This is a genomic window from Streptomyces sp. V4I2 (assembly GCF_030817655.1).
In the GTDB taxonomy this organism is placed as follows: domain Bacteria; phylum Actinomycetota; class Actinomycetes; order Streptomycetales; family Streptomycetaceae; genus Streptomyces; species Streptomyces plumbiresistens.
Genome location: NZ_JAUSZM010000003.1, coordinates 5,198,654 through 5,421,711, shown reverse-complemented (window position 1 = coordinate 5,421,711; position 223,058 = coordinate 5,198,654). Strand labels below are relative to the sequence as shown.

General features: G+C 70.1%; 201 protein-coding genes, 11 tRNA genes, 3 rRNA genes, 1 other RNA gene, 8 pseudogenes and 1 riboswitch (2 of these 225 running past the window's edge). Of the genes and pseudogenes, 106 read left to right on the top strand and 118 right to left on the bottom strand.

The window, feature by feature from the left end; all coding sequences use genetic code 11:
• The 5 genes from QFZ76_RS25620 to QFZ76_RS25600 all read left to right on the top strand — a co-directional run.
• On the top strand, window positions 1–663 hold the end of the coding sequence (locus QFZ76_RS25620) for a HAMP domain-containing sensor histidine kinase (protein ID WP_307675936.1). It extends 978 nt beyond the left edge of the window; 663 of the gene's 1,641 nt are visible here — the last part of the coding sequence; its start codon lies off the left edge, out of view; its stop codon occupies window positions 661–663.
• A 14-nt stretch (window positions 664–677) separates the two neighbouring features.
• Window positions 678–2,183 (top strand): bifunctional glycosyltransferase family 2/GtrA family protein, encoded by a 1,506-nt coding sequence (locus QFZ76_RS25615; RefSeq protein ID WP_307675935.1) that lies wholly within the window; start codon window positions 678–680, stop codon window positions 2,181–2,183.
• Window positions 2,180–4,369, top strand: a complete 2,190-nt coding sequence (locus QFZ76_RS25610; RefSeq protein WP_307675934.1) for a glycosyltransferase family 39 protein — start codon at window positions 2,180–2,182, stop codon at window positions 4,367–4,369. The genes QFZ76_RS25615 and QFZ76_RS25610 overlap by 4 nt, the downstream gene beginning before the upstream one ends.
• A 102-nt stretch (window positions 4,370–4,471) precedes the next feature.
• Entirely contained in the window at window positions 4,472–5,971 is a 1,500-nt protein-coding gene (locus QFZ76_RS25605; RefSeq protein WP_307675933.1) for an MFS transporter, read from the top strand.
• A gap of 180 nt (window positions 5,972–6,151) precedes the next feature.
• The gene (locus QFZ76_RS25600) at window positions 6,152–6,925 is read left to right on the top strand and encodes a TetR/AcrR family transcriptional regulator (protein WP_307675932.1); all 774 of its coding nucleotides are present in this window, start codon (window positions 6,152–6,154) and stop codon (window positions 6,923–6,925) included.
• A gap of 70 nt (window positions 6,926–6,995) precedes the next feature.
• Here the strand turns inward: QFZ76_RS25600 and QFZ76_RS25595 are convergent, their stop codons facing one another.
• Window positions 6,996–7,472, bottom strand: coding sequence for a PPOX class F420-dependent oxidoreductase (locus tag QFZ76_RS25595; RefSeq protein ID WP_307675931.1), 477 nt, complete (start codon window positions 7,470–7,472; stop codon window positions 6,996–6,998).
• Window positions 7,473–7,516: 44 nt separating this feature from the next.
• A complete protein-coding gene (locus tag QFZ76_RS25590) occupies window positions 7,517–7,879 on the bottom strand; it encodes an STAS domain-containing protein (protein WP_307675930.1) in 363 nt (120 codons plus the stop codon).
• Window positions 7,880–8,099: 220 nt separating this feature from the next.
• Here QFZ76_RS25590 and QFZ76_RS25585 point away from each other — a divergent pair, with 220 nt between their 5' ends.
• Together QFZ76_RS25585 and QFZ76_RS25580 are read left to right on the top strand one after the other, a co-directional pair.
• Window positions 8,100–8,822, top strand: coding sequence for an ANTAR domain-containing protein (locus QFZ76_RS25585; protein WP_307675929.1), 723 nt, complete (start codon window positions 8,100–8,102; stop codon window positions 8,820–8,822).
• A 52-nt stretch (window positions 8,823–8,874) separates the two neighbouring features.
• A complete protein-coding gene (locus QFZ76_RS25580) occupies window positions 8,875–9,579 on the top strand; it encodes a GAF and ANTAR domain-containing protein (RefSeq protein WP_307675928.1) in 705 nt (234 codons plus the stop codon).
• Window positions 9,580–10,037: 458 nt separating this feature from the next.
• Here the strand turns inward: QFZ76_RS25580 and QFZ76_RS25575 are convergent, their stop codons facing one another.
• The 3 genes from QFZ76_RS25575 to QFZ76_RS25565 form a co-directional block, all read right to left on the bottom strand.
• Window positions 10,038–10,859, bottom strand: coding sequence for a YceI family protein (locus QFZ76_RS25575; protein ID WP_307675927.1), 822 nt, complete (start codon window positions 10,857–10,859; stop codon window positions 10,038–10,040).
• 84 nt (window positions 10,860–10,943) lie between these two features.
• Window positions 10,944–13,466, bottom strand: coding sequence for an MFS transporter (locus QFZ76_RS25570; RefSeq protein ID WP_307675926.1), 2,523 nt, complete (start codon window positions 13,464–13,466; stop codon window positions 10,944–10,946).
• A 13-nt stretch (window positions 13,467–13,479) separates the two neighbouring features.
• Window positions 13,480–14,004 (bottom strand): MarR family winged helix-turn-helix transcriptional regulator, encoded by a 525-nt coding sequence (locus QFZ76_RS25565; protein WP_307675925.1) that lies wholly within the window; start codon window positions 14,002–14,004, stop codon window positions 13,480–13,482.
• Between the two features lie 195 nt (window positions 14,005–14,199).
• Between QFZ76_RS25565 and QFZ76_RS25560 the strand changes: the two genes are divergently transcribed.
• A complete protein-coding gene (locus QFZ76_RS25560; RefSeq protein ID WP_266436974.1) occupies window positions 14,200–14,397 on the top strand; it encodes a hypothetical protein in 198 nt (65 codons plus the stop codon).
• Between the two features lie 43 nt (window positions 14,398–14,440).
• On the opposite strand, the gene QFZ76_RS25555 is transcribed toward QFZ76_RS25560, so the two are convergent.
• The 7 genes and pseudogenes from QFZ76_RS25555 to QFZ76_RS25525 form a co-directional block, all read right to left on the bottom strand.
• Entirely contained in the window at window positions 14,441–15,148 is a 708-nt protein-coding gene (locus tag QFZ76_RS25555) for a hypothetical protein (protein WP_307675924.1), read from the bottom strand.
• A gap of 54 nt (window positions 15,149–15,202) precedes the next feature.
• Entirely contained in the window at window positions 15,203–16,084 is an 882-nt protein-coding gene (locus QFZ76_RS25550) for an RNA polymerase sigma factor SigF (RefSeq protein ID WP_266436978.1), read from the bottom strand.
• A gap of 277 nt (window positions 16,085–16,361) precedes the next feature.
• Window positions 16,362–17,237, bottom strand: coding sequence for an RNA polymerase sigma factor SigF (locus QFZ76_RS25545; protein WP_266436981.1), 876 nt, complete (start codon window positions 17,235–17,237; stop codon window positions 16,362–16,364).
• Window positions 17,238–17,399: 162 nt separating this feature from the next.
• Window positions 17,400–17,692: pseudogene (locus QFZ76_RS25540) on the bottom strand (Dabb family protein).
• Between the two features lie 12 nt (window positions 17,693–17,704).
• Window positions 17,705–17,881 (bottom strand): hypothetical protein, encoded by a 177-nt coding sequence (locus QFZ76_RS25535; protein ID WP_307675923.1) that lies wholly within the window; start codon window positions 17,879–17,881, stop codon window positions 17,705–17,707.
• A 501-nt stretch (window positions 17,882–18,382) separates the two neighbouring features.
• Window positions 18,383–18,808 carry a peptidoglycan-binding protein gene (locus QFZ76_RS25530; protein WP_307675922.1) on the bottom strand — a complete coding sequence of 142 codons (426 nt, stop codon included), beginning with the start codon at window positions 18,806–18,808 and terminating at the stop codon, window positions 18,383–18,385.
• Window positions 18,809–18,918: 110 nt separating this feature from the next.
• A complete protein-coding gene (locus tag QFZ76_RS25525) occupies window positions 18,919–19,371 on the bottom strand; it encodes a peptidoglycan-binding protein (RefSeq protein WP_307675921.1) in 453 nt (150 codons plus the stop codon).
• Window positions 19,372–19,682: 311 nt separating this feature from the next.
• Here QFZ76_RS25525 and QFZ76_RS25520 point away from each other — a divergent pair, with 311 nt between their 5' ends.
• Both QFZ76_RS25520 and QFZ76_RS25515 read left to right on the top strand, forming a co-directional pair.
• Complete coding sequence (locus tag QFZ76_RS25520; RefSeq protein WP_307675920.1) at window positions 19,683–20,480, top strand: peptidoglycan-binding protein; 798 nt, start codon at window positions 19,683–19,685, stop codon at window positions 20,478–20,480.
• Window positions 20,477–21,346 (top strand): XRE family transcriptional regulator, encoded by an 870-nt coding sequence (locus QFZ76_RS25515; RefSeq protein ID WP_307675919.1) that lies wholly within the window; start codon window positions 20,477–20,479, stop codon window positions 21,344–21,346. The genes QFZ76_RS25520 and QFZ76_RS25515 overlap by 4 nt, the downstream gene beginning before the upstream one ends.
• Window positions 21,347–21,854: 508 nt before the next feature.
• Here the strand turns inward: QFZ76_RS25515 and QFZ76_RS25505 are convergent.
• From QFZ76_RS25505 to QFZ76_RS25490, 4 genes are all read right to left on the bottom strand, one after another.
• A tRNA-Ser gene (locus QFZ76_RS25505) sits at window positions 21,855–21,939 on the bottom strand.
• A 75-nt stretch (window positions 21,940–22,014) separates the two neighbouring features.
• Window positions 22,015–22,440, bottom strand: a complete 426-nt coding sequence (gene tadA, locus QFZ76_RS25500) for a tRNA adenosine(34) deaminase TadA (RefSeq protein WP_307675918.1) — start codon at window positions 22,438–22,440, stop codon at window positions 22,015–22,017.
• A 56-nt stretch (window positions 22,441–22,496) separates the two neighbouring features.
• Window positions 22,497–23,036, bottom strand: a complete 540-nt coding sequence (locus QFZ76_RS25495; protein ID WP_307680125.1) for a hypothetical protein — start codon at window positions 23,034–23,036, stop codon at window positions 22,497–22,499.
• 359 nt (window positions 23,037–23,395) lie between these two features.
• Window positions 23,396–23,590: a hypothetical protein gene (locus QFZ76_RS25490; protein ID WP_307675917.1), complete on the bottom strand. Its 195-nt coding sequence runs from the start codon at window positions 23,588–23,590 to the stop codon at window positions 23,396–23,398.
• A gap of 107 nt (window positions 23,591–23,697) precedes the next feature.
• Here QFZ76_RS25490 and upp point away from each other — a divergent pair, with 107 nt between their 5' ends.
• Entirely contained in the window at window positions 23,698–24,333 is a 636-nt protein-coding gene (gene upp, locus QFZ76_RS25485) for a uracil phosphoribosyltransferase (protein WP_307675916.1), read from the top strand.
• A 1-nt stretch (window position 24,334) separates the two neighbouring features.
• Here the strand turns inward: upp and QFZ76_RS25480 are convergent, their stop codons facing one another.
• The 8 genes from QFZ76_RS25480 to QFZ76_RS25445 all read right to left on the bottom strand — a co-directional run bounded on the left by QFZ76_RS25480 (window position 24,335) and on the right by QFZ76_RS25445 (window position 29,220).
• On the bottom strand, window positions 24,335–24,991 hold the full coding sequence (locus QFZ76_RS25480) for a LytR C-terminal domain-containing protein (protein ID WP_307675915.1): 657 nt from the start codon (window positions 24,989–24,991) through the stop codon (window positions 24,335–24,337).
• Window positions 24,992–25,090: 99 nt separating this feature from the next.
• Entirely contained in the window at window positions 25,091–25,387 is a 297-nt protein-coding gene (locus tag QFZ76_RS25475; protein ID WP_003999914.1) for a type II toxin-antitoxin system VapB family antitoxin, read from the bottom strand.
• Between the two features lie 221 nt (window positions 25,388–25,608).
• Window positions 25,609–25,731 (bottom strand): hypothetical protein, encoded by a 123-nt coding sequence (locus QFZ76_RS25470; RefSeq protein ID WP_307675914.1) that lies wholly within the window; start codon window positions 25,729–25,731, stop codon window positions 25,609–25,611.
• 105 nt (window positions 25,732–25,836) lie between these two features.
• Window positions 25,837–26,181: a hypothetical protein gene (locus QFZ76_RS25465; RefSeq protein WP_307675913.1), complete on the bottom strand. Its 345-nt coding sequence runs from the start codon at window positions 26,179–26,181 to the stop codon at window positions 25,837–25,839.
• 104 nt (window positions 26,182–26,285) lie between these two features.
• Window positions 26,286–26,879, bottom strand: a complete 594-nt coding sequence (locus tag QFZ76_RS25460) for an HhH-GPD-type base excision DNA repair protein (RefSeq protein ID WP_307675912.1) — start codon at window positions 26,877–26,879, stop codon at window positions 26,286–26,288.
• Window positions 26,880–26,904: 25 nt separating this feature from the next.
• A complete protein-coding gene (locus tag QFZ76_RS25455) occupies window positions 26,905–27,879 on the bottom strand; it encodes an integrin alpha (RefSeq protein ID WP_307675911.1) in 975 nt (324 codons plus the stop codon).
• A complete protein-coding gene (locus QFZ76_RS25450; RefSeq protein WP_307675910.1) occupies window positions 27,855–28,382 on the bottom strand; it encodes an FG-GAP-like repeat-containing protein in 528 nt (175 codons plus the stop codon). Before QFZ76_RS25450 ends, QFZ76_RS25455 begins: the two co-directional genes overlap by 25 nt.
• Before the next feature lie 97 nt (window positions 28,383–28,479).
• The gene (locus QFZ76_RS25445; protein WP_307680124.1) at window positions 28,480–29,220 is read right to left on the bottom strand and encodes a siderophore-interacting protein; all 741 of its coding nucleotides are present in this window, start codon (window positions 29,218–29,220) and stop codon (window positions 28,480–28,482) included.
• A gap of 79 nt (window positions 29,221–29,299) precedes the next feature.
• Here QFZ76_RS25445 and QFZ76_RS25440 point away from each other — a divergent pair, with 79 nt between their 5' ends.
• The 5 genes from QFZ76_RS25440 to QFZ76_RS25420 all read left to right on the top strand — a co-directional run bounded on the left by QFZ76_RS25440 (window position 29,300) and on the right by QFZ76_RS25420 (window position 35,216).
• On the top strand, window positions 29,300–31,432 hold the full coding sequence (locus QFZ76_RS25440) for a penicillin acylase family protein (protein ID WP_307675909.1): 2,133 nt from the start codon (window positions 29,300–29,302) through the stop codon (window positions 31,430–31,432).
• Window positions 31,425–32,036 carry a GNAT family N-acetyltransferase gene (locus QFZ76_RS25435; protein WP_307675908.1) on the top strand — a complete coding sequence of 204 codons (612 nt, stop codon included), beginning with the start codon at window positions 31,425–31,427 and terminating at the stop codon, window positions 32,034–32,036. The genes QFZ76_RS25440 and QFZ76_RS25435 overlap by 8 nt, the downstream gene beginning before the upstream one ends.
• Window positions 32,033–32,506, top strand: a complete 474-nt coding sequence (locus tag QFZ76_RS25430) for a cupin domain-containing protein (RefSeq protein WP_307675907.1) — start codon at window positions 32,033–32,035, stop codon at window positions 32,504–32,506. The genes QFZ76_RS25435 and QFZ76_RS25430 overlap by 4 nt, the downstream gene beginning before the upstream one ends.
• Complete coding sequence (locus QFZ76_RS25425) at window positions 32,503–33,330, top strand: SDR family NAD(P)-dependent oxidoreductase (RefSeq protein ID WP_307675906.1); 828 nt, start codon at window positions 32,503–32,505, stop codon at window positions 33,328–33,330. Before QFZ76_RS25430 ends, QFZ76_RS25425 begins: the two co-directional genes overlap by 4 nt.
• Window positions 33,331–33,488: 158 nt before the next feature.
• Complete coding sequence (locus QFZ76_RS25420; protein ID WP_307675905.1) at window positions 33,489–35,216, top strand: copper resistance protein CopC; 1,728 nt, start codon at window positions 33,489–33,491, stop codon at window positions 35,214–35,216.
• Window positions 35,217–35,230: 14 nt separating this feature from the next.
• Here QFZ76_RS25420 and QFZ76_RS25415 read toward each other — a convergent pair whose 3' ends face one another.
• Entirely contained in the window at window positions 35,231–36,088 is an 858-nt protein-coding gene (locus QFZ76_RS25415) for a DUF72 domain-containing protein (RefSeq protein ID WP_307675904.1), read from the bottom strand.
• Between the two features lie 88 nt (window positions 36,089–36,176).
• Between QFZ76_RS25415 and QFZ76_RS25410 the strand changes: the two genes are divergently transcribed.
• Complete coding sequence (locus QFZ76_RS25410; protein WP_307675903.1) at window positions 36,177–36,467, top strand: zinc-ribbon domain-containing protein; 291 nt, start codon at window positions 36,177–36,179, stop codon at window positions 36,465–36,467.
• A 13-nt stretch (window positions 36,468–36,480) separates the two neighbouring features.
• Here the strand turns inward: QFZ76_RS25410 and QFZ76_RS25405 are convergent, their stop codons facing one another.
• The gene (locus tag QFZ76_RS25405) at window positions 36,481–36,948 is read right to left on the bottom strand and encodes a DUF5990 family protein (RefSeq protein WP_307675902.1); all 468 of its coding nucleotides are present in this window, start codon (window positions 36,946–36,948) and stop codon (window positions 36,481–36,483) included.
• Window positions 36,949–37,103: 155 nt separating this feature from the next.
• Between QFZ76_RS25405 and QFZ76_RS25400 the strand changes: the two genes are divergently transcribed.
• Window positions 37,104–38,168 carry a YihY/virulence factor BrkB family protein gene (locus QFZ76_RS25400; RefSeq protein ID WP_307675901.1) on the top strand — a complete coding sequence of 355 codons (1,065 nt, stop codon included), beginning with the start codon at window positions 37,104–37,106 and terminating at the stop codon, window positions 38,166–38,168.
• A gap of 64 nt (window positions 38,169–38,232) precedes the next feature.
• Window positions 38,233–38,781, top strand: coding sequence for a phosphatase PAP2 family protein (locus tag QFZ76_RS25395; RefSeq protein WP_307675900.1), 549 nt, complete (start codon window positions 38,233–38,235; stop codon window positions 38,779–38,781).
• A 78-nt stretch (window positions 38,782–38,859) separates the two neighbouring features.
• Here QFZ76_RS25395 and QFZ76_RS25390 read toward each other — a convergent pair whose 3' ends face one another.
• Window positions 38,860–41,304, bottom strand: coding sequence for a helicase C-terminal domain-containing protein (locus QFZ76_RS25390; RefSeq protein ID WP_307675899.1), 2,445 nt, complete (start codon window positions 41,302–41,304; stop codon window positions 38,860–38,862).
• Window positions 41,305–42,194: 890 nt separating this feature from the next.
• On the bottom strand, window positions 42,195–42,962 hold the full coding sequence (locus QFZ76_RS25385) for a hypothetical protein (protein WP_307675898.1): 768 nt from the start codon (window positions 42,960–42,962) through the stop codon (window positions 42,195–42,197).
• A gap of 439 nt (window positions 42,963–43,401) precedes the next feature.
• Here QFZ76_RS25385 and QFZ76_RS25380 point away from each other — a divergent pair, with 439 nt between their 5' ends.
• Together QFZ76_RS25380 and QFZ76_RS25375 are read left to right on the top strand one after the other, a co-directional pair.
• On the top strand, window positions 43,402–43,584 hold the full coding sequence (locus QFZ76_RS25380; protein ID WP_307675897.1) for a hypothetical protein: 183 nt from the start codon (window positions 43,402–43,404) through the stop codon (window positions 43,582–43,584).
• A 44-nt stretch (window positions 43,585–43,628) separates the two neighbouring features.
• The gene (locus QFZ76_RS25375; RefSeq protein ID WP_307675896.1) at window positions 43,629–43,853 is read left to right on the top strand and encodes a hypothetical protein; all 225 of its coding nucleotides are present in this window, start codon (window positions 43,629–43,631) and stop codon (window positions 43,851–43,853) included.
• Window positions 43,854–43,980: 127 nt separating this feature from the next.
• On the opposite strand, the gene QFZ76_RS25370 is transcribed toward QFZ76_RS25375, so the two are convergent.
• From QFZ76_RS25370 to QFZ76_RS25350, 5 genes are all read right to left on the bottom strand, one after another.
• Entirely contained in the window at window positions 43,981–44,187 is a 207-nt protein-coding gene (locus QFZ76_RS25370; RefSeq protein WP_307675895.1) for a hypothetical protein, read from the bottom strand.
• A gap of 24 nt (window positions 44,188–44,211) precedes the next feature.
• On the bottom strand, window positions 44,212–45,165 hold the full coding sequence (locus QFZ76_RS25365; protein ID WP_307673435.1) for an IS481 family transposase: 954 nt from the start codon (window positions 45,163–45,165) through the stop codon (window positions 44,212–44,214).
• 417 nt (window positions 45,166–45,582) lie between these two features.
• Window positions 45,583–47,004, bottom strand: coding sequence for an ATP-binding protein (locus tag QFZ76_RS25360; protein WP_307675894.1), 1,422 nt, complete (start codon window positions 47,002–47,004; stop codon window positions 45,583–45,585).
• 63 nt (window positions 47,005–47,067) lie between these two features.
• Window positions 47,068–47,337 (bottom strand): WYL domain-containing protein, encoded by a 270-nt coding sequence (locus QFZ76_RS25355; RefSeq protein WP_307675893.1) that lies wholly within the window; start codon window positions 47,335–47,337, stop codon window positions 47,068–47,070.
• A 142-nt stretch (window positions 47,338–47,479) separates the two neighbouring features.
• Window positions 47,480–48,442 carry a LysR family transcriptional regulator gene (locus tag QFZ76_RS25350; RefSeq protein WP_307675892.1) on the bottom strand — a complete coding sequence of 321 codons (963 nt, stop codon included), beginning with the start codon at window positions 48,440–48,442 and terminating at the stop codon, window positions 47,480–47,482.
• A 105-nt stretch (window positions 48,443–48,547) separates the two neighbouring features.
• Here QFZ76_RS25350 and QFZ76_RS25345 point away from each other — a divergent pair, with 105 nt between their 5' ends.
• Complete coding sequence (locus QFZ76_RS25345; RefSeq protein WP_307675891.1) at window positions 48,548–51,880, top strand: S8 family serine peptidase; 3,333 nt, start codon at window positions 48,548–48,550, stop codon at window positions 51,878–51,880.
• A 53-nt stretch (window positions 51,881–51,933) separates the two neighbouring features.
• On the opposite strand, the pseudogene QFZ76_RS25340 reads toward QFZ76_RS25345, so the two are convergent.
• The 3 genes and pseudogenes from QFZ76_RS25340 to QFZ76_RS25330 form a co-directional block, all read right to left on the bottom strand.
• Window positions 51,934–52,709, bottom strand: a pseudogene (locus QFZ76_RS25340) (phosphotransferase family protein); the annotation flags it as partial.
• A gap of 127 nt (window positions 52,710–52,836) precedes the next feature.
• Window positions 52,837–54,072, bottom strand: a complete 1,236-nt coding sequence (locus QFZ76_RS25335) for an SWIM zinc finger family protein (protein WP_307675890.1) — start codon at window positions 54,070–54,072, stop codon at window positions 52,837–52,839.
• The gene (locus QFZ76_RS25330) at window positions 54,069–56,876 is read right to left on the bottom strand and encodes a DEAD/DEAH box helicase (protein ID WP_307675889.1); all 2,808 of its coding nucleotides are present in this window, start codon (window positions 56,874–56,876) and stop codon (window positions 54,069–54,071) included. The genes QFZ76_RS25335 and QFZ76_RS25330 overlap by 4 nt, the downstream gene beginning before the upstream one ends.
• Before the next feature lie 266 nt (window positions 56,877–57,142).
• Here QFZ76_RS25330 and QFZ76_RS25325 point away from each other — a divergent pair, with 266 nt between their 5' ends.
• The 4 genes from QFZ76_RS25325 to QFZ76_RS25310 all read left to right on the top strand — a co-directional run bounded on the left by QFZ76_RS25325 (window position 57,143) and on the right by QFZ76_RS25310 (window position 60,992).
• Window positions 57,143–57,454 carry a hypothetical protein gene (locus tag QFZ76_RS25325; protein WP_307675888.1) on the top strand — a complete coding sequence of 104 codons (312 nt, stop codon included), beginning with the start codon at window positions 57,143–57,145 and terminating at the stop codon, window positions 57,452–57,454.
• 128 nt (window positions 57,455–57,582) lie between these two features.
• Window positions 57,583–57,831, top strand: coding sequence for a hypothetical protein (locus tag QFZ76_RS25320; protein ID WP_307675887.1), 249 nt, complete (start codon window positions 57,583–57,585; stop codon window positions 57,829–57,831).
• Window positions 57,828–58,229, top strand: coding sequence for a PIN domain-containing protein (locus tag QFZ76_RS25315; protein ID WP_307675886.1), 402 nt, complete (start codon window positions 57,828–57,830; stop codon window positions 58,227–58,229). The genes QFZ76_RS25320 and QFZ76_RS25315 overlap by 4 nt, the downstream gene beginning before the upstream one ends.
• Before the next feature lie 1,107 nt (window positions 58,230–59,336).
• Entirely contained in the window at window positions 59,337–60,992 is a 1,656-nt protein-coding gene (locus tag QFZ76_RS25310; RefSeq protein WP_307675885.1) for a P-loop ATPase, Sll1717 family, read from the top strand.
• Between the two features lie 16 nt (window positions 60,993–61,008).
• Here QFZ76_RS25310 and QFZ76_RS25305 read toward each other — a convergent pair whose 3' ends face one another.
• Entirely contained in the window at window positions 61,009–61,809 is an 801-nt protein-coding gene (locus tag QFZ76_RS25305; RefSeq protein ID WP_307675884.1) for a class I SAM-dependent methyltransferase, read from the bottom strand.
• Between the two features lie 61 nt (window positions 61,810–61,870).
• Here QFZ76_RS25305 and QFZ76_RS25300 point away from each other — a divergent pair, with 61 nt between their 5' ends.
• The 7 genes from QFZ76_RS25300 to QFZ76_RS25270 all read left to right on the top strand — a co-directional run bounded on the left by QFZ76_RS25300 (window position 61,871) and on the right by QFZ76_RS25270 (window position 65,547).
• Entirely contained in the window at window positions 61,871–62,587 is a 717-nt protein-coding gene (locus tag QFZ76_RS25300) for a GntR family transcriptional regulator (RefSeq protein WP_307675883.1), read from the top strand.
• 466 nt (window positions 62,588–63,053) lie between these two features.
• Entirely contained in the window at window positions 63,054–63,317 is a 264-nt protein-coding gene (locus QFZ76_RS25295) for a DUF6284 family protein (RefSeq protein ID WP_307675882.1), read from the top strand.
• Window positions 63,314–63,640: a hypothetical protein gene (locus QFZ76_RS25290; protein ID WP_307675881.1), complete on the top strand. Its 327-nt coding sequence runs from the start codon at window positions 63,314–63,316 to the stop codon at window positions 63,638–63,640. The genes QFZ76_RS25295 and QFZ76_RS25290 overlap by 4 nt, the downstream gene beginning before the upstream one ends.
• Window positions 63,637–64,527 carry a DUF2637 domain-containing protein gene (locus QFZ76_RS25285; protein WP_307675880.1) on the top strand — a complete coding sequence of 297 codons (891 nt, stop codon included), beginning with the start codon at window positions 63,637–63,639 and terminating at the stop codon, window positions 64,525–64,527. The genes QFZ76_RS25290 and QFZ76_RS25285 overlap by 4 nt, the downstream gene beginning before the upstream one ends.
• Window positions 64,528–64,542: 15 nt before the next feature.
• A complete protein-coding gene (locus tag QFZ76_RS25280) occupies window positions 64,543–64,926 on the top strand; it encodes an RRQRL motif-containing zinc-binding protein (protein WP_307675879.1) in 384 nt (127 codons plus the stop codon).
• A gap of 29 nt (window positions 64,927–64,955) precedes the next feature.
• On the top strand, window positions 64,956–65,171 hold the full coding sequence (locus QFZ76_RS25275) for a hypothetical protein (RefSeq protein WP_307675878.1): 216 nt from the start codon (window positions 64,956–64,958) through the stop codon (window positions 65,169–65,171).
• 70 nt (window positions 65,172–65,241) lie between these two features.
• A complete protein-coding gene (locus QFZ76_RS25270) occupies window positions 65,242–65,547 on the top strand; it encodes a hypothetical protein (protein ID WP_307675877.1) in 306 nt (101 codons plus the stop codon).
• Window positions 65,548–65,631: 84 nt separating this feature from the next.
• Here QFZ76_RS25270 and QFZ76_RS25265 read toward each other — a convergent pair whose 3' ends face one another.
• Window positions 65,632–66,006 (bottom strand): hypothetical protein, encoded by a 375-nt coding sequence (locus QFZ76_RS25265; RefSeq protein WP_307675876.1) that lies wholly within the window; start codon window positions 66,004–66,006, stop codon window positions 65,632–65,634.
• A gap of 299 nt (window positions 66,007–66,305) precedes the next feature.
• Here QFZ76_RS25265 and QFZ76_RS25260 point away from each other — a divergent pair.
• The 7 genes and pseudogenes from QFZ76_RS25260 to QFZ76_RS25230 form a co-directional block, all read left to right on the top strand.
• Window positions 66,306–67,205, top strand: a pseudogene (locus tag QFZ76_RS25260) (hypothetical protein); the annotation flags it as partial.
• A 235-nt stretch (window positions 67,206–67,440) separates the two neighbouring features.
• Window positions 67,441–67,746 carry a hypothetical protein gene (locus tag QFZ76_RS25255; protein WP_307675875.1) on the top strand — a complete coding sequence of 102 codons (306 nt, stop codon included), beginning with the start codon at window positions 67,441–67,443 and terminating at the stop codon, window positions 67,744–67,746.
• Between the two features lie 88 nt (window positions 67,747–67,834).
• Window positions 67,835–68,740: a bifunctional DNA primase/polymerase gene (locus QFZ76_RS25250; RefSeq protein WP_307675874.1), complete on the top strand. Its 906-nt coding sequence runs from the start codon at window positions 67,835–67,837 to the stop codon at window positions 68,738–68,740.
• A 62-nt stretch (window positions 68,741–68,802) separates the two neighbouring features.
• Window positions 68,803–69,159: a hypothetical protein gene (locus tag QFZ76_RS25245; protein WP_307675873.1), complete on the top strand. Its 357-nt coding sequence runs from the start codon at window positions 68,803–68,805 to the stop codon at window positions 69,157–69,159.
• Window positions 69,156–70,403, top strand: a complete 1,248-nt coding sequence (locus tag QFZ76_RS25240) for a DUF3631 domain-containing protein (protein ID WP_307675872.1) — start codon at window positions 69,156–69,158, stop codon at window positions 70,401–70,403. Before QFZ76_RS25245 ends, QFZ76_RS25240 begins: the two co-directional genes overlap by 4 nt.
• A gap of 179 nt (window positions 70,404–70,582) precedes the next feature.
• On the top strand, window positions 70,583–70,846 hold the full coding sequence (locus QFZ76_RS25235) for a helix-turn-helix domain-containing protein (RefSeq protein ID WP_307675871.1): 264 nt from the start codon (window positions 70,583–70,585) through the stop codon (window positions 70,844–70,846).
• 8 nt (window positions 70,847–70,854) lie between these two features.
• Window positions 70,855–72,114 (top strand): site-specific integrase, encoded by a 1,260-nt coding sequence (locus tag QFZ76_RS25230; RefSeq protein ID WP_307675870.1) that lies wholly within the window; start codon window positions 70,855–70,857, stop codon window positions 72,112–72,114.
• A 79-nt stretch (window positions 72,115–72,193) separates the two neighbouring features.
• Here QFZ76_RS25230 and QFZ76_RS25225 read toward each other — a convergent pair.
• Window positions 72,194–72,281 (bottom strand) — tRNA-Ser (locus QFZ76_RS25225).
• A gap of 72 nt (window positions 72,282–72,353) precedes the next feature.
• Here QFZ76_RS25225 and ffs point away from each other — a divergent pair.
• The 6 genes from ffs to QFZ76_RS25195 all read left to right on the top strand — a co-directional run bounded on the left by ffs (window position 72,354) and on the right by QFZ76_RS25195 (window position 81,420).
• Window positions 72,354–72,452, top strand: an RNA gene (gene ffs / locus QFZ76_RS25220) — signal recognition particle sRNA small type.
• A 59-nt stretch (window positions 72,453–72,511) separates the two neighbouring features.
• Window positions 72,512–74,959: a DNA polymerase III subunit gamma and tau gene (locus QFZ76_RS25215; RefSeq protein ID WP_307675869.1), complete on the top strand. Its 2,448-nt coding sequence runs from the start codon at window positions 72,512–72,514 to the stop codon at window positions 74,957–74,959.
• A gap of 96 nt (window positions 74,960–75,055) precedes the next feature.
• Window positions 75,056–76,309, top strand: a complete 1,254-nt coding sequence (gene purD / locus QFZ76_RS25210; protein WP_307675868.1) for a phosphoribosylamine--glycine ligase — start codon at window positions 75,056–75,058, stop codon at window positions 76,307–76,309.
• 349 nt (window positions 76,310–76,658) lie between these two features.
• The gene (locus tag QFZ76_RS25205; RefSeq protein ID WP_307680123.1) at window positions 76,659–78,656 is read left to right on the top strand and encodes a hypothetical protein; all 1,998 of its coding nucleotides are present in this window, start codon (window positions 76,659–76,661) and stop codon (window positions 78,654–78,656) included.
• Window positions 78,657–78,893: 237 nt separating this feature from the next.
• Window positions 78,894–80,408 carry a N,N-dimethylformamidase beta subunit family domain-containing protein gene (locus tag QFZ76_RS25200; protein WP_307675867.1) on the top strand — a complete coding sequence of 505 codons (1,515 nt, stop codon included), beginning with the start codon at window positions 78,894–78,896 and terminating at the stop codon, window positions 80,406–80,408.
• A gap of 109 nt (window positions 80,409–80,517) precedes the next feature.
• Window positions 80,518–81,420, top strand: a complete 903-nt coding sequence (locus QFZ76_RS25195) for a phosphoribosylaminoimidazolesuccinocarboxamide synthase (RefSeq protein ID WP_307675866.1) — start codon at window positions 80,518–80,520, stop codon at window positions 81,418–81,420.
• A 43-nt stretch (window positions 81,421–81,463) separates the two neighbouring features.
• Here QFZ76_RS25195 and QFZ76_RS25190 read toward each other — a convergent pair.
• The 8 genes from QFZ76_RS25190 to QFZ76_RS25155 all read right to left on the bottom strand — a co-directional run bounded on the left by QFZ76_RS25190 (window position 81,464) and on the right by QFZ76_RS25155 (window position 85,954).
• A tRNA-Gly gene (locus QFZ76_RS25190) sits at window positions 81,464–81,536 on the bottom strand.
• A 23-nt stretch (window positions 81,537–81,559) separates the two neighbouring features.
• Window positions 81,560–82,174, bottom strand: coding sequence for a response regulator transcription factor (locus tag QFZ76_RS25185; protein ID WP_307675865.1), 615 nt, complete (start codon window positions 82,172–82,174; stop codon window positions 81,560–81,562).
• Window positions 82,171–83,400, bottom strand: a complete 1,230-nt coding sequence (locus QFZ76_RS25180) for a sensor histidine kinase (RefSeq protein ID WP_307680122.1) — start codon at window positions 83,398–83,400, stop codon at window positions 82,171–82,173. The genes QFZ76_RS25185 and QFZ76_RS25180 overlap by 4 nt, the downstream gene beginning before the upstream one ends.
• A gap of 17 nt (window positions 83,401–83,417) precedes the next feature.
• Entirely contained in the window at window positions 83,418–84,194 is a 777-nt protein-coding gene (locus QFZ76_RS25175) for an ABC transporter permease (RefSeq protein ID WP_307675864.1), read from the bottom strand.
• A complete protein-coding gene (locus QFZ76_RS25170) occupies window positions 84,191–85,147 on the bottom strand; it encodes an ABC transporter ATP-binding protein (RefSeq protein WP_307675863.1) in 957 nt (318 codons plus the stop codon). Before QFZ76_RS25170 ends, QFZ76_RS25175 begins: the two co-directional genes overlap by 4 nt.
• A gap of 138 nt (window positions 85,148–85,285) precedes the next feature.
• Window positions 85,286–85,361 (bottom strand) — tRNA-Gly (locus QFZ76_RS25165).
• Between the two features lie 80 nt (window positions 85,362–85,441).
• Window positions 85,442–85,513 (bottom strand) — tRNA-Gly (locus QFZ76_RS25160).
• 123 nt (window positions 85,514–85,636) lie between these two features.
• Window positions 85,637–85,954, bottom strand: coding sequence for an Lsr2 family protein (locus QFZ76_RS25155; RefSeq protein WP_266437059.1), 318 nt, complete (start codon window positions 85,952–85,954; stop codon window positions 85,637–85,639).
• Window positions 85,955–86,305: 351 nt separating this feature from the next.
• On the opposite strand from QFZ76_RS25155, the gene purS reads away from it, so the two are divergent.
• From purS to purM, 7 genes are all read left to right on the top strand, one after another.
• On the top strand, window positions 86,306–86,569 hold the full coding sequence (gene purS / locus QFZ76_RS25150) for a phosphoribosylformylglycinamidine synthase subunit PurS (protein WP_307675862.1): 264 nt from the start codon (window positions 86,306–86,308) through the stop codon (window positions 86,567–86,569).
• A complete protein-coding gene (gene purQ, locus QFZ76_RS25145; RefSeq protein WP_307675861.1) occupies window positions 86,566–87,246 on the top strand; it encodes a phosphoribosylformylglycinamidine synthase subunit PurQ in 681 nt (226 codons plus the stop codon). Before purS ends, purQ begins: the two co-directional genes overlap by 4 nt.
• On the top strand, window positions 87,243–89,501 hold the full coding sequence (gene purL, locus QFZ76_RS25140) for a phosphoribosylformylglycinamidine synthase subunit PurL (protein ID WP_307675860.1): 2,259 nt from the start codon (window positions 87,243–87,245) through the stop codon (window positions 89,499–89,501). Before purQ ends, purL begins: the two co-directional genes overlap by 4 nt.
• Window positions 89,502–89,673: 172 nt before the next feature.
• Window positions 89,674–90,471 carry a maleylpyruvate isomerase family mycothiol-dependent enzyme gene (locus QFZ76_RS25135; protein WP_307675859.1) on the top strand — a complete coding sequence of 266 codons (798 nt, stop codon included), beginning with the start codon at window positions 89,674–89,676 and terminating at the stop codon, window positions 90,469–90,471.
• Window positions 90,472–90,549: 78 nt separating this feature from the next.
• Window positions 90,550–91,320 (top strand): META domain-containing protein, encoded by a 771-nt coding sequence (locus QFZ76_RS25130; protein WP_307675858.1) that lies wholly within the window; start codon window positions 90,550–90,552, stop codon window positions 91,318–91,320.
• A gap of 72 nt (window positions 91,321–91,392) precedes the next feature.
• The gene (gene purF / locus QFZ76_RS25125) at window positions 91,393–92,922 is read left to right on the top strand and encodes an amidophosphoribosyltransferase (RefSeq protein ID WP_307675857.1); all 1,530 of its coding nucleotides are present in this window, start codon (window positions 91,393–91,395) and stop codon (window positions 92,920–92,922) included.
• Between the two features lie 44 nt (window positions 92,923–92,966).
• Window positions 92,967–94,046 carry a phosphoribosylformylglycinamidine cyclo-ligase gene (gene purM / locus QFZ76_RS25120; RefSeq protein WP_307675856.1) on the top strand — a complete coding sequence of 360 codons (1,080 nt, stop codon included), beginning with the start codon at window positions 92,967–92,969 and terminating at the stop codon, window positions 94,044–94,046.
• Window positions 94,047–94,112: 66 nt separating this feature from the next.
• On the opposite strand, the gene QFZ76_RS25115 is transcribed toward purM, so the two are convergent.
• Both QFZ76_RS25115 and QFZ76_RS25110 read right to left on the bottom strand, forming a co-directional pair.
• On the bottom strand, window positions 94,113–94,364 hold the full coding sequence (locus QFZ76_RS25115) for a DUF3073 domain-containing protein (RefSeq protein ID WP_266437079.1): 252 nt from the start codon (window positions 94,362–94,364) through the stop codon (window positions 94,113–94,115).
• A gap of 300 nt (window positions 94,365–94,664) precedes the next feature.
• On the bottom strand, window positions 94,665–95,771 hold the full coding sequence (locus tag QFZ76_RS25110; protein WP_307675855.1) for a Glu/Leu/Phe/Val dehydrogenase dimerization domain-containing protein: 1,107 nt from the start codon (window positions 95,769–95,771) through the stop codon (window positions 94,665–94,667).
• A gap of 253 nt (window positions 95,772–96,024) precedes the next feature.
• Between QFZ76_RS25110 and QFZ76_RS25105 the strand changes: the two genes are divergently transcribed.
• Window positions 96,025–96,867: a hypothetical protein gene (locus tag QFZ76_RS25105; protein ID WP_307675854.1), complete on the top strand. Its 843-nt coding sequence runs from the start codon at window positions 96,025–96,027 to the stop codon at window positions 96,865–96,867.
• A 577-nt stretch (window positions 96,868–97,444) separates the two neighbouring features.
• Window positions 97,445–97,651, top strand: a complete 207-nt coding sequence (gene bldC, locus QFZ76_RS25100) for a developmental transcriptional regulator BldC (protein WP_003949541.1) — start codon at window positions 97,445–97,447, stop codon at window positions 97,649–97,651.
• 481 nt (window positions 97,652–98,132) lie between these two features.
• Here bldC and QFZ76_RS25095 read toward each other — a convergent pair whose 3' ends face one another.
• The 3 genes from QFZ76_RS25095 to hrpA form a co-directional block, all read right to left on the bottom strand.
• A complete protein-coding gene (locus QFZ76_RS25095) occupies window positions 98,133–98,324 on the bottom strand; it encodes a DUF6274 family protein (RefSeq protein ID WP_307675853.1) in 192 nt (63 codons plus the stop codon).
• Between the two features lie 441 nt (window positions 98,325–98,765).
• Window positions 98,766–98,840: transfer RNA gene (locus tag QFZ76_RS25090), tRNA-Asp, on the bottom strand.
• 93 nt (window positions 98,841–98,933) lie between these two features.
• Window positions 98,934–102,911, bottom strand: coding sequence for an ATP-dependent RNA helicase HrpA (gene hrpA / locus QFZ76_RS25085; RefSeq protein ID WP_307675852.1), 3,978 nt, complete (start codon window positions 102,909–102,911; stop codon window positions 98,934–98,936).
• Window positions 102,912–103,095: 184 nt separating this feature from the next.
• Between hrpA and QFZ76_RS25080 the strand changes: the two genes are divergently transcribed.
• Complete coding sequence (locus QFZ76_RS25080; RefSeq protein WP_307675851.1) at window positions 103,096–104,502, top strand: right-handed parallel beta-helix repeat-containing protein; 1,407 nt, start codon at window positions 103,096–103,098, stop codon at window positions 104,500–104,502.
• 84 nt (window positions 104,503–104,586) lie between these two features.
• On the opposite strand, the gene QFZ76_RS25075 is transcribed toward QFZ76_RS25080, so the two are convergent.
• From QFZ76_RS25075 to QFZ76_RS25060, 4 genes are all read right to left on the bottom strand, one after another.
• Window positions 104,587–104,660 (bottom strand) — tRNA-Phe (locus QFZ76_RS25075).
• 24 nt (window positions 104,661–104,684) lie between these two features.
• Window positions 104,685–104,759, bottom strand: a tRNA-Asp gene (locus tag QFZ76_RS25070).
• 37 nt (window positions 104,760–104,796) lie between these two features.
• A tRNA-Glu gene (locus QFZ76_RS25065) sits at window positions 104,797–104,869 on the bottom strand.
• Window positions 104,870–104,949: 80 nt separating this feature from the next.
• Entirely contained in the window at window positions 104,950–106,536 is a 1,587-nt protein-coding gene (locus QFZ76_RS25060; RefSeq protein ID WP_307675850.1) for a metallophosphoesterase, read from the bottom strand.
• Window positions 106,537–106,652: 116 nt separating this feature from the next.
• Here QFZ76_RS25060 and QFZ76_RS25055 point away from each other — a divergent pair, with 116 nt between their 5' ends.
• The 6 genes from QFZ76_RS25055 (at window position 106,653) to QFZ76_RS25030 (ending at window position 115,057) form a co-directional block, all read left to right on the top strand.
• A complete protein-coding gene (locus tag QFZ76_RS25055) occupies window positions 106,653–107,003 on the top strand; it encodes a metallopeptidase family protein (protein WP_307675849.1) in 351 nt (116 codons plus the stop codon).
• Between the two features lie 88 nt (window positions 107,004–107,091).
• Complete coding sequence (locus QFZ76_RS25050; protein WP_307675848.1) at window positions 107,092–107,619, top strand: hypothetical protein; 528 nt, start codon at window positions 107,092–107,094, stop codon at window positions 107,617–107,619.
• Window positions 107,620–107,832: 213 nt separating this feature from the next.
• Complete coding sequence (locus QFZ76_RS25045) at window positions 107,833–109,965, top strand: DEAD/DEAH box helicase (protein ID WP_307675847.1); 2,133 nt, start codon at window positions 107,833–107,835, stop codon at window positions 109,963–109,965.
• Window positions 109,966–110,222: 257 nt separating this feature from the next.
• Window positions 110,223–113,258 carry an FG-GAP-like repeat-containing protein gene (locus tag QFZ76_RS25040; protein WP_307675846.1) on the top strand — a complete coding sequence of 1,012 codons (3,036 nt, stop codon included), beginning with the start codon at window positions 110,223–110,225 and terminating at the stop codon, window positions 113,256–113,258.
• A gap of 61 nt (window positions 113,259–113,319) precedes the next feature.
• Complete coding sequence (locus QFZ76_RS25035; protein WP_307675845.1) at window positions 113,320–114,864, top strand: amino acid permease; 1,545 nt, start codon at window positions 113,320–113,322, stop codon at window positions 114,862–114,864.
• Window positions 114,865–114,984: 120 nt separating this feature from the next.
• Window positions 114,985–115,057: transfer RNA gene (locus QFZ76_RS25030), tRNA-Lys, on the top strand.
• 88 nt (window positions 115,058–115,145) lie between these two features.
• On the opposite strand, the gene QFZ76_RS25025 is transcribed toward QFZ76_RS25030, so the two are convergent.
• Window positions 115,146–115,415, bottom strand: a complete 270-nt coding sequence (locus QFZ76_RS25025; protein WP_307675844.1) for a winged helix-turn-helix domain-containing protein — start codon at window positions 115,413–115,415, stop codon at window positions 115,146–115,148.
• Between the two features lie 182 nt (window positions 115,416–115,597).
• On the opposite strand from QFZ76_RS25025, the gene QFZ76_RS25020 reads away from it, so the two are divergent.
• The 4 genes from QFZ76_RS25020 to QFZ76_RS25005 are packed head-to-tail and all read left to right on the top strand — an operon-like array spanning window position 115,598 to window position 116,989.
• Window positions 115,598–115,930 carry a hypothetical protein gene (locus QFZ76_RS25020; protein WP_307675843.1) on the top strand — a complete coding sequence of 111 codons (333 nt, stop codon included), beginning with the start codon at window positions 115,598–115,600 and terminating at the stop codon, window positions 115,928–115,930.
• Window positions 115,930–116,322 carry a hypothetical protein gene (locus tag QFZ76_RS25015; protein WP_307675842.1) on the top strand — a complete coding sequence of 131 codons (393 nt, stop codon included), beginning with the start codon at window positions 115,930–115,932 and terminating at the stop codon, window positions 116,320–116,322. Before QFZ76_RS25020 ends, QFZ76_RS25015 begins: the two co-directional genes overlap by 1 nt.
• A gap of 29 nt (window positions 116,323–116,351) precedes the next feature.
• Window positions 116,352–116,699 (top strand): DUF6247 family protein, encoded by a 348-nt coding sequence (locus QFZ76_RS25010; protein WP_307675841.1) that lies wholly within the window; start codon window positions 116,352–116,354, stop codon window positions 116,697–116,699.
• Entirely contained in the window at window positions 116,696–116,989 is a 294-nt protein-coding gene (locus QFZ76_RS25005) for a hypothetical protein (protein ID WP_307675840.1), read from the top strand. Before QFZ76_RS25010 ends, QFZ76_RS25005 begins: the two co-directional genes overlap by 4 nt.
• A gap of 111 nt (window positions 116,990–117,100) precedes the next feature.
• Here QFZ76_RS25005 and QFZ76_RS25000 read toward each other — a convergent pair whose 3' ends face one another.
• From QFZ76_RS25000 to QFZ76_RS24990, 3 genes are all read right to left on the bottom strand, one after another.
• A complete protein-coding gene (locus QFZ76_RS25000) occupies window positions 117,101–117,559 on the bottom strand; it encodes a nuclear transport factor 2 family protein (protein WP_307675839.1) in 459 nt (152 codons plus the stop codon).
• A gap of 5 nt (window positions 117,560–117,564) precedes the next feature.
• Entirely contained in the window at window positions 117,565–118,371 is an 807-nt protein-coding gene (locus QFZ76_RS24995; RefSeq protein WP_307675838.1) for an MBL fold metallo-hydrolase, read from the bottom strand.
• 205 nt (window positions 118,372–118,576) lie between these two features.
• Window positions 118,577–119,071 (bottom strand): MarR family winged helix-turn-helix transcriptional regulator, encoded by a 495-nt coding sequence (locus tag QFZ76_RS24990; protein ID WP_266437165.1) that lies wholly within the window; start codon window positions 119,069–119,071, stop codon window positions 118,577–118,579.
• 130 nt (window positions 119,072–119,201) lie between these two features.
• Here QFZ76_RS24990 and QFZ76_RS24985 point away from each other — a divergent pair, with 130 nt between their 5' ends.
• Together QFZ76_RS24985 and QFZ76_RS24980 are read left to right on the top strand one after the other, a co-directional pair.
• A complete protein-coding gene (locus tag QFZ76_RS24985; RefSeq protein WP_307675837.1) occupies window positions 119,202–120,353 on the top strand; it encodes a histidine kinase in 1,152 nt (383 codons plus the stop codon).
• Window positions 120,341–120,553: pseudogene (locus QFZ76_RS24980) on the top strand (response regulator); the annotation flags it as partial. The gene QFZ76_RS24985 and the pseudogene QFZ76_RS24980, both read left to right, overlap by 13 nt.
• Before the next feature lie 140 nt (window positions 120,554–120,693).
• Here QFZ76_RS24980 and QFZ76_RS24975 read toward each other — a convergent pair.
• The 3 genes from QFZ76_RS24975 to QFZ76_RS24965 all read right to left on the bottom strand — a co-directional run bounded on the left by QFZ76_RS24975 (window position 120,694) and on the right by QFZ76_RS24965 (window position 124,348).
• Complete coding sequence (locus QFZ76_RS24975) at window positions 120,694–122,922, bottom strand: efflux RND transporter permease subunit (RefSeq protein ID WP_307675836.1); 2,229 nt, start codon at window positions 122,920–122,922, stop codon at window positions 120,694–120,696.
• A gap of 132 nt (window positions 122,923–123,054) precedes the next feature.
• Window positions 123,055–123,714, bottom strand: a complete 660-nt coding sequence (gene ribA / locus QFZ76_RS24970; RefSeq protein WP_307675835.1) for a GTP cyclohydrolase II — start codon at window positions 123,712–123,714, stop codon at window positions 123,055–123,057.
• Window positions 123,715–123,832: 118 nt separating this feature from the next.
• Window positions 123,833–124,348 (bottom strand): MarR family winged helix-turn-helix transcriptional regulator, encoded by a 516-nt coding sequence (locus QFZ76_RS24965; RefSeq protein WP_307675834.1) that lies wholly within the window; start codon window positions 124,346–124,348, stop codon window positions 123,833–123,835.
• 114 nt (window positions 124,349–124,462) lie between these two features.
• Between QFZ76_RS24965 and QFZ76_RS24960 the strand changes: the two genes are divergently transcribed.
• Together QFZ76_RS24960 and QFZ76_RS24955 are read left to right on the top strand one after the other, a co-directional pair.
• Entirely contained in the window at window positions 124,463–125,593 is a 1,131-nt protein-coding gene (locus QFZ76_RS24960; RefSeq protein WP_307675833.1) for a dihydrofolate reductase family protein, read from the top strand.
• A gap of 200 nt (window positions 125,594–125,793) precedes the next feature.
• Window positions 125,794–125,867 (top strand) — tRNA-Met (locus QFZ76_RS24955).
• Between the two features lie 217 nt (window positions 125,868–126,084).
• On the opposite strand, the gene QFZ76_RS24950 is transcribed toward QFZ76_RS24955, so the two are convergent.
• Window positions 126,085–126,231, bottom strand: coding sequence for a hypothetical protein (locus QFZ76_RS24950; protein WP_307675832.1), 147 nt, complete (start codon window positions 126,229–126,231; stop codon window positions 126,085–126,087).
• A 191-nt stretch (window positions 126,232–126,422) separates the two neighbouring features.
• Between QFZ76_RS24950 and QFZ76_RS24945 the strand changes: the two genes are divergently transcribed.
• From QFZ76_RS24945 to QFZ76_RS24935, 3 genes are all read left to right on the top strand, one after another.
• Complete coding sequence (locus QFZ76_RS24945; RefSeq protein ID WP_307675831.1) at window positions 126,423–126,599, top strand: SpoIIE family protein phosphatase; 177 nt, start codon at window positions 126,423–126,425, stop codon at window positions 126,597–126,599.
• Between the two features lie 206 nt (window positions 126,600–126,805).
• Window positions 126,806–126,962, top strand: a riboswitch (cyclic di-AMP (ydaO/yuaA leader).
• Window positions 126,963–126,973: 11 nt separating this feature from the next.
• Entirely contained in the window at window positions 126,974–128,020 is a 1,047-nt protein-coding gene (locus QFZ76_RS24940) for a M23 family metallopeptidase (RefSeq protein WP_307675830.1), read from the top strand.
• 169 nt (window positions 128,021–128,189) lie between these two features.
• Window positions 128,190–129,176 (top strand): aldo/keto reductase, encoded by a 987-nt coding sequence (locus QFZ76_RS24935; RefSeq protein ID WP_307675829.1) that lies wholly within the window; start codon window positions 128,190–128,192, stop codon window positions 129,174–129,176.
• Between the two features lie 65 nt (window positions 129,177–129,241).
• Here QFZ76_RS24935 and QFZ76_RS24930 read toward each other — a convergent pair whose 3' ends face one another.
• The 4 genes from QFZ76_RS24930 to QFZ76_RS24915 all read right to left on the bottom strand — a co-directional run bounded on the left by QFZ76_RS24930 (window position 129,242) and on the right by QFZ76_RS24915 (window position 134,547).
• On the bottom strand, window positions 129,242–130,582 hold the full coding sequence (locus QFZ76_RS24930) for a PrsW family intramembrane metalloprotease (protein WP_307675828.1): 1,341 nt from the start codon (window positions 130,580–130,582) through the stop codon (window positions 129,242–129,244).
• Window positions 130,583–130,633: 51 nt separating this feature from the next.
• Complete coding sequence (gene trmB / locus QFZ76_RS24925; protein WP_307675827.1) at window positions 130,634–131,530, bottom strand: tRNA (guanosine(46)-N7)-methyltransferase TrmB; 897 nt, start codon at window positions 131,528–131,530, stop codon at window positions 130,634–130,636.
• A gap of 283 nt (window positions 131,531–131,813) precedes the next feature.
• On the bottom strand, window positions 131,814–133,070 hold the full coding sequence (gene lhgO, locus QFZ76_RS24920) for an L-2-hydroxyglutarate oxidase (RefSeq protein WP_307675826.1): 1,257 nt from the start codon (window positions 133,068–133,070) through the stop codon (window positions 131,814–131,816).
• Window positions 133,071–133,122: 52 nt separating this feature from the next.
• A complete protein-coding gene (locus tag QFZ76_RS24915; RefSeq protein WP_307675825.1) occupies window positions 133,123–134,547 on the bottom strand; it encodes an MFS transporter in 1,425 nt (474 codons plus the stop codon).
• A gap of 727 nt (window positions 134,548–135,274) precedes the next feature.
• Here QFZ76_RS24915 and QFZ76_RS24910 point away from each other — a divergent pair.
• Together QFZ76_RS24910 and QFZ76_RS24905 are read left to right on the top strand one after the other, a co-directional pair.
• A complete protein-coding gene (locus QFZ76_RS24910) occupies window positions 135,275–137,380 on the top strand; it encodes an asparagine synthase-related protein (protein ID WP_307675824.1) in 2,106 nt (701 codons plus the stop codon).
• A gap of 420 nt (window positions 137,381–137,800) precedes the next feature.
• Window positions 137,801–141,151: a BTAD domain-containing putative transcriptional regulator gene (locus QFZ76_RS24905; RefSeq protein WP_307675823.1), complete on the top strand. Its 3,351-nt coding sequence runs from the start codon at window positions 137,801–137,803 to the stop codon at window positions 141,149–141,151.
• Window positions 141,152–141,188: 37 nt separating this feature from the next.
• On the opposite strand, the gene QFZ76_RS24900 is transcribed toward QFZ76_RS24905, so the two are convergent.
• Window positions 141,189–143,168: a sigma-70 family RNA polymerase sigma factor gene (locus tag QFZ76_RS24900; protein ID WP_307675822.1), complete on the bottom strand. Its 1,980-nt coding sequence runs from the start codon at window positions 143,166–143,168 to the stop codon at window positions 141,189–141,191.
• A gap of 326 nt (window positions 143,169–143,494) precedes the next feature.
• Window positions 143,495–144,262: a TetR/AcrR family transcriptional regulator gene (locus QFZ76_RS24895; protein WP_307675821.1), complete on the bottom strand. Its 768-nt coding sequence runs from the start codon at window positions 144,260–144,262 to the stop codon at window positions 143,495–143,497.
• A 375-nt stretch (window positions 144,263–144,637) separates the two neighbouring features.
• On the opposite strand from QFZ76_RS24895, the gene QFZ76_RS24890 reads away from it, so the two are divergent.
• A complete protein-coding gene (locus tag QFZ76_RS24890; protein ID WP_307675820.1) occupies window positions 144,638–146,017 on the top strand; it encodes an NAD(P)/FAD-dependent oxidoreductase in 1,380 nt (459 codons plus the stop codon).
• A gap of 221 nt (window positions 146,018–146,238) precedes the next feature.
• Entirely contained in the window at window positions 146,239–147,888 is a 1,650-nt protein-coding gene (locus QFZ76_RS24885; protein ID WP_307675819.1) for a SpoIIE family protein phosphatase, read from the top strand.
• A 22-nt stretch (window positions 147,889–147,910) separates the two neighbouring features.
• On the opposite strand, the gene QFZ76_RS24880 is transcribed toward QFZ76_RS24885, so the two are convergent.
• On the bottom strand, window positions 147,911–149,206 hold the full coding sequence (locus tag QFZ76_RS24880) for an MFS transporter (RefSeq protein ID WP_307680121.1): 1,296 nt from the start codon (window positions 149,204–149,206) through the stop codon (window positions 147,911–147,913).
• Window positions 149,207–149,336: 130 nt separating this feature from the next.
• Between QFZ76_RS24880 and QFZ76_RS24875 the strand changes: the two genes are divergently transcribed.
• The 4 genes from QFZ76_RS24875 (at window position 149,337) to rrf (ending at window position 155,705) form a co-directional block, all read left to right on the top strand.
• Window positions 149,337–149,888, top strand: coding sequence for a MarR family winged helix-turn-helix transcriptional regulator (locus QFZ76_RS24875; RefSeq protein ID WP_307675818.1), 552 nt, complete (start codon window positions 149,337–149,339; stop codon window positions 149,886–149,888).
• A gap of 641 nt (window positions 149,889–150,529) precedes the next feature.
• Window positions 150,530–152,057: ribosomal RNA gene (locus QFZ76_RS24870) — 16S ribosomal RNA — on the top strand.
• Between the two features lie 315 nt (window positions 152,058–152,372).
• Window positions 152,373–155,496: ribosomal RNA gene (locus QFZ76_RS24865) — 23S ribosomal RNA — on the top strand.
• A 92-nt stretch (window positions 155,497–155,588) separates the two neighbouring features.
• Window positions 155,589–155,705: ribosomal RNA gene (gene rrf / locus QFZ76_RS24860) — 5S ribosomal RNA — on the top strand.
• The 16S, 23S and 5S rRNA genes sit together here, the layout of an rRNA operon.
• 48 nt (window positions 155,706–155,753) lie before the next feature.
• Here rrf and QFZ76_RS24855 read toward each other — a convergent pair.
• From QFZ76_RS24855 to QFZ76_RS24840, 4 genes are read right to left on the bottom strand one after another with little or no spacing between them, the layout of a single operon-like run.
• A complete protein-coding gene (locus QFZ76_RS24855) occupies window positions 155,754–156,431 on the bottom strand; it encodes a response regulator transcription factor (RefSeq protein WP_307675817.1) in 678 nt (225 codons plus the stop codon).
• Window positions 156,428–157,702: a sensor histidine kinase gene (locus QFZ76_RS24850; protein WP_307680120.1), complete on the bottom strand. Its 1,275-nt coding sequence runs from the start codon at window positions 157,700–157,702 to the stop codon at window positions 156,428–156,430. The genes QFZ76_RS24855 and QFZ76_RS24850 overlap by 4 nt, the downstream gene beginning before the upstream one ends.
• 53 nt (window positions 157,703–157,755) lie before the next feature.
• Window positions 157,756–158,541 (bottom strand): ABC transporter permease, encoded by a 786-nt coding sequence (locus QFZ76_RS24845; protein ID WP_307675816.1) that lies wholly within the window; start codon window positions 158,539–158,541, stop codon window positions 157,756–157,758.
• Window positions 158,538–159,458 carry an ABC transporter ATP-binding protein gene (locus QFZ76_RS24840; RefSeq protein ID WP_307675815.1) on the bottom strand — a complete coding sequence of 307 codons (921 nt, stop codon included), beginning with the start codon at window positions 159,456–159,458 and terminating at the stop codon, window positions 158,538–158,540. Before QFZ76_RS24840 ends, QFZ76_RS24845 begins: the two co-directional genes overlap by 4 nt.
• A gap of 94 nt (window positions 159,459–159,552) precedes the next feature.
• Here QFZ76_RS24840 and QFZ76_RS24835 point away from each other — a divergent pair, with 94 nt between their 5' ends.
• Window positions 159,553–160,107: a GNAT family N-acetyltransferase gene (locus QFZ76_RS24835; protein WP_307675814.1), complete on the top strand. Its 555-nt coding sequence runs from the start codon at window positions 159,553–159,555 to the stop codon at window positions 160,105–160,107.
• Window positions 160,108–160,173: 66 nt separating this feature from the next.
• Here the strand turns inward: QFZ76_RS24835 and QFZ76_RS24830 are convergent, their stop codons facing one another.
• From QFZ76_RS24830 to QFZ76_RS24795, 8 genes are all read right to left on the bottom strand, one after another.
• Window positions 160,174–161,601: a type IV secretory system conjugative DNA transfer family protein gene (locus tag QFZ76_RS24830; RefSeq protein WP_373464536.1), complete on the bottom strand. Its 1,428-nt coding sequence runs from the start codon at window positions 161,599–161,601 to the stop codon at window positions 160,174–160,176.
• Between the two features lie 115 nt (window positions 161,602–161,716).
• Window positions 161,717–163,135 (bottom strand): ATP-binding protein, encoded by a 1,419-nt coding sequence (locus QFZ76_RS24825; RefSeq protein WP_307675812.1) that lies wholly within the window; start codon window positions 163,133–163,135, stop codon window positions 161,717–161,719.
• A gap of 10 nt (window positions 163,136–163,145) precedes the next feature.
• Window positions 163,146–164,705 (bottom strand): SCO6880 family protein, encoded by a 1,560-nt coding sequence (locus tag QFZ76_RS24820; RefSeq protein WP_307675811.1) that lies wholly within the window; start codon window positions 164,703–164,705, stop codon window positions 163,146–163,148.
• The gene (locus QFZ76_RS24815; RefSeq protein ID WP_307675810.1) at window positions 164,702–166,039 is read right to left on the bottom strand and encodes a hypothetical protein; all 1,338 of its coding nucleotides are present in this window, start codon (window positions 166,037–166,039) and stop codon (window positions 164,702–164,704) included. The genes QFZ76_RS24820 and QFZ76_RS24815 overlap by 4 nt, the downstream gene beginning before the upstream one ends.
• Window positions 166,029–166,835 (bottom strand): hypothetical protein, encoded by an 807-nt coding sequence (locus tag QFZ76_RS24810; RefSeq protein ID WP_307675809.1) that lies wholly within the window; start codon window positions 166,833–166,835, stop codon window positions 166,029–166,031. The genes QFZ76_RS24815 and QFZ76_RS24810 overlap by 11 nt, the downstream gene beginning before the upstream one ends.
• Window positions 166,836–167,033: 198 nt before the next feature.
• Window positions 167,034–167,342: a hypothetical protein gene (locus QFZ76_RS24805; protein ID WP_019526682.1), complete on the bottom strand. Its 309-nt coding sequence runs from the start codon at window positions 167,340–167,342 to the stop codon at window positions 167,034–167,036.
• 404 nt (window positions 167,343–167,746) lie between these two features.
• Window positions 167,747–169,081, bottom strand: coding sequence for a S53 family peptidase (locus QFZ76_RS24800; RefSeq protein WP_307675808.1), 1,335 nt, complete (start codon window positions 169,079–169,081; stop codon window positions 167,747–167,749).
• Between the two features lie 274 nt (window positions 169,082–169,355).
• Window positions 169,356–169,958, bottom strand: a complete 603-nt coding sequence (locus QFZ76_RS24795; protein ID WP_307675807.1) for a TetR/AcrR family transcriptional regulator — start codon at window positions 169,956–169,958, stop codon at window positions 169,356–169,358.
• Window positions 169,959–170,029: 71 nt separating this feature from the next.
• Between QFZ76_RS24795 and QFZ76_RS24790 the strand changes: the two genes are divergently transcribed.
• Both QFZ76_RS24790 and QFZ76_RS24785 read left to right on the top strand, forming a co-directional pair.
• Window positions 170,030–170,983 carry an oxidoreductase gene (locus tag QFZ76_RS24790; protein WP_307675806.1) on the top strand — a complete coding sequence of 318 codons (954 nt, stop codon included), beginning with the start codon at window positions 170,030–170,032 and terminating at the stop codon, window positions 170,981–170,983.
• Window positions 170,958–171,551: a DinB family protein gene (locus QFZ76_RS24785; protein WP_266437239.1), complete on the top strand. Its 594-nt coding sequence runs from the start codon at window positions 170,958–170,960 to the stop codon at window positions 171,549–171,551. Before QFZ76_RS24790 ends, QFZ76_RS24785 begins: the two co-directional genes overlap by 26 nt.
• 7 nt (window positions 171,552–171,558) lie before the next feature.
• On the opposite strand, the gene QFZ76_RS24780 is transcribed toward QFZ76_RS24785, so the two are convergent.
• The 4 genes from QFZ76_RS24780 to QFZ76_RS24765 form a co-directional block, all read right to left on the bottom strand.
• On the bottom strand, window positions 171,559–172,272 hold the full coding sequence (locus QFZ76_RS24780) for a DUF4328 domain-containing protein (RefSeq protein WP_307675805.1): 714 nt from the start codon (window positions 172,270–172,272) through the stop codon (window positions 171,559–171,561).
• Window positions 172,273–172,418: 146 nt separating this feature from the next.
• On the bottom strand, window positions 172,419–172,649 hold the full coding sequence (locus QFZ76_RS24775; protein WP_307675804.1) for a DUF397 domain-containing protein: 231 nt from the start codon (window positions 172,647–172,649) through the stop codon (window positions 172,419–172,421).
• On the bottom strand, window positions 172,646–172,831 hold the full coding sequence (locus tag QFZ76_RS24770; RefSeq protein ID WP_307675803.1) for a DUF397 domain-containing protein: 186 nt from the start codon (window positions 172,829–172,831) through the stop codon (window positions 172,646–172,648). The genes QFZ76_RS24775 and QFZ76_RS24770 overlap by 4 nt, the downstream gene beginning before the upstream one ends.
• 11 nt (window positions 172,832–172,842) lie before the next feature.
• On the bottom strand, window positions 172,843–173,688 hold the full coding sequence (locus QFZ76_RS24765) for a helix-turn-helix transcriptional regulator (protein ID WP_307675802.1): 846 nt from the start codon (window positions 173,686–173,688) through the stop codon (window positions 172,843–172,845).
• Between the two features lie 195 nt (window positions 173,689–173,883).
• Here QFZ76_RS24765 and QFZ76_RS24760 point away from each other — a divergent pair, with 195 nt between their 5' ends.
• From QFZ76_RS24760 to QFZ76_RS24740, 5 genes and pseudogenes are all read left to right on the top strand, one after another.
• Complete coding sequence (locus QFZ76_RS24760) at window positions 173,884–174,321, top strand: ATP-binding protein (protein WP_307675801.1); 438 nt, start codon at window positions 173,884–173,886, stop codon at window positions 174,319–174,321.
• A gap of 165 nt (window positions 174,322–174,486) precedes the next feature.
• A pseudogene (locus QFZ76_RS24755) lies at window positions 174,487–174,789 on the top strand (Uma2 family endonuclease); the annotation flags it as partial.
• A gap of 76 nt (window positions 174,790–174,865) precedes the next feature.
• Window positions 174,866–175,600 (top strand): serine protease, encoded by a 735-nt coding sequence (locus QFZ76_RS24750; RefSeq protein WP_307675800.1) that lies wholly within the window; start codon window positions 174,866–174,868, stop codon window positions 175,598–175,600.
• 202 nt (window positions 175,601–175,802) lie between these two features.
• A complete protein-coding gene (locus tag QFZ76_RS24745; RefSeq protein ID WP_307680119.1) occupies window positions 175,803–176,747 on the top strand; it encodes a bifunctional lytic transglycosylase/C40 family peptidase in 945 nt (314 codons plus the stop codon).
• Window positions 176,748–176,981: 234 nt separating this feature from the next.
• Window positions 176,982–177,689, top strand: a complete 708-nt coding sequence (locus QFZ76_RS24740) for a phosphatase PAP2 family protein (protein WP_307675799.1) — start codon at window positions 176,982–176,984, stop codon at window positions 177,687–177,689.
• A gap of 78 nt (window positions 177,690–177,767) precedes the next feature.
• On the opposite strand, the gene QFZ76_RS24735 is transcribed toward QFZ76_RS24740, so the two are convergent.
• The gene (locus tag QFZ76_RS24735; RefSeq protein ID WP_307675798.1) at window positions 177,768–179,339 is read right to left on the bottom strand and encodes an FAD-binding oxidoreductase; all 1,572 of its coding nucleotides are present in this window, start codon (window positions 179,337–179,339) and stop codon (window positions 177,768–177,770) included.
• Window positions 179,340–180,057: 718 nt separating this feature from the next.
• On the opposite strand from QFZ76_RS24735, the gene QFZ76_RS24730 reads away from it, so the two are divergent.
• Both QFZ76_RS24730 and QFZ76_RS24725 read left to right on the top strand, forming a co-directional pair.
• On the top strand, window positions 180,058–180,900 hold the full coding sequence (locus tag QFZ76_RS24730; protein ID WP_307675797.1) for a hypothetical protein: 843 nt from the start codon (window positions 180,058–180,060) through the stop codon (window positions 180,898–180,900).
• Between the two features lie 118 nt (window positions 180,901–181,018).
• Window positions 181,019–181,198 (top strand): hypothetical protein, encoded by a 180-nt coding sequence (locus QFZ76_RS24725; RefSeq protein WP_307675796.1) that lies wholly within the window; start codon window positions 181,019–181,021, stop codon window positions 181,196–181,198.
• A gap of 38 nt (window positions 181,199–181,236) precedes the next feature.
• Here the strand turns inward: QFZ76_RS24725 and QFZ76_RS24720 are convergent, their stop codons facing one another.
• Window positions 181,237–181,668 (bottom strand): metal-sensitive transcriptional regulator, encoded by a 432-nt coding sequence (locus QFZ76_RS24720; RefSeq protein ID WP_307675795.1) that lies wholly within the window; start codon window positions 181,666–181,668, stop codon window positions 181,237–181,239.
• Between the two features lie 199 nt (window positions 181,669–181,867).
• Here QFZ76_RS24720 and QFZ76_RS24715 point away from each other — a divergent pair, with 199 nt between their 5' ends.
• Window positions 181,868–182,488 (top strand): DUF47 domain-containing protein, encoded by a 621-nt coding sequence (locus QFZ76_RS24715; protein WP_030043659.1) that lies wholly within the window; start codon window positions 181,868–181,870, stop codon window positions 182,486–182,488.
• 7 nt (window positions 182,489–182,495) lie between these two features.
• Window positions 182,496–183,494, top strand: coding sequence for an inorganic phosphate transporter (locus QFZ76_RS24710; RefSeq protein ID WP_307675794.1), 999 nt, complete (start codon window positions 182,496–182,498; stop codon window positions 183,492–183,494).
• Between the two features lie 249 nt (window positions 183,495–183,743).
• Here QFZ76_RS24710 and pstB read toward each other — a convergent pair whose 3' ends face one another.
• The 11 genes from pstB to QFZ76_RS24655 form a co-directional block, all read right to left on the bottom strand.
• The gene (gene pstB / locus QFZ76_RS24705) at window positions 183,744–184,520 is read right to left on the bottom strand and encodes a phosphate ABC transporter ATP-binding protein PstB (RefSeq protein ID WP_307675793.1); all 777 of its coding nucleotides are present in this window, start codon (window positions 184,518–184,520) and stop codon (window positions 183,744–183,746) included.
• Window positions 184,521–184,560: 40 nt separating this feature from the next.
• Entirely contained in the window at window positions 184,561–185,616 is a 1,056-nt protein-coding gene (gene pstA, locus QFZ76_RS24700; protein WP_307675792.1) for a phosphate ABC transporter permease PstA, read from the bottom strand.
• A complete protein-coding gene (gene pstC, locus QFZ76_RS24695; RefSeq protein ID WP_307675791.1) occupies window positions 185,613–186,620 on the bottom strand; it encodes a phosphate ABC transporter permease subunit PstC in 1,008 nt (335 codons plus the stop codon). Before pstC ends, pstA begins: the two co-directional genes overlap by 4 nt.
• Before the next feature lie 138 nt (window positions 186,621–186,758).
• Complete coding sequence (pstS, locus tag QFZ76_RS24690; protein ID WP_307675790.1) at window positions 186,759–187,883, bottom strand: phosphate ABC transporter substrate-binding protein PstS; 1,125 nt, start codon at window positions 187,881–187,883, stop codon at window positions 186,759–186,761.
• A 266-nt stretch (window positions 187,884–188,149) separates the two neighbouring features.
• Window positions 188,150–188,581: an NUDIX hydrolase gene (locus tag QFZ76_RS24685; RefSeq protein WP_307675789.1), complete on the bottom strand. Its 432-nt coding sequence runs from the start codon at window positions 188,579–188,581 to the stop codon at window positions 188,150–188,152.
• Window positions 188,582–188,621: 40 nt separating this feature from the next.
• Window positions 188,622–189,770, bottom strand: coding sequence for a CHAD domain-containing protein (locus QFZ76_RS24680; RefSeq protein ID WP_307675788.1), 1,149 nt, complete (start codon window positions 189,768–189,770; stop codon window positions 188,622–188,624).
• On the bottom strand, window positions 189,751–192,117 hold the full coding sequence (locus QFZ76_RS24675; protein ID WP_373464349.1) for an RNA degradosome polyphosphate kinase: 2,367 nt from the start codon (window positions 192,115–192,117) through the stop codon (window positions 189,751–189,753). The genes QFZ76_RS24680 and QFZ76_RS24675 overlap by 20 nt, the downstream gene beginning before the upstream one ends.
• 166 nt (window positions 192,118–192,283) lie before the next feature.
• Window positions 192,284–193,114: a hypothetical protein gene (locus QFZ76_RS24670; RefSeq protein WP_307675786.1), complete on the bottom strand. Its 831-nt coding sequence runs from the start codon at window positions 193,112–193,114 to the stop codon at window positions 192,284–192,286.
• The gene (locus QFZ76_RS24665; protein ID WP_373464535.1) at window positions 193,111–194,115 is read right to left on the bottom strand and encodes an ABC transporter permease; all 1,005 of its coding nucleotides are present in this window, start codon (window positions 194,113–194,115) and stop codon (window positions 193,111–193,113) included. The genes QFZ76_RS24670 and QFZ76_RS24665 overlap by 4 nt, the downstream gene beginning before the upstream one ends.
• A gap of 5 nt (window positions 194,116–194,120) precedes the next feature.
• Window positions 194,121–195,020: an ABC transporter ATP-binding protein gene (locus tag QFZ76_RS24660; protein ID WP_307675784.1), complete on the bottom strand. Its 900-nt coding sequence runs from the start codon at window positions 195,018–195,020 to the stop codon at window positions 194,121–194,123.
• On the bottom strand, window positions 195,017–195,403 hold the full coding sequence (locus tag QFZ76_RS24655; RefSeq protein ID WP_266437301.1) for a GntR family transcriptional regulator: 387 nt from the start codon (window positions 195,401–195,403) through the stop codon (window positions 195,017–195,019). Before QFZ76_RS24655 ends, QFZ76_RS24660 begins: the two co-directional genes overlap by 4 nt.
• 110 nt (window positions 195,404–195,513) lie before the next feature.
• On the opposite strand from QFZ76_RS24655, the gene QFZ76_RS24650 reads away from it, so the two are divergent.
• The 5 genes from QFZ76_RS24650 to QFZ76_RS24630 are packed head-to-tail and all read left to right on the top strand — an operon-like array spanning window position 195,514 to window position 200,069.
• Window positions 195,514–196,056, top strand: coding sequence for an RNA polymerase sigma factor (locus tag QFZ76_RS24650; protein ID WP_307675783.1), 543 nt, complete (start codon window positions 195,514–195,516; stop codon window positions 196,054–196,056).
• Between the two features lie 31 nt (window positions 196,057–196,087).
• Entirely contained in the window at window positions 196,088–196,924 is an 837-nt protein-coding gene (locus QFZ76_RS24645) for a zf-HC2 domain-containing protein (RefSeq protein WP_307675782.1), read from the top strand.
• Entirely contained in the window at window positions 196,921–197,784 is an 864-nt protein-coding gene (locus QFZ76_RS24640; protein ID WP_307675781.1) for an ABC transporter ATP-binding protein, read from the top strand. Before QFZ76_RS24645 ends, QFZ76_RS24640 begins: the two co-directional genes overlap by 4 nt.
• On the top strand, window positions 197,781–199,313 hold the full coding sequence (locus tag QFZ76_RS24635; protein WP_373464348.1) for an ABC transporter permease: 1,533 nt from the start codon (window positions 197,781–197,783) through the stop codon (window positions 199,311–199,313). The genes QFZ76_RS24640 and QFZ76_RS24635 overlap by 4 nt, the downstream gene beginning before the upstream one ends.
• Window positions 199,314–199,370: 57 nt before the next feature.
• Window positions 199,371–200,069 (top strand): ABC transporter, encoded by a 699-nt coding sequence (locus QFZ76_RS24630; protein ID WP_307675780.1) that lies wholly within the window; start codon window positions 199,371–199,373, stop codon window positions 200,067–200,069.
• Window positions 200,070–200,208: 139 nt separating this feature from the next.
• Here QFZ76_RS24630 and QFZ76_RS24625 read toward each other — a convergent pair whose 3' ends face one another.
• Both QFZ76_RS24625 and mshD read right to left on the bottom strand, forming a co-directional pair.
• Complete coding sequence (locus QFZ76_RS24625; RefSeq protein ID WP_307675779.1) at window positions 200,209–200,583, bottom strand: hypothetical protein; 375 nt, start codon at window positions 200,581–200,583, stop codon at window positions 200,209–200,211.
• A gap of 15 nt (window positions 200,584–200,598) precedes the next feature.
• On the bottom strand, window positions 200,599–201,525 hold the full coding sequence (gene mshD / locus QFZ76_RS24620; RefSeq protein ID WP_307675778.1) for a mycothiol synthase: 927 nt from the start codon (window positions 201,523–201,525) through the stop codon (window positions 200,599–200,601).
• Between the two features lie 158 nt (window positions 201,526–201,683).
• Between mshD and QFZ76_RS24615 the strand changes: the two genes are divergently transcribed.
• From QFZ76_RS24615 to QFZ76_RS24605, 3 genes and pseudogenes are all read left to right on the top strand, one after another.
• A complete protein-coding gene (locus tag QFZ76_RS24615; RefSeq protein ID WP_307675777.1) occupies window positions 201,684–203,501 on the top strand; it encodes a bifunctional UDP-sugar hydrolase/5'-nucleotidase in 1,818 nt (605 codons plus the stop codon).
• Window positions 203,502–203,585: 84 nt separating this feature from the next.
• Window positions 203,586–204,740 (top strand): DUF2993 domain-containing protein, encoded by a 1,155-nt coding sequence (locus tag QFZ76_RS24610; RefSeq protein ID WP_307675776.1) that lies wholly within the window; start codon window positions 203,586–203,588, stop codon window positions 204,738–204,740.
• 134 nt (window positions 204,741–204,874) lie between these two features.
• Window positions 204,875–205,936, top strand: a pseudogene (locus QFZ76_RS24605) (ABC transporter ATP-binding protein); the annotation flags it as partial.
• A 20-nt stretch (window positions 205,937–205,956) separates the two neighbouring features.
• Here QFZ76_RS24605 and QFZ76_RS24600 read toward each other — a convergent pair.
• From QFZ76_RS24600 to QFZ76_RS24585, 4 genes are all read right to left on the bottom strand, one after another.
• Entirely contained in the window at window positions 205,957–206,103 is a 147-nt protein-coding gene (locus QFZ76_RS24600) for a hypothetical protein (RefSeq protein WP_307675775.1), read from the bottom strand.
• On the bottom strand, window positions 206,100–206,426 hold the full coding sequence (locus QFZ76_RS24595; RefSeq protein ID WP_307675774.1) for a DUF6247 family protein: 327 nt from the start codon (window positions 206,424–206,426) through the stop codon (window positions 206,100–206,102). Before QFZ76_RS24595 ends, QFZ76_RS24600 begins: the two co-directional genes overlap by 4 nt.
• Before the next feature lie 113 nt (window positions 206,427–206,539).
• Window positions 206,540–206,851 (bottom strand): hypothetical protein, encoded by a 312-nt coding sequence (locus QFZ76_RS24590; RefSeq protein WP_307675773.1) that lies wholly within the window; start codon window positions 206,849–206,851, stop codon window positions 206,540–206,542.
• Window positions 206,848–207,033: a hypothetical protein gene (locus tag QFZ76_RS24585; RefSeq protein ID WP_307675772.1), complete on the bottom strand. Its 186-nt coding sequence runs from the start codon at window positions 207,031–207,033 to the stop codon at window positions 206,848–206,850. Before QFZ76_RS24585 ends, QFZ76_RS24590 begins: the two co-directional genes overlap by 4 nt.
• A gap of 247 nt (window positions 207,034–207,280) precedes the next feature.
• Here QFZ76_RS24585 and QFZ76_RS24580 point away from each other — a divergent pair, with 247 nt between their 5' ends.
• Both QFZ76_RS24580 and QFZ76_RS24575 read left to right on the top strand, forming a co-directional pair.
• Window positions 207,281–208,105, top strand: coding sequence for a helix-turn-helix transcriptional regulator (locus QFZ76_RS24580; RefSeq protein WP_307680117.1), 825 nt, complete (start codon window positions 207,281–207,283; stop codon window positions 208,103–208,105).
• Window positions 208,102–208,308: a DUF397 domain-containing protein gene (locus tag QFZ76_RS24575; RefSeq protein WP_307675771.1), complete on the top strand. Its 207-nt coding sequence runs from the start codon at window positions 208,102–208,104 to the stop codon at window positions 208,306–208,308. Before QFZ76_RS24580 ends, QFZ76_RS24575 begins: the two co-directional genes overlap by 4 nt.
• Here QFZ76_RS24575 and QFZ76_RS24570 read toward each other — a convergent pair.
• The 12 genes and pseudogenes from QFZ76_RS24570 to QFZ76_RS24515 all read right to left on the bottom strand — a co-directional run.
• Window positions 208,289–208,969 (bottom strand): annotated as a pseudogene (locus QFZ76_RS24570) (MFS transporter); the annotation flags it as partial. The gene QFZ76_RS24575 and the pseudogene QFZ76_RS24570 sit on opposite strands and share 20 nt — an antisense overlap.
• 529 nt (window positions 208,970–209,498) lie before the next feature.
• The gene (locus QFZ76_RS24565; protein WP_307675770.1) at window positions 209,499–210,326 is read right to left on the bottom strand and encodes an SAM-dependent methyltransferase; all 828 of its coding nucleotides are present in this window, start codon (window positions 210,324–210,326) and stop codon (window positions 209,499–209,501) included.
• A gap of 329 nt (window positions 210,327–210,655) precedes the next feature.
• Window positions 210,656–211,300 carry a class I SAM-dependent methyltransferase gene (locus QFZ76_RS24560; protein ID WP_307680116.1) on the bottom strand — a complete coding sequence of 215 codons (645 nt, stop codon included), beginning with the start codon at window positions 211,298–211,300 and terminating at the stop codon, window positions 210,656–210,658.
• Window positions 211,301–211,645: 345 nt separating this feature from the next.
• Complete coding sequence (locus QFZ76_RS24555; protein ID WP_307675769.1) at window positions 211,646–213,715, bottom strand: pectinesterase family protein; 2,070 nt, start codon at window positions 213,713–213,715, stop codon at window positions 211,646–211,648.
• Window positions 213,716–213,844: 129 nt separating this feature from the next.
• Entirely contained in the window at window positions 213,845–214,702 is an 858-nt protein-coding gene (locus QFZ76_RS24550; RefSeq protein WP_307675768.1) for a hypothetical protein, read from the bottom strand.
• Between the two features lie 194 nt (window positions 214,703–214,896).
• A complete protein-coding gene (locus QFZ76_RS24545; protein ID WP_307675767.1) occupies window positions 214,897–215,829 on the bottom strand; it encodes an aminoglycoside phosphotransferase family protein in 933 nt (310 codons plus the stop codon).
• Between the two features lie 20 nt (window positions 215,830–215,849).
• Window positions 215,850–217,292, bottom strand: a complete 1,443-nt coding sequence (locus QFZ76_RS24540; protein WP_307675766.1) for a HAMP domain-containing sensor histidine kinase — start codon at window positions 217,290–217,292, stop codon at window positions 215,850–215,852.
• Window positions 217,289–218,027 (bottom strand): annotated as a pseudogene (locus tag QFZ76_RS24535) (response regulator transcription factor). Before QFZ76_RS24535 ends, QFZ76_RS24540 begins: the two are co-directional and overlap by 4 nt.
• Window positions 218,028–218,164: 137 nt before the next feature.
• The gene (locus QFZ76_RS24530; protein WP_307675765.1) at window positions 218,165–218,347 is read right to left on the bottom strand and encodes a hypothetical protein; all 183 of its coding nucleotides are present in this window, start codon (window positions 218,345–218,347) and stop codon (window positions 218,165–218,167) included.
• Window positions 218,348–218,381: 34 nt separating this feature from the next.
• Entirely contained in the window at window positions 218,382–219,566 is a 1,185-nt protein-coding gene (locus QFZ76_RS24525) for a S1C family serine protease (RefSeq protein ID WP_307675764.1), read from the bottom strand.
• A 187-nt stretch (window positions 219,567–219,753) separates the two neighbouring features.
• The gene (locus tag QFZ76_RS24520; protein ID WP_266437356.1) at window positions 219,754–220,776 is read right to left on the bottom strand and encodes a LacI family DNA-binding transcriptional regulator; all 1,023 of its coding nucleotides are present in this window, start codon (window positions 220,774–220,776) and stop codon (window positions 219,754–219,756) included.
• Between the two features lie 85 nt (window positions 220,777–220,861).
• The gene (locus QFZ76_RS24515; RefSeq protein WP_266437357.1) at window positions 220,862–221,650 is read right to left on the bottom strand and encodes a response regulator transcription factor; all 789 of its coding nucleotides are present in this window, start codon (window positions 221,648–221,650) and stop codon (window positions 220,862–220,864) included.
• 179 nt (window positions 221,651–221,829) lie between these two features.
• On the opposite strand from QFZ76_RS24515, the gene QFZ76_RS24510 reads away from it, so the two are divergent.
• The 3 genes in view from QFZ76_RS24510 to QFZ76_RS24500 are tightly spaced (at most 37 nt apart) and all read left to right on the top strand, a layout consistent with a single transcriptional unit that may run on beyond the window.
• Complete coding sequence (locus QFZ76_RS24510; RefSeq protein ID WP_307675763.1) at window positions 221,830–222,723, top strand: alpha/beta hydrolase; 894 nt, start codon at window positions 221,830–221,832, stop codon at window positions 222,721–222,723.
• 37 nt (window positions 222,724–222,760) lie between these two features.
• Window positions 222,761–223,015, top strand: a complete 255-nt coding sequence (locus QFZ76_RS24505; protein WP_266437362.1) for a MoaD/ThiS family protein — start codon at window positions 222,761–222,763, stop codon at window positions 223,013–223,015.
• Between the two features lie 2 nt (window positions 223,016–223,017).
• On the top strand, window positions 223,018–223,058 hold the beginning of the coding sequence (locus QFZ76_RS24500; RefSeq protein ID WP_307675762.1) for a hypothetical protein. It continues 1,096 nt past the right edge of the window; 41 of the gene's 1,137 nt are visible here — the first part of the coding sequence; it begins with the start codon at window positions 223,018–223,020; the stop codon falls past the right edge of the window.

Below are 223,058 nucleotides of genomic sequence, written 5' to 3'. Positions count from 1 at the left end.
GAGGTCGGGCCGGACACCCGGCACGCCCTCGGTCGGATCGAGTCCGAGGCCGGCCGGATGACCTTCCTCGTCGAGGACCTGCTGCTGCTCGCGCGCCTCGACGCCGGGCGGCCGCTCCAGTTCGAGCACACGGACCTCGTACCGCTCGTCGTGGACACCATCAGCGACGCCCGCGCGGCGGGGCCGGACCACACCTGGCGGCTCGACCTGCCCGACGAGCCGGCGCTCGTGTCGGCGGACGCGGCGCGCTTGCAGCAGGTGCTCGTCAATCTGCTGGCCAACGCCAGCAAGCACACCCCAGCCGGTACGACCGTCACCGCGCGCGTGCAGCGGCGCGGGCCGTGGCTGTGCGTGGACGTGGAGGACGACGGGCAGGGCATCCCGGCCGAGCTGCTGCCGCGGGTCTTCGAACGGTTCGCGCGCGGCGACTCCTCGCGCTCCCGTGCCTCCGGTTCCACCGGACTGGGCCTGGCGATCGTGCAGGCCGTCGCGGCCGCGCACGACGGCGCGGTGACCGTGGACAGCGTTCCCGGGCGCACGGTCTTCACCGTGCACCTGCCCGCGCTGGGCCCCGTGACCCCCCGTCCGGCTCCCGAGACGAACTGGCAATCGCACTCACAGGCACAGCACAGCGCTGCCATATGGGTACAACAGGGGGCCTGACCAGAGTCGTTGTCATGCGAACCGACTCTTCTCCCGGCACCCTGCCGGCGCGGGAGCACCTCCCGGCCACAGATGCCGGTACGCCTGTCCTGGACGTAGTGATCCCCGTCTACAACGAGGAGAAGGACCTCCAGCCGTGTGTGCTGAGACTGCACGAACACCTCAAGCGCACGTTCCCGTACGCGTTCCGCATCACCATCGCGGACAACGCGTCGACGGACACCACCCCGCAGGTGTCCGCGCGGCTGGCGGCGGAGATCCCTCAGGTGCGGGCCTGCCGGCTGGAACAGAAGGGCCGCGGCCGGGCCCTGCGGACCGTCTGGTCCTCCTCGGACGCCCCGGTCCTCGCCTATATGGACGTGGACCTGTCCACCGACCTCAACGCGCTGCTGCCGCTGGTGGCACCGCTGATCTCCGGCCACTCGGACCTCGCGATCGGCTCCCGGCTGGCCCGTAGCTCGCGGGTCGTGCGCGGTGCCAGGCGGGAGTTCATCAGCCGCTCCTACAACCTCATCCTGCGCGGCTCCCTCCAGGCCCGCTTCTCCGACGCGCAGTGCGGCTTCAAGGCGATCCGCCGCGATGTCGCCCAGGTGCTGCTGCCCCTGGTGGAGGACAGCGGCTGGTTCTTCGACACCGAGATGCTGGTGATCGCCGAGCGGGCCGGGCTGCGGATCCACGAGGTGCCCGTCGACTGGGTCGACGACCCGGACTCGACGGTCCACATCGTGAAGACGGCGACGGACGACCTCAAGGGGGTGTGGCGCGTGGGCAAGGCCCTGGCCACCGGTTCGCTGCCGCTGGACCGGATCACCCGGCCGTTCGGCGACGATCCGCGCGACCGCGACATCAAGGACGTCCCGAAGGGCCTGGCCCGCCAGCTGGTCGGCTTCTGTGTCGTCGGCGGTCTCTCGACCCTCTTCTACCTGCTGCTCTACAGCGGCTTCCGCCAGCTCTCCGGTTCGCAGACCGCCAACGCGCTCGCGCTGCTGGTCTCGGCGGTCGCCAACACGGCGGCCAACCGGCGCCTGACCTTCGGGGTGCGGGGCAGCGCCGGCGCCGTCCGGCACCAGGCGCAGGGCCTGGTCGTCTTCGGCATCGGCCTCGCCCTGACCAGCGGCTCCCTCGCCGCCCTGGACGCGGCGTCCTCCGACCCCGCGCACTCCACCGAACTCGCGGTCCTCATCGCCGCCAACCTGGCCGCGACGGTCCTGCGCTTCCTGCTCTTCAGGGCGTGGGTGTTCCCGGACAAGCGCGAGTCGACGGTCGTGGCCTCGCACACGCCGTCCTCGCCCACCTGCTTCACGGCACCCGAAACCCACCGGCAGCCGCACCCGCCGCTGCCCCAGCGCCCGTCGGCCCAGGCGCCGGCGCACGCGCCCCAGTACGCCACGGCGCCGCAATCGCCGTACGACAGCACCCAGTTCCGCGCCGGTGAAGCCGCGGACCGCACCAGGGGGGACGCGGCCATGCATCTGCAGCCGGTGCGCCCGACCGACACCGACCCGAGGGACACCCGATGACCACCCACACCGACCATCCGACCCAGGAGGGCCCCGCCGCCTGGGGCCCGCCAACGGCCGGTACCGATACGGCCGTTCAGCAGCCGGTCGCTCCCCCGGCTCCGCCGGCTCCGCCGGCCCCCGAGTCCGGTGAGCCCAGGCAGCCCTTCGTCCGCAGACTGTGGCGGGGCCGGCCCGAGGACCCGCGCTGGGCGCGCCCTTCATTCCTGGGCCTGCTGCTCGCGACCGCCGTCCTCTACCTCTACAACCTGAGCGCCTCCGGCTACTCCAACTCCTTCTACTCGGCGGCCGTCCAGGCGGGCAGCAAGTCCTGGAAGGCGATGTTCTTCGGCTCGCTGGACGCGAGCAACGCCATCACCGTCGACAAGCCCTCGGCCTTCCTGTGGCCGATGGAGATCGCGGCCCGGATCTTCGGCCTGAACTCCTGGACGATCCTCACGCCCGAGGTCCTCATGGGCGTCGGCACCGTCGCGGTCGTCTACGCCTCCGTGCGCCGCCGGTTCGGCCCCGGGGCCGGTCTGATCGCGGGCGCCGTGCTCGCGCTCACTCCGGTCGCGGCGCTGATGTTCCGGTTCAACAACCCGGACGCGATGCTGGCGCTGCTGATGGCGCTGGCCTGCTACTTCGTGGTCCGGGCCCTGGAGGACGGCCGTACGAAATGGCTGGTGTGGGCCGGTGTCGCGATCGGTTTCGCGTTCCTCGCCAAGACCCTGCAGGCCTTCGTGATCCTGCCGTCGCTGGCGATCGTGTACGCGGTCTGCGCGCCGGTGAACCTGAAGAAGCGCTTCGGTCAACTGGCCCTCGCGACGGGCGCGATGGTCGTGGCCGGCGGCTGGTGGGTGGCGATCGTCGAGCTGTGGCCGGCCTCGTCCCGCCCCTACATCGGCGGCTCGCAGAACAACAGCTTCCTGGAGCTGACCTTCGGCTACAACGGCCTCGGCCGCATCAACGGCGAGGAGACCGGCAGCGTCGGCGGCGGCGGTGGCGCGGGCGGCACCGGACAGTGGGGCGAGACCGGCTGGGACCGGATGTTCAACTCCGAGATCGGCGCCCAGATCTCCTGGCTGCTGCCCGCCGCGCTGATCCTGCTGGTCGCCGGCCTGGTGGCCACCTGCAAGCTCGACCGGACGTCGGTGACCCGGAGTTCGTTCCTGGTGTGGGGCGGCTCGCTGCTGATCACCATGGTGGTCTTCAGCTACATGGCGGGCATCTTCCACCAGTACTACACGATCGCCCTCGCCCCCTACATCGCGGCCGTCGTCGGCATGGGTTCGGCGACCCTGTGGGAGAAGCGGTCCGAGATGTGGGCGTCCCTCACGCTCGCGGCCGCGGCCGTGGCCGGCGCCGCCTGGGGTTACGTCCTGCTCAACCGCACCCCGGACTACCTGCCCTGGCTGAAGTGGCTGGTGCTGACCGGCGGCCTGGTCGCCGCGCTCGGCCTGGTCTTCGTGGCCAGGCTCGGCCGGCAGCTCGCGCTCGCCGCGGCGGGCCTGGGCATCGTGGCCGCGCTGGCCGGCCCGGCGGCGTACACGCTGAGCACGGTGAACTCCGCGCACACCGGCTCCATCCCGACGGCCGGCCCGGCGGGCGCCAGCATGATGGGCGGCCGGGGCGGCGGTCCCGGCGGTGGCGGCGGCTTCCCGGGCGGCGGCCAGAACCAGCAGAACGGCAACGGGAACACGCAGGGCGGCACGCCCGGCGGCGGCACCGGTACCTTCCCCGGCGGGGGCACGCCCGGCCAGAACCAGCAGGGCAACGGCGCCCCCGGCGGCGGTCGGACCGGCGACGGCGGCCGCACGGGCGGCGGCGGAGGCATGGGCGGTCTGCTCAACGGCGCCACCGTCACCGACGAGGCCAAGAAGCTGCTGGAGACCGACGCCGACCAGTACACCTGGGCCGCGGCGGCCATCGGCGCCCAGAACGCCGGGAGCTACCAGCTCTCCACCGGCGACCCGGTGATGGCGATCGGCGGCTTCAACGGCACCGACCCGTCGCCGACGCTGGCCCAGTTCAAGCAGTACGTGGCGGACGGCAAGATCCACTACTTCGTCTCGTCGGGCACCGGCGGCGGCATGGGCGGCAGCAGCGACGGCACGTCCTCGCAGATCACCACCTGGGTCGAGGCGACCTTCAAGAAGGTGACGGTCGGCTCGGCCACGTTCTACGACCTGACGCAGAAGGCGTAAGGGACAGGATCGACAAAAGGCGAGGAGGGCGGTGGCTCCGGCCACCGCCCTTCCTCGTATCTCTGTTGTACGCCGTATAGGAACTGTTCTACGGTGTACAGCATGACGACGTCCCCCCAGGAACAGACCCCTGCGCAGACGCAACAGACAGGCGGCCACCCCCAGCGCTGGCTGATCCTCGGTGTCATCTGCCTCGCACAGCTCACCGTGCTGCTCGACAACACCGTCCTGAACGTCGCGATCCCCTCGCTCACCCGGGAGTTGGGCGCGGCCACCTCCGACATCCAGTGGATGATCAACGCGTACTCACTGGTGCAGTCCGGCCTGCTGCTCACCGCGGGCAGCGCCGCCGACCGCTACGGCCGCAAGAAGATGCTGGTGGCGGGGCTGGTCCTGTTCGGCGTGGGGTCCCTGGTGGCCGGACTGGCGGACTCCACCGCCCAGTTGATCGCGGCACGGGCCGGCATGGGCGTCGGCGGCGCGCTGCTGATGACCACCACACTCGCCGTGGCGATGCAGATCTTCGCGCCCGAGGAGCAGCCGAGGGCGATCGGCATCTGGGCCGCGGTGAACTCGCTGGGTTTCGCGACCGGACCGCTCATCGGCGGCTTCATGCTGAACCACTTCTGGTGGGGAGCGATCTTCCTGATCAACCTGCCGGTCGCGGCGCTGGGCCTGGTGGCGGTCGTGGCACTCGTCCCCGAGTCCAAAAACCCGCAGGGCGACCGGCCCGACCTGCTGGGCGCCCTGCTGTCGACCATCGGCATGGCCTCGCTGGTGTTCGCGATCATCTCCGGGCCGGAGCACGGCTGGACCTCCGGCCGGGTGCTGGTGACGGCGACCGTGGCGGTCGTGGTGCTGGCCGCCTTCGGGTACTGGGAGAGCCGGATCCCCTACCCCATGCTCGACATGCACTTCTTCAGGAACCGGCGCTTCACGGGAGCGGTCGCCGGCGCGGTACTGATCACCTTCGGCATGGGCGGGTCGCTCTTCCTGCTCACCCAGCACATGCAGTTCGTCCTCGGGTACGGCCCCCTGGAGGCGGGGCTGCGTACGGCACCGCTCGCCCTGGTGATCGTGGCGCTGAACTTCACCGGTGTGTCGGCGAAGTGGTCGACCAGGCTGGGCACTCCCGTGTCGATCGGGCTGGGCATGACGGTGATGTCGGCGGGCCTCGTCTCGATCGCCACGGTCTCCTCCGGGGGTTATGGCGGGACGCTGCTCGGGTTGCTGCTCATCGGTGCGGGGGCCGCGATCGCCAGCCCTGCGATGGCACACGCGATCATGAGTGCGATACCGCCGGAGAAGGCCGGGGTCGGGGCGGGGATCAACGGCACGGTGGCGGAGTTCGGGCAGGGGCTGGGGGTTGCGGTGCTCGGGGCTGTGCTGAACTCCAGGTTCGCCGCGTTGATTCCGGTGGCCGCTTCCTCGTTGCCGGCCGCGCTTGCCTCGGCGGGGTCGACCGAGGAGAAGGCTCGGATCACGGATGCGTTCGCCTCCGGGCTGGAGAGCAGTCAGTTGGTCGGTGCGGTCGCTGTGTTGCTTGGAGGGGTGGTCGCGGCCGCGTTGTTGCGGCGGGCCGAGCGGGCAGACTCCGCCTAGGAGCTCGGGGGCTGGGTAGGCGGGCGGCTGCGGGTCCGTTGTGGCTGGTCGCTCCCCCACTCTCGGCTTCGCTCGAGCGGGGGGACCCCCATCGCGGCGGAGCCGCATAGGTCACAGCCTCGCGCCCCTGGAAGGGGCGCTTAAGCTGGCGGCAATTGGAAAGTTCAAGGAAGGTGCGCCATGGCGAGGACGGCCCGGGCGGCGGCGCGGACCAGCGTGTGGCTGGAGGGCAGGGCGCGTCGCGGCGGGCGGGGCGGTGGGCAGCCCTCGGGGCTCGACCGCGACCGGATCACCGAGGTCACCGTGCGGCTGCTGGACGCGGAGGGGCTGGCCAAGTTCTCCATGCGGCGGCTGGCCGCCGAGCTGAACGTCACGGCGATGTCCGTCTACTGGTACGTCGACACCAAGGACGACCTCCTCGAACTCGCCACGGACGCGGTGATGCGGGAGCTGGAGCTGCCCGATCCGGCGGCCGACGAGAACTGGCGCGACCAACTGCGCACGCTGGCCCAGGGGTACCGGGCCATGCTGGTCCGCCACCCCTGGCTGTCGCCGCTGGCCGGACGCTTCCTCAACATCGGCCCCAACTACCTGGCCTTCTCCCTGGTCGTCCAGCAGGTCATCCGCAAGACCGGTCTGCCCGTGCACCGGCTGACCGGGGCCATCTCGGCCGTCTTCCAGTTCGTCTACGGCTACGGCACGCTCGAGGGCCACTTCTACAGCCGCGTGACGGACACCGGCATGACCCCGGACGAGTACTTCCGGTCCGCCGTGAACGAGGTCACGAAGTTCCCGGGCGCCACCGAGGTCATCCAGGAGTCGACGGAGATCATGGAGGCCCGAGGCGGCGACACGGTCCAGGAGATGATGGAACGGGACTTCCAGTTCGCCCTGGACCTGCTGGTGGCAGGAATCGAGGCGATGGTGGAAAGGGCGGTGACTGAACGCCCCTAGGGGCGCGGGGAACTGCGCGACCAGCCACAACGACCCCGCAGCCGCACGACAACCCACGCCTCCCGAGCTCCTAGGCGCCGTCCCCCGATGCAAGCCGCGCCGGAAAACCGCCGGTGGCAACCGGCCCCCACCGCTCCGGCGTCACCCGGATGATCGACTTCCCCTGCTTCAGCATCGCCGCCCGGTACTCGTCCCAGTCCGGATGCTCACCGGCGATGTTCCGGTAGTACTCCACGAGCGGCTCGACGGACTCGGGCGGGTCGATGACCTCGGCCGTGCCGTCGATCTGGACCCACGCCCCGTCCCAGTCGTCGCTGAGCACGATGAGGCTGACCCGGGGATCCCGCTTGGCGTTGCGGGTCTTGGCGCGCTCGGGGTAGGTCGAGACGACGATCCGTCCCGAGTCGTCGACCCCGCAGGTCAGCGGCGAGCCCTGGGGGCTGCCGTCGGACCGGCGGGTGAGCAGGATGGCGTGGTGCCGGGGTCGTACGAAGTCCAGCAGCTCGTCCAGGGATACGGCCGTGTTGGTCGCGATGTTCGGTGCCATGGGCCCAGCCTAGGACTCCGGGCTGCCGCGCCCGGGACGCAGGCTCACCTCTCCAGCGCCTCGGCGAGGTTGTCGTACACCGGAACGTCCCGCCGCACCCCGGTCAGCTCCAGGACGCGGCAGGCCACCCCGTGCGGCGCCGCCACCACCCGGACCCGGGTCCGGGGCTGGAGGCCGCGGCGTACCTCGTCGACGAGTCGTACGCCCTGGGAGTCCATGAAGTGGGTCCCGGTGAGGTCCAGGACCAGCAGCCGCAGGCGGTCGGCGCGGGCGTCCGCGGCGGACATGATGCGGTGGTACAGGCCCTCCGCGTTGCAGAGGTCGATCTCCGGGGGCAGGGCGATCACGGTGCAGCCGGGCAGATCGCGCAGATCACGCAGCTCGCACGGATTCGGGAAGAAGGTCACGGCAACTCACCTGGCAGACGTCCGTCCGGATTCCGGGGAGGCCACTTCCTGACCTGTCGCCCCCATTGCATCACGCGGACGAGGGCGCCCGAAAGTGCCTGCGCCCCGGCTTCAGCCGGGCGTCACCTCGACGCAACAGAGCAGATAAAGTGCTGTCCGTCCTGTGCTCGCAGTCGGGAATGTGCTGCGGAGCTCTCCTGCGCACGGCCGTCGGTCGTGCATGCCGAAGAGGTTCGTGGTGGCTGCGTCCGAGTTTCCTGATTTGCCCCGTTTTCCTGCCGGTTTCGAGTTGGCGGAAGCCCTGACGGTGGCGGCTCAGCAACTGCACGACACCATCACCCCGCACAGCACGATGCGCGCCGCGGTCCGGCTGGCCGTCCACATCCTGCCCGGCGCCGAGCACGCGGGCATCTCCGTCATGGAGCGCACCCAGCACCGCCGTACGGTCGCCTGGACCGACGAGGTCGTGCGCGCGGCCGAGTCCGGGCACCCGGGCCGCGAGCAGGACCCGTACTGGGAGGGCCTGTGGACCGCGCCCGTCCTGCGGGTCGAGGACAGCGAGGCCGACGACGGCGGGACCGTCCTGGCGGAGCTGGGCCTGCGCTCGGCGCTGTCGCTGCGGCTGCGCGCCGACCGCCGCCGCCTCACCGTGCTCACGGCGTACGCCCGCAAGCCGCGCGCCTTCGACGAGGCCGGTGTCCGCATCGGCCGCCTGTTCACCGCGCACGTCAGTCTCGCCCTGGACTCCGCGACCGTACGGGAGCAGCTGACGGAGGCCATGCGCACCCGGGACCTGATCGGACAGGCCACCGGGATTCTCATGGAACGCATGGACATGGACGCGGCCGAGGCCTTCGAGTCCCTGGTCAAGGCCTCGCAGCGGGAGAACGTCAAGCTGCGCGACCTGGCCCGCCGCATCGTCGATGCGAACAACGCCGCATGAGCGGCTGGAGCGGCCAGGCGTTAACGGGCGTTGACGGGATAACCGTAGATCCATGAGCCCTGACACGCCCGACACGCTGGAAATGGCCATCGCGCGCAGCAGCGGCCTCGACACGCTGCTGCGCGATCTGACCGACCGTGCCGTCGAGGCGGTGCCCGGCGCCGCCGCCTGCAGCATCACCGTGCGCCGGGCCGACCGCCTGCTGACCCTGGCCGGCAGCCGCGGCCTGCCCAGCGGCCTCGACCAGCGGCAGTACGAGAACGGCTCCGGGCCGTGTGTGGAGGCCGCCGAGACCAACGCCGAGCAGTACGCCCCCGACCTCGAGACGGACACGCGCTGGCCCACCTACACGTCGTACGCCCTCTCCGTCGGCGTGCGCTGTGTGCTGGCGCTGCCGATCGACGTCGAAGGGGAGAGAGGCGCCGCCCTCAACCTCTACGGCGTCCAGAGCGGCGCGCTGGGCCGGGGCCGGGGCCGGGACGCGGCCCGGGCCTTCGCCGCCCGGGTGGGCGACGCGATCAACGTCGCCCTGCGCGTCGAGCGCCGCCGCGAGTCGACCGCCGACGTGCGCACCGCCCTGCTCTCCCGCAGCGTCATCGACCAGGCGATCGGCATCCTCATGGCCCAGGAGCGGATCGACGCCCGCATCGCCCTGCAACGCCTGCGCCGTGTCTCCATGGACCACAACGTCAAACTCCGGGACCTGTGCACCGACTTGGTGGCCCGGGTGAGCGGCGGCGACGGCCACAGGCCCTGACACCTTCCGGCAGTTCGCCCGGACACCTGCGGGGCCCCGCCCGCACCGCCTAGCGTGAGCCGCATGAGCGCGGACGAGCTCAACCGTTCCTGGGCAGTGGGCGGGAGTAAGTCCGCCTACTGGCACGCCCCGAACGGTCTTGGGCGCTCCCCCACTGCCTTAAGGGCGTGGGAGGTACCCCCAGGTCGTCCGCTTTCGCCTCCGGGTGGCGACACGGATCCTGTCCGTGGTCCGATCCCGGAAGGGCGGAGTCCCTCACGACCTGGCCTGTGGATGCGGCCAGAGGCGACGGGGAGGCCCTGAACCATCTCACTGGTGGAGCAGGGGCCCCGCACGCTGGCACCGCACCCGGCGTCCCAGGTCGCAGGAGTTACGCTACCCGGGCTGCCACAGGGCATCGCAAGCCCGAATGGGTGACGATCACACGATCGAGCTAATCCACGCCCACGCCTGCGGAATCACGCCTGCGGGCGCGAATCCCCCTGCACCGCCTGGATGTCCAGCTCCACCTTGAGCGTCGTACCGATGGCCGCGATGCCCGCCTGGACGACCTGGTTGTAGTCCATGGCGAAGTCCTCGCGCCGCAGTTGGGCCGTCGCCCGGAAGGCCGCCCGGGTGCCGCCCCAGGGGTCCGAGCCGGTGCCGAGGTAGGCCAGGTCCAGGTCGACCGGGCGTACGACTCCGTGCAGCTCCAGCTCTCCGTGGACCGTCCAGCGGTCCGAACCGGCCGCCGTCAGCCCCGCCGAACGGTAGGTGATCTCCGGGAAGCGCTCCACGTCGAGGAAGTCCGCGGACTTCAGGTGGGTGTCCCGCATGCCGTTGCCGGTGTCGATGGACGCGGCCCGGATGACCGCCTCCACCCGGGACTTGGTCACGTCGTCGGGGGCGACCTCGATCGAGGCCGTGAAGTCGGTGAACCGTCCGTGCACGCTGGAGATGCCCAGGTGCTGGGCCACCGCGGCCACACTGGAGTGCGCCGGGTCGACGGTCCAGGGTCCCGGCGGCGGCAGCTCGGTGCCGCCCTGCCGGGCCAGCGTCACCGTGCCGACCTCGGCCCGCCCGCTCGCGGTGACGAGGGCGCTCGCGGCGGCGGGCGCGTACCCGACCGCCGTGACGATGACGGTGTACGCCCCCGGCGTGAGCGCGGTCGCGTCCCGCACGACTCCGTCCCCGTCGGCTTCGGCGCGCAGCACCTGCGAGCCGGTCATGTCGGTCACCGTGACGACCGCGTGCGACACGGCCCATCCGTCCCGCGTACGGATCTTCGCGGTCAGTCCCATTTCAGGTAACTCCTCACAAGAGACCGGCCCGTGGGGGTGCGCACCTCTGCTCAGAGTGCGCACGCCCCACGGGCCGGAGCGGAACTACTCGCCGGGGTGGGCGAGTTCGATGTCGTGGTCGTCGACCCCGCGGCCGTCGACCGTCAGGGCGGTCGCCACCGGCGGGTACCCCGTCGCGATGACGGTGTAGTCCCCGCCGTCCAGGTCGGTGAAGGCGTACGCCCCGTCCGACCCGGTGGTGGCGGTGCCGACCACGTTGCCCGCCGCGTCCACGAGCGTGACCCGCGCGTCGGCGAGGGGACCGTGCGGCGCCCGTACGACACCCTGGAGCTGGGCTCCGGAGTCGAGATCGACCTCGATCCGGGTGACCCCGGTACCGCCGACCTCGACGGGCAGGGCACGCGGCCGGTACCCGGCGGCGTTCACGGCGACGGTCACCGTCCCCGGAATCAGCTCGGCGAAGGAGAACTCGCCCTGCTCGCCGGTGGAGACAGTGGCCAGCAGGTCACCGCGCACGTCCGTCACGATCACCATGGCGTCCTTGACGGGCAGCCCGCTCTGCGCGGCCCGCACGACACCGGCAAGCCCACTGGTGCCGCTGAGCAGGATGTCGTACGGCACCGGCTCGTCGCCCACCACCACGGTGGACGCCTGCGGCTGGAACCCGTCGGCGGAGGCGATCAGGACGTACGACCCGGTACCGGGCGCGTCCACCGCGTAGGAGCCGTCGGCCTGCGCGACCGACCGGCCGAGCTGCCGTCCTCCCAGTGAGATCAGCGTGACGGCGGCCTGCGGGACGGGCGCGCTCTCGGCGCCGCGGACATGGCCGCGGACCGGAATTCCACCGGACACCGGTGCGGTCCCCCTTTCCATGGTGGCGACGGCCGCGAGCCTCTGCGTGCCCTGCGGTCCGGCTTCGGTGCTCGTCTCGGCGACGGCGGCCCAGCTCGGGGTCTTCTTCTCGGCCGGGGCCTCGACCGTGACCGGAGCCACCGGAGCCACCGGAGCCTCGGCCGCCGCGGCCTGGGCCAGCCCGCCCGAGGTCCGCAGCGGGACCTCCTTGATGAACAGCGTGACGAGGAAGGCGAGCAGCGCGAGCGGCGCGGCGATCAGGAAGACGTCCGCGATGCCGTGGCCGTACGCGCTCTCCATCACGGTGCGCAGCGGGCCGGGCAGGCTGTCCATGTCCGGGATGCTGCTGCTGGAGCTCGAACTGGCAGCGGCGGCCGCGTACTTGGGGTCGAGGGTGGTGAGGCCGTCCTTGGCGTAGTCGGTGATCCGGTTGGCCATGACCGCGCCCAGCGCCGAGACGCCGACCGCACCGCCGAGGGACCGGAAGAACGTCACCGTGGAGCTGGCGGCGCCGAGGTCGGACGGATCCACCTGGTTCTGCGTGCACAGCACCAGGTTCTGCATCATCATGCCGACGCCCAGGCCGAGCAGCGCCATGAAGATCGCGATGTGCCAGTACTCGGTGTCGTACCGGATCGTGCCGAGCAGCCCCAGACCCGCGGTCACCAGCACACCGCCGGCGAGCAGCCAGGCCTTCCAGCGGCCGGTCTTGGTGATGACCTGCCCGGAGACGGTCGACGAGACGAACAGACCGGCGATCATCGGAATGGTCATCACGCCCGACATCGTCGGGGACTTGTCGCGGGCCAGCTGGAAGTACTGGCTGAAGAAGACCGTGCCGGTGAACATCGCGACGCCCACGAAGAGCGAGGCGATGGAGGACAGGGTGATGGTCCGGTTGCGGAACAGCCGCAGCGGGATGATCGGCTCGCTCGCCTTGGATTCGACGAGCACGAACAGCAGCCCGAGCACGACCGATCCGCCGACCATCGCGTACGTCTGCCACGACAGCCACGCGTACTTGTCACCGGCGAAGGTGACCCAGAGCAGCAGCAGCGAGACCGCGGCGGAGATGAGGAACGCGCCGCCCCAGTCGACCTTCACCTCCCGCTTCACGACGGGCAGGTGCAGGGTCTTCTGCAGCACGATCAGCGCGATGACCGCGAACGGCACACCGACGTAGAAGCACCAGCGCCAGCCGAGCCAGCTGGTGTCCGTGATGACACCGCCGAGCAGCGGGCCGCCGACGGTGGCGATGGCGAAGGTCGCGCCGAGGTAGCCGGAGTACCGCCCGCGCTCACGCGGGGCGATCATCGCGGCCATCACGATCTGCGCGAGGGCGGAGAGCCCGCCCACGCCGATGCCCTGGACGACACGGCAGGCGATCAGCATGCCGGCGTTCTGCGAGAGCCCGGCGGCGGCCGAGCCCAGCACATAGATGATCAGGGCTATCTGGACGAGCGCCTTCTTGCTGTACAGGTCGGAGAGCTTGCCCCACAGGGGCGTGGCCGCGGTCATGGAGAGCAGCGCGGCGGTGACGACCCAGGTGTAGGCGGACTGGCCGCCGCCCAGGTCGCCGATGATCTCGGGCAGGGCGTTGGTGACGATCGTCGACGACAGGATTGCGACGAACATGCCGAGCAACAGCCCGGACAGCGCCTCCATGATCTGCCGGTGCGTCATCGGCGCGCCGTCCAAGGACCCACCTCCGTGCTTGGCGTGAGCCCGCACACCGGCTGGTGTGGTCGTTGCCATGGGCTTCCTTCTCTTACGTGGTGGTCGCGGGTGTACGGGGGGACTGCTCGAGCACGGGTGCGGTGGGCGGCCGGGGCTCGGTGTCGCAGGGGAGCGGGGCGTGCGGGACGCGGCAGTCGTCGAAGCTGGCCCTGAGCCGTGCCATCAGCACGGTCAGCTGGGCCACCTCGTCGTCGCTCCAGTCGCTCAGCCGCTCGGCGAGCATCCGGCAGGTCCGCCGGGACATCTCCGCCAGCTGTGCGCGGCCCTCGGGGGTGAGGTGCAGGATGCGGGAGCGTTTGTCCGCCGGGTCGGGGGAGCGGTCGATCCAGCCGCGCTCGGCCACATGGGCCACATGCCTGCTGGTGACCGACATGTCCACGGCGAGCAGCTCCGCGAGCTTGCTCATGCGCATGTCCCCGTGGCGGCCCAGCAGCGTCAGCACGGCTGCGGAGCCGCTCGGGCAGTCGGACGGCATGATCCGCCCCAACTCCCTCTTCACAGCGCCGAAGGCGCTGAACTGACGGATCAGCTCCTCGTACTGCGCCTGTTCGGCCATCGCACCTCCCGTGTTCGTTGCTTAGGGCAACCATAGAAGTGGTTGGTTGTTACAGGCAAATGAGAAGGGGGTGGTCGCGGCCAAAAACTTGGCAAAGGCAAGTATTACGAACGTAAACACACAGATAAGGGGATGCGGTGCGGACCCGGAGCCCGCACTTGGGCCACACCCCCGGATTCGCTAGGGTCTCGGGGCATGGCTAACACGCAGGGCCCCCAGGGCAACCACGACCCCGCCGGCAGCACCCAGATGTTCCGCGCGTTCGTCGACGAGGCCCCTCAGGGCCGGCAGCAGCAGGCGGCCGCATCGGGCGGTCCCCGCCTCGGCCTGATCATCGGGATCGTCGCCGCGGTGGTGATCGTCGCGGCGGTGGCCTGGCTGGCGCTGAAGTAGCGCGGACAGGGCGAGTAGCACCGGTAGGGCGCAGGGCAAACCTCTACCGCCACTGAACGGACACGTCCCGCGTCTCCACATGCATGCCCCACGGCACGCGCCACGCGTCGACGCACACCGTCCAGGTCTTCTCCGTGCGCACGCCGGCCCCGATCGGCGCCGGGAGCCGCTCGGCGGACTCGATCGTCGCCCAGTCGACACCGAGTGCGCCGATGACGTGCGTCCCGAAGGTCACGGTGCCCGAACGCACCGCGCTCTGCCCGGCGTTGTGGAAGGCGAGGGTCACGTCCTCGCACCAGCGCCTGTCCGTGGCCTCGCGCACGGGTTCGCCGACGCGGAGTGCGGCGGGGCCGTTCGGTGCCGTGGGGCGGACGGTCGGCGTCGGTGACCCCGACGGATCGGCCGTCGTACGACCTGACGTGGCGCCCCCGGCCGAAGGGGCGGGCGGGCTGCCGTCCTCCGGGCCAGCCGGGAGTGTTGCCCCGGCACTCTCCGAAGGGGTGCGCACGGCAGGCGAGTCGGGGCCGGACGGCGTCTCGTCGAGCGGCACCAGCGTCACCTCACCCGTCGGCGCCACCGCCGTACCGGAACCCCGGGGCGGGCCGCCCGCCGCACCCGTGGCGACATAGCCGCCGCCACCTCCGCCCCCGCACGCGGCCAGCACCGCGCCCAGACAGACGACGGCCGCCGACGCGCCCAGCAGGGCGCCCCGACGGCCATGTGTCCATCCGGAACGTGTCGCTCGAAGCATCGCGCCATGGTGGCTGACACTCCGTCAGATAGGAAGCCTCGTGCGAGGCTTCCGTCAGTCCGAGATCAGGCCTTCCCGTAGCTGTGAAAGCGTCCGCGTCAGCAGCCGGGAGACGTGCATCTGGGAGATGCCGACCTCCTCGCCGATCTGCGACTGGGTCATGTTCGCGAAGAACCGCAGCATGATGATCCGGCGCTCGCGCGGCGGGAGCTTGGCCAGCAGCGGCTTGAGCGACTCCCGGTACTCCACGCCCTCCAGAGCCGTGTCCTCGTAGCCGAGGCGGTCCGCGAGGGAGCCCTCGCCGCCGTCGTCCTCCGGTGCCGGGGAGTCGAGCGAGGAGGCGGTGTACGCGTTGCCGACCGCGAGGCCGTCGACGACGTCCTCCTCGGACACGCCCAGGACCACGGCGAGTTCGGTGACGGTCGGGGAGCGGTCCAGCTTCTGGGCGAGCTCGTCGCTGGCCTTGGTGAGGGCGAGCCGCAGCTCCTGGAGGCGGCGCGGGACGCGGACCGACCAGGAGGTGTCGCGGAAGAACCGCTTGATCTCGCCGACCACCGTCGGCATCGCGAACGTCGGGAACTCGACGCCCCGTTCGCAGTCGAAGCGGTCGATCGCCTTGATCAGGCCGATCGTGCCGACTTGGACGATGTCCTCCATCGGCTCGTTGCGGGAGCGGAAGCGGGCGGCCGCGTAGCGCACCAGCGGGAGGTTGAGCTCGATGAGGGTGTCCCGTACGTACGCGCGCTCGGGGCTGTTCTCGTCGAGTGCGGCGAGCCGCAGGAAGAGGGAGCGGGACAGGGTGCGGGTGTCGAGAGCTCCCGAGGTCGGGAGGGCCGGGGCCGGCGCGGCCTCGACGGCCGTTACGTCGTCGAGCGCGGGCGCGGGCTCGCTCTTCGTGAGCGTGAGCACCTTCGAGCTGCCCTGGTCTGCGGACATGCCACCCCCTTTGGGTCGCGGGACGGTACGGCGAACGTTCCGTCGAGGAACATCAGCCTTCACCTGAATACCGGAGCCGAAGCCACGGCAAACGCGCTTCCGGCAGAATGTCACATGTCGGCAACACGCTGTAGTGACATGTCGACATGCGAGACGCGCATACGCCCTGGATGAAGGGGGTCTGACGGTATTTCGCAGCACAAAGGCCGGGATCCGCGCTGGTGAGCGATTCAGCCCTGCCGGTGACGACTCGATCCTTTACTCGATTAGGCGTCGATTAGGCGTCGATCCGGTTCGCGGAACGCAGTCGCTGGAAGCTACGCGCGAGTAGCCGCGAGACATGCATCTGGGAGACGCCGAGTTCCGCGCTGATCTGTGACTGGGTGAGATTGCTGTAGTAGCGCAGCAGCAGAATGCGCTGTTCCCGCTCCGGCAACTGCACCAGCAGATGCCGTACGAGATCCCGGTGCTCCACGCCGTCCAGGGCCGGGTCCTCGTAGCCGAGCCGGTCCAGCAGTCCCGGCAGCCCGTCGCCCTCCTGGGCGGCCTCCAGGGAGGTGGCGTGGTACGACCGTCCGGCCTCGATGCAGGACAGCACGTCCTCCTCGGTGATGCGCAGCCGCTCGGCGATCTCGGCGGTCGTCGGGGTGCGCCCGAAGGCGGTCGTCAGGTCCTCGGTCGCGCCGTTGACCTGCACCCACAGCTCGTGCAGCCGGCGCGGAACGTGGACCGTACGGACGTTGTCGCGGAAGTACCGCTTGATCTCGCCGACGACGGTGGGCATCGCGAACGTCGGGAACTGCACGCCCCGGTCCGGGTCGAAGCGGTCGATGGCGTTGATGAGCCCGATGGTGCCGACCTGGATGACGTCCTCCATCGGCTCGTTGCGGGAGCGGAAGCGGGCGGCGGCGTAGCGCACGAGCGGGAGGTTGGCCTCGATGAGCGCCCCGCGTACCCGGGTGTGCTCCGGCGTGCCCGGCTGCATGCCCTTGAGCTGGCCGAAGAGCACCTGCGTGAGCGCCCGGGTGTCGGCGCCGCGGCTGCGCTGGGGTGCGGCCGGCGCTGCTTCGACGACCTCGACGACCTCGACGACTTCCTGGGGCGGCGCAGTACTGGCCGACACGGTCAACGCCACCTCTTCATCGGTCTGCATCGGACTTCATCGATCAACTCATCCGTCAAAAGCGGTCATAGCATCACAAGACATGTGCACTGTGTGCAAGCACCCCATAACGCCGTGTTGAGGGAAGGATCGGTGCACAGGACGCGAAAAAGCCCCCCGCCGTTCCGGCGGAGGGCTCACGGCTGCGAGGGCTCAGTACTCGTAGTCGGCGATCACCCAGGTGGCGAACTCGTGCCACTGGGCCACGCCCGCCTGGTGGTCCGGGTGCTCGACGTACCGGCGCAGCGCGGCCACGTCGTCGAAGCCGGAGTTGATGGCGAAGTCATAGGCGATGGGGCGGTCGCTGGGTTCCAGCCCAGCTCCCAGAAGCGGATCTCGGGGATCCTGCCGTCGAGCGCGCGGAAGGCCTCGACGCCCTTCACGACCCTCGGGTCGTCACGCTCGACGCCCTCGTTGAGCTTGAAGAGGACGAGGTGGCGGATCATGTGCGCTCCCAGCTACTTGGCCCCGTCGGCGAGCCACGTGAAGAAGTCGCCGATGGACTTGGCGGCGTCCGATATGCCCTCGAAGGCTATCTGGACGTAGTCGGCGGCCTTCTCCGGGTCCGTGATGATCACGTAGGCCACGAAGACCACGAGACCGTAGACGGCGACCTTCTTCGCATTCACCGCCATCGCGGCCTCCCTGTTCCCCTGTCACTGTTGCGCCCGACGAGCGCACATGATCGCACGAAGGGCCCCGTCTGACGACGGGGCCCTTCTGAAGTGGTGGCGCTGCTCGATCGGCTTCCGACGGTTCCCATGCCGCACGGGAACGCAGGACGGTGAGCTGGAGTTCCTCGGCCGTCGCGCTGACATCACTGGAGCCGCCGGAGGAGCAGTAGCTGAGGCCGAGTCCCACGGCGGTCGCCCCGGCGGGGCCGCCGGGGCGCGAAGCAGCAAGAGCGCTGCCTGACCTCGCCACCCCGAACACCAAGGAGGGGCCGGCTCGGTGGAGTCGGCCCCTCCTCCCGTCGGCTCCCCGCAGTCCGCCCAGCGCGGACACGCCGTTCTCCAGGAAGAGCGTCACGCCCTCCTCGCGAGCCCGCACGCACGACTCCGCGTGGGATTTTCTGGACCGTCCTTACGTGGGCGCGCGTAAGGACCCAGGGCGTCTCTCCGATCGAGCGAGAACGGTCAGATCCTGCTGCAGCCGCTGAGGCCCCAGTGCTTCATGACCTCTCGGGTCTGAGGACCGTAGTAGCCGTCGGCGTAGGCTTCCCCGAGGTAGGTCACCTGGATGGATTCGACGGCGAGGAAGGTCTCTTTGCCGTAGTAGCCGTCGACGGCAAGATTGAAGTTGTGGCAGTTGTTCAGGCTGGTCTGGAGGACTTTCACGGCCTCGTTGGACTTGCTGGTGTTGAGGACGAGGTTGCAGGTCAGGCTGGGAGTCGGCTGCCCGTAGGCGGGAACCTTGTGCCCACTGACGTTCTTGTACGTGTTGCAGGTCGGGTAGGCGCCGGCCGCCGCGGCTGAGGGCGCAACGGCCATACCGGTAAGGACGGCAGTGGCGAGTGCGCCGGCGGTGGCGGCGAGACGAGCCGTGGTCAGGCGAGAGCGCATGGCTCCCTCACATTCCGTGCGTGATGGTGAGTGGCGTCGAGACACGGCACGCGGCCCGTCCTCTCGCTGAGGGAGGGGGGCCGCGGCGGGTGTGCGGTCGTCGGATCGGCTCAGCAGCCGGTGGCGTTGAAGTCCCAGAACGCCTCCTTGGTCTCCGGTCCGGCGATCCCATCGACATCAAGGTCGTCGCTGAGCCAGCCGTTCAGGTACCTCTGCAGCGCCTTGATCGTGTTGGGTCCGACGATTCCGTCGATGGAATCGTCGTAGCCGGCCTGGTCCCTGAACTTCCTCTGCGCTGCCTTCCAGCTGTTGGTGCCCAGCTGCCCGTCGATGGTGCCGGGGTTGTAACCCGTGTCGCGCAGCCAGCACTGCCAGTTCTTGGCCCTGGCGGTGTTCAGCCCCAGGTTGACCACCGCGAGCGTGCCGACCTCACCGGTCACCGCCTGCTGCTGGGCTGACGCCGACGCGGGGGCCGCCATGGCCGTGCCTGTGGTCGCCAGGCCGCCGGCGGCGATCCCGACCGCGGCGGTGACACTGACGAGTGCCTTTGTGATGGCTCGCATGCTGTTCCCCTCGATTGACGTGCGCTTGAAGAAGTCGACCGCAGCGGCCGGCTCCGCAACGAGACTGCGGGTTCGGCGGGACGTTGGGCCACAGGTGACACGGAAGTGACCTCATCCCGGGACGTCCCGCGCGCTGACCTGCTGAGATGCCGCCCGCCGAGTCCCTGCGGCGGGACTGCGGCGAGAGGGGGACGGCTGATTCCGCGCCAGGGCGGGGGCGCAGCAGGGCGGGGTGCCCGTGACAGCTGGTGCAGAATGAGACCGGGACACGGGGGCCGGGACCACGGCCCCCAACGCGAGTGGGGGAAAGCGTGTCGCGCTGGAAGGAACTGCCCGCAGAACTGCATCCACACGTCCACCAGTTGATCGTGCGACTGCGCGGAATGAAGGACCGCAGCGAACTGAGCACGCGTCAGCTGACCGCGAAGACCGGGTACAGCGCGAAGTCGTGGCAGCGGTATCTGAACGGCAGGTCTCTGCCGCCCCGGGAGGCCGTCGAGGCGATGGCCCGCATCGGCGGTGACGATCCGGCCCGGTTGCTGTTGATGCACGAGATCGCCGCCCAACGCTGGGCGGAGGGAAGGGCGGTCACTACCGACGCCCCCGAGGACCTCGCCGCGACACCGGCACACACCCTCACGGAGCAGCAGCCGTACGGGCGTCACCTGCGCGTCGCGGTCACGGTGGGAGCCGTGGTCTCGGGGCTGTCCGTCACCGCGGCACTCCTGCTGGCCATGCAGCTCACCGAGGCCCGTGCCCAGCTCGCGCGGGACCGCAGCGATGCCGTCGTGGCGGCCCCGGCCACTGTGACGGAGTCCCTGGTGCCGGTCATCTACACCTGCCGGCTGGAGCAGCGCGACGGCCGCTGGTACGCGGGCCTGAGCCGGACCACGGACATTCCCCTGTCCAACACCCACGTGGGGCTCGAAGTGGCCGAGGCGCAGTGCCTGCTGCGCCGGGCGGGCACTGCGCCAGGGGAGATCGACGGCGTCTTCGGCCCGAAGACGCGGCGAGCGGTCGAGCGCATGCAGAAGCGGAGCGGGCTGGTCGTGGACGGAGTCATCGGCCCGCGCACCTGGCAGGCCCTACGGAAGACGGCGACCACGTGACCGCGGAACACACTCGGCTGGCCGCGGCGCTGCGGGAGCTGCGGGCCGGTGCGGGGCTGAGCCTGGCGGCGCTGGCGGAGCGAACGGCGTACAGCAAGTCCTCGTGGGAGCGTTACCTCAACGGCAAGGGCCTGCCTCCTCGCCAGGCCGTACGGGAACTGTGCCGGCTCGCGAACGAACCGGACGGGCGGCTGCTGGCCCTGTGGGAGATCGCCGAGTCGCACTGGAGCGGACGCGCGGTGGCCCCCGCACCCGCCCCTCCCCCGGACGACTCGCCGCGGCCACATCCTCAGGAGTCGCCGCCGACCGCCGGGACCGGGCGGCGGCGACTGGGCGGGAGCAGGCTCCTGGTGGTGCTGGCGTCGGCGTACACCGTGATCGTCGGTGGTGTTGCGGTCCTGCTGTTCCTGCTGCTGCCGGACTCGGAGGCTCAGGAGGCCGAGCCGCTACCGGCCTCCGTCCCGTTCTCCCTCGCTCCCCAATGCCGCGGAGCCGCCTGCGAGGGCCGGGATCCGATGCGCCTGATCTGCGGCATCGGCCCCGACACCCTCGCCTCGTACCGCACGGCCACCGGCGCCCACATCGAGCTGCGCCACAGCAAGAAGTGCGGTGCCGGCTGGGCCCGGACCTGGGGGACCGAGATCGGCGACCGGGTGGACGTCACGGCAGGCGGCCCGACCCACGACGTGCGCATCAGGAACAAGGACGACGCGGCAACGTTCGTCTATACCGAGATGACCGAAGTCCGTCCCGGCAGCACCGTCCGGGCCTGCTTCCGGCCCGCGTCGGCCGACGGCGAACGCGAGTGCTTCGAGGCCCGCGTGGGCGGGGCCGCCACCACGACCCGGCCGCCCTCACCTCAATAGCCTCAGGCCCTTGGGCGCCTCGATGCCGAAGTCCTCCGCCGGCACGCGGCGGGCCTCCTCCTCGTCCCTCGGCTTCAGCTCGGTGACCGTGCTGTCGGCGCGGGTGCGGCGCCCCGCGTCGGCGAGGAGGAGGTGGAGCCCTACACCATCGAAGAGGCGCAGCGGCTCTTGCGTGCGGCGGACGACTGCCGGAACGCCGCACGGTGGGCCGTCGCGCCGCCCGCCCTCGCAGCAGGACGAACGTGCGGCGGCTGGCGCGGAATGGACGGACGAAGGATGGCCTCGCTACGCCGACCGGGCGGGGCACATCACCCCGGGCGGACTACGACGAGCCGCAATCTCACCGGACTTGGCCGGGGCAGCACCGTTTTGCCCTGCTCGACCGAGACCACACGGAGAACACGTCCACGCCGAGGCTCAGGGCGGCCGAATGGCGCAACTGAGACGGAGACTGAGACGGAAGAGCACGAAGGGCCCGGTCCATCGGACCGGGCCCCTCATCTACCTGCGGTAGCGGAGGGATTTGAACCCTCGGTGACTTGCGCCACACTCGCTTTCGAGGCGAGCTCCTTCGGCCGCTCGGACACGCTACCGAGGGAGACCTTACAGCAAGGTGCGGCGTGGTTTGAAATCCGTTTCCCGGGTCCGCTCCCGGTCCGCGACGCCCGTCAGCGGGAACGGAAGAAGTCGGTGAGGAGCCCGGCGCACTCCTCGGCGAGCACGCCTTCGATCACCTCGGGGCGGTGGTTGAGCCGCCGGTCGCGGACGACGTCCCAGAGGGAGCCGGCCGCGCCCGCCTTCTCGTCGCGGGCGCCGTAGACCACCCGGTCCACCCGGGACTGCACGATCGCGCCCGCGCACATGGTGCAGGGCTCCAGCGTCACGACGAGGGTGCAGCCGGTCAGCCGCCATTCGCCCAGCGCGGCGGCGGCCCGGCGGACCGCCAGCACCTCCGCGTGCGCGGTCGGGTCGCCGGTGACCTCGCGTTCGTTGTGTCCGGCCGCGAGCACGGTCGTGCCGTCCGGGCCCAGTACGACCGCGCCCACCGGCACGTCCGCGCCGGCCCGCCCGGCCTCGTCCAGGGCGAGCCGCATCGCGGCCCGCCAGCGGTCGCGTACCGGGTCGGGTGTCGGTCCCGCGGTCGGTGAGGTCAGCGGACGGCCTCCAGGACCTCCGAGGCGCCGAGGGCCTCGGCGATCTCGGTGACCGCGTCCTCCGACAGCGACTTCAGCTCCTTCTCGCTGACGCCGAGGTCGTCCAGGATCTGGATGTCGCCGACGGGGCCGTGCGGCACGAGTTCGCCGGGGCCGGCGGTCGCTGCCTCCTCCTCGTCCTCCTCGTCCTCGGCCTCGCCGTCCTCGGTGCCGTCGAGGTCGAGGGCGTCCAGGTCGGGCTCGTCGTCGTCCGGATCCCTGCCGAGCAGTTCGTCGGTGAGCAGGATCTCGCCGTACGAACTGCGGGCGGCGGCTGCGGCGTCCGAGACGTAGATACGCGGGTCCTCCTCACCGTCGATGCGGACGACGCCGAACCAGGCGTCCTCCTGCTCGATCAGCACGAGCACCGTGTCCTCGTCGGGAGAGGCTTCCCGGGCCAGGTCGGCCAGATCCGACAGGGTCTCCACATCGTCGAGCTCTGTGTCGCTCGCTTCCCACCCGTCTTCGGTGCGCGCGAGCAGTGCGGCGAAGTACACCGTGACTCTCCCACTGGTCATAGGCGTGCCGGTTGGGGGTCCCCCCGGCGGAGGCTGTGGGCGGGGAGAGCTGTGCTCCGAGCCCACCCACTCGGAATCGTGGCAGAAACATGGCGCTCAGGGGACGTCTTCGGCTCCCTGTGTGTCCGGCTGCCGCCGATCTCATGGCAGCCGAGGGCCCGTCGAGGTCTCACCAGCGCACTCGTTGCCGCCAACAGCGGATCGTACGCGGCCTTCTTGAGCGTCCGCGCACGGCCACCCGCACAACGCGCGACGGCCCCGCGGTCTTCCAACTCGGCTGCCCGGTCGGCGTGTCCCTGCCCTTGCCGGGGGCTTACCGGGGCCTTACCGGCAGCCTTCTACCAGCGGAACGTCCGCATCCGCATCGCGTGCCGCAGGCGGGCCGTCTTGGCACGGCGGGGCTGGACCCGGTCCCGCAGCTCGCGGGCCTCGGCGAGGTCGCGCAGGAACTGGGCGCGGCGGCGTCGGCGCTCGGCGTCGGTCCGTTCGGCCGACGCGTCCTGTCGGGTATCGCGGTCAGGCAGGTCAGGCATAGGTACACCACCCTGGTACGTCCCTTCCACGTTCCCCCTGATGGGGGGTTTGATGCCGACGCACGGGTTAACGGAGCGCGGCACTGTTCCCGGTTACTGTTAGCGCCATGCGCCTCCACGTCGTCGACCACCCTCTGGTCGCCCACAAGCTCACCACGCTGCGCGACCAGCGCACCGACTCCGCGACCTTCCGCCGTCTCGCCGACGAGCTGGTCACCCTGCTCGCCTACGAGGCCACGCGTGACGTGCGTACCGAGCAGGTCGACCTCACCACACCGGTCGCCTCGACCACGGGCGTCAAGCTCTCCCATCCGCGCCCGCTGGTCGTCCCGATCCTGCGGGCGGGCCTCGGCATGCTGGAAGGCATGGTCCGGCTGCTGCCCACCGCCGAGGTGGGCTTCATGGGCATGATCCGCGACGAGGAGACGCTCCAGGCCTCCACGTACGCCACGCGCATGCCGGAGGACCTCTCCGGCCGTCAGGTGTACGTCCTGGACCCGATGCTCGCCACCGGCGGCACCCTGGTCGCGGCGATCCGCGAGCTGATCAAGCGCGGCGCGGACGACGTCACCGCCGTGGTCCTGCTCGCCGCCCCCGAGGGCGTCGAGGTCATGGAGCGCGAGCTCGCGGGCACCCCGGTCACGGTCGTCACCGCCTCGGTCGACGAGCGCCTGAACGAGCACGGCTACATCGTGCCGGGCCTGGGTGACGCGGGGGACCGGATGTACGGGCTGGCCGAGTAGGTCAGCAACTCTTCTTCGACGCGGTGGACGTCGGCTGGGGCGCGGCCAGCTTGGCCAGCGCCCTGTCGGCGTCCGCCTTGCTGTTCAGGTCCTTGAAGGCGTTGCCGATGACCAGGTCGAGCGCGGTGCCCTTGCGGGCGGCGTCCGTGCGGCGCTCGGCCGTGGAGAGCTGGGTCGCGAGGACCGGCAGCGAGGTGGTCAGGGAGGAGGTGGGGCCGAGGAGTACCCCGGTGCCCTTGACCTTCTTGTCGTACTCCTTGGACGCGTTGCCGACGTCCCCGATCTTGAAGCCGCGCTTCTTCAGCTCGTCCGCGGTCTTCTTGGCGAGGCCGCTGCGGGGCGTCGCGTTGAACACGTTGACCGTGATCTGGGAGGGCCTGACCGCGGCCGCGCCGCCGGCGGACGCGGAGGCCGACGCCGACGGGGTCGCCCGGGTGGCGCAGTCCGCCTTGGAACCGGCCGCGGCGGCCTTCTTGCCGCCGCCGGTGAAGACGTCGATGAGCTGCAGGGTGCCCCAGCCGACCAGTCCGAGCGCGGCGACGGAGGCCACCAGCCCGATCAGGAACCTGCCGCGCCGCCGGGGCCGGCGCATGCGGGGGTACTTGTCTCCCTTGATCCGGTACTGGCCGCCCATGCCGGGGGGAGTCAGCATGCTCATGAGCGCAGCGTAGTGCGCTCGGGCGATGATGCCTACTAGATGATCATTGGACGCGGTGCGGGAGGACCCGAAAGGGCCAACCCGCTACCGGCAGGCGGCTCAGTCGAGTTCGAGCACGCGCGCGTGCAGCACCTGGCGCTGCTGGAGCGCCGCGCGCACCGCGCGGTGCAGGCCGTCCTCGAGATACAGGTCGCCCTGCCACTTCACGACGTGCGCGAAGAGGTCGCCGTAGAACGTGGAGTCCTCGGCGAGCAGGGTTTCCAGGTCGAGCTGGCCCTTGGTCGTCACCAGCTGATCGAGGCGGACCGGGCGCGGTGCGACGTCCGCCCACTGCCGGGTGCTTTCCCGGCCGTGGTCGGGGTACGGCCGGCCGTTTCCGATGCGCTTGAAGATCACACGGAAAGCCTACCGGTCATGACCTTCCGGGCGCAGCCATGGAGACGGAGTGCGGGGCTGGAAAAGACGCCGTAAAACAGGGCAAACGGGAACGAGGGTCTGAGATGAGTGACAGGGAAACCGTTTCTCCTGCCGCCGCTTCCGAGGCGCCGGGCCGCCCGGATCGGCACCTGGATCGGCGGAGGCGGTAGGACTTCGCGAGCCCTCCGCCTCCGCTGAGGTCAGCGGCCCTGTTCCTTCGGGGGCCGCTGCGGCTTCGGTTCCTTCGACTCGGGTTTCGGTGCGTTGCGGGCGGCCTCGGCGCGCAGGAGGGCGCGCAGGACCGCGTACGGGTCGATCGCCATGTCGGTGTTCCTTGTTCTCTGCGTTTCTCGGTTCTCGGTTCTCGGTTCTCGGTTCTCGGTTTCCTTGCGTCGTGCTGACGGACCGGAGGGCGGGAGCCGGTTCTGTCAGCAGCGCAGGACCACCGAACGCAGGGCACGCAGAGCGGGCGGGGTGCGCGGCGGCACGGGCAGGGGCCGGGCGGCCGGGGTGGCGGGCGGCGCCTGCGGGAAGGGCGCGGGCCGCAGCGGTGCGACGGGACGGCCGGATCCCCGGGTGACCGGTCGCAGCACGGTGTCCAGGACGTCGTACTCGAAGACCGCCGAGCCGCCCTCGGCCGCCACCGCGGAGGCGGGGACCGTCTGTGCGCCCGCGTGCGCGCCCGGCACGAACAGGGCGAGCAGCAGGACGAGCACCCGCAGCCAGGCACGCCGACGGGCGGGTCCGAGGGCTGTTCGTGCGGCGGTGCTCACGGGAAGTCATCTCCCCGTGCGGCGTACGCGATTCATCCCACCGGCGGCGAGAACCGCCCGCTCGGCCTACATCCCGGGCCCGCCGGGCCACCCGTATGGCGGCGCTACTTCCCGGCGGCCTTCGCGGTCTTCGCCGCCGCCTTCATCTCCTGCTTGTGCGCGCGGACCTTGGTCAGCGACTCGGGGCCGGTGATGTCGGCGACGGAACGGAAGGACTTCGGCTCGCCGTAGGCGCCGGCGGCCTCGCGCCAGCCCTTGGGCCGCACGCCGAGCTGCTTGCCGAGCAGCGCGAGGAAGATCTGTGCCTTCTGTTTGCCGAAGCCGGGCAGCTCCCCGAGGCGTCGCAGCAGTTCCGGGCCGTCGGCCACGCCCTTCCAGACGAGCTCGGCGTTCCCGTCGTAGTGCTCGACGAGGTACTGGCACAGCTGCTGGACGCGCTTGGCCATCGACCCCGGGTAGCGGTGCACGGCCGGCTTCTCCGACAGGAGCGCGGCGAAGGCCTCCGGGTCCTGTGCGGCGATCTCGTGCGCGTCCAGGTCGTCGGCGCCGAGCCGGTCCGCGATCGTGCGGGGCCCCTTGAACGCCCACTCCATCGGAACCTGCTGGTCCAGCAGCATCCCGACCAGAGCGGCGAGCGGGGAGCGCCCGAGGATCTCGTCGGCCTCGGGGTCCTGGGCGAGGTGAAGAGTGACGTCCATGACCCCGATCATGCCCCTGTGCGCCTCAGCTCTCCACGTGAGGGCTGGTCAGCGCCGCGCCGAAGTACCCCTTCACGCCGCGCACGGTGATGCCGGCGCTCTTGCCGCAGAGGCTGACCGAGCCCTTCAGGACGGGGCCGGCACTCGAGCCGCGGGCGATCCAGAGGCAGCCGTCGCTGTTCTCGGTGGGGGCGCCGACCACGGTCTCGGCCCTGCCGTCCTTGTTGAGGTCGGCGAGGTGGACGGCGGCGCCGAACCCGTCGCCGGTCTCGGCGGCGCCGGGGACGTTCGCCGTGTCCTGGGTGTAGCCGGCCGCCTTGGCGGTGGTCAGGCCGGTGGCGGAGCCGCGCAGCAGGACGGCCGCGCCCGCCGAGGCGCGGGTGCCGACGGCTTCCTCGGGGGAGCCGACGAGGACGTCCGTGTAGCCGTCGGCGTTCACGTCGCCGAGGCTCAGCGACTGGCCGAACCGGTCGCCCCACTCCGCGGTGCCGGGGACGCCTGCCGTGTCCTGGTGGAAGACCTTGGGCTTGTGAGCGGCGGTGATGCCCTGGGCGCTGCCGTACAGGACCTGGATCTCGCCGCCCTTGCGGGCGGCGCCGGGAGTGTTGAAGTAGGACTGGTCGCCCGCGACGCCGGTGACCAGGTCGCCGTAGCCGTCGCCGTTGAGGTCGCCGATCCGGCCCGCGTGGCCGTCGGCGTAGGGCAGTTCGACGGGCCAGGTCTCGCGGGAGTTCTCGGCGTCGGGGGCCCCGCTGTCGAGGTCCACCGGGCCGCGGATGTCGCCGTCGGTGGGGCCGGCCAGGTAGAAGCGCTCCGCCCTGCCGTCGCCGTTGACGTCGCCCATCACCACGCCGCGGGCGTTGACCCGCCACTCGAGGTAGCGGGAGGCGGAGCCGCCGGTGCGGGTGAAGGGCCCGCTGTAGGAGGAGACCGAGCAGCCCGAGCCGATGCCGGCCTCGGGAGCGCCGTCGCCGTTCATGTCGCCGGTGGCCAGGGACATGCCGAAGCGGCAGTGCCGTCCCCGAACCCGGCGGGCGGGGCGATGTTCGCGCCGCCCTTCAGCCCGTTCGGTCCGCCCCATACGACGGTCACGGAGCCCCGGGACTCGATGCCGCGGACGTCCTCGCGGGGTGTGCCGACGAGCAGATCGGCGTAGCCGTCCCGGTCCAGGTCGGCGGTGGCCACCGTGGTTCCGAACTCGTCCCACTTCTCCGGCTCGCCGGGGACCCCCGCCGTCGCCTGGGTGATGACCGTCCGGCGGGTTGCGCTGACCGAGGACTTCGACCCGTACAGCACGACGACCGAGCCGGCTTCCTCCACCGTGCCGTTGGCCGCGTGCGGCGCGCCCACGGCGAGGTCGCGGTAGCCGTCGCCGTTGAAGTCGTCCTGGACGGCGGCGGTGTTGGCGCCCTTGTAGGGGGCGGCGGCGGACGACGTCATCGGGGTGAGCGTGACGCCTGCGACTGCCGTGAGCAGGGCGGTCGCCAAGACTGCTCTGCGCAACGGGGCTCCTGGGTCGTGCGGCAACAGATGTCCCACACGACTCACAGGTCACGCGAAGGGTTGTACGTACGGCGCGGGTCTACAGGCCGAAAGATGGTCAGCCGGCCCGCCAGTACCCCAGCGCGTGCACCCGCTGCTTGGGCAGCCCGAGCTCCTTGCGGACGTACGACGACAGGGTCCGGGTCGTCGCCGTGTCGCAGGCGATCCAGACGTACGGCTCCGGGCTGGCCTTCAGGAGGTCGGGCAGGGCCGCCTTGACCTGGGCGACGAGGTGGGCGCCGGAGTCCTGCCGGGGCACGGGGCGTACCACGGGGCGTACGTCGTGCCGGGCGGGGGTGGTGCGGAAGGGGAGGCCGTCCAGGGTCTCCGTGCTCTCGAACCAGACGGTCGCCGGGGCGGGAGCGAGCGCGTCGAGGAGGGAGTTGAGCGCGGGCAGCGAGGCCGGGTCGCCGATCGCGAAGACGTGCGAGGGCTCGGGGTCGGGCCGCCGGAAGTCGGTGCCGTGGACGGTCGCCTCGATGGTGTCGCCGGGCTTCGCCGTCCGCGCCCAGTCGCTGGCGCACCCCTCGTGGAGGGCGAACTCCAGGCTGAAGGTGCCGGCCGCGGGGTCGGGGTCGACCAGGGTGTAGGCGCGCTGGTGCGGTGTGCCCGCGTTGTCGAACCAGAGCCGCACCCACATCGTCGGGTGGACGCCGGTCGCCGCCAGCATGCCGCCGTCGGTGAGGTGGACGCGCCGGTAGTGCCCGGTGACGTCCTCCGCGCCGGTCACGGTGAAGACGAAGTCCTTCGCACGCAGCAGTTTGAGGACCGCGCCCTCCCAGCCGTGCCCCTGCCCCATCGCGTGTTCACCCTTCGCGTACGATTCCACCACCATTTACTTAGGCAAGCCTAACCTAAAGAACAGAAGGGGCACAGGGGTGATCACCGAGATCTACCGCGACGCCTGGGGCATCCCCCACCTCCGCGCCGGCAGCGCGCGTGCACTCGCCCGTGCCCAGGGCCTGGTCACCGCCCGCGACCGGGCCTGGCAGCTGGAGGTCGAGCGGCACCGCGCACAGGGCACCTCGGCCGCCTTCCTCGGCACCGAGGCCCTCGCCTGGGACCGGTTCGCGAGACGGGCCCGCCTCGACGACACGGCCGCACGCTGCTTCACCGCCCTGGAGAGACAGGACCCGGAGACGGCCGACTGGGTGCGGGCGTACGTCGAGGGCGTGAACGAAGGGCTCGCGCGCACCGAGGCACCCGAGTTCGCCCGGGTCGGCCTCGCCCCCGGCCGCTGGGAGCCCTGGACCCCGCTCGGCGTCTGGCTCGCCACGCACATCCTCTTCGCCGGCTTCCCCGCCAAGCTCTGGCGCGAGCAGGTCGTCCGGCACCTGGGAGCGGACGCCGTCCGGCTGTTCGCCACCGACGGCCCCGGCACCTCGGGCAGCAACGGCTGGCTGGTCGGCGGCGAGCGCACCACCACCGGCGCGGCGGTCATCGCCGGCGACCCGCACCGCTTCATCGAGGACCCGGGCGTCTACCAGCAGATCCACCTGTCCTGCCCGGAGTTCGACGTCGTCGGCCTCGCCGTCCCCGGTATCCCCGGCATCGCCCACTTCGGCCACACCGGCACGGTCGCCTGGGCCATCACCAACGCCATGGCCGACTACCAGGACCTCTACCGCGAGCGCCTGCGCCGCACCGGCGCCGGCATCGAGGCGCTCGGCCCGGACGGCGTCTGGCGCCGGGCCGCCCGGCACACGGAGACCGTGGAGGTGGCGGGGGAGGAGCCGGTCGAGGTCGAGGTGATCGAGACCGACCGCGGGCCGGTGATCATCGGCGGTCCCGAAGGTCTCCCGGAAGGCCTCGACGACGGCGTGCTCGACGACGGCGTGCTCGACGACTCCGGCGCGCCGGCCGACTCCGTCACGCCCCTCGCCGTCAGCCTCCGCTACCCGCCCCGCGTCACCGGGGACCTCGGCTTCGGCGCCCTGCTCCCCCTGCTGCGGGCCCGCACGGTGGGCGAGGTGGACCAGGCCTTCGACGCATGGGCCGAGCCCGTGAACGTCGTCCAGGCCGCCGACACCGAGGGCGGCCTGCTGCACCGCGTCGCGGGCCGGGTGCCGCTGCGCTCCGAGGCCAACCGCACCCGACTGGTCCGGGCCTGGGAACCCGGCCACGACTGGCGGGGCTGGCACGAGACGCCCCGCGCTGGCCTCACCGACGGCATCGCCGTGATGGCCAACCAGCGCGGCCCGGCGGCCCCCCTCGGCGTCGAGTTCGCGGCGACCCACCGGGCCGACCGCATCACCGTCCTCCTCAGGGAGAAGGACCGCTGGTCGCCCGCCGACATGCCGGTGATCCACACGGACACCCATCTCGCCTCCGCCGTACCGCTGCTGGACCACCTGGAAGCGCTGGACGGCCTGACCCCCGAGGCCGCCGCCCTGCGGGACACCCTCCTGCGCTGGGACCGCCACATGGACGCCGGCAGCAGCGACGCGGCCGGGTACGCGGCGGTGCGCGGTGCCGTCGTACGGCAGCTCGCGGCGCACCCGGCGTTCGCCGCGCTGACCTCTCCCCCTGCCTATCCGGAGGTCTTCCTGCCGTGGCTCGCGCTCGTCCCGCGGGTGGGCTTCGCGCTGGAACACCTGCTGCGGGCCGAGGAGTTGTACGGCATCGACCGCGCGGAGGCCGTGCGCGCGGCCGTGGAGGAGGTGGCGGCCTCGGGCGACCTGCCCGCCACCTGGGGTGACACCCACCGCCTGGCCCCCTGGCGGGCGCTGACCGGCACGTCGTACGAGGAGCCCGGCCTGTCCGGCGATCACGACTGCGTGCTGTGCACCTCCCCCGTGCCCGGCTGGACCGATCTGAGTGCGCGCGGCCCGGCCGCCCGTTACGTGTGGGACCTGGCCCGGCGCGAGGACAGTCTGTGGGTGGTCCCGTTCGGCGCCTCGGGCGTCCCCGGCTCGGCCCATCACCGTGACCAACTCCCCTTGTGGCTCAAGGGCGATCTCGTACCGGTCGTCACCGACTGGACCCTGATGAAGAAGGAGACCGATGTCTGAGGCGTACGCCCCCACCCGCGAGCCCGTCCACGAGCAGACCGTCGCCGGCTTCGGCACCGTCCGTGTCCTGCCCCTCGACGCGCACGCCGACGCCGAGGTCGTCCACGCCTGGGTGAGCGAGCAGCGGGCCTCCTTCTGGGGCATGAACGGCCTGAGCAAGGAGCAGGTCGAGGAGATCTACGCGCACCTGGACACCCTCGACACCCACCACGCCTACCTGGTGGAGAAGGACGGCGAACCGGTCGCGCTCCTCCAGACCTACGAGCCGGAGGCGGACCGCGTCAGCGAGTGCTACGAGGTGCGGCCCGGCGACATAGGCGTCCACCTGCTGCTGGCGCCCGCCGGACAGGAGGGCGCGCGTCCCGGCTGGTCCTCGGCGCTGCTGACCGCCGTCACGTCGTACGTGCTGCTGGGCCAGGGCCGCACCCGGGTCGTGGTCGACCCCGACGTGCGCAACGAGAAGGCGATCGCTCGCTTCCTGAAGCAGGGCTTCGAGGCGGGCCCGGCGGTCGTGCTGCCGGAGATCGACATCCCGGACGTGTACCTGCCGGAGAAGCACGCCCAACTCGCCTTCCTGAGCCGGGAGGTAGCCTTCCCGGCATGACACCGGACGACCTCGTCGCCCACTACGGTCTGGAGCCCATCCCCCGCGAGGGCGGGCTCTTCCGACGCACGTGGGCAGGACCGGAAGGCACGGACGGCCGCCCTCGGGGAACGGCGATAGTCGCCCTTCTCACCTCGGACGACCACTCGGCCCTGCACCGCCTGCCCCACGACGAGATCTGGCACTTCTACCTGGGCGCCCCGCTGGAACTCCTCCTCCTGGCCCCCGACGGGACGTCGAGCACACCCGTCCTGGGCCCGGACGTCCTCGGCGGCCAGCACCCCCAGCTGACCGTCCCCGCCGGCACCTGGATGGGCGCACGGGTCGCCGCGGACGGCGACTGGACCTTCTTCGGCTGCACGATGGCCCCCGGATTCACCTACGAGGACTACGAGCACGGGAACGAGGCCGAGCTGACGGCGCGTTACCCGGCCGAGGCCGCCCGGATCGCGGGACTGTGCCGTCCATGAGACTCCTCGAAGGGCATGTGGCACTGGTCACCGGCGCGGGCGGCGGCATCGGACGGGGCATCGCCCTGCGGTTCGCCGAGGAGGGCGCGGCGGTGGCCCTGCACTGCCGTACGGCGGTGCAGGCGGCGAGCGAAGCGGCCACCCGCATCCGGGACCTGGGCGGGCGGGCCGTCGTGCTCCAGGCGGACCTGGCCGACGAGGACGCCTGCGGGGGCCTGGTGCGGGAGGCCTCGGAATGGGGCGGGGGCCGGCTGACGGCCCTGGTCAACAACGCGGGCGTCCAGCCGACGCGGGCGCTGGCCGGGATGACGGTGGCTGAGTGGCGGGCGGTCGTGGACATGAACCTGTCGAGCGTGTTCGCGTGTACGCAGGCGGCGGTTGAGGTGATGCGGGAGTCGGGAGGGGGAACGGGAGGGTCCTCCGGGTCTGGTCCCGGCTCCGGCTCCGGCTCCGGCTCCGGTTCCGGTTCCGGTTCCGTGACGCATATCGCGTCCATCGAGGCGAGTCACCCGGCCCTCGACCACGCCCACTACTCCGCCTCCAAGGCGGCCGTGGTGATGCACGCCCGGGCGGCGGCCCTCGAGTACGGCCCCTACGGCATCCGCGTCAACACCGTCTCGCCCGGCCTGATCGACCGGGAGGGGCTGGCGGAGGCCTGGCCGGAGGGCGTACGGCGATGGGAACGGGCGGCGCCGCTCGGGCGGCTGGGGCGCCCGGAGGACGTGGGTGACGCGTGCGTGTTCCTGGCGTCGCCGCTCGCGTCCTGGGTCACCGGGCAGGACCTCGTGGTGGACGGTGGGGTGACGGCGCGGCCCACGTGGTGAGCGGCGCCACGGCCTGCTCCGTGAGCACTCCGGGGTCGGTATCCGTATCTTTCCGGAGGCGGCGAGTCCACAGACGGAGAAGAAGAGACGTGGAGCGTGACGGTGAGCACAGGTCAGGTCTCAGGGCAGACCGACAACGCCGGGGACTTCAAGGGCTGGTGCTGCTGGGCACCGTGCTGGTCCTGCTCCTCCTCGGCAGCGCGGGACCCGCGTCGGCCCACGCCGCCCTCCGCGACACCGATCCCAAGGACGGAGCCGTCCTCAAGTCGGCCCCCCGCCATCTCACCCTCACCTTCACCGAGTCCGTAGGCCTGCTCGAGGACTCCTTCCGCGTCCTGGACCCCGACAACCACCGGCTGCGCCTGGACCGGGCCGAGCACGCGCCCGAGGGTTCCGACACGGCCCGCGTCACGCTGCCCGCGAAGCTTGCCGAGGGCACGTACGTGGTGGCCTGGCGGGTGGTGTCGGCGGACAGCCACCCGGTCTCGGGCGCGTTCACGTTCTCGGTGGGCAAGCCGTCCGTCACCACGGCGACGGTGGACACGGGCCCGGTCGAGAACCCGGTCACGGCCGGCCTCTACAACATCGCCCGCTACCTCGCGTATCTGGCCGCGGCCCTGCTGATCGGCACGGCGGTCTTCATGGCGGCCTGCCGCCCCCCGGACCCGGCCCCCCTGCGCAGGCTCCTGCGGGCGGGCTGGTGGACCCTGGCCGCGGCGACCGTGGCCCTCCTGCTGCTGCGCGGCCCGTACGAGTCGGGCGCGGCCCCCGCCTTCGACCCCTCGGCCTTCACCGACACCCTGACCACCCGCCCGGGCCTGGTCCTGCTGGCCCGACTGGCGCTGCTCGTACCGGCGGCCCTCTTCGTCGTACGACTCCTGCGGCCCAGGCCGCTGTCCTTCGCCTGGCTCGCCTCGGGCGCCGCCCTCTGTGTCGGCCTCGCGCTGACGTGGGCCGCCGGTGAGCACGCGTCGGCCGGCCTCCAGGTGCCGGTGGCGATGACGTCGTCCGTCCTGCACGTGCTGGCGATGGCGGTGTGGCTGGGCGGCCTGACGGCGTTGCTGACCACGTTGTACAAGTCGTCGGCGGCCGTCCTGCCCGCGGTGGTCAGGACCATCTCCCGCCTGGCCTTCTGGTCGGTGACCGTCCTGGTCGCCACCGGTGTCTACCAGTCCTGGCGCGGCCTCGGCTCGTGGACCGCCCTCACCGACACCACGTACGGCCGCCTCCTGGTCGCCAAGCTCATCGCGGTGCTGCTCCTGCTGGTCATGGCGGACATGTCACGCCGATGGACGGCGCGGCTGGCGCAGGTGGAGGCGGCCGTACCCGAGCGGGTGCCGGAGCCGGCGGGCGGCCCACCGCTGCCCCCTTCGGAACCCGCCACCGCCGGCTCCACCTCGTCCCCTGCCCATGCAGGCCTGCGCCGCTCGGTACTGGCCGAAGTCGCCGTCGGCGTGGTGGTCATGGTGCTCACGACCGTCCTCACCGGCACCCTCCCGGGCCGAGCGGCCACCGAGGCCGCCGAAGCGGCGTCGACGACCGGCCTGGCCACCGCGTCCGTCACGACCATCCCCTTCGCCGTCGGCACCGCTCGCGGCAAGGTGCAGATCACCCTCGATCCGGGCCGCACCGGCGACAACTCGGTCGAGGCCGTGGTCCTCGCCCCCGACGGGGGCCTGGCCACCGTCCCGGAACTCCGCCTCTCCTTCACGCTCCCCGCCCAGGACATCGGCCCGATCGACGCCGAAGTCACCGACAAGGGCGGCTACTGGGGCACGAGTTCGCTCAACCTCCCCCTCGCCGGCGACTGGATGATGAAGGTGACGGTCCGGGTCTCGGAGATCGACCAGGTGAGCGAGTCGAAGACGGTGAAGATCGAGGGCTGAGAGGGCTGAGGGGGCTAAAGGGTGTCCTGGCGGGCGAGCAGGCGGTCCATCGTCTCGGCGGCGCGTACGGCGGAGTCGGCGCAGCAGTTGTTGAAGAGGACGTGGAGCCGGCCGACCTGTTCGGCGAGGGTGCGTAAGCGGGGCGCCCACTCCTCGAGTTCGGCGCGCGAGTAGTCGTACCGGAAACGGTCTTCCTTGCTGCCGGTCCCCCAGGCGGCACTGCGCCCGTGAAACCGCACGACGGACAGGTGCGGCGAGGTCACGGCGGTGACGGGCGGTATGGAGGACGGCAGGGTGCGGGCCATGTCGACCCCGACGGCGGCGAAGCCGAGGCGGGTGAGCAGAGCGCGGGTCGGCTCCGCCAGCTCCTCCCGCCACCACGCCGGATGCCGGAACTCCACGGCGAGAGGCCAGCCGGCCGTCCGCGCCGCGCACTCCTCCAGAAACGTCTCGGCCCGCGCCCCCGGCCGAAACCACGGCGGAAACTGGAACAGCACACTCCCGAGCCGCCCCGCCGCCCGCAACGGCCCGATCCCGTCGGCGAACCGCGCCCACACCTCGTCGAGGACGGCGGGATCCCCGGCGTCGGCGGGTAACCCGTCCGGCAGGGCACGCTCGTTGGTCGGATGCCCAGTGAGCAGCGAGAACGCCTTCACGTCGAACACGAACCCGTCCGGCGTCCGCTCGACCCACAGCCGGCTGTTCCGCTCCCCGGGCAGGGCGTAGTAGCCGGAGTCGACCTCCACGACGGGAAACCGCTCGGCGTAATACCGCAACCGCCCCTCGGCGTCCCGCCGCCCGACCGGATACCAGCCACTGCCGACGAGCGCACGATCGGTCCAGGAACAGGTCCCGACGAGGATGTCACCCATGGGGGAGCGGTTACCCAACCGCCGGGCAGGGACGCGGTGCAGGACGCGGTGCAGGACACTGTGAGGACTGACTCGGAAGGAACCCGGAATGATCATCTTCGGCACCAAGGGATACCTGTACCAGCTCGCGATACTGACGCTGGTGTGCGGCCAGTGCGGCAACCCCGCCGCGCACACGCTCCGGAAGCGCGTCACGAAGTTCACGCTGTTCTTCGTGCCGCTGTTTCCGCTCTCGACGAAGTACGCGACGCAGTGCACCTTCTGCGGCGCGGAACAGAAGGTCACCCAGGAACAGGCGGAACAGCTGCAGGCCCAGTCCGCGGGCGGGCACGGCGGTCAGCCGTACGGGCAGCCGCAGCAGCAGCCGTACCAGTCCTGACAGGTACGGCTGCCTAGGCGGCGGGTTCGGCGGTCCAGGTGACGTGCGGGGGCGTGATCCGTGCGCACAGGGGGCCGCCACACGCGTCGGTCAGGCCGAGACGTGCGACCAGCAGGCCGTCGGGTGCGGCGGCGGCGAGTACGTCGGCGGGGACGGCGTCGAGCATGAGCTTGCCGCGGCGGAACATCGTGAAGAGGCCGGCCTCGTCGACCGTGCCCCACGACAGATAGATGAACCGGTGCCCCAGACGGTTCTGCACATAAGGGCCCCGCACCTCGATGCCGGTCGGCGAGGTGACCGCCGTGCACTCCAGGGTCCAGCTCGCGGACGCGGCGTCGCCCCGCTGCGGGTCGAGCAGCTCGGCCGGACGGTCGCGGCGTTGCACGGCGACGTGGATGTTGCCGTAGGCGGCGGCGGAGCCGTCGGCGGGGGCGGGGCGGGTGAGGCCGGGCAGGTCGAAGGCGTCGATACGGATGCGCATGCGGGCCATCATCCGCTGTCCGCCGCGATGAACGGGTTCCGCGGCCATCCCCTCGTGCAGGGCTCCGCACGCAACCCTCGCATCGACCGCCTCGTATGCCGCAAATGTGAGGATCGGAAGGGTTCAGTCGGAGATCCGTCGGATACTCGTGCGGCATGACACGGACGATGAGAAGGCATGGAAGGCACAGCACCGGGCACGCCGCGGCCGACCGGCAGGCCGACACCGTGCGTGCCCCGGATGCCGGGCCGGACGAGCAGGTGGAGCAGCAGGCGCCGGACAAGCCGACCGACCTGCCCAAACGCTCCTGGGGGACGGTGCTGAAAGGCACCCTGAAGGAGTTCAAGAGGGACGAGCTGACCGACCGGGCCGCGGCGCTGACCTACTACGGGATCCTGGCGCTGTTCCCGGCCATGCTGGCGCTCGTCTCCCTGCTGGGGATCGTCGGGCAGTCGGCGACGCAGCAGGTGCTGGACAACATCGAGAAGCTCGCCCCGGGCGCGGCGCGGGACGTCCTCACCAACGCGGTCCGGCAGATGCAGGGCAACGCCGGACTCGGCTCGATCATGGCGATCGTGGGTCTGGTGCTCGCGGTGTGGTCGGCCTCCGGCTATGTCGCCGCGTTCATCAGGAGCGCCAACGCGGTCTACGACGTTCCCGAGGGGCGCCCGGTGTGGAAGGTGCTGCCGGTACGGGTAGGCGTGACCGTGGTGCTGATGGTCATGGCCGTGATCAGTGCGCTGATCGTGGTGTTCACCGGCGGCCTCGCGCGGGAGATCGGCACGGCGCTCGGAGTCGGCGACACCGGACTGACCGTGTGGTCGATCGCGAAGTGGCCGGTGCTGGTGGTCCTGGTCACGATCATGATCGCGGTCCTGTACTGGGCGACCCCGAACGCGAGGGTCCGCGGCTTCCGCTGGATCACGCCGGGCAGTTTCCTCGCGCTGGTGATCTGGATGATCGCCTCGGCGGGGTTCGCGTTCTATGTGGCGAACTTCGGCTCGTACAACAAGACCTACGGCGCTCTCGCCGGTGTGATCATTTTCCTGGTGTGGCTGTGGATCACGAACCTGGCGATCCTGCTCGGCCTGGAATTCGACGCGGAGCTCGCCCGCCAGCGGGCTGTCGCGGGTGGTCGCCCGGCCGGGAAGGAGCCGTACGTCCAGCCGCGGGACACCCGGAAGTGGGACGAGGAGGACCGCCGCCGCCTTGAATCCTGAAGGCGGCGGATCACCGCCCTCGCGGCACCGGTGTCGGAGGACTCTGAACGGGAAGTCGCTGGTCATGGGAGCGATGGCGAGCCTGCGCGACCGGGATCACAGGCTGGCGAGGCGCACGATCGCGTGGGGACCGCGCTGGCTGCGGCGGGTCGCGCCCGCGGTGGAGGAGGCGGCCGAGCACACCAAGCTGTGGTGGGCGGCGGCCGGTGCGATGGCCGCCGTCGGCGGATGGCGCGGCCGTACGGCCGCCGCGGCGGGGGTGGCGGCCATGGCGACGGCCGAGGTGCTGTCCAACGGGGTCGCCAAGCAGCTGTACCGGCGGCGCCGCCCGCCGCGGGAGTGGGTGCCGCCGGACGAGCTGCGTGACCGGCCGGACAGCTCCTCCTTCCCCTCCGGGCACACGGCCGCCGCCTTCGGCTTCGCCGGGGCCGTCGCGACGGTGTGGCCGGCCGCGGGTGCCGCCTGCGGGGCCTCGGCGGTGACGGTGGCCACGCAACGGGTGCACAGCGGCGCGCACTACCCCACCGACGTCGCCGCCGGCGGCGCGATCGGACTGGCAGCGGCCGCGCTGGTACGGGCCGTACCGCGGCTGCTGCGGCGATACGTGCTCTGACACGTCCGGCTGCCGACGGACGCGCTGCCGGCAGCCGCCGCTCGTAATGTGGTCATGAAGTCATGCCTGTCGACGATTTCATTCGGGCACGCTCATGACGCTGTGGATGCGGGAGAGGGTGAAAACGCGCTCGGCGTCCCTGAGCTGGCACCAGGCTTCGAGGTAGGGCGGGTCGAGCATGAGGCGGCTCAGCGTCCGCACGGTCCGGTTGCCCGAGGTGGCGACATACTCGACGGTGATGGCCCGACCGGCATCGATGGCGTGGGCGAGCTGACGGACATCGCCGTACTGCAGGTGCTTCGCCCACCCTGCGACGATCTCCTCCGTGTCCGTGGCGTAGGGCACCCCTCCGTCGAACGGCGCCGGCTCGGGAATCGTCGGCGGGGCGGCCAGCAGCTGGGCCGCCAGGGCGTGGGAGTCGACGGCGGCGGATGCCTGCGCCGCGCGCGGGCCGGCGCCCCGGCCCCGGCCCTTCGCGCTGCCGCTGCCGCGGCCGCGCGGAGCCGGAACGGGAGCGGCCCGCCGAGGCCGGGCCTTTTCGACGCGTACCGTGCCCTCGGCCGTCTCGGCGACAGGGGCGTATCCCTCGGCCCGGAGCGCGGCGACAGTCGTGTCCAGCGGGCTGCGGCTGATCAGCACCGTCGGCGCCAGCTGCCGCAGCCCGAGCTTGGCGAGCTTGCGGTGGGCGGCGAGCTCCGCCAGCAGCGCGGGCTCGTCGCCGTGCAGGACGCAGGCGGCGGGGGCGACGCGCACCCGACCGTGGCCGCGCGCGGTGTCGGCGATCAGGTACGACAGCGGCTGCGGCAGAGGACCGGCGGCGACCGCGGCCAGGTCGGCTTCGATGTCCTCGGGGACACGGCCGGCGTCCAGGGCCCGCCGGATGCTGCCGGCGCTGAACCGCCACACCGATGCCGTGCCGCTGGTCTCCCGGTCGGCGACGGAGTCCAGGAGCGCGGCAAGCCGCGTGGACGGTGTGCCGGTGACGACGGCGGTGAGGTCAGCGCCGATCCGGGCCGCGGCGGTGGCCGAAGGCAGCAGCCGCCGGCACTCGATGCCCAGCCCCTCCGTGTCGCCGGTCCACAGGTGGAGGCCGATGGCGGACAGGGCACCCCGAGCGAGCACGCCGAGGAGTTCGGCCTCACGGATCACGGAGGCGAACGGCGTTCCGTCCTGAGGCGAGGAATCGGCGAGCGGGCGGTGCCAGGCGATCAGGGGCCCCAGCTCCGAAGCGATCTTCACACCCTGCCCTTCCGGGAGCTGCGCGGCCGCCGCGAACAACCCGTGGCGGGCCTGCACGCAGCCACCGCAGGGCGGTGCTCCCCCGAGAGCGGGAAGCGCCTTGTCGTCCTCGTCGCGCGCCTGGGTGGGCGTGAGCGGCAGGTCCCGCCATGCCTGAAGCAGTACGGCGAACTGCGCCGGGGGTTCCTGTTCCGCCCAGGCGTCGTACGCCTCGGTGGCCGCCACCCGATCGCCGTCCCGACCCAGCAGCCCCGCGGCGTACGCGGTCTCCAGGGTGAGGCGTACGACGGCGTCGTCGGCCTGGGCGGCCTTGCCGATCCGGGCCAGCTCACGCGCACCGATCCCGCCGGACTTCAGCCGGGCCGGCGCAGCCGTCGAGCAGGCCGACAGGACCGAGGAGGCACGGGCAGCGAACGCCGCGGCCGCGGCTGACGCCTCGCGGTCCACCTCCGTCGGCGTGACAGACGCCCGTCCCGCGGAAGGCGGGACGGGCTGGAACGGCGCGTGCCAGCCGGGCCCGCGCAGCGCGAGCGCCACCTCGGTGGGCATACGGGCCGGACCGTAGCGGTGACGGTCCTGGATCAGGAGTCCCCGCTCCGCCGCCCATCGAGCGCCGTCGGGTTCGCGGCCGGGGCCCGGACGCCCGAACACGATCAACTGCGGAGGTTCCTCCGGGGCGGCAACCGCCCGGCGTTCGAGCAGCTCCCGGGCGGCCGCAGGCGCCTTGACGACGAGTGCGGCGATCCGCTCCGGGTCGCTGTGGTGTTCCACCAGTGCGGCCAGCCGCTGCGCCTTGGTGCCCGGCGGCTTGAGGTCCAGTGCCACCAGCATGCCGCGTAGCTCGTCGGAGGTCGTGCCCGCGAGCAGTTCCTGGAGCGGGGCATCAAGCCCGAGGGGCGCGTCCCATGCCTGCAGCAGAGGTCCGGCCATGCGGAGCTTCCGCGAGCCGTCCGGCCAGACCAGAGCATGATCGGCCAGCACCTCCAGCACCGCCGCCAGCTCGCGGATCCCTTGGTCGTCCGCCGCTCCCAGCAGCTCCGCCAGGGCATCGCGCGATGCGGGCACCCTCAGCGCCGCCAACGCCTCGGCCACCTGGAGGTGCGGCAGCGCGAGCCGCGGCAGGACCAGTGCCACCGATCCCGGCCGCTGAAGCCGGTCCGCCAGTTCCCCCACCGACCGCGGCTCCGGAGGGGCAACGGCGTCCCTCCGCGTCCCGAGCACGCGTGCCAGACGAGAGGCGTCAAGGCTGCCCAGCCATGTCGCCAGAGTTGAACGGGACTTCATGCGGAGTGCACCTCGTCGAACCAGGAAGCGTAAGGCGCGCGGCAGCTCCGGCGCCGGGTTCAAGGATGGCGCAACTGGGTGATCGACGGGTGCCGGATGAGGGCGTGTACCTCTCTGGGGCCGGCCATCGCCTCCGCGACCTCCGTGCACTCGAAGGGCTGAAGGTTTTGAGAACCAGCTCGCGGCTTCCCTCTCGGTCAATAGCTTTCTGCCGAGGGGGCTGCATGACGAGAAAGCACAATTCAGGGACGCGACCCGCGCTTTGGTTCGTTCTTGGCTTCACGTTGTTCTTGAGTAGCGCTGCGCTGCTGGGTGTCACCCTGACCGTCGACCACAGGGTGGGTTCGCCCGTATCGGACCCGTCGATCAATTGGCCCGGCCCACGGCCCACCGGCTGGATCAGCATCACGCCGTCCGGTCCCCCGCGAGTGAGCTGGAGGCCAACAGACGAGGGTTCCACCATCGACCCCACGGACACGATTCCTCCGAGGTACGTCACATTGGAGCCGAACAGCCCGGATACACCCCGCGCTCTGCCCGTGGTCACCCAGACAGTCCTGGTGTTCGGCCGCGACGAGCGCGATGGGTCGGACACCACGGCTACGGTGTCCGCGATCGGGAGTCTTCTTGCAGGAATGGCAGCCGTCGCCTCGTTGGCCCATGGCATCGCGATTCGCCACCGAACTCAGGAAGACCGCACGCCTGATGCCGATCCGGATCCGGTCCCTGACCCGGGCGCTTCCGCTTGATGTGACTGAGCGCGATCGCACTCTGTTTGAGCACAGGGAGTTCCGGCTCCGGCGAGGTCGGCCACATGTCGACGAGGTCTCCCCGTCCGGCTGGTCCGGATGATGACGCTTATGGAAGGGGAGGCGGTCCGCGCACGCCGCCTATCGCACGGCGACGTGATCCCCGGTCGACGACTTCGCTCCCGAGGTGGAGTTCCCGTAGTACGTCCACCGCCACGTTCCCGGCCCGGTGGCCTTCACCGTGGTTTTGAGTGCCCCCGTACTACTCGATTTCGCTTTCTTGATCGTCGTGTACGAGGAGGCGCCCGCCGCCTTGAACTGCAGGCTCACCGTGCGGCCCGCGTAGCCCTGGTACGTGTGGGTGTCCCAGTTCGCCCGTGTGACCCGCCCGGTCACGGTGATGGTCTTCCCTTTCGTGACCGGCTCCGGCGAGGCGTTGACAGTGACGCGTGTGGCCCGCTTGACCTGCAACGGGAGGGCCATGTCGTCGGTGTCGTGGGCGTCGCCGGCGAGAAAGACCTGAGCAGCAGTTTTCCAGGTGCCGGCGTCCTCGTTCCCGAAGTCATAGTTCCGCGGGTCGATGTACAGCCATTCCTCGAAGTCGCAGATTCCCTTCGCCGCGTCCACGACCTTGCAGTCGCTGGTGATGATGGCGCTGTGCAAGGTGTCCCCGGAGTCGGGCTTCCCCCGGTAGGGGAACACGGTCGGCCCGTAGTCGTATGTGAGCTTGGTCGTCATCCGGAAGACCGCACGCACCTCGACCTCCTCCTTGACCCCGATCACGATCGGCTTCCCGCCGTTCACCGCGACCCGGGTGAAGGAGACCCCGCCCTCCGCCGCCCCAGCCGGCACCGCCGCCACCCCTGTGAACACGATCGCCGCTCCACCGGCCACCACTGTTCTCCACATCGTCTTCCCCATCCTCGGGCCCGCCCTCTCCCCTGCAGCCCGGACCGAGCGCGTAGGCGCATCGGCCGGAGATTCATCCTCGCGGCTGACTGTCGGACCGGAGAGAACTGTGCGCGGTTGTACGCGATGCGGCAACGATTTGATCACCACGGCATCGCCCTGGTCGGGGTCCCGGGAGGGGCCCGGATGGCTTCACGGAGGACCCGGTGATCAGCCTTCCGCGTGCCTGCCTCACGTGTCTGCCTCCGCAGCGGAACAGGTACGCCCGAAATTCGTGCATCCGCCGCTGGGTCGTCCGTGTTCTGCCTCCGCGTTCTGCCTCCGCGCAAGAACTGAGCGCCAGAGTGGCCCACTGGCGTGCGAAGTGGCATCACACCTGACTCATGCAGCATCATCTCCTTGCTGGCCTAATAAATCGAACACATGCTTGAATCTGGTCATGCGACCGTTCCCAGACGACCTCGCCCAGACGCAGCACGAGTGGAGTGCCACGCACGGACAGCTCGCCGAGCGGCCCGGTCGTACCGAGCTGCGCCGGCGCCTGTACCGGCTGTCGGCTCAGCTGTTCTTCCCTGACATGAGACGGCGAGACGGGGACGTGAGTGAGCTGCTTCAGCTATGACGTTCTGGAATGCGGGGCCACATGTCCCGGATGATCCTGAAGGCATGTCCGGACCGATTCGCGTGATCGTGCACCCGCCGTCGCCCACCGGCGGCCGACGCGTGCGTGTGGACGGCGAGATCCTCGGGCTGGCCCACAACGTGGCCGACGTCGCGGAGTTCCTCCGCCGGGCGGGGTTGGAGGTCGACCCGTCGGACGTGGCGGGATCTCCGTGGATCGACTGGCGCGGAGTAGGGCCGGAACGCTGGGGCGCGGAGACGAGCGGCTGACCCATTGAAGGCCCCCCCTTGAAGGCACCCTACTGATGGCAACCCGCCTTGAATGCAGAGTGGTTGCCAGCCTGACCTGCGGCGGAGCGGTGAGCGTACTCCGCTGCGGTGCTGGCGCGCTGTCTGTTCACTCGTAGACGACTGCGGCACTCAACGCACGGGCGAAGAAAGCCCAGTCCTCATGAGGGGGCATCTCCCGCTGGAAGTTCTTGTACCAGCCGGGCGAGTCATCGATCCAGGCGGCCAGTGCGTCCAAGAAACGGTCCAGGGTGGGGTTCTCCCACTGCTCGCCTCGTTCTGCGAAGTCGTCGCGCAGGTGGGCGATGAAGGCCACGAGATCTTCCCTGCTCGCGACGGCCTAGGTGTATTGCCCTGAGAGGTTGGGGACGCGGCTGGCGGGTGGTTGGCCTTTCAGCGCGGTGTGTCCGCGGTGGTGATTGTAGGTGTGCAGCCAGTCGGGGAACGCTTGGCGTCGTTCGGTCTCTGAGTGGTAGGGGCGGGCGTAGGCCCACTCGTCGAGCAGGGTGCGGTTGAAGCGTTCGACCTTCCCGTTGGTCTGCGGCCGGTAGGGCCGGGTGCGCTTGTGGGTGATCCCGGCTGCGGTGAGCAGGTCGCGCCAGTCTCGTGAGCGGTAGCAGGAGCCGTTGTCGGTCAGGACCCGTTCGACCGTGATGCCGGCCTGGGTGAAGAACGCCTGGGCACGGGTCCAGAAGCCGGTGGCGGTCTCCTTCTTCTCATCCGCGTGGATCTCGCTGTAGGCCAGTCGGGAGTGGTCGTCGACGGCGGTGTGGAGGTAGCTGTAGCCGGCGTTCGGGCGGTTCTTGCGTCCTGCTTGGCGGCCCAGCACTTTGTGTCCGCCGCCGTCGGGGATGTTGCCGAGCTTCTTGATGTCGACGTGCACCAGCTCGCCGGGACGTTCACGTTCGTAGCGGCGTATGACGCGGCCGGTGGCCCGGTCCAGGTGGGTGAGGCGGGCCAGGCCGTAGCGGGTCAGCACACGGTGAACGGTCGAGGGCACCAGGTGCAGCAGGTGCGCGATGCGGGCCGGTCCCCAGCGGCGCAGGACACGGACCTTGATGATGCGCCGCTCGGTGCGGGTCGGCGTCCTGCGCGGGCTGGTACGCGGGCGGCTGGAGAGGTCGCTCATGCCTGCTTCGCCGAACGTCCGGTAGCGGTCGGCCCAGCGCTGGGCGGTGGTCGGCGAGACCTGGAAGCGTTCGGCAGCCCGGCGCAGGGGCCAGCCGTCCTCGACCACGCAACGGGCCAGGCGCAGTCGTCCGGTCTCGGTCAGGGGTGCATTACGGTGGGACACGAGGGCCTTTCGGTCGGTGTCGACGTCGCAATCCACACCGAACTCGAAAGGCCCTCACCTGTTCAAGATCCCTCAGCCGAGACCTGCCTCACCGTCCACAACCTCCCGGGACAGAACACCTAGGCCGGTCCCTCGCGAACGTGGCGACCTGGCTGAGGTGAGGAAGCCCGCCGGCCTTTGTGGGGCCCTTCGACATCGTGCCCGGTGAGGCACTGGCGGAGGATACGAGATTCGAACTCGTGAGCCAGCGGAAGTGTTGCTGCGCCCCCAACACGCTTTCCAAATGTTCGTCCGGGGGTTCTGGGGCGTACAGAAACGTCCTGACATGCGGTGCAGCAGGGTCGGGTGGGGCTTCTGGATGGTGCTGAACGCCGGTGAACGCAACCAGAACTGCAACCACAGGAGCCCAGCCCTTGCTCACGCCCTGCGCCAGGCGGTGAGCAGTTCCTCGGGTCCGTACGCCGCCTGGAGCCCGGAACAGCTGGTCCCGTTGCGGGAGACCGCCACGAGCGGTACCGGCTCGTCGGTGATCGCCGCCCGGTGCTTCTGCAGCGCGGCCAGGTCGTGGCTGTCGAACGCGGAATTCTCCAGCCACTTCACCGAGCCGAGGAAGAGCAACTGCTTGGCCACCGGCTGTCGGTCGGCGCCCACCAGGTCGATTTCGACGTCGTTGCTGCGGGTCCAGTATCCGCCGATAGCCGGGGCGGCGGGCAGAAGTCCGTCCGGCAGGAGACGGGCGAGAGATTCCCGGACCAGGGGTTCGATCGCGCGGCCCCGCCAGCTCGTCCACTGTTCCTTGATCCGGCTCAGAGTGAGATCTCCCCGCATCCGCTCGATCTCCGCCATGTGCGGGTCCAGAAACGCGAGCCAGAACCGCAGGTAAGGGTCGGCCACCCGGTAGCGGCGTTCTTTCGACGGCCGTAGTGAGAGTGGCAGTTCGGCTGCCACGACTCGTTTCTCGGTCAGGACCTCCGTGGCTCGGGTGAGAGTGGTGTGGGCGATGCCGCCGGCGGCGCGCGCGATGTTGGTGAAGGTTCGCTCCCCGGATCCGATGGCCCGCAGGACCTCCCTGCTCATCGCCTGCGGAGGAAACTCCGCGGCCAGTGAGCGTTCTGCGGAGACCAGCAGCGCCGAGATCGGGTTGTCCAGAGAGTCGCCCAGGAACTCCCAGACATCGGCTCCGGCCCGCCACTCCGCGCAGATCAGCGGGAGACCGCCCGTGATCAGGGTGGCGTCGAAGGCGGCCGCCGGCGGAAGGTCGAGCATCTCGCCGATGTCGGCCGGGTTCAGCGGCCCCACGACCATTTCCCGGCCCCGCTGATGGAAGGGGCGGTCGTAGCTGTTCAGCGCCTCCATCATCGACAGGTCGGATCCGACCAGGAGGAGGAGTACGGGCTTACGGCTGAGCAGCCGGTCCCAGGCCCGTTGCAACATCCCCTCGAAGGCGTCGATGCGGTCCATGAGATAGGGAACCTCATCGATGACGACGACGCTGGGGCTGTCGTCGGGCAGGACCTCCGCAAGCAGCCTGAATGCCGCATTCCACTGCTCCGGGGCCTCCTCCGAGAACAGTCCCCGCTCCGGGAGGGTGGATCTGGCGACGGCGTCGAGCAACTCCGTCAGCTCGTCGTCCGGCGTGCCGCCCGCCGCGGTGAAGAAGAGGTACGGCGTCTCGGTGCGCCGGAGGAACTCCTCGACGAGGCTGGACTTGCCGACCCGCCTCCGTCCGCGCATGAGGATGCACTGACCGGGTTTCGCCGACCCGACGGCATCGTGAACGGCCTGCAAGGCGTTGCCGAGCACGTTCAGCTCGCGGTCCCGCCCGATGAAGCGACGCATGGCAGCCTCCCGCTAGGGATAGTCTCGATGGAGATACTATCTCTAGCGATACCATCCTGCTTCTCATTCGGGCATGACGCTCATGACGCTGTGAATGCGGGAGAGGGTGAAGACGCGCTCGGCGTCCCGCAGGTGGCACCAGGCGTCGAGGTAGGGCGGGTCGGGTTCCAGGTCGCTGAGGGTGCGTACGGTCCGGTTGCCCGAGGTGGCGATGTACTCGACCGTGATGGCCGCACCGGTGTCGATGGCATGGGCGACCTGGCGGACGTCGCTGTACGACAGGTGCTTCGCGTATCCGGCGACGATCTCCTCGGTGTCCGTCGCGAAAGGCACCCCGCTGCCGAACGGATCGGGTTCCGATGGGGGTCCCCCCGCTCGAGCGAAGCCGAGAGTGGGGGAGATCGGCGGGGCCTTCAGCAGCCGGTCGGCCAGGACGTCCGTCCCGGTGTCGGCGGACAGGTCCGAGGTCAGAGGGTCAGAGGGGCGGGGGCAGCGGACCCCTCCCCTCCAGCCACTCCCAGTAGACCCCCGCCCGCCGCACCTCCGCCCAGTACGCCTTCGTGAGCGCGTCGTGCAGCACCGGCGCATGCTCGGCGAGGGGACTGCCGGCCGCCCACACCAGCCGTTGCCGCACACCCATCGGGTCCCCGGCCAGCGGCCGTACGACGACACCCTCGCGCTCGGTCACCATCGGATGCGCGAGAGCGACCCCGTGCCCCTGCCCGACCAGCGGGAACACCACGCTCGCGCTCAGCCGCTGCACCCGGCGCGGGACGAACCCGGCCCGTCGGCAGGCGACCCTGAACTGCGCCCGCATCCGTACGTCCTTGTTCTCCCCGACGAACCAGGCCTCGCCGGAGAGGGCGGAGAGAGGGATGTCGGGGCGGGCGGCGAGCGGGTGCCGTTCGGAGATCAGCACGAAGACGGGGTCCACGGCGAGGAGGGCGTCGCTGAGCCCGGGCCGCAACGTCAGCTCGTACTCCGGGTAGTCCACGACCAGGCCGAAGTCGAGGCGCCCGGTGGCGAGCAGTTCGAGCTGCTCCTCCTCCGTGTCGCAGGTGTGCAGGGTGATCTCGGCCCGGGGGAGCAGTTGCCGCGCGGTGGTCACGAGTACGGCGGTGAGCGGGCCGGGGACCGAGCCGAGCCGCAGGGCGGTCAGGTCGGAGTCCTCGGGGCCCCGCTGCCGTACGTCACGTATGAGGTCCTCGTGGGCCGTGAGGATGCCGTGCGCGTGCGCCAGCACCATCGCGCCGAACGCCGTGGGCCGGGAGCCGGCGCCGTCCCGTACGAACAGCGGACCGCCCAACATGCGCTCGATGCGCTGGAGTTGGGCGGTCAGGGCGGGCTGGGTGAAGCCGAGGGCCGCTGCGGCACGCGTGATGGAGCCGGCGTCGGCGATCGCGTTCAGAACGCGTAAGTGGCGGACCTCCAGATCCATAGCGCGATGTTATGGGCCATTGGGAGTACCCGGAAGATCGCCTCCGAGGGGACATTCGACCGCAACCGGAGTCACCACCGGCACAGGGGAGGCCGTATGTCCCGCATGTCTCGAAAACTGGTCGGCGCACTGATAACCGCCTTACTGGTCCAGGGAGTTGCGGCGGCCACGCCCGTCTCCGCCGCGCCCGACGCCGTTCCCACCTGGACCCGCGGAACCGGACCGCAGGATGCCACCACCCATCGCGTCACCCTCGTCACCGGCGACCGCGTGGACCTGTCGGGCGCCGGTGTCGCCATCGAGCCCGGAGCGGGCCGCGAGGCGACGGGCTTCCAGCAGTTCGAGCGGGACGGCCACCAGTACGTCGTACCGAACGACGCACTGCGCCTGGTCGCCGGCGGTCAGGTGGACGAGCGGCTGTTCGACGTGACGGGACTGGTCGCGGCCGGGTACGACGACGCCAGTACGGCCGAACTGCCCGTGATCGTGACGTACACCGACGCGACACTCGGCGCCCGCAGCCTGCGCGCCGCGGACGGAGCCCGGGTGACCCGTGCCCTGCGGGCCGTCGACGGCGCCGCGGTGGCCGTCGGCAAGGAGACGGCGGGCGCCTTCTGGGAAGGGGTGACCGCGGGCAGCCGTACGACCGGACTGCGCGCCGCGAGCGGTGTCGCGAAGCTCTGGCTGGACGGGAAACGGCAGGTCGCCCTGGACCGGAGTGTGCCCCAGATCGGTGCGCCGACGGCCTGGCAGGCGGGATACGACGGGCACGGCGTGACCGTCGCGGTCCTCGACACCGGGATCGACGCAACGCACCCCGACCTGGCCGCACGGGTCACGGAGGCCGTGAACTTCACGGACGCGCCCGACGCCGACGACAACGTCGGTCACGGCACGCACGTGGCGTCGACGGTCGCGGGCGGCGGCGCCAAATACAAGGGAGTCGCGCCCGGGGCCTCGCTGATCGTCGGGAAGGTGTGCAGCGACCGCGACTGCGCCGAGTCGTCGATCCTGGCCGGAATGGAGTGGGCCGCCCCTCGCGCCAGGGTGATCAACATGAGCCTCGCCGGTGACGACACCCCCGGCCTGGACGTGTTGGAAGAGGCCGTGAACACGCTGACGGCGAAGACCGGCGCCCTCTTCGTGGTGGCCGCGGGCAACGACGGCGGCGCGGACGGCTCGGTCGACTCGCCCTCCACGGCGGACGCCGCGCTCTCCGTGGGCGCCGTCGACAAGCAGGACGTCATGGCGTCCTTCTCCAGCCGGGGCCCGCGCGAGGACGGCGCGATCAAGCCGGAGATCACCGCACCCGGCGTGGACATCGTCGCCGCCCGTGCCGCGCACGCGGGCAGCGACTACATCGAGGTCGAGCCCGGCTACACCGCCGTCTCCGGCACCTCCATGGCCACCCCGCACGTGGCCGGAGCGGCTGCCCTGCTCGCCGGACAGCACCCGAACTGGCGGGCGGCCGAGCTGAAGGCGGCCCTGATGGCATCGGCGACGGCGACCGGCGGCGCGAACGTCAACGCGCAGGGCGCGGGCCGGGTGGACGTGGCCAGGGCCGTCCACCAGTCGGTCCTCGCCACGCCGACGGCCCTGCCCCTCGGCACGCAGGCCGCCCCGGCGGACGACGACACACCGGTCGTCAGGACGGTGACGTACCGCAACGACGGCACGGAGCCGGTGAACCTGGACCTGGCGGCGCGGGTGACCGGACCGGAGGACTCGCCCGCCCCGGCGGGCATGTTCACGGTCAGTCCGGAGCACGCGACCGTATCGGCGGGCGAATCGGTCGAGGTGACGGTGACGGCCGACACGCGCGTACAGAGCGGTACGGGGGTGTTCCAGGGCGCGCTGGTGGGCACGGACACGACCACCGGAACCTCGGTCCGCGTACCCCTGACCATCACCAAGGCCACGCCCACCCACAACCTGACGGTCAAGGCCATCGACCGCGCGGGCGAGCCGGCCGCCGACTACTGGACCGACATCACGAGCCTGGACGGCTCGGTCTACCGCTTCGTGTACGACCCGTCGGGCTCGGGCACGGTGACCCTCCCGGCAGGCCGCTACACGGTGAACGCGTCGGTCGTCACACCGTCGGACGGCAGTACGACCCTGCTGGCCCGCCCCACCCTCACGGTGACCGGCGACAGCGAGATCGTCATCGACGCACGCAAGGCCACACCGGTCTCGGCGACCCTCCCGCGCAAGGACGCGAGTCTGCGCCTGGCGGCGGTCGGCTTCCGCCGCGAACTCACCAACGGGGTGGGCTTCGGCATGCGGGCCATCGCCGACTCCTACGACAAGCTGTTCACGGCCGCGTTGGGAGACGACGTGGGCCCGGGCGAGGGCGCGCTGGTGGCGGACGTACGCGGCTTCTGGGCGGAGAAGAACGCGGACGGCACGTACGACGACTCGCCGTACGAATACGTGCTGGTGTGGTTCGAGCGGGGGCACCTGCCGACGAACTTCAGCCGGGTGGTGCGGCAGAGCGAACTGGCGACGGTGAAGCACCAGTACTACTCGGTGACCTCGGGAGGCCAGTCGAGGGCGTTCACGCACAACTTCGGCTTTCCCCCGGAGGGCGGCAGCGCGCTGTCGGCGGGTGCCATCTGGTACGACACCCCGGGCCGCCCCCGGACCGTCTACTACAAGGCCGACGACACGATGTGGGAGACCCGCTACAACCAGTACGCGGCCGACGGCACCTTCCAGACACAGTTCCTGACGGACTACGAGACCTACAAGCCCGGCAAGCGCTACACGGTGACGTGGCAGAAGGCGGTACCCGGCCCGCGCTTCAGCCGCACGACGACCGTCGCCCGAGACGGCAACCGGCTGTCCTTCAACGTCCCGATGGCAGGCGACCAGGCCGGCCACACCGGCTATTCGGCGTACGACACGAGCAGGGTCGCCTTCTACCACGGTGACCAGAAACTCGTGGAGCTGGACTACCCGTGGACGGACGCCTCGGGCACGGTCCCGGCGGCCGAGGCGACCTACCGCCTGGAGTACTCCGCCGAACGCAGCGCGGCAGGCGGGGGCTTCGGACTCGGTACGAGCATCAGCGGCTCCTGGACCTTCCGCTCGGGCGAGGTGAGCGGCGGAGAGACGGCGCTCGGCCTCTCGGCGTTCGACTTCGCGCCGGTCGTCGACCAGAACAACACAGGCGGGCTGCCGGTCGTCCCGATGCGGCTGGTACGACAGCCGGGGGCGGCTGCTTCGGCGGTGCGGTCGGTGTCGGTGGAGGTGTCCTACGACGACGGGAAGAGCTGGCGGAAGGCGCGCTTGGCGAAGACCGGGCGGGACGCGTGGGTGATGCCGCTGCCTGGACGGCCCGTGCCCGGGGGGTATGTGTCGCTGCGGGCGAGTGCGGAGTTCGCGGATGGGGGAGCGGTGAAGTACCGGGTGATCCGGGGGTACCGGGTGGGGTGAGGGGCTGATGCGGTTGCTGGAGGGCGGCTCGGCCCAGCGCGTCCATCAGTCCATCAGTCCATCAGGACGGTGCCGTAGGCGTCGAGCCGCTCCTCCACTCCTCGCGTCGTCAGCTCGGTCCTGCCCGCTTCCTGCCACGGCCGCGCGACCCACTGCACCCCCGCAGCGAACGCCAGGGCGTCCAGCAGCCGCCAGTACAGCCGCCAGTACAGCCGCCAGTTCAGCCGCTCGTTCGCGGCGACTGCCGGCACCCCGCCGGCTTCCTCGTACGCCTCGGCGAACCGCAGACCCCACGCCGGGCCGTGCAGCAGCGCGAGGTTGGTGGAGCTGGGGGCACCTCCCACGCCCTTTAGGCAGTGGGGGAGCGCCACATCGAGGTCCGCCGGACCCCAGGAGGCCTGCACCCAGTCGACGAACCCGGTGATCCGGAGATCGGCCGGGCTCGGGGGCGGCACGTCGAACAGCACGTTGCCGGGGTGGAAGTCCTGGGGAAGGAACCGCCCTCATAGGGCGGCAGAGGCTTGCGGATCACGTCAGTCGCCGCGGCCCATGTCGCCGCGTCGGCGCCGTCCGGCGGGACGACGGCGTCGGCGGTCGTCCACGCCTCGTACTTCCGGGGCCGCTCGGCGGGCCGCAGCGCGTGGATCGCCACGAGCTGACGGGCCAGCAGTGGGACGCGCGTCTCCAGTCCACGGTCGTCGAGGACGGTCCGGCCCGGCAGATGCGTCATGAGGAGTGACGGATACTCGCAGTGCGCGGCGGTGGGATCAGCCGCGACCGGTCCGGGAGTCGGCACGCCGGTCCCGGCGAGCAGGGCCAGGGCGTGGGTTGCCCCCAACACGCTTTCCAGGTGTTCGTCTGAGGATCCGTCGGTGTGCGCGAGCGTCCTGACCTGCAGTGCAGTGGGGGTGGGTGGGGCTTCTGCTCGTGGTTCCTGGTCAGCGGGGATCGCCCTCTTACTCCCCGTTATGCGACCAGGCCGCGGTGAGCGCGGTGACCGGGTCACTGTCGGCTGGTGCCGCGGGCCACCATTCGCCGTCGTCGTCCTGGAGGTAGGGGTACCAGCGGGCGTCGGGGCCCAGACGCAGCTGGATGCCGTGCTGGGTGAGGGTGAGGCGGTTGCGCCAGGCTCTGAGCTGTGTGGGGGAGTCGGTCATCTCGGCGAGGGCTGCGTCCAGGGCAGTGCGGGTGGCCTTCATCACTGTCGGGTCGGGAGTGTGGGGCTGTTCGGCGACGGTGATGCCCGTGGGGCCGCCGTGGCGCCAGGCGCGGGTGAGGCGTGCGAAGGCAGTGGGGTTGGTGCCGGTGTTCTGGATCAGGTGATGGAACCACTCGGGTCCGGGGTTGCTCGCGGCGATGCGGACGGCGTCCTGGTGCTGGGTCAGGTGCAGGTCGGCGGTGTGGCCTGCGAGGAGCCGGGCGGCGCGCGCGGTGGCGTCGGCCATGAGGCGTTCCAGGTCCGCGGCGGCCAGGCCGGTGCGGGGTGGCGGGGGGACGGGCAGCGCTGTGGTGTGGGCGGCGGGTTCCGGGAGTTCGGGCAGTTCGGGTGGCTCTTCGGCCCAGCGGGCGTACGCGGCGGCGGCCGGGATGCCGGCCGGTGCCGGTGGGGCGGCGGTCTCCTGTGCTGCTGTACGGAGTGTGCGCAGCTGGGCGAAAACCTCCTCGCGACCGCGGCCGCGCAGCGTGAAGAGCACGAACGGGTCGGTGTCGATGGTGGCGGCGATGGCGTAGCAGAGCGCGGCGGCGTGCTTGCAGGGGTATCCCCAGTCGGGACAGGAGCACTCCGGATCGAGCTCGGTGGGCAGTGGGAGCAGTGGGACGCCTGCGTGCCGGGCGTCGTCTACGAGTTCGGCGGGCATCTCGTCGTCGAGAAGTGCTGCGAGATGTCCGGCGCGGGCCGCGATCGTGTCGAGCAGGGTGTCCCACTGGGGGTCGGTGAGGACGGGCAGGTGGACTGAGGAGCGGTACGGGCGTGGGCGGCTGCCCTGGACAGCGGCATTGACCTTGCCCGGAGCGACGGTGACCGGGCCGACCATGCCTTTGCGGGCGTAGGTGCGTCCGCGCGAGAGCCGTCCGGCGTCCAGGGTGGAGTCCTCCAGGGCGGCCACCCATGCCTGGCCCCACCAGGTCGCGGCGAAGGCTCGCTTGCCGCGGGTGGGCGCGCGGCGCTGGCCGGGGACAGCGGGGCTCATGACTGCCTTCCCAGGGCGACGAGTTCGGCGAGGTCGGCGTCGGACAGTTCGGTCAGGGCTGCCTCGCCGGAGCCGACGACGGCGTCGGCGAGGGCGCGCTTGGCTTCGAGCAGCTTCGCCACCTTGTCCTCCACGGTTCCCTCCGCGAGGAGCTTGTGCACCTGGACGGGTTTGTCCTGGCCGATGCGGTAGGCGCGGTCGGTGGCCTGGTCCTCGACGGCCGGGTTCCACCAGCGGTCGTAGTGCACGACGTGAGTGGCGCGGGTGAGATTGAGTCCGGTGCCCGCCGCCTTCAACGACAGCAGGAACACCGGCACTTCACCGCGCTGGAAGCGGTCCACCATCTCCTCGCGCCGCGCGACGGGGGTGGCACCGTGCAGGAAGAGAGCGGGGATGCCGCGCTCGGCGAGATGCTTCTCCAGCAGAGCCGCCATCTGTTTGTACTGCGTGAAGACCAGCACGGACTCGCCTTCGGCGGTGATGGTGTCGAGAAGCTCGTCGAGCAGGTCGAGCTTGCCGGAGCGGCCCCGCAGGGGGGTGGACTGGCGCAGGCTGTGCTCTTTCAAATACTGGGCGGGGTGGTTGCAGATCTGCTTCAGCGCGGTGAGCAGCTTGAGTACCAGACCGCGTCGGGCGATGCCCTCCGACTCCGCGATCTTCGCCATGGTCTCGCGGACCTGTGCCTCGTACAGGCTGGTCTGCTCGGCCGTCAGCGGGACGACGTGGTCGGTCTCCGTCTTGGGCGGCAGTTCGGGCGCGATGCCGGGGTCGGACTTCTTGCGGCGCAACAGGAAGGGACGTACGAGACGGGACAGGCGCTCGGCTGCCTCGGGATCCTCGCCCGCCTCGATGGCGCGGGCATGCCGGTCACGGAAGGCGGTGAGTGTGCCGAGGAGCCCGGGGGTGGTCCAGTCGAGCAGCGCCCACAGCTCGGAGAGGTTGTTCTCCACAGGGGTGCCGGTGAGAGCGACGCGGGCGCGGGCAGGCAGGGCGCGCAGTTCGCGGGCGGTGACGGCGTAGGGGTTCTTGACGTGCTGGGCCTCGTCGGCGGCCACCAGCGACCAGGCTGTCTCGGCGAGCACTTCGCGGTCACGGCGCAGCACCCCGTAGGTGACCAGGACGATCTCGTCGCCGGCCAGGTCCTTGAGGTGGCGGTCGCCGCCGTGGTAACGGCGTACGGGGGTGGCCGGTGCGAATCTGGCGGCCTCGCGCTGCCAGTTGCCGAGCAGGGAGGCCGGGCAGACGACAAGGGTGGGGCCCGCGGTGGTGGGGTCGCTCTGGCGGTGCAGGTGCAGAGCGAGCAAGGTGATGGTCTTGCCCAGGCCCATGTCGTCGGCGAGACAGCCGCCGAGACCGAGCGCGCACATCTCGGCCAGCCAGGCCAGGCCCCGCTTCTGGTACTCGCGCAACGTGGCCTTGAGGGCGGCGGGCTGGGGCACGGGGGTGCGGGACTCGGGGTCGCGGATACGGGCGACCAAGTCGCCGAGCGCACCGACCGCCGTACAGGGAACCCGGTCACCGTCCCGCTCGGTCTCGCCGGTCAGCGCGGCGCTCAACGCCTCCATGGGGGTGAGCGGTTCCATCCGGCGGCGCTTGGCGCGGGCCACCAGCTTCGGGTCGGCGACCACCCACTGGTCGCGAAGCCGGACGAGGGGACGGCGTGACTCTGCGAGGGCATCCATCTCGGCCTCGGTGAGCGGCTCGCCGCCGAGGGAGACCTGCCAGCGGAAGTCGAGGAGGGCCTCGGTGTCCAGCAGGCCGCCGGCGGTGGAACCGGGGGCGGTGCGCTGCCCGATCTCCGCGGTCGCGGTGAGTGCCTTGACCAGTTCGCGCGGCCAGTGCACGTCGACACCGGCCGCGCGCAGCGCGTCCGTGGCGTCCCCGAGGAGTTCGAAGGCTTCGTCGTCGGTCAGCCGGAGCTGATCGGGGGCGGCATCGTTGAGCAGCCTCCGCAGCGGGGGCCAGGCGCGGGCGCCGCGACGCAGGGCGAGGAGGGTCTCGGTCTCGGCGTGTGGGCCGAGCAGCCGCTCCACTTCGGTCGGCTCGCTCCAGAGCCGTGCGGCCTCGATGACGAGCGCCGGGTCCGCCGCGGTGTGCAGTTGCAGGACGGCCCGGAACTGCCGTCGGCGTCCTTCGGGTACGTCGACGCGCAGGGAGACACTGACCTCGGCGGTGAGCGCCGCCTGGGTTTCCTCGGCCCATTCACGCAAGGTGGGCACGGCGCGGGCCTCGCGCCAGGCGTACGGCAGCGCTCCCATGGCGAGCGGCGCGGCCGGCGTACGGACCAGATCATCGGCGACCGCGTCGCAGAACTGGCGTACCAGCGCAGCCGGTTCGGCGATCCGTACCGGAGCAGGGCCAGGCTCGGGCAGGCAGTGGGCGTGTGGCGGGAAGGCGGCGGCCAGGGCGTCCAGCGTCTGGCGCTGGGCGGCGGTAAAGGGACCCACCTGCCAGGTGTCGTAACCGGCGGGGGTGAGCGCCGGGTGGAGGCGGCCGTCGGCGAGCAGCCGCAGCGCGAAGCGAGTGGCGGCCTGCCAGGCGGCGCCGGAGGGATGCGTCGGCTCCGCATCGGCCAGGGCGGAGACAGCGACGGCGACAGGCAGCGCGTAACCCTCGACCCTGCGCCGCCTGACCGAGCGGCCGTGCGGCAGGACCAGCTCCACCGCCTCGGTCTCAAGGCCGGTGGGCGCCATACTGTCTCCGGCTGCTGCCCCGGTCGGCTTCCACAGCAGCAGCCGCCCAAGGCGGGCGGGCTCACCGGGCAGGAACACCGCCGCCCAGCCGGCGCCGAGCAGCTCCCTCACGAAGGCGGATGTTTCCTGCCGGGCCAGCGGCGGTGCGCTCCTCGCGCCCGTACTCGGCTCTCGTACGACGACTCGTGCCACTCTCTTCCGCCCTGTCGCTTGCCGGACCCTCCCCTGGGCCGCGCTCACTACCGAACCCCACCAGGCAACGCCACACGCCGGCAACCGCGAGCCTTGGCTTGACTGCTGGCGACGGCGCCACGACGGATACACCGCTGCTGAACACACCGGTCCTCAACCGTACGGTGCGGCGCTACGGTGAGGCCATGAGCACCTGGGACCCAGTCGCGCTGGAGGCGTTGATCGAAGAGGCCACCGTCGACGCCTACGGCGAGGATGAGCAGGTCACCGGCTTCTTCACGATGATCGAGGAGAGCCTTGCCGTGCCGTTCAGCACGACTGTTCTCGGCGTCGACGTGAGCGTGGTCGGTGTCGATCTGGCCGAGGACGGGCGCGTGGTCGCACGCTGCGCCCGGGGGCCGGTCCGACAGGACATCGGAATTCTGGACCTGCCGCTGCCGGAACCCGCCCCCAAGGGCTGGCAATGGATCGAGGCATACCGCTACTGGGCCCGCTGAACCGGCGCGTCGCACAACTGCCCGGCTGAGCTCCAGCTCGAACGTACAGTCGCCCCGATTGCCGCTGACCGGACCGACTGCGGGGAACAGACAGCACGTAACGCGCATACCGCAGTATGCTTGCGGCTATGGCTGACACCACACGCATCACGGTGACACTCCCCACCGAGCAGGTGGCGGAGCTGAAGAAGATCACGGACAACATCTCCGGCTACGTGGCCGAAGCGGTCGCCAGGCAGATCCGGCACCAGCTCCTGGGGGCCGACCTGCGCAGCCACACAGACGAGCACGGGGCCTTCAGTGAGGGAGAGCTGGCCGAGGCGCGGGCGCGGATCTTCGGTACGACGTCGGCCGCCGGCGGCGCGAGCGCCGCGTGAGCGGGCACATCGAGACCGTCGTCCTGGACAGCGAGGGGCTGTCGGCCTGGGTGGCGCAGGACCGGAAGGTCCTGGCGATGTTCCAGGTGTTCCACGACATGGGAGCGGACCTTGTCGTCAGCGCCAACACCATCGTGGAGGTGAGCCACGCCAGGGTGAACCTGTCCCGACTGCAATGGGCGCTCTCCCGGGTCAAGGTGGAGCCGATCACGGAGGCAGCGGCCAAGGCGGCGGCCCAACTGCTCAAGGGCGCCGGTCTGCACGGACACAAGTACGCGATCGACGCCACCGTCGCGGAAGCGGCCTTGCGTCAGCCTGTCCCGGTCGCCATCCTCACGTCGGATGTCGATGACATGACCCGGCTGTGCGGCAGCAAGGTCCGGATGATCGGGCTATGACCGCGACATCGTCCCGGGACCATGGACAGATCCGCATGGATCCGCCGAGACCAGAGTCGCCGCAGGCCAACCCGTGATGGGTGAATCAGGCATCGACGGATGCGAGGGCATGACTGCGTTCGGTCCCGAAGCTCCTCCGGGCGCAACGCGTGCTGGCGGCTCAGGGCGGCGACTGCCTCTTCGTCTACGCCGTTGAGGGCAGCCAACTCATCGTGTGGGTCCTGGCGGCCGGTAGCCGTCGTGACGTATCCCGTCAGAGGCTGTGGCTCCGCACAGTCTGCGCAGGTCGCCCTATAGGGCGCGAGCGTGCGACTCCCCTGCTTGATGACATGTCCTAAATGTTGCCTATGAATGCAACCGAAACTGCAACCAGGGCACACCGAAGAGTCGGACCGCAACGAGCGGTCCGACTCTTCGTTTCGCCTGTTCAGGCGGCTGCGGAGGATACGAGATTCGAACTCGTGAGGGGTTGCCCCCAACACGCTTTCCAACTCTGCTGGTTGCCGTTCCTGGTGGTTCAGGCCCGTTCAGGTCCTGCGTGCCACCTTCTGGTAGCACGGCTCTGAACGGGCCCGAACTTCCACGGATGAGACTGCCGTTGAGACTGAGTGACTGAGACAGGGGCACCACCACAGTCGCGCCGGAGGGCTGTGCGTGCCCTCCCTCGGTCCGCGGTGAATCCCTTGTCGCTCCACTCCTCAACGCGAACTACAGGCGGAGAGGTCGCTGAGGTCTCCCGACCTGGTCAGGAATCGTGGCGGCTCCGAGGAGCCACCTGCGGTTTGCGATGTCACCCGGGAGGGTGACCGGCGCTGCAAGCTCCGCCCGTCCCAGCGCGTGATGGTGGCACTGGTGTACCTGAGCGGCAACGCTGAAGAAGCTCATTGAACCAGCAGCCACCCAAGTCCACCCAAGTGGGCAGCTGCTGGCTGCTCGGGAGCGTGTTCGGCCCTTCGACTGCCATGCGACGAACTCCCCGGAGCCAAAAGAAGCGGCCGTCAAGAGTCAACCGGCACATAGGGCTATTCAGCTCGAACATCGTGCGCTAATGTGCAGGACTGATCACTTGGGGTAGCTGAAAGGCTACCCTATGAGAAGGGGGCGGTTATGTCGCGAAGCGGGGCGCGCCAGCGTCGAAGGTCGAACTTAAATCTCGGCGCGGAACAAGCTGAAGCCGATAAGCAATTTCTGCGCACAGCCTTTTACGAGTCGGATGATTATGTCACCATATCCGACAAGGATGATCACCACTGTTTCGTGATTGCACGGACAGGAACCGGGAAGTCTGCCGCTCTTCAGCAACTCGAAGAGGACTTCCCCGAACATGTCGTGAGGATCGCGCCGGAGGATCTGTCACTCCAGTACATTACAAACCTCAGGGTGATGCACTATCTGGATAGCTTGGAGGTTACCCTGGACCCTTTGTTCATTGCCCTATGGAAACACGTGCTAGTCGTTGAGCTAATTCGTCATCGATACAAGGTGAACTCGCCCACCGCTAAAGCAAATTTCATGACCACCCTACGAGAAAAGGTAAGGAGGGATCCTGGAAAGCGGGCTGCGCTCGAGTACTTGGAGCACTTTCAAGACCGCTTTTGGATCGATGCAGACCAGCGAGTAAAAGAGGTAACCGAGAAATTCGAAGAGAACATTAAAAGGGAGGCGAGTGGAAAAATTGGCCTACCGGGACAGGTTGATGCCACAATCGGGGCGACTTCGGGAGACACGTTTTCTTCGGAAGTGCGGACCGAGCTTGCCGATAGGTTTCAGAAAATCGTCAACGATACTCAAATAGCCAGACTGAATCAGATGATTAAGGTTCTCGATGAGGATATTCTGGATAGTCGCCAGAACTTCACGTATGTGGTAATCGACGACCTTGATCGCGATTGGGTTGACGAGAAGCTGACGAACGCACTCGTCCGATGCCTATTCCGAGCAGTTCTCGACCTCCAACGTGTGACCAACCTCAAAGTTGTAGTAGCCCTTCGCACGAACATATTTGAACATCTGGACTTTGGGCATAGGTCCGGTGGGCAAGAGGAGAAATTCAGGTCTCTAGCTCTAAGGATGCATTGGACTCCTGGAGAGCTGAAAGACCTTGCTACCGAACGTCTACGTGCGGCTGCCAGTAAGCATGATCAAGCCTTCAACTCTATACACGATATCTTGCCTCGCACAAATCGCACGCGTGGAGATGCGCTGGAGTATATGCTGCAACGAACCCTCATGCGGCCGCGAGATATCATTGCATTCTTTAATGAAGCGTTGTCGTTCTCTTCAGGGAATCAACTCTCTTGGGATGATATTCGTAAAGCGGAAGAGCCGTACTCGCGCGAGCGGGTGCTTGCGCTGCGCGACGAATGGAAAACTTCCTATCCTGAAATTGACAAGATCTTCTATCTATTCGAAGGGGCCACGCTCCCGTTGTCCAAGGCGGCTTTCACGAGAATTCTAGACGATGCCATTACGCTGCCAGGTGATCCGGAATTCGCCGGTGCAGAATGGGTGCAGCGCCTGACTGCAAAGATGTGGTCCAATCCGAATGGGAGCTGGACGGAGTGGTACGGACCGCTGGTTTCGCTTCTGTATAACATCGGCTTCATCGGCTGTATGACGGGGAGTCGGACAGAATTTCAATATGCTCAAAATTACCCCGACTTTGCCGATCGGGCAAGGAACCTCGAATCAATCACGGAATTCAACATCCATCCCGCTTTTCAAATGGGACTGGATGTACGAATAGACAATTCTCGCCGCTAGATTAGAGCGGGACTGTTCAGGAGTGCCCCACCGCGAGCAGGTGGGAGCTAGCGGCGAGCAGCTCTGGATACGGCTCAGCCATCCGAGCAGCTGCCATGGCAGAGGCAATCAGGTCATCGGTGGGTCCCTCGCCAGGCTGCTGTTCGACGGCCTTGACGAGTGACCATGCCGGGCCCTCGATCCCGAAAACTTCCACCTTGGTAAGCCCCGCCTCGCGAAGCTCGTCGGCAAGCTCCTCTGCCCGATGGAAGTAAGCCAGGGTGAAGTGGGCGCCGTCGTGCACTGCGGTGCGGAGAATCTTGGACACCGGCTCGTACATGCGGTCCGTATGCAGGTGTGCGTACGTGACGTGCTCGAAGAGGGATGCGTACCGGTTGATCGCTGCTGCGGCTACAAGCCCACCAGGCTTGACCACCCGCTGTGCTTCAGCGAGCGCCCGCCGGCGGTCAGCGGGATCGGGCAGGTGATAGAGCGGGCCCAGGAGCTGAACCACGTCGTAGCTGTCGTCACTTGCGTCCAGCGCTCGCGCGTCTCCAAGTGACGCTGAACAGATGGCGGATGCCTGCTCAACGTGGCGCGGGATGGGGTCCACCAGAGCAACTGTGTATCCGTCCTCGACCAACCACTTTGCGTGCACGCCGGGCCCACCCCCGACGTCCAGCACGCTCGCGGGCGCTGGAGGAAGAAACCGACGTAGAAGTTCCTTGGTCCGGGCCAGCTCAAGACGACCGTCCGCTGAGCGACGCAAGCGCTCGCTCTCGTCGACGGTCTCGCCGTAGAAGCGCAGAACGGAGGGAGCCAATCCGAGATTCGACATAGCGGCAGTATGCTGTGTACCGGTGGACCAGTCCAGCAGGGAGACGGCAAGAGAGGCAGCCATGGCGCTACTGAAGTACGAGGAGATTGCGGAGTCGCTGCGCGCCCGCATCGCCGCCGGCGAGTTCGCGCCAGGCGAGATCGTTCCATCCGGGCGTGACCTGGCAGAACAGTGGTCGGTCTCTCGCGCGACCGCCATCAAAGCGATGGACGTGTTGCGGAGCGACGGTGTCGTCGTGGCCAAGCAAGGGACGGGCTTCGTGGTGACGGAGACTCCCGTCGCGCGGCCGGCGGGTGCACGGAGGGCAGGTTCCGCTCGCGTCACTGGTGGCATGCCGTTCCTGCGCGTCGGTGAGCCGGATTGGGCAGAGCCGCCTGCGCGAGTAGCTGCCGTACTCGGTATGGATGCTGGGGTCACCGCCTTGCGGCGCATCCGAATCCTCCAGCTGCCGGACGGGAGTCCGCACAGTTACGCGGAGGCGTGGTTCCCGCCCGAGATCGCAGAAGCCTCCCCCCGGCTCGCGCAGACCGCGCCCATCCCGGAGGGGACAACTCGATACGTACGTCGGCAGACTGGCCGCTTCCCCGCAGAGGGCGTGGACGTGACTACGGTCCGCCTGGCAACTGAGTCCGAAGTCCGCCATCTAGGACTGTCCGGGGCAACGGCGGTCGCTGTGGTTCTGCACACCGCCTACGACCAGGACGGCCGTCCCCTCGTGTGCGAGGAGGGCGTCACGCCCTCCCCTCACTTCGAACAGGTGGAGACCTATGCGATGTAGGCCAGAGTGACGCATAGGGAAGCTGGACCGGTCCGCCGGTCCAGCTTTTTTATTTTCCTTTCCTGGCTCTGAGCTGCATGGATGCCCAATACGCAGTATCTGTGGGGGAGTTGGCGCTTGACTGGACCGGTCCACCGGTCCAGTCTATGGATGCGCCCGGAGGAAAGCCCGCAGGGGTGAGTACAAAGTGAGCGCGCATTGGTTGAAAACTCAACAGAGTGTTCGAGGGGAGCCCGTCCCACCTCCGCAAGCAAGCGGACGGGCGCGCATGGGTTCTGTCCCGTGCGCGGTACAGCGCGATCTCAACGCTTCGCAGGACTGCTGCGACCGGTTGCCTCCGCTGCTCGTCTCGAACGAGCGGCGCTGAGGGGAGCCGGATTGACCGACTTCAACGGCGCGCGGCGCCCAGGTTGCAGCCCGGGCGCCGCTGTTCGGGCCGTTCACCTTCTGAGAGGACCACGACCCAATGAAGACCATCGTCACTGTTCAGGATGCTGTTACCGCGTTCGCTCCGTTCATGGAGCCCACGGACGCGGAGCTGGACGCGATCGAGCGTGAGGCTCCACTGATCAACGCGGAGCTTGAGCTGCTGGACATGCAGATCGCGCTGTTGGACCGGCCGGTCACCGAGACGGACACCCGCCGGCTGCGTCGGGCCCACCGCAAGGTGCTGGCCAACCGCCTCGCAGTCACGAACCAGGTCGCTTCGGTCTCCGAGGTCGCCGCATGAGCGCCGCGCTGAGCCTGGACGATCTGTCCGTGCCGTTGCGGGCGCTGCGTCTGCTGACCGCGGACTTCGGGCACCTGCCCGCGCCGCACGTGCACGTGTCCCCCATCTACCCGAACCGGCTGGAGCTGTCGTTCCACTCCGGTCTGGCGGGCTTCGAGGCATGGCGCGAAGCACTGGACGTCGCCCCGGACGCGGTGACCTACACCGTGCAGCGCGATGGCCGGACGCAGGTGCTGCGCATGGTCGTCGACTACGCGGGTGCTGAGCTGGAACTGATCGGCTACGGCGACGTCTGCGTCCCGGTACCGGTCGGTGCGGCATGAGCGCCGCGGCCCGCGTCGACGTGAGGTCGACGCCCGTCGAAGTACCGTCGACGCCCGTCAATGTAGACCGTGCCATCACCGCACTCGCGGCCGTGCTCACGGTGGTACTGACCGCGGTGGCGTTCTGGCTCTCCTACGAGCACTTGCAGGAAGTCGCCGCCGCGCACGGCATGGCCAAGGCCGTGGCCCGCTCCTGGGCGTGGCCGGCCACGGTGGACTTGTTCATCGTGATCGGTGAGCTGCTGATCTTGCGTGCCTCGCTCGCCCACCGGGTCGACTGGTGGGCAATCGGCCTGGTCACCGCCGGGGATGCTGCCTCCATCGGCCTGAACGTGGCTGGAGTCGGGCAGGACGCGGGCGCCCTCAACTATGTGGTCGCCGCGGTCCCCCCGGTTGCCGCGCTGCTCGCGTTCGGCGCGCTCATGCGGCAGGTCCACGCCTACCTCGCCCGCCGCGCTTCGACGGGCGTCAACCTCCCGCCGACGGGCGTCGAAGCACCGTTGACGCCCGTCAAGATCAGCGTCGACCGCCCGACCGTTGCCCCGCCCATCGAGCCTCACCACGAGGCCGGTCCGGCGCCGGAACGGCCCGCGCTCACGCCGGGCGTCAATGCCGCTTCGACGCCCGTCACCGAGGACCCGGCACCCCTCGACGCAGTGTCGACGGCCGTCGACCTGTGCACCCCGGTCGTCTACGCGAACCGGGTGGATCAGTTGGTGCGGGCGCTGTACGGCACGGACTTCACGCAGCCGGGTACCGCACGCATGACGCAGGCGATGGCCGCGGTCGGGCTGGGGACGTCGGAGTCGACGGCCCGCACGGCGCGCAGCCGGGTCAAGGCGCGTGAGCCGCACCTGGCCAACTTCCCCTCCGCGATCGCCAGTTGAGCGGGGGATGCGGTCATGTCGCTCACCTTCGCCAAGTGCTTCGACCCGGCCGGCGCCCGCTACGGGATACCCACCTTCCCCTGGCGCCACGTCCCGGACTGCTACGCCACCCGCCGCCAGCTCCGGGCGCGCGGTCTGCGCCCGGGAGGCCAGCAGGTCGCCGCGCAGGCGCTGCGCCCGCGGTATCGGCGCGGCCCGCTGGTCGCCTACTTCTACCGCCTCGATCACGCGAAGCCCGTCCGGCCGATGACGCCGGCGAAACGCGCCGCGCTGGCCAAGGCCAACACCGCGCGCCGCACCTGCCCGCAGTGCCGCATGGACGCCGGCTACGTCATCCCCGCCTCACTCGGCATGTGCGTGCCCTGCGCGTACCCCGACGACGAACAGCGCGCCGCCTGACCCTTGCACCCCTGAACAAGGAGCCCATCGTGAGTACATCCGCACCGCTTGGCACGCACTTTTGGGTGATGTCCGTGGAAAAGCCGGGCCTTGCGTCCGTCACCCGGACCGGCACCTACACCCCGCAACCGGACAGCACCCGTGAGGCCGCCTTCGCCGACATCTACCAGTTCGTCGGCGAGAGCGCCCCGCAGCTGCGGGGCGCCACGGTCCTGTTCTTCTCGCTGGAGCGCAACACCCTCTGAGCTGCACCGCACCACGTCACCGAGGAACAGCGCGCTACCTGAACACCCCACCTTTTGTAAGGGAGTTTTAGTGAAAGACATTCGTCACCGTGCCCTCGTCACGGGCGCTGTCGCGGTCAGCGGAGCGCTGGCCATGGTGATCGGGATGCGGCTGTCCGGCTACGGCGTGCCGCTCGCGCTGTTGCTGGCCTGCTGCCTGTCGTGCCTGGCCACATTCTCCAGCCTGCTCTTCCACCTGATCAGCGCCATGTCGACGACCACGCACCGCTGTGGGCGGCCCGGCTGTGACTTCCGCGTCAGCCTCGCCCACACGGATGCCGCGGAAAACCGGCGCTGGCAGGAGATCGCTGCCCGCCACCCGCACCGCAGCCACTGAGCTGCACCATTCCCCGAATCTTGGCGGGCCCGGTCGCTCGCCTCCTACAGCAACTGACCGGGCCCTACTCCAGTGAAGGAGTGCTCACAGCATGACGGACCTCAGCACCGAGCCGGTAGCCCTTCCGGCTGCCCCGAACCAACCGTCCCCGCCCACCGACACCCCACCCACCGCGGGCCAGGACGTGAAGCAGGTCGACCACACGCCTGGCGGCTGGCCCATCGTTCCGCTCGCCTTGTCCGGGGCGAACAGCACGGTTGGCGCGGTCGCCGCCGCCTCCCTGGCCGGGGGCCCGATCGCCGCGGCCGTCGCCGTCACCGGCATGGTCGTTCTCGGCACGGTCGCCGCCACCCGCTCCCGCAAGGCGGGCCCGCGCCGCGAGACACGCAGGTCCGCGGCCCGCGCCGCCGGCCGTTCGGCCGTTCGCTCCGCAGGACTGCGCAGCGCCGCAACAGGCACCCGCGGCAGCTCCGGGAGCGGGAGCCGTTCGGCCGGCTCGCGGTCCGGTCGCTCCGGTAGCCGCTCGGGCAAGGTGCCCGGCCAGCACCGCCGTAGCACCGGTCCCGCCGCTGGTCACAGCAGCGCCGCGACCAGCAAAAAGGCGGCGCAGGGCATGAGCGGTCACCACCTGTCCAAGCCCGCGACGGGCAAGAGTGCGGGTCGTGTGGGGCAGGTCAAGGCTTTGCGGGCCGCGCAGAAGGCCGCGGCCGGCTCGCGTGGCGGGCAGCGGGCACAGACCACCACCGCCCGACGGGCGGGTGGCCAGCTCCGACCGGCAGATGCGCAAGCTCGCGGAGAAGATCCTGGAGGTCATCCGGATCGCCCGCGCCATGGGCGTGCGCACCGTGCTCACCGCGCTCGGGGCGACCGCCAGCGTGCTGGGCAACCTGATGATCCGCCGCGAGGCCAAGGTGCGCGTCGCCCTCACGGGCGGGGAGACCGAGGGCATGGACCTGGGCAAGATGTTCCCCGGCAGCCGCGGTCTGCGCGTGGACCAAGCCCCCTACAAAGGCGCCGGGTTCATGGGCACCCCCGAATCACCGGCCGCACTGTTCAAGGCATGGCGGATCCTGCCCAACCAGATCCGGGACATCATCGCCGCCACCTCCGACCGACACCCCGTCCTCGACGACGTCTCCGCCAAGGCTGCCGGGCCCGCGTATACGCGGCGCTGGGATGCCGAGCGCACCGCGTGGATGCGCGACCAGGTCGCCACCGACCACGCCGACGACGTGCCGGCAGACGGGACAGGAACAGGACTGCGCCTGTCTGCCCTGAGCCCGCGACCGGAGTCGCCGGAAGAGGAGTTGGCGCGCCGTTTCCGTGAGGAGATCGACGCTCAGTTCGGCACCGCGCCCGACCCGCATACCGCCGATGAGGGCGACGGGCTGGAGCGGCCGGCCGGGCTGAATCTGTCGGCCCTGCGGGGTGAGCAGGACAGTCCCGCGCAACAGGCCGCGCTCGCCGCGCTGCTCGCCGCCGGACGCGAAGGGACGGGAGCGTCGGCGATCGCCCGTGCGCTCGCGGACGCGTTCGGCACGACCCGTCAAACGGTCGTGGGCTGGCTGAAAACGTGGGTGGAGGACGGCACCGCCGTACGCGTTGGGGAGGGCACCAAAGCCCGCTACGTCCACCGCTCCCACTCGCCCGACGACTGATCACTTGTCGCTTGTCGCCCCCACTTTCCCCACATGCCGTCTACCGGGGCCTGGAGTGCCGCAAACGGCTTGTGAGCTGGGAGGCGACAAGCGACAAGACAAGACAAGCGACAAGCGAGACGACAAGCCGCACGACAAGACAGGCGACAAGCAACGCGACAAGCACAGCATCCATCCGCACGGGCCCGCGCCACCTCTTGGCGCGGGCCCGCGGCACACCCTCAGGGAGCCTGAAATGAGCCAGCACACCCCGCCCGGCCAGATGGCCCCGCACATCCCCGCCGACCTCTACCAGCACGCACAAGCGACCGGACAGCCCGTCGTCATCGTCGTCACCGGCGCCGCCCCGGCCGGCTTCCCGTGGCAGCGGCTGCTGATCCCGTTCGCGATCGCCGGAGCCGCCGCGCTCGGCACGTGGGGAGTGGTCGCCGCGCTGTGCTGGCTGATGGACGTCGCCGCCCACACCGCGACCGTCATCGCCGGGGCCGCCGGACCGGTCGGCGCCGGCGGCATCACGCTCAAGCTCTTTTCGAAGAAGTAGCTACGCCAAGGGCGGCCCCCCACTCCGCCAAGAACGCGGGGCCGCCCTTGTTCGCCAGCATCCATCTAAGGAACTGGAGACATCCAGCATGACCCATGACGCCCGCTCCGCGCTGCTCTACGCGGCGCTGGAAGCCGCAGGACGTGCCTGGCCCGTCCTCCTGCTGCACCCCCACGACAAGCGGCCCGCCGGCCACGCGGCCAAGTACTGCCCCCACACCGGACGCTGCATCAACGGGCACAAGACCCCCGAGCAGCGCGCCACCACCGACCCCGAACTCCTCACCGCCGCATGGGCCCACCGGTCCTACAACATCGGCATCGCCACCGGCCCCGCCGGGCTGCTGGTCGTCGACCTGGACACGCTCAAGCCCGAAGACCCGAAAGGAACGCCTGACGGCGCCACTTCCTTCGCGGCGCTCTGCGAGCGCGCCGGACAGACCGTCCCCGACACCTACCGGGTGCGGACTGCACGGGGTGGAGAGCACCTGTACTTCACCCAACCCCCCAGCGCCCAGCTGCACAACACCGCCGGACGCCTCGCGAAGAAGATCGACACCCGCGGCTGGGGCGGCTACGTCGTCGCCCCGGGCAGCACCACCCCCGACGGCCAGTACACCGTCCTCGACGACCGGGCGCCCGTCCCGCTGCCCACGTGGCTGCACGACACCCTGAAGCCCCCGCCGCGCCCTCGGTACGCCATGCCGAACTCGATGAAGAGCGCCAGCGGATATGCCGCCGCCGCGCTGCGGGGCGAGGTCGACAACGTGGCCACCGCCGCGGCCGGCAGCCGCAATGCCGTCCTGCTGCGGGCCGCGCGGGCACTGGGTCGGCTGATCGCGTCCGGCGCCCTCGACCGCGGGGAGGTTGAGGAGGCTCTTAGTAGGGCGGCAGCGGGCAACGCCACCGAGTCTCAGCGCTACTACGACGACGTCATCACGCGTGGTCTGGACTGGTCGATCGCCCACAACAGCCCTGGTGGGAAGGCGGCATGACCAGCCCCACGCCTACTAAGAGCCTCACCAGCCGCCATGGGGTGCCGGCCGCTCCACAGCCTGTGGACACGACAGCCGTAGGCGCCTTGAAGGTCGCCGCCCGCAAGGGCGTCCCCTCTGCCCTTCGCACTGAGAAGTTCCGCAGCGGCCAGGCCCGCCACAGCACCCCCGACCCGACCCCGGAGCAGCCCGGCATCCGCATCTACGCCCCGCCGCTCTACCGGCACCACGGGGACGGCGCCCGCTGGTCCACACGGCCCGGCGACACTCCCAACGCCGCGTACGCCTGCGCCTGCGGACAGAGCGGCACCGCCACCGGGGCTCCCCAAGTGGCCGCTCTGGCAGCCGAGTACGCCGACCACCACGCCACCTGCACCGGGACACCCGGATCTCTGCTTGAAAGGAGGGCCGCCGCATGACCGACGTCATCGACGGAGCCGCGCTGCTGGACGAGGTGGAAGCCTTCCACCGCCGCTTCAACGTCTTCCCCACCGAACACGCCTACGTCGCGGTCGCGTTGTGGGACGCCCACGCGCACCTGATGGACGCGCTGGACGGCACCGCCCGCATCGCCTTCCTGAGCCCCGAACCCGGCTCCGGGAAGTCCCGTGCGCTGGAGATCATCGAAACCCTCACCCCACGGGCTGCGACCACCGTCAACGCGTCCGCGAACGCCCTGTTCCGGCTCGTCTCCGCAGACGAGGGCACCCCGACACTGCTCTTCGACGAGATCGACACCGTGTTCGGGCCCAAGGCCGGCGGGAACGAAGAGGTACGGGGGTTCCTCAACTCCGGCTACCGACGCGGCGCCAAGTCTCTTCGCTGCGTCGGTGATGGCTCCGACCAGAAGGCAGGGTTCTTCCCGTCGTTCTGCGCGGTCGCCATGGCGGGCCTGGGCTCCCTGCCCACCACGATCCTGACCAGGTCCGTCATCATCCGCATGCGCAAGAAAGCACCCAACGAGAAGTGCGAGCCCTACCGGCGCCGCATCCACGAGAAGCAGGGCCACGTCCTGCGCGACCGGCTCGCCGACTGGACAGCCACCCTGCACGACCAGGTCGCCGAAGCCTGGCCCGAGATGCCCGAGGGCGTCGTCGACCGGCCGGCCGACGTCTGGGAACCGCTCCTCGCGGTCGCGGACGCGGCAGGCGGGCACTGGCCCGAGCGCGCCCGCACAGCCTGCCTCGCGCTCATCAAGGCCGCCAGCGTCGACGACAAGGCTTCCCTGGGAGTGCGGCTACTCACCGATCTCCGCGACCGCGTGTTCTGCGGCGCCGACCGGATGCCCACTGCCGCCATCCTCGAAGTCCTCCTCTCCCTCGACGAGTCGCCGTGGGACGACATGAGCGAGGACGGACAGAGCGCCAAGCCCCTCACTTCCCGCCGATTGGCGACGCTCCTGAGCCAGTACATGAAGCTCGACGACACCCCGATCAAGCCCAAGGGCATCAGGGTCGGCAGCTCCACCCCCAAGGGCTACTACGCGGAAGACCTCCAGGACGCCTGGAACCGCTACTGCCCCCCGGACCCCCAGAAGTCCGCAACATCCGCAACGTCCGCAACACCGCAGGTCAACGGGGGTGAATCTGTGGCGGATACCCCTTCGGAGAGCCGCCACATGCCCGCGGAATCCGACACACGCCAGCTCCGCATCGCCGGCTGACCAGCCTGCACCCAAGAGTCCCGCCGCACGCACCGCGTGGCGGGACCTATCCGCAACAGAAACGGCATCCGCCACAGATTCAAGCCGCTGACCAGCGATGTTGCGGCGTGGCGGATGTTGCGGATTTCCCAGAAGGAGCCGGGAGGCTCTTGTTTCGCGCCTCGAAGGAGTCGAGCCCCGTGGCAGGCGATCAGACGCCAAAGCTCTCCGTAGTCCGCTCCGAAGTCGACCTCTCCGAAGACGACTTCGACTCCACTCTCCTGGCCGTGACGGTGGAAGAAGCCGCCCGCCGTCTGAGTATCGGCCGAACCACCATGTACGCCCTCATTCGCGACGGTGCCGTGCAGACCGTGCCGATCGGTCGATCCCGTCGAGTACCTGTCCAGGCGCTCAGCGATTACCTCGCTCAGAACATGCAGTCGCCCAAGAACGCAGTCGCGTAAGGAGTCCCATGGCCAAGCGCGCCAAGCGCCCTGATGGCGCATCGTCCATCTACTTCGGCAATGACGGTTACTGGCACGGCCGCGTCACGGTCGGCGTCTGCGACGACGGGAAGCCTGACCGGCGCCACGTCAGTAGCAAGGTCAGTGAAGCGGAGGTCATCAAAAAGGTCCGTGCGCTGGAAAAGCAGCGCGACGAGGGGAAGGTTCGAAAGCCTGGCCGGCCGTGGACCGTCCAGGCATGGCTGTTGCACTGGGTGGAGGAGATCGCCAAGCCGTCAGTGCGGGAGAACACCTATGCCGGGTACGAGGTGGCCGTGCGGGTGCACCTCATTCCTGGTGTAGGCGCTCACCGACTCGACAAGCTGGAGCCTGAGCACCTGGAACGCTTCTACACGAAGATGCAGCTCAACGGGAGCAAGGCCGCGACGGCTCATCAGGCCCACCGCACGATGCGCACCGCCCTCAACCACGCGCTTCGCCGCGGCCACGTGACCCGGAACGTTGCCACCCTCGCAGTGCCTCCAAGGATCGAGGAAGAGGAGGTGGAGCCGTACGACATCGAGGAAGTGCAGCGTCTCCTCTCCGAGGCGGCGAAGCTGCGCAACAGCGCTCGCTGGTCCATCGCTCTCGCCCTGGGACTGCGGCAGGGCGAAGCCCTCGGACTGCGCTGGTCGGATGTCGACCTTCAGAACGGCATTCTCCGCGTCAGGAAGAACAGGCTGCGGCCGAAGTACCTGCACGGGTGCGGGGGAGACTGCGGCCGAAAGCCCGGGTACTGCAAGCAGAGGGTCCGGAAGAACGAGGACACGGCCCCCACGAAATCGCGGGCCGGCCGTCGGGTGATCGGTGTGCCCGGCGAATTGGGCCGGCTGCTGGAGCTGCACCGCAAGGAGCAGGACCGGGAGCGTCGGCTGGCCGCAGACGAGTGGCGCGAGACGGGCTTCGTCTTCACGTCTCCGGTGGGGGAGCCGCTGGTGCCCAGCACGGACTACGACGCGTGGAAGCAGCTGCTCACTGATGCCAAGGTGCGGGACGGCCGGCTGCACGATGCACGGCACACCGCCGCCACGGTCCTGCTCATCCTCGGCGTTCCGGAACGGGTGGTGATGCAGATCATGGGGTGGTCTTCCACAGCGATGGCGGCCCGCTACCAGCACGTGACGGGAGGGATCCTGGCCGACGTGGCACAGCGGGTTGGCGGGCTCATCTGGGAGGTGGCCAAGGCCGCCGACGAGAGCGGCCCGGACAGCTCCGCAGGATCGCGTTGAGACTGTAGATGAGACTGCAACCGTCGAAGGGCCCCACCGCGAACGGTGGGGCCCTTCGACATCGTGCCCGGTGAGGCACTGGCGGAGGATACGAGATTCGAACTCGTGAGGGGTTGCCCCCAACACGCTTTCCAAGCGTGCGCCCTAGGCCACTAGGCGAATCCTCCGCCGCAAACAATACAAGACGTTGAGGAGTGCTCGCGAACTCGTTCCCCCTGGCCGGCATCGGGTACTGTTGGCGCAGCCCCTCACGCGGCGCTATCTGACTGAACTCCCCCAGGGCCGGAAGGCAGCAAGGGTAGGTTGGCTCTGGCGGGTGCGTGGGGGGCGCTTGCGTTGCCGGGGTGAGACCTGCGGGCGGGGCCCGATGTCAGTGGGCGCCTATAACCTCGTATGCGTGTCGTCTCTCGCGTTGTACCGCCGCTATCGCCCGGAGTCGTTCGCCGAGGTCATCGGGCAGGAGCATGTCACCGACCCGCTGCAGCAGGCGCTGCGGAACAACCGGGTCAATCACGCGTACCTGTTCAGCGGTCCGCGCGGGTGCGGCAAGACGACCAGTGCGCGGATCCTGGCCAGGTGCCTGAACTGCGAGCAGGGGCCCACACCTACCCCGTGCGGGAAGTGCCAGTCCTGCCAGGACCTCGCGAGGAACGGCCCGGGCTCGATCGACGTCATCGAGATCGACGCCGCTTCGCACGGCGGTGTGGACGACGCCCGTGATCTCCGGGAGAAGGCCTTCTTCGGGCCCGCGGGCAGTCGTTACAAGATCTACATCATCGACGAGGCCCACATGGTCACGTCGGCCGGCTTCAACGCGCTCCTCAAGGTCGTCGAGGAGCCGCCGGAGCATCTGAAGTTCATCTTCGCCACCACCGAGCCCGAGAAGGTCATCGGGACCATTCGGTCCCGGACGCACCACTATCCGTTCCGGCTCGTGCCGCCCGGGACGCTGCGCGAGTACCTGGCCGAGGTGTGCGGGCGGGAGGGGATCCCCGTCGAGGACGGGGTGCTGCCGCTCGTCGTGCGGGCCGGGGCCGGGTCCGTGCGTGACTCGATGTCCGTCATGGACCAGCTGCTCGCCGGTGCGGGGGCGGACGGTGTGACGTATGCCATGGCGACCTCCCTGCTCGGCTACACGGACCTGTCGCTCCTCGACTCCGTCGTCGAGGCTTTCGCGACCGGTGACGGCGCCGCCGCCTTCGAGGTCGTCGACCATGTCATCGAGGGGGGCAACGACCCCCGGCGGTTCGTCACCGACCTGCTGGAGCGGCTGCGGGACCTGGTGATCCTCGCCGCCGTGCCGGACGCCGCGGAGAAGGGCCTCATCGACGCCCCCGCCGACGTCATCGAGCGGATGCAGGCCCAGGCCGGCACCTTCGGCGCCGCCGAGCTCACCCGCGCCGCCGACCTCGTCAACGCGGGGCTGACCGAGATGCGCGGTGCCACCTCCCCCCGCCTCCAGCTCGAACTCATCTGCGCGCGCGTGCTGCTGCCCGCCGCGTACGGCGACGAGCGGTCGGTCATGGCCCGCCTGGACCGCATCGAGCGCGGCGTGAACTTCTCCGCGGGGGGCGGAGCGCCGGCCATGGGCTACGTCCCCGGCCCCGACGCGCACGCCCAGGCCCAGGCCCAGGCCCAGGGTGGAGCGGTGGCGGCCGCGCCCGCGCCCCCGGGGGGCGGCGCGGCCGCGGCTCGCGCTGCGGTACGGGCTTCCGGGGCACCGGCGGGCGCGGGCGCTGCCTCGCCGGGCATGCCCTCTGAGCAGGCGGCACCCGTGGCCGGAGGACCTGCGCCCGTGGCTGGAGGACCGGTACCCGCCGCCGCAGGACCTGCGCCCGCTGCCGCCCCCGCCGCCCGCCCAGCAGCCCCCGACCACACCCAGCAGCAGCCGCCTCAGCCTCAGCAGGAGCAACCGGCCCAGGCGCCCCCGTCGGCACCCACCCCTGCACCCACCCCCGCCCCCACGTCCCCCACCCCCGCCCCCACGTCCCCCGCCCCCGGCGCCTGGCCCACCGCCGCCCCCGCCGGTGGCGGTCGACGCCCCGGCGGCTGGCCCACGGCGACCCCCGCCGGCGGCGGACAACCCCCGGCCGCGGCCCCGAGCACACCCGCGCCCGCGTCCGCGCCCGCCCCCGCCGCCCCTTCCACCCCCGCACCGCAGGCGGCGCCCCCCGCTCCGGCCACCGACTATGCGCCTCCCACCGGCGGCCTCGACCCGCGCACGCTCTGGCCGAACATCCTGGAGGCCGTCAAGAACCGCCGCCGGTTCACCTGGATCCTGCTCAGCCAGAACGCGCAGGTGACCGGTTTCGACGGCACCACCCTCCAGCTCGGCTTCCTCAACGCCGGCGCGCGTGACAACTTCTCCGGCAGCGGCAGCGAGGACGTGCTGAAGCAGGCGCTGGCCGAGCAGTTCAACGTGCAGTGGAAGATCGAGGCGATCATCGACCCGTCGGGCGGCTCGGCACCCCCGGCCACCGGCGGCGGCCCGACCGGTTCCAACGGCGGCTACGGCGGCTACGGCGCTGGAGGCGGCGCCGGCCCGGGCGGAACGGGTGGCGGCGGCTACGGCAGCGGCGGTGGCGGTGGCGCTACGGCCCCCCCGCGCCCGGCGTCCCCCCAGCCCTCGTCCGCCGCACCCACGCCGACCACCTCGGCGCAGGCCCAGGCGTCCTCATCCCGCCCCGCCCCCCAGCGGTCCGCCCCGGAACCGACCCCGGTCTCCCCCGAGGACGACACCCCGGAGGACGACGATCCCGACCTCGACGAGTCGGCCCTCTCCGGCCACGAACTCATCGTGAGAGAGCTGGGAGCCACGGTGGTGGAGGAGTTCTCGAACGAGTAGCACCGGACCATGCCGGGCCACGCCTTGGAGGAACCCACAGCTCACCTCCCTCCACCCCTTCGGAACCCCGCACAAAACCCGGTTAGGCTGACCCCCGTGAAGGTCCTCGTCATCGGCAGCGGTGCCCGCGAACACGCCCTGTGCCGTTCTCTGTCCCTAGACCCCGACGTCAGCGCGCTGTACTGCGCTCCCGGCAACGCCGGCATCGCCGAGGTCGCCGAGCTGCACCAGGTCGACGCCCTCGACGGCGCGGCCGTGTCCGCGCTGGCCGTAGAGCTCGGCGCCGACCTGGTCGTCGTAGGCCCGGAGGCGCCGCTCGTCGCCGGGGTCGCCGACGCCGTGCGCGAGGCGGGCATCCCCGTCTTCGGCCCCTCCAAGGAGGCCGCGCAGCTCGAGGGCTCGAAGGCCTTCGCCAAGGCCGTCATGGCGGGAGCGGAGGTACCCACCGCGCGGTCGTACGTCTGTACGACCCCGGCCGAGGCCGCCGAAGCCCTCGACGCCTTCGGTACTCCGTACGTCGTCAAGGACGACGGGCTCGCCGCCGGCAAGGGCGTCGTGGTGACCGACGACCTCGACGCGGCCAAGGCGCACGCCAACGCCTGCGAGCGGGTCGTCATCGAGGAGTTCCTCGACGGCCCCGAGGTCTCCCTCTTCGCCATCACCGACGGCGATACGGTCCTGCCCCTCCAGCCCGCCCAGGACTTCAAGCGCGCTCTCGACGGCGACGAGGGCCCCAACACCGGCGGCATGGGCGCGTACTCCCCGCTGCCCTGGGCCGACCCGAAGCTGGTGGACGAGGTCATGCAGACCGTCCTGCAGCCGACCGTCGACGAGATGCGCCGCCGCGGCACCCCCTTCTCCGGCCTGCTGTACGCCGGTCTGGCGATCACCAGCCGTGGCGTCCGGGTCATCGAGTTCAACGCCCGCTTCGGCGACCCCGAGACCCAGGTCGTCCTCGCCCGGCTGAAGACCCCGCTGGCCGGCATCCTGATGGCCGCCGCCACGGGCAACCTCGCCGACCTGCCGCCCCTGCGCTGGAGCGACGAGGCCGCGGTCACCGTGGTCGTCGCCTCGCACAACTACCCCGGCACCCCGCGCACCGGCGACCCGATCACCGGGCTGGACGAGGTGGCCGCCCAGGACGCCCCGCACGCGTACGTCCTGCACGCGGGCACCAGGCGCGAGGGTGACGCCGTCGTCAGCGCGGGCGGCCGCGTCCTGTCCGTCACGGCGGTCGGCGAGGACCTCACCGAGGCCCGCGACCGCGCCTACCGGGCCCTGGCCCGCGTCAACCTCGACGGCTCCCAGCACCGCACGGACATCGCGGCGAAGGCGGCGTCCGGCGCCTGACAGCACTGGCGCAGACCGTCTGAGAACCCCGGCGCGGACCGGCGGAAATACCCAGACATCGATGAACCTCGCAGGCCCCGGATCCGTCTCACGATCCGGGGCCTGATCGTTGCTGTCCGTCATCCACCTTTCCCCAAGGCCATTCCATCGAGTGACCGATGCCCCATCCGGCTGACGAGGGCCGGGGCCCCAACTAGGGTGCGGCGCAAGCGGTCCGGCACTTGGCCCACCGGCATTGCGATGTCAGTGGGCGGTGCCACAGTGGGGGAGTGAGCAACGCCAGGAGAGCCGGGCAGAGAGCCGGGCGGGCAGGACGGCAGGGAGGGGGCGAGGTCCGGTCATGACCGGTATGGGTGTGGAGGCGGGAGCACAGTCCGCGCGGTCCCGAGCCCTGGCCGTGCTGCGCATACGCAGCCGGGCACTGGCTGTCGCGCTGCTGCCCGCGGCCGTCGCCGTCGTGCTGCTCGCCGGCGGCTCGACGGACCATCTCGTGGGCCCCGGCTGGGACGCCGCGCGGTGGACGATGTCCGTGGTCGCCGTCCTCGCACTGCTCGCGGCCGGCGGCATCGCCCTGGTCGTCGCCCGCTCCCGGCCCGCCGTCAGCCCGACGGTCCCGATCGCCGAGGAGTCGGCCCCCGACCTCTACCGCATGGTGCGCGACCTCGCCGACCGCCTGGACGTCCCGGCACCCTCCGCCATAGCGCTCACCCCGGACTGCGACAGCTGGCTGGAGGACCGCACCCACCCGGCCCACGGCCCGCCCCCGCGCGAGGACCACGACGAGATAGCGGGCGTCCGCGGCTCCCACCGCCGTGCCGCCGCCGCGCCCGTCCTCGTCATCGGCTCCCCGTTCCTGTGGTGGATGCGCGTGGGCGAGCTGCGCGCCGTCCTCGCCCCGGTCGTCGCCGGTACGGGCCCTTCGGCGCACCCGGACATAGCCGCGGCCCGCCGCTTCGTACGGGGGCTGGACGCGGCGGTGGCCGTGACCTCGGCGCCCGGCCGCAGCGTCCTCATCCGCCCGGTGCTCGCGGGCATCGGCTGGGTCGCCCGGCTGCTGTTGCGCAGCTGTCGCGGCCATGCCGCCGAGATGGAGCGCGGGGTCGCCGCCGCGGCGGCCGAGCGTGCACAGGCTGTGGATTACGGCCTGAGGATCGTCGCCCAGGAACAGGTGGGCCTCGCGTACGCCGGCTGGGACCGGCTGCTGACCCGGGTCGCGCTGCCCGCCTGGCGGATGGGCCGCTGGCCCTCCCGGCTGGACGCGGGCGTCGTCGCGGCCCTCACCGAGCTGTCCCGGCGGGACCGGCTGGCCGAGGGCTTCGCCTCCCGGCTGGGCGAGCGCCCCGCCTGCGACCTGCTCGAAGAGCCCGGCGCGATCGACGAGGCGACCTCGCTGCTCGCCGCCCGCCTCTTCCACGGCGGCCCCGCCGAGCCGGGCCGGGACTGGGCCCCGGTGGCCTGGCAGGAGTACCCGGACGAGGTCGTCGACCGCAAGTGGCGCACCGACGCGGCCCGTCTCCACCGCGTCCTGGACGCCCTGGGCGTCCGCCGCGCCCCCGACCCCACCTCACCCGACCCCGACGGCCCGACCCTGGCCCGCGTCCTGGCCCACCTGACCGACCCGGCGGCCACGACACCCCGGACCGACGGCTCGCAGGCCGACAGCGCCAGCCCCGGCGGCAGCGACACCGGCGGCGGCAGCGACACCGGCGGCGGCAGCGACACCGGCGGCGACAGCGACACCGGCGGCGACAGCGACACCGGCACAGCCACCGAGGCCGCCCCCACCACGATCGCCGACACCACCACAAGCACCGACATCGAGGCCAACGCCGACGCCGACGACAACGCCCCCTACCCCCCGGTCGACCTCGACGACGACTCCCCCGGCGGCACCGAAAACGCCACCGCCCTCGCCGCCCGCCTGAGCGCCGAAATCGCCCGCGAAGAGGCATCCGCACCCGGAACCACATCCCCGACCGGCCCACCCCCACCCCCACCCCCGCCCGGCCAGGCCAGTGGCAGCGGCACCGGCCCCGGCGGCAGCCCCGACACCGCCCTCTGGGACGACGGCATGCTGCCCCTCTTCCCCCTGCAGCCACCCCGCACCGCCCGCGAACTGCTCACCGACCACGTCACCGCGATGGTGTGCTGCGCCGCGATGGACACCGCAGGCGCGACCCCGGGCCTCGACTGGCTCGACGGCCCGTCCCTCATGGTCAACGGCGAACGGGCGGCCGACCTGGCCCCCCGCGTCCTCAGCCTGGTGGAGGACGGCGACCCGGCCCCGCTCCAGGCGTGGCTGGTCAAGTCGGGGATACGCCCGGAGAAACCGGTCCGCCTCGTCTGACGGGCACCTGCCGGTGAGACGGTGTACCGGATCCCCCGATTCCACTTACAGCCAATTCGCAACGAATAGTGACCGCCTGGGTGCGTAATGTGATGTGCTGGGACCGATCGAGCACATGGCAAGGGCTTACGCCACAGGACAGGCACGGCGCAGGCCCGGCACAGGCACAGGCACAGGCACAGGCACAGGCACAGGCACAGGCACAGGCGTACGGGGGCGCGAGGGAGGGGAGCCACCATGGGGTCGGAGCAGATCCGCCGCTGGGAGTCGGGAGCACTCGCGCACGCCGTGACGGACCCCTTCGGCCAGGGCCCGGTCCCCTGGCTGCGCGGCACCGAGACATACTTCGACGACACCGGCCAGGTCGTCCCCTGGTACGTGGACGCGGAGCCGGCCCACAGCGCCCGCAGCACCCACAGCCCGAAGGAAGGCGCCCCCAGGGCGCCCGCCCCGCGCGCCGCCTCGGGCCCCCGCTCCGCCGACGACGTCCACCGGCAGATCAAGGGCTTCGCCTCCACCGGCGCGGTCGCCCCCGGCGAGGCCGTCGACTTCCACATCACGGTCGACCCGCCCCAGGAGTTCGCCGTAGACGTCTACCGCATCGGCCACTACGGCGGTGACGGCGCCGCGAAGATCACCACCAGCCCCCGCCTGTCGGGCATAGTCCAGCCCGCGCCCCTCACCGCCGACCGCACGGTGTCCTGCCACCACTGGTGGCTGTCCTGGCGCCTGCAGATCCCGAGCTACTGGAGCATCGGCGCGTATGTCGCCGTCCTCACCACCGTCGACGGCTACCGCTCCCACATCCCGTTCACCGTCCGCGACAACCACCCGGCCGACCTGCTGCTCCTGCTGCCCGACATCACCTGGCAGGCGTACAACCTCTACCCGGAGGACGGCCGCACCGGCGCCAGCCTCTACCACGCCTGGGACGAGAACGGCCGGCTGCTCGGCGAGGCCGACGCCGCGACGACCATCTCCTTCGACCGCCCGTACGCGGGCGCCGGTCTGCCCCTCCACGTGGGCCACGCCTACGACTTCATCCGCTGGGCCGAGCGCTACGGCTACGACCTCGCCTACGCCGACGCCCGCGACCTGCACGCCGGCCATGTCGACCCCACCCGCTACCGCGGCCTGGTCTTCCCGGGCCACGACGAGTACTGGTCGACGAACATGCGCCGCACCGCGGAACGCGCTCGCGAGCACGGCACGAGCCTGGTCTTCCTGTCGGCCAACACCATGTACTGGCAGGTGGAGTTGGGCCCGTCCCCGTCCGGCGTCCCGGACCGCCTGCTCACCTGCCGAAAGCGCCGGGGGCCGGGCAAACCCGTGCTGTGGCGCGAGATCGACCGCCCCGAGCAGCAACTGGTCGGCATCCAGTACGCCGGCCGCGTCCCCGAGCCCCACCCCCTGATCGTGCGCAACGTCGACCACTGGATGTGGGAGGCGACCGGCGCGCACGAGGGTGACGAGATCGAGGGCCTGGTCGCGGGCGAGGCCGACCGCTACTTCCCGCGCACCCCGCTGCCCGAGCACGACGACCGCATCCTGCTCGCCCACTCCCCGTACGCCGACAGCGAGGGAGTCCTCCGCCACCAGGAGACCTCCCTCTACCGCGCCCCCTCCGGCGCCCTGGTCTTCGCATCCGGGACGTTCGCGTGGTCACCGTCCCTGGACCGCCCGGGCCACGTCGACCCCCGAGTCCAGCGAGCCACCGCGAACCTTCTGGACCGCATCTGCAAACGTGACTAAACCGGGCCGCGCCACCGCGGCCGACGCCCGCTCCACACACCCCGGACCAAGACCGATCCTCGCCATACGGGAGAATCGACCCACTTGGACATCACCACGGGGAGGAACCGTGTCCGGATTCGTAGAAAAGCCCGAGCCGCTCCAGGTTCCGGGCCTGGTCCACCTCCACACCGGCAAGGTGCGCGAGCTGTACCAGAACGAGGCGGGCGACCTCGTGATGGTCGCCAGCGACCGCATCTCCGCCTTCGACTGGGTGCTTCCGACCGAGATCCCCGACAAGGGGCGGGTCCTCACCCAGCTCTCCCTGTGGTGGTTCGACCAGCTCGCCGACCTGGTCCCCAACCACGTCCTGAGCACCGACCTGCCCGCCGGCGCCCCCGCCGACTGGGCCGGCCGCACCCTGGTCTGCAAGTCCCTCCAGATGGTCCCGGTGGAGGCCGTGGCCCGCGGCTACCTGACCGGTTCGGGCCTGGTGGAGTACAAGGAGTCCCGTACGGTCTGCGGCCTCGCCCTCCCCGAAGGCCTGGTCGACGGCTCGGAACTGCCCGCCCCGATCTTCACCCCGGCCACCAAGGCCGAGGTCGGCGAGCACGACGAGAACGTGTCCTACGAGGAGGTCGCCCGCCAGGTCGGCGCCGACACCGCCGCCCGGCTGCGCCAGGCCACCCTCGCCGTCTACTCCCGCGGCCGGGACATCGCCCGCGACCGCGGGATCATCCTCGCGGACACGAAGTTCGAGTTCGGTCTCGAGAACAACGACACCCTGGTCATCGCCGACGAGGTCCTCACCCCCGACTCCTCCCGCTTCTGGCCGGCCGACCAGTGGCAGCCGGGCCGCGCGCAGCCGTCGTACGACAAGCAGTACGTCCGCGACTGGCTCACCTCGCCGGAGTCCGGCTGGGACCGGAAGAGCGAGCAGCCCCCGCCGCCGCTGCCCGAGCAGGTCGTGACCGCGACCCGCGCCAAGTACGTGGAGGCGTACGAGCGTCTGACGGGCACCAGCTGGTCGTAGGACACGAAGAAGCCCCCCGGCAGAAGCCGGGGGGCCGATTCAGAGCGGACGACCAGGTTCGAACTGGCGACCTCAACCTTGGCAAGGTTGCGCTCTACCAACTGAGCTACGTCCGCACTGCGCCGTGGCGCGAGAGCAACTATACCCAACCTCGCTCGCGGGCGAGCCGCACTGCCGTGTGACGGTTTTCCGCCCCGAGCTTGGAGACGGCCGACGACAGGTAGTTCCGTACGGTTCCCTGCGACAGTGCGGCCCGCTCGGCGATCTCCGCGACGGGCGCCCCGTCGGCGGCGAGCTCGAGGACCTCCGCCTCTCGCGCGGTCAGCGGCGAGTCGCCGGCGGAGATGGCGTCGGCGGCCAACTCGGGATCGATGTAACGGTTTCCGGCGTGCACCGTGCGGATGATCTCCGCGAGCCGCTGGGCGCTGACGGTCTTCGGCACGAATCCCCGGACCCCCGCCTCGAGGGCCCGCTTCAGATGCCCCGGCCGCCCGTGACCGGTCACGATCAGCACCCGGCAGTCGGACAGCTCGGCGCGCAGGGATGTGGCGACCTTCACACCGTCGGCCCCGGGCATCTGCAGATCGAGGACGGCGACATCGGGGGCGTGGGCACGGGCCATGGCCAGCGCCTCGGGCCCGGTCGCCGCCTCGGCCACGACGACGAGATCGTCCTCCAGCGAGAGCAGCGCGGCGAGCGCACCCCGGATGAGGTGCTCGTCGTCGGCGAGCAGAAGGCGTACGGGAGGGGTCACGCCATGACCTCACTCGCACCGGCCGTGACCAACGGCACCTCGGCCACCACCCGGAACAGCCCTCCGTCGACCCGCCCCGCCGCCAGCGTCCCCTCCACCGCGGCCAGCCCATCCCGCAGCCCGGCCAGCCCCGAGCCGCCCGCACCCGCGCGGGCCGACGCCGCCCCGTCGTTCTCCACCGTCAGCACCACCCGTCCCTCCGCGATCCGGACCTCCACCGCACACCAACCGGCATCCCCGTGCCGCAACACGTTCGTCGTCGTCTCCCGCACCACCCACGCGAGCGCCGACTCCACCTCGCCGGGCAGCCCGGCCGGCTCGCCGCCCGTCACCTCGCACCGGATCCCCGCGGCCGTCAACACTCCGTGCGCACCGGCGAGTTCGACTCCGAGGTCGGCCTCCCGGTACCCGCGTACGACGTCCCGCACCTCGCGCTGCGACTCCTGCGCGATCCGCTGCACCTCGATCATCTGCTCCACGGCCTCGGCCCGCCCGCGCCGCGCCAGCTGCACGGCCAGTTCGCTCTTGAGGGCGATCACGGCGAGGTTGCGCCCCAGCACGTCGTGCAGGTCGCGCCCGAACCGCAGCCGTTCCTCGGCGACGGCGAGCCGGGCGCGCGTCTCGCGGGCCTCGTCGAGTTCGTAGAAGGCGTTGAGGAGCCAGACGGAGAACACGGAGGTGAAGGCGAGGACGGCGGAGCCGAACAGCACGGCCACCGTCGACGCCAGCGCGGCGGCGCCGGGGGTGCCCAGGGCGAGCGACAGGGCTCCGGGGCCGGCCGCGGAGCCGCCGACGAGCGTGTACACCTGCCGCCGGTCGCGGACACCGAGCGCGAGTGTGCCGACGCCGAAGATCAGGACGACGCCGAAGGCCCCGCCCGCCGCGCCGCCGACGTCGTCACCGCCGGGGCCGTACTGGGCGATCGCGAGGGACGCGCAGCCGACCGCGGCGGTGATCGCGCCGAGCGTCCAGAGCAGCCGTACGGGCTGCTCACGCCGACCGCGCGTCCAGTCCAGCGCCCGCGACGCGGTCACCGCGCACACCACCCCGTGCACGCCCACCATCAGCAGCAACGAGCCCGCGAGCCAGGCCTCGACCTGCCAGAACGAGGTGAGCCCGATCGTCGCGATCTCCAGCACCGCGAAGAAGTGGAACGTCGACCGCGTGTACGCCTCGACCTTCGCCGGTGTGCTCTTGCCCCGCCACCACCCGGCCGGTCCCCGCATGTCCATGCCCCCGTCCCTCAGCGCCTCGGCTCCCACCGGAACCACCGCCGTACAGCAAACACGCCCAACAGGGTCCAGGCCAGTGCGGTCATCACCGGCCCCACCGCCTCATAGGCCGACAGCTCCCCGGTCCACCCGCCCCGCACCAGCGTCATCACGGGTGACAGCGGCAGCAGTTCCAGCACCGACGCCACCCGGTCCGGCATCAGCTCGAGCGGTACGGCGACCCCGGAGCCCACCGCCGAGGCCATCAACAGCGGCACAGAGGTGACCTGAGCGCTCTCCACGGTACGCGTGAAGCTCGCCGTCACGGCGGCCAGCGCCGCACACATGACCAGACTCAACCCGACGCCCACGACCGCGAGTTGGGGAGCTTCGGGGGCAGCCACATCGAGCAGAACGGAACAGCCCACCGCCAGGATCAGGCACTGCACCAGCCCTGTCGCGACGGCCGGCAGCGCGGCCCCGGCCAGGATCTCCCCGTCCCGCGGCTCACCGGTGCGCAGTCGTTTGAGGACGAGTTCCTCGCGCCGCCCGACGAAGACGCCCACGAGCGCCGAGTACACCGCGAACAGCAGCGAGAACCCGATGGCCCCGGGCAGCACCACCAGCCCGACGTTCAGCCCGGAGCCGGCGAGATCCATGTCCTGGACCGCCGCCCGCGCACTGACCGGCAGCACCAGCGGCACGAACACCGCCGTGACGATCATGCCCTTGCTCCGCCCGAACAGGGTCAGCTCGGCCCGCGCGAGCGCCGCGACGCGCCCCGCCGGAGTGGTGACGGCCCCGCTCATGCCGCGTACTCCTCTGCGGTCTCGGAGGAGGCCTCGCGGGCGATCCCCAGGAACGCCTCCTCCAGCGACGCCGACCGCACATCGAGCCGCCGCAGCTCGACCCCGGCCCGCTCGGCCCACCCCAGCACCCCGGTGGCCGTCCGCTGAAGCTCCCGGGTCCGCAGCCGTACGACGTTCCCCTCGGCCTCGTGCCCGCTCACCCCCAGCTCACCGAGCGGCGGCAGGTCGCCCAGGAAGTACCCGTCGGGCAGCTCGAAGGAGATCCGGGAGGGCTGCGCGGCGGTCACCTCGGCCGGCGTGCCCGCGGCCGCGATCCGCCCTTCGTGCAGGATGGCGAGCCGGTCGGCGAGATCCTCGGCCTCCTCCAGATAGTGCGTGGTCAGCAGCACCGTCGTACCGCCGTCGCGCAGCGCGCCCACCAGCTCCCAGGTCTCCCGGCGCCCTTCGGCGTCCAGCCCGGTCGTCGGCTCGTCGAGGAACAGCACCTCGGGCTCGCCGAGCAGCGCGAGCGCCAGGTCCAGGCGCCGCCGTTCACCCCCGGACAACTGCTTCACCCGTACGCCCGCCCGGCGCTCGAGCCCGACCAGCGCGAGCACCTCCCGCTCGGGCCGCGCCCCGCTCACGCACCCCGCCCACATCCGCGCGGTCTCGGCGACGGTCAGCTCGGACGGAAACCCGCCCTCCTGCAACATCACACCCGTCCGAGGCCGTACGACGGCCCGCTCGGCGTAGGGATCACGGCCGAGGACCCGCACCCGCCCCCCGGCCGGCCGCGCGAGCCCCTCCAGCAGTTCGACCGTGGACGTCTTACCCGCCCCGTTGGTGCCCAGCAGGGCGAAGACCTCGCCGCGGCGCACGGAGAAGGAGATCCCGCGCACCGCCTCGAAGCCGCCCCCGTACACACGCCGCAGGTCGGTGACCTCAATCACGTCTCCGTGTTCGTTGGCATCCATGCCTTCAGCGTTCCGCCACCGGCGGCCCGGCAGCAGTGCGGGCTGTCATCACTCGGCATGACAAATGTCAGACGCATGCCCACGGCCGCGAAGAGGGCACACGAAAAAGACCCCGTTCGATGACCGGGGTCTTTCCCATGGAGCGGACGACCAGGTTCGAACTGGCGACCTCAACCTTGGCAAGGTTGCGCTCTACCAACTGAGCTACGTCCGCATTGCCTCCGACCGGCTCTCACCGATCGGCGCGTACACCAGCCTACCTGATCCACAAGAGGGACAGGACCGGCGGTGCAGAGCGGGTGACAGGAATTGCACACTGCGCCTTCCCCCTGGAAGGGGGATGTTCTACTACTGAACTACACCCGCGTGTACTTCGGAGCCGGGCCTTTCGGCCTCGCCCCTCGGCGTGCTTCAGACTCTAGCTGACCAGGAGGGGTGCAGCGCAAGTCGGTTCCCCCGAGGGGCGGGTGACCAGGCGTCGGCCCGCGCTCAGCGGGCGGCGGCGAACGCCTCGTAGACCTTCTTCGGGATCCGGCCACGCGCCGGGACGTCCATCTTGTTGGCCTGGGCCCAGGCCCGGACGGCCGCCGGGTCGGGAGCGACCTCCGTCTGCTTGTACGCCTTGCCCGACCGCGACCGCTTGCGGCCGGCCTCCACGTAGGGCTCGAGTGCCTCACGCAGTTTCTTGGCATTGACCTGGTTCAGGTCGATCTCGTACGACTTGCCGTCGAGTCCGAAGGCGATCGTTTCCGCCGCTTCCGAGCCGTCGATGTCGTCAAAGAGAGTGACCACGACACGCTGCGCCACGAATATCGGTCCCTTCGTGCGGCATCTCTGCGATGACGTGCCAGGACGTCCTGGAGATGCCGACTGTCCGCCTGTTATTGGGCAAAGTATCGGCTATTGCCAATTCATTTGTACAGTGCCCGGCATTGCATTGTGAAGCCCGACTAAATCTGTCCGCGTGTCCCCGGCGCAATAGATGCGGCGCATCGATTCGGGATCTTTCCCTGAACTTTTCGCGAAGGCACCCTTCCGATACCGGATCGTGACAGCCGTCACGTAGATTCCTACAACTCTACCCGCGTAGAAATTTTGTGCGGGTAGTCTGAAGACACCTGCAGGAACCTGCTCAGCACCACAACACCGGGAGTGCCAGTGGCACGCGTCGTAGTCGACGTCATGCTCAAGCCGGAGATCCTCGACCCCCAGGGCCAGGCGGTGCAGCGCGCACTGCCGCGGCTCGGTTTCGAAGGCATCTCGGACGTACGTCAGGGAAAGCGATTCGAACTGGAAGTTGACGGACCGGTCGACGAGGCAACGCTCGCCCGCATCCACGATCTTGCGGAATCCTTCCTTGCCAACACCGTGATCGAGGACTTCACCGTCAAGGTGGAGGAAGTCGCGGAGGCCGTGAAGTGACCGCTCGTATTGGCGTCGTCACTTTCCCGGGCAGCCTCGACGACCGGGACACTCAGCGCGCGATCCGCCTCGCGGGCGCCGAACCGGTCGCCCTCTGGCACAAGGACAAGGACCTCCACCAGGTCGACGCCGTGGTGCTGTGCGGCGGTTTCTCCTACGGCGACTATCTGCGCGCCGGCGCCATCGCGCGCTTCTCGCCGGTGATGGAGCCCCTCATCGAGCAGGCGAAGGCGGGCCTCCCGGTCCTCGGCATCTGCAACGGCTTCCAGATCCTCACCGAGGCCCACCTCCTCCCGGGCGGGATGCTCGGCAACGACCACCTCCACTTCATCTGCCGCGACCAGAAGCTGCGGGTGGAGAACGCGGACACCGCCTGGACCACCGACTACTCGGCCGGCCAGGAGATCAACATCCCGCTGAAGAACATGGACGGCCGGTACGTCGCCGACGAGTACACGCTCGACAAGCTCGAGGCCGAGGGCAGGGTCGCCTTCCGGTACATGGACTTCAATCCGAACGGTTCGCTGCGCGACATCGCCGGCATCAGCAACGAGGCCGGGAACGTCGTAGGCCTGATGCCGCACCCGGAGCACGCCGTGGAGCCGCTCATCGGCACCGGCCGCACCGACGGCCTCCCCTTCTTCACCTCGATCCTCAAGAAGCTGGTCAACGTATGAGCCGGACGCCTCTGGACACGGTCGAGCACGCGACCGCGACCCCCGACGTCGAGCTGCCCTGGGCCGAACTCGGCCTGAAGAAGGACGAGTACGAGCGGGTGGTGGAGATCCTCGGCCGCCGCCCGACCGGCGCCGAGCTCGCCATGTACTCCGTCATGTGGTCCGAGCACTGCTCGTACAAGTCGTCGAAGGTGCACCTGCGCCAGTTCGGCGAGAAGGCCCCCCAGTCCGACGCCCTGCTCGTGGGCATCGGCGAGAACGCGGGTGTCGTCGACGTCGGCCAGGGCTACGCGGTCACCTTCAAGGTGGAGTCGCACAACCACCCGTCGTACGTGGAGCCGTACCAGGGCGCCGCGACCGGTGTCGGCGGCATTGTCCGCGACATCATCGCGATGGGTGCCCGGCCGGTCGCGGTCGTCGACCCGCTGCGGTTCGGTGCGGCCGACCACCCGGACACCAAGCGCGTCCTGCCCGGCGTGGTGGCCGGCATCGGCGGTTACGGCAACTGCCTCGGCCTCCCCAACATCGGCGGCGAGGTCGTCTTCGACGCCTGCTACCAGGGCAACCCGCTGGTCAACGCCGGTGCCATCGGTGTCATGCGGCACGAGGACATCCACCTCGCGAAGGCGTCCGGCGCGGGCAACAAGGTCATCCTGTACGGGGCCCGCACGGGCGGCGACGGCATCGGCGGCGCGTCGATCCTGGCGAGCGAGACCTTCGACGACGCCAAGCCGTCGAAGCGTCCGGCCGTGCAGGTGGGCGACCCCTTCCAGGAGAAGCTCCTCATCGAGTGCACCCTGGAGGCGTTCAAGGAGAAGCTGGTCGTCGGCATCCAGGACCTGGGTGCGGCGGGCCTGTCCTGCGCCACGTCCGAGCTGGCCTCCAACGGCTCCGGCGGCATGCGCGTGACTCTGGACGACGTGCCCCTGCGCGACTCGACTCTCTCGCCCGAGGAAATCCTCATGAGCGAGTCGCAGGAGCGCATGTGCGCGGTCGTCGAGCCGGGGAAGGTCGACCGCTTCCTGGAGATCTGCGACAAGTGGGACGTCATCGCCACGGTGATCGGAGAGGTCACCGACGGCGACCGCCTGGAGATCTACTGGCACGGCGGCAAGATCGTCGACGTCGACCCGCGCACGGTGGCACACGAGGGTCCGACGTACGAGCGCCCGTACGCCCGCCCGTCCTGGCAGGACGCGCTCCAGGCGGACGACGCGAACAAGCTCCCGCGGCCTTCTTCGAGCGAAGAGCTGAAGGACCAGGTCCTGAAGCTGGTGTCGTCCCCGAACCAGGCCTCCAAGTCCTGGATCACCTCCCAGTACGACCACTTCGTGCAGGGCAACACGGTGCTGGCCCAGCCCGAGGACTCCGGGATGATCCGCATCGACGAGGAGACCGGCCTCGGCGTCGCCATCGCGACGGACGGCAACGGCCGCTACACCAAGCTGGACCCGTACGCGGGCGCGCAACTGGCCCTCTCCGAGGCCTACCGCAACGTCGCCACGACCGGTGCCAAGCCGCTCGCCGTCTCCGACTGCCTGAACTTCGGCTCGCCCGAGGACCCGGCGGTGATGTGGCAGTTCGCGGAGGCGATCCGTGGACTGGCCGACGCCTGCCAGCAGTTGGGCACCCCGGTCACCGGCGGCAACGTGTCGCTCTACAACCAGACCGGCGAGGTGGCGATCCACCCGACCCCGGTGGTCGCGGTCCTGGGCGTCATCGACGACGTGGCCCGCCGCACGCCGGTCGCCTTCCAGGAGGAGGGCCAGCTGCTCTACCTCCTCGGCGACACCCGCGAGGAGTTCGGCGGTTCGGCCTGGTCGCAGGTGATCCACGACCACCTCGGCGGCCTGCCCCCGAAGGTCGACCTGGAGCGCGAGCGCCTGCTCGCCGAGATCCTGATCTCCGCCTCCCGCGACGGCATGATCGACTCCGCGCACGACCTGTCCGACGGCGGTCTGATCCAGGCGGTCGTCGAGTCGGCGCTGCTCGGCGGCAAGGGCGCGCGTCTGGTCGTACCGGACGGACTCGACGCCTTCACCCTCCTCTTCTCGGAGTCGGCCGGCCGCGCCGTCGTGGCCGTTCCCCGCTCCGAAGAGGTCCGCTTCAACGACATGTGCGGGGCGCGGGGTCTGCCCGTCACCCGCATCGGTGTCGTCGACGGCGACTGCGTCGAGCTCCAGGGCGAGTTCGAGCTGTCGCTGGAGGAGCTGCGCGAGGCTCACGAGGGGACCATCCCGGCTCTGCTGGCGTAATTCCCTTCGGCTGCACGGCCGTGAAGGCCCCGACCGTTCCGACGGCCGGGGCCTTCGTCCGAGCCGCACCTGCAATCCAGCCGATGGACGGCCCCGGCCTCGTTGTCCCGAGGAACCGCGAGATCTTCGACTCCCCCGCCCCCCGCACAGCAGTCCGCCTAGGCTGATCGTCATGCCCCCGGCCAAGAAGCGCGCCCGCACCTACGACCCCGCCAAGATCCGCACCGCGGTCCTGGCCCAGTTCGGGAACGTACGGGAAGCCGTCGGCACCCTCACCGCCGAACAGGCCGCCCTGCCCACCCGGCTCGGGGACTGGACCGTACGGGATCTGGCCGCGCACATCGGCATGGCCCTCGGGGCCGTCGTACGACTGCTCGACGAGCCCGAACCGCCGAAGCAGAACGGCGTGCTCCTCGACTGGCCGCACGCCATCGGCGCCGACGCGCCGGACATCGCCGGTCACGCCCGGGACCTCGCCGAGCGGAACCCGGATCTCGCCGCCCACCTCGCCGAGGTGGAGCAGCGCTTCACCGCCCGCCTCGCGGAGAACCCCGGCACCCGGCTGCTCGCGACCAACGCGGGTGCCCTGTCGCTCGACGACTACCTGGTCACCCGTACCGTCGAACTCGTCGTCCACACCGACGACCTGAACGCCGCCGTCCCCGGCCTCGACATCCCGTACGACCGCCAGGCCCTCGCCGCCGCCACCCGCCTCCTCGCCGACACGCTCGCCGCGAAGGCCCCCGGCGGTTCCACCGAGGTGCGGATCCCGCCGTACGCCGTCGTCCAGTGCGTCGAGGGGCCCCGGCACACCCGCGGCACCCCGCCGAACGTCGTCGAGACCGACCCGCTGACCTGGATCCGCCTCGCCACCGGGCGCGTGAGCTGGAAGGACGCGCTCGACGAGGCGAAGGTCAGCGCGAGCGGGGAGCGGGCGGACCTGGGCGGACTGCTGCCGCTCCTCTCCTGAGGCGGGAATGCCTGAGACGGGAATGCCTGAGGCGGGAACAGAGGGAACCAATCACCCCACCCGCCCCGTCGAATCGGCATGTACAGGCAGAAGCAGCGACTCACCCTCACCGTGACCGCCCTCGCTCTCGTCCCCCTGGCGGCAGCCTGCGGCGACGAGAAGGCCGACGGTGGATCGGTCGGCGCCGCCCCGCCCATCACCGGCGTCCACTGGAGCGTCGACAGCGTCACCGTCGACGGCACCACCCACCAGTCCCCCTCCGACGCGCACGTCGAGATCGCCGACGGCAAGGCGGCCGGCAACTACGGCTGCAACCACTTCAACGCCAAGGCCGCCGTCGAGGGCGACAGCATCGAACTCAGCGATGCCACGACCACCGAGATGGCCTGCGAGGACGAACCCATGGACTTCGAGCGGACCCTCGCCCGCACCCTCGCGGACGGCGCCCTGAAGACCGAGGTCAAGGACGGCCGGCTGACCCTCACCACCGAAGGCGGCGACCGCGTCCACCTCACCAAGGCGGCAGACGCCTCCCTCTACGGCACGAAGTGGCAGGTCACCTCACCCGCGTCCCAGAGCAAGGCCCACCTCACCTTCGACAAGAAGACCGGCAAGGTCTCCGGCAGCCTCGGCTGCAACAAGGTGAACGCCAAGGCCACGGTCAGCGACGGACATATCACCCTCGGCGCTCCGTCCACGACCCGAATGATGTGCGACGCCTCACTCATGAACGTGGAGAAGGACCTGCTCCGCCTCTTCAACAGCACCGTGAGTTATGAACTGGATCACCGAACCCTCTCGCTGACCAGCGAAAACGACGCGGTCGTCACCGCGGTCGCGGACAAGTGATCCTTTACCGCAGCTCAGGGCCGGGGATTCCCCAATTCGGACCAGTGGTCGACCTCGCCTACACTCGGGTACGTGCCACGTGGTGACGGACGACTCAACCACGACCTGCTCCCCGGTGAGAAGGGCCCCCAGGACGCTTGCGGCGTCTTCGGTGTCTGGGCTCCGGGCGAAGAGGTCGCCAAGCTCACGTACTTCGGGCTCTACGCCCTCCAGCATCGGGGCCAGGAATCCGCGGGAATCGCGGTCAGCAACGGCTCCCAGATCCTCGTCTTCAAGGACATGGGCCTCGTTTCCCAGGTCTTCGACGAGACCTCGCTCGGTTCGCTCCAGGGTCACCTCGCGGTCGGTCACGCCCGCTACTCGACCACTGGTGCCTCCACCTGGGAGAACGCCCAGCCGACGTTCCGTGCCACCGCGCACGGCTCCATCGCGCTCGGCCACAACGGCAACCTGGTCAACACGGCGCAGCTCGCCGAGATGGTCGCCGACCTCCCCAAGGACACCAACGGCCGTTCCACCCGGGTGGCCGCCACCAACGACACCGACCTGCTCACCGCGCTGCTCGCGGCCCAGGTCGACGAGGACGGCAAGCCGCTGACCATCGAGGAGGCATCCGCCCGGATCCTCCCGCAGGTCAAGGGCGCCTTCTCGCTCGTCTTCATGGACGAGCACACCATTTACGCCGCTCGTGACCCGCAGGGCATCCGCCCGCTGGTCCTCGGCCGCCTGGAGCGCGGCTGGGTCGTCGCCTCCGAGTCCGCCGCCCTCGACATCTGCGGTGCTGCGTACGTCCGCGAGATCGAGCCGGGCGAGTTCATCGCGATCGACGAGAACGGTCTGCGCACGTCCCGATTCGCGGAAGCGAAGCCCAAGGGCTGTGTCTTCGAGTACGTGTACCTGGCCCGCCCCGACACCGACATCGCCGGCCGGAACGTGTACCTCTCCCGCGTGGAGATGGGCCGCAAGCTCGCCAAGGAAGCCCCTGCGGAGGCCGACCTGGTCATAGCGACTCCGGAGTCCGGCACCCCGGCCGCCATCGGCTACGCGGAGGCCTCGGGCATCCCCTTCGGTGCCGGTCTGGTGAAGAACGCGTACGTCGGCCGTACGTTCATCCAGCCCTCCCAGACCATCCGTCAGCTGGGCATCCGCCTGAAGCTGAACCCGCTGAAGGAAGTCATCAAGGGCAAGCGCCTGGTCGTCGTCGACGACTCGATCGTGCGCGGCAACACCCAGCGGGCCCTGGTCCGCATGCTCCGCGAGGCGGGCGCCGCCGAGGTCCACATCCGGATCTCCTCGCCGCCCGTGAAGTGGCCGTGCTTCTTCGGCATTGATTTCGCGACCCGCGCCGAGCTCATCGCCAACGGCATGACCATCGACGAGATCGGCACCTCGCTGGGCGCCGACTCCCTGGCGTACATCTCCCTCGACGGCATGATCGAGGCGACCACCATCGCCAAGCCGAACCTCTGCCGCGCCTGCTTCGACGGCGAGTACCCGATGGCACTCCCGGACCCCGAGCTGCTCGGCAAGCAGCTTCTGGAGACCGAGCTGGCCGCCGGGCCCGCCGCCACGGCCGCGGCCGACGCGATCCGTCGCCCGTAGCCGGCCCGTCCTCCCTGCAGTACGACACGAAAGTTCTCATCGTCATGCCTGAGACCCCCAGTGCCCAGGGCGGCGCCAGCTACGCAGCCGCAGGTGTCGACATCGAAGCGGGCGACCGCGCCGTCGAGCTGATGAAGGAGTGGGTGAAGAAGACGCAGCGCCCCGAGGTCCTCGGCGGCCTCGGCGGTTTCGCCGGCCTCTTCGACGCCTCCGCCCTCAAGCGTTACGAGCGTCCCCTCCTCGCCTCCGCCACCGACGGCGTCGGCACGAAGGTCGACATCGCGCGCCAGTTGGGCGTCTACGACACCATCGGCCACGACCTGGTCGCGATGGTCATGGACGACATCGTGGTGTGCGGCGCCGAGCCGCTGTTCATGACCGACTACATCTGCGTCGGCAAGGTCCACCCCGAGCGGGTCGCCGCCATCGTCAAGGGCATCGCCGAGGGCTGTGTCCTGGCCGGCTGCGCCCTGGTCGGCGGCGAGACGGCTGAGCACCCCGGTCTGCTCGGCCCGCACGACTTCGACGTCGCCGGTGCCGGTACGGGCGTGGTGGAGGCCGACCGCCTCCTCGGCCCGGATCGCATCCGTAAGGGTGACGCCGTCATCGCCATGGCGGCCTCCGGACTTCACTCGAACGGGTACTCGCTCGTCCGGCATGTGCTGCTGAACCAGGCCGGTCTGTCCCTGGACGCGCACATCGAGGAGTTCGGCCGCACGCTGGGCGAGGAACTCCTGGAGCCCACCAAGATCTACTCGCTGGACTGCCTGGCGCTGACCCGCACCGCAGAGGTGCACGCCTTCTCGCACGTCACCGGCGGCGGACTCGCCGCCAACCTGGCCCGCGTCATCCCCGACGGCCTGCACGCGATCGTGGACCGCTCCACCTGGACCCCGGCGCCGGTGTTCGACCTCGTCGGCAGGACGGGTGACGTCGAACGCCTGGAGCTGGAGAAGACCCTGAACATGGGCGTCGGCATGATCGCGATCCTGCCGGAGGAGTCGGCGGACGTGGCCCTGACGACCCTGGCCGACCGCGGGGTCGAGGCCTGGGTGGCCGGGGAGATCACGGACCGCGGCGACCACACCACGGGTGCGGAGCTGGTCGGCGACCACGCCGCCTGACGAGGGCAGAGCAAAACCCGGTCCGGCGGTGGTAACCGCTGGACCGGGTGATGCAGAGCTGAATCGTCAAGCGCCGCGGCGTTGAGACGTAGGACCGGACTCGTCGTCCTCGTCCTCGTTGTCGTTGTACAGATCCGCGTACTGGGCGTACGGGTCGTCTTCCTCGTCGTCGTCTTCGAACGGCTCGCCATTCGGCGGTTGATTCGAAGTCGAAGCGCCCAGCTCGCTGGCCAGACGCGACAGGTCTGTCCCGCCGCTGTTGTACTTCAGCTGGCGGGCGACCTTCGTCTGCTTGGCCTTGGCCCGGCCGCGCCCCATGGCTCGACCCCCTCGGTGATGGGGCCCGGCGGCCCCAGAGTCTTGACACGCGTTCATGATCTGGAACGGGCTCTCCATGGAGAGACCCGTCCGTAGGGCTTCCACGGTACCTGAGCCCGCGCCCATACGGTACGTCGCCCGCAGGACGTGCCCGAACCCAGAACCCTCGAGGTGCCCTGTCCTCGCTGGTCAACCGCGATTTTAACCACTTATCCACGGCCGACCCGCCGACGAACGTGAGAGTTCTCTCTAAGTGTGCGCCGACGGGTACCGGTCAAACCTGCGAGTGCGCCTGGCGGGTCACCGCGTCCGGCGGGCCGCGGCGGCCTCGTGCATCCGCTGCTCGGCGATCCGGTCGGCCGCGGCGGCCGGCGGAATCCCATCCGCCTTCGCACGTGCGAATATGGCCAGCGTGGTGTCGTAGATCTTCGCGGCCTTCGCCCTGCACCGCTCGAAGTCGAACCCGTGCAGTTCGTCGGCGACCTGGATGACACCGCCGGCGTTCACCACGTAGTCCGGCGCGTAGAGGATCCCGCGGTCGGCGAGGTCCTTCTCCACGCCCGGGTGGGCGAGCTGGTTGTTGGCGGCGCCGCAGACGATGCGGGCGGTCAGCACCGGCACGGTGTCGTCGTCGAGGGCCCCGCCCAGCGCGCACGGGGCGTAGATGTCGAGCCCGTCCACCCGGATCAGCGCGTCCGTGTCGGCCACGGCCGTCACACCCTCCGGGTGCCGGTCGAGGATCCGGCGTACGACCTCCTCGCGCACGTCCGTGATCACGATCTCGGCGCCCTCGGCACGCAGGTGCTCCACCAGGTGGTGCCCGACCTTGCCGACGCCCGCGATGCCGACCCGGCGGCCGCGCAGCGACGGATCGCCCCACAGGTGCTGCGCGGAGGCGCGCATGCCCTGGTAGACGCCGAAGGCGGTGAGGACGGAGGAGTCCCCGGCGCCGCCGTTCTCGGGCGAGCGTCCGGTCGTCCAGCGGCACTCGCGCGCCACGACGTCCATGTCGGCGACGTACGTACCGACGTCGCAGGCGGTGACGTACCGGCCACCGAGCGAGGCGACGAACCGGCCGTACGTGAGGAGCAGCTCCTCGGTCTTGTCCCGGTCCGGGTCGCCGATGATCACGGCCTTGCCGCCGCCGTGGTCGAGACCGGCCATGGCGTTCTTGTACGACATCCCGCGGGCGAGGTTCAGCGCGTCGGCGACGGCCTCCGCCTCACTCGCGTACGGGTAGAAGCGCGTACCGCCGAGCGCGGGGCCCAGGGCGGTGGAGTGGAGGGCGATGACGGCCTTGAGACCGCTGGCACGGTCCTGGCAGAGCACGACTTTCTCATGACCGCCCTGATCCGAGTGGAACAGGGTGTGCAGTACATCAGCACGTGCGCCGGTTACGTCGGTCACTGTGGTGACTCCTGAAGTAAGTAGCGGCGGGTGGAGACCGGCTCCCGCGGGGGTCCCCCCACGCTTTTGGCGGTGGGGGAGGGTGGCGGAGGCTGTGAGCATGAGATTAGAGCCTGGGAGGCCCGGTCAGCGCGCAGTGCTCAGGATCACCTGCTCGCCGGGTGCGTCCGTGCGACGATTTGCATAGTTTTCCCGCTCGTTTGTGTGCGGGTTTCGCAGGTTTTCCTGGCAGACGGCGGGGGAGGGAGCAGGCGTGCCCAAGGTGTCCTCGTTGATCGTCCCGTACGCCACCTATCTGCGTGTGTACGAGCCGCTGGCCGCCTTCCCGGAGCCGGAGCGCGGCCACTGGGCGCGCTACGCCCGCCGCCCCGACCGTCCCTCGTACCAGGACGAACTCCGCCGCTCCCTGTCCGACTTGCTGCCCACCCCGCCCGTTCCGGTGCCGGTGCACGAGAGCGGCGACGCGTTCGTGCTGGAGGTCGACGGGGTGGTGTGCGTGTGCCCCTGGCGGACCCGGCTGCGCGGCTGGCAGGCCCTGGCCGAGCTCGGCGACGAGCTGCCGCGGCCGGTCCTGGAGGCGGTGCTCCCGGAGGTCGTACGGCAGCAGGCCGCCCAGGACTACGAGCGGTGGCTGGCCCGCAACCCGGACGCCCGGCCCTGGATCCGTACGGCGACCTGGCAGGTGCCGCTGAACTGGTTCGTGCTGGTCACCGACGAGGAGCGGCGCTTCGACAAGGGCTCCGGCGACGTCCCCCCGATGCTGCGCTACCGGACGCCGATGGTGCAGGCCCGGCGCCGGGTCGCCCGTGGCCTGAGGGCGCTCAAGGAGGCCATCGACGAGGGGCCGCTGATCGACGGCCTGGTGGACGTCGGGCGCTGGCTGGAGGAGTTCCACCCGCGCTCGCTGGTGGAGCTGGACTACGGCGGCCTGGTGCACACGCTGCCGGCCGGCGAGCTGGAGGACGACCACTCGGCGGCCGATGTGGCCGAGGGCATCCAGGCGCTGCGCAGCGGTGACGGGGTCGCGGCGGGCGAGGCGTACGCGCGGCTCGTGGAGCGGTGGCGGTCGGTCCGGGACCGGCGCTCGGCGAACTGAGCGTGGTTCAGGTCACTCAGGTGGCTCAGGTAACGAACTGACGTTTGACCTGACGCCCGTTTTGGGGTTTCGTCCTCGGACCGAGGTTTCTCCTCGGTATGTCCTGAGGTTTCGTCAACAAGGGACGTAGGTCCCGATCCGGGGCCTTTGATGCCAAGCGTGACGGACCGCACGTACGCGGCCCTTGCGTCCCTTGCCCCTCCTCATGCCAAAATAGGACAAGGAGTCCGGGGGAACTCCGTCCGTCCCGTTCTGTTGCAGTACGGGCGGAATCTCAGCATTGCATGTGCTTAGGGGGGTCTGATGACTCCTGATCGTCCTGTGACTGATCGTCACAGTGGCGTGACTGTCCGCTATGGCATGGTCCATCGGCTTCCGTCGCTGATGAACACCTGGAGGGGCAATTCCATCGGTTTGGCCGACGCGGCTGGACGGATGGTGTAGTTGTAGTGCCGAGGACAAGCCGTTCGTCCTATAACCGACTCGACTCGCGTCCGCCATTTCGGGCAACGCGGGTCAAGGTGCAGAATTTAGAGGAAAGAACCGAGAAGGTTCGGTTCTCCCGAGGAGGCCGCTCATGACCGCTCGCACCCCTGATGCCGAGCCGCTGCTGACCCCCGCTGAGGTCGCCACGATGTTCCGCGTCGACCCGAAGACGGTCACGCGGTGGGCGAAGGCCGGCAAGCTCACTTCGATCCGTACGCTCGGCGGTCATCGCCGATACCGCGAGGCTGAGGTCCGCGCTCTGCTCGCGGGCATCCCGCAGCAGCGCAGCGAGGCCTAACAACTGAATAACCGGGCAAAACCGGCAGGTCCCCCAACATGCCGCGGCGCCCGGACCCCTGGCTCCAAGCGACGCGGGTTCTGCCCCAACAGAGCCCACGCCCAGGCCCCTCCGGGCTTCCCAAGCAGTGACAGGGTGCGTCGTCGATCGCGCTGGACTCCGCCGAGTCCAGCGCGATCTTTTTGTGCGCGCGTGTGTGTACGTGTGTGGGTGCGGCGTGGCCTACGGGGCGGCTCTGTGAGCGGGCTTGTCGGACTCTGGGGAGGGCTGTCGGATCTCCTGTGGGCACGCCCTGATGCTGGTGCAATTGCACATATTAAATTGACCAGTTGTAGGTGAGGGGTAAGTACCGCGGTTTCAGAAACTCATGCGGTGACACCCGTCACATGCCAGAGTCCTTGTTGCCCCTGGCTCATGTGCGCTAGAGGAGGCACGGCTTCCACCGCCCCGCAGTGGAGCGGGTGTTGGGGCCGGGTCACGGTCACGCACCGGAGGGACTCTCGTCCTCGACGGCCTCCTCGGGCGTCTGCGCGGTGCGTGGGGCGCCGTCCATCGCCAGTCGCAACAGGCGATGGCAGATCGGGCAATGACGCGTCAGATGGCGATAGGAGGAAGCGGCCGCCAGATGGGCACGGAGCAGCGCCCGAGTCTCGTGCCTGGTCGATGCCGCCATACCCCACCTCCAAGGGGCCGCACGGGAAACGGGGCCCTGGTTTCTGGGTACCGAGCGAAAGTGACGCCGTCAAGGGCATGGTGGGCTCCGCCGGCCGAGCCGATGCCGGGCGCCGGCGCTGACACGGTGGCCGTCCCTGGGGGGTGCGCCCCCGGACCTGGCGCTGATGCGGGTCGTTCCCGGGGGCTGCGCCCCCAGACCCCCGGCCTGTGCCCACCCGCCACCCGACTCGGTCGGCCAGGAAGTGGCGGCATGAGTAAGGCCCGCTGCCGATGGCGAGCGGGCCTGTACTTTCACTGCGGTCCTGACGGGATTTGCTGTACCCGATGGCGGCTGCGCCGCGGGCGCGGCCTCCACCTCGACAGGGTGGCGAGCTGTGTCGGTGGGTTGTTGCATGAGTAAGGCCCGCTGCCGATGGCGAGCGGGCCTGTACTTTCACTGCGGTCCTGACGGGATTTGAACCCGCGGCCTCCACCTTGACAGGGTGGCGAGCACTCCAAGCTGCTCCACAGGACCAGGTTTCGCGGCGCTATTCGTGCGTTGCGCTGCGAGAAGAGACTGTACAGGAGGGTGAGCCCCGGGTCGAACTCACCCGGTGTGCGGGCGCCGTTACGGCACGGCCGCGTCGATCGCCTTCACGATCCGCTTGTCGGAGATCGGGTACGCCGTGCCGAGGGCGTGGGCGAAATAGCTGACCCGGAGCTCCTCGATCATCCAGCGGATGTCCAGGACCGAGGACGGGATCGGACGGCCCTGGGGCATCTGCTCCAGGAGCCAGGCGTACTCGTCCTGCATCTCGTGGACCTTCTCCATGCGGGCCGTGTCCCGCTGGACGCCGGTCGGCATCTGCTGGAGCCGGCGGTCCGCGGCGACCAGGTAGCGCATGAGGTCGGGGAGCCGCCGTATCCCGGCCTCCGTCACGAAGCCGGGCCGCACGAGGGCGTCCAGCTGCTTGCGTACGTCCTGGAGGTTCGCCAGGAGCACCGCGCTCCGTACGCCCTTCAGGCGGCGCTCACAGGCCTGCCAGGCGGCGAGGACCTGCTGCACCTGCCCGACCGTACGGACCGTCGTGTCGACGATCTCCGAGCGCACCTTGTCGTACAGCTTGCGGTACGACTCCTCGTCCCACACCGGCCCGCCGAAGTCGGCGATCAGCTTGTCCGCCGCGGCCATCGCGCAGTCGTCGAACAGGGCCTGGACCGAGCCGTGCGGATTCGCGGACAGGGCGAGTTTCTGGGCGTTCGTGAGGCGATCGCTCGCGAACTTCGCCGGGTTGACCGGGATGTTGCGCAGGATGAGGCGCCGCGTGCCCTTCCACATCGCCTCGGCCTGCTCGGCCTCCGTGTCGAAGAGCCGCACCGAGACGGTGTTCGCCGTCGGTCCGTCGTCGACCAGCGCGGGGAACGCCTTCACCGGCTGGCCGGCGCGGCGGGTCTCGAAGACGCGGGTGAGGGAGCCGATCGTCCAGTCGGTGAGGCCCTTGCGTTCCAGGGACTCGCCGCCCTCGCGCTCGGCCGTCGCCGCGGCGGCCTGGGACAGGGCCTGGCGGGCCTTCGGCTTCAGCTGGAGCTTCAGCGCCTCCAGGTCCTTGTCCTCGGCCAGCTTGCGGCGGCGCTCGTCGACGATCCGGAAGGTGATGCGCAGGTGCTCGGGGACCCTGGACCAGTCGAAGTCGTCCGCGGTGAAGGGCACGCCGACCATGCGCTTGAGCTCCCGCGCCATGGTTGTGGTGAGCGGCTCCTGCAAGGGGACGGCCGTGTCCAGGAACCGCTTCGCGAAGTTCGGCGCCGGCACGTAGTTGCGGCGGATCGGCTTCGGGAGGGACCGGATCAGCTCGGTGACCAGCTCTTCCCTCAGGCCCGGGATCTGCCAGTCGAAGCCCTCGTCCGTGACCTGGTTGAGGACGTGGAGCGGGACGTGGACCGTCACACCGTCCGCGTCCGCACCCGGCTCGAACTGGTACGTCACCCGGAACTTGAGCTGACCCTGCCGCCACGAGTCCGGATAGTCGTCCTTGGTGACCGCCTCCGCCGACTCCCGGATGAGCATCTCCCGCTCGAAGTCCAGGAAGTCGGGCTGCTCGTGCCGCTTGTGCTTCCACCACGAGTCGAAGTGGGCGCCGGACACGACGTGTTCGGGCACCCGCTCGTCGTAGAAGTCGAAGAGCGTGTCGTCGTCGACCACGATGTCCCGGCGCCGCGCGCGATGCTCCAACTCCTCGACCTCGCTGAGGAGTTTGCGGTTGTCGGCGAAGAACTTGTGGTGCGTACGCCAGTCGCCCTCGACCAGGGCGTTGCGAATGAAAAGCTCGCGGGAGGCCTCGGGGTCGATCCGGCCGTAGTTGACCTTGCGCTGGGCGATGATCGGGACGCCGTAGAGCGTGACCTTCTCGTACGCCATCACCGCGGCCTGGTCCTTCTCCCAGTGCGGTTCGCTGTACGTGCGCTTCAGCAGGTGCTCGGCGAGGGGTTCGACCCACTCGGGCTCGATCTTGGCGTTGACGCGGGCCCAGAGGCGGGAGGTCTCCACCAGCTCGGCGGACATCACGAAGCGCGGCTGCTTCTTGAAGAGGGCGGAGCCCGGGAAGATCGCGAACTTGGCGCTCCGAGCGCCCAGGTACTCGTTTTTGTTGCCGTCCTTCACGTCCTTCATGCCGATGTGCGAGAGCAGACCGGCGAGGAGGGAGACGTGGACGCTCTGGTCGGCCGCATCCTCCTCGTTGAGGTGGATGCCCATCTGCTTGGCGACGGTCCGCAGCTGCGAGTAGATGTCCTGCCACTCACGGATGCGCAGGAAGTTCAGGTACTCCTGCTTGCACATACGCCGGAAGGACGAGGAGCCTCGCTCCTTCTGCTGCTCACGGATGTACCGCCACAGGTTGAGATACGCGAGGAAGTCGCTGGTCTCGTCCCGGAAGCGGGCGTGCTGCTGGTCGGCCTGGGTCTGCTTGTCGGCGGGGCGCTCGCGCGGGTCCTGGATGGACAGCGCGGCCGCTATGACCATGACCTCGCGGACACAGCCGTTCTTGTCGGCCTCCAGGACCATCCGCGCGAGGCGCGGGTCGACGGGCAGCTGCGCGAGCTTGCGGCCGGTGTCGGTGAGCCGCTTGCGTACGTCCTTCTGCGCCGGGTCCAATGCGCCCAGTTCCTGGAGGAGTTGGACGCCGTCACGGATGTTGCGGTGGTCCGGCGGGTCGATGAACGGGAACTTCTCGATCTCGCCGAGGCCGGCGGCGGTCATCTGCAGGATGACGGACGCCAGGTTCGTCCGGAGGATCTCCGCGTCCGTGAACTCCGGGCGGGCCTCGAAGTCCTCCTCGCTGTAGAGGCGGATGCAGATGCCGTCGCTGGTCCGACCGCAACGGCCCTTGCGCTGGTTGGCGCTGGCCTGCGAGATCGCCTCGATGGGGAGCCGCTGGACCTTGGTGCGGTGGCTGTAGCGGGAGATACGGGCGAAGCCGGGGTCGATGACGTACTTGATGCCCGGGACGGTGAGGGAGGTCTCGGCGACGTTGGTCGCCAGAACGATCCTGCGACCGGTGTGCTGCTGGAAGACGCGGTGCTGCTCGGCGTGCGAGAGCCGGGCGTAGAGGGGGAGGACCTCGGTGAACCGATAGTTCTTCTTGGTCAGGGCGTCCGCGGTGTCCCGGATCTCCCGCTCGCCCGAGAGGAAGACGAGGACGTCGCCCTTGCCCTCGGCCTGGAGCTCCTCGACGGCGTCGCAGATCGCCGTGATCTGGTCGCGGTCGGAGTCGTCGGACTCGTCTTCCAGGAGGGGCCGGTACCGCACCTCCACCGGATACGTCCGCCCGCTGACCTCGACGATCGGCGCGTCGCCGAAGTGCCGGGAGAAGCGCTCGGGGTCGATGGTCGCGGAGGTGATGACGACCTTGAGGTCCGGCCGCTTGGGCAGCAGCTGGGCGAGGTAGCCCAGCAGGAAGTCGATGTTGAGGGACCGCTCGTGGGCCTCGTCGATGATGATCGTGTCGTAGGCGCGCAGCTCGCGGTCGGTCTGGATCTCGGCGAGCAGGATGCCGTCGGTCATCAGCTTGACGAAGGTGGCGTCCGGGTTCACCTGGTCGGTGAAGCGGACCTTCCAGCCGACGGCCTCGCCGAGAGGCGTGTCGAGCTCTTCCGCGACCCGCTCGGCGACGGTACGGGCGGCGATACGACGGGGCTGGGTGTGCCCGATCATGCCGCGGACGCCCCGCCCCAGCTCGAGACAGATCTTGGGAATCTGGGTCGTCTTGCCGGACCCGGTCTCACCGGCGACGATCACGACCTGGTGATCACGGATGGCCTCCGCGATCACGTCCTTCTTCTGGCTGACCGGCAGCTGCTCGGGATAGCTGACGGCGGGCACGCGACCGCGCCGCGCACTCATCCGCTGCTCGGCCTTCGCCACCTCCGCCTCGATCTCGGCGAGAACGGCGGCACGGGCCTCTGGCTTGCGGATCCTGCGCGCACCTTCGAGCCTGCGCCCGAGCCGGTGCGTGTCGCGCAGGGTCAGCTCGGTCAGGCGGGGGGCGAGAGCGCCGAGGTCAGGGGTGCCCGGAGCGGAGGCGCCGGGGGCGGGGTGCGTAGACATACGCGATCCAGGATCTCATCCCCGGGATTTTCGTGGCGAACGCTTTTGTCTCCGGCGGCCGGGCGGCGCCGGAGAGGGCGGTGATTGCCCGGCTTCGGACGCTCCCCCTGTGCCAGAATTCACGGGTTGTGGTGGGGATGCACGGGTAGTGGGGGATGTCTTGTCCGGTGAGCCTGCGGCCTTCATGAGCTACGTCCGTTTCAACGACCAGCACGACGCCGGCAGGCTCTCTCAGTTCCGGGAACGGCTCGCCGCCGAGGTTCGGGCGCAGACAGGCGAGGAGTTCCCGATCTTCCAGGATCGCAACGACATCGCCTGGGGCCAGAACTGGCAGGCACGGATCGACGAGGCGCTGGACGCGGTGAGCCTGCTGCTGGTCATCGTCACGCCGAGCCTGTTCCGCAGCGCTCCCTGTCGGGCCGAGGTGGCCCGTTTCCTGGAGCGGGAGGAGAAACTCGGCCGCCAGGACTTGATCCTGCCCGTCTACTACATCACCGCTCGGGAGATGGACGATCCCCAGCTGTGCGAAGGCGACGACATGGCCCGGATGCTGGCCACGCGGCAGCACGCCGACTGGCGGGAGCTGCGGTTCGAGCCGTTGACGTCACCGGCGGTGGGGAAGGCGACCGAGCAGCTGGCGTTACGGATGGCGGACACGTTCTGGCGGCCTCAGGCCATCGCCGCGGCGCGACCCGCACGGCGTGCGGAGACGGCGGGGGCGGCGACCGAGTCCACGGAGCCGACGGGTGACACGGCCGGCGGCACGACGAGGACCGAGCCGCCGACCCATGTGGTGGACCCCTACCACCGGGGGGACTTCGTCACGGTCGGCGCGGCCATAGCGAAGGCCCAGCCCGGTGACCGCATCCTGGTCCGGCCGGGCCTGTACGAAGAGAGCCTGGTCGTCGACAAGCCGTTGGAAATACTGGGAGACGGCCCGCTCGAAGACATCGAGATCCGCGCCGACCAGGCCAGTGCGCTGATGTTCCAGGCCGGCATCGGCAGGGTCACGAACCTGACGCTGCGCCAGACCGGAAGCGTTCAGGCGTTCGCTGTGAAGATCGTCCAGGGACGGCTGGAGCTGGAAGGCTGCGACATCAGCAGCCAGAGCCTCGCGGCGGTCGCCATCCGTGACGGCGCCGACCCCCGGCTGCGCCGGAACCGGATCCACGGCAGCAGACAGGCTGGCGTCTTCGTCTTCGACGGCGGCCTCGGCACGCTGGAGGACAACAAGATCACCGGCAATGCCCTGGCGGCCGTGGAGATCAAAGCGGCCGGCAACCCCACATTGCGCCGGAACCAGATCCACCACAACAGGCAGAGCGGCGTCTTCGTCCATGACGGCGGCCTGGGCACGCTGGAGGACAACGAGATCACCGGCAACGGTCACGCCGGCATGAGGATCACCGCGGACGGCATCCCGACCGTCCGCAACAACCGGATCAACGGCAACGGATACCAGGCCGTATGGATCGACGGCGGTGGCGGCGGCGTCTTCGAGGGCAACGACCTGACCGGTAACAAGAGAGGCGCGTGGGACATCGACGAGGATTGCGAGCCGAACGTGACACGCAGCCGCAACCAGGAATGAACCCCGCCCGCGCTGTCGCCTAGGGACCAACGCAACGCCCCCGCCGATGATCTCGACGGGGGCGTTTTCGCTGTTCAGCGACTGTGGCTGGGGCCGGGGTCGAACCGGCGACCTATCGCTTTTCAGGCGATCGCTCGTACCAACTGAGCTACCCAGCCACGAGGCTTCCGGGGAAACCTCAGCGGTCCTGACGGGATTTGAACCCGCGGCCTCCACCTTGACAGGGTGGCGAGCACTCCAAACTGCTCCACAGGACCAAGCATTGTGTACGACAGTGTCGCACACGGTATTGCGTGCCCCCAACGGGATTCGAACCCGTGCTACCGCCTTGAAAGGGCGGCGTCCTAGGCCGCTAGACGATGAGGGCTATCGGCCCGCCTGGGCGCTTCTCAGCGCGTCGGGGACGTCAGAAGCATATGGGATGTGGGGAGGGATCGCCAAAACGGTTTACGGGGCGGTCGGGGTGGGGGGCGTGGACGCGGGTGAGGGAGACGGTGAGGGAGACGGGGTGGCTCCGGGCTGGTTCTCTTCCACCAGGTGGCGACTGACCTCGGCGGTCGTCAGGCCGAGGCCGCCCAGTTTGATCTCGTCCCAGGCCTGGAGGCGGCGGGTGTCGCGGTCCATGTAGAGGATCGAGGCCTCGATGGGGTCGGGGTACTTGCCCTCGATCGCGCGCAGGCCGCTGCCGCCGGTCGAGCCTTCGATCCGCAGGCGCGTGCCGTTCTTGAGGATCTCCATCTCGTTGTGGTGGAGGTGGCCCGCCAGGACCAGCGGGACCGCGCCGTCCACCCCGCGGGCCGCCGACGGCTCGTGGGCGACGGCGACGTCGACGGGCTTGCCGGCGGTGCTCTGGGCGCGCAGGGCGGCGGCCAGGCGGGCGCCCGCCTCCTCCTGGGACTCCTCGGCGCCGGGGTTTTTCGAGCGGTCGGGGGTGAACTGGGGGTCGCCGATCCCGGCGAAGCGCAGGCCGGCGATGGTCTCGCCCCGGCCGTCGTCCAGGACGTGGACGTTCTTCAGGCCTTCCAGGTAGCGCTGGGTGGTCTGCGAGTCGTGGTTGCCGCGGACCCAGACGTAGGGGGCGCCGAGGTCCTCGATCGGGTCCAGGAAGCCGTTCTCGGCGGCCGAGCCGTGGTCCATCGTGTCGCCGGAGTCGACGATCACGTCCACCTGGTACTGCTCCACCAGCGAGGAGATGATCGGCCAGCTCGCCGGGTTGAGGTGGATGTCCGAGACGTGCAGGACGCGGATGGTGGACGGGTCGGGCTGGTAGGTCGGGAGCGTCGAGGTGGCGTCGTAGAGCTTCGTCACGTTCGTCACCAGGCGGGCCAACTCCTTCTGGTAGACGTCGAATTCGGTGACGATGCTGCGGGCGTTGCCGACCAGGGACGGGGCGGAGGAGAGCAGTCCGGAGAACTTCGGCTCCAGGACCGATTCCGGGTTCCAGGTGGCGTACGCCGTTCCGCCCGAGGCGGCCAGGAGGGTCAGCGCGAGGCCGCCCGCCGCCAGGGCCCGGCGGGGGCGGCGGTAGACCGCGAGGCCGAGGGCGGTGGCGCCGGCGACGACGGCGACGCAGGAGCGTACGGCCAGGTCGAGGGTGCCGTGTTCGACGTCCTTGGTGACCTCGTCCTGGAGGCCGGAGAGGCGTTCGGGGTGGTCGACCAGGGCCTGGGAGCGGACCGGGTCGAGCTGGTCGACGTTGACGTCCAGACGGACGGGGGCCTGGTGGCTGTTCAGTTCGAGGGCGCCGAGCGGCGAGATGTTGATCTTCGTGCCGCCGGTGAGCGACGGGCGCAGGGTCATCGTCGTGTTCATGGGGCCGACCGGAGTCCGCACGTTGCCGACGATCAGCAGCCCCAGCCAGGCGCCGAGGACGACCACGGCGACGAGGCCGAGGGCGCGTGACCAGGGGTGGGGCTGACGGACGAGTTCCACGGACGGGTGGGGTCGGCGGGCGCGGTAGTGGCGGGCGAGGGCGCGCGGGGTCCTGCGCAGGGGGTTCGCGATGTTCCGGACGACGACGGGGACGCGGGCCATTGGTCCCGTATGCCCAAGTCCGCCCGCGGATATGCGGGTGCGCTCCGACTCTCGTTCGACTGCCCTGACTCTGCTCCGACTCTCGTACGGAGGCGGCGTACCGGACAATGGGGCCTGTGCTGGAGATGACGCGCGAGGAGTTCGAGGAACTGGTCGCCGAGGCCCTGGACCGGATCCCGCCGGAGTTGACGCGGCTGATGGACAACGTCGCGGTGTTCGTCGAGGACGAGCCCCCGGCGAACGATCCCGAGCTGCTCGGGCTGTACGAGGGGACTCCGCTGACCGACCGGGGCGAGTGGTACGCGGGGGTGCTGCCGGACAGGATCACCATCTACCGGGGGCCGACGCTGCGAATGTGCGGGTCACGGGAGGAGGTCGTCGAGGAGACCGAGGTGACGGTGGTGCATGAGATCGCTCACCACTTCGGGATCGACGACGCCCGGCTGCACGCGCTCGGGTACGGGTGAGGGCCGCTGATACGGGGCGCGTGTCCTCTTGTGGGCGGCGGGAGTTGGGCAGGTTGACTCCTTCACCCTCCACCGGAGGTGGCTGCTCGTGCGCCCCTTGTACGTACCCGTCCGTCTGGCCGCCACGGTCATGGCCGTCGCCGCTGCCGCCGGCTGCATGAACGTCGGCGACGACGACGGCGGCGGGAGCGCCAAGCCCTCGCACTCCGCCGGGCCCCGGGGCGGTGAGGCGCCCGACGGCGGCGCGACGGTGTCGGGCGGCGCCGGGATCGGTGCGGCGGCCGACGACGGCAAACACCGGCACGGCAAGGGGAAGAAGGGCGAGGAGGAGTCGGCGTCGCCGTCCGCGTCCCCGTCTGCGAAGGGGCGTGCGTCCGCCTCCCCGGGTGCCGAGCCGGGGAGGGGCAAGCCGCACAAGCCGGGGGCGCCGTCGCCGACCAGGGCCGAGCCGACGACCCCCCGTACGGTCGAGCCGCAGCCGTCACCCACCGAGCCGCCGCCCGCCTCGCCCACGCCCTCACCGACGACCGCCGAGCCGTCGTCCTCGGCCCATGAGCCGCCGGGGCCGCAGCTGGGGCAGCGGGAGCCGGCGCCCACGGCCGGGTCGCCGGTGTGATGTGGCCTACGTCCCTTGGGTTTGGTTTGCCTCTGGGGGTGGTGGGTGCGTATGGTGGTAGATCGTTTGATCCCATTGCCCGGCGCCGATGCAGAGCGCGCCGTGTGGCGCGTACTCTCCCTTGCCGTGGCGGACCGCATAGAGGCGGTCGTATAGCGAAACACGGAGTTGACGGGCGCGTGCCGAAGAGACTCCGGAAGGTTTCGCATACGCATGTCCATTTCCAGTACTGATCACGTCGTCGTGCCCGAGAACGAGGGCACCGTCGTGCCCGAGACGACCGGCACCGAGGACGCACCCGAGGTCACCTTCGCGAGCCTCGGTCTCCCCGAGGGCGTCGTGCGCAAGCTCGCCCAGAACGGCGTGACCATCCCCTTCCCGATCCAGGCCGCGACCATCCCGGACGCCCTGGCCGGCAAGGACATCCTCGGCCGTGGCCGCACCGGCTCCGGCAAGACCCTCTCCTTCGGTCTGCCGGCCCTGGCCACGCTGGCCGGCGGCCGCACCGAGAAGCACAAGCCGCGCGCCGTCATCCTCACGCCGACCCGTGAGCTCGCGATGCAGGTCGCGGACGCGCTCCAGCCGTACGGCGACGTCCTCGGCCTCAAGATGAAGGTCGTCTGCGGCGGCACCTCGATGGGCAACCAGATCTACGCCCTCGAGCGCGGCGTCGACGTCCTCGTCGCCACCCCGGGCCGGCTGCGCGACCTCATCAACCGCGGCGCCTGCTCGCTGGAGAACATCCAGATCGCCGTCATCGACGAGGCCGACCAGATGTCGGACCTGGGCTTCCTGCCCGAGGTCACCGAACTGCTCGACCAGGTCCCGGCGGGCGGCCAGCGGATGCTTTTCTCGGCCACGATGGAGAACGAGATCTCCACGCTGGTGAAGCGCTACCTGACCGACCCGGTCACGCACGAGGTCGACAGCGCCCAGGGCAACGTCACGACGATGTCGCACCACATCCTCATCGTGAAGCCCAAGGACAAGGCGCCGGTCACCTCCGCGATCGCCTCCCGCAAGGGCCGCACGATCATCTTCGTCCGCACCCAGCTGGGCGCCGACCGTATCGCCGAGCAGCTGTGCGACTCCGGTGTGAAGGCCGACGCGCTGCACGGCGGTATGACGCAGGGCGCGCGTACCCGCGTGCTGGAGGACTTCAAGAAGGGCTACGTCAACGCGCTCGTCGCGACCGACGTCGCCGCCCGCGGCATCCACGTCGACGGCATCGACCTGGTCCTGAACGTGGACCCGGCCGGCGACCACAAGGACTACCTGCACCGCGCCGGGCGTACGGCTCGCGCCGGCCGCACCGGCACCGTGGTGTCGCTGTCGCTGCCGCACCAGCGCCGCCAGATCTTCCGGCTGATGGAGGACGCGGGCGTCGACGCCGGGCGTCACATCATCAACTCCGGTACGGCCTTCGAGCCCGAGGTCGCCGAGATCACCGGCGCCCGTTCGATGACCGAGGTCCAGGCCGAGTCCGCGGGCAACGCCGCGCAGCAGGCCGAGCGTGAGGTCGCCCAGCTCACCAAGGAGCTGGAGCGGGCGCAGCGCCGCGCGACCGAACTGCGCGAGGAGGCCGACCGTCTGGTCGCGCGGGCCGCGCGCGAGCAGGGCGAGGACCCGGAGGCGGCGGTTGCCGAGGCGCAGGCCGCGGCCGCGGCGGCCGAGGTCTCCGTGCCCGAGCAGCCGGCGGCGCAGGACGTCGACCGGGGGGACCGGGACGACCGTGGCGGTCGTTCCTACGAGCGCCGGGACAACGACCGTGGCGGCTTCCGCCGTGACGACAACCGTGGTGGTGGCCGTTCCTTCGAGCGTCGTGACGACAACCGTGGTGGCGGTCGTTCCTTCGAGCGTCGCGACAACGACCGTGGCGGCTTCCGCCGTGACGACAACCGTGGCGGTGGCGCCGGCCGTGGCTTCGAGCGTCGGGATGACAACCGTGGTGGCGGTCGTTCCTTCGAGCGTCGCGACGACAACCGCGGCGGTGGCCGTTCCTTCGAGCGTCGTGACGACAACCGCGGCGGTGGTCGTTCCTTCGAGCGTCGTGACGACAACCGCGGCAGCGGCTCCTTCGAGCGCCGGGACAACGACCGTGGCGGCTTCCGCCGCGACGACCGTCCGGCCCGCCCCTTCGAGCGTCGTGACGAGCGCGGCGGACACCGCGGCAGCGACCGTCCGTTCAACCGTGACCGCCAGGGCGACCGCCCCGGCTTCCGCCCCGCCGGCCACGACCGCCCGACCGGTCGTCGTGACGACCACCGCGGCGGCGGCAGCACCGGCACCGGTACCGGCTCCTTCGGCCGCCGTGACGACAAGCCGCGCTGGAAGCGCAACGGCTGAGTCCGTTCTTGAGCAGTGAACGCCGTGGCCCCCGGAATTCCGGGCGCCACGGCGTTTTCGTGCGTCCGGGGCGGTCCGATAGAAAACGCTCTCCGCGGCTGTGAAAAGACTGTAAGATCAGCCGACTTGTGAGAGGGATGCGGCGGCCGGGGGGCATCTGATGCAACGCGCTCCCTCTCCTTTGCTTTCCGGGGAGGATCACCTTGGCGCGTCATGTCTTCGCACGTCGATCGAGAGCGAGACGCACGGCCGTCGCTGTGGCGGCCTCCGCCGCACTCGCGGCCGGCCTGAGTCCGCTGCTGCCGTCGGCGTCGGCGGCGGAGGTGCCGCAGGAGACGGTGGTGCCGGCAGCGCTCCGGGACTACGGACTCTCGGCGGCGTTCCGGTCGTCGTCGACCGGCAATGGTCATGACGCCGCCGGTGCGCAGGGTGTCTTCCACACGATGGAGGGCCGCAGCGGACTGCTGTGGACGCGTTACGCGGACGGCGAGTCGGTGAGCGTTCCGGCGGTGCCCGCGGGCACGGCCGCCGGGACGACTGGCACCGACGTCCTGGCGTACAAGTACGCGGACGGCCGTGTCGACTTCTGGGACGCGACGGACGGCACCAGCCGCAGCCTGCGGGTCCCGGACGAACTCGGCTACCTCACGTCGTACGACAACCTCACGATCGGCTACCGGAACGTGACCGCCGAGGACGGCACGACCACCCGGCAGATGCACTTCCTGACGCCGGGACCGGACGGGACCACCGCCGATCTGACCGTCACGGGCGGGCCGTCCGGTCTCGTGCTCGGGTCGGCCGCCGGGGCGGATTCCGGGATGCTGTACTTCCGTGCCTCGGTGGCCGGGGAGCCGGGGCTGGCCGCGGTGGACCGCGTGACCGGTGAGGTGCGCGGCTGGAGCGGCCCACTCCCCGTGTCGTACTCCAGGGTGAGCCTGGGCGGTGGCCACGTCGTCGTCCACGCCCTCGACAAGGCCACGGTCCTGGTGCTGCCGCGGGACCTGTCGGCCGCCCCCGTGGAGCTGCGGCTCGCGGGCGTCAGCGACGGGGCGAACGCCACCTACAACCTCGCCGTGGTCGGTGACTGGCTGGTCAACGGGGTTAACTCGACGACCGCGCAGCCTCTGGCGGGCGGCGATCCGGTGACGTTGCTGCGGACTTCGCAGAACGGCGTCGCGGCCGGTCCCGACGGCACCGCCGTGAAGATCGGCACCGGCACCGACGGACGGCAGGGTATTCACCGCCTCACTCCGGGCGCGGACGGCGGCCCGCCCGTCGTCACGCTCTTCAAGGCCCTGCCCAAGCCGGTGCTGCCGATCCAGGGCCTGTCCCTGGAGCAGGGGCGGCTCGTCGTCATGGACTACTACCGCGACTGGGTGCGCGCCGGCGGGATACGGACCGTGGCCGCGTCCGGCGCCCCGCAGTTCGGGGAGCGCAGCGCGTTCAACACCGACGTCGTCACGCCCACCTGCGCCGCCACGGATGTGGCCTGCGGCCAGGTCCACGGCACCGCGAACGGCCGTATCGTCTGGCTCTCGCACGACGAGACCACCGACCGGATCAGCGTCCACGGCCCCGGCGACGACGGCGTGTGGCAGCGCACCGGGCTGCCACAAGGCGGGCGGGTCACCGACGTCTCGGGCCGTTACCTCCTCTTCACGGCGCCCACCACGCAGTACGTCCTCCGGCTCGACGACGACGGCGCTCCGGTCGTCACCCGCACCCCCGGCGCCGCGGCTCTCTCCGGCGACGTGCTCTGGACCGCGGGCACCACCCCGGGCGCCGTCACGGCGTACGAACTGACGACGAGGAAGAGCACCGCGACCCTCACCACCGACGCCGGCTGCACCCCCACCGACCTGCAGGCGCTCGGGCGTTACCTCTACTGGACCTGCGACGGGAAGGCCGGCGTCTACGACCGTACGGCCGGGAAGTCCGTGCCCGTCCCGACGGGTGAGGCCGGTCTCGGGGACGGGTTCGTCGTCACGCACGACGTCCGGGCCAGGAAGCTCGTCATGACCACCGTGGCCGGCGGGACGCCCGCGAGCCGGGTGATCGGGGACCTGCCCGACACCGGGGTCTCGCAGCGTGACGTGCGCTGGACGGTCGACGAGTCGGGCGCGAACGCGGCCTACGTCGACGGGAAGGAGCAGGTGCACCTGGTGCCGTCCGGGGTGCCGCAGCAGCCGCTGCGGCTGCTCGCGCCGGCCGTGAAGGCGTCGTCCGTCAAGGCGCGCGAGTTCGACACCACGCCGGACACCCTGGCCACCGTGCTGCTGTCGAAGCCGTCCGCGAGCTGGCGGCTGACCGTGCGCAGCAAGGTGACCGGGAAGGTCGTGGACACGCGCGACGGCGGCGCCGCCCGCGGCGAGCTGAGCGTCGGCTGGTCCGGCACCGACCCCAAGAACGCCTTCCTGCCGAACGGTTCGTACGACTGGACGCTGGCCGTCACGCCCGCCGACGGTATGGGCGCCGCGCTGGAGGTGACGGGCTCGGTCGCGCTGCGCGGCGGCAGCGCCGTACGTCGCGACCACCTCGCCGGCGACGGGGTGGGCGACCTGCTCACCCTCAACTCCACCGGCGGCCTGACCTTCCACCAGGGCACGGGCAAGGGCACCTTCTCCGGGAAGGTCACCGGGACGGGCTGGGCGACCTCGGTCAGGCCGGTGCCGTTCGGCGATCTGAGCGGGGACCGCTGCAACGACGTCCTCGTGCGACTGAGCAGTGGGGCTCTGCGGCTGTACAAGCCGGGCTGCGGCGCCGCGCTGAAGCCGTCGACGTCGTACACGACCCTGTCGAACAGCGGCTGGAACCAGTACGACGTGCTGACCGCGCCCGGTGACGTGAGCGGTGACGGCCGCCCGGACCTGATCGCGCGCAACGCGTCGACCGGTGCCGTGTACCTCTACAAGGGCACCAGCGCGGGCAAGCTGTCGGCGCGGGTGAAGCTGTACGACAACTGGAAGACGTACAAGAAGGTCGTCGGGGCCGGTGACCTGAACGGTGACGGTGTGGGTGACCTGGTCGCCCAGGACAAGGCGAACAACCTGTACCGCTACTACGGCAAGGGCAATGGCACGTTCGGCGCCCGCGCGAAGGTGTTCTCCAACTGGGGCGGTTCCTACAATGTGATCGTCGGCGTCGGGGACATCACCGGGGACGGCAGGAACGACCTGGTGGTGCGGGACTCGGCGGGGAACGTGTACCGCAACGCGGGCAACGGCAAGGGGTCGTTCGGGGCGCGGGTGAAGATCGCGAGCGGCTGGCAGGGCTACAAGGGCCTCTTCTAAGGATCCTTTCTAGCCAAGTTGTGACGTGTGTCACGCCCCCGGCAGGGGAATTGCTGGGGGCATGACAGATGACGCCAGAGTGAGCGGGCATTCGGATCTCTCGGACGAGGAACGGCTGGCCCAGCTCGGTTACACGCAGGTTCTCGCCCGCCGCATGTCGGCGTTCTCCAACTACGCGGTCTCCTTCACGATCATCTCGGTCCTCTCGGGCTGCATGACCCTGTACCTGTTCGGCATGAACACGGGCGGCCCGGCCGTGATGATGTGGGGCTGGGTCGCGGTCGGCCTGATGACCCTCTTCGTCGGCCTGGCGATGGCCGAGATCTGCTCGGCCTACCCCACGTCGGCGGGCCTGTACTTCTGGGCACACCGGCTCGCGCCCCCGCGTACGGCCGCCGCCTGGGCCTGGTTCACGGGCTGGTTCAACGTGCTGGGCCAGGTGGCGGTGACCGCGGGCATCGACTTCGGCGCGGCCTCGTTCCTCGGGGCGTACCTGAACCTCCAGTTCGACTTCGAGGTGACGCCGGGCCGCACGGTGGTGCTGTTCGCCGCGATCCTGCTGCTGCACGGCCTGCTGAACACCTTCGGCGTCCGGATCGTCGGCCTGCTGAACAGCGTGAGCGTGTGGTGGCACGTGCTGGGCGTGGCGGTGATCGTGGGAGCGCTGACCTTCGTCCCCGACCAGCACCAGTCGGCGTCCTTCGTCTTCGGCGAGTTCGTGAACAACACGGGCTGGGGCAGCGGGACGTACGTCGTCCTCCTGGGTTTGCTGATGGCCCAGTACACCTTCACCGGCTACGACGCCTCGGCCCACATGACCGAGGAGACGCACGACGCGTCGACGGCGGGCCCGAAGGGCATCGTGCAGTCGATCTGGACGTCATGGATAGCGGGCTTCGTCCTGCTGCTCGGCTTCACCTTCGCGATCCAGTCGTACGACGGTGCTCTCGGGTCCGCGACGGGCGCGCCGCCGGCCCAGATCCTGCTGGACGCGCTGGGCGCGACGGCCGGCAAGCTGCTGCTGCTCGTCGTGATCGGAGCCCAGCTGTTCTGCGGCATGGCGTCCGTGACCGCCAACAGCCGCATGATCTACGCCTTTTCCCGCGACGGCGCCCTGCCGTACTCGCATGTGTGGCACTCGGTGAGCCCGCGCACCCGCACGCCCGTGGCCGCGGTGTGGCTGGCGGCGGGCGGCGCGCTGGTCCTCGGCCTTCCGTACCTGATCAATGTCACCGCGTACGCCGCGGTGACCTCGATCGCCGTGATCGGCCTCTACATCGCGTACGTCATCCCGACGCTGCTGCGGCTGCAGAAGGGCGAGGCCTTCGAACGGGGCCCGTGGCACCTCGGCCGCTGGTCCCGGGTCGTGGGCGTGGTCTCGGTGGTGTGGGTCGGCGTCATCACGGTCCTGTTCATGCTGCCCCAGGTCTCCCCGGTGACATGGGAGACCTTCAACTACGCGCCGGTCGCCGTCCTCGCGGTCCTCGCCTTCGCGACGACCTGGTGGCTGGCCTCGGCCCGCCACTGGTTCCTCAACCCCGACCACGAGCGGACCAAGGCCCGCGAGGCGGCCCGCGCGAACGCCCCCGAACCGGTCGATCCCTAACACTCCGGACCCGTTCGGGACCCACATCGCCCCGTCCTTGTCATCCGCCACGGCCGTGTCCCCGATACCCGATCGGAGACACGGCCTCGTCCGGCTATGCTCGGGGTGGCAACATCGCCTGGGCCCTTAGCTCAATTGGCAGAGCAGTGGACTTTTAATCCATTGGTTGTGGGTTCGAGTCCCACAGGGCCTACACGAAGGACCCCAGCTCAGTGCGGAAATGAGCTGGGGTCCTGTGCGTTCCGGCCAGAGGCCGTTCCTCGGTGGATGGTTGGGCGCCTTCAGGCCTTCGGCTCGCCCTCCTCGGGCTCGTCGTCGGCCGGCTCCGGCATGGCGATGACGTACGTCCCCTTCGCGGGCAGAGTAGCGACGAGCCCACGTTTCCGGAGCTCGACGATGGCGCGACGCACGGTGCCGATGCTCACGCGGTGCAGCTCCGTCATGGCTCGCTCGCCCGGCAGCGCGGCCCCCTGGGGCAAGGTGCCGGACGCGATGTCCGCCGCGATGGTGTCGGCGAGTTTCACGTACTCGTAGCGCGGAAGCTCACTCATCCTTCTACGGTGCCGCAGCCCAACGCATGTCGCAGGGGCGGAACGCGTCCTGACGCGGTGGGACGTGCAAGGACGTAGAGGGGTGCAGGGGGACGCAGTTGCCGGTATGGTCGAAACGACAAGACCCCGGCGAGGTGGCTAGACCTCCCGGGGCACGGCCAACGCTTGCTTGGAGCGTCGACATGCACGACCTTATCCGCCGCACCCTCGAATGGCTGCGCCTCTTCTTCGCCCCGGGAACAGGGAAACGGCGCCGACCTCGCCGTCACTCCTGTCCCCACCTCCACCTCACCGCCGTACACCGCCCTTCCGTACCTCTGCCGCAGCACCGCTCCCCGTACGGCCTCGCCACCCCCCTCGACGGCACCGACTCCGCCCTCGTACGCCCCTACCTCACCGCCCACGAACAGGAAGCCGTCCTCCAGCACCACCGCTGCCTCGCCCTCGTCCTCGCCGCCGACTTCGGGATCGACCTCGACCGGCACCTGATCGGCGCGCAGGAGGTGGCTGCCTGATGGACCACACCACCGACCACACGACGGCATCCGCGTTCCCCCGCCTGCTGCCCTGGCCGTCCCCCGACGGCAAACCCTGCTACCTGGTGACGGACAGCCGCGGCGGGTATCTGTCCCGCCTCGCCGACGACCTGGAGGCCACTCAACTGGCCACCGGCGCCGACGTTCTGGGCCTCGCCCGCGCGGTGCTGGACGATCCCGCGTCGCCGTACACCGAGGTCCGGTACGCCGGTCTCCGGCTGGCCGAGTGCCTGACCGACGCGCTGCGCGTCGCCGAGTCCCGGGGCTTGCGCCTGCCGGATCCGGACGCCGAGGACACCGAGGATGCCGGGGAGCGGGAAGCCGCACACGATCGGCCCGTGCGGAGTCGGAGGGCCGGGCTATGGTCGTAAGCACGAAGCGTCGAAGGAGGCCATCGGTCATGACCGCCCACGCAGCCGAACCGACATCGGCCGTTCCCCCCATGCCAGAGCGGACACCGAAGGCGCTGCGTGAGGCGATCGCCCGATACGCCCCCCAGCTCCTGCCCGACTTCGACGAGCACTGGAAACGGGCCATCGCCGACACCTACGACATCAGCCCGCTACCCGCGTTCCTGGCCCGCTGGTGGGTCGAGTACTCGATCGCCCGCGATCCTGAGCTCGACGCTCATGTGGCCGATCTCCACCACCGCGCGGCAGAGTCCGCCGATTACTCGGAGGCCAAGGCCCTTCTCGAAGAGGTGTCGAGGATCCGCCACAGCGCGCGGGAGCTGGAGCCCGGCCAGTGACCGACCCGTTCATGGGGCCACCCTGGCAGATGGACTGGCGGCTCGATGCCCTCGCCTGCCGCGATGCGCTGCCTGAGCATGTGCGGAAGTCGGTGGACGAGGCCCGCGCCGAACTCGTCACCGCGAAGGATCCGTACTTCCGGGGGATCGACGCCGATGGCGACCTCCCGGGAACCATGTATGTCGAACCGGTGCGGTCCACCGATCCCAAGGGGCCGAACGTCCTGTGGAGTTCAGCAACGGCAGCATCTGAAGATCTCCCCTGGCCGCGAAGGGTCCAACGCCCATAAGAACTGGGTGCGCGACCACGGTGCCGGCGACGGTGATCCTGCATAGCCTGACGCGGAGTTGAAAGGCCTCGCCGCCTTGGGTGGCGAGGCCTTTCGGGGGTCAGGGGATCCTCAGCCGGCGTCGGCGTCGGTCATCGCCTCACGTACCAGTGCCGTGTCCACGAACTGCTCGAACCGTACGATCCGGCCGCCGCGTACGACGAAGTGGTGGGCGACGCGGACGTTGATGGGCTTGCCCGTGGCCTTGTTGGTGGCGGTGTAGCGGGCCAGGACCACGACGTTCTCGCCGTCGACGACGTACGTGTCGTCGTGGGCCGCCCAGTCATCCCACTCCTTGGCGAGCTGTTCCATCACGTGGGAGGTCACGCCGTCGGGGGTGCGGTAGGTGCCGGCGAGGGGGAAGCCCGCCATCTCGGTCCACTCCACGTCGGGGGCGAGGGTGGCGCGGAGGGCTTCGAGGTCGCCGGCGGCCGAGGCCAGGTACTGGCGGCGGACCACGTCGGCCGGGGCGGCGGAGGTGGCGAAGGCGGCGGCGGAGTCGCTGGTGTCGCCGGTGTCGGTGGGTGTCATGGTGGTCAGCCCCACTTCATTTCGCCCTTGGCGACCTTCGCGCCGATCTGGGCGGCGATCAGCATGCCGTTGTCGGGGTAGCGCCGGACGAGTGCCTCGGTCAGGGCCGGGCCGTCCGCCGCGGTCGCGAGCTCCTCGTCGAAGGCGAGGAGGTAGTCGCGGGTGGCGGTGATGGCGGAGGCGTCGGCGGGGGTGCCGGGCAGGCGGTGGCCGGGGACGACCAGCTGCGGGTCCAGGGCGGCCATCTCGTCCAGGAGCTTGATCCAGGCGGAACGGTCCTCGGGGGCGGCGGTGTCGGCCACCCAGACGTGTTCCTTCTGGAACAGCAGGACGCCGCCGAGGATCGCGCGCTGCTCGGCCTGCCACAGGTAGTGGCGGTCGGGCAGTTCGGCCGGGCCGCCCTTCAGCTCGAAGTGGTGGCCTTCCAGGGTGAGGTCGCCGGTCAGCGGGGTGATGTCGACCAGGCGCGTGGGCAGGTTGGGGCCGAGGGAGGCCCACGCCTTGAGCTTGCCCTCGTAGGAGTGCTGGATGTGCTCGATGACCTGTGGGGTGGCGACGAAGGCGGCGTCCGGGAAGGCGTCGGCGAGTACTTCGGCGCCGAAGTAGTAGTCCGGGTCGCCGTGGCTGAGGAAGACGGTGGTCAGCTGCTTGCCGGAGTCCAGGACGGCGGCGGCCAGACGGTGGCCGTCGGCCCGGGTGAAGCCGGTGTCGACCAGCAGTGCCTCGCGCTCGCCGGTGACGAGGGTGGCGGTCTTGTTCTTGGTGCCGGCGGGGAAGTCGAGGTCGAGGACGGTGAATTCGAGCATGCTCATGCGGGTGCTCCTTGAGGGGGACGGCGGGGGTCTCGGTGCCCGCCAGCGCGAGCCATTCATCTGACTGAACAGTATCTGCTTCGTCAGGTATTTCCCCGAAGGTGTGTGATCGGCGCCACTTTCTGTCCACGGGTGCCATGGCGTCAGGCCTGCCGCCCGCCCGGCTGGCGCTCGCGCCGTCGACGCCCGCCCTCCCGGCCGGCGCTCAGGGCAGCCGGGGCAGCATGTCCCGCGCCGCGTGGCTCAGGATGCGCAGGTCCTCCGCGAACCGCTCACGGTCCGCCTCGGGCAGCGGCTCCACGAAGTACCGCTTGATGTTCTCCACGTGCACCCGGGAGGCACCCACCGCGGTCTCCTCCCCCAGCCCGGTCAGCCGCACCAGCCGCCCGCGCCGGTCGCCGGGGTCCTCCACGCGTTCGACCAGCCCGGCCGCCTCCATACGGTCCACCAGCCGCGTCGCCCCGCCCGTGGTCAGCACCTGCTCCTGGGCGATGGCCCGCATCGACAGACCCGGCTCGGGCGCCCGTCCCAGGATCAGCAGCACCTCGTACGTCAGATGGCTGATCCCGCACTCCACCTCCAGCGAGCGCCCCAGGATGTACTCCAGCCGGTTGGCCGCCCCCTGCAACCGCCCGAAAGCCAGGACCAGCTCGTGATCCGCGGCCTCCTTCGCCGTCGAGATCCCCGCGTGTTCGCTCACAGCCCCAGCGTCCCTTTCGTCGTCCCGGCAGCCCTGAACCGATTTTCGTCGTCCCCGGCAGCCCTGCCCCGATCATGCCCGGGTGCCCGCTCGCCCGACCGCCCCCACCCCCATCATCTAGCGTTGCCGCATGTGGAAAACGGTCCAGCGGGCCGCGTGGGCCACCTTGCATCTTGTCGTGGCCGCCGCGATGGCGTTCGGCGTGTGGATATTCATCACCGTTCTGCTGATCACCGCCACCGGTACGGTCGCGGTCGTCGGCGCCTGGATGCTGCCCGAGACGGTGCTGCTGATCCGGCGGATCGCCGGGGCCAAGCGAGGGCTGACCACCGCGTGGACGGGGCGGCGGATTCCCGAGGCGTACCAGAGCATCAGCGGGACGCTGCGGGAGCGGTTGCGGATCGCCGTACGCGACCCCGGTACGCACACCGACCTGCGCTGGATGCTCGCCTACTACTTCTACGGTGCTCTCGTCTTCCTCGCGCTGCCGCTGTGGCCCGTGGGGCTGGTCGTCGACGGCGTGTGGTGCGGGCTGCTGCGGCGGCCCGCGGTGGTGCTGCCGTTGATCGTGCGGCTCGCGGACCTGGAGGCCGGCTGGACGACCGCCCTGCTCATGCCCTCCCCGAAGGCGCAGCTCGCCGCGCGGGTCGAGGAACTGAAGGAGACCCGCGCGGACGCGATCGCCGCGCACGGTGCCGAACTGCGCCGTATCGAGCGGGATCTGCACGACGGCGCGCAGGCACGGCTGGTCGCCCTGTCCATGCGGATCGGGCTCGCCAAGCGGGCCTACGACCGTGATCCCGCGGCCGCGCGCAAGCTCCTGGACGACGCCCAGGACCAGGCCGAACAGGCACTCACGGAGCTGCGGCACGTCGTACGCGGCATCCACCCGCCGATCCTCACCGACCGCGGCCTGGTCGGCGCGGTGCGGGCGCTGGCCGCGAGCAGCGGTCTGGCGGTGTCGGTGGACGACGGCGGCCTGGAGGAGGGCGTCCGCGCGCCCGCGGCCGTGGAGGCCGCCGCGTACTTCGTGATCGCCGAGTCGCTGACCAACGTCGCCAAGTACAGCGGTTCCACGCGGGCCGAGGTGCGCCTCGCCCGCACCCGGCGCAGCCTGACGGTGTACGTCCGCGACGAGGGCCAGGGCGGCGCCGACGAGTCCGCCGGCTCGGGACTGCTCGGCATGCGCCGACGGGTCGCGGCGCTCGACGGGACGTTCGACGTCACCAGCCCCGTCGGGGGGCCGACCGTGATCGAGGTGGAGTTGCCGTGCGTGTGGTGATCGCCGAGGACAACGCCCTCCTTCGGGAGGGCCTTGTGCTGTTGCTGACCTCTGCCGGGCACGAGGTGGCGGCCGTCGTCGGCTCCGGGCCGGAGGTCCTGCCCGCGTTGCTGGAGCATCGGCCGGATGTGGCGGTGCTGGATGTGCGGATGCCGCCGGGGTTCCGGGACGAGGGTCTGCGTGCGGCGCTGGCCGCGCGGGGCGGGGCCGCCGTCGGTGACGGCGGCCCCGGGGGTGTCGCGGGTGAGGGCCTGTCCGGCGGATCAGGTCGCAGACGCGGGGCTCACCTGCGTCGATGAGGCGCCGCCGATTTCCTGCGACCTGATCCGCCGGACAGGACCTAGCGGGCGGAGACCGGCTCGGGTTCGGGCCGCCGGGCCGCCTCCGTGTCGCCGACCGGGTGCCGGCGGCTGAGCTTCTCGCCCTCGACGTCGATGTCGGGGAGCAGCCGGTCCAGCAGGCGGGGCAGGTACCAGGCCTTGTCGCCGAGGAGGGAGAGGATCGCGGGGACGATCGCCATCCGGACGACGAAGGCGTCGAAGAAGACCGCGATGGCCAGGCCGAAGCCGATCATCTTGATCATCGACTCGCCGGCGCCGATGAAGCCGGAGAAGACGGCCATCATGATCAGAGCCGCGGCCACGACCACCCGGGCGCTGTGCCGGAACCCGGTGACGACCGCCTGCTTGGCCCCGTCGCCGTGGACGTACGCCTCCCGCATCCGCGAGACGAGGAACACCTCGTAGTCCATGGCCAGGCCGAACACGATGCCCACCAGGAAGATCGGCATCATGCTCATGATCGGGCCGGTGGTCTCCACGCCGAGGAGTTCGGCGCCGTGGCCCTGCTGGAAGACCGCGACCACCGCGCCGAGGGCGGCGAGGACGGAGAGCAGGAAGCCGAGCGCCGCCTTCAGCGGGACGAGCAGCGAGCGGAAGACCAGCAGCAGGAGCACGATCGCCAGACCGACGACGACCGCGAGGTAGGGGATCAGCGCGGACTGCACCTTCTCGGCGACGTCGATGTCGAGGGCGGTCTTGCCGGTCACCTCGAAGGACGCCCCGGAGGTCTTGGACTCGATGCCCGGGCGTTCGTCGCGGATGGTCTGGACGAGGTCCTTGGTCTTCTCGTCGGTCGGCGCGGTGGACGGGGTGACGGAGAACACCGCGGTGTCCCCGGCCTGGTCGAAGCGGGCGGGCGAGACGGAGACGACTCCGTCGGTGGCGGCGATGTCCTTCGAGATCCTCGCTACGGCCGACTTCGCGTCGTCGGCTCCCTTGGCGTCCACGACGATGCTGAGGGGCCCGTTGAACCCGGGGCCGAAGCCCTCGGCGAGGGCGTCGTACGCCCGGCGCTCGGTGGTGGAGGTGGCCTTGGCCTCGTCGCCGGGCATGCCCAGCTGGAGGTCCATCACCGGGGTCGCCATCACGCCCAGGCCCGCCACGCCGAGCAGCAGCACGGGGAGGGGATGGCGTACGACGATCCGGGCCCAGCGCGAGCCGCCGTTCTCGGTCTGCTGCTGCTTCCTGCGGCTGCGCCTGCTGTTCCGGCGGACCCCGCGCGCGAGCACGGCGTTCGCCCAGAAGCCGAGCACGGCCGGGACCAGGGTGAGGCAGATCAGTACGGAGACGAGGACCGCGCCGGCCGCGGCCAGCCCCATCTTGGTGAGCAGCGGGATGCCGACCACCGAGAGCCCGGCCAGCGCGATCACCACGGTCAGCCCGGCGAAGACGACCGCCGAACCGGCCGTACCGGCGGCCATGCCCGCCGCCTCCCGCGGGTCGTGCCCCTTGGCACGCTCCTCCCGGTAGCGGGACACGACGAACAGCGCGTAGTCGATGCCACAGGCGAGGCCGAGCATGGTGGCCAGCGTGCCGGTTGTGTCCGACAGGCCGAAGGTGCTGCTCAGGGCCATGATCGAGGCCATGCTGAGGCCGACGCCGAGGATCGCGGTGAGCAGCGGCAGTCCGGCGGCGGCGAGCGAGCCGAACGTGATGAGCAGGACCAGGGCGGCGATCGCGATGCCGATGGCCTCCGCGCTGCCGCCCGCCGAGGGCTGGGTGGCGAGGGCGTCCCCGCCGACCTCGATGGTGAGCCCCGCGTCCCGGGCCACGTCGATGGCGCTTTCCAGGTGCTTCTTGCTCGCGTCGGTCAGGTCGGCCGCGGGCACCTTGAAGGAGACCGTCGCGTACGCCGTCGTCGCGTCCTTGCTCACCGCCTTCGCCTGGAAGGGGTCGACGGTACTGGCGACCTGCGAGCTGTCGGCGGCCTCGTCGACGAGCTTCTCTATCGCCGCCTTGTTCTCGGTGGCGGTGACCTTCTCGCCGTTCGCGGCGACGAAGACGATCCGGGCGCTCGCCCCGTCCGCCGCCGACCCGGGGAAGCGCTCTTCGAGCAGGTCGAAGGCCTTCTGGGACTCGATGCCGGGCATGGTGAACCCGTCGGAGGCGGCGGCGGGCGCTTTGGCGGCGGCGACGCCTACGGCGGCCAGGGCCGCGATCCAGAGCAGGGTGACGAACCAGCGCCATCTGAAGGCCAGTCGGCCTACGTGGTACAGGAAAGTGGCCATGGCAGGGATTGCCTCCACAACAGCGGGACGGGGCGGAAAACGGTGGGATCCGTGTGATCTCCACGATTCCGTCCGCCGTGTGTGGCCACGAGGGAGTGGGTTACCGAGTGTGGGGTGTAGCGGGCTACACCCTCAGCCCGCGTGACGTCCCGTCAGCTCGCCGAGCGGCAGCGTGTGCTGGGTCTGCAGGACCTTCGCGCGCAGGTACCGGACGTTGTGCGTGTTCTGGAAGACGCCGGTGGGCACCCGGTCGCGGACGTGGATGCCGAGGTCCCTCAACTGCCCTGCCTTGTCGGGGTTGTTGGACAGCAGGTCGAGGCTGCTGATGCCGAGGGCCTGGAGCATCTGGGCGGCCGCCGTGTAGTCGCGGGCGTCCTCGGGCAGGCCCAGCGCGGTGTTGGCGGCGTAGGTGTCGAGGCCCTGGTCCTGGAGGGCGTACGCGTCGAGCTTGTTGTAGAGGCCGATGCCGCGGCCCTCCTGGCGGAGGTAGAGCAGCACGCCGCCGCGGTCGGCTATCCGCTCGACGGCCTCGCGCAGCTGCGGGCCGCAGTCGCAGCGGGCCGAGCCGAAGACGTCGCCGGTCAGGCACTCGGAGTGCAGGCGGACGAGGGGGGTGGGGGTGGCGGTCGCGGTGGTGCCGGTGGCCGGGTTCCCGAGGATGATCGCCACGTGTTCCTGGCCGTCGGCCAGGCCGTGGAAGGTGACGACTTCGGTGTCGACGCTGTAGCCGTCGTGGAAGCGCAGCGGTACGCGGACGCGGGAGCGGGGGGTGGCGGCGGGGAAGTCGGGCATGCGGGTTCTCCCGGGTCCGGTGGTCAGAAGCGCGGGATCTGCTTCAGTTTTGAAGCAGATCCACGAGTTGGACCCTACCCCATGCTTTAAATTTGAAGCAATCGGTTTGTGGTGCGGCTCACGAGCAGGAAGGGGACGAGCGCCGGCGCCACGGGACCCCCTCCGGCGCGGACTGGGCGTCGTCGCCCTGGAGGCCCTCGGCGATGCCCGTGCAGATCTCCTCCAGCTGCTCCACCTGTTCGTCGGTGAGCCGGTCGAAGAGGGAGGCGCGGACCGTCTCGACATGGCCGGGCGCGGTCTGCTCCAGGATCGTCATGCCCTCGTCCGTCAGGACCGCGACGGTGCCGCGCTTGTCCCAGCGGCAGTCCTCGCGCCGCAGCAGCCCGTCCTTCTCCAGGCGCGTCACGGCGTACGTCAGCCGGCTGCGGGTGATCTTCAGCTTCTCCGCGAGATCGGTCATGCGCAGCCGGTGCTCGGGCACCTCGGAGAGGTAGGCCAGGATGGTGTAGTAGAGGTGCGGCATGCCGGCCTCCTGCTGGAGCTGCCGGTCGATCGCGTCCTCCAGGAGTTGCGTCGCGGCGATGTACGCGCGCCAGGCGCGCTGCTCCTTCGGGGTGAGCCAGCGAGTCGTCATGCCCCCAGTGTAGGTTTGCTTCAAACTTGAACCAAGCCCGCCGTGACATGAACCACGCCCGGCGTGACATGAACCAAGCCCGCCGTGCCGCCGCCTTCGAGAGGGACCGCGCCGATGCCCCACCCGTACGTCCTCCTCTCCGCCGCCGTCTCCCTCGACGGCTACCTGGACGACACCGGCCCCGACCGCCTGCTGCTCTCCGGCCCGGCCGACTTCGACCGGGTCGACGAGGTGCGGGCGTCCGTCGACGCGATCCTGGTCGGCGCGGGGACGATTCGTGCCGACAATCCGCGGCTGCTCGTCAACTCGGCGGAGCGGCGGGCGGCCCGGGTGGCCGCGGGCAAGCCGGAGTATCCGCTGAAGGTCACGGTCAGCGGGTCGGGGGACCTGGACCCGGCCGCGAACTTCTGGCACACGGGCGGCGAGAAGATCGTCTATACGACGGAGAAGGGCGCGGCCCGGGCTCGTGCGGTGGGACTGGCGGCGGACGTGGTGCCCCTCGGTGCCGACCTCGACTGGCGGCGGTTGCTGGAGCACCTGCACGACGTCCGTGGGGTCCGGCGCCTCATGGTCGAGGGCGGCGGGCAGATCCACACCCAGCTGCTGCGGCAGGGACTCGCCGACGAACTCCAGCTGGTGCTGGCCCCGCTGTTCGTGGGCGACCCGGACGCGCCCCGCCTGTTCGGCCCCGGCCCCTACCAGGGCGGACGCCTCCGGCTGGTCTCCACCCGGCCGGTCGGGGACGTCGTCCTGATGCGCTACGAGCCGACGGCACCGGGCAGCGGCCCGCACGCCTCCGCCGCCGACCACCACTGGCTCGCCCTCGCCTGCGAACTGGCGGCCCTGTGTCCGCCCTCGGACACGGCGTTCAGCGTGGGGGCGGTGGTCGTGGCGGCCGACGGTACGGAGCTGGCGCGCGGCCACTCACGGGAGGGCGACGACCCGGTCGTCCACGCGGAGGAGGCGGCCCTCGCGAAGATCACGCCGGGTGACCCTCGGCTGGCCTCCGCGACGGTGTACAGCAGCCTGGAACCGTGCGCCCGCCGCGCGTCCCGGCCGGCGCCGTGCGCGCGGCTGATCCTGGACGCGGGGGTACGGCGGGTGGTGACGGCGTGGCGCGAGCCGGACACGTTCGTCGCGGGGGCGGACGGGAGCGAGGTGCTGGTGGCGGAGGGTGCGACGGTCGTCGTGCTCCCGGAGTACGAGGCCGTGGCGAAGGCGCCGAATCGGCATCTGCTGGGCTGAAGGGGCGTTTGCGAGGGGGTGAGGCTCACGTCTCGGTCCACCGAAACGGGTGGTGGGTGGGCATAGGCCGGGGGTCTGGGGGCGGAGGAGCCCCCTGCCCTCGCGGTGTTCTGGGAGACGCTCACGCACGCGGACAATCCGGGCAGCCGGCGCCGATGCGACTTCCGTCCCGCGGATGGCGTACACTGAAGACACAACGACGCGGGGTGGAGCAGCTCGGTAGCTCGCTGGGCTCATAACCCAGAGGTCGCAGGTTCAAATCCTGTCCCCGCTACTGAAGGCCGAGGGCCGGAATCCAGAAATGGGTTCCGGCCCTCGGTGTATGTGTGCGTCGGATGTGTACGCTGGCGCCGCATCTCCAGCCTGTGGGTCGTTCTCCAGGTACTCCCCGTCCTGCTGATCGTCAGGGGAGTCTTCTACGACCTCCTCGCCCCGCACGCCTTCACCGCGATCCCCTTCCTCACCACCGCCCCGCTCGTCGCTGCGCCGGTCTACTCGCTGAGCGGCACCGTCGTGACCGGGGGCGGGGCCCTGATCGCCACGTACGCGGTCGATGCCCGGTACGGACTCGCCGCGGACGCCGACACGGTCACCGAGGTGGTCACCGTGGCCGCGGTCGCCGTGCTGGCCGCCGTCATCAACCGTGTCGTACGCCTGGGGGAAGGGCGCCTCGCCTCCGCGCGCGAGATCGCCGAGGCCACCCAGCGCGCGGTGCTGCCCGAGCCCGCCGGACGGATCGGCGGGTTCGACAGTCCGTACGGCGTCCGGCTCGTCGTCGGCGACGTGCGGGGCAAGGGGATGGGGCGGGATCGAGGCCTTCGAGGGGTTCATGGCGGCCGTGCGCGGTTTCCCGGCCAGGGCCACGCTGCTCCTGCACACCGACGGGCTGTCCGAGGCGCGGAACGCCCGCGGGGAGTTCTACGACCCCGAGGCGCGGCTCGCGGGGTGCACCTTCCGTGTGTACGACGACCCTCAGGGTCCGTTGTTACGAGAGGTGATCGGATGAGAGCCCTCCGCATAACAACTGACGCACCGTCAGTACCCGTGGGGTTGCTGAGGCTTGGCCAACTCGCCCGTTTTTCGCCGGTCATGGGCCGTAAGTCCTGCGCGGAAAGGTTAATGATCAAGAGGAACAGCTTGGAATCCAGGCCCCGCGTCTATTAACGTTCGATAACGCAGCGCGGTCGTCCCAGCCGTCACAAGAGTCGGCTCCGTGCGCACGCGCCGAATCCCGCAAGGGAACCGGGGAACCACCAATTGGGGTGAATCGCGCGGATATCACCGTGAAGTCACGGCCGGTATACGCGCGTAGGAGACCTTCCTGCTCCGAACCCGTCAGCTAACCCGGTAGGCGAGAAGGAAGGAAAGGAGCACGCCCACGTGGCGTCCAACCGGCCTGCCCCAGAAGCCCCGTTCGTGCCGAGCCAGCGCGACACCGAGACATTCGGCTACGGCACCTACAGCACCGACGAGGGCCCCTGGACGGAGTGGAATCCCACCGAGGAGTCCCTCCCACCCGTACGTGGCCGGCATCGCGTCGCCAAGCAGCGCGGCGGACTCGCGCGCGGCGGACTCGCCCGCAGCTCCACCGTCCTCGGCGTCGGCGTCATAGCCGCTGTCGGCGCGGGCGGCATGGCCAGCGCGCAGACCGGCAAGCCGCCGGTGTCGATCTCCATCCCCGACCTGCCCAACGTGGGCTCCCTCATCTCCGACGACTCGGACGCCGCCGAGGACTCCGGCACCGCGCTCAGCAGCGTCAGCGTGGCCTCCGCCGACACCGAGAAGAGCACGGCCGACGCCGGCGAGGTGCTGCGCACCCGGATCATGGCCCAGGCCGAGCAGCAGCAGGACCAGGTCGAGAGCAAGGCCGCGGCCGACGCCGTCGCCGAGGCCGAAAAGGCCGCCGCCGACGCGGCCGCCAAGGCGGAGCAGGAGGCCGAGGCCAAGGCCGCCGCCGCGAAGAAGAAGGCGGAGGAGGAGGCCGCGCAGAAGGCCGAGGCCGCGCGCCTCGCCGAGCTGGCCAAGCAGTTCACGCTGCCGACCTCCTCGTACACCATCACCTCCACCTTCGGCCAGGCCGGCTCCCTGTGGTCCTCCGGCTACCACACCGGCCTCGACTTCGCCGCGCCCACGGGCACGCTGATCAAGGCCGTCCACACCGGGACGATCACGCAGGCCGGCTGGGACGGGTCGTACGGCTACAAGACCGTGCTCACGCTCGATGACGGCACCGAGATCTGGTACGCCCACCAGTCCTCGATCAGCGTCAGCGTCGGCCAGAAGGTCAACACCGGTGACGTGATCGGGCGCGTGGGTGCGACGGGGAACGTGACCGGGGCGCATCTGCACCTCGAGGTCCACACCGACGGTTCCGGCTCCGGGATCGACCCGATGGCGTGGCTGCGGAGCAAGGGCCTCAACCCCTGACCGTCGTGTTCCCGTTCATTGAATCCCGGCGGTCCTGACGGCATCCCCCCGACGTCAGGGCTGCCGGTCCGTTTTGCGGGGGCGGTCAGCGGTTACGGGGCTCTTGTTTACGGGGTTTTTGCGGGTGACCGTGGAATCGCGGGATCCGGTGCGGCCGTTGAGGTGAAGTATGACTTCTTCCTCTCCGTCTTCGTCTTCGTCCCCCTCTCCTTCGCTGTCGCTCCGCAAGCTCGGCTCATCGGACCTCGAGGTCTTCCCGCTGTCCCTCGGCGGCAACGTCTTCGGCTGGACCGCCGACGAGGCGGCCTCCTTCGCCGTCCTGGACGCGTACGCCGCCGCGGGCGGCAACTTCATCGACACCGCCGACTCCTACTCGGCGTGGGTCGAGGGCCACCGGGGCGGCGAGTCCGAGACCGTCGTCGGCAAGTGGGCCAAGGCACGCGGCAACCGCGCGGACGTGGTGATCGCGACCAAGGTGAGCCAGCACCCCGAGTACCAGGGCCTGACCGCCGCCAACATCAAGGCCGCCGCCGACGCCTCCCTGCGGCGCCTCGGCACCGACTACATCGACCTCTACTACACGCACTTCGACAAGCCGGACGTGCCGGTGGAGGCGATCATCGGCGCGCTCGACGAGCTGGTGCAGGCGGGCAAGGTGCGGTACATCGGCGCGTCCAACATCTCCCCGGAGCGGCTCGAGGCGTCCCTCGCCTTCTCCGACCGGGAGGGCCTGGCGCGGTACGTCGCCCTCCAGCCCCACTACAACCTGGTCTCCCGCGACACGTACGAGGGCGAGCTCCAGGACCTGGCCGAGCGCTCCGGCCTCGCGGCCGTCCCGTACTCCGCGCTCGCCTCCGGCTTCCTCACCGGCAAGTACCGGCCCGGCACGACCGTCGACAGCCCGCGGGCCGGCGGCGCCTCCAAGCACCTCGACACCGAGCGCGGCCGGAACGTCCTCACCGCCCTGGACGAGATCGCCCGGTCCCACGACGTGCCGGTCGCCACGGTCGCCCTGGCGTGGCTCGCGGCCCGGCCGACGGTGGCGGCGCCGATCGCGTCCGCACGCACGGTCGAGCAGCTGCCGGCGCTGGTGGGGGTGGCGGAGCTGGCCCTGACGGAGGCGGAGGTCGCGCGGTTGACGGAGGCGTCGGCCTGATCTCCGGCGGGCACTTCTCGGTGTCAGTCGGTGCGCTTCCCGGTGTCCGGCGGTGCGCTTCCTGATTACATCCGATACGGGTTGTACGAGCTGTAGGAGGGATACGGCACCGCCGGATACGCGGCAGGCACCGCCGGATACCCGTACACCCCGTACACCGGCCACGGCGGCGCGGTCACCGCCACCGGCGGTGCCGTCTCCCGTGCCGCGTGGTCCAGCGCGGGGCGCGCCACCTCCCGGCGCCACCACAGCTCGGCCAGCAGCTCCCGTTCCCGTACGACGAAGTCGGCCTCGGCCCGCCCGAGGCGCCCCCGATGCCGCAGGAAGGCCAGCGAGGTCGCGTACGCCTCGTACTGCGCCACCGCCCGCGCCGCGGGCCGACCGAAGTGCCGGCGGGCGTACTCGCGGGCCAGCCGCCGTGCCCGCATCGAGCCGAGCGCGTACGGCTCGGTCGGCGACAGCCAGCCCGCCACCGCGTACGCGGGCAGCTCTTCCCGTACGGTCTTCAGCTCACGCTGCCGGGTCCAGATGACGAGCCAGGTCAGCAGCCCGAAGGCGGGCACCATGAAGGCCGCGTAGACCGCGAAGAACCCGTACTCGCCGAACGTCGAGGAGCCGTTCCAGATCGCGTGCATGCCCATCGCGAGCAGCAGCCCGGACAGCGGCAGCAGGACGCGCCGCAGGTGGTGGCGTTCCGCCGAGAGCGCGGAGATGCCGAAGCCGATGCCGGTGAGGACGGTGAAGAGCGGGTGCGCGAACGGCGACATGATGATCCGCACGAAGAAGGTCGCCGCGGTGACGGAGGCGATCCCGGTGTCGCCGGTGAGCTGGTCGGTGCCGAAGGCGGTGCCGAGGTAGAGGATGTTCTCGGTGAAGGCGAAGCCGGTGGCGGTGACCCCGGCTATCACCACCCCGTCGACGATCCCGGTGAAGTCACGGCGCCGGAAGAGGAAGACGAGTAAAACGGCCGCGGCCTTGGCCGACTCCTCCACGACCGGCGCTATGACGGTCGCGCCGAGGGTGTCCGCGCTGGAGGGATCCGCCGTGGCCGTCGCTATCCATCTCGTCGCGAAACTGTTGGCGATGATCGCTATCAGCGCCGCTGCGCAGGCCCCCCAGGCGAAGGAGAACAGCAGGTTGCGCCAGGGGCCGGGCTCGACCCGGTCGAGCCAGCGGAAGGCCGTCATGAGGAGCGGCACGGGCAGGACGGCGAGTCCGAGCCCGACCAGGAACCCCTCCGTGCCGGTCTGCTCGCGCACCAGGGCGAGGATGACGAGCCCGGAGAGTGCGAGCAGGGTGCTCAGCCCGCCGTAACGCACCCACTTCCTCTGCCACCAGTGCGCGTGCCGCAGTGCGCCGCCGGCCGGATCACCGGGGTGCGTCGGGTAGGGGGGAACGGTGGCCACGGCATTGACCCTAACGAGGCAGAGGCGCCGTCCGCAGGGGGAGAGGGGGGTTCAGGCGCCGGTGGGGGGCTGGTCCTTGTGCACTACACGTTGCTCAGCAGGTTGCTCGGTGCGTTGTTCTACGAGGTGCTCTACGCCGTGCTCTACGCGGCGGAAGAGCAGGTCGTTCACGACATGACCCTTCTCCAGTCCCTGACCCTCGAAACGAGTCAGCGGCCGGAACTCGGGACGCGGCGCAAAACCGCCCCCGGGCTGTGTGTTCTCGAAGCCGGGGTGCGCCGTGAGCACCTCGAGCATCTGCTCCGCGTACGGCTCCCAGTCCGTCGCACAGTGCACGATCGCCCCCGGTGCGAGCCGGGTCGCGGCGAGGTCGAGGAACTCCGGCTGGATCAGCCGCCGCTTGTGGTGCCGCTTCTTGGGCCAGGGGTCGGGGAAGTACACGCGCAGACCGGCCAGGGCGTCGGGGGCGAGCATCTCCCGCATCAGGATGATGGCGTCGCCGTTGCCGACGCGGATGTTGGACAGGCCGTTCTGATCGGCGAGATTGAGCAGATTCCCCTGCCCCGGGGTGTGCACGTCCACGGCGAGGATGTTGGTGTCCGGGTCGGCACCGGCCATGCGGGCCGTGGCCTCGCCCATCCCGAACCCGATCTCGAGCACGACGGGATTGCCGTTCCCGAACAGCTCACCGAGATCGACAACGCGCTGCCCGTCGATGTCGAGCCCCCACTTGGACCACAACCGCTGCAACGCGTCCGCCTGCCCGGCCGTCACCCGGCTCCGCCGAGGCTGAAAGCTCCGAATCCGCCGCTCGAAGTGCGACCCCGCGGGATCAGCACTCGGACCATCGGGGAACCGCGGTTCCCCCTTGGCCCGAACATGCCGGGCGGAGGCCCCGGGCGGGTGCGGGACCTGGCGGGTTTCGGGGACATTGAGCGACTCAGACACAGTGAGCCCAATTTTACGGCCCGCTGGTTGGGCCGCTACTACCCAGCCCCGCCCGGCCCCTTTCCGCCCGTCCGGCGTTTGAGGACGAGGCCTTCGGGCCGAAGGGAGTCTGGGGCACGGCCCCGGCGGGGTCGAAGGGGCGCAGCCCCTGGGGACGGGACGGGACGGGACAGGACGGGAAGGGAAGGGAAGGGAAGGGAAGGGAAGGGAAGGGAAGGGAAGGGAAGGGCGGCGGGGGCGAGAACAGCCCTGCGGCGAGCGCGGCCGCAGCGGCTCCGCACCGTCACACAGACGGCAGCGCCGCCAACGCCCGTCGAGCCACCTCCCGCCCCACCGGCAGCGAAGCCGTCGCCGCAGGCGAAGGTGCGTTCAGTACGTGCACGGCCCGCGCCCCCTCCCGGATGAGGAAGTCGTCCACCAGAGTGCCGTCCCGAAGCACCGCCTGCGCCCGCACCCCCGCCGCCGCAGGCACCAGATCCCCTTCCTCGACCGCCGGCAACAACCGACGCACCGCCTCCACGAACGCCCCCTTGGACACCGACCGCCGCAGCTCCCCCGCCCCGTACCGCCAGTGCCGCCGAGCCATCCGCCACGCCCCCGGCCACCCCAGCGTCCCCGCCACCTCCCGAGGCCGGACCACACCCCACCCGTACCCCTCCCGGGCCAGCGCCGGCACCGCGTTGGGCCCGATGTGCACACCCCCGTCGATCCCGCGCGTGAGATGCACCCCGAGGAACGGAAACGCCGGATCCGGCACCGGATACACCAGCCCCCGCACCAGCGAGGCCCGCTCTCGCGCCAGCGAGTAGTACTCGCCCCGGAACGGCACGATCCGCATCCCCGGCTCGTCCCCCGTCATCCGCGCGATCTCGTCGCAGTACAGCCCGGCGCAGTTCACCAGCACCCGCCCCCGCACGACGTCCCCGCCCGCTGTCCGCACGGCCACTCCGAGCTCCGGCCGCCGATCCACCCGTACGACCCGCGCCCCGTACCGGATCTCCGCCCCCGACGCCTCGCCCAGCCGTCGCGCGACCTCGGCGAAGTCGCAGACCCCCGTCGTCCCGACGTGTATCGCGGCGAGTCCGCGCACCTCCGGCTCGTACTCCGCGATCTGGGCACCCCCCAGTTCCCGTACCGCGATCCCGTTCTCCCGGCCGCGCTGCACGAGCGCGTGCAGCCGCGGCAGCTCGGCCCGGTCGGTCGCGACGATCAGCTTTCCGGTGACGGCGTGCGGAATGTCGTACTCCGCGCAGAACTTGATCATCTCGGCGGCGCCCCGGACGGCGTACCGCGCCTTGAGGGAGCCGGGCCGGTAGTAGATCCCGCTGTGGATCACCCCGCTGTTGCGCCCGGTCTGGTGCCGGGCGGGCCCGCCCTCCTTCTCCAGCACCGTCACCCGCGTGCCCGGCGCGGCGCGCGTGATCGCATACGCCGTGGACAGGCCGACGATCCCGCCGCCGACCACCAGCACGTCACAGTCGTACGCGAGCTCCCGCACCTGCCGCGCCACCTGCACCACCTCCCGGCTTCGATAGTGCACTGCGCCACTGACAATGCGCTCAAACCCGGGAGGCGGACGGAGTGTTCCTGGGTCAGGCGGGCGCCATCAGCAGCGGCCGTGCCCGCTCCCGCAGCTCGACCACCCGCGGTTCGTCGCCGTACGGCTCCAGCCGGTGCAGGAGGTCCTTCACGTACTCGGTGGTACGCGCCGAGGAAATGCGCCCGGCGACCTCCACCGCCCGTACGCCCTGCTCGCATGCCGCGTCGAGATTGCCGGACTCGAGCTCGGCGACCGCCGAGACGACGAGGCGCAGGCCGTGCGAGCGTACGAACTCCTCCGTCGGCTTCGACAGGGCCTGCTCGGTGAAGCGGCGGACCTGGCGCGGTGCCTTCAGATCGCGGTAGCACTCGGCGGCGTCCGCGGCGAACCGGTCGTACGAGTAGAAGCCGAGCCAGGACGGGTCGTTGTCGCCCTCGCGGGACCGCTCCAGCCAGCCCTCCGCCGCCTTCAGGGCCGCGCCGGCCGCCTGGGCGTCACCCGCGCGCGCGTGGGCACGTGCCTCGACGAGCCGGAAGAAGCTCATGGTGCGGGCGGTGGCCAGGCCCCGGTTGCGCTCCAGGGCGGCCTGGGCGAGGTCGACGCCCTCGTCGCCGAAGCCGCGGTAGGTGGCCTGGAGGGACATGGAGGCCAGGACGTAGCCCCCGAGGGGGACGTCGGCCGCCGCACGGGCCAGCCGCAGCGCCTGGATGTAGTACCGCTGCGCGGCCTCCTGCTGGCCGGTGTCGAAGGCCATCCAGCCGGCGAGGCGGGTGAGCTCGGCGCTCGCCCCGAAGAGGGCTCTGCCGACCTCGTCGGAGTAGGAGCCGAGCAGGAGCGGTGCCGCCTCCACGCGCAGGCACTCGGGCACCATCGACGAACGCCAGTCGCCGCCTCCGTACTTGGAGTCCCAGCGCCTGGCGTCCTCCGCGGCCTCCCGCAGTTTCTGCACATCGCTGTGGCCGACTTTGAGCGGTGCGCCGGAGCCCTCGGCGGGGTTCACCTCGCGCGCCACCGAACTGTCGGCCGGGGTTATCAGCCACCGCGAGGCAGGCGTTGCGTATGCGCTTACTGCGAACGATCCGGCCAGCGACTGCCAGATGCCGCCGGAGCCGGCCCGGCGTCCTGCGAGGTCGAGTCGGTACAGCTCCGTGGCCGAGCGCACCGCCTGTCCGACGTCCCGGGGGAAGGCGAGGCCCACCTCGGGTGCGGGATCCGCGTCCGCCAGGCCGATCTCGTGGAGCGGCACTGGGCGGCCGAGCTTCTGCCCTATGGCGGCGGCGATGAGGTGCGGCGCGGCACCCTGCGGCACCATGCCCTTCGATACCCAGCGCGCCACCGAGGTCTTGTCGTAGCGAAGAGTCAACCCGCGTTGAGCGCCAAGGTCGTTGACGCGTCGGGCGAGTCCTGCGTTGCTGATTCCCGCGAGGGCGAGAACGGCGCCGAGTTTTTCGTTCGGCCCGCGTTGCTCCCTGGACATTGCGCCACCCCTCGACACAGACGGCTGCCGCGCTGGCATAACCATGCGGCATTCGTAAACCCAGCGTAGTTTGCCGCATCCCAAGCGTTAAGAGGCATTGTTCCGGATGGCGGGATTGTGGTCCGTACTGAAGTGCGGGCCCGATACGCGTAGTTGCGTCGTGCTCCCGCTGTGTGGCCGTGCGCCTGGGTGTGCGCTCTTCTCCGGCCATCGCGGGAGCGGTTCCATGGGCCGTGCGTGGGTCGGCCCGCTGTACTGGATCCAGTGGGCTGGGGGACACCGCCGCCTACATCCCCGCGGGCGGCGGAACGGCCCGGGGGGCGAACTCCGTCTCCCGGGCTGCGCGCTCGCCGGGCGGTGGGCGGAGCATGTACGGAGCGTGGGCAACGCCGTTCCGTTGACGCCGAATTGGCCGAAAATCGACCCTTCCCTGCATGGGTCCGCAGCCCTCTCACCATGGAACTTGAGGGCGCGCAGGGTGTTTTGGGGGAGCGAATCGGGGGCGCATTCGCGTCGCAGTCATTCTGCCGTACGTCCTCGATCACTGTGCCGTCGCCCCGCGATCTCCTTGCCTCGCCCGGGTGTTCGACGCGATGCGCGAGTCTCCGCCGGGGCGCATTCCGGGGAGCACAAGCGGCCCCACCGCCTCTCCGGTGCGCGTTCTTCATGGCAGCATGGTGCCGAGTTCGTACGGTGCACTGGTTGTCCACAGCCTGTGGAGGCGTCCATGCGGTGGTTGGTGGGATGGAGCAGCACCGCCGCGCGAGCAGTCGAGGCAGGCTCCGCGGGTGCGGTCGGACACGACGGCGAGACCCTGCATCCGGTGGGCTCCCACCTCCTGTGGGGCGACCCCGATCCGCTGTGGGCGGTCGGCGACTGGCGCCCGGACGAGGTGCGGGTGGTGAAGGCCGACGAGCAGACCCGGATCGCGGTCCTCGGCATCTGCGGGGCGACGGACGAGCAGCTGAGGGTCGGGCTGTTCGCCGCGCGCGGAGGCGCACTCCGGCATCTGACGGCCTGGCCGGGCAGCTACACGGCCGTCGTCCAGGTGGGCCGCCGGATCACCGTCTGCGGCGACCTGGCGGGCGCCCGGCCCGTGTTCCACACCCCCTGGGCCGGCGGCACCGCCTATGCCACGGCCGCGCTCCCGCTCGCCGACCTCATCGAGGCCAACCTCGACTACGGCCACCTCGCCGCGTTGCTCGCCGCCCCCGACGTACCGGCCGCGCTGCACGACTCCACCCCCTACGACGGCGTACGGCGCATTCCGCCGGGGCACGCGCTGATCCTGCGCACCGGGGCGCGCGAGATCGCCGGCTACGAGCAGGTCGCCTCCCTCGCGGTGGCCGCGCCCTCCGCCGACCCCGACCGCGCGGTGGACGCCGTACGGGACGCGCTGGTGGAGGCGGTACGCGTGCGCCTGTCCGCGCCTCGCCACGTCCCCGGCGCCGACATCGACCCCGGCCCGGTCCCGGGCATGGGCCCCGCGGAACGGCGTGCCGCGCGCGGGATGCCCGTTCCCGGCATCGGGGCCGACCTCTCCGGCGGTCCCGCCTCGGGAACCCTCGCCCTGCTCGCCGCCGGCCTCCCGGGCATGCCGGGCACGGTGCTGGGACACGGCACGGGTGCGGGGGAGCGGCTGCTGGCCGTCACCTTCAACGACCTGGCCGTCGGCGGCCGGGAGTCCGAGCTGGAGCGGGCGGGCACCCTCGCGGCCAACCCGCGCCTGCACCACGTGGTCGTGACCGGCGGCGAGGAGACCCTCCCGTACGCCGAACTCGACGGCCCCCTGACCGACGAACCCGGCCCGTGCCTGGTGACGGCCGCCCGCCACCGCGCCCGCCTCGCCTCCGGCAGCGCGGACCACTTCACCGGCTACGGCGCCCGCCAGGTCCTGGACGCCCACCCGGCCCGTCTCGCGGACCTCCTGATGGACCGCAAACGCCGCCACCTCGTACGCCCCGTCGCCGCCCTCGCCAAGGCGGACGGTTCGGTGCTGGTCCCCGCGCGCGTGTACGGCGCGGCACGCCGGCTCGCCCGTACGCCCTACCGCACCGGCCTCGAGGTCCTCGCCGACCGCCTCATGCAGCGCCGCTTCGACGAACCCGGAGGTGCCGTGGGGGCGTCCCTGTCCGCGCTCGCCTGGGCCAGACCGGGCCCGGCGGCGCGCTGGCTCACCGGCGAGGCCCTTGCTGAAGTATCGGTTCGCCTCCAGGGCGCCACCCTCCGCTCCGGAGTCGGCCCGGGCCAGCGCCCCGGCGACTTCCGCGCGCGCGGAGCCCTCGCCCGCACCGCGGCGGACCTCCGCGTCCTGGAACAGGCGGCCGAGATCCGTTTCCAACGCCTGCACGCCCCCTTCCTCGACAACCAGGTCGTCCGCGCCTGCCGGGCCCTCCCGGAGGCGCTGCGAGTCCAGCCGGGCGCCCGGGCGGCGATCCTTCGAACGGTCCTGGAGGGCGCCGGCGTGGCCGACCTCCCCCCGGGCTGGGGCGCCCCGACCCACGCCTCCTCCGCGGCAGCCGCCCGCACGGGCCTACGGGTGGCCGCGGACTCCCTGATGTCCCTGTTCGGCAACCCGCTGCTCGCCCAGGCGGGCCTGGTGGAGGCCCGAGTCGTCCGCAAGGCCCTCCGCGCGGCGGCCGAGGGCGAACCCCTCCCCCTGGACGGCCTCGCCGACCTCGTCTCCCTGGAACTGTGGCTGGGCCGCCTCCTCTCCCGCCGAGGCACCTGCTGGACAGGCACCCCGGCACGCGCGCGTGCGGTACCGGCGGGCATCAGGCCGCAGAGGGGAGCCCTGGGCGCGGGCGCCTCCGGCGGGGCAGCGCTGGCGTAAGACCACCCACCTGCGCAAACCGAGGCCACCACAGATGACGCCGGGCTCCGTGAGCCGCGGGGTGGGGCGGCTTGCGGGTTACTTCTTGTCCTGCGGGGCGGGGCGGCTTGGGGTTCACTTCTTGTCCTGCGGGGTCGAGCGGCCTGCGGGTCACTTCTCGTCCCGCCGGGTGGGGCGGCCTGGAGCTCACTTCTCTTGTTCTCCGTCCGAGTCGAGCGGCCTGAGGCTCACCTCTCGTCCAACCGAGTCGCATCCCCTGAGCGGTCACTTCTTGGCCGACCGAGTCGGGTGGTGGGTGGGCATAGGCCGGGGGTCTGGGGGCGGAGCCCCCAGCGAGGCCCGCACCAACGCCGGGTGCCCCGAAATCGACCCGCACCGAAACCCCGTGCCCCGCACAGCAACCCCGGCGACAATGACCCCGTGCGGTACAGAATCCTGGGCGTCACCCAGGCCGAGGACGAGAACGGCACCGTCGTACCCCTCGGCGGCCCCCGCCTCCGCGCCCTCCTCACCGCCCTCGCCCTCCGCCCCGACCGCGTCACCACCCCCGACACCCTGATCGACGAGGTGTGGACCGACGCCCCGCCCCAGGACGCCCCGGCCGCCCTACAGGCCCTCGTCGCCCGCCTCCGCCGTACCCCCGGCATCGGCAAGGACGCCGTCACCTCCGAACCCGGCGGCTACCGACTCGCCGCGACCGAGGACGACGTCGACCTCTTCGTCTTCGAGCGCCTGGTACGCCAGGGCACCACCGCCCTGACCCACGGCGACGCCCCCACCGCCGCCCGAGCCCTCGACACCGCCCTCGCACTGTGGCGAGGCCCCGCCCTCGCCGACCTCCCCGACCGCACCGCCGCCGCCACCCGCCCGGAGGCACTGCGCCTGGAGGCGACCCGCACCCGGATCGCGGCACACCTCCAGCTCGGCCGCGCCCAGGACGCCGTACCGGAACTGAAGGAACTGACCACGGCGCATCCGTACGACGAACCGCTGCACGTCCTCCTCATCCGCGCCCTGCGCGACACCGGCCGCGCCGCCGACGCCCTCGCCGCCTACGACACCGCACGCCGCGCCCTCGCCGACGGCCTCGGCACCGACCCCGGCCCGGAACTCCGCGCCCTGCACGCCGAACTGCTCGCGGCATCCCCGACCGCCGCACTACGCCCCCAACTACCCGCCCCCCAACTACCCGCCCCCCAACAACCCGGCCCTCACCTACCCGGTCGCACCGGCAACCTCCGCCCCCGTCTGACATCTTTCGTCGGCCGGGAACCCGAACTCGCTGCCATCCGTTCCGAATTGCACAGGGCCCGTCTCGTCACCCTCACCGGACCGGGCGGCTCTGGAAAGACCCGTCTCGCCGAGGAAGCCGCCGCCGGGCTCCCGCAGGCATGGCTGGCCGAGCTCGCCCCGCTCGACCGGCCGGAGGCGGTGCCAGGCGCGGTGGTCAGCGCGCTCGGTCTGCGCGAGACCGTGCTCATGACCAGCGAGCTGACGGCCCCGCAGGACGACCCGGTCGCCCTGCTCATCGAGTACTGCGCCGCGCGCAGCCCACTCCTGATCCTTGACAACTGCGAACATGTCATCGAAGCAGCGGCCGAACTCGCCGAGACGCTGCTCACCCGCTGCCCGGGGCTCACCATCCTCGCCACCAGCCGTGAACCCCTGGGCGTCCCCGGCGAGGCGGTCCGCCCGGTCGAGCCCCTCCTCCCCGACCAGGCGCACCGCCTCTTCGCCGAGCGCGCGGACGCCGTCCGTCCCGACACGACCGGCGTACTCGGCGACGAGGAGGCCGTCGCGGAGATCTGCCGCCGTCTCGACGGACTGCCGCTCGCCATCGAGCTGGCCGCGGCTCGGCTGCGGCTGCTCACGCCCCGCCAGATCGCCGACCGCCTCGACGACCGCTTCCGCCTCCTGACCTCCGGCAGCCGTACGGTCCTGCCCCGCCAGCAGACCCTGCGCGCGGTCGTCGACTGGTCCTGGGACCTGCTCGACGAACCGGAGCGGACGGTGCTGTGCGAGATGTCCGTGTTCGCGGGCGGCTGTGAGCTCGACGCGGCGGAGGCCGTGTGCACCGGCCCGGTCGCGGACCTGCTCGGGTCGCTCGTCGACAAGTCCCTGATCGTGGCCACCCCGCGCCGTCACCCCGACGGCGACGGCATGCGGTACCGCATGCTGGAGACCATCCACGAGTACGCCGTCGAGCGCGCCGCCGAGTCCCCGGCGCTGCGCGGCGCGGCCGAGCGCCGGCACCGCGCGTGGGTGCGCGCGCTGGTCGAGGAGGCCGAGCCCCAGCTGCGCTCCGCCGCGCAACTCCCGTGGATCTCCCGCCTGGAGACCGAGCTCGACAACATCCGCGCGGCCCTGCACCGCGCGCTCACGGCCGGTGCCGAGGAGGAGGCCGGCGCCCTCGTCCTCGCCATGGGCTGGTTCTGGTGGCTGCGCAACTACCGCCACGAGGGCATGGAAGGGTGCGACCAGGTCCTGCGCCTCGGCGCGGCCCTGGACGCCGTCGACGGCGACGACCGTGCCTCCTTCCCGGCCGCGCTGTCCGGCCCCGACCCCGTCGACGCCTTCCTCTCCGCCCCGGACGGCGAGGCGCACCACCCCCTGCACAGCCTGCGGATGCGGCTGCGGATGCTGCACCTCTTCCTCAGGGCCGAGACCGAGACGATGTACGGGCTGCCGGACGAGCGGATGCGGCGGTACGTCGCACGGGTGCGGGACTTCTTCGAGAAGGGCGGCCCGGAGGCGGCCAGGATGCCGGGCCTCGCCTGGCCACTGGCCGACGTCTTCCTGGGCGACCCGGTGGACGCGGCACCCATCATGGACACCGCGGTCGCCAACTGCCGTACCCACGGCGGCGACTGGGAGCTCGGCGTCATCCTGATGTTCCGTACGCACATGGTCGTCGACGCACCGGGCGGCATGCCCGGCGTGGACGAGGACCTCGTGGAGCTGCGGGCGCTGAGCAGACGTGTCGGCGACCGCTGGCTGTGGGCCCAGGTGTGCAGCGCGGCGGGGGAGGCGGCCATGTCGCGCGGGCGGCTCGACGAGGCCAAGGCGGAGTACGAAGAAGCGCTGCGGCTCGCCTACGAGGTGGGCGCCCACACCGAGACGCCGTTCCTCCTGGCGCGGCTCGCCGAGATCGCCTACCGATCGGGCGACCGTGAGGCCGCGCTGGCCGTGCTGGACGAGGCGAGTGACGCCGCCGACCAGTACGGCGTACCGGACTCCCGGGCGTTCGTCCTGCTGCTGCGCACCCTGCTCGCGCTGGACGAGGAGGACATTCCCCGGGCCCGTCGACTGCACGAGGCGGTCTGCGCGGCCACCGCGCGGGCCACGCCGCCGCCCCAGTTCACCGCGATGCTGAACCTGGTCGACGGGTTGCTGACGGCCGCCGAGGCGGGCCCGGAGCACGGACTGCCGAAGGTGCTCGGCACGCTGCACGAGGCGGTGGAGAAGCGGTGCGCCGACGTGGTCACGGCCGCGGTCGTGGACAGTGCCGCGGAGCTGCTGTCCCGGCTCGGCGACCACCCGCGCGCGGTGCGTCTGCTCGCGGCCGGCGAACACTGGCGCGGCGGCCATCCGCGTCCCATGCCGGAGCGTGCGGCCGCCGAGCGGGCCGAGGCCGCCGCCCTGGCCGCCCTGGGCGCCGGGCCGTACGAGACGGAGCACGCCAGAGGTGTGGTTCTCACCGTCGACGAGGTCCTGAGCGACCTGGGCGAGGCGGTGCGCGACCACCTCGCCGTACGTCCTCGGAGCAGGTGAACCCGAAGCGGCCGAACTAGGAGCAGGTGCACTAGTTCTAGGAGCAGGTGAACTTCGACTCCGCCCAGTCCGCGAGCGCCAGGTTGTCGAGGTAGCTGTGCGGCTCCGCCACCAGCCGTACGGTCTCGCGCCCGGCGAGGTTCACATGGACCGGCACCGCCGCGTCCCCGCCCTTGATCATCCCGGACCGCCACAACTGGACGCCGTCGGCGTAGACCGAGAAGTAGACCTTGCCGAGCCCCGCCGTCATGTCGTCGACGCCCGCCATCGCGTCGTAGGCGGAGCACTCGCGGTTGAGGTCGACGGTCACGGAGGAGTGGCCGTGCACGGTCACGCCGCGCGCGTACTGCCTGTCGGCGATCGAGACGCCGTACCGCTGCCAGACCCAACTGCTCTGGCCGATCCGCATCTCGGGCTCGGTGCCGTCGCCGGTGATGTCGTACGACAGCTCGCTCCACTGGTAGACGGCCGGAGCGGGCGGAGGCGTCGGGGCCGGGGTGGGAGTGGGCGTAGGCGTGGGGGTCGGCGTCGGCGTGAGCGGCGGTGTGGGCGTCGGAGTCGGGGTGGGGGTAGGCGTGGGCGTGGGGCTCGGGGTCGTCCGGGTCGGTGTGGGCGTCGGGATGGGTGCGGCCGCGATCACTGGGGGTGCCGGCCGGGGTTCCTTCTCCGGTGGCGCGGGCGTGTTTTTCGCGGGGTCGAGCGCCGGCGTGGAGGCGGGCGGCTTGGCGTCCGGCTTCCTGGGCGGACTGTCGTCGCCGATCAGCGCGAGCGCCACCGCGGCGGCCGCCACGGCCACCACACCGGCCGCGATACCGGCCTTCACGGGCGCGCCCAGCCCCTCGGAGGCCGCCGCACCGCCACCGGCACCCGCCCCGCCGGAAGAGCCGCCGCTCGCCGCCGCTGCCGCCCCCGCGGCCCCGGCCGCGCCCGCCCCGGCACCGCCGGCGATGAGCCCGACCGCCTTGGCGTACCCGGCGGCGCCGAACCAGCCAACGACCGCGATCGGCACGACGGCGGGGATACCGCCGGCGACTTCCTTGATCTGGCCCGCGGCCAGCCGGCACTTGGCGCACTCCTCCAGGTGCTTGCGCAGACCCCGCTCGGCACGGGTGCGCAGCCCGCCGCGGGCGTAGGCGCCGAGCCGGTCGGCGTGGCGCGCGCACTCCTCGTCGGTGGCGAGGGCGACGCTGACATGGGCCTGGAGGTAGGCCTGCTTGAGGCCCTCGCGGGCCCGGCTGGCGAGCACCCGGGTGCCGTTGGCGTCGAGCCCGAAGAGCGTGGCGACCTCGCTCGGCGACTCGTCCTCGACCTCGGTGTGCCACAGCACGGCCTGCCACCGCTCGGGCAGCGACCGGAAGGCCTGCATGGCCATGGACTGCTCGGCCTCGTGCATCGCCCGCACATCGGAGCCCAGGTCCAGTGTGTCGTTGTCGGACGGGTGGGAGACCCGCGACGACTGCGCGGCGAACACCGCGAAGTCGTCGACCAGTTGCTCCCGCTTCGCGGACTTCGTCCAGCTCGCGGCCACCCGTCGGACGGTGGTGAGCAGATACGCGCGTACGGCGTGCTCGGGGCCGGAGCCGCCGCGCACCGCCTGGAGCATGCGGGCGAACACCTCGGCGGTGAGGTCGTCGGCGGTGTGGCCGTCGCGGCAGCAGGTGCGGGCGTAGCGGCGCACCGCGTCCGCGTGGCGCCGGTAGAGCGCCTCGTAGGCGGTGTCGTCGCCCGAGCGCATCCGCTCGATCAGGTCGGCGTCGGAGGGTGGCAGCTCTCTGCGCGGCGGCAGGATGCCGCTGTCCTCGCGCCGGTCGCGCTGCGCCGGCACGCTGCCCTCGACGGGCTCGCCGGCCTGCGCCGGGATGCCGGCCACCAGGGGCTCGGCCCGCTCGGCCCCCATCGGCTCACCGCCGTGCGGGACACCGGCCCGTCCCCCCTGGCTCGGTACCTGCGGCGAGGCCGCGCCGCCGGCCTCCGCGTCGTCGTCACCGAGTGACCCGTCCCGCCCGTCAAAGCTCATCGCGGAAAGCCCCCGCCGCCTGCTCCACCAGTCCCGAACACCGGGTCAGCGTGCCATATTGGCTTTTGTTCAGGACCCCGGAGTGCGGACCCTCCACTCGTCCGTGGGGACTTCCCGCAATGCAGTACTAGCGCTCACTCGTTCGGGGAAGGCTCAATCGACGCTCTGAGGGCGGCAGTTGAGAGTCATGCCCGAAATGCCCGGCGCATTCCCGGGCAGTGACCGAGGTGCGGGCACCACAGCACCCACACCTCACCGTCACCTTTTCGAGTCACGGGTCATCGGCGGTACCCGGCTGGACCCGAGCAGTCGGACGACGGCCATCGTCACATCGGCCGCGACCGCAGCCCCTCCAGCAGAATGTCCAGCAGCCGTGCCGAGGCCGCGGCCTGCTGCGCCGCGTCCGGCAGCGAGGGCGCCGCTGTGGCGATCACCAGCAGGACGTCCGACACCGACACGTCGGCCCGCAGTTCACCCGCCGCCCGTGCCCGGTCCACGAGCTGGCCCACGACCTCGAGCAGCGCCGCCGCCCCGGGGTCGTCGTCCGCGGAGAGCACCGTGTCCCCCGCCACCAGCCGCAGCTCTCCGGCACCCGGCTGCGTCCGCTGCTGCGGCACCCGCGCGCCCTCCGGCGCACCCTCGTCCGCCACACCGACCCGCAGCACCTGCGGCGGCAGCAGCCGCCCGGCGCCCGAGGCCACCGACGTCCGCAGGAAGCGCGACAGCGCCGACCACGGCTCGTCCTCCTGACCGAGCGCCGCCCGTGCCTGGTCGGTCAGCCGGGAGGTCTCCTCCTCGGCTATCCGCCGCACCAGGACGTCCTTGCTCGGGAAGCGCCGGTACACCGTGCCGACACCGACCCGCGCGCGCCGCGCCACGTCCTCCATCGGCGCGCCGTACCCCAGCTCGCCGAAGACCTCGCGCGCCGCGCGCAGTACGTGCTCCAGATTGCGCTGTGCGTCCACGCGCAGCGGCGTCGTACGCCCACCGTCCGCGCGTCCGTTGCCCGTCGCCGCGCTCATCGCTGAGCCCAACGGTCCGCCACCGGGTGCGATGGTGGACGCGGACGACCAATGAGAGTCCTGAACATGCATAAGTGATCCCCCGGTAATGACGTCTCCCCCCGGAGACTCTCCCCGTCATCGAAAGCCGGAGCGAACGGAACAGGCCCGCTTGCCGGACCCGCCCGTCGCGGACCCGAAGGCGCATCCCCTTACACCCCGTCGACTCACGAACATAGTTGAGTGAGGGTCAATTCAGAAGGGGGACGTTCCGCACGGAGCGCCCCCCGATCGGAGTACGGGTCGCAAACGTCCCGATTGCGACCCCTCCGGCCACCCGGCGCACACCCGCTGACCTGCGAACCTTCCCAGCACTCCGGTGAATCGGCCAACCCCGGGCGCGCCCGACTCGCGGTCACACAAATTGTCGAGCCTGTGGACAAACGCAAGCGCCGGGTGCGTCATGGGATGGTGAAGGAACGTGCGCGCATTCTCGTTGTCGGCGGCGGCTACGTCGGGATGTACACCGCCCTGCGACTCCAACGGACGCTGAAACGGGAACTCGCGCGGGGCGACGTCGAGATCACCGTCGTCACACCCGACCCCTACATGACCTACCAGCCGTTCCTCCCCGAGGCGGCCGCCGGTTCCATCTCCCCCCGCCATGTCGTCGTACCGCTGCGGCGCGTCCTCGACCGCTGCCGGGTCGTCGTCGGCGAGGTCACCTCGATCGACCACGCCAAGCGCACCGCCGCCCTCACCACCCTCGCCACCGACGAGGAGGGCACCGGCGCGCAGCAGCTGACCTACGACGAACTGGTCCTCGCCCCCGGCTCGATCTCGCGCACCCTGCCCGTCCCCGGTCTCGCCGAGCACGGCATCGGCTTCAAGACCGTCGAGGAGGCCATCGGCCTGCGCAACCACGTCATCGAGCAGATGGACATCGCCTCCTCCACCCGCGACCCCGCCGTCCGCGACGCGGCCCTCACCTTCGTCTTCGTCGGCGGCGGCTACGCCGGCGTGGAGGCGCTCGGCGAGCTGGAGGACATGGCCCGCTACACCGCGCGCTACTACCACAACGTCCAGTCCGACGACATGAAGTGGATCCTCGTCGAGGCCTCGGACCGCATCCTCCCCGAGGTCGGCGAGGAAATGGGCCGCTACACGGTCACCGAACTGCGCCGCCGCAACATCGACGTACGCCTGAACACCCGCCTGGAGTCCTGCGCGGACCGCGTGGCCGTCCTCAGCGACGGCGCCCGCTTCCCCACACGTACGGTCGTCTGGACGGCCGGCGTCAAACCCCACCCGCTCCTCGCCGCGACGGACCTCCCGCTGAACGAACGCGGTCGGCTGAAATGCACCCCCGAGCTGACCATCGAGGGCACCACGCGCGCGTGGGCGGCCGGAGACGCCGCCGCCGTCCCCGATGTCACGGCCGGGGAACCCGGCAAGGAGACGGCGCCCAACGCCCAGCACGCGCTCCGCCAGGCGAAGGTCCTCGGCGACAACATCGCGCACTCCCTGCGGGGCGAGCCCCTTCAGACGTACTCCCACAAGTACGTCGGCTCGGTCGCCTCCCTGGGACTGCACAAAGGTGTCGCGCACGTCTACGGACGCAAGCTGAAGGGCTACCCTGCCTGGTTCATGCACCGCGTCTACCACCTCAGCAGGGTGCCCACCTTCAACCGCAAGGCCCGCGTCCTGGCGGAATGGACCTTGTCAGGACTCTTCAAGAGGGAGATCGTCTCCCTTGGATCGCTCGAACATCCCCGAGCGGAGTTCGAACTCGCGGCCGGTGGAAAGCCTCCTCAGGACCCGACGAACGACCCGAAGGGGTCGTCCTGACCGGACCGAGGAACTCCGGCCGCGGGGTAGGCGTCTGACGGATGCCGACCCGGGCGGCCGCCCTGCCAGACTGGTCCCCGACCTTGGACGGACAGACCCCCGCCCTTCGAACCCACGAGGCTTTCCCCAGTGCCGCAACCCCGGGGTGCCACCCCCAAGACCCCCGGCCGGGTCCGGAGCCGGCAGCAGACGCCGCAGACGACGACACGAGGCAAGGATTCGTGAACTTCACGCGCTGGAGCGCCCGGCTCCCCGGAACGCAGCGCCGCGCCGCAGCGCGGACCGACCACCCGGTCACATCGGACCTGCGCTCGGACGGCGCGGGTTCCGTACCCGCGGCCCGCGCCGAACAACTCGCCGACGGGGCACCGCCCGTGCCCGCCGTCGACGAACTCCCGGTGCGCGAGGTCCTCGACCGCGTCCCCGCCCTCGTCGCCCTCGTCCACGGCCCCGACCACCGCCTCGCCTACGTCAACGACGCCTACGTCACCGCTTTCGGCCCCCGCCCCACCGGCGGCCCGGCCCGCGAAGCCCTCCCGGAGCTCGACGCGCTCGGCCTGTTCCCCCTCCTGGACCAGGTCCTGCGCAGCGGCAAGCTACGCACGGTCAAGTCCCGCAAGGCCCCCGACAGCCGCTCGTACACCTTCACCTGCACCCCGGTGACCGAGGGCGACGGCGGCGTTCTCATCTTCGCGACCGACGTCACCGACCACGCCGAGGCCGCCGAACGCCTCAGAGCCAGCGAACGACGCCAGCGCGAAACCGCCGTAACCCTCCAGCGCTCCCTGCTCCCGCAAGAGCTCGAACAACCCGACGACCTCCGCATCGCCGCCACCTACCACCCCGGCGGCACGGAGGCCGCGGTCGGCGGCGACTGGTACGACGTGATCACCCTCGGCGGCGGCCGCACGGCCCTGGTCATCGGCGACGTGATGGGCCGCGGAGTGCGCGCGGCCGCGGTCATGGGCCAGCTCCGCACGGCGGTCCGGGCGTACGCCCGCCTCGACCTCCCCCCGCACGAGATCCTCCAGCTCCTGGACGGCCTCGCCATGGAGATCGACGCCAACCAGATCGCCACCTGCGTGTACGCCATCCACGACCCGAACGAGGGGCGGCTGGTGTATGCCTCGGCCGGCCACCTGCCGATCCTGGTCCGCGACGAGAGCGGGATCGTCCAGCGCGCCGACGAACCGACCGGCCCGCCCCTCGGCACCGGCGGCTGGATGCACACCTCGGGCTCGATCGCCCTGGGCCCCGGCTCCACCGCCGTCCTCTACACGGACGGCCTGGTGGAACGCCGCAACGAGGACCTGGACGAGGGCATCGCCTCGCTGGAACGAGCCCTGTCCGGAGCGACGGGCACCCCTCAAGTGGTCTGCGACCGCCTGGTCCGAGCGGCCGGCGTGACGGCGGAGCACGACGACGACGTGGCGGTCCTGGTCCTCCAGCACCCCGCCCACACCGGCCCCGACAGCGAGCTCTTCCGCAACGCCGCCCTGGAACTCCTCGGCGGCGTGGAAGCGGCCCCACGCGCGCGTGCCTTCGCCTCCGGCGTCCTGACCAGCTGGCGGTTCCCGGTGGAACTGCACGACCTGGGCGTCCTGGCGGTCAGCGAACTGGTCGCGAACTCCCTGCAGCACGGCACACCCCCGATGCGGCTGCGCCTGCGCCGCACCGACCGCCGCCTGATCGTCGAGGTCACGGACGGCGACGACCACCTCCCGCGCCGGCGCCGCGCGGAACCCGGCGACGAGTCCGGCCGAGGCATCGCCATAGTGGCGACGATCGCCTCGGCCTGGGGCTCCCGTCGGACGCCGGGCGGCGGGAAAGCGGTGTGGTGCGAGTTCGGGCTGCCGGGGGCCGCGAAGTGAACGGCGTTCGCGACCCTCAACGTCAGGCGCGCGCCCGCGCCTGATCCGCCGGAGTCGGGCCACCCTGGGCCACCACCCGGCTCCGCGCCCGCCACGGCTGATCCTGCGCGGCCGTGAGCTGACGCCCCAACCGCACCGCCAAAACCGTGATCCCCAGCGAGAACAGCAGGAACGTCACGATGTACGGCGCGTGCAGCGACGCCCCCATGGGCCCGCCCACCGCCGGCCCCACCGCCAAGGCAAGCTGCTTGACCAGCGCGAACGCGGAGTTGTACTGCCCCACCATCCCCTCCGGCGCAAGATCCGCGACCAGCGGCGCGACCGTCGGCGACAGCATCGCCTCACCCAGCCCGAACAGTGCGTACGTCGACACGAAGGCGGCCGTGGCCATCTCCTGGCTGCCGTGCCCGAGCCCCGCGTACCCCGCCGTGACCCACGCCAAGGCCCAGATCAGCCCGACGGCCGCGATCACCCGCGACCGCCTCCGCCGCTCCACGAACTTCAGAACGGCGAACTGCGCGACCACGATCACCGCGGTGTTCGCGGCCAGGGCCATACCGAGGGCGGACGTCGAGATCCCGGCAGCCTCCACGCCGTACGCGCTCAGCCCCGACTCGAACTGCCCGTAGCAGGCGAAGAACAGAACGAAGCCCACCACGCACAGCTGCACCATGGCCCGGTTGCCCAGCAACTGCTTCCAGCTGCCCTTGGCCGATCCCGACCGCCCCGGCGCGTCCTGGATACGCGGCGAGTGCGGCATCCGCACGGTCGCCATCACCACGGCCAGCAGCAGGAACATCGCCGCCTCGATCGCGAACAGCAGCGTGAAGGAGGAGACGCGCGTGGTGTCGACCAGGTGACCGCCGATGAGCCCGCCGACGCCGAGACCCAGGTTCTGCAGGAAGAACTGCGTCGCGAAGGCCCGCGAGCGCGTGTCGGCCGTCGAGCAGTCCACGATCATCGTCGCCAGCGCCGGCTGCATCACGGCCTGCCCCGCCCCGAGCGCGGCCGCCGACAGCAACACGGTCGTCGCGCTGCTCGCGAGCCCCAGGCTCAGTGCCCCCAGCGCGGCGGTGACCAGAGCGACGAGCAGCACCGGCAGCGGACCTCGCCGGACGATGGCCCGCCCGGCGAACGGAAGCACGATCAGCGCCGCCACGGCGAAGACGGCGAGGACGAGCCCCGCTGTCATGGCACCCAGTCCCCGTACCTGCGCCACATAGACGTACAGATAGGGAACGGTGAAGCCGAGCCCGAATGCGCTGAGTGCGTTGCCCACGTGGATCCGGCGCATCGCTGCGCCCATCGCCCTGGTCACGTTCACCTCTCTCGAGTTAGTTGGGAGCCTTCAGTAGTTACCCCTGAAGACTTAGAACCTAAAGTTAGATCCTAAACAGTACACCTCGAAGGACTTCAACGCCAAGCAAGCCCGTGGCATACTGCGACCCATGGGCGACACCCCCGGCGGCCTCAGCGAGCCGACCCTCGAAGAGCAGATCGCCGCATACCAGCGCGAGTTCCAGGACCTCGACCCCCAGGTCGAGCAGATCGTCTCGGCGCTGTCCCGCCTGAACCGCCGTATGAACGTCGCCTACGGCCGCCAGACCGCCGCCCTCGGCATCAGCAACGCCGAGTGGGAGGTCCTCAAGGCCCTCGTCCTCTCCGGCGCCCCCTACCGCATGGGCCCCAGCGACCTCGCCAAGCGCCTGGGCCTGACGCCGGCCGCGATGACCCACCGCATCGACCGCATGGTCACCGAGGGACTGGTCACCCGAGAACGCGACGAGTCCAACCGCGTCCGCGTGATCGTCGAGCTCACCTCGGAGGGCCGCGGGAAGTGGCTGGAGGCGATGCGCCTCGCCACGGTCTTCGAGGAGGACCTGCTCCAGGACCTGTCCCAGGAGGACCGCACCGCCCTCGGTGAGGTCCTCACTCGCCTCCTGCGCAGGGTGGAGCACGCCCAACCGGACGCCGGTGGGCGCCTCACCGACCTGGGCTGATGCCACCTAAAAAGATCTTGACAGGCGGCGCTTGACAGCCCCTTGCTCGTTCCGTAGAGTTCTTCGGGTTGCCACGGAGCCGTAACGGTTCTTCGGCAACACCTCCGCCGCATCAGCGGCACCACAAACCACCAGCACGATCTCCCAACGGGATTGAATTCGGCGTGCCCGAATTCCATTCGATTTGGGTTCGGCAGCTCGATTAGGAACTGCCGGGAGGATCCGCTAAGGTTTGAGGCGTCGGAACGGCCCAACAGCCGGGAAGACAAGCCCCTCTGACTGGGAATCAGGCCCGAAAGGATCTGATAGAGTCGGAACCGCCGGAAAGGGAAACGCGAGAGCGGGAACCTGGAAAGCACCGAGGAAATCGGATCGGGAAGATCTGGTAGAGTCGGAAACGCAAGACCGAAGGGAAGCGCCCGGAGGAAAGCCCGAGAGGGTGAGTACAAAGGAAGCGTCCGTTCCTTGAGAACTCAACAGCGTGCCAAAAGTCAACGCCAGATATGTTGATACCCCGTCCATCGGATTCTTCCGGTGGCGAGGTTCCTTTGAAGAATACACAGCGAGGACGCTGTGAACGGCCGGGCTTATTCCGCCTGGCTGTTCCGCTCTCGTGGTGTCGACCCGATTACGGGTAAACATTCACGGAGAGTTTGATCCTGGCTCAGGACGAACGCTGGCGGCGTGCTTAACACATGCAAGTCGAACGATGAACCACTTCGGTGGGGATTAGTGGCGAACGGGTGAGTAACACGTGGGCAATCTGCCCTTCACTCTGGGACAAGCCCTGGAAACGGGGTCTAATACCGGATAATACTCCCTCCCTCCTGGGTGGGGGTTGAAAGCTCCGGCGGTGAAGGATGAGCCCGCGGCCTATCAGCTTGTTGGTGAGGTAATGGCTCACCAAGGCGACGACGGGTAGCCGGCCTGAGAGGGCGACCGGCCACACTGGGACTGAGACACGGCCCAGACTCCTACGGGAGGCAGCAGTGGGGAATATTGCACAATGGGCGAAAGCCTGATGCAGCGACGCCGCGTGAGGGATGACGGCCTTCGGGTTGTAAACCTCTTTCAGCAGGGAAGAAGCGAAAGTGACGGTACCTGCAGAAGAAGCGCCGGCTAACTACGTGCCAGCAGCCGCGGTAATACGTAGGGCGCAAGCGTTGTCCGGAATTATTGGGCGTAAAGAGCTCGTAGGCGGCTTGTCACGTCGGGTGTGAAAGCCCGGGGCTTAACCCCGGGTCTGCATTCGATACGGGCTAGCTAGAGTGTGGTAGGGGAGATCGGAATTCCTGGTGTAGCGGTGAAATGCGCAGATATCAGGAGGAACACCGGTGGCGAAGGCGGATCTCTGGGCCATTACTGACGCTGAGGAGCGAAAGCGTGGGGAGCGAACAGGATTAGATACCCTGGTAGTCCACGCCGTAAACGGTGGGAACTAGGTGTTGGCGACATTCCACGTCGTCGGTGCCGCAGCTAACGCATTAAGTTCCCCGCCTGGGGAGTACGGCCGCAAGGCTAAAACTCAAAGGAATTGACGGGGGCCCGCACAAGCAGCGGAGCATGTGGCTTAATTCGACGCAACGCGAAGAACCTTACCAAGGCTTGACATACGCCGGAAAGCATCAGAGATGGTGCCCCCCTTGTGGTCGGTGTACAGGTGGTGCATGGCTGTCGTCAGCTCGTGTCGTGAGATGTTGGGTTAAGTCCCGCAACGAGCGCAACCCTTGTTCTGTGTTGCCAGCATGCCCTTCGGGGTGATGGGGACTCACAGGAGACCGCCGGGGTCAACTCGGAGGAAGGTGGGGACGACGTCAAGTCATCATGCCCCTTATGTCTTGGGCTGCACACGTGCTACAATGGCAGGTACAATGAGCTGCGATACCGTGAGGTGGAGCGAATCTCAAAAAGCCTGTCTCAGTTCGGATTGGGGTCTGCAACTCGACCCCATGAAGTCGGAGTTGCTAGTAATCGCAGATCAGCATTGCTGCGGTGAATACGTTCCCGGGCCTTGTACACACCGCCCGTCACGTCACGAAAGTCGGTAACACCCGAAGCCGGTGGCCCAACCCCCTTGTGGGGAGGGAGCTGTCGAAGGTGGGACTGGCGATTGGGACGAAGTCGTAACAAGGTAGCCGTACCGGAAGGTGCGGCTGGATCACCTCCTTTCTAAGGAGCACTTCTCGGCAGCCGAGCTTGCTTGGTTGTCCAGAGGCCAGTTCATCGGCGAACGTCCGGTGCTGGTTGCTCAAGGGTGGAACGTTGACTACTCGGCACACTTGACCAGCTTGTCTTCCTAGTACTGCTTCGGCGTGGAATGGAAGGCGAGTGGCGAGGGTGTCGGGCACGCTGTTGGGTGTCTGAGGGTACGGGCTTTCGAGTCTGGACCTTCGGTGCCGGCCCCAGTGAACTCGAACCGGTTGGTTCGGGGTGATGGGTGGCTGGTCGTTGTTTGAGAACTGCACAGTGGACGCGAGCATCTGTGGCCAAGTTTTTAAGGGCGCACGGTGGATGCCTTGGCACCAGGAACCGATGAAGGACGTGGGAGGCCACGATAGTCCCCGGGGAGTCGTCAACCAGGCTTTGATCCGGGGGTTTCCGAATGGGGAAACCCGGCAGTCGTCATGGGCTGTCACCCATACCTGAACACATAGGGTATGTGGAGGGAACGCGGGGAAGTGAAACATCTCAGTACCCGCAGGAAGAGAAAACAACCGTGATTCCGGGAGTAGTGGCGAGCGAAACCGGATGAGGCCAAACCGTATACGTGTGAGACCCGGCAGGGGTTGCGTATGCGGGGTTGTGGGATCTCTCTTTTACGGTCTGCCGGCCGTGAGACGAGTCAGAAACCGTTGATGTAGGCGAAGGACATGCGAAAGGTCCGGCGTAGAGGGTAAGACCCCCGTAGTCGAAACATCAGCGGCTCGTTTGAGAGACACCCAAGTAGCACGGGGCCCGAGAAATCCCGTGTGAATCTGGCGGGACCACCCGCTAAGCCTAAATATTCCCTGGTGACCGATAGCGGATAGTACCGTGAGGGAATGGTGAAAAGTACCGCGGGAGCGGAGTGAAATAGTACCTGAAACCGTGTGCCTACAAGCCGTGGGAGCGTCGCTGTATGTGCTTGCACATGCAGTCGTGACTGCGTGCCTTTTGAAGAATGAGCCTGCGAGTTTGCGGTGTGTTGCGAGGTTAACCCGGGTGGGGTAGCCGTAGCGAAAGCGAGTCCGAATAGGGCGTTTCAGTAGCACGCTCAAGACCCGAAGCGGAGTGATCTAGCCATGGGCAGGTTGAAGCGGAGGTAAGACTTCGTGGAGGACCGAACCCACCAGGGTTGAAAACCTGGGGGATGACCTGTGGTTAGGGGTGAAAGGCCAATCAAACTCCGTGATAGCTGGTTCTCCCCGAAATGCATTTAGGTGCAGCGTCGTGTGTTTCTTGCCGGAGGTAGAGCACTGGATAGGCGATGGGCCCTACCGGGTTACTGACCTTAGCCAAACTCCGAATGCCGGTAAGTGAGAGCGCGGCAGTGAGACTGTGGGGGATAAGCTCCATGGTCGAGAGGGAAACAGCCCAGAGCATCGACTAAGGCCCCTAAGCGTACGCTAAGTGGGAAAGGATGTGGAGTCGCACAGACAACCAGGAGGTTGGCTTAGAAGCAGCCACCCTTGAAAGAGTGCGTAATAGCTCACTGGTCTAGTGATTCCGCGCCGACAATGTAGCGGGGCTCAAGCGTACCGCCGAAGTCGTGTCATTCATACAATAGGGCCAACGCCCGTATGGATGGGTAGGGGAGCGTCGTGTGCCGGGTGAAGCAGCCGCGGAAGCGAGTTGTGGACGGTTCACGAGTGAGAATGCAGGCATGAGTAGCGATACACACGTGAGAAACGTGTGCGCCGATTGACTAAGGGTTCCTGGGTCAAGCTGATCTGCCCAGGGTAAGTCGGGACCTAAGGCGAGGCCGACAGGCGTAGTCGATGGATAACCGGTTGATATTCCGGTACCCGCTGTGAAGCGTCAAACATTGAATCAGGCGATGCTAAGTCCGTGAAGCCGCCCTGGAGCCTTCGGGCAAAGGGGAGTGGTGGAGCCGACGGACCAGACTTGTAGTAGGTGAGTGATGGGGTGACGCAGGAAGGTAGTCCAGCCCGGGCGGTGGTTGTCCCGGGGTAAGGGTGTAGGCCGAGTGGTAGGTAAATCCGCCGCTCATCAAGGCTGAGACCTGATGCCGAGCCGATTGTGGTGAAGTGGATGATCCTATGCTGTCGAGAAAAGCCTCTAGCGAGTTTCATGGCGGCCCGTACCCTAAACCGACTCAGGTGGTCAGGTAGAGAATACCGAGGCGTTCGGGTGAACTATGGTTAAGGAACTCGGCAAAATGCCCCCGTAACTTCGGGAGAAGGGGGGCCATCACTGGTGAGGGGACTTGCTCCTCGAGCTGGGGGTGGCCGCAGAGACCAGCGAGAAGCGACTGTTTACTAAAAACACAGGTCCGTGCGAAGCCGTAAGGCGATGTATACGGACTGACGCCTGCCCGGTGCTGGAACGTTAAGGGGACCGGTTAGTCACTCTTCGGGGTGGCGAAGCTGAGAACTTAAGCGCCAGTAAACGGCGGTGGTAACTATAACCATCCTAAGGTAGCGAAATTCCTTGTCGGGTAAGTTCCGACCTGCACGAATGGCGTAACGACTTCTCGACTGTCTCAACCATAGGCCCGGTGAAATTGCACTACGAGTAAAGATGCTCGTTTCGCGCAGCAGGACGGAAAGACCCCGGGACCTTTACTACAGTTTGATATTGGTGTTCGGTTCGGCTTGTGTAGGATAGCTGGGAGACTGTGAAGCTTGGACGCCAGTTCAGGTGGAGTCGTCGTTGAAATACCAGTCTGGTCGTGCTGGATGTCTAACCTGGGTCCGTGATCCGGATCAGGGACAGTGTCTGATGGGTAGTTTAACTGGGGCGGTTGCCTCCTAAAGAGTAACGGAGGCGCCCAAAGGTTCCCTCAGCCTGGTTGGCAATCAGGTGTTGAGTGTAAGTGCACAAGGGAGCTTGACTGTGAGACCGACGGGTCGAGCAGGGACGAAAGTCGGGACTAGTGATCCGGCGGTGGCTTGTGGAAGCGCCGTCGCTCAACGGATAAAAGGTACCCCGGGGATAACAGGCTGATCTTCCCCAAGAGTCCATATCGACGGGATGGTTTGGCACCTCGATGTCGGCTCGTCGCATCCTGGGGCTGGAGTCGGTCCCAAGGGTTGGGCTGTTCGCCCATTAAAGCGGTACGCGAGCTGGGTTTAGAACGTCGTGAGACAGTTCGGTCCCTATCCGCTGCGCGCGCAGGAATATTGAGAAGGGCTGTCCCTAGTACGAGAGGACCGGGACGGACGAACCTCTGGTGTGCCAGTTGTCCTGCCAAGGGCATGGCTGGTTGGCTACGTTCGGGAGGGATAACCGCTGAAAGCATCTAAGCGGGAAGCCTGCTTCGAGATGAGTATTCCCACCCCCTTTGAGGGGTTAAGGCTCCCAGTAGACGACTGGGTTGATAGGCCGGATCTGGAAGCCCAGTAATGGGTGGAGGTGACCGGTACTAATAGGCCGAGGGCTTGTCCTCAGTTGCTCGCGTCCACTGTGTTGGTTCTGAAACCACGAACAGCCCCGTTGTCGGGCCACGACAACGGTGCGGCTGAAACAGTTTCATAGTGTTTCGGTGGTTATAGCGTGAGGGAAACGCCCGGTTACATTCCGAACCCGGAAGCTAAGCCTTACAGCGCCGATGGTACTGCAGGGGGGACCCTGTGGGAGAGTAGGACGCCGCCGAACAATTGTTGAGGAAACCCCCGTGCCATCGGCACGGGGGTTTTCTGCGTTTCAGGCCGGCTTTACCAGTCCGGTGTCGTACGCCAGGATCACCGCCTGCACGCGGTCTCGGCAGCCCGTCTTTGCGAGGACGCGGCCCACGTGGGTTTTCACCGTGGATTCGGCGAGGTGGAGGCGGGTGGCTATCTCGGTGTTCGTCCAGCCCTGGCCGATGACCGTGAGGATCTCGCGTTCGCGGTCGGTGAGCGGGGCGAGGCGGGGGTCGTCGTCCGCCGGGCCTGCGTTGTCTGTGGGGGCTCCGGTCGGGAGGTGGTGGGCGTAGGTGTCCAGGAGGCGGCGGGTCAGGCTGGGGGCGACCACCGCGTCGCCCGAGGCCACCGCGCGGATGCCGGAGAGAAGGTCCTCCGGCTGGGCGTCCTTGACCAGGAAGCCGGAGGCGCCTGCGCGCAGGCCGGCGTAGGCGTACTCGTCGAGGTCGAAGGTCGTCAGGATGAGGACGCGGGTGCGGGCGCCGGTGGCGACGATGCGGCGGGTGGCCTCGATGCCGTCCAGGCCGGGCATCCGGATGTCCATCAGGACGACGTCGGGATGGAGCTCGGCGGTCAGGCGGGTGGCCTCGGCGCCGTTCGTCGCCTCGCCGAGGACCGTCATGTCGTCCTGGCTCTCCAGCAGCATGCGGAAGCCGAAGCGTTGCAGGGGCTGGTCGTCGGCGATGAGGACGGTGGTCACTGCGGGGTTTCCTCCGGGAGGTGAAGGTGGACGCGCCAGCCCTGTTCGGGGTGCGGGCGCGGGCCGGCCTCGAGTGTGCCGCCGTAGAGGGCGGTTCGCTCGCGCATGCCGGGGAGGCCGCGGCCGGCGGTGCCGTGGAGTTCGGGGCCGCCGCGGCCGGTGTCGGTGACTGTGACGGTGGCTGCGCCTGTGTCGTCGTAGGACAGGTTGATGTGGGAAGTGGCCGTGGGGCCCGCGTGTTTGAGGGTGTTGGTGAGGGCCTCCTGGATGACTCGGTAGATGGTGAGCTGGCGGCCGGGGGTGATGGTGGGGGTGCCCCTGATGGAGGTGTGGACGGGGAGGCCCGCCGCGCGGACGCCTTCGATGAGGCGGTCGAGATCGGTGAGGGTGGGCTGGGGGGTGAGTTCCGGTGCCTGTGGTGTCTCGCTCTCCTCTTCGCGTAGGACGTCCAGCAGGCGGCGGAGTTCGGTGAGGGCCTGACGGCTGGTGGTGGAGATGGCGGTCAGGGCCTGGGCCGCGCGGTCGGGGGACTTGGTGGCGGCGTAGCGGCCGCCGTCGGCCAGGCCGGTGATGACGGAGAGGTTGTGGCCGATGATGTCGTGCATCTCGCGGGCTATGCGGGCGCGTTCGGCGGCGGCGGAGAGGCGGGCCTGCTGGTCGCGTTCGATCTCCAGGCGGCGGGCGCGGTCCTCCAGGGCCTCGGTGTAGTCGCGGCGGGTGCGGACCGTGATGCCGATGGCCATGGCAACGGCTATCGACATCAGTACCGGGACGATGTCCTGGTCCGCGCTGCCCCGCGGGTGGCGGACGGCGGCCACGGCCACCGGGATGATGACCACGGCCGTCGCCCACCACAGGTTGCGCGGAGGCCGGCGCAGGGCGATGTGGAAGACGACGAGCAGCTGGAGCAGGGATGCCTGGAGGAGAGCTCCGGTCCAGGCGTTGACCAGGGCGGATGGGGCGATGGCGAGGAGTACGGCTCGGGGGTGGGTGCGGCGCCAGAGGAGGGGGACCGACAGGCCGAGGCTCAGGGTGAGGACCAGCCAGCCCGGGGTGTCGGGGGCGCGGCTGATGGCGCGCCAGCCGCCGTCGACGCAGTGGATCAGGGCTGCCGTCACCCAGAAGCCGGCGAGGTGCAGGTCCCAGACGAGGGGGTGGCGCCGGTCGAAGGCGCGTACGCGTCGGGTGACGCGTTGGACGTACTCGGTGAGGGGCTCCGTCGCTCGTTCTTCCGGTACGGGCCGTGCTTCTTCTTCCGCCACGGGGTCCATGGTGGAGGTTTCCTGCCCGGTCGTCATACGTCCCGTCGTCATACGTCCCGTCGTCATACGTCCCGTCGTTTCAGCTCCGCCGCGGCTGCCGCGAGGGCTGCCGCCGTCCACAGGAGCAGGGACAGGAGTGCCATGCCGGGGGAGGGTGCGTCCGGCATCGGCTGGGCGGTGGTGAGGGTTTCCAGGGCACGGCCGGGGAAGTGCCGTACGGCCTCGTCGACGATGTCGTACGGGAGCATGGCCAGCACCTCGGGGAGGATCATGATCAGGCCGATGAACGCGCCCGTGGCGATCGGGACCGAGCGGGCGACGGCGCCGAGGCCGAGGGCGAGGACCGCGAAGAGGGCGAGGCCGACGGCGTTGCCGACGAGGGCGCGCAGGACGCCCGGGTCGCCGAGGGAGGCGGCGTGGTCGGTGCCGGAGAGGAAGGACTGGGCGAGGGGGAAGGTGAGGAGGTTCGTCCACAGGGCGAGGGGGAAGGTGACCGCGGCCAGGACGGCCGCCTTCGCCCAGAGGACGGGCAGGCGGCTCGGGACCGCTGTCATCGTCGCCCGGATCTGGCCGGTGGAGTACTCGCCGGCGGTGGACAGGATGCCCAGGACGCCGAGGTTGAGCTGGGCGAACTGGGTGCCGAGGAGGATGAGGACGACCGTGTCGAGTTCGGCCTCGCCGTTGCCGTCGTAGGCCGCGCTGATGCCCGCGCCCATGGCGAGGGTCAGGGCGCTGGTGGCGATGAGGGTGATCCAGGTGGAGCGCAGGGTCCAGAGCTTGTGCCATTCGGAGCGCAGCACCCGGGCCGGGGTCACGCGGTACGGCACGGTCGTCGTCGCGGTGGTCATGCCGTGGGTCCTTCCAGGGTGGCGGTGAACTCGACCGCGTCACGGGTGAGGTCCATGAAGGCATCTTCCAAGGAGGCGGTGTTCGGGGTGAGTTCGAAGAGGGGGATGCCGTGGGCGACGGCGGTGCGGCCGATGCGTTCGGCGTCGGTGCCGCGGACGTCGAGGGTTTCGGGGGCGGTGGTCGTGATGTCGACGCCGGGGGCCGAGAGCAGTCGTACGAGGGTCTCGGCCTGCGGGGTGACGACCTTGACCGTGCCCGCGCCGGACTGTCGTACGAAGTCGGCGACCGTGGTGTCGGCCAGGAGGCGGCCGCGGCCGATGACGACCAGGTGCTCGGCCGTGAGGGCCATCTCGCTCATCAGGTGGGAGGAGACGAAGACCGTACGGCCTTCCGCGGCGAGGGACTTGAGGAGGTTGCGGATCCAGAGCACGCCCTCGGGGTCGAGGCCGTTGACCGGTTCGTCGAGGACGACGGTGGCCGGGTCGCCGAGCAACGCGGCGGCGATGCCCAGGCGTTGGCCCATGCCGAGGGAGAAGCCCTTGACGCGGCGGCGGGCGACGTCGGTCAGGCCGGTGAGGTCCAGGACGTGGTCGACGCGGGACCGGGGGATGCCGTGGGTGTGGGCGAGGGCGCGCAGGTGGTGGTGGGCGGTGCGGCCGGGGTGGATCGAGCGGGCCTCCAGGAGGGCGCCGACCTCCTGGAGGGGCGCGGGGTGGGCGGCGTAGGCGCGGCCGCCGACGGTGGCGTGGCCGCGGGTGGGGGCGTCCAGGCCGAGGATCATGCGCATGGTCGTGGACTTGCCGGCGCCGTTGGGGCCGAGGAAGCCGGTGACCGTGCCGGGGCGGACGGTGAAGGACAGGTCGGAGACGACCGTCTTGTCGCCGTAGCGTTTGGTCAGGTCCTGTGCCGTAATCATGCTTCGATGCTCGTCCGGGCCGGGGCGGCGGGCGTCGGACCGGGGGCAGTATTCGAGGTGAGGGGCGTAGTACCCGGGTATTACGGTGGCTGGCATGAGCAGCTATGTGATCCGGTCCGTGCGTGCTGACGAGTGGCCTGCCGTGAAGGAGCTTCGGCTTGCGGCTCTGAAGGATCCTGTCGCGCACCTCGCCTTCCTCCAGACCTACGAGGAGGCCGCCGCCGAGCCGGACTCGTTCTGGAAGGAGCGGACCGCCTCGGGCGCGGAGGGGGCGACCGGGGTGCAGCAGATCATCGCCGCGGGGCCGGACGGGCGGTGGGTCGGGACGCTGACCGTGCTGGTCGAGGAGCCCGGGACGACGGACTGGGCCGGGTTTCCGGTGGAGCGGAAACAGGGGCATCTCGTCGGGGTGTTCGTACGGCCCGAGGAGCGGGGGAACGGGCTGACCGAGGTGTTGTTCGACGCCGCTCTCGAGTGGGCGTGGGCGCAGGGGGCCGAGCGGGTGCGGCTCATCGTGCACGAGGAGAACGGGCGGGCGCAGCGGTTCTACCGGAAGGTGGGGTTCGTGCCGAGTGGGGTGACCGTGCCGTTGGCCGCTCGGCCCGGGGAGCTGGAGTTGGAGTTCGTCCTGGAGCGTGGGCAGGACTGACGTACTGACGTGTGGGAACGACGGGCGTGAACGATGTACGTGAACGGCGGGCGTGACTCGGGGGGATTACACCGGCAGTTCGGCGTCCGGCCAGCGTGTGCGGGCCTGTTCGCGGGAGCGGAGCAGGGCCAGGGTCGGCAGGCCCCGGTCCGTTCCGGCGGCCAGCAGTTCCGGGAGCTGGGGAAGCGGAGCCACGGCGGCGACGTCGTCCAGGACGAGCGTGAGTGGTGGGTCGAGGCGACCGGAGGATGACCGTTCGGCCATGCGCCGGCCGCGCTCGACCACGCTTGAGGCGAGGGCGGTGAGCAGAGGCATCGCGCCCGGATCGGTCCGGGGGTCCTCGATGGATTCACCTACCACATAAAGCGTGCCCCCTTCGTCCACGAAGGAATCCAGGGCGAGCGCATCAGTTCGGTTGGGGGTGCAGGCCTCGCGGATGTTGAGCGTGGAGAGGGCGGAGAGGGCCCGGCTCGTCAACTCCTGGGCGATGTCCCGGCGTTCCGCGTGGGCGGTGAGTGCGGCTTCCAGTTCGCCCGCGGAGCCGGAGGCCGCCTTGGGGTTCGTACGGAGGGTTCGTACGGCGTCCTGGATCTGGGTGCCCTGGGACCAGCGGTGGACGTGGCGGATCGTACGGCCGTCGATGGCGGCGGCGTGCAGATAGCTGCGCAGGAGCGTTTCGGCCACGTCGCTGACGGCCTGGTCGATTTTCGCGGTGGGGCGGATGGGGGCGAGGAGGGCGGTGGCCCGTGCCGCCGCCGTCTGTTTGTCCTCGCAGCCGGTGGTGGGGGACCAGTGGAGGCGGGCCGGAGTGTCGCAGCGGTGGGTGGGGTCGTAGACGTGGACCGGGCCGAGTTTGGCGCGGGCGTCTTTGGTGTCCTGCCAGATGGCGGGGTTCGAGGTGACGATGAGGGCGGGGCCCTCCGCGTCCCGTATGGCTTGGATTGCGGTGGATTGGCGGGTTTCCGGCGGGGCGTACAGAACCGCGCCTGCGGGGCGGGTTTTTTCCCACCCACCCACCACCGGTTCACCATTCCTCGAAAGGCTCGGCAAAGGACTCGACAGGGGGGCCGACTCCACCGGTGCCGCCTCTTGCAGTACTTGGGTCGGCTGCGGCTCCGGCTGCGGCTCCGGCTCCGTGCGTGGCAGTGGCACCTCCCGGATCTCGGGTGCCGGTGCCGGTGCCGGTGTCGGTTCCGGCTCCGCCCTCTCCAGCCGCCGCCGCACCCTGACCGCCCGCCACCGTGCCAGCGTGCCCATCACGAACACCGTCAGGACGATCAGGATCATGACCTGGCCGATGAGCAGGCCCCAGAACAGGCCGTAGCCCGAGAGCTGGGACTCGGGGGTGTCCGGCCAGGCGGCGGGGATGTCGTGCGGCTGGGCGACGAGGCCGCGGATGGCGAGGGGGGCGCGGGTGAAGGTGACGCCGTCGGGCCAGGCGCCGTGGGCGAACAGGGCGGCCAGGCCCGTGGCGGACCAGACCAGCAGGGTCATGCCGAGGAGGAAGGCGAGTATGCCGACCAGCAGACCGTCGGGGATGCCTCCCCGGCCGTCCTGCCGGTCGTCGCGGTACTGCTCGTTCGGTCTCACGCCTTCCCCCTACGACTGACTACGCCACCGTCGACTCGGAGTCGCCGAGGTGCTGTTCCACGAACGCCGCCGCCCGTTCCTCCGCTTCGAGCTCGGCGGCGCGCAGGGCGTCGTCGGCCAGTTCGCGGTGGTCGGCGGAGGACTCGGTCATCGCGCGGTCGGTGAAGACCAGGGGGCGTTCGGTCTCGGTGATCAGGTGTTTGACGACCTGGACGTTGCCGTTGACGTCCCAGACGGCGATGCCGGGGGTGAGGGACGGGATGATCTCCACAGCCCATCTGGGCAGGCCGAGCACCCGGCCCGTCGCCCTCGCCTCGTCGGCCTTCTGGGCGTAGATCGTCCTTGTCGACGCCATCTTGAGGATCGCCGCGGCCTCCTTCGCCGCCGCCCCGTCCACCACGTCGGACAGGTGGTGCACCACCGCCACGAACGACAGGCCCAGTCGGCGGCCGAACTTCAGCAGCCGCTGGAAGAGCTGGGCCACGAACGGGCTGTTGATGATGTGCCAGGCCTCCTCGACCAGGAAGATGCGCTTCCTGCGGTCGGGGCGGATCCAGGTGTGCTCCAGCCACACGCCGACGATCGCCATGAGGATGGGCATGGCGATGGAGTTCCGGTCGATGTGGGACAGGTCGAAGACGATCAGCGGGGCGTCCAGGTCGATGCCGACCGTCGTGGGGCCGTCGAACATGCCCCGCAGGTCACCGTCGACCAGGCGGTCGAGGACCAGCGCCACGTCCAGGCCCCACGCCCGTACGTCGTCTATGTCGACGTTCATCGCCTCGGCGGACTCCGGCTCGGGGTGCCGCAGCTGCTCGACGATGTCGGTCAGCACCGGCTGGCGTTCGACGATCGTCTCGTTGACGTAGGCGTGGGCGACCTTGAGCGCGAAGCCGGAGCGCTCGTCCAGGCCGTGGCCCATGGCGACCTCGATGATGGTCCGGAGCAGCGCGAGCTGGCCCGTCGTCGTGATCGCCGGGTCGAGCGGGTTGAGCCGGATGCCCTGGTCGAGCGCCGCCATCGGGTCCAGCCGGATGGGAGTTATGCCCAGCTCCTGCGCGATGAGGTTCCACTCGCCGGCGCCGTCCTCGCCCTGGGCGTCGAGGACGACGACCTGGCGGTCGCGGAAGCGGAGCTGGCGCAGGACGTACGTCTTCTCCAGCGCCGACTTGCCGTTGCCGGACTCGCCGAGGACCAGCCAGTGCGGGGCCGGGAGCTGCTGGCCGTACAGCTGGAAGGGGTCGTAGATGTAGCCCTTCCCGGAGTAGACCTCGCGGCCGATGATGACGCCCGAGTCGCCGAGGCCGGGGGCCGCGGTCGGGAGGTAGACCGCCTGGGCCTGGCCGGTGGAGGTGCGGACCGGCAGGCGGGTCGTCTCGACCTTGCCGAAGAGGAAGGACGTGAAGGCGTCGGTGAGGATGGACATCGGATCCCGCATGCGGCGGCCCCTACCTTCGAATGCCGGTGGCGAACGGGAGCGTGTTCACGAAGGCGCGATGGTGCTCGCGGTCGCACCATTCCAGCTTCAGGTACGACTTTCCGGCCGAGGCCCGGATGGTCCGCTTGTCGCGGGCCAGGGCCTCGGGCGATCGGGAGGAGACGGTGATGTAGCCGACCAGGTTGACGCCGGCCGCGCCGCTCGCGAGGTCTTCTCCTCGCTGGTCGAGACGGTTGTGGGCGGCGATGTCGCGTGGGTCGACGGTGCGGTTCATCTTGGCGGCGCGGGAGGCCTCGGCCTCGTCGTTGGTCTTCTCGGTCAGCATGCGTTCGATGGCTACCTCGGTGGGCTCGAGATCCATCGTCACGGCGACCGTTCGGATGACGTCCGGGGTGTGGACGAGGAGCGGGGCGAGGAAGTTGACGCCGACGGGGGTCATCGGCCACTCCTTCACCCACGCCGTGGCGTGGCACCAGGGTGCGCGGGTGGAGGACTCCCGGGTCTTGGCCTGGAGGTACGTCGGCTCCATGGCGTCCAGTTCGGCCGGCCAGGCGTTGCGCTTGGTCATCGCCTGGATGTGGTCGATCGGGTGGTCCGGGTCGTACATGGAGTGGATGAGCGAGGCGAGACGGCCCTGGCCCAGCGGCTGCCGTACGCGGATGTCGGCCTCCTGGAGGCGCGAGCAGATGTCAGTCAGCTCGCGGGCCATGACGACCGCGAGGCCCGCGTCCCGGTCCAGCTTGCGGCCGTTGTGCGGGCGCGCGGCCCGGGCCATCGCCTGGGCCTCGGCGGCCAGTTCCCGGTTGTAGTGCATACAGGCGACGAGGTATGCGCGGTGCTGCTCGCTGCTCGTCGACACCATCGACTGCAGTTGGTCGTACGACTGCTGCAGCCACCCCAGCGACTTCTCGTCCCCGCGTACGGCGACGTCCTTGGCGTGGGCGTCCGGGTCGGCGGGGAGGGTGCGGGCGAGCATCTGGAGGCGGGTGACGAAGCCGTCGCCGTTGGCCACGTGCTTGAGGAGGGTGCCGAAGCGGTCGACGAGGGCTTCCTGGTCCTCCGAGTCGCGCAGACCGACGCCCGGCCCCTCGATCTCGATGGCCGCGGTGACCGTACGGCGGTCCGCGTGCAGCAGGACGGCGATCTCGTCGGGGCCGAACGGGGCGGCCAGCCAGTTGATGCGGCCGATGCCGGGCGGCGGGCCGATCTCCACCTCACGGCCGTCGAGGTGGATGCCGGCCTCCATGACACCGGAGCGGTAGGTGGTGCCCTGCTTGAGGGTGCGCTTGAAGCTTCGGTTGATCTCGAACCACTTGTAGAAGGTGCGGCGCTTGTACGGCACGTAGACCGCCGCCAGCGCGACCATCGGGAAGCCCATCAGCAGCACGATGCGCAGGGACAGCACCGGGACGAGGAGCCCGCACATCATGCCGAGGAACGCGCCGCCGATGATGAGCGCGATCTCGCCGGTCTCTCGATTCCTGCCGACGATCGCGTTCGGCCGGGCGCGGCCGATCAGATATGTACGGCGGGGCGTGACCGGATGGGACACGTGGGACTCGGTCGTCAACGCCCTTCACCTCCCGTGCGGTTGGTACTGCTGTTGCGGGTGTTGCTGGCGTGCGGGCTGTTCACCGGGCTGTTGCCCGCGCGGGGAGCGGGGGCGGCGGAGGGAACAGATCCGCCGCCTCCGTTCGGCGTGCGTGTGCTGTGCGCGGCGACCCCGCCGGATACGGGGTTGCTCGGGCGGGCACCGTTCGATCCGCCCTGGCCTCCGCCGCCGTTGTTGTCGGCGCGGGTGCTGTGGGTCTTGATGCCTTGCGCGACGAGGGTGGCGGGGGAGGTCATGACGGCCGCGGCCTTGCCCTCCGCGCCCTGCATGATGCGGTTGCTGCGGGAGTTCGCGATCTCGTCGCCGAAGCCGGGGACGAAACGGTAGATCATCGCACTGGCGAAGATCGCGAGCAGGATGATGGCGAGGCCGGACACGACGGCGGAGAACGCGTCGGGGCCGTCCTCGGCGGACAGCGCGCCGGCCAGGCCCAGCACGATGACGATGACGGGCTTGACCAGGATGACCGCGATCATGATGCCCGCCCAGCGGCGGACGTGGCCCCACAGGTTCTTGTCGACGAGGCCGGCGTAGACGACGGTGCCGAGGAGGGCGCCGACGTAGAGGAGCGCGGCTCTGATGACCAGCTCCAGCCACAGCACCCCGGCGGCGAGGATGCTCACCAGCGACACGACGATCAGCATGATGGGGCCGCCGCCGATGTCCTCGCCCTTGCTGAGGGCGCCGGAGAAGTTGCCGAAGAAGGTGTCGGTCTGGTTGCCGGTCGTCTGCGCGAGGACCTCTGAGACGCCGTCCGTCGCCGATACGACCGTGTACAGGATCAGCGGCGTGAAGGCGGACGCCAGGACCGTCAGCCAGAGGAACCCGATCGCCTCCGAGATGGCGGTGGTGAGGGGGACACCCCGGACGGCACGCTTCGCGACCGCGAGAAGCCACAGGAGGAGGGTCAGGATCGTCGACGCGGCGAAGACCACGGCGTACTGCTGGAGGAACTTCTGGTTCGTGAAGTCGACGTTCGCCGTCTCTTTCACGGCTTCACTGAGCTTGTCGATGGTCCAGGCGGCGGCGTCCGCGCAGCCCTTGGCGAGGGAGGAGAGGGGGTCGAGGGTGCTGGTGGGGTCCAGGGTGCCGGAGCGGCCGGTTCCGGTGGAGCCGCTACCGTCCTCGCAGTACTCCTTGGCAGGGCCGACGATGAGATCGCAGTTGCCGTCCGACGGTGACGGAGACGGCGTGGGGGCCGCCGCAGCTCGGGTGGCCAGCATCAGGACCGCGGTCTGTACGGCGGTGACGGCTGCGGCGACCTTGAGTACGCGGCGCGGGCTACCGGGCATACGTGAACCCTCCGTACTCCTCGACGGCCTTGGCCATCTCGTCGGCGCTGGATGCCTTGTCGTCGCCGGGAACGGGCGCGGGTCCGTCCTTCTGGGCGAAGCTGTCGACCTTCCAGTCTCCGTCAGCCCAGCGCAGTTGGAGCGTCATGGTGAACCAGTCACTGGTGACCGGGTTGGTCGAGTTCGTCCCGGCCGTGCCGTACAACCCGGTGCACCAGACCTCGGCGGTGGCCGTGGTGTTCGAGTAGCTCGTGACCTTGGTGCCGATCGGGACGGTGCGCGAGACGTAGGTGTTGCCCCCCGTGGCGTTGCCGTTCGCGTCCAGGCCGATATTGCTCAGGAACTCCTTGGAGTACGCCTTGTTCAGCTTGTCGGCCAGGCCGGCCTGCTTGTCGGCGACGAAGACCTGCTGGACGATTTCCGCTCGCCGGGCCGGCTTGAGGATGTCGGCCGAGACCAGCTTTACCGCGTAATTGGCGGCAGCACTCTGGGCCCCTTGCTCGTCCTGAGCGAAGTCCGACTCCACCGGACGATCCCCGCTCGCCGCCGTAGACGCAGCCTCCGGCTGGGACGCCACCCCGTCCGTGGATGAGGAATCGTCTCCTCCACGGTTCGCGAAGGCGATCGCGGCGATCAGGAGGACGACGACGCCGACCACCGTGACCAGGCTGCGGGAAGAGGACCGGCCTCTGCGTGCGCCGCCGTACACGTCGCCGGGCCGGTCGGGGAGGCGCGTGCGCGTGTGCCCCGAACCGCCGTAGCCACCGGAGGTCTCGTCGTCGTCTCCGAGAGTCATGCCGCGTACGCCCCCTCGACGTCGTGCGGAAACGCGTAGATGTACGACGGTAGCCGTGCTGGTTCCCGCGCGGGCGCGGTGTGGTGACTCGACATCAGGGAAACGCAACCTCTGCCGGTGGGCACGACGGACGGGTGGGGTGGAGGGGGAACCGGGCGCGCCCGGCCGGACCGGAGGTGCGTCGACCGGACGCGGTATCTACACGGCCATGCCGTACACGATGGTGAAGAGGGTGCCGAGGGAGCCGATGATGAAGACTCCGGTGAGGCCGGCGATGATGAGGCCCTTGCCCTGCTCGGCACTGAAGGTGTCCCGGAGGGCGGTGGCGCCGATGCGCTGTTTGGCCGCGCCCCAGATGGCGATGCCGAGGCACAGCAGGATGGCCACCGCCATCACGACCTCGATCATCACCTTCGCCTCGTTGCCCAGGCTGCCGAAGGGGCCCCAGTCCGGAGCGATCCCCCCGATGATGGTGTTGATGTCTCCCTCGTCGGCCGCAAAGAGCATGTAAGTCACCGCCCCTGGTGGGTAGTTCCGTGTCCCCTGCATGGACGCAGAGGTCAGGCCTCATTCTCGCCGAAAATTCCGCTGTCGTATGTCGACTTGGCGTCATCGGTTGGCGGGTTTCGTACGAATACCTTGTCACCGGCCCGCGCCGGGTCCCTCGGACGGGTGCGGGACGGTATACGAGGAGTCGCATCGTCACTCTGTGTATCACGGCAGGTCACGCCGGGCAATGAGGCCTGAGCGGAACCTGTCGTGTGGTTCCGTCGTTGACCCCTTTTCACGACCGGCCGCCGTGGGTGACGGCCAGTCGGGTGAGCGGTCGGAAAGAATGTTCTCATGCGAACGGGCCGCGGCTGGATGCCGCGGCCCGTTGGTCTGACTGTCGATCAACCGGTGAGGTGTGATCAGCCGGTGAAGGCGCCCGTGCCCTCCGGGGTGCCCCAGCCGGTCGGGCCGTCGTAGCCGGACGTGGCGGTGCAGAAGTAGCTCGTGGAGCAGGTGCCGTTGTTGCCGGAGGTCACGTCGTTGAGCGCCGAGGTGCCGGCGGCCTTGTACGGGAACTGGGCCGGGTAGGAGCTGCTGGACGGGGTGCCGGCGAGGGCGTAGACGCCCGCGATGATGGGCGAGGAGGCGCTCGTACCGCCGAAGGTGTACCAGCCGGCGGTGACGCCGTAGGAGTCGTAGACCGAGACGCCGGTCGCCGGGTCGGCGACGGCCGAGACGTCCGAGATCATGCGCTTGGTGCAGCCGGTGTCGGTCTGCCAGCTCGGCTTGGCGTCGTACTTGGAGCAGCCGGAGCCGGTGCCCTCGGTGGTGCTCGTCTTCCACACGCTCTCGGTCCAGCCGCGGGTGGTGGAGGAGGTGGCGAGCTTGGTGCCGCCGACGGAGGTGACGTACTTGGAGGCGGCCGGGTATTCGGCGCCGTAGGCGGAGTCGCCGGCGCTGACGGTGATGGCGACGCCGGGGTGGTTGAAGTACGAGGTGTCGTACGACGTGCCCGACGAGGACTCGGAGCCGCCGTAGCTGTTGGAGACGAACTTGGCACCGAGGCTGACGGCCTCGTTCACGGCCTTGCCGAGGTTGGCCATGGTGGCGGAGGTGGCCTCGACGAGCGTGATGTGGCAGTTCGGGCAGGTCGCGCTGGCCATGTCCAGGTCGAGGGAGATCTCCTCGGCCCAGCCGCTGTCGGCGGAGGGGAGGGAGGTCGTGGAGCCGGTCTGGCTGACCTTCTTGAAGCAGCCGTTGGCGGTGGTGCAGGAGGAGAGGCCGTAGTACGAGCGGTATTTCGCGAGGTCGGCCTCGGCGTTCGGGTCGTCGTACGCGTCGACGATCGCGATGGTCTCGCCGGAACCCTTGGAGGAGGCGGCGGAGGTCAGGCCGTAGGCGGACTGGAGGTCGGACGGGCCGTAACCGGAGGGAGTGGCGGCGTCGGCGGCCTTCGGGGTGGCGCCGTCTTCCTTCGCCTCCTGCTTCTGGAAGGCGGTGACGCCGCCGGTGACGCGGAGGGAGTCGCAGGCCAGTTCGCCCTTTTTCTTGGGCGTGGCACAGGGGGTGGCCGACCAGGTCACCTTCGAGGCGGTGGCGGTGGCGGCAGTTGTGGCGGTGGTGGCGCTCGCTTGGGCCGCGGTGCCGAGTCCGGCGAACACGAGCGCGGCGGTGGCCACGGCAGCGGAGCCGATGCGGGTCCATCTGGCGTGGGTGGAGGGGGTGTTGGGGGTGTTGGGGGATCGCGTACGCAACGTACAGCCTCCTGAGAGTGGTTGACAGGGGCAGTGCGGGTGGTGATGCCACCGGTACGTGGTCCCCGGCAGCGGGCGGCGGCCCGCCGACGACTGTCGCTTGTTGGGTACGCGACAACAAGGTGGGCTGCGGAATCCTGACTTCCGCCTTACTGAAGGGGGTTGGGGGATTGCTGATCAATGGCCGGGCGATGGCGGGGGCATGGCCGCGACTTGACCCGGAGCACAGTGGAGGCACAAGTTCCGAATAGGCGAAGCCTGGCCTGGTGAGGGCTCAGCGGGGCTTGAGGCCGTGGAGCAGGTGGTGGATCAGGTCGTCGAGGGTGGCGTGGGCCGCGTCCGGGTCCAGCATGCCGCCTGTGGTGAACGCGGCGATGCCCTGGAGGGCGGCGCCCACGACGAGGGTGAGGCGTTCCGGATCGCCCTCGACGATCTCGCCGCGCTTCTGTGCGTCCGCGATCACCCGCTCCAGGGAGCCCACGGTCTTGTCGATGCCGACAGCCATCTGCTCGGCGGCGTCCGGGTCGTGCTTGCGGGCGTACATCAGCTCCAGCAGCTCGGCGTACTCGGTGGCGAAGCCGAGGTAGGCGCCGGCGAGGGCGGTGAGGCGGGGCTGGAGGGGGAGGGCGGGGTCGTCGGCGGCGTTCAGGGTCTGCGCGAGCCGCTCGTAGCCGGCCAGTGCCAGGGCGTTGAGCAGGGCCTGCTTGTCCTTGAAGTGCCGGCCGGGGGCGGCGTGGCTGACGCTGGTCTCGCGGGCGAGTTCGCGCAAGGACAGGGAGCCGACGCCCTTCTCTCGCAGTGTGCGCTCGGCGACGGCGAGCAGGGCGGCGCGGAGGTCTCCGTGGTGGTAGGGGCGGCTCTCGGGCATGGGGCTCATCCTAACCGGATGTTGCCGCTGTCATCTTTGTAGGCATTGCCATCATTGTTGTCGGCGTCTACATTGAGGTCATGGTAGCTGACAAGAACCAGAAGAAGCGCGAGCACTGGAACGCGACGCTCATTCCCGACCTCACCGGACGCACGGCGGTCGTCACCGGTGCCAACAGCGGCATCGGCCTGACGGCCGCGGACGCGCTGGCCCGCGCGGGCGCCCACGTCGTGTTCGCCGTACGGGACGTGGAGCGGGGACGCGCGGCGGCCGCGACCGTGCACGGCAGCACGGAGGTACGCCGCCTGGACCTGGCGGACCTGTCCTCCGTACGGGAGTTCGGGGACGCGTGGGAGGGCCGCTCCCTGGCCCTGCTGATCAACAACGCCGGCGTGATGATGCTCCCGAAGCAGCGCACGCGGGACGGCTTCGAGATGCAGTTCGGCACCAACCACCTCGGCCACTTCGCCCTGACGAACCTTCTCCTGCCGTACGTCACCGACCGCGTCGTCACCGTCTCCTCGGGCGCTCACCGCTGGGGCGGCGCGACCATCCGCTTCGACGACCTGAACCTGGACGCGGACTACACCCCACGGGGCGCGTACGCCCAGTCCAAGCTGGCCAATCTGTTGTTCACGCTCGAACTCCAACGCCGCCTGACGGAGGCCGGCTCCCCGGTCCGCGCCCTGGCCGCCCACCCCGGCTACGCCGCCACCAACCTCCAGAGTCACGCCTCGAACCCGGTCACCCGCGCCTTCATGCGGGTCGGCAACCGGTTCCTCGCCCAGGACGACAGGGCCGGCGCCCTGCCCACGCTGTACGCGGCGACGCAGGACCTTCCCGGCGCGAGCTACGTGGGCCCGGACGGGCTGGGCGAGATGCGCGGTGCGCCGACCTTGGTGGGCCGCACGCCGGCAGCGAGCGACGCGGCGACGGCACGGCGGCTGTGGACGGTGTCGGAGGAGTTGACGGGGGTGGGCTACTCCTTGGCTCCGGCAGACTGGCCCCATGACCGCATCGGATCCCAAGGCTGACCTTCACCGCTACCTGCAGTCCGCGCGCGATGCCCTGCTGTGGAAGCTCGAAGGGCTCTCGGAGTACGACATCCGCCGCCCGCTGACGCCGACCGGCACCAACCTGCTGGGCCTGGTGAAACACGTGGCCAGTATCGAACTGGGCTACCTCGGCGACACCTTCGGCCGGCCGTCCGGCGAGCCGCAGCCCTGGCACGACGAGGGTGCTGACCTCAACGCGGACATGTGGGCCACCGCCGACGAGTCACGCGAGTACATCGTGGACCTCTACCGCCGGGCATGGGCGCACGCCGACGCGACGATCGACGCGCTGGAGCTGGACACGATCGGCAAAGTGCCGTGGTGGCCGAGCGAACGCAACGAAGTGACGCTGCATCATGCCGTGGTCCGAGTGATCGGCGATGCGCACCGGCACGCCGGGCATGCCGACATCCTCCGCGAACTCATCGACGGCGCCGTGGGGATGAACGAGGGCAACGACAACATGCCGCCGGGCGACAAGGCGTGGTGGGAGAACCATCGAAGCCGACTGGAGAGCGTGGCTCGGGAAGCCGACCGAGACGCGTAGCCTGCCTTCAGAGGACTCGACTTGTCCGGTACGGCCCCTCGGTCGCCCTCAGCCGTTGCATGGCCGTCAGCCGTACGGCGAAGTACACCGCGGCCGCCGCGGCGGCCGCGCCCAGGAGGTCGGCTGCCATGTACTGCATCACCGCGGTACGGATTTCGGCGATGCCCTCGGCGTTGGCGTAGCGCGATTCGGCGTACCGGTCGAACAACGTGCTGGAGACGAACAGTCCCCACCACAGATTCACCGGCCAGATCGATGCCCGGTAGGGCTCGCCGTCGTCCGGCAGCGGTGTGGCGGCTCCCCACATGTCGACGGCGACGCGGTACGGGATCCAGAAATTCGCCAGCGGGATGAGCCAGCCCCCGATGGCCCAGCCGGCGCCCTTGCGGAACCGGTCCGGTGCCAGCAGCCCTGCACTGCGGCGCATCAGGAAGAACCAGGTGATGAAGAGGATCGCGCACGGCAGGTACACCTGTACCTGGACGTTCCCGGCCGTCTGATACAGCGAGTACGCGGCATCCAGTTCCTGCTGCGGACCGGTGACGAAGCCCTCGTCCTCGTCGATGAGGGCGTAGATCCGGGCCCCGACGAACACAGCGAACAGATCGGTGAGGGCGACGACAGCGAGCCCCGCCGACACCGCGACCAGAAGGGGGCGCGACGACCGCGGCACCGCGCGGGGCAGCAAGGGACGAGGGCGGAGATCACTGGATCCGGACATGACGGCAGGCCCCCCCACGGGCGAGGAAACGGAACGGCCCGCGGAAGAACGCGTGCTGAGGCACGATACGCCCGACATGTGATCCCGTCCATGACAATCCGCAGGTCGGAGGGGTGCGGGGACGTGGCCGCCGCCCGGGCTGCCTCCTATCCCTCCACGAAGTGGTCGAACTCGCCTGCCTGTACGCCGAGTACGAAGGCGTCCCACTTGCGGCGGTTGGTGGTGACCACGTTGTCCGGGTCGCTGGTCTCGCGGATGTAGACGGGGGCGTCCCCGTCGTCACCCTCGCCGAAGGCGACCTCGATCCAAGGGCCGGGGCCGGTTGCCTCCGGCGGGGCGGCGCGGGTCCAGGTGAGGTCGGTGGGGATGTCGCTCAACGGTGGGTTTCCTTCTTCAGTACGGCGAGGAGGGCGTCGAAGGCGGCCGGGTGGGCGTCGAGTATGACGCCGTCGGGGTCGGCGCTTTCGGTGAGATGGATCGTTTCGGTGGTGGCGGTGACGTGCACGCATGAGTCGCCCTGGGCGCAGTAGGACGACTTCTGCCAGGTGAGTTGGGTCATCACGGGGTGCCTCACAGGTCCTGGGCGATCTTGTGGATGAAGTCGCGTGATTCCACGGCCGGTAGCGCGCAGGCTTCCATGCGGTCGAGGAGTACGCGGTACTTGTCGAGCTGAGCCTCAGAGTCGAGGAAGGCCGGGCCGTGGGACTGGTCGAGGTGCACGGTGTCGAGTTGAGGCACCGGCCCCTTGGAGTAGTAGAAGGACTGGCCCGAGCCGGGGAGCGTGGCGGCGTCGAACGGGATCACGCGGAGCATGACGTGGTCGCGCTCGCTCATGTCCAGCAGGTGCTGAAGCTGCGCCCGGGTCACAGAGGGGCCGCCGAACCTCATGCGCAGAGCAGCCTCGTGGACGATTGCCTGGTGAGGTGTCGGGGAGTCCCGGTAGAGCACGGCTTGCCGCTTGATGCGGAACGAGATCCGGTGCTCGATGTCGGGGGGCGACATCTCTGGCACGTCCTGGCGGAAGATCTCGCGGGCGTAGTCCGTGGTCTGGAACAGGCCGGGGATGTGCACGGTAACGGCGGCGCGCAGCCGAGTTGCGTGGTGCTCGACTTCGGCGAGGTCCAGCAGGGCCGCGGGCAGGATCTCGCGGTACTCCTCCCACCAGCCGCGCGTCCGCTCGGTTGCCATCTCGCTGAGCGCCTCGACCAGGGCCTTGTCCCCGCAGTCGTAGTGGCAGGCAAGCGTGCGTACTCGCTCGGGGCTCACTCCCGCACGTCCGGCTTCCACATTGCTGATCTGGTTCTGCTGAACGCCGAGCAGTCGACTCGCCTGGGTGGAGGTCAGGCCCGCGCGTTCCCGGAGTTTGCGCAGCTCAGCGCCCAGGCGAAGGTGGCGCCCCGTTGGGTTGCTTCGCACGGGTGTCTGTCCTCCTTGTCACTCACACGAGTGGTAAAGCAGTGCTTTCTCGCAATTCGTCTAAGACCTTAGATGAGCCCCGCTACCTTACAACTGGGCCCCTCGCTCAGGAGCACACCGTCCGACGGGACGGCATCGTCACTGGGCAACCACCATCCGCACGTCCCCAACTCCCCTCAGTGATCGGAGACTTCCATGGCAACCGTATCCCCGCCCTGGGCGTACACCCTCCACCTCCCGCACGATCCGCACGCGCCGGGGATCGCCCGCGCAACCCTCCGTACCGTCCTCGCGGCCCACGGTCTCCCCGAACTCGCCCCTACCGCCGAACTGTTGGCCTCCGAGCTCCTCAGCAACGCCCACCGCCACACTGCCGGCCCCTATGCCCTGCGACTCCGCGCGATGGAACCCGGCCGTCTCCGAGTCGCCGTATGGGACACGGATCCGAGGGTGCCTCCCGGATTCGGCACCGACGGAGCCGCCGTACCCCCGCTCGACGCCGAGGACGGCCGCGGTCTGCACCTCGTGCGGGCGTGTGCGGACGCGGTCGGTGTCTCCGTGCTGCGGGAGTTGGGGGCGTCGAAGGGCGGGAAGCTGCTGTGGGCGGAGTGTCAGTGGGGTGACCTACCGTAATGGAGCATGTCCGGAGGGTAGGAGAGATGTCTTGTGGCGAAGGCCGAGCAACGCATCAGGACGGCACAGGGAACGGAACAGTACGGTGGATTCGACGCCGAGGGGGACGGCGGACCTCCCAACGACCCCGTTCGCGTGGGCGTGGTCGGGTAGGTTCGTCGACAGCTGGACGCCGTTCTGCCCGACGGGCTGGGAACCTTCCAGGTTTCCTCGATCGCCCTGCCGGAGGACCCCGACGACTATGTGACTCCGGATCTGATCATTCTGCCCACGGAGTGGACGGAGGACGACGACTGGCTCGCCGACCCCGAGGGCGCCGCCCTCGCCGTCGAGGTCATCTCCCAGTCCGAGAAGTCCCGCGAGATCCGGGACAAGGCCGACTGGTACGCCGTCGCGCGCGTCCCGGTGCTCCTCGTGATCGACCCCCGCAAGGGCACCTGGGCCCTGCACACCTACCCGGACAGCGGACGGACGACTTCCCGGTGTACGGGAACTCTCCGCGAGCCTGACCGGTTTCTCACCTTTTTGCGGAAGGCTGGGGGCGATGAAGCGCACGCCTCGTCCTGTCCTGTACGCCGTGGTCGTGCTGCTTGCCGTCACCTTGGTCGCCTCCGAAGCCGCCGCCGACGACGGTGCGGGTCCCTTCGGAGTGACCGCCGTCGCCGCTCCGACCGCGCGGACCGCCTTGGTGGGGGCGCTGTTCGCCTCGGGGCGGCACTTCTGTACCGCTTCCGTAGTGGACAGTCCGCAGCGGGATCTCATCGTCACGGCGGCGCATTGCCTGGACGGGGGTTCCGGAGGGCTCGAGTTCGCGCCCGGGTACCGGAACGGCCACGCGCCGTACGGGGTCTGGCCGGTCGGCAGGCGGTTGCTGCCCGACCGGTGGGCCGAAGGGGAGGACGAGGACAGTGACGTCGCCTTCGCCGTGGTCGCCGATCGGGACGGCGAGGGTGTCGAGGATGTCGTCGGGGGCGGGAACCGGTTCGTCGCCGGGACGGCTACCGGGGCGACGGCCGTGACCGTCACCGGGTATCCCGACTCCCGCGAGGCCCCCATCAGCTGCACCAACAAGCCCACCGCGCACAGCCGTACGCAGCAGCGCATCGATTGCCCGGACTTCAGCGGTGGGACCAGTGGCAGTCCGTGGGTCGACGGGGACGGGGAGGTCGTCGGGGTGCTGGGCGGGCACGAGGCGGGCGGGGCCACGGCGGATGTCTCGTACAGCGTCGTGCTCGGGGCGGAGGCGGCGGAGTTGTACCGGGATGCGATGCGGATCTGACAAGAGAGGTGACAAGAGCAGACGAGAGCAGCGGCTTCCCGCCGTTCGACGAGCGTGCCGGTTGCAGCGGATTCCCGGTGGGAAGCTCCTAGACTGACGCGGGCGGATTCCGGGCGGACTCCCGTCGGACGAGGAGCGGTTGACGGTGCGTAAGGCATGGATCGTGGCGGGTGCCGCTGTCGCGGCGGGGCTCAGCTTCGTGATGCTGCTCGTCGTCGGGGTGTACCTCGTCGCCGGGAACCTCGTCAACGGGGCGAGCGGGGGCGCCAAGTCGCTGGCCAAGGGGGCCGTGCCCGCCGCCTACCAACCCCTCGTGCAGAAGTGGGGCAACCTCTGCTCCGCCATCAACCCGGCGCTGCTCGCCGCCCAGCTCTACCAGGAGAGCGGATTCAACCCGAAGGCCCAGAGCCCGGCGGCGGCCCAGGGGATAGCGCAGTTCATCCCCGGGACCTGGTCCACGCACGGAATCGACGGCGACGGGGACGGCGACAAGGACGTATGGGATCCGAATGACGCGATTCCGTCGGCCGCGCAGTACGACTGCACGCTCGCGTCCTACGTGAAGGACGTCCCCGGGAATCCGACCGAAAACATGCTGGCCTCGTACAACGCGGGGGCCTATGCGGTCATCAAGTACGGGGGCGTGCCGCCGTACAAGGAGACCCAGAACTACGTGAAGACGATCACGACTCTGGAGGACAGCTTCGCGGCGCCCGTCAGCCGGGTCGATCCCTCGAAGCAGGCGGCCGGCGCCATCTACTACGCGCAGAAGAAGCTGGGCACGCCCTATCTGTGGGGCGGTGACGGTACCGCCGCCGACAACGGGCGGTTCGACTGTTCCGGGTTGACGAAGGCCGCATACGAGAGCGTGGGGATCATGCTGCCGCGCGTTGCCAACGACCAGTACAACGCGGGGCCGCATCCGGCCAGGGACGAGCTGCTGCCCGGGGATCTGGTGTTCTTCTCGGACGATCTCACCAACTCGCGGGCCATCCGCCATGTCGGGATTTATGTGGGTGGGGGGTACATGATCGACGCGCCGAGAACGGGTGCTGTGATCCGGTTCGACCCGATCGACTCCCCCGACTACTTCGGGGCCACCCGGGTCACCGAAGATGGCGCGAAAGCGCTCCCCACGACGGTGTGAACCGAGCGTGAACCCACCCCCTGAGCTGCAGGAACGGGTCTCTCTTCGATAACGTCTGCGTGATCATTCGGTGGAGTGTGGAACGTATTAACGGGAGCCGTGCGTTCCTGATGACGTAGCCGAGCGGACGAGCGGACGTCACAGTCGACGTGAGCGGATCTACACACCACGGGGGTGGGTAACAGCGGCGCGCGCAAAGGTGTGCCGGGAGAGACGACGAAGGGGCCGTGCGCCATGGCTGGACTCGCAGAATCCGGGTCGAACCCTGACGTCGATCTGCTGTACGACATCAATGGCCTGGCCAAGGACGCGCCGGCCTGGTTCGACCGTGGCATGGAATACGTCGGTGAGTACGGGCTGCTGCTCGCCATGGTGCTGCTGGTGGTGGGCTGCTGGTGGTCCGTGCGGCGGCGCGGTGGTGAGGACGCGGCGTCGTCGGTGGCCGCTCTGGTCTGGGCGCCGCTCGCCGCCGGTGTCGCGGTGCTCGTGAATGTGCCGATACGGGGCTTTGTCGAGCGGCCCCGGCCCTTCCTCACCCATGAAGGGCTCGATGTCCTCGTCTCCGGCAAGACCGACTACTCCTTCGTGAGCGACCACGCCACCATCACCATGGCCATGGGCGTCGGGCTCTTCGTCGCCAACCGGAAGTTCGGGCTCTTCGGACTCGGACTCGCGCTGCTCGAAGGGTTCTGCCGGATCTACATGGGGGTGCACTACCCGACCGACGTGGTGGGCGGGTTCGCACTCGGTACGGCGGTCGCGCTGCTGCTCTCGCCCGTGGCCATGGCGTTGCTGACGCCTGTGGTCAAGGCCGTCGAGCGGTCTCCCCGGGCCGGGTGGCTGGTGCGGGCGCGGGGGCGGTCGTACGACGGGCAGGACGCGTTGATTCCGGGGGCGCGGCGCGAGGCCGCGGGGACCGAGGAGCGGGATCTCGCCGCTTAGGTGTTCTCCTCTGGTGCGGGGTGTCCGGTGTCCGGTTGGTGCGGGGTGTCCGGTCTCTGGTGTCTGGCCTCCGGTGTCCTACAGGGCCTGGGGGTAGGTGAAGAAGCGGTTCGGGTCGTACCGCTTCTTCAGCTTTGCCAGGCGGGTCGCCGCGTCGCCGTAGTACGCCTTGCGCCAGTCCTTCAGGGTCGGGTCCGTGTAGTTCTGGTAGGCCGCGCCCGACGCGTACGGCTTCATCGCCGCGTGGGCTCCGGTCAGCCAGGACTCGGCCGTCGAGCCGCTCGTGCCGGCCCGCCAGGAGGCGATGTACTGGGCCAGCATGCGGGAACGGCGGTGGACGAAGGCCGTTGCCGTGGGGGAGACGCGGTTGACGGCTCCGCCGAGGGCCGTGAACGCGATGCTGCCGGAGCCGCCGCGGACCGACGTCAGCTGCTTGAGGAGGGCCTGGATCGCGGCGGGGGAGAGGGAACGGTCGAAGAAGTCCGACCGTGCCGCGTACGTCTCCCTGCCGAGTGCGCCCTGCGGGGAGCGGCCGGGGGTCACGCCGGGCAGGTGGCACTGGGCGTCGGAGGAGAACGACGAGCAGCCCGCGTAGATCTCCATCGCCTCCTCGTAGCCCCGGCGGCGGAGGGACACGCTGCTCGCGGGGGCGCCCACCTTGTCCGCGAGGCGGTCCACCGCGTTCTGGAGTTCGCCGTAGGTGCCGAGGGAGAAGGCGGCCACGGAGACGGTGGCCCTGCCGCCGGAGGTGCCGGCCAGGTGCAGGGACGACCAGATCTCGTCCGGCTGGGCCGGGCCCCACTCCTGCCATGCCTTGACGACCGCGGCGGCCCTCGGCCACGGCCAGGACAGGTACGCCGTCACGGCCTGCGGGGCCGGGTGGGTCTTGAAGTGCAGTTCCGTCACGACGCCGAAGTTGCCGTTGCCCGCGCCGCGTAGGGCCCAGAAGAGGTCCTGGTTCTCCCGGGCGTTCGCCGTCAGTTGCTTGCCGTCCGCCGTGATCAGGGTGGCCTGGGTGAGGCTGTCGCAGGTCAGGCCGTAGGCGCGGGAGACGACTCCGTGGCCGCCGCCGAGGGTGAGGCCGGAGACGCCGACGGTGGGGCAGGAGCCGGCGGGGATCGTGACGCCCTTCGCGGCGAGGGCGCGGTAGACGTCGATCAGTTTGGCGCCGGCGCCGACGACCGCGGTGTTGCCGCCGGCCCGGACCCGGTTGAGCTTCGAGACGTCGATGACGAGACGGCCGTTGCCGGAGGACCAGCCCGCGTAGGAGTGGCCGCCGTTGCGGATCGCCACGCGGAGGGCGTGGGCTCGGGCGTAGGCGAGGGCCGTGCGGATGTCCTCGGGGTGTGCGACGTAGGCGACCGCGGCCGGTTTGAGGGAGTCGAAGCGGGTGTTGTAGAGCTGGCGGGCTGTCGGCCAGTCGGTGTCGCCGGGGCGGACGAGGGGGCCGTCGAGGGTGCGGGCGAGGGCGGACCAGGTGGCGGGGGTAGTGGCGGCGGTCGATGTGAACGCGGGGTGCGAGGCGGAGGGCGAGGGGGACCGGGGCGTCGCCGGGGAGCCGTTGGCCGAACCGGAATCGCCGGCCTTGCAGGCTGTGGCTGCGGCCGTGAGGGTGGCTGCGCCGGCGGCGATGAGTGTGCGCCGTTCCATGTCCTTGCCTCTGCCTTTCGTCGGCCTCGCGCGTCGCCTGTCGTGGAACGAGACGGGGCTGTGGGGGGCGGGGTTCCATAGTGCGCGGCGTTGGGGGCCGGGGTGCCTTTTTGCGGGGCGGCGTTGGGCAGGTGTCCGGGGTCGGGTGGGTTGGGTGCCCGGCGTTGGGGGCTGGGGCGGGAGTGGGTTGCGCGGCCCGGCGCTGCGGGGTGCCGTCCGCGCCTGCCCGTGCCGCCCCAGCGGCACGATTGCCCGCGGGTTGACGGTGTCGGGTGCCCGCGGGACTGGCGGCGGGCGGCTGTCCCCGTGGTGGCGGGGGCGGGGGCGGGGGTGCGTGGTCGCGAGCCGGTGGGGTGGGGTTACCGCGGGGTGGCTGGGACGGTGGCCGGAGGCTGGTGGAGTGGGGGGTGGGTGGGTCAGTTGGCTGTGTGGATCTCCGCGTCCGTTCTTGCCGTGCTTCTTGCTCTGCGGGCCGGGCCGCGCCAGCCGCAGGTGCAGCGGGCCGTGCAGAAGCGGCCCTGTTCGACGGTCGTTGTGCGGTGGGCCGGTTGGTCGGGGGGTGGGGGAATCCTGTCCTGCTGCGCCACGGTGACAACGTTACCCAGGCCAGGTAAAGGAGGCGTACGGGGGCGTACACGCGTGACGGCGCCACCTACTTGTCGTTAACCGGAACGACAGGGGGCCCGTGACGGACGTACCGGCTGGGGGTAGGCAGGCGATGGCGGAGCGGCAGCGCAGGCGGGCGGGTGGCGGGGTCGTCGCCGTGGGGTTCTTGGTCTGTTCGTGCTTCGGGGCGGTGGGGTGTTCCGGGAGCGGGACGGCCGTCGGCGAGGACGCGCGGGGCGGGGATCCGGTCGAGATCCTGCACCGGGCCGCCGACACCCTGGTGGACGCCGGGAGTTCGAAGGCCCGTACGTCCATGGAGATGGCGACCGGCGGGACCCGGGTGACCATTCGAGGCCGAGGTGTGTACGACTACCGGCGGCAGCTGGGGCAGTTGAAGGTGATGCTGCCGCAGGACCCCGCGGGGACCAGCGACCGTCGGCCGATCACCGAACTCCTCGCTCCCGGGGCCCTGTTCATGAAGAACCGGGGCGCCGGCGTGCCCGTCGACAAGTGGGTGCGGGTCGACACCGCCACGCTGACCGACGGGAACCTCGTGACCGGCGGGGCCACCGATCCCTTCGCCGCCGCCGAGGTGCTGCGGGGGACGCGGACGGCGACGTATGTGGGAAGGACCGAGGTCGCGGGGACCGCCGTACGGCATTACCGGGGGACCGCGGACCTCGGGCAGGCGGCCCGTGACGCGTCCGCCGGGAACAAGGGGCCGCTCGCGGCGGCGGCGAAAGGGTTCGCCACGGCCCGCGTGCCGTTCGACGTCTACCTCGACGACGAGGGCCGCATCCGCAAGGTCCGGCACCGGTTCAGCTTTGTGAACGGGCAGCAGAAAGGGACCGTCGCGGTCGCTTCGACCACGCTGTTGTACGACTTCGGGGTCCTCGCCGACGTGCGGTTGCCGGCCGCCGGTGACATCTACGCGGGCCGGATCGCTGAGGAGTGAGAGACGACAGGCGCCGGGCGCGGACTCGTGACGGGCGTCAAGAACTAGCCCTTCCGTGCCATGCGCGGTCTGTAGCCGCTGCCTACTCTAGGAGGTCGGTGACGGCAGAGAAGAGGTGATGCGCGTGGCTCCGGTCGGCGGTACCGCAGTTCAGGACCACGTGGCCCTCGCCGAGATCGAGCTGTGCGGAGAGCTGATCATCGCGGCCTCCGCCGCCGGCGAGGACCGGCTCAGCCTGGAGAGCATCGACGAGGTGCTGAAAGTGGCCGAAGAACGCGCGGACGCCTCCGGCTACTAGCCGGGGGCGGCCCCACCTTCACTCGGGGCGAGCTCGGCTCACGTCCGCAGCAGGCGGCCGATCGCCTTCGTCGCCTCCTCCACCTTCGCGTCGACCTCGGCGCCGCCCTTGACGGCCGCGTCGGCGACGCAGTGGCGCAGGTGTTCCTCCAGGAGCTGCAGGGCGAAGGACTGCAGGGCCTTGGTGGAGGCGGAGACCTGCGTGAGTATGTCGATGCAGTAGACGTCCTCGTCGACCATGCGCTGCAGGCCGCGGATCTGGCCCTCGATGCGGCGCAGGCGCTTGAGGTGTTCGTCCTTCTGTTTGTGGTACCCGTGCACGCCGCGGTCGTGATCCGTCACAACCGCGTCGTCCGTCACAACCGCGTCGTCCGTCACAACCGCGTCGTCCGTCACAACTGCGTCATCCGTCACGGCTTCCGGCTCCGCGGCGGCGGAGGGCGCTTGCGCGCCGGCCTCGGTGGTCGTCATCGCGTCCTCCACATCATGGGCAGCCTTATACCCCTAGTGGGTATATGGTACCGAACTTTGCGGGGTATGTGGCCTGCAAGCGGCCCCCGTGCCGACCACTCTGCCTGATGGGCGACACTGGGGGACGGCCCATTAGCCGTGGCCGGATGATGCGCCTAGCATCAGCCTGACCGAAACCGATGCACCCCGAGGACCCCTTGTGCGCTTTCGTCTGACCCCCAGGGAGACGAGCTTCTACGACATGTTCGCCGCGTCCGCGGACAACATCGTCACGGGCTCGAAACTCCTCATGGAACTGCTCGGGGCGGACACCGCCGGCCGGGCCGAGATCGCAGAGCGTATGCGGGCCGCGGAACACGCAGGTGACGATGCCACGCATGCGATCTTCCATCAGCTGAACTCCTCGTTCATCACGCCGTTCGACCGTGAGGACATCTACAACCTCGCGTCGTCCCTCGACGACATCATGGACTTCATGGAGGAGGCCGTCGACCTGGTCGTCCTCTACAACGTGGAGGAACTGCCCAAGGGCGTCGAGCAGCAGATCGAGGTGCTGGCCCGGGCCGCCGAGCTGACCGCCGAGGCGATGCCGAACCTGCGGACGATGGACAACCTCACCGAGTACTGGATCGAGGTCAACCGGCTGGAGAACCAGGCCGACCAGATCCACCGCAAGCTGCTCGCCATGCTCTTCAACGGCAAGTACGAGGCCATCGAGGTGCTGAAGCTCAAGCAGATCGTGGATGTGCTGGAGGAAGCGGCCGACGCGTTCGAGCACGTGGCGAACACGGTGGAGACCATCGCCGTCAAGGAGTCCTGAGCTCTTCATGGACACCTTTGCATTGATCGTGACCGTCGGGGTCGCGCTCGGATTCACGTACACCAACGGCTTTCACGACTCGGCGAACGCCATCGCCACGTCCGTCTCCACGCGCGCGCTGACGCCTCGCGCCGCGTTGGCGATGGCCGCGGTGATGAACCTCGCCGGTGCGTTTCTCGGCTCCGGGGTCGCCAAGACCGTCAGCGAGGGGCTGATCGAGACGCCCGAGGGGTCGAAGGGGATGGGCATCCTCTTCGCGGCGCTGATCGGTGCGATCACGTGGAATCTCATCACGTGGTACTTCGGGCTGCCGTCCTCTTCCTCGCACGCGCTGTTCGGCGGGATGGTCGGGGCCGCGCTGGCCGGCGGTACGACCGTGTACTGGCACGGGGTGCTGGAGAAGGTCGTCATCCCGATGTTCATCTCGCCGGTGGTGGGTCTGGTGGCCGGTTATCTGGTGATGACGGCGATCATGTGGATCTTCCGGCGGGCGAACCCGCACAAGGCCAAGCGCGGGTTCCGTATAGCGCAGACCGTCTCGGCGGCCGGTATGGCGCTCGGTCACGGTCTTCAGGACGCGCAGAAGACCATGGGCATCGTGGTGATGGCGCTGGTCATCGCCGACGTCGAGGACTACGGCGATCCGATTCCGGTGTGGGTGAAGATCGCGTGCGCCGTGATGCTGTCGCTGGGGACGTACGCCGGTGGGTGGCGGATCATGCGGACGCTGGGGCGGAAGATCATCGAGTTGGATCCGCCGCAGGGGTTCGCCGCGGAGACGACCGGTGCGTCGATCATGTTCACGACGGCGTTCCTGTTCAAGGCGCCGATCTCGACGACCCATGTCATCACGTCCGCGATCATGGGTGTGGGGGCGACGAAGCGGGTGAACGCCGTGCGGTGGGGCGTCGCCAAGAACATCATCCTGGGCTGGTTCATCACGATGCCGGCGGCGGGGGCCGTGGCCGCGGTGAGCTTCTGGATCGTGAACCTGGCGTTCCTGTAGGCGCCGGTTCCTTTTGCGGGTTGTCCGGCACCCACCACCCGACTCGGTCGGTCGAAAGGTGAGCCTCGCCCGGCCGCCACCGGCGTCGCAAGGTGGACGCTCCCGTACTCGCGTACGGCGGCAGGGGGATTTCGCGCCGTTCTGCGCGGCAGACAGACGACGGGCCCGCTCCCCGGAACCGGGGAGCGGGCCCTTTGTCCTCGCGGTGGCACCGCCATGCAGCACCGCGAGGGGTTCGGGGGTGTCGGATCAGCCGAAGCGGCCGGAGATGTAGTCCTCCGTGGCCTGGACCGACGGGTTGGAGAAGATGCGCTCCGTGTCGTCTATCTCGATCAGCTTGCCGGGCTGGCCGACCGCCGACAGGTTGAAGAAGGCCGTACGGTCGGAGACGCGCGCCGCCTGCTGCATGTTGTGCGTCACGATGACGATCGTGAAGCGCTCCTTCAGCTCGCCGATCAGGTCCTCGATGGCGAGGGTGGAGATCGGGTCCAGAGCCGAGCAGGGCTCGTCCATCAGCAGGACGTTCGGCTCCACCGCGATGGCCCGCGCGATGCACAGGCGCTGCTGCTGGCCACCCGACAGGCCCGAACCGGGCTTGTTGAGGCGGTCCTTGACCTCGTTCCAGAGGTTCGCGCCCTTGAGGGACTTCTCGACGACGTCCTGGAGCTCGGTCTTCTTGTAGCTGCCGTTCAGGCGCAGCCCCGCCGCCACGTTGTCGAAGATCGACATCGTGGGGAAGGGGTTGGGCCGCTGGAACACCATGCCGACCTCGCGGCGCACGGACACCGGGTCGATGCCGTGGCCGTAGAGGTCCTCGTCGTCCAGGAGCACCTTGCCCTCGACGCGGCCGCCCGGGGTGACCTCGTGCATACGGTTCAGGGTGCGCAGGAACGTCGACTTGCCGCAGCCGGAGGGGCCGATGAAGGCCGTCACCGAGCGCGGCTCGACCGTCATCGAGATGTCTTCGATCGCCTTGTGGGCGCTGTAGTAGGCGGTGAGTCCGCTTACGTCGATTCGCTTGGCCATGTCTCTACTTCACTTCCGGTGTCAGTCGCCGATGGCCGCGTCAGCGACCGGTCTTGGGGGCCTTCCAGCGGGCGATGCCGCGGGCCCCCAGGTTGAGGATCATCACGAAGGCGATCAGCGTCAGCGACGCCGCCCAGGCCCGGTCGTACGCCGCACCGGAGCCCGCGCTGTTCGCGTACTGCTGGTAGATGTACAGCGGCAGCGACGCCTGCGCACCCTCGAACGGGTTCGAGTTGATGAACGGGTTCCCCCACACCAGGAGCAGTACGGGAGCCGTCTCGCCCGCGATACGGGCGATCGCCAGCATGATGCCGGTGGTGATGCCGCCGATGGAGGTCGGCAGGACCACCTTCAGGATGGTGCGCCACTTCGGGATGCCGAGGGCGAGGGAGGCCTCGCGCAGCTCGTTCGGGACGAGCTTGAGCATCTCCTCCGTGGAGCGGACGACGACCGGCATCATCAGGATCGCGAGCGCGAGCGAGCCGGCGAAGCCGAAGGGCTCCAGGTCGAGCATAAGCATCAGGCTGAGGATGAACAGACCGGCGACGATCGACGGGATACCGGTCATCACGTCGACGAAGAACGTGATGGCCCGGGAGAGGTTGCCGCGCCCGTACTCCACCAGGTAGATCGCGGTGAGCACACCGATCGGCGCACCGATCAGGGTGGCGAGGCCGACCTGCTCCAGGCTGCCGAGGATGGCGGCGTAGATGCCGCCGCCCGGCTCGGTGTCGGCGACGACACCCATGGAGTGGGTCAGGAAGTAGACGTCGAGGACCTTCACGCCGCGGGCGACGGTCACCCAGACCAGGGAGACCAGCGGGATCACGGCGAGCAGGAAGGCCACCCAGACCAGCGAGGTCGCGAGGCGGTCCTTGGCCTGGCGGGTGCCCTCGACGCGGGCGGCGATGACGTACGAACCGCCGACGAAGAGGATCGCGGCGATCAGGCCCCACTGGATACGGCTGTCGAGGCCGGCGGCCAGGCCGACGCCGATCGCGACGGCGGCGGAGCCGGCGGCGATGGCGTACGGGGACCACTTCGGGAGGCGGGCGCCCTGCAGGGTGCTGGGGCGCTTGATGACGGCGTTGCTCATGCGTTGGCCCCCGAGTACTCCTTGCGGCGGGCGATGATCGCGCGGGCCGCGCCGTTGACCAGCAGGGTGATGACGAACAGCACCAGACCGGAGGCGATGAGCGCGTCACGGCCCTGTTCGGTGGCCTCACCGAACTTGCTGGCGATGTTCTGGGCGAAGGTGCCGCCGCCCGGGTCGAGCAGGCTGGTCTGGATGTCGAAGGTCGGGGAGAGCACGGTGGCGACGGCCATCGTCTCGCCGAGGGCGCGGCCGAGGCCGAGCATCGAGGCGGAGATCACACCGGAGCGGCCGAACGGCAGGACAGCCATGCGGATGACCTCCCAGCGGGTGGCGCCGAGGGCCAGGGCCGCCTCCTCGATCATCTGCGGGGCCTGGCGGAAGACCTCGCGGCTCACGTTGGTCACGATCGGCAGGATCATGATCGCGAGCAGGATGCCGACCGTGAGCATCGACCGGGGGGCGCCGCCCTCCCAGGAGAAGATGCCGGTCCAGCCGAGGTAGGTGTCCAGCCAGCCGAAGAGGCCGACCATGTTCGGTACGAGGATCAGCGCGCCCCACAGGCCGTACACGATGGACGGCACGGCGGCGAGCAGGTCGATCACGTAGGCGATGGGACCGCTCAGCCTGCGCGGGGCGTAGTGCGTGAGGAACAGCGCGATGGCCACCGCGATCGGGACCGCGATGACCATGGCGATGATCGAGGAGACCACCGTGCCGAAGGCCAGCACCGCGATGCCGAACTTCGGCGGGAGGGCGGTGGCGTTCCACTCGAAGGTGGTGAGGAAGTTGGCCTCGTCCTTGCTGATCGCGAGGGAGGCGCGATAGGTGAGGAAGACCGCGATCGCGGCCATGATCGCCAACAGCAGAATGCCCGAGCCGCGGGAGAGACCGAGGAAGATCCGGTCGCCGGGTCGGGTGGCACCGCGGGCCGCGCGCTTCTGTTCGGTCGCGGTCGGTGGTTCGGTCGGTGGGGGAGCTTGGGTGTTCTTGGTGGTTATGTCCATCGGGTTCTCCGGTCTGCGGGCCGTACGCGCCGTACGGCCCTGTGGAGCCGTACGCGATGTGCGGTGGCTCCTGGCGGCGGTGCACCGGACGATGCGGTCCGGTCCCGGGTACGAAGCCGGGACCGGACCGCATGCGGATCAGCTAAGGCTCTCGATGGTGGTGCGAACCTTGGCGATGATGTCGTCGGGGATGGGGGCGTAGTCCTTCTCGGCGAGGATCTGCTGACCCTCCTCGGAGGCGATGTAGCGCAGGAACGCCTTGGTGGCGGGCAGGGTGTCCGACTTGTTGCCCTTGTCGCAGACGATCTCGTACGTGACCAGGACCATCGGGTAGGCACCCTCGGCCTTGGTCGTGTAGTTCAGCTCCAGCGCGTAGTCGTTGCCGGTGCCGACGACCTTGGCGTCCGCGATGGCCTTGGTGGCGTTGTCGACGGTGGCCTCGACCGGGGTGCCGGCGCCGGTGTCGAGGGCGACCGTGTTGATGCCGTCCTTGGCGTACGACAGCTCGAAGTAGCCGATGGCGCCGTTGGTCTGCTTCACCTGCTGGGCGACACCGGAGGACTGCGGAGCGGACTGGCCGCCCTTGGCCTGCCAGGCCTTGCCGCCCTCGTAGGGGAAGTCGCTCTTGGCGGTGGCGATCAGGTACTTGGTGAAGTTGTCCGTGGTGCCGGACTCGTCCGAGCGGTGGAACGCCTGGATCTTCAGGTCGGGCAGCTCGGCGTCGGGGTTCAGCTTCTTGATCGCCGCGTCGTTCCAGTTGGTGATCTTGTTGTCGAAGATCTTGGCGAGGGTCGGGGCGTCCAGGACGAGCTTGTCGACACCGGACACGTTGAAGCCGACCGCGATCGGGCCGCCGACCATCGGGAGGTCGATGCCCTGGCCGCCGGAGCAGACCTGCTTGGAGGCGGTGACCTCTTCGGGCTTCAGCGCGGAGTCCGAACCGGCGAAGGCCACCTGGCCCTGGGTGAACGCGGTGACGCCGGCGCCCGAGCCGCCGCCCTTGTAGTTGATCTGCACGCCGCAGGCGGCGGAGAACTGCTTGACCCAGGCGTCGATCGCGTTCTTCTGCGCGGAGGACCCGTCGGCGAGGAGCTGGCCCTTGGCGTCGTCACACTTGATGCTGCCGGCCTGGGCGGTGGACGAGGCGCTGCTGTCGCCGTTGCCGCCTGTGTCGTCGGAGCCGCACGCCGTGAGGGCCAGGGCGCCGGAGACGGCGAGAGCACCGAGGGTGAGGGCCCGCCGGTTCATGCGCTGAAGCTTCACTGAGGGAGTTCCTTCCAGGAGCCGCCGTCCTGAACCGGCGGCGTGCGAAGTCTGTGCGATGTGGCCACGTGATCAAGGCGTCTGTGTGAATCACCTGTTCGAGGTGAATCACTGGTCCGAGATACGTGCCGCATCGCGTAAGGCCGAAACTAGGCAGAACAGGTGAAGGCGCCGAAGGCCATACATGAACGGGGGGTGAACCCCTGAGGACGGTGCGGTGAGGTCACGGAACGCTTACGTCGAGGACACGGAGTGATTCCGGCCGACTATGCCAGCCGGAGGGCCTGGAGCAGGGCGTCCACAAGGGTGCGGTCCCTCGGTTGGGTGAGGCGGTTCCGGGCGGCCGGTGGAGCGAGCCAGAGGATGCGGTCCACCTCGTCGTTCGGCGTGAAAGCGCCGGTCGTGGCCTCGGCCGCCCAGTAGCGGACCTCCTTGGCGCGGCCGTTCGCCATGTACAGGACGGTGGGCAGCCGGGTGCCGGGTGCGGCCCGGTGGCCCGTCTCCTCCTCGACCTCGCGCAGGGCGCCGGCCAGGTGGTCCTCGCCGCGTTTCAGCTTGCCCTTGGGATGCGACCAGTCGTCGTACTTCGGCCGGTGGACGAGACAGACCTCCAGCTCGCCGTCGACCGGGGAGCGGCGCCACAGGACGCAGCCGGCCGCCTGGACGGGGGGTTCTGTGGCTTCGTTCGCCTGGGTCATCGGTGTCACCGCCTGCATGAGGAGAACACGAGGAGATGGGTCAGGGCGTGCCGACCGCCTGCTTCTGCCACGACTGCTGGAACGTGAAACGGGCCGCCTCCACCTCGTGCCGCTGGTCGGCGTGGAGCACGCCGAGGGCGTACGCCGTCGCCGGGGCGATACGAGGGGTACGCGCGGCCTGGGCCGCCGCTGCCGCCGCCTCCGAGGCGTCCCGGTGCCGGTCCAGGGCCTGGCCGGCGGTGAGCAGCCGGACGTCGATGGGTGCGTTCCTGCCGCCGTCGAGGACCTCGCGGGCGTAGCGGTGCAGGCGCAGGAGCAGGCGGACCTGGTGCCAGGGGGCGTCCTGGGGGTGTGGGGACGGATCCGGGGAGAGGCCGTGGATCAGCGCCTCCGCGTTGTAGGGGCTGCCGGCGGTCACCAGGGGGAGGACGGCGATCGCGTCCGTGAGGCGCTCCTCCGCGGCGGCGGCGAAGGGGTGCAGGGCGGAGGCGGCCGCGGTGGTGGTGAGGGGGACCTCGCTGGCGAGTACGGCGACGCTGTCGGCGACCGCGTGGAAGCGGGAGGAGCCGAGGGCCTGGAGGGCGGTGCTGTGCGCCCGGGTCCGGGCCAGGGTGAGCTGGCGCTCGAGCAGGGCGCCGGCCTTCGCCGCGCCCACGGTCAGGGTGCCGCGGTCCGGTGCGGGCAGGTCGGTCGGCGGTCCGGCGTTCTCAGGTGCCGCTTTCCGTGGGTCGGGAGCCGCCCCGGCGGAACGACTGCCCACGGCCCCGGAGGAGGAGCTGCCGGCGCCTGCGTGAGCCGACTGGGCCGGGAACACCGCCCCCGACAGCCGGTGCAGCGCCAGCAGCAGACGCTCCAGCCGGGCCCTGTACGCGTGCTCCATCGCCAGCGTCCCCGACAGCCACGCCAGTTCGGGGCGCATCGCGTCCGACCACTCGGCGTCGAGCAGGGGCCGGAAGGTGTGCAGGCTGCCGCTGATGCGGCGGACCGAGCGGCGCAGCGCCCGGGCCGCGTCGACGGTGTCCTCCGCGCCGTTCGCGCCGGCTGTCGTACCGCCGGTTTCCCGGTGCAGTCGCAGCGCGCGGAGGAACTCGGTGGCCTGGGCCCGCAGGTAGCCGGCGAGGGCGTCCCCGGTGACCGGCCCGACGTGATCGGACTGGGGGTCCGTCGGGTCAAGGTGTTGCTGTGCCACGCCGGCGCCTCCGGGCGTCTATGAGCATCTCCTGGACGTTGCGCAGGGGTTGGCCGTCCCCGTCGGTCGCGTGCCGGGTCCACTCGCCGTCCGGGCCGAGGTGCCAGGACGCGGTGGTGTCGGACATGCCGGTCTCCAGCAGCCGGTTGATGGCCGCCCGGTGGGCCGGGTCGGTGATCCTCACCAGTGCCTCGATACGGCGGTCGAGGTTGCGGTGCATCATGTCGGCGCTGCCGATCCACACCTCGGGCTCGCCGCCGTTGCCGAAGGCGAACACCCGGGAGTGTTCGAGGAAGCGGCCGAGGATCGAGCGGACCCGGATGTTCTCCGACAGGCCCGCGACGCCGGGGCGGACCGCGCAGATGCCGCGCACCCAGACGTCGCACGGCACGCCCGCCTGGGACGCGCGGTACATGGCGTCGATGATCGCCTCGTCCACCATCGAGTTGACCTTGATGCGGACGAAGGCGGGGCGTCCGGCACGGTGGTGCTGGACTTCCTTGTTGATCCGCGCGATCAGGCCGTCCCGCAGGGACTTGGGGGCGACCAGGAGGCGACGGTAGGTCTCGCGGCGCGAGTAGCCCGACAGACGGTTGAAGAGGTCCGAGAGGTCCGCGCCGACCTGCGGGTCCGCGGTGAGCAGGCCCAGGTCCTCGTACAGCCTCGCCGTCTTCGGGTGGTAGTTGCCCGTGCCGACGTGGCTGTAGCGCCGTAGCGTGTCGCCCTCCTGGCGGACCACCAGGGACAGCTTGCAGTGGGTCTTCAGGCCGACGAGGCCGTAGACGACATGGCAGCCCGCCTCCTCCAGCTTGCGCGCCCACTTGATGTTGGCGTGCTCGTCGAAGCGGGCCTTGATCTCCACCAGGACGAGGACCTGCTTGCCGGCCTCGGCGGCGTCGATGAGCGCGTCGACTATGGGGGAGTCGCCCGAGGTGCGGTACAGGGTCTGCTTGATGGCGAGGACGTCCGGGTCGTCGGCCGCCTGCTGCAGGAACGCCTGGACCGACGTCGAGAAGGAGTCGTACGGGTGGTGCAGCAGCACGTCCCGGGTGCGCAGCGCGGCGAAGATGTCGGCCGCGGACGCCGACTCGACCTCGGCCAGGTCGCGGTGGACGCCGGCGATGAACTTCTTGTACTTCAGCTCGGGCCGGTCGAGGCCGCCGATACGGAAGAGGCCCGTGAGGTCCAGGGGACCGGGGAGGGGGTAGACCTCCGCCTCGCTGATCTTCAGCTCGCGGACGAGGAGGTCGAGCACCTCGCGGTCGATCGACTCCTCCACCTCCAGGCGCACCGGCGGCCCGAAGCGGCGCCGCATGAGCTCCTTCTCCAGGGCCTGCAGGAGGTTCTCGGCGTCGTCCTCCTCGACCTCGAGGTCCTCGTTGCGGGTGAGGCGGAAGGCGTGGTGCTCCAGGACCTCCATGCCCGGGAACAGCTCCTCCAGGTGGGCGGCGATGACGTCCTCGATGGGGACGTAGCGGCCCGGGGAGCTCTCCAGGAAGCGGGACAGCAGCGGCGGCACCTTGACGCGGGCGAAGTGGCGGTGGCCGGTGACGGGGTTGCGGACGATGACGGCCAGGTTGAGAGACAGCCCCGAGATGTACGGGAAGGGGTGCGCCGGGTCGACCGCCAGCGGGGTCAGCACCGGGAAGATCTGGTGGCGGAAGAGGGTGAACAGGCGGGCCTGTTCCTTTTCCTGGAGCTCGTTCCAGCGGACCAGGTGGACGCCTTCTTCGGCCAGGGCGGGGGCGATGTCCTCGTGGTAGCAGGCGGCGTGCCGGGCCATGAGCTCACGCGAGCGGGCCCAGATCATCTCCAGGACCTCGCGGGGCTGGAGGCCGGACGCGGACCGGGTGGCGACACCGGTGGCGATACGGCGCTTCAGACCGGCGACCCGGACCATGAAGAACTCGTCCAGGTTGCTGGCGAAGATCGCGAGGAAGTTGGCGCGCTCGAGGAGGGGCGTGTTCGGGTCCTCGGCGAGTTCGAGGACGCGCTCGTTGAACGCGAGCCAGCTGCGCTCCCGGTCGAGGAATCGCCCCTGGGGCAACTGCGGACCGTCGAACGGTGCCTCTTCGTAGGCGTCGAGGTCGGCGTCGATGTCCGGTTCCAGGTCGGAGACGGCCGCCGACACGGTGTGCGGGCGGTGCGCGGCTATGGAACCGACGGAGGGCTGGGCGTGCTGGACCTGTACCGGGGCGTTTGGCTGGCTCATGGACCCATTCTTCCGCGCCACGAGCGATACAGGCGCGTCGGACAGGGCGGGCGGGAGCGTGGCGGCGGCGCCGGCGTCCCCGTTCCGCGCGGATCCCTCGGGGGGCGGCGAAGGCTCTGGCACGACGGGCTTCATTCAGTGAGCGTCGCAAGCCCGTCTGAACCAATGGTTACGGCGACATGGCGTGTGGGACACCGGGGGGCGGCTCGCGGGCGTCTACATGCGGCGATGCATGCCTCAACCGTACGTCCCTCCCCCCGTGGAGGGACGTACGGCCCGGTTTCAGCGGATGCGGCGGCTTTCAGCGGGTGCGGCGGCGCAGCAGCCGGAACGCGGCGGCGGTGGCCGCGGCGGTGACGGCGAGGAGGATGCCGGTCTCGATCAGGTGCATGGGCCAGAAGTGGGACGGGGGGTGATAGCGGCCGTCACCCGTCTGCCACCAGTTGTTGGGCACCTCGGAGCGGCCGGCGGAGGCCTGGCTCACCGTCGGCCAGAAGTCCTCGCGGTACCGCTCCAGGACCTGGTTGAGCAGCACCATCACGGCGACGGTGACACCGAGCGCGGGCAGTGAGCGGCGCAGTACGAGCCCGGTGAGCGTGCCGACCGCGAGGGCGCACAGGCCGTACGCCACGATCGCCGGGCCGTGGGCGGCGAACACGTCGGGGAAGCTCCAGTCGTCGCCCATCAGGTCCCGGTTCGCCGACCAGGCCCACCGGTACACCGGGACGAAGATCGCGCCGCCGAGGACGATCACCAGCGCGGGCACCGCGAGTTTGACGGCCAGCCAGCGGGTCGGCGTCACGCCCTGGGTCCAGGCGAGCTGTGCGGTGCCGCTCTCCAGCTCGCGGCCGATCAGCGAGCCGCCCGCCCAGGCGGCGACGGCCCAGAAGCTGTAGTACACGAGTGTGCTGATCCAGCCCGTCGGCCCGCTGTAGTCGAGGCTCGCCCAGACCGCCTCGCAGATGCCGGTGTCCCTGGGGCAGCTGTTCACCGCGGCGCGCGCCGAGTCCGCGGTGACCTCGTTCAGCCACACCAGCCAGGCGACGGCACCGAGGACGAAGACCAGCCACACGATCCCCGCCGTGCGGTGCAGGCGCAGCACCGTGCGCGGCAGTCCCGCGGCGGCGGTCATACGGCGGCTCCCTTGCGGTCGGCGGTCCGGTGCCGCAGCACGCGGAACGCCACGACGGTCAGCAGGACGGCGACGGCGAGGAGGATGCCGGTCGCCACGAGGAGCAGGGGCCAGGAGTGGGACCGGGGGTGGTAGTCCCGGTAGAAGCTGACGGCGCCGAGGCGGTCGAAGAGCGTGCCGCAGGCGGGGTCGATGCTGCTGCCGCAGTACCGGGGGATGGCGAGGCGGTCGCCGTCGGCGGTGAGCAGGCCCTCCGCGACGGTGATGCCGGAGCCCGACGGGCCGTCCCGCAGGCTGCTGACGCGGGTGACGGCCGGCCAGAGGTGGGGCAGGACCAGGAAGCTCCCGATCCACAGGACGCCCGTGACGAGGGCCGAGCCGATCAGCGCGGCCAGGGACCGGCGCAGCAGCAGCCCCAGGAGGGCTCCGGAGGCCAGGCCCGCCAGGGCGAGGGCGACGAGCACCGGTCCGCCCGCGTAGAGGGTCTCGACGCTGTACCAGGGCTCGGTGTTGTCGACGCGGCCCTGGCCCGCCGACCAGGCCAGGTGGTGCAGCAGGGCCAGCAGGGACGTTCCGGCCGTGACCAGGGCCGCCGGAAGGGTCAGCTTGGCGGCGAGCCAGCGGGTCGGGGAGACGCCCTGGGTCCAGGCGAGCTGTGCGGTGCCGGTCTCCAGTTCGCGGCCGGTCAGCGAGGCGCCTGCCCAGGCGGCGACCAGGAACGGCAGCACGAGGACGGCGGAGCCCGTGTACCGGGCGACGTCCTTGTAGAGGAGGATCGCGTCCTGGTCGTAGGTGCAGGCGGCCATTCCGCAGGCGTTGTACTGCTTCCAGGCGGCCTCCGACGCGTCGGTGAGCGGGCCCCCGAGCCACAGCAGCAGGGCGCCGAGTACGACGACCAGGCCCGTCCAGGCGTACAGGGCCGGGCGGTGCAGGCGCAGCAGCCAGCGGAGCTGGCGCGGGGGCGACGCGGAGGAGGGGGGCGCCGGGGCGGCGAGGGTCAGGGCGCTCACGCGGCGTTCTCCTCGGGCTTGTCGGTGTCGGCCGGGGCCAGGGCGGGCGCTTCGGGGCTGCGCAGATGGGCGAGGACCAGCTCCTCCAGGGAGAGGCGGCCGCCGGTGCGCCAGTCGCCGGGGAGCGGGCCCGCCGGGCGGATCAGCGCGGTGAGCTGACGGCCGGTGGTGCGGGACTCGACGACGGTGTGCGGGGTGAGGTCGGTCTCCGCGGGGGCGGACACGCGCGCGTGGGCGGCGAGCAGGTCGTCGATCTCGCCGGACAGGCGGACCCGGCCGCCGCCGACCAGCAGCAGGTGGTCGCAGGAGTCCTCCAGTTCGGCGACCACGTGCGAGGACATCACGATGGTGGTGCCGTGCTCGGCGGCCCGCGCCATCAGGACGCCCATCAGCTCGTGCCGGGCCAGCGGGTCGAGGTCGGCCATCGGCTCGTCCAGGAGCAGCAGTTCGGGCCGCTTGGCGAGGGCCAGGGCGAGGGCGACGCGGGTGCGCTGGCCGCCGGAGAGGGTGCGGATGCGGGACTTGGGGTTCAGTTCGCCCGCGGCCACGATCCGCTCGCCGGTGGCCGCGTCCCAGTGGCCGGGGTTGAGGTCGGCGCCCATGCGCAGCGTCTCGGCGACGGTGAGCTGCGGGTACAGCGGCTTGTCCTGGCCGACGAAGCCCACGCGGGCGCGTGCCTCGCCCGGGGTGGTCCCGAGGACGGTCACCGTGCCCTCGCTGGGGGCGAGCAGGCCGGCGGCGAGGGCGAGCAGGGTGGACTTGCCCGCGCCGTTCGGGCCGACGACGGCGCAGACGCGGCCGGCCGGCAGGCGGAAGGTGCACTCGCGCAGCGCCCAGCCTCCTCGGCGGCCGAAGCGCTTGCCGAGCGCGGCCGCGGCTATCGCCGTGTCGGTCATGAGGAGTCTCCTTGGAAGTGTTTCTCGAGCACGGCGGTGAACAGTGCGGCCACGTCCTCGCGGGCCATGCCGGCCTCGCGGGCCTTCGCCGCCCAGGTGTCCAGCTCGCCGTGCAGGGGGGAGTCGGCCGGTGCGGTGCCCAGCGTGCGCCGGACGAAGGTGCCCAGGCCCCGCCGTGCCTCGACCAGGCCCTCGCGCTCCAGCTCGCGGTAGGCCTTGAGCACGGTGTTCGGGTTGATGGCGGTGGCCTCGACGACCTCGCGGGCCGTCGGCAGCTTGTCGCCGGGTTCGAGGAGGCCGAGGCGGAGCGCCTGCTTGGTCTGCTGGACGATCTGGACGTAGGTGGCAACGCCGCTGTGCCGGTCGATGCGGTACTCGACCACACGCCCACCACCCTTTCACTAATTGAGTAGTGAAAGGGTGGTGGAAGAGGTGCTGGAAAGTCAAGCGTGATTGCGTGAACCGATCGATCGGGCTCGTCCGATGAGGAGATGTGAGCGAAACGAGAAGCGACGGGGAGCTGCTGCGGGCCATCGCGGCGGACGGGGACCGGCGCGCCTTCGAAGAGCTGTACCGGCGCTTCGCGCCGTGGCTCACCGCACGCCTGCGCGGCCGGTGCTCGGACACCGGGGTCGTCGACGACGTCGTACAGGAGACGTTCCTGGCCGTCTGGCGGGGGACCGCCCGCTACCGCGAGGAGGGGGACGTCGCCGGATGGCTGTGGCGCATCGGCTCGCGTCGGCTGGTCGACGCACTGCGCGGCGACGGGGCGCGGGGGCGGCTGCGGCAGGCGCTGGCCCGGCTGCGGCACCGGGACGAGGCGTCCGCGGAGGAACGCGTGCTCGCGGGGGTGGAGCACGGAGACCTCGCGGGCGCCCTGGTGAGCCTCTCGCCGGAGTTGCGCGCCGTGCTCCAGGCCACGGTCATCGACGGGCTGACCACCCGGGAGGCGGCCGTCCTCCTCGGCATCCCGCCGGGCACGGTCAAGACACGGGCGATGCGGGCCCGCAAGCAGCTGCGGGAGGCGCTGGCATGAGTACGTATCCACGAGCGCGGGAGGTGGCGGCATGACCTGGCATGTGTCCGAGGAGGATCTACGGGCCTACGCCCGGGGCGAGTTGGCGCCCCCGGTGCTGTGGTCCGCCGACGCGCATCTCACCGCCTGCGCGCAGTGCCGGGGCGTGCTGGCCGACGTCAGCGACCCCGTCGCCCTCGACGCGGGGTGGGAGCGGCTCGACGCCGAACTCGACGCACCCCGGCTCGGGCTGTTCGAGTCCCTGTTGGTCCGGATCGGCGTCGCCGACCACACCGCGCGGCTCCTCGCGGCCACACCGGTGCTGCGCGGCTCCTGGCTCGGTTCCGTCGTCGCCGTCCTCGTCATGACCGTCGTCGTGGCCAACTCGCGGCCGGACGCCGGCACGCCCACGCTGTTCCTCGCGCTCGCGCCGCTGCTGCCGCTCGCCGGGGTCGCCCTGTCGTACGGACCCGCGCTGGACCCGACGTACGAGATGGCCGTCGTCTCGCCGACGCACGGCTTCCGGCTGCTGATGATCCGTACGGTCGCCGTACTCGTCGCCGGACTGGGCCTCAACGGACTCGCGACGCTCGCGCTCCCCGAGTACGGCCTGCGTGCCCTCGCCTGGCTACTGCCCGCCCTCGCCCTCACCGCGACCGGCCTGGCGCTCACGCCACGGCTCGGACCGGTGCTCGCGCCGGCCCTGGTCGGCGGGTCCTGGGTCGCGCTGCTGCTGACGGCTGACGCACTGCGGGCGGCCGACGGCGATCCGCTCGCACCGTTCACCGCGGCCGGGCAGGGCGTGGCCGCGGCGGTCGCCGCGCTCGCCGCCGGGCTGCTCTTCCTTCTTCGTGACCGTTTCGACCTCTTCAACGGGAGTGCCGCATGACCCCCACCGTCTCCGCCTCCGGGCTGAGCCTCCGCTACGGCGGTACCCGCGCCCTCGACGACGTGTCGCTGCGGCTGACGCGGGGCGTCACGGGGCTGCTCGGGCCCAACGGCGCCGGCAAGACGACCCTGTTGCGGGTGCTGGCGACGGCCGTGCCGCCGGACCGGGGGGCGTTCACCGTGCTGGGGCACGACCCGGCGACCTCGCGCGGGCGCCAGGACGTACGGCGTTCGCTCGGCTATCTGCCGCAGACCCCCGGCTTCCACCCGGACTTCACGGCCTTCGAGTTCGTCGACTACGTGGCGATCCTGAAGGAGCTGACCGACCGGGGCGCCCGCCACCGCGAGGTCCGGCGCGTCCTCGAAGAGGTCGACCTGGGTGACGTACGCGGCAGGCGCATCAAGCGGCTGTCCGGCGGAATGCGGCAGCGGGTCGCGCTGGCGGCCGCGCTCGTCGGCGACCCCGGCTTCCTCGTCCTGGACGAGCCGACCGTCGGCCTCGACCCCGAACAGCGCATGCGCTTCCGGGAGTTGATCGCGCAGGCGGGAGAGGGGCGGACGGTGCTGCTGTCCACCCACCAGACAGAGGACGTGGCGATGCTCTGCAACCGGGTCGTGGTGCTGGCCGGCGGCCAGGTCCGCTTCGACGGCACCCCCGCCGAGCTGACCGCGCGGGCCGCGGGCCAGGTGTGGAGCAGTACGGAACGCGACCCCGGCGCGCTGGCCGGCTGGCGCACGGGCACCGGCTCCTTCCGCAACCTGGGCGATCCGCCGACCGGCGCCGACCTCCTCGAACCCACCCTGGAGGACGGCTACCTGCTCACTCTCGACGGCGCGGGCGCGGAGGTGGCGGCAGCGTGAACACGGTCATGGAAGCGACGGCCCCGCCCGTCGTGCACAGTGAGCCACGCCGGCCGTGGGCGGCCGTGTTCGCCCTCGCCCGCTTCGAGGCCCGCGACCTCCTGCGGTACATCCCGGTGCTGGTCGCCCTCGTCGTGTACATCGGCTACATCCTCTGGGGGCTGCTGTCCGAGCGGGAGGGCATGGACGCCTTCCCGGCGCTCCAGGACGTCGACCGGGGCACGCAGAGCGCGCCCTTCCTCCTCGGTATCGCCCTGCTCGTCTGCGTCAACCGGGCCGCGCTGCGGTCCCGCCGGCGCGGCACCGACCGGCACTTCGACGTGCTGGTGATGGAGCCGTGGCGGCGTACCGTCGCGCACGTCCTGTCGGTCGTGCCGTTCGCCGTGCTCACCGCACTGGTCGTGCTGGGCGAGTTCACCTGGGAGGCGCTCAAGCCGGGCGCGGTGGGCCACGGCTCGGTGGCCGAACTCGCCGTCGGGCCTCTCTACGTGATGCTGTGCGGCGCCCTCGGTGTGCTGTTCGCCCGCCTGGTGCCGACCGTGTTCGCCGCGCCCCTCCTCGTGCTCGGCCTCTTCACCCTCTCCGTGTTCGTCTCCGCCGGCACGAGCGACGCCGAGTGGAGCCGCTGGTTGTCGCCGGTCGTCGGCGAGAACAGCACCGAGACTCTGCCGTCCGACCTGATCGGCCGGCCGGCCGCCTGGCACGCGCTCTACCTCGTCGGGCTCGTCCTGCTGGCGGCCACGGTTGCCGTACTGGCCGGCGGCGGCCGGACCTGGCACGTCAAGGCGGGCGTGGCGGGCGCCCTCGCCCTGACGCTGACCGGCGCGGTCGCACAGTCCGGGGGCGTCTCGCCGGAGCTGACCGCGGCCCGCGAGCGGGCCACCGCCACCCCGGAGAAGGAGCAGTCGTGCATCCGGCACGGCGCCTCGACGTACTGCGCGTTCCCGGAGTGGACCGGCCGGACGGGCACCTGGGCGGGAGTCGTCGACCGCGTCCAGGCCCTCGCGGCCGGCTCGGCGGCCAAGGAGCAGCTGCTCGTACGACAGCGGTTCGACGCCACGTACGGCCTCACCGGTGACACCACAATCGCCCCGCTGACCGCCCCCCACCAGGTCACCGTCGGCACCCGCTGGGGCGGCAACCGCGTCCCCGAGTTCGCGGCCGCCGTCGCCTCCGTGCTGGTCGCGGGCGACGAGGCCAAGGGCGGCGAACTGTGCGACGGGCGCATGGTGACGGTGATGTGGCTGGCCCTGGGCGGCGCCGCCGACCCGATCGGCGACCTCAAGAACGTCCGCCTCGACGACAGCCTCAGCGGCTCGGCGATCGTCCTGGCCCCCACCAACCCGCTGTCCATGTCCGCCGGACAGACCTCGGTGACGGTGGAACTGCTCAAGCGTCCGCGGGCCGAGGTCACGGCCGCGGTGAAGGAGCACTGGGGGGAGCTGACGGCTCCCGGGGTGAGTACGGCTCAGGTGGCCCGGGTGCTGGGGGCCGAGGCGCCCAAGGGGGCCGACGAGTGTGAGGCGTGAGAGGGCGTGGCGGTGCGGGGCCGGGGTCTGAAGGGCTGGAGATGAGGGGGCGTGCCGATGAAGGGCGTTGAGGGGGACCGTCGAGTGCGGGGTGTGAGCGGGGCCCTGGTGTGGAGTGTCGGGCGCACGGTCCCCTGGCGGGCGTTGGGCGCTGGGGCCGTCGTAGGGCTGCTGCTCGTCTGGCTGCCGCGGCTGGGCGACGGCCCGCCGGACCCGTGGCTGGCGCTCAACCTGCTGCGGGGCGCCGCCCTCGCCTTCGCTCTCGGCCTGGCGTTCCTGCTGGACGACCCCGCCCGGCACCTCACCGTGCCCGTCACCACCCGGCGCTGGGTGCGGACGGGGCTGCGGGTGGCGTGGGTCGCGCCGGTGGCGGTGCTGTGGTGGACGGCAGTACTGGCCCTCATACCGGAGCAGGCACGGCCCCCGGTGGGTGCCGTCACCCTGGAGGCCGGCGCGACCGCCGCCCTCGCACTGGCCGCCGCCGCCACGGCTGTGAGGCTCGCGGACGAGCCCGAACCGGGCCCGTCGGTCGCGGCGAGCGTCCTGACCACGGCGATCCTGGCCGGGCTGCTCCTGCCGCACCGCTGGTCCCTGTTCGTATCGCCCGACGACCCGCGGTGGGAGGCCGCCCACGAACGGTGGGCGGTGGTACTGGCGGCGGCGGTGCTGGTGTGGGGGGTGTGCGGGCCGGAGCCGCTGCGGCGGGGGCACCTGCTGCGGCGCCACCCGCGGGGTGCCGTGCCAGGGTCGCCCTAGGCCTGTCCGGCGGATCATGCCGCAGACGCGGGGGCAGCAGTGACATCAGCCGCTGCGCGGCGGGCGCCGATCTGCGGCGTCGATCAGACCCCGCCGATTTCCAGGGACTTTCCTGCGACCTGATCCGCCGGACAGGCCCCTAGCGATAGCCGGGCGGGATCCGGTCCCGGGGCGCGGCAGCCGCTTCGGCTGCCGCGTCCTCCGCCTGCACCGCCTTGGCCAGGGCCGGATCGGCCGAGTCCGCGACCAGCTCCGCCACCCGCAGCGTGCAGTGCCACAGGGACATTTTTCCCTTGATCATCACCACATACGATTCGTGGTCGGCGAGCCGGTACGTCTGGCGCCACTGCTCGATGATCCCGGGACGCGGCAGATACGTGCGGGTGAGGCCGCGGAGTGCCTCCAGAGCCTGGTCCTTCGTGCTCCCCACGCCGAAGATCTCGCTCTCGTCGTAGTCACCGCTGCGATACTCCGCGATCACGACCCACTTGCCCATGCCTGATACGCCCCCCATGCCAGTCACGACCTGTCACGTCTCCGTGCGGTACATCAGATCCGTCTCGTACGTCACGAACCCCAGCCGCTCGTACACCGACACCGCCGCCTTGTTGTCGGCGTCGACGTACAGCATCGCCGTAGGCAACCCCTGTCCGGCAAGGTGCCGGAGCCCGATCGTCGTGAGGGCCTTGCCCAGTCCCCCGCCCTGGGCGCCCGGCCGTACGCCGACCACGTACACCTCGCCGAGCCGCTCCTGTGCGTGGACCTTCGTCCAGTGGAAGCCGATCAGTTCGTCGCCGCGGAAGGCGAGGAAGAAGCCGGCGGGGTCGAACCACGGCTCGGCCTTGCGGTCGTCGAGGTCCCGCTGGGTGAGCGACCCCTGTTCGGGATGGTGGGCGAAAGCGGCCGCGTTGGCCGCGAGCCAGGCGGCGTCGTCGGCGCCGGGGACGAAGGTGCGGACACTCACGCCCTCGGGCAGCACCGGGTCGGGCAGGTCCATCCCCGCCAACGGGCGCCGCATCTGCCGTAGTTCGCGGAACAGCGTCAGGCCGAGGACCTGCGCCAGGTGCCGCGCGGCGGAGTGACCGCCGTGCGCCCACACCCGCAGCCGCTTGCCGGACGCGGCGAGGAGGGCCGAGCCGAGCGCCCGCCCGTGGCCGTGGCCGCGGTGCGCGGGGTGGACGACCAGTTCGGCGGCCGGCGCCTCCACCGGGTCGGTGTCCTCCAGCTGGGCGTAACCGACCAGTTCGGGACCCACAGACAGGAGCAAATGGGACACGCCCTCGCGCGGGCCGCCCCGCAACTGCAACCGCCCCTGTTCGGACACCGCCTGCTGCCCGTCGTTCCGGGCCGCCTCCGCGAGCAGCTCCAGCACTGCCTCGGTCCGGTCCGGGGCGAGCGCGGAGTGCGTTTCGATCGAGCGGGAGATGCCGGGCTGTGCGGTGTCATCGCTGGTCATGCGTACGAGGGTAAGGGGAGGCCGCAGCAAAGTGGCGGCAAAGAAGCAACCAGGATGTAACCACGAAACCTCTGTCGCGCTACGCGCGTTGACCCTAGGCTGCGCCGGGACGGGGCCACTTCCTCACCCACTTTCTCACCAGAAACACAGGGGGGCGTATGCCAGCCACATCTCAGTCGCAGCAGCACCGCAGACGTCGGACGTACCGGCTGGTCGCCGCGGCCGCCGGTCTCGCCACGGCCGGAGCGCTGGCGGCCGCGCTGCCTTCGGCGGCGAACGCGGGCGAGACCAAGGGCAAGCCCGGCGGTCAGACGTCGGGCCGCTACCAGGACGTGCAGCTGCTGTCGTTCAACGACCTGCACGGCAACCTGGAGCCGCCGTCCGGCTCCTCCGGCCGGGTCACCGAGCACCAGGCGGACGGCACCACCAAGACGATCGACGCCGGTGGTGTCGAGTACCTCGCCACCCACCTGCGTAACGCCCGTGACGGCAACAAGTACTCCATCACGGCGGCCGGCGGCGACATGGTCGGTGCCTCCCCGCTGATCTCGGGCCTCTTCCACGACGAGCCCACCATCGAGGCGCTGAACAAGCTCGACCTGGACGTCACCTCCGTCGGCAACCACGAGTTCGACGAGGGCGCCAAGGAGCTGGCCCGTCTGCAGAGGGGCGGCTGTCACCCCGTCGCCGGCTGCTACGTGGACGGCGAGACCTTCGAGGGCGCGAACTTCCCGTACCTCGCCGCGAACGTCCTCGACGAGAAGACCAAGAAGCCGATTCTCAAGCCCTACTGGGTGTGGAAGAAGAACGGCGTCAAGGTCGGCTTCATCGGCGTGACCCTGGAGGACACCCCGGGTGTCGTCTCCGCCGAGGGTGTGAAGGGCCTCAAGTTCAAGGACGAGGTCGAGACGATCAACAAGTACGCCAAGGAGCTGGAGAAGCAGGGCGTCAAGTCGGTCGTCGCGCTGATCCACGAGGGCGGCCTGCCGGCCTCGGCGGCGTACAACTACGACTGCGACTCGCCGGGCGCCGGTGACGGCATATCCGGTCCGATCGTCGACATCGCGAAGAACATCACGCCGAAGGTCGACGCCCTGGTCACCGGCCACACCCACGCCGCGTACGCGTGCACCATCAACGACCCGTCGGGCAAGCCGCGCACGGTCACCTCGGCCGCGTCCTTCGGCCGTCTGTACACGGACACCACGCTGACGTACGACCGTTGGACGGGTGACATCGCCCGTACGGCCGTGGCGTCCGCGAACCACGTGGTCACCCGGACCGTCCCCAAGGCGACGGACATGACCGAGCTCATCGCGAAGTGGAACACCCTCGCGGCGCCCATCGGCAACCGTCCGATCGGCTACATCTCCGCCGACATCCCCAGCACCGGCACCGAGTCCCCGATGGGCGACCTCATCGCCGACGCGCAACTCGCGTACGGCAAGGAGCTCGACCCGGAGACGGACCTCGCGCTGATGAACCCGGGCGGCGTCCGGGCGGGCCTCACCTACGCGGCCAAGGGGACCGAGGGCGACGGCGTGGTGACGTACGCCGAGGGCTTCACGGTGCAGCCGTTCTCCAACACCGTGAACCTCCAGGACTTCACCGGCACCCAGCTGATCCAGATCCTCAAGGAGCAGGTGAGCGGCTCGAACACGGCCGCGCCGAAGATCCTGCTGCCGTCGACCGGCCTGACGTACACGCTCGACATGACGAAGACCGGCGCGGACCGCGTGCTCGCCGACACCGTCAAGCTGAACGGCACGGCCATCGACCCGGCGGCCACCTACCGCGTCGCGACGAACAGCTTCCTCGCGGGCGGCGGCGACGGCATCACCACGCTGGGCCAGGGCACGAACGACCTGGTCGGCGGGGACGACCTGGCGGCTCTGCAGCAGTACCTGACGGCCAACTCGTCGGCGACCAGCCCGATCGCGCCGCCGGTGACGAACCGGATCACGGTCGTGCAGTAGAGCAGTAGCAGTAGATCGTGAGCTGAGTCGCATACCTCGGGTAGAGGTTGCGGGTGGGGGGCACGCGCATGGTCGGATGGATCGATGCGCGCCCCCCACCACATATCGACGCATCCCTACGCAAACCTGCACGACCCGTTTGAAGTGCCGGGCGGGGACGAGGAGCCCTGGTCCCCGCCCCAGCACCGCCGCGGTGGCCGACGCCGCCGGCGCGGTCGCTTCGCCGGACTGCCGTTCGCGCTGAAGGCGGTGGTGGGCCTGCTGGTGCTCGCCGCGTTCCTCACCCTCGCCGATCGCTGGGCCGTTCTCTACGCCGAGCACCGGGCGGCGGACGCCCTCAAGGACCGCCTGAAGCTGACTGCGGCCCCCGAGGTGGAGATCGACGGCTTCCCCTTCCTGCCCCAACTCGTCGACGGGCGTCTGGACTCGGTGAAGGTGACCGTCCCGGACGTGTCGGCCGACCGGATCACGCTGGCCTCGGTGTCGGCGACGGCCCGGGACATCACCCTCGACGGCGACGGGCCGACCTCCGTGCGCGGGGCCCGGGTGCCGGAGCTGAACGGCGACGTGTTGCTCTCCTTCGCCGACCTGAACCGTGAACTCGGCGCGTCCCAGGTGACGTTCACGGGGCAGGGCCGGGACCGGGTCCTGGCCCGCGGCACGCTGCCGGTCGCCGGACACGACCTGCGGCTGCGGGCCGACGTACGCATCGGGCGCGCAGGTGACCAGGGCATCGCCACGACGATCGGCGGAATGCGCTTGGACGTGGGGGACCTGGCGACGTACCGGCCCGGTGCCCGTGCCTCGGAAGGTCTGCATCTGACACCGAAGTCGGTGACCCGGCTGGCCCGGGAGACGCGCAAGGTGCGGGCGCTGCTGGGGGTGCCGTCGGTCGTACGGCGCATGGGGGTGCCGAACGCGACCGTCCGCGAGGCGCTGCGCAACGACGACAAGCTCGCCGCGCTGACCGGTTCCCGCGACTTCGTCCACCAGGCCATGCGGGTCAACCTCCTCGACCTGACCCTGGCCCACCCCGAGGTGCTCGACCGCCTCGGCCTCGACCCGGCGCTCCTCGACGCCCTCTCCAGGCTCACCCGCCCGGTCCTCGCCGACCAGCTGTCCCTCGGCTTCCGGCTGCCCGAGCCGGAGCGCGGGGAGCTGAGGCTGCGGGACGTGCGGGTGGAGAAGGACGGGATCCGGGTTCGACTGGCCGGGCAGGGCCTGGCCTTCGGCGACTGAGGCCGGCGACTGAGGCCGCCGCCCCGAAGCGTCGCCCGGTGGCCCACAAGGGCTGACAATGAATTCACCGAAGTAAACCAAATCAATTCACAAGCTGAAAGGGACACAGGCGTGAGCTTCCGCAAGGTCGCCCCGGCGCCCGGCTGAGCGAGATGTACGAGCAGTTCGTCGAGGTCGTCGAGACGGTGTGCGTCCTCACCGTCATCGGCCTCGGCGTCTGGGAGATCTCCGCCGACCGCATGACCCTCGGCCAACTCCTCGCCTTCGCCGCCTTCATCGGCTACCTCAACCCGCCGGTCCGCAACCTCGGCCAACTCGGCCTCACCCTCACCGCGGCGACGGCAGGCGCCCAGCGCCTGAACGAGATCCTCGACGCGGAACCCTCGGTCGCGGACCCCACCGCCCCCGTCCGCGCCTGGCCCGTCCGAGGCTGGGTCGGCTTCCACGGGGTGTCGTTCCGCTATCCGGGCGCGACCCGCGAGTCCCTCGACGACGTCACCTTCACGGCCGCCCCCGGCGAACTGGTCCTCGTCACCGGCGCGAGCGGAGCAGGCAAGTCCACCCTCTCCAAAGTCCTCACCCGCTTCTACGACCCCTCGGCGGGCGTGATCACCCTGGACGGCGTCCCGCTCCCGGACGTACCCCTCGACTTCCTGCGCGAACAGATCGCCCTCCTGCCCCAGGAAACCCTGATCCTCAACGACACGATCCGCGAGAACATCGAGTGCGGCAGCCCCGGCGCGACCGACGCGGACATCGAACGCGTCGCCCGCTCCGCCGCCGCGCACGCCTTCATCACCGCACTCCCCGAGGCCTACGACACCCGGATCGCCCTCGGCACGGCGACCCTCTCCGGCGGCCAGCTCAAGCGCATCACCATCGCCCGCGCAATGCTCCGAGCCGCCCCCGTCCTGATCCTCGACGAACCCACCGCCGGCCTCGACTCGGTCGCCGCCCGCCAGATCGTCCAGCCACTGCGGCGCCTGATGTCCAGCCGTACGACCATCATGATCACCCACGACCTGAGCCTGGCCCCGGACGCCGACCGGATCCTCGTCGTCGACGAAGGCCGGCTGGTGGAGGCGGGGTCGCACGCGGAGCTGGTGGCGCGGGGTGGGATGTACGCGCGGTTGGCGGGGCCTGTGCCTCGGGTGCTGGAGGGGAGGGCGGAGGACACGTTGGTGTTGCGGGTGTGAGGGGGCGGCCGGCCGCTCGGTCAGACGGCCACCAGGTCGATGACGTTGATCACGACATGGCGGCTGAGCCGCTTTTCCAGGTCTTCCAGGGAAGCGGCTCGGGAGGTGTTCAGGGCGGCCTTTCGCTGAGCCGCGCGGTCGACGTACCTGATCGCGTACGCACTCACCCCGACCTGCCCGCGTCGATCGGCCGGTTCTCGGCGTCGTAGGCGGTGCCGTCGGCGTCCCGGAAGACCATGCCCTCGGTGTCGCCCTCGGTCATCCGCTTGACGTTCTGCTCGACTTCGTCCAGGCAGCCGGGCGTCGCGCAGGCCAGGGCGAAGGGGAACCACTTGTCGGTCACGGCATCGAGCGCGGCCTGATCGAAGTCGGCCGCCGCGCTGAGCCAGTCCTGTTCGAAGCCCTGCAGCCAGTCGGGGCGCCGCTGCAGAGCGGCTCGGATCGCCTCGGGGGTTCTTTCGCAGGAGTGGGGATCCACCTCGTGAGCCATGATCGGTTTCTCTTCTCCGGCAGGGACGACGAGTGGTGACCGGACGTCCACGGTAGAGCTTGCCGGGTGCGGAGTGCTGGAGGATGCGGGCGATGACACGGTGAGGCCGAGGTTCACGGTTCCCTCCGGGGGATGCGTTCGCCACGGCTGACCGCGATACGGAGGAGGTCCGCCAGGCATTCCGCGGCTCTGGTGAGCGCGAACCGCACGGCCCGCTCGCCCGCCCTGGGGTCGGCCAGCACGGCCCTGGCACCCGCGAGTACCTGCTCGCCCGAGTCGATCTGGGCCTCTTCCAGGTCGTCGGCGAACTGGGAGAGCCTGCTGTGATCGCTGTCAGTGCTGAGGTAGCAGGGGTTGCCTTCGGGGGTGCTCCAGGGCAGCAGACGGAGGACGTCGGCCGCGCGGGGGTGCTCGGAGGTGCTCACGCGGAGACCTCCATGCCGTGGATGTGACGCGGGCCTACGTCGATGCCGTGGACGGCGAGCCACAGGGCGCGACGCCGCTGCCGCTGGAGTCTGCGCTCGTGGCGTTCTTCCGCGGTGAGGAGGTACGGGCGTACGAGCGGCGTGTCCGGCTCAAAGGGGTGGGCGTCGAGAGGGGGCGTCAACGTCACTTCCCGGAGGGGCGATTGGGTTGGAGCGGCTCGGTGGCGGCCCCTGGGGGGCAGTAGCGCACGGATGATCGCCAGCAGCAGTGATGCGCAGAGGCCCGCGATGCGTTCCCTCATGTCGGTGCTCCTCTCAGTGACTTGACGAGCGGTGATTACCGTTCGTGCCTCGATCGTCACTGCTCGCACGTACGCTGCGGAAGGGGGTCGGTGTTGTCTGCGGCCCCAGGCAACGGTGAGGGGTGACGTGAGCGAATCGGTTGACGGACAGCGGGAGTCGGGACGGGTCGTACTGGGCCGGACGCTGAAATTCCTGCGGGAGAAGGCGGGGAAGTCGCTGGGGCAGCTGGCCGACGAGACCGGGTACGACAAGAGCTACCTCAGCCGTCTGGAGACGGGTGAGCGGCTTTCCAAGGTGACCGTCATGGAGGACTTGGACGGGTACTACGGGGCCGGTGACCTGCTGGTTCGGCACTGGCACGCGGCGCGACTGGATGCGTTCAAGGACCAGTACAAGCGGTTCATGGAGCTGGAGGCGACGGCGCGGATCATGTGGAAGTTCACGCTGGGAGTCCCGGGCCTGCTACAGACCGAGGAGTTCGCCCGCGAGGTGTTGTCTGGGGCCCAGACAACACCTGAGGACGGTGAGTTGGTTGAAGAACAGGTGGCGGCGCGCATTGGACGGCAGTACCTGCTGCGGCGGAACCCGGAGCCCAACGTCAGGATCGTCGTGGATGAGTTCGCGTTCCGTCGTCCGGCTGCCCACGCAAAGGTCTGGCATGACCAGCTGGTTCATCTCGAGACCGCCGCGATGTGGTCCAACGTGACACTTCAGGTGCTGCCCTTCACCGCTGGGCTGCACCACCACATGAGCGCGTCGCTGACGCTGCTCTGGCAGGAGGACGGAAGTGCCGTTGCCTACACGGAAGGCAACGCCGGAGGCCAGTTGACCGAGGATCCGGCGGGGGTTCTGCGGCACCGACTGTCCTACGATCGGCTCAGGGACCTGGCGCTGTCCCCGCCGGAATCACTCGCGTTCGTCAGGGACGTAGTGGAGGAGCACAGACCATGAAGCACACCCTCGACCTCACCACCGTTGAGTGGCGCAAGTCGTCCTACAGCGACGGCGGAGACAACAACTGCGTCGAGGTCGCCCACGGCTACACGCACCTCGTCCCCGTCCGCGACAGCAAGACTCCGCAAGGTCCCGTGCTGGTCTTCGGTACGACCTCGTGGTCGTCATTCCTGGCGGAGGTCAAGAGCGAGATGGCGTGACTCGGACCGACCGCCTGAGCAGGTACACGCCCGCGGTCGAGACCAGGACGGTCATGCACGCGATGAAGACCAACCCCGCCCCCTCCAGGCCGATCGGTTCCGCCAGGACGCCCACACCGATCACCGGCACCGAGATGCCCGCGTACGCCACCACGAACAGCGTGGAGACCACGGACGCGCGGCGGTCGGGGGGAGCCGCCTCGGCCACCGCCGACAGCGCCCCGCGGAAGGCCAGCCCCTGACCCCCACCGCCGACGAGCGCGCTCAGGATCACCAGCGCAAGCAGGTCCCAGTGCAGGGCGCCGGCGAGCAGGGCCAGTCCGGCGAAGAGGCCGGCGCAGCCGAGCGGCAGTGAGCGTTCCACGCCGACCCGGCCGACCGCCAGTTGCCCCGCGGTCGAGGAGAAGAAGGCAAGCGCGACGACGAGGCCGCTCACCGCGTGGTTGTCGACGTCCAGGGACTGCGCGAGGAACGCCGGGCTGACCGACGTGAAGACCCCGAACAGTGCGAACCCCACGAACGAGGCGGTCGCCGCGGGTGCGAACACGGCCCGTACCTGCGGAGGCAGGCCGGGCCGTTGCGGCCGTACGGTGCTCAGCGGGCGTCGCTCGCGTACGGTCTCCGGCAGCCACAGCAGGACGGCGGCCGAGCCGGCCATCAGCACGGGGAAGTGCGCCATTCCTTCACTGCGGAGGTCGCCGGGCGGGTGGGAACGCTGGAGAATAAGCGGTCGTATGGGCTGATGACGAAAGATCCGGTGGTCGCAGATCTGACGGTCAGGCTGCTGGGTGCTCGGGTGCAGGGGGCGGTGTCCGGTGGGCCGATCGCCTATCTGACTGCTGACTGACTGTCCTTCGACACTGAAGTTGGTCGACGTCGTCGCTCTGATCTGGGGCGACTGACTTCACTGTCAAGGCGTCTGCCTTGTTGCCACCCGGTACAGGACGGCGAGGAGTCCTCGGCTTCGCCAGGCGCGAAGGGCCAGCCCGTCGCAACATCAATCCCACCGTCGTGGCAGACGTACTCGGCCCCGGGAAACTCGCGCAGCCACGCGGCCAGGGTCTGGGCGGTGCGGTCGGCAGGACGTCAATCCGCTCAATTGCCGGCGTCGACACCGAGGCGTTTCGCCACTCCGGCGATCTGGCGGCCAGAGGCGCAACCGCCCGGCGATCGCCATCCGGGGATCACGTCTAGGCTTTCCGGGCCAGTCCGGCGGCGATGAGGTGTTCCCAGACCGTGAGCTCTCGTCTTTCGCCCCTGTCCCACGTGTTGTCGATTTCGTGGGGACGCCACAGGGACGCGGGGACGATCCCGGGGTCGAGAATCTCCAGACCGTCCAGCAAAGAGGCGATTTCCGCGTCGGTGCGCCACCGGCCGCGGCCGAACGTCTGCTGGAGGACCTTCTCGGCCTCCGCGGTCTCCGGGTTGTTGCCAGAGCGGAAGTGGCTGACGAAGAAGTAGCTTCCGGAGGGGACATGGTCGCGCCAGTAGCGGACGATGCCGGCTGGGTCCTCGTCATCGTTGACGTGGTGGAGGATGGCGCTGAGGATGACGGCGACGGGACGAGCGAAGTCGATGATTTCGATGGTGTCGGGGTGAGTGCGGATGCCTTCGGGGTTGCGCACGTCGACCGCGACGACGCGGGTCCGGTCGTTGTTCTCCAGCAGTGCGCGGCCGTGGACCAACACTTGGGGGTCGATGTCGACGTAGACGACCCGGGACTCGGGAGCGTGCCGTTGCGCGACCTGGTGGACGTTGTCCGCGGTCGGCAGGCCACTGCCCAGGTCGATGAACTGCCGAATGCCGGTGGTCTTCGCGATCTCCCTGACCGCCCGCGTCAGGGCCGCGCGGTTGGCGAAGGCGATGGCCACCGAACCGGGCAGGTCGCGCCTGAACACGTCGCCGATCTCACGGTCCACGGCGTAGTTGTCCTTGCCGCCGAGCAGGTAGTCGTAGACGCGGGCGATGCTGGGCTTGGTCGGGTCGATGGAGGAGCCCTCGTTCGTCATGGCTGCCATTCTTCACCGCAACGTCGCCTGCGCAGCCTCGTTTTGGAGTTCTCCAGCCGGTCTGGGCGGCGAGAGCGCATGGACGCCTAGGTTCGGTGTCAAACGCCTCAATTGGATGACAGGGAGACTGGCTTCACTGTCCAAGGACACTAATGTCCCGTCTTAAATGATCTGGTTCCGAGACGGGCCGCTGATCTGCGGCGACCAGTTCAGTTGAGACGTGGGGAAGCCTGGAATCTCAAGTGATGTGGTCCCTGGCGAGCGGATGCCGGAGGCTGTCTCAGTTGATGTGGTCCGACTTCGCTATGTCGTCGGCCGCAACCGGACCGCTGATGCGGCTAGGACTGACGGCGTGCGAAGAGGACCCCACCTGGAACGCTCTTGTCGGGGTCGATCAGCATTTGGGCCTCGATGGTGAACCCGGCATCGCGTATCCAGGCCGCCACTTGGTCAGGCTGGCGGCGGTGAACGTGGACGTTCATCGGGTGGCCGCCGTAGCCCTGCGTCTTCAGCCTCGACTCGTCGCCGACGTGAAAGCCGAGCAGCAGTGGTCCGCCGGGACGCAACACGCGCCGGAAGTGGGCGAAGACCGTGGGGACTGCTTCGTCGGGGACGTGAATCAACGACCAAAATGCGAGCAGGCCGACGACTGAAGCATCGGCGAGGTCGAGGTCGGTCATCGAGCCCACCTCGAACCGCAGGCGGGGGTGGTCACGCCGAGCCACGTCGATCATCACGGATGAAAGGTCGATGCCGAAAGCGTCCACACCCAGCTCGTGCAGGTGAGCGGTGACGTGTCCAGGTCCGCAGCCCACGTCCGCCACCGGCCCACCGCCAGCGACGTGCACCAAGTCGGCGAACAGCGCCAGAGCCGCCCGAAGATACGGCGCCCCGGCCAAAGCCTCGCGTAGCTGGTCGGCATAGCTGACCGCGACCGTGTCGTAGGAGGTCCGGGTGTCCGCCAACCAGCGGTCCGCGTTCATGGCTCGCCAGAGTAGTGCAGCGATCAGGATGACGAACCAGATCAACTGAGATCAACGACGAATCAGGCCAGGTCACTTGAGACGGGGCCCAGATCCTTCGAGACGGGACAACCAACACCGCGGGGTGGCTCCTCGATGGCGGCTGTCCCGTCGCACCGAACCTTGGCCGACGTCTCAACGAAACTCACCACACCCGGGAGTCCGGCGACGCGCTGAGCAGCAGTGGACCGCTCAACCTTCAGTGAGATCGGTCAAGGTTCAGTGAGACGGGACAGAGGCGCCCCGCACCGCGGCGGCGTGCCCGCCGCGCCGCCGCCTCGTCACACCGGCCTGCCCCCGCCCACCTCAGGAGGCCGAAGGAGTCCAGTCCCCCAGCCAGTCCGCGACTTCCTGGCCGGCGGCCTGCGCGTCCGTCAGCTGGGGACGGTCGGAACTCGCAGTGCCCGCGCCCGCGCCGGTGTTCTTGTACTCGGCGAAGCGGTCGTCCTTCCAGGAGAAGCCGCTCATGTCGGTCCAGGGGGTGGACCTGATCGCGGCGCTGAGGGTGGTGTTGCGGACCGTGGTCTGCGGGTCGAGGGTGGCGTCGCCGCCTGCGTGCCAGGGGCGGCCCAGGTAGAAGGACGCGGACGCCACGTCACCGTTCACGGTGGAGTTGGAGATCAGGATGCCCTTGCGGTTGGCGGCGGTGCTCGGGGCCGTGATGTAGCCCGCCGAGGTGCCGTTCCAGCGCTTCTTCAGGGTGATGACCGACCTGTCGATCACCGCCGTCGCCCGGCCGAAGATGAAGTCGACGTTGCCGGTGACGTAGGAGTTCGAGACGTAGACACGGCCGAGCTTGTCCTTGCCGGCCGTGTCCAGCAGCAGCGTGTCCTGGTCGCCGTTGACGATGACCGAGTCCAGGAAGACCTTGTCGGCAGCCGTGCGCAGGGCGACCGCCTGGTGGCCGGACAGGGACTGGTTCGCGGCCTCGTCGAAGTCGTTGGTGATGGTCAGGTTCCGGGCCTGGAAGTCGTCGGCCTCGACGGCGACGGTGGCGCTGCCGCCGGTGCCGTAGGTGCCGGAGCCGTCGGGCTTCTGCGTCCCCGACGCGTTGTTGTAGACGATCACCGTGTCCTTGCGGCTGCCGCCCGTGCCCTGGATGGTGACGTGCGGCTTGTTGGAGGGAACCTTCACCAGCTCGCGGTACGTCCCCGGCTTCACCGCGATGACGACCCGCGAGGCGTTGTTCGCCGGTACGGCGTTCACCGCGGCCTGCACGGTCGCGTACTGGCCGCTGCCGTCCTTGGCGACGGTGAGGGTGGTGGCGGCCGCGGCGGTCGCCGAGGCGGTCGCCGTACCGATCGAACCGCGCGGTCCCACCCCGGACTTGAGGAGAGACGGCACGTCCGCCGTCTTGTCCGCCGTGTACGCGTAGTACGTCTTCGGGTCGAAGGCCGTCCCGCCGCTCTCGTTGCGCCCGGTCGTGGAGACGAACGTGTTGCCCTTCTGGACGATGCTCGCGGTGCTGTCCTTGATGACCGGGTTGTTCATGCCCTGGAAGTAGGAGTTCTCCAGGAGCATCTTGGTCGCGCCGCGCGAGTAGTTGCCGTAGGAGGACTTGATCGTGGTCCCGGCCACGTCCTCCAGGAAGTTGTTGTAGAGGTGCGCGTGGGCCGCGTTGTCCGTCGACGGGTTGCGCTGCTCGGTCTCGCGGATCCAGTTGTGGTGGATCGTGATGTCGGTGACGACGTTCTCGGTCCAGCCGATGCCGAAGGCCTTGTTGTCGTTGCTCAGCTTGTTCCAGGAGACGGTGACGTTCGTGCTGTCCTTGCGGACGTCGATGAGCCCGTCGGCCATGTTCCGCAGGTCGTTGTGGTCGATCCAGACGTGATGGGCGCCGTCCATCTGGATCGCGTCGAAGTCGTGGTCCTTGTCGTTCCAGATGCCCTGGTACGCGTCCCGGATCGTCAGGTTCCGGATGATCACGTTGTGGACGCCCGAGCCGAGGAAGAACCCGCCGCCGACGATGTGCCCGGAGGTCCCGGACCCGACGATCGTCTTGTCGGAGGCGACCTTGATCTCCTTGCCGACCGGGTTCATGTTGATCGTGGCGGCCACGACGATGACGTACGGCTCGGCGGCCGTCGCGTACTTCTCCAGGTCGGCGAGCGTCTTCACGGTGACCGTCTTGCCGTCCCGGCCGCCGTACGTGCCGTTCTGGCCCAGGGCGTTGACGGACGCGAAGCCGTCGGCGGTGGCGGTGGCCCAGGCGGGGGCGGCGGTGGCCGCGGCGGCCGTGCGCTGAGCGTCCGCGCCGAAGACACCGATGTCCGTGCCATAGGCGAGAGTGCCGGCGGCGGTCAGCGCCAGGGGGACGCCGACCGCCAGCGCGGTCTTCCTTCTGCGGTGGCGGGGCTTGCTGCGGGTTTCACTCACGGCGGTTTCCGATCGAGTCAAGTGACAGGGGGATCACGTCACTTGCTTGTCGCAGCCGGTGAGGGAAAGGTTGCCGCGCCGGCCCACATCCGCTGAGCAGGGCTCAGCCGCAGGTCTCAGGGGCAGGGTTCAGGCGCAGGTCTTCGCGTCCAGTTTCTGCTCCCACTTGTCCTCACGGCCGTCGGGCTGGCCGTTGGGCAGGAGCTTGTCGGAGACGCCGTCGATGTAGTAGCCGTAGGAGTAGATGGTGTTGTAGCCCCGGTCACGCCAACTGTGCACGGTCCGCATGTTGTCCTTGCTGGAGGGGTCCTTGTTCCACTGGTAGTCCTCGACGTAGAAGACCGGATTCACCCGCACCACGCGCTGGTACGGCGTCCAGGTCACGGCGACCTGGGTGCACGGCGGGATCGTCTTCTCGCTGCGGCGCTCGAAGGACGAGGTCTTCTCCCAGCCCCACTCGTAGCCGGCGGTGCCGCCCACGGTGCCGGAGAAGATGCTCTTGGCGAGGGAGAGGCTGATCGAGGCGCCGACGCTCTTCTTGGCGAACGTCTTGGTGCTGTAGCTGCTGACGAAGGTCTCCTTGTCGTCCTTCGAACCCCGGTTGCCGATCCAGGGGGAGACGCGGACCGGCTCGCCCGTGGTGGACCAGGTCGAGGACTGCGCGTAGCCGCACCAGCCGCGGAAGGTCTCCCACGGTCCTACGGGCTCCCAGAGGGGGAACACGTCGTTCAGGTACTCGTCCCGGGTCTTGAACTCGCCGGTGTCGACGTTGAGGGCGCCGTAGACGCCCGTCAGGCTCCCCTCCTGCTCACAGAGCCGCTCGATCATCAGGTCGGTGTCGCCGGGGTCCGTGCCCCGGATGTTCGTCGCGCCGCCCGGGCCGCTGCCGGCCGCCTGCGCGGAGCCGGTGCCGGCCAGCAGGCCGGTGAGGGCGAGGACGGTCGAGGCGGTGATCAGGGCGCTCTTCTTGAACGTCGATGTGCGCATGAGTCGCATGGGGGGTGGCTCATTCCTGTGTGCTGTGCACGGTGTGCTGTGCACTGTGTGCTGTGCGCAGATGGGTCGGACACCTGTCCGACAGCCCAGGAAGATGGCAGAGAACTCACGGGTAGGGTCGAAAACGCGTGAGGCATGACAGGACATTGACAGAAAGGCGGCCCTGCCTGTCGGTCTTTGCCCGCTTACGTGAGCAACTCCGCAAGCTCGTCCGCGAACTGGATGATCCAGTCCAGCCGCGGCCCCCCGCGCGCGACCCGGAACCCGTGCCGCCGCCCGTGGAACGCCGTCTCGACCGCATGGAACTGGGCCCACCGCCGGACCCGTTCACGGTCGACTTCCGCTGCCTCTGCGAACACGTCCAGGGCTCGGTGGACGGCCTTGGACAGGTCGTCCGCCTCGAGGAGGGCCAGGAAGCGTGACTTGAGCAGGGTGCCGCCGTCGTAGGCGGGGTCTCCCACGTACCCCTTGGGGTCGACGGCCAGCCAGGGCTCACGGTCCGCGCGCAGGATGTTGCGGGCGTGCAGGTCGCCGTGGACGAGGGTCTCCGGCTGGACGCGGCCCAGCTCGCGGACGGTGGCGAGGGCGGCGTCCAGCACCCGGTCGGGCAGGGCGTGCGCCAACTCCCGGGCGTCGGTGCGCAGTTCCCGTTCCCACGCGTCGACCCGGTCCCGCAGCCGGGGCAGCTCCGGCGGCCCGGTCGGCGCGGGTACGGCCAGCCGACGGTTGAGCCGCCCCGCGACGGTCACGATCTCGTCCTCGTCACCGGCCTCGGCCAGGGTCTGCGGCCGCGCCCGCTCCAGCAGCATCGCGAACCGTTCGTCGTCCCGCGCGTGGAGCCGCACCGCACCGCGCCCGTCCCACGCGGCGAACGCGTCCGGCTCGTGGACGTTGCCGGGATGCGGGAACGACACCTTCAGTACGGCGTCCGCGCCGTCCTTCCGTCGCACGGGGACGATGAAGCCGACGCCGCCGTGCGTCACCTCACCGTCCGGCGCGCACGCCCAGCGCTCCAGCAACTCGTCCACGAGGCCCGGCAGTTCGGCGATCCACGCCGCTCCCGCCGCTCCCTCGCGATCGACGGTGGTCCGTACGAACGTCTCCGGTACCGCAGTCATCCGGGCACCCTACGCGAGAGTCACTCGACGGCGGGCGCTTCCGGCGGAGGCGTCGGCGCCCCCGGCAGTCGTACGGTCGCCACCGTGCCGCCGCCCTCCGCGCGGCCCAGGCCGACCTCGCCGCCGGCCTGCTCGACCGTACGCGCGACGATCGACAGGCCGAGACCGGAGCCGGGCAGGGCGCGGGCGCTGGGGGAGCGCCAGAAGCGGTCGAAGACGTGCGGGAGTTCCTCGGCGGGGATGCCGGGGCCGTGGTCGCGGACGGTGAGCACACCCTGGGCGAGCTGCACCTCGACGCTGCCGCCCTCGGGGCTGAACTTCACCGCGTTGTCCAGGATGTTGACGACCGCGCGCTCCAGGGCGGCCGGTTCCGCGCGGACGTACCAGGGCTGGAGGTCGGCGGTGATCGTCAGCTCGGGACCGCGGAGCCGTGCCCGGCGGAGCGCCGACTCGACGGTGTCCTCCAACGACACCACCTGAAGGCGTTCGCCCCGCTGCCCCTCCGAGCGGGACAGCTCCTGCAAGTCGCCGATGAGGGCGGCCAGCTCGGTCATCTGCGCCTTCACGGAGGCGAGGAGCGCCTTGCGGTCGGCCTCGGGGATGGGGCGGCCGGTCTCCTCGCTGCGGGTGAGGAGCTCGATGTTGGTACGCAGGGAGGTGAGGGGGGTGCGGAGTTCGTGACCGGCGTCGGCGATGAGCTGCTGCTGGAGCTCGCGGGAGTTGGCGAGGGACGAGGTCATCGAGTTGAAGGACCGGGAGAGGCGGGCGACCTCGTCCTCGCTGTCGTCCTCCACGGGGATGCGGATGTGCAGGTCGTCGGTGCGGGCCACGTGTTCGACGGCTTCGGTGAGCTTGTCGACGGGGCGGAGGCCGGCGCGGGCCACCATGAGGCCGGCGGCCCCGGCGCCGATGACTCCCACGCCGGAGACGAGGAGGAGGATGAGGGCGAGTTCGTTGAGGGTGGACTGGGTGCCCTTGAGGGGGACCGCGAGCTGCAGGGCGACTCCCTGGGTGTCGTTCTGGTCGACGCCCAGGTACCGGGTCAGAACGCGTACGGCGTTGCCGTCCTCGTCGGTGCCGTTGCGGATGAAGAGCTGGTTGGCTTTCGCACCCTTGATCACGTCCTTGTCGGAGCCGGTGACCTCGACCGTGCCCGGCGAGTTCGGGTCGACGCAGGGGTCGCCCTCCTCCTTGATCGCCTGGACGTAGTCGTTCCGGCCCGGGAAGTTCTGCGTGTTCTCCAGCGGGGTCTGCGTGCACCTCTGGAGGAGGGCGTCGACCGTGCCGGGCCGCTGCACCATGTCCTTCAGGTCGGCGTCGGCCTGGTCGTACAGCTTCCCCTGCACGATGAACCAACAGGTCACCGAGACCGCCGCCACCGCGAACGCCACCGCCGCCGCGACCAGCATCGCCAAGCGCGAGCGGATCGGCAGCGACCGGAACCGCCGTGCAACCCTGTTCACTCCGCCCCGCCCTGCCGCAACACATACCCCACACCCCGCACCGTGTGCACGAGCCGCGGCTCGCCGCCCGCCTCGGTCTTGCGGCGGAGGTACATGACGTACACGTCGAGGGAGTTGGAGGACGGCTCGAAGTCGAAGCCCCAGACCGCCTTGAGGATCTGCTCGCGCGTGAGGACCTGGCGTGGGTGGGCCATGAACATCTCGAGGAGCGTGAACTCGGTGCGGGTCAGCTCCACGGGCCGCCCGGCACGGGTGACCTCCCGCGTCGCGAGGTCCATGCGCAGGTCCGCGAAGGTGAGCGCCTCGTCGTCCGCCGCCGAACCTGCCCCGGCCGCCGCCGCGTACGAGCTGCGGCGCAGCAGCGCGCGGACGCGGGCGAAGAGTTCGTCGAGTTCGAAGGGCTTGACCAGGTAGTCGTCGGCCCCGGGCGTCCAGGCCCGTCACCCGGTCGCCGACCGTGTCGCGGGCCGTCAGCATCAGGATGGGGGTGGTGTCGCCCGCGCCGCGGATCCGGCGGGCGGCGGTGAGGCCGTCCATGCGGGGCATCTGGATGTCGAGGACGACCAGGTCGGGCTGGTACGCGGTCGCCTTCTCCAGGGCGTCCGCGCCGTCGACCGCGACCTCCGTGTCGTAGCCCTCGAAGGCGAGGCTGCGCTGGAGTGCTTCACGCACCGCCGGCTCGTCGTCGACGATCAGGATGCGCTGGGTGTCACGGTCGCCTTCGGCGGGGCTCATGGGCTTCGGATTCCTCGGGTGCGGTGGGACGACAGGGGACTGAAACGTGCTGGGGCTGCTCAAGGGTGCTGAACGGTGCTGACCGCTTTCAGCCTCGCATGTTTCCCTGCTGCCGCTGAAGGAAGAGTCGGGTGGGATCAGCCGCGCACGGTACGGCGGCGGGCGGCGGCCTTCGCGCGGCGGCCCGCGCCGTGGGCGGCGGTGGCCACCTCGGGCGCCCGCGTCGTCACCGGCGCGTGCAGCTCGTACGCCACCTCAAGGGCCAGGGCGAAGCCGGCCGGGTCGGTGCCGGCCACCGTGTGCGAAACCTGCTTGAACATGACGTACTCCCTACGAAGCCGGGTCGGGTGGGGTTCAGCTGTCGGAACCGCCGGCCCGCAGTGTGGGCAGGTCGGACTTGACGGTGTTGATCGGGATGGCGAAGCCGAGGCCCACGCTGCCGGCGCTCGACGAGCTGGTGGCGTCGGCGGCCGAGTACATCGCGGAGTTGATGCCGATGATGTTGCCGTTCATGTCGATGAGCGCGCCGCCGGAGTTGCCGGGGTTCAGCGAGGCGTCCGTCTGGAGCGCCTTGTACGTGGTGGTCGAGGAACCGGTGTCGCCGTTGAACTGCCGGCCGCCGAACTCGAACGGCCACTGGCCGCTGCCGCCGCCCTGGCCCTGGCTCTCGTCGGTCGAGACCGTGACGTCACGGTTCAGGGCGGAGACGATGCCGCTGGTGACGGTGCCGGTCAGACCCTCGGGGGAGCCGATCGCCACGACCGTGTCGCCGACCTGGACGCCGCTGGAGTCGCCGAGGGTGGCCACGGTCAGGCCGGAGGCGTTCTCCAGCTTGATCAGGGCGAGGTCCTTCTTGCTGTCGGTGCCGACGACCTTCGCGGTGTAGGTCTTGCCGTCGCTGGTGCTCACCTTGATCGAGGAGGCGCCGGACACGACGTGGTTGTTGGTGATGATCTCGCCGTCGCTCGTGATGATCACGCCGGAGCCGGTGGACTCGCCGGCGTTGGAGGTGGCGTTGATCTCGACGATGCTCGGGCTGACCGCCTTGGCCACTCCGGCGACCGTGCCCTTGTCGGCGGACGGCACCACGGTGGTGCTGGTGCTGCTGGAGGCGACCGTGTCGTTGCCGGTCAGTTCCTGGATGCCGTACGCGGTACCGCCGCCTATCGCCGCGGCGACGATCGCCACGGCGGCGAGCAGGGCGATCGGGCCCCGGGTGCGCTTCTTGTGGGCCGGCGGCGCGGGCTCGGCGGGGACCGCCGTCATCACGGCCGTACCGCCGCCGTGGCCGTCACCGCCGCCGTGGGCACCGCCGGCCGCGAATCCGGCCGGCGCGGACGCCTGCGAGGCCTGGCCCGGCCATACCGTGGTGCCCGGCTCGACGGTGACCGGCTGCACGGGCTCGTGCGCCGGCGGGGGCGGCCACTCGGGGTTCACGGGGGAGGAGGCCTGCTGCTGGGGGTACGCGGCCTGGTCGCCGTGACCCTGGGACTGCTCGGGGTTCTCGTACTCGCCGCTGCGGCGGAAGCTCTCGGTCATGACACGTAGCTTGTCCGTCGACCATGAGAGCTCCCTGAGTGCTCCCTGAGAAGCCCGGCAGAACCTCGTACGTCCGATATAAAGACGCTTCTGGCAGCTTGGGGGACTCTCTCAGAAAACCCTCAGCAAGCCCGCCGGAGTCCTCCGGGACACACCGCAGCCGTTACACGCAGCCGCAGGACTGCCGTCACACGCAGCCGCAGGAGTGCCGGACCACCAGCCGCGACGGGAACACCTTCAGCCGCTCCCGCCGGGACCCGGCCACCCGCAGCCCGTCGTCGAGGACGAGGTCGACCGCGGCCCGTGCCATCGCGGAGCGGTCCGATGCGATCGTGGTCAGCGGCGGGTCGGCGAGTGCCGCTTCCTTGATGTCGTCGAAGCCGGCCACCGCCAGCTCGCCGGGGACGTCGATGCGCAGCTCGCGCGCCGCGCGCAGCAGGCCGATCGCCTGGTCGTCGGTGGAGCAGAAGATCGCGGGCGGGCGGTTGGGCCCGGAGAGGATCTTGAGGGCGGCCTGGTAGGCGTCGTAGCGGTTGTACAGGGCTTCGAAGAGCCTGCCCTCCGTGGACACCCCGGCCTCGGACATGGCGCGCCGCCAGCCCTCGACGTGGTCGGAGACCGGGTCGCCGACCGACGGGGTCTCCGCTATGCCGCCCATACAGGCGACGTACTCGTAGCCGTGCTCCAGCAAATGGGTCACGGCGAGGTGGGCGCCGCCCAGGTCGTCCGTGACGACGGCGACGTCGTCGATGGCCTCGGGCCGCTCGTGCAGCAGGACCACGCGGGCGTCCCAGGCGTCGATCTCGGCGGCGGCGTTGTCGTTCAGCGCGTGGCTGACGAGGATCAGGCCCGAGACGCGCATCCCGAGGAAGGCACGCAGATAGTGGACCTCGCGCTCGCCGATGTAGTCGGAGTTGCCGACGAGCACCATTTTTCCGCGCTCGGACGCGGCCTGTTCGACCGCGTGCGCCATCTCCCCGAAGAAGGGCTGGCGCGCGTCCGGCACGATCAGGCCTATGAGGTCCGTACGCCGGGACGCCATCGCCTGGGCGACCCGGTCGGGCCGGTAACCCAGTTCCTTGATCGCGGCGAGGACACGCTCGCGCGTGGCCGGGGCAACCGGCCGGGGTCCGTTGTTGATGACATAGCTGACGACGGCGGTCGACGTACCCGCCAGTCGCGCTACATCATCCCTGGTTACCTTGGCCACGCGCGGAGTCTACGCGGATGGACCCGCTCTGGGCAGGGCGTCAAGGAGGCTACCGGTGCGTAGGCGAGCCCCGCCCGAGCGGCCGCTATGCCTCCGCGGGGATCTCCGTGCCGTCCAGAGCGGTCGCCTCGTCCGCATCCTCCGGCTTTGCGGGGCCCGCCTGGGCCGCCTTGGCCTTCGCCTCGTCCGAGGTGCGGTCGGCCTTCTCCGGCGTAACGAATCGATAACCGACGTTCCGGACGGTCCCGATCAGCGACTCGTGCTCGGGTCCGAGCTTGGCGCGCAGTCGTCGTACGTGCACGTCGACCGTGCGGGTGCCGCCGAAGTAGTCGTAGCCCCAGACCTCCTGCAGCAGCTGAGCGCGCGTGAAGACGCGGCCCGGGTGCTGGGCGAGGTACTTCAGGAGCTCGAACTCCTTGAAGGTGAGGTCGAGGACGCGGCCCTTGAGCTTGGCGGAGTAGGTCGCCTCGTCGACCGACAGGTCGCCGTTGCGGATCTCCATGGGGGAGTCGTCGTTGACGATCTGCTGGCGGCCCATGGCCAGGCGCAGGCGCGCCTCGACCTCCGCCGGTCCGGCGGTGTCCAGCAGGACGTCGTCGATGCCCCAGTCGGCGGTGACGGCCGCGAGGCCGCCTTCGGTCACTACGAGGATGAGTGGACAGCCGGGCCCGGTGGACCGCAGCAGCTGGCACAGGCTGCGGACCTGCGGGAGGTCGCGGCGCCCGTCGATGAGAATGACGTCGGCGCCCGGGGTGTCGACGAGGGCGGGGCCTTCGGCCGGAGCCACTCGCACGTTGTGCAGAAGCAGGCCGAGGGCGGGAAGCACCTCCGTCGACGGCTGGAGGGCATTGGTCAGGAGCAGCAGAGAACTCATACGTCTGGTTCCTCCTCGGTCCCTGCGAGGACGTTTGCGGCACTGCGGTACTGCGGACTGCTCTGCATTCCCGGGGCCCGTACACCTGCGGTTTTCCGCCTCGTATACAACGCGTCCGAAAGCACAAAAGGACTCGGGGGCTACGCTGCCCGAGTCCTCTGCCTAGGAGAATAGCCCACATGAGCACCGGAGCGGCAGGTCATGTGGCGCGTTCCACCGTTCGTCCGAACTCCGAGACGAGCAGACGCGCACCTTTGCGGACGTTTCTGTACACCGCCGATGGGATTTCCATTGATTCCGTATACGACCCGGGAGTGGTCGTATACGACGCCGGACGGCCACCTTCCCGTGACCTGGTGTTCGTCATCGCGCACGGTTTCACCGGCGACGTGGACCGCCCGCACGTCCGCCGCATCGCGCAGGTGTTCGCCCAGTACGGGGCCGTGGTCACCTTCTCCTTCCGCGGCCACGGCGCCTCCGGCGGGCGTTCGACGGTCGGCGACAAGGAGGTGCTCGACCTCGCCGCCGCGGTGGAGTGGGCTCGCTCCTTCGGGCACGCGCGCGTGGCCACCGTCGGCTTCTCCATGGGCGGCTCGGTGGTGCTGCGGCACGCGGCACTGTTCCCGCCGGAAGGATCGGAGCGAGGCTCGGAGCGAGCGGGGCGCGAGGGGCGCACGGAAGCGGTAACGGACGCGGTGGTTTCGGTGAGCGCTCCCGCCCGCTGGTACTACCGGGGCACGGCCCCTATGCGCCGCCTGCACTGGCTGGTAACGCGCCCCGAGGGCCGCCTGGTGGGCCGCTACGGGCTGCGGACGCGCATCCATCACCGGGAGTGGGACCCGGTGCCGCTGTCCCCGGTGGAGGCGGTGCCGCGGATCGCGCCGACGCCCCTGCTCGTCGTCCACGGCGAGCAGGACGGCTACTTCCCGGTCGACCACCCCCGCATGCTGGCCACCGCCGCCGGTGACCACGGCGAACTCTGGCTGGAGCCCGGCATGGGCCACGCCGAGCACGCGGCCACCGACGAGCTGCTGGCCCGGATCGGGGACTGGGCGCTCTCACAGCCGGGCTAGCCTGGCCGTGTACACCGCCGATTGATTGAGGAACCCGATGGCAAAGGTCACGGTGCGCTACTGGGCGGCCGCGAAGGCCGCGGCCGGGATCGCCGAGGAGCCGTTCGACGCGGCCACGCTCGCCGAGGCGCTCGACGCCGTGCGCGGGCGACACCCCGGCGAACTCGTGCGCGTCCTGCAGCGATGCTCGTTCCTCGTCGACGGTGACCCCGTGGGCACCCGCGGACATGAGACCGTACGGCTGGCCGACGGCGGCACGGTCGAGGTGCTGCCGCCGTTCGCAGGAGGGTGACGATGAGCGACCAGCCGCATGACGGCGGTACGGGCCCTGCCCC

What these genes read in the sequence shown, in the direction of transcription:
- QFZ76_RS25380 (WP_307675897.1), top strand. Translation starts at nt 43,402, where the DNA reads ATGCGACCGTTCCCAGACGACCTCGCCCAGACGCAGCACGAGTGGAGT.
- QFZ76_RS25470 (WP_307675914.1), bottom strand. Translation starts at nt 25,731, where the DNA reads ATGGCGATCGACCCGTACGCGGTCCTGCGCGCCCTCCTGCGCGCCGAG.
- QFZ76_RS24795 (WP_307675807.1), bottom strand. Translation starts at nt 169,958, where the DNA reads ATGAGCCCCATGCCCGAGAGCCGCCCCTACCACCACGGAGACCTCCGC.
- QFZ76_RS25285 (WP_307675880.1), top strand. Translation starts at nt 63,637, where the DNA reads ATGAGCGCCGCGGCCCGCGTCGACGTGAGGTCGACGCCCGTCGAAGTA.
- QFZ76_RS24900 (WP_307675822.1), bottom strand. Translation starts at nt 143,168, where the DNA reads ATGAGCTTTGACGGGCGGGACGGGTCACTCGGTGACGACGACGCGGAG.
- QFZ76_RS24525 (WP_307675764.1), bottom strand. Translation starts at nt 219,566, where the DNA reads ATGACCGAGAGCTTCCGCCGCAGCGGCGAGTACGAGAACCCCGAGCAG.
- QFZ76_RS24815 (WP_307675810.1), bottom strand. Translation starts at nt 166,039, where the DNA reads ATGCCCGGTAGCCCGCGCCGCGTACTCAAGGTCGCCGCAGCCGTCACC.
- QFZ76_RS25200 (WP_307675867.1), top strand. Translation starts at nt 78,894, where the DNA reads ATGGGGTCGGAGCAGATCCGCCGCTGGGAGTCGGGAGCACTCGCGCAC.
- purL (WP_307675860.1), top strand. Translation starts at nt 87,243, where the DNA reads ATGAGCCGGACGCCTCTGGACACGGTCGAGCACGCGACCGCGACCCCC.
- QFZ76_RS25015 (WP_307675842.1), top strand. Translation starts at nt 115,930, where the DNA reads ATGGACCACACCACCGACCACACGACGGCATCCGCGTTCCCCCGCCTG.
- QFZ76_RS24875 (WP_307675818.1), top strand. Translation starts at nt 149,337, where the DNA reads ATGGGCGACACCCCCGGCGGCCTCAGCGAGCCGACCCTCGAAGAGCAG.
- QFZ76_RS24645 (WP_307675782.1), top strand. Translation starts at nt 196,088, where the DNA reads ATGACCTGGCATGTGTCCGAGGAGGATCTACGGGCCTACGCCCGGGGC.
- QFZ76_RS25305 (WP_307675884.1), bottom strand. Translation starts at nt 61,809, where the DNA reads ATGTCGAATCTCGGATTGGCTCCCTCCGTTCTGCGCTTCTACGGCGAG.
- QFZ76_RS25375 (WP_307675896.1), top strand. Translation starts at nt 43,629, where the DNA reads ATGTCCGGACCGATTCGCGTGATCGTGCACCCGCCGTCGCCCACCGGC.
- QFZ76_RS25435 (WP_307675908.1), top strand. Translation starts at nt 31,425, where the DNA reads ATGTCTGAGGCGTACGCCCCCACCCGCGAGCCCGTCCACGAGCAGACC.
- QFZ76_RS24550 (WP_307675768.1), bottom strand. Translation starts at nt 214,702, where the DNA reads ATGCGCACATCGACGTTCAAGAAGAGCGCCCTGATCACCGCCTCGACC.
- QFZ76_RS25035 (WP_307675845.1), top strand. Translation starts at nt 113,320, where the DNA reads ATGACAGATGACGCCAGAGTGAGCGGGCATTCGGATCTCTCGGACGAG.
- QFZ76_RS25045 (WP_307675847.1), top strand. Translation starts at nt 107,833, where the DNA reads ATGTCCATTTCCAGTACTGATCACGTCGTCGTGCCCGAGAACGAGGGC.
- tadA (WP_307675918.1), bottom strand. Translation starts at nt 22,440, where the DNA reads ATGCGGCTCGCCCTGGACGAGGCCGGGCGGGCCGGCGCGGACGTGCCG.
- QFZ76_RS25130 (WP_307675858.1), top strand. Translation starts at nt 90,550, where the DNA reads ATGTACAGGCAGAAGCAGCGACTCACCCTCACCGTGACCGCCCTCGCT.
- QFZ76_RS24935 (WP_307675829.1), top strand. Translation starts at nt 128,190, where the DNA reads ATGACTTCTTCCTCTCCGTCTTCGTCTTCGTCCCCCTCTCCTTCGCTG.
- QFZ76_RS24975 (WP_307675836.1), bottom strand. Translation starts at nt 122,922, where the DNA reads ATGGCCACTTTCCTGTACCACGTAGGCCGACTGGCCTTCAGATGGCGC.
- QFZ76_RS24825 (WP_307675812.1), bottom strand. Translation starts at nt 163,135, where the DNA reads ATGCGGGATCCGATGTCCATCCTCACCGACGCCTTCACGTCCTTCCTC.
- QFZ76_RS24830 (WP_373464536.1), bottom strand. Translation starts at nt 161,601, where the DNA reads ATGACCCTGCTGGTCTGGTCCGCCACGGGCCTGGCCGCCCTGTTCGCC.
- QFZ76_RS24640 (WP_307675781.1), top strand. Translation starts at nt 196,921, where the DNA reads ATGACCCCCACCGTCTCCGCCTCCGGGCTGAGCCTCCGCTACGGCGGT.
- QFZ76_RS25115 (WP_266437079.1), bottom strand. Translation starts at nt 94,364, where the DNA reads ATGGGGCGCGGCCGGGCCAAGGCCAAGCAGACGAAGGTCGCCCGCCAG.
- QFZ76_RS25240 (WP_307675872.1), top strand. Translation starts at nt 69,156, where the DNA reads ATGACCGACGTCATCGACGGAGCCGCGCTGCTGGACGAGGTGGAAGCC.
- QFZ76_RS24545 (WP_307675767.1), bottom strand. Translation starts at nt 215,829, where the DNA reads ATGACTGCGGTACCGGAGACGTTCGTACGGACCACCGTCGATCGCGAG.
- QFZ76_RS25555 (WP_307675924.1), bottom strand. Translation starts at nt 15,148, where the DNA reads ATGCTTCGAGCGACACGTTCCGGATGGACACATGGCCGTCGGGGCGCC.
- QFZ76_RS24560 (WP_307680116.1), bottom strand. Translation starts at nt 211,300, where the DNA reads ATGAACGCGGACCGCTGGTTGGCGGACACCCGGACCTCCTACGACACG.
- QFZ76_RS25425 (WP_307675906.1), top strand. Translation starts at nt 32,503, where the DNA reads ATGAGACTCCTCGAAGGGCATGTGGCACTGGTCACCGGCGCGGGCGGC.
- QFZ76_RS24685 (WP_307675789.1), bottom strand. Translation starts at nt 188,581, where the DNA reads ATGACCCAGGCGAACGAAGCCACAGAACCCCCCGTCCAGGCGGCCGGC.
- QFZ76_RS25335 (WP_307675890.1), bottom strand. Translation starts at nt 54,072, where the DNA reads ATGAGCCCCGCTGTCCCCGGCCAGCGCCGCGCGCCCACCCGCGGCAAG.
- pstB (WP_307675793.1), bottom strand. Translation starts at nt 184,520, where the DNA reads ATGGCCAAGCGAATCGACGTAAGCGGACTCACCGCCTACTACAGCGCC.
- QFZ76_RS25480 (WP_307675915.1), bottom strand. Translation starts at nt 24,991, where the DNA reads ATGAGCATGCTGACTCCCCCCGGCATGGGCGGCCAGTACCGGATCAAG.
- QFZ76_RS24790 (WP_307675806.1), top strand. Translation starts at nt 170,030, where the DNA reads ATGGTAGCTGACAAGAACCAGAAGAAGCGCGAGCACTGGAACGCGACG.
- QFZ76_RS25615 (WP_307675935.1), top strand. Translation starts at nt 678, where the DNA reads ATGCGAACCGACTCTTCTCCCGGCACCCTGCCGGCGCGGGAGCACCTC.
- QFZ76_RS25585 (WP_307675929.1), top strand. Translation starts at nt 8,100, where the DNA reads ATGCCGAAGAGGTTCGTGGTGGCTGCGTCCGAGTTTCCTGATTTGCCC.
- QFZ76_RS24610 (WP_307675776.1), top strand. Translation starts at nt 203,586, where the DNA reads ATGCGCGCCCCCCACCACATATCGACGCATCCCTACGCAAACCTGCAC.
- QFZ76_RS24670 (WP_307675786.1), bottom strand. Translation starts at nt 193,114, where the DNA reads ATGACCGCCGCCGCGGGACTGCCGCGCACGGTGCTGCGCCTGCACCGC.
- QFZ76_RS25455 (WP_307675911.1), bottom strand. Translation starts at nt 27,879, where the DNA reads ATGTCCCTGGCCACCGGCGACATGAACGGCGACGGCGCTCCCGAGGCC.
- QFZ76_RS24910 (WP_307675824.1), top strand. Translation starts at nt 135,275, where the DNA reads ATGCGGTGGTTGGTGGGATGGAGCAGCACCGCCGCGCGAGCAGTCGAG.
- QFZ76_RS24890 (WP_307675820.1), top strand. Translation starts at nt 144,638, where the DNA reads ATGGTGAAGGAACGTGCGCGCATTCTCGTTGTCGGCGGCGGCTACGTC.
- QFZ76_RS25445 (WP_307680124.1), bottom strand. Translation starts at nt 29,220, where the DNA reads ATGGGGCAGGGGCACGGCTGGGAGGGCGCGGTCCTCAAACTGCTGCGT.
- QFZ76_RS24850 (WP_307680120.1), bottom strand. Translation starts at nt 157,702, where the DNA reads ATGGACCCCGTGGCGGAAGAAGAAGCACGGCCCGTACCGGAAGAACGA.
- QFZ76_RS24515 (WP_266437357.1), bottom strand. Translation starts at nt 221,650, where the DNA reads ATGAGTTCTCTGCTGCTCCTGACCAATGCCCTCCAGCCGTCGACGGAG.
- QFZ76_RS25020 (WP_307675843.1), top strand. Translation starts at nt 115,598, where the DNA reads ATGCACGACCTTATCCGCCGCACCCTCGAATGGCTGCGCCTCTTCTTC.
- QFZ76_RS25080 (WP_307675851.1), top strand. Translation starts at nt 103,096, where the DNA reads ATGAGCTACGTCCGTTTCAACGACCAGCACGACGCCGGCAGGCTCTCT.
- QFZ76_RS24510 (WP_307675763.1), top strand. Translation starts at nt 221,830, where the DNA reads ATGAGCACCGGAGCGGCAGGTCATGTGGCGCGTTCCACCGTTCGTCCG.
- QFZ76_RS25610 (WP_307675934.1), top strand. Translation starts at nt 2,180, where the DNA reads ATGACCACCCACACCGACCATCCGACCCAGGAGGGCCCCGCCGCCTGG.
- QFZ76_RS25320 (WP_307675887.1), top strand. Translation starts at nt 57,583, where the DNA reads ATGGCTGACACCACACGCATCACGGTGACACTCCCCACCGAGCAGGTG.
- QFZ76_RS25350 (WP_307675892.1), bottom strand. Translation starts at nt 48,442, where the DNA reads ATGGATCTGGAGGTCCGCCACTTACGCGTTCTGAACGCGATCGCCGAC.
- mshD (WP_307675778.1), bottom strand. Translation starts at nt 201,525, where the DNA reads ATGACCAGCGATGACACCGCACAGCCCGGCATCTCCCGCTCGATCGAA.
- QFZ76_RS25300 (WP_307675883.1), top strand. Translation starts at nt 61,871, where the DNA reads ATGGCGCTACTGAAGTACGAGGAGATTGCGGAGTCGCTGCGCGCCCGC.
- QFZ76_RS24995 (WP_307675838.1), bottom strand. Translation starts at nt 118,371, where the DNA reads ATGAGCATGCTCGAATTCACCGTCCTCGACCTCGACTTCCCCGCCGGC.
- QFZ76_RS25580 (WP_307675928.1), top strand. Translation starts at nt 8,875, where the DNA reads ATGAGCCCTGACACGCCCGACACGCTGGAAATGGCCATCGCGCGCAGC.
- QFZ76_RS24780 (WP_307675805.1), bottom strand. Translation starts at nt 172,272, where the DNA reads ATGTCCGGATCCAGTGATCTCCGCCCTCGTCCCTTGCTGCCCCGCGCG.
- QFZ76_RS25060 (WP_307675850.1), bottom strand. Translation starts at nt 106,536, where the DNA reads ATGGCCCGCGTCCCCGTCGTCGTCCGGAACATCGCGAACCCCCTGCGC.
- QFZ76_RS25415 (WP_307675904.1), bottom strand. Translation starts at nt 36,088, where the DNA reads ATGGGTGACATCCTCGTCGGGACCTGTTCCTGGACCGATCGTGCGCTC.
- QFZ76_RS25290 (WP_307675881.1), top strand. Translation starts at nt 63,314, where the DNA reads ATGAGCGCCGCGCTGAGCCTGGACGATCTGTCCGTGCCGTTGCGGGCG.
- QFZ76_RS24745 (WP_307680119.1), top strand. Translation starts at nt 175,803, where the DNA reads ATGCTGCTCGTCGTCGGGGTGTACCTCGTCGCCGGGAACCTCGTCAAC.
- upp (WP_307675916.1), top strand. Translation starts at nt 23,698, where the DNA reads ATGCGCCTCCACGTCGTCGACCACCCTCTGGTCGCCCACAAGCTCACC.
- QFZ76_RS24945 (WP_307675831.1), top strand. Translation starts at nt 126,423, where the DNA reads ATGGCGGCCGTGCGCGGTTTCCCGGCCAGGGCCACGCTGCTCCTGCAC.
- QFZ76_RS24950 (WP_307675832.1), bottom strand. Translation starts at nt 126,231, where the DNA reads ATGACGGCGGCCAGCACGGCGACCGCGGCCACGGTGACCACCTCGGTG.
- QFZ76_RS25255 (WP_307675875.1), top strand. Translation starts at nt 67,441, where the DNA reads ATGAGCCAGCACACCCCGCCCGGCCAGATGGCCCCGCACATCCCCGCC.
- QFZ76_RS24985 (WP_307675837.1), top strand. Translation starts at nt 119,202, where the DNA reads ATGTGGAAAACGGTCCAGCGGGCCGCGTGGGCCACCTTGCATCTTGTC.
- purM (WP_307675856.1), top strand. Translation starts at nt 92,967, where the DNA reads ATGCCTGAGACCCCCAGTGCCCAGGGCGGCGCCAGCTACGCAGCCGCA.
- QFZ76_RS25010 (WP_307675841.1), top strand. Translation starts at nt 116,352, where the DNA reads ATGACCGCCCACGCAGCCGAACCGACATCGGCCGTTCCCCCCATGCCA.
- QFZ76_RS25230 (WP_307675870.1), top strand. Translation starts at nt 70,855, where the DNA reads ATGGCCAAGCGCGCCAAGCGCCCTGATGGCGCATCGTCCATCTACTTC.
- QFZ76_RS25430 (WP_307675907.1), top strand. Translation starts at nt 32,033, where the DNA reads ATGACACCGGACGACCTCGTCGCCCACTACGGTCTGGAGCCCATCCCC.
- QFZ76_RS25360 (WP_307675894.1), bottom strand. Translation starts at nt 47,004, where the DNA reads ATGCGTCGCTTCATCGGGCGGGACCGCGAGCTGAACGTGCTCGGCAAC.
- QFZ76_RS25310 (WP_307675885.1), top strand. Translation starts at nt 59,337, where the DNA reads ATGTCGCGAAGCGGGGCGCGCCAGCGTCGAAGGTCGAACTTAAATCTC.
- QFZ76_RS24530 (WP_307675765.1), bottom strand. Translation starts at nt 218,347, where the DNA reads ATGTTCAAGCAGGTTTCGCACACGGTGGCCGGCACCGACCCGGCCGGC.
- QFZ76_RS24760 (WP_307675801.1), top strand. Translation starts at nt 173,884, where the DNA reads ATGGCAACCGTATCCCCGCCCTGGGCGTACACCCTCCACCTCCCGCAC.
- QFZ76_RS25000 (WP_307675839.1), bottom strand. Translation starts at nt 117,559, where the DNA reads ATGACACCCACCGACACCGGCGACACCAGCGACTCCGCCGCCGCCTTC.
- QFZ76_RS24810 (WP_307675809.1), bottom strand. Translation starts at nt 166,835, where the DNA reads ATGACTCTCGGAGACGACGACGAGACCTCCGGTGGCTACGGCGGTTCG.
- QFZ76_RS25135 (WP_307675859.1), top strand. Translation starts at nt 89,674, where the DNA reads ATGCCCCCGGCCAAGAAGCGCGCCCGCACCTACGACCCCGCCAAGATC.
- QFZ76_RS25545 (WP_266436981.1), bottom strand. Translation starts at nt 17,237, where the DNA reads ATGCAGACCGATGAAGAGGTGGCGTTGACCGTGTCGGCCAGTACTGCG.
- QFZ76_RS24785 (WP_266437239.1), top strand. Translation starts at nt 170,958, where the DNA reads ATGACCGCATCGGATCCCAAGGCTGACCTTCACCGCTACCTGCAGTCC.
- QFZ76_RS24750 (WP_307675800.1), top strand. Translation starts at nt 174,866, where the DNA reads ATGAAGCGCACGCCTCGTCCTGTCCTGTACGCCGTGGTCGTGCTGCTT.
- QFZ76_RS24660 (WP_307675784.1), bottom strand. Translation starts at nt 195,020, where the DNA reads ATGACCGACACGGCGATAGCCGCGGCCGCGCTCGGCAAGCGCTTCGGC.
- hrpA (WP_307675852.1), bottom strand. Translation starts at nt 102,911, where the DNA reads ATGTCTACGCACCCCGCCCCCGGCGCCTCCGCTCCGGGCACCCCTGAC.
- QFZ76_RS24505 (WP_266437362.1), top strand. Translation starts at nt 222,761, where the DNA reads ATGGCAAAGGTCACGGTGCGCTACTGGGCGGCCGCGAAGGCCGCGGCC.
- QFZ76_RS24805 (WP_019526682.1), bottom strand. Translation starts at nt 167,342, where the DNA reads ATGCTCTTTGCGGCCGACGAGGGAGACATCAACACCATCATCGGGGGG.
- QFZ76_RS25025 (WP_307675844.1), bottom strand. Translation starts at nt 115,415, where the DNA reads ATGAGTGAGCTTCCGCGCTACGAGTACGTGAAACTCGCCGACACCATC.
- QFZ76_RS25180 (WP_307680122.1), bottom strand. Translation starts at nt 83,400, where the DNA reads ATGCGGGGACCGGCCGGGTGGTGGCGGGGCAAGAGCACACCGGCGAAG.
- QFZ76_RS25170 (WP_307675863.1), bottom strand. Translation starts at nt 85,147, where the DNA reads ATGGATGCCAACGAACACGGAGACGTGATTGAGGTCACCGACCTGCGG.
- QFZ76_RS24630 (WP_307675780.1), top strand. Translation starts at nt 199,371, where the DNA reads ATGAAGGGCGTTGAGGGGGACCGTCGAGTGCGGGGTGTGAGCGGGGCC.
- QFZ76_RS24730 (WP_307675797.1), top strand. Translation starts at nt 180,058, where the DNA reads ATGGCGGAGCGGCAGCGCAGGCGGGCGGGTGGCGGGGTCGTCGCCGTG.
- QFZ76_RS25530 (WP_307675922.1), bottom strand. Translation starts at nt 18,808, where the DNA reads ATGCGCTCTCGCCTGACCACGGCTCGTCTCGCCGCCACCGCCGGCGCA.
- ribA (WP_307675835.1), bottom strand. Translation starts at nt 123,714, where the DNA reads ATGCCCGACTTCCCCGCCGCCACCCCCCGCTCCCGCGTCCGCGTACCG.
- QFZ76_RS25175 (WP_307675864.1), bottom strand. Translation starts at nt 84,194, where the DNA reads ATGAGCGGGGCCGTCACCACTCCGGCGGGGCGCGTCGCGGCGCTCGCG.
- QFZ76_RS25400 (WP_307675901.1), top strand. Translation starts at nt 37,104, where the DNA reads ATGACACGGACGATGAGAAGGCATGGAAGGCACAGCACCGGGCACGCC.
- QFZ76_RS24915 (WP_307675825.1), bottom strand. Translation starts at nt 134,547, where the DNA reads ATGTCCAGGGAGCAACGCGGGCCGAACGAAAAACTCGGCGCCGTTCTC.
- QFZ76_RS25560 (WP_266436974.1), top strand. Translation starts at nt 14,200, where the DNA reads ATGGCTAACACGCAGGGCCCCCAGGGCAACCACGACCCCGCCGGCAGC.
- QFZ76_RS25405 (WP_307675902.1), bottom strand. Translation starts at nt 36,948, where the DNA reads ATGCGCATCCGTATCGACGCCTTCGACCTGCCCGGCCTCACCCGCCCC.
- QFZ76_RS25535 (WP_307675923.1), bottom strand. Translation starts at nt 17,881, where the DNA reads ATGGCGGTGAATGCGAAGAAGGTCGCCGTCTACGGTCTCGTGGTCTTC.
- QFZ76_RS25550 (WP_266436978.1), bottom strand. Translation starts at nt 16,084, where the DNA reads ATGTCCGCAGACCAGGGCAGCTCGAAGGTGCTCACGCTCACGAAGAGC.
- QFZ76_RS25095 (WP_307675853.1), bottom strand. Translation starts at nt 98,324, where the DNA reads ATGGCGGCATCGACCAGGCACGAGACTCGGGCGCTGCTCCGTGCCCAT.
- QFZ76_RS25410 (WP_307675903.1), top strand. Translation starts at nt 36,177, where the DNA reads ATGATCATCTTCGGCACCAAGGGATACCTGTACCAGCTCGCGATACTG.
- QFZ76_RS25325 (WP_307675888.1), top strand. Translation starts at nt 57,143, where the DNA reads ATGAGCACCTGGGACCCAGTCGCGCTGGAGGCGTTGATCGAAGAGGCC.
- QFZ76_RS25385 (WP_307675898.1), bottom strand. Translation starts at nt 42,962, where the DNA reads ATGTGGAGAACAGTGGTGGCCGGTGGAGCGGCGATCGTGTTCACAGGG.
- QFZ76_RS25295 (WP_307675882.1), top strand. Translation starts at nt 63,054, where the DNA reads ATGAAGACCATCGTCACTGTTCAGGATGCTGTTACCGCGTTCGCTCCG.
- QFZ76_RS24625 (WP_307675779.1), bottom strand. Translation starts at nt 200,583, where the DNA reads ATGGGGGGCGTATCAGGCATGGGCAAGTGGGTCGTGATCGCGGAGTAT.
- pstA (WP_307675792.1), bottom strand. Translation starts at nt 185,616, where the DNA reads ATGAGCAACGCCGTCATCAAGCGCCCCAGCACCCTGCAGGGCGCCCGC.
- QFZ76_RS24965 (WP_307675834.1), bottom strand. Translation starts at nt 124,348, where the DNA reads ATGACGACTCGCTGGCTCACCCCGAAGGAGCAGCGCGCCTGGCGCGCG.
- QFZ76_RS24735 (WP_307675798.1), bottom strand. Translation starts at nt 179,339, where the DNA reads ATGGAACGGCGCACACTCATCGCCGCCGGCGCAGCCACCCTCACGGCC.
- QFZ76_RS25460 (WP_307675912.1), bottom strand. Translation starts at nt 26,879, where the DNA reads ATGGACGTCACTCTTCACCTCGCCCAGGACCCCGAGGCCGACGAGATC.
- QFZ76_RS25565 (WP_307675925.1), bottom strand. Translation starts at nt 14,004, where the DNA reads ATGGCCGAACAGGCGCAGTACGAGGAGCTGATCCGTCAGTTCAGCGCC.
- QFZ76_RS24615 (WP_307675777.1), top strand. Translation starts at nt 201,684, where the DNA reads ATGCCAGCCACATCTCAGTCGCAGCAGCACCGCAGACGTCGGACGTAC.
- QFZ76_RS24575 (WP_307675771.1), top strand. Translation starts at nt 208,102, where the DNA reads ATGAAGCACACCCTCGACCTCACCACCGTTGAGTGGCGCAAGTCGTCC.
- QFZ76_RS25395 (WP_307675900.1), top strand. Translation starts at nt 38,233, where the DNA reads ATGGGAGCGATGGCGAGCCTGCGCGACCGGGATCACAGGCTGGCGAGG.
- QFZ76_RS24845 (WP_307675816.1), bottom strand. Translation starts at nt 158,541, where the DNA reads ATGACCACCGCGACGACGACCGTGCCGTACCGCGTGACCCCGGCCCGG.
- QFZ76_RS25570 (WP_307675926.1), bottom strand. Translation starts at nt 13,466, where the DNA reads ATGGCAACGACCACACCAGCCGGTGTGCGGGCTCACGCCAAGCACGGA.
- QFZ76_RS24725 (WP_307675796.1), top strand. Translation starts at nt 181,019, where the DNA reads ATGCGCGTGGCTCCGGTCGGCGGTACCGCAGTTCAGGACCACGTGGCC.
- QFZ76_RS24840 (WP_307675815.1), bottom strand. Translation starts at nt 159,458, where the DNA reads ATGATTACGGCACAGGACCTGACCAAACGCTACGGCGACAAGACGGTC.
- QFZ76_RS25390 (WP_307675899.1), bottom strand. Translation starts at nt 41,304, where the DNA reads ATGAAGTCCCGTTCAACTCTGGCGACATGGCTGGGCAGCCTTGACGCC.
- QFZ76_RS25280 (WP_307675879.1), top strand. Translation starts at nt 64,543, where the DNA reads ATGTCGCTCACCTTCGCCAAGTGCTTCGACCCGGCCGGCGCCCGCTAC.
- QFZ76_RS25345 (WP_307675891.1), top strand. Translation starts at nt 48,548, where the DNA reads ATGTCTCGAAAACTGGTCGGCGCACTGATAACCGCCTTACTGGTCCAG.
- QFZ76_RS24710 (WP_307675794.1), top strand. Translation starts at nt 182,496, where the DNA reads ATGGACACCTTTGCATTGATCGTGACCGTCGGGGTCGCGCTCGGATTC.
- QFZ76_RS24740 (WP_307675799.1), top strand. Translation starts at nt 176,982, where the DNA reads ATGGCTGGACTCGCAGAATCCGGGTCGAACCCTGACGTCGATCTGCTG.
- QFZ76_RS24675 (WP_373464349.1), bottom strand. Translation starts at nt 192,117, where the DNA reads ATGAAGCCCGTCGTGCCAGAGCCTTCGCCGCCCCCCGAGGGATCCGCG.
- QFZ76_RS25605 (WP_307675933.1), top strand. Translation starts at nt 4,472, where the DNA reads ATGACGACGTCCCCCCAGGAACAGACCCCTGCGCAGACGCAACAGACA.
- QFZ76_RS25595 (WP_307675931.1), bottom strand. Translation starts at nt 7,472, where the DNA reads ATGGCACCGAACATCGCGACCAACACGGCCGTATCCCTGGACGAGCTG.
- QFZ76_RS24895 (WP_307675821.1), bottom strand. Translation starts at nt 144,262, where the DNA reads ATGCATGTTCAGGACTCTCATTGGTCGTCCGCGTCCACCATCGCACCC.
- pstC (WP_307675791.1), bottom strand. Translation starts at nt 186,620, where the DNA reads ATGGACATAACCACCAAGAACACCCAAGCTCCCCCACCGACCGAACCA.
- QFZ76_RS25575 (WP_307675927.1), bottom strand. Translation starts at nt 10,859, where the DNA reads ATGGGACTGACCGCGAAGATCCGTACGCGGGACGGATGGGCCGTGTCG.
- bldC (WP_003949541.1), top strand. Translation starts at nt 97,445, where the DNA reads ATGACCGCTCGCACCCCTGATGCCGAGCCGCTGCTGACCCCCGCTGAG.
- QFZ76_RS25525 (WP_307675921.1), bottom strand. Translation starts at nt 19,371, where the DNA reads ATGCGAGCCATCACAAAGGCACTCGTCAGTGTCACCGCCGCGGTCGGG.
- QFZ76_RS24770 (WP_307675803.1), bottom strand. Translation starts at nt 172,831, where the DNA reads ATGACCCAACTCACCTGGCAGAAGTCGTCCTACTGCGCCCAGGGCGAC.
- QFZ76_RS25205 (WP_307680123.1), top strand. Translation starts at nt 76,659, where the DNA reads ATGGGTGTGGAGGCGGGAGCACAGTCCGCGCGGTCCCGAGCCCTGGCC.
- QFZ76_RS24595 (WP_307675774.1), bottom strand. Translation starts at nt 206,426, where the DNA reads ATGGCTCACGAGGTGGATCCCCACTCCTGCGAAAGAACCCCCGAGGCG.
- QFZ76_RS24835 (WP_307675814.1), top strand. Translation starts at nt 159,553, where the DNA reads ATGAGCAGCTATGTGATCCGGTCCGTGCGTGCTGACGAGTGGCCTGCC.
- QFZ76_RS24565 (WP_307675770.1), bottom strand. Translation starts at nt 210,326, where the DNA reads ATGGCAGCCATGACGAACGAGGGCTCCTCCATCGACCCGACCAAGCCC.
- QFZ76_RS25250 (WP_307675874.1), top strand. Translation starts at nt 67,835, where the DNA reads ATGACCCATGACGCCCGCTCCGCGCTGCTCTACGCGGCGCTGGAAGCC.
- QFZ76_RS24960 (WP_307675833.1), top strand. Translation starts at nt 124,463, where the DNA reads ATGCCCCACCCGTACGTCCTCCTCTCCGCCGCCGTCTCCCTCGACGGC.
- QFZ76_RS25490 (WP_307675917.1), bottom strand. Translation starts at nt 23,590, where the DNA reads ATGCCTGACCTGCCTGACCGCGATACCCGACAGGACGCGTCGGCCGAA.
- QFZ76_RS25600 (WP_307675932.1), top strand. Translation starts at nt 6,152, where the DNA reads ATGGCGAGGACGGCCCGGGCGGCGGCGCGGACCAGCGTGTGGCTGGAG.
- QFZ76_RS24720 (WP_307675795.1), bottom strand. Translation starts at nt 181,668, where the DNA reads ATGACGACCACCGAGGCCGGCGCGCAAGCGCCCTCCGCCGCCGCGGAG.